The organism is Geobacter metallireducens GS-15, assembly GCF_000012925.1.
In the GTDB taxonomy this organism is placed as follows: domain Bacteria; phylum Desulfobacterota; class Desulfuromonadia; order Geobacterales; family Geobacteraceae; genus Geobacter; species Geobacter metallireducens.
In genome coordinates this window covers 2,634,285-2,864,970 of sequence record NC_007517.1, presented here as the reverse complement: position 1 = coordinate 2,864,970, position 230,686 = coordinate 2,634,285, and the positions used below count along the sequence as shown (strand labels likewise).

At 59.9% G+C, this 230,686-nt stretch carries 198 protein-coding genes and 2 pseudogenes (2 of these 200 only partly in view); 151 read left to right on the top strand and 49 right to left on the bottom strand.

The window, feature by feature from the left end; genetic code table 11:
- Nucleotides 1–862 carry the beginning of an elongation factor G gene (fusA, locus tag GMET_RS12670; RefSeq protein WP_004514530.1) on the bottom strand. Its footprint begins 1,205 nt before the window's first position, so the window shows 862 of its 2,067 coding nt (coding positions 1–862); it begins with the start codon at nt 860–862; its stop codon lies beyond the left edge, outside the window.
- Nucleotides 863–1,076: 214 nt separating this feature from the next.
- Here fusA and GMET_RS12665 point away from each other — a divergent pair, with 214 nt between their 5' ends.
- The 5 genes from GMET_RS12665 to GMET_RS18855 all read left to right on the top strand — a co-directional run bounded on the left by GMET_RS12665 (nt 1,077) and on the right by GMET_RS18855 (nt 8,550).
- Nucleotides 1,077–2,381, top strand: coding sequence for a nitrite/sulfite reductase (locus GMET_RS12665; RefSeq protein ID WP_315971699.1), 1,305 nt, complete (start codon nt 1,077–1,079; stop codon nt 2,379–2,381).
- Between the two features lie 242 nt (nt 2,382–2,623).
- Complete coding sequence (locus tag GMET_RS12660) at nt 2,624–3,772, top strand: efflux RND transporter periplasmic adaptor subunit (protein WP_011366066.1); 1,149 nt, start codon at nt 2,624–2,626, stop codon at nt 3,770–3,772.
- Between the two features lie 3 nt (nt 3,773–3,775).
- Nucleotides 3,776–6,901 (top strand): efflux RND transporter permease subunit, encoded by a 3,126-nt coding sequence (locus tag GMET_RS12655; protein ID WP_004514533.1) that lies wholly within the window; start codon nt 3,776–3,778, stop codon nt 6,899–6,901.
- A gap of 119 nt (nt 6,902–7,020) precedes the next feature.
- Complete coding sequence (locus tag GMET_RS12650) at nt 7,021–8,265, top strand: TolC family protein (protein ID WP_238378925.1); 1,245 nt, start codon at nt 7,021–7,023, stop codon at nt 8,263–8,265.
- 111 nt (nt 8,266–8,376) lie between these two features.
- Nucleotides 8,377–8,550, top strand: coding sequence for a hypothetical protein (locus tag GMET_RS18855; RefSeq protein ID WP_004514535.1), 174 nt, complete (start codon nt 8,377–8,379; stop codon nt 8,548–8,550).
- 71 nt (nt 8,551–8,621) lie between these two features.
- Here the strand turns inward: GMET_RS18855 and GMET_RS12645 are convergent, their stop codons facing one another.
- Both GMET_RS12645 and GMET_RS12640 read right to left on the bottom strand, forming a co-directional pair.
- Entirely contained in the window at nt 8,622–9,188 is a 567-nt protein-coding gene (locus GMET_RS12645) for a hemerythrin domain-containing protein (protein ID WP_004514812.1), read from the bottom strand.
- Nucleotides 9,189–9,190: 2 nt separating this feature from the next.
- Nucleotides 9,191–9,517: a hypothetical protein gene (locus tag GMET_RS12640; protein ID WP_049756808.1), complete on the bottom strand. Its 327-nt coding sequence runs from the start codon at nt 9,515–9,517 to the stop codon at nt 9,191–9,193.
- A 62-nt stretch (nt 9,518–9,579) separates the two neighbouring features.
- Here GMET_RS12640 and GMET_RS12635 point away from each other — a divergent pair, with 62 nt between their 5' ends.
- Entirely contained in the window at nt 9,580–10,803 is a 1,224-nt protein-coding gene (locus tag GMET_RS12635) for an ISL3-like element ISGme5 family transposase (protein WP_011365652.1), read from the top strand.
- 240 nt (nt 10,804–11,043) lie between these two features.
- On the opposite strand, the gene GMET_RS12630 is transcribed toward GMET_RS12635, so the two are convergent.
- The 6 genes from GMET_RS12630 to GMET_RS12605 form a co-directional block, all read right to left on the bottom strand.
- Nucleotides 11,044–11,265: a hypothetical protein gene (locus GMET_RS12630; protein WP_004514773.1), complete on the bottom strand. Its 222-nt coding sequence runs from the start codon at nt 11,263–11,265 to the stop codon at nt 11,044–11,046.
- 287 nt (nt 11,266–11,552) lie between these two features.
- Nucleotides 11,553–12,119 carry a PEP-CTERM sorting domain-containing protein gene (locus tag GMET_RS12625; RefSeq protein ID WP_004514774.1) on the bottom strand — a complete coding sequence of 189 codons (567 nt, stop codon included), beginning with the start codon at nt 12,117–12,119 and terminating at the stop codon, nt 11,553–11,555.
- Nucleotides 12,120–12,312: 193 nt separating this feature from the next.
- Nucleotides 12,313–13,476: a dihydrolipoamide acetyltransferase family protein gene (locus GMET_RS12620; RefSeq protein ID WP_004514775.1), complete on the bottom strand. Its 1,164-nt coding sequence runs from the start codon at nt 13,474–13,476 to the stop codon at nt 12,313–12,315.
- A gap of 10 nt (nt 13,477–13,486) precedes the next feature.
- On the bottom strand, nt 13,487–14,449 hold the full coding sequence (locus tag GMET_RS12615) for an alpha-ketoacid dehydrogenase subunit beta (RefSeq protein WP_004514776.1): 963 nt from the start codon (nt 14,447–14,449) through the stop codon (nt 13,487–13,489).
- 169 nt (nt 14,450–14,618) lie between these two features.
- The gene (gene pdhA / locus GMET_RS12610) at nt 14,619–15,677 is read right to left on the bottom strand and encodes a pyruvate dehydrogenase (acetyl-transferring) E1 component subunit alpha (RefSeq protein WP_004514777.1); all 1,059 of its coding nucleotides are present in this window, start codon (nt 15,675–15,677) and stop codon (nt 14,619–14,621) included.
- A 30-nt stretch (nt 15,678–15,707) separates the two neighbouring features.
- Entirely contained in the window at nt 15,708–17,099 is a 1,392-nt protein-coding gene (locus GMET_RS12605) for an MATE family efflux transporter (RefSeq protein ID WP_004514778.1), read from the bottom strand.
- Between the two features lie 202 nt (nt 17,100–17,301).
- Here GMET_RS12605 and GMET_RS12600 point away from each other — a divergent pair, with 202 nt between their 5' ends.
- Nucleotides 17,302–18,471: an IS4-like element ISGme2 family transposase gene (locus GMET_RS12600; RefSeq protein ID WP_004514806.1), complete on the top strand. Its 1,170-nt coding sequence runs from the start codon at nt 17,302–17,304 to the stop codon at nt 18,469–18,471.
- A gap of 59 nt (nt 18,472–18,530) precedes the next feature.
- Complete coding sequence (locus GMET_RS12595; RefSeq protein ID WP_004514641.1) at nt 18,531–19,481, top strand: rhomboid family intramembrane serine protease; 951 nt, start codon at nt 18,531–18,533, stop codon at nt 19,479–19,481.
- 30 nt (nt 19,482–19,511) lie between these two features.
- Here the strand turns inward: GMET_RS12595 and GMET_RS12590 are convergent, their stop codons facing one another.
- The 8 genes and pseudogenes from GMET_RS12590 to htpG all read right to left on the bottom strand — a co-directional run bounded on the left by GMET_RS12590 (nt 19,512) and on the right by htpG (nt 24,159).
- Nucleotides 19,512–20,039: a L,D-transpeptidase family protein gene (locus GMET_RS12590; protein ID WP_004514642.1), complete on the bottom strand. Its 528-nt coding sequence runs from the start codon at nt 20,037–20,039 to the stop codon at nt 19,512–19,514.
- 257 nt (nt 20,040–20,296) lie between these two features.
- Nucleotides 20,297–20,464, bottom strand: coding sequence for a hypothetical protein (locus GMET_RS18620; RefSeq protein WP_004514643.1), 168 nt, complete (start codon nt 20,462–20,464; stop codon nt 20,297–20,299).
- A gap of 147 nt (nt 20,465–20,611) precedes the next feature.
- Nucleotides 20,612–20,941, bottom strand: a complete 330-nt coding sequence (locus tag GMET_RS12585) for a type II toxin-antitoxin system PemK/MazF family toxin (RefSeq protein ID WP_011366065.1) — start codon at nt 20,939–20,941, stop codon at nt 20,612–20,614.
- Complete coding sequence (locus GMET_RS12580; protein WP_004514645.1) at nt 20,929–21,183, bottom strand: AbrB/MazE/SpoVT family DNA-binding domain-containing protein; 255 nt, start codon at nt 21,181–21,183, stop codon at nt 20,929–20,931. Before GMET_RS12580 ends, GMET_RS12585 begins: the two co-directional genes overlap by 13 nt.
- A 193-nt stretch (nt 21,184–21,376) precedes the next feature.
- Nucleotides 21,377–21,505, bottom strand: a pseudogene (locus GMET_RS18420) (type I restriction enzyme endonuclease domain-containing protein); the annotation flags it as partial.
- Nucleotides 21,506–21,529: 24 nt separating this feature from the next.
- The gene (locus GMET_RS18415; RefSeq protein ID WP_004514646.1) at nt 21,530–21,787 is read right to left on the bottom strand and encodes a DUF2442 domain-containing protein; all 258 of its coding nucleotides are present in this window, start codon (nt 21,785–21,787) and stop codon (nt 21,530–21,532) included.
- 11 nt (nt 21,788–21,798) lie between these two features.
- Nucleotides 21,799–22,068 (bottom strand): DUF4160 domain-containing protein, encoded by a 270-nt coding sequence (locus GMET_RS12575; protein WP_004514647.1) that lies wholly within the window; start codon nt 22,066–22,068, stop codon nt 21,799–21,801.
- A 138-nt stretch (nt 22,069–22,206) separates the two neighbouring features.
- Nucleotides 22,207–24,159: a molecular chaperone HtpG gene (gene htpG / locus GMET_RS12570; protein ID WP_004514648.1), complete on the bottom strand. Its 1,953-nt coding sequence runs from the start codon at nt 24,157–24,159 to the stop codon at nt 22,207–22,209.
- A gap of 246 nt (nt 24,160–24,405) precedes the next feature.
- On the opposite strand from htpG, the gene trpE reads away from it, so the two are divergent.
- From trpE to GMET_RS18410, 9 genes and pseudogenes are all read left to right on the top strand, one after another.
- Nucleotides 24,406–25,881 (top strand): anthranilate synthase component I, encoded by a 1,476-nt coding sequence (gene trpE, locus GMET_RS12565; protein WP_004514649.1) that lies wholly within the window; start codon nt 24,406–24,408, stop codon nt 25,879–25,881.
- Nucleotide 25,882: 1 nt separating this feature from the next.
- Nucleotides 25,883–26,452 (top strand): anthranilate synthase component II, encoded by a 570-nt coding sequence (locus GMET_RS12560; RefSeq protein ID WP_004514650.1) that lies wholly within the window; start codon nt 25,883–25,885, stop codon nt 26,450–26,452.
- The gene (gene trpD, locus GMET_RS12555; RefSeq protein ID WP_004514651.1) at nt 26,449–27,501 is read left to right on the top strand and encodes an anthranilate phosphoribosyltransferase; all 1,053 of its coding nucleotides are present in this window, start codon (nt 26,449–26,451) and stop codon (nt 27,499–27,501) included. Before GMET_RS12560 ends, trpD begins: the two co-directional genes overlap by 4 nt.
- A gap of 51 nt (nt 27,502–27,552) precedes the next feature.
- Nucleotides 27,553–28,353 (top strand): indole-3-glycerol phosphate synthase TrpC, encoded by an 801-nt coding sequence (gene trpC / locus GMET_RS12550; protein ID WP_004514652.1) that lies wholly within the window; start codon nt 27,553–27,555, stop codon nt 28,351–28,353.
- Between the two features lie 164 nt (nt 28,354–28,517).
- A complete protein-coding gene (locus tag GMET_RS12545) occupies nt 28,518–29,873 on the top strand; it encodes a TrpB-like pyridoxal phosphate-dependent enzyme (protein ID WP_004514653.1) in 1,356 nt (451 codons plus the stop codon).
- A gap of 4 nt (nt 29,874–29,877) precedes the next feature.
- On the top strand, nt 29,878–30,486 hold the full coding sequence (locus tag GMET_RS12540) for a phosphoribosylanthranilate isomerase (protein WP_004514654.1): 609 nt from the start codon (nt 29,878–29,880) through the stop codon (nt 30,484–30,486).
- A 165-nt stretch (nt 30,487–30,651) separates the two neighbouring features.
- Nucleotides 30,652–31,028, top strand: a pseudogene (locus GMET_RS19295) (helix-turn-helix domain-containing protein).
- 220 nt (nt 31,029–31,248) lie between these two features.
- On the top strand, nt 31,249–32,046 hold the full coding sequence (locus GMET_RS18185; protein WP_011366063.1) for a restriction endonuclease: 798 nt from the start codon (nt 31,249–31,251) through the stop codon (nt 32,044–32,046).
- Between the two features lie 221 nt (nt 32,047–32,267).
- Nucleotides 32,268–33,014: an ATP-binding protein gene (locus tag GMET_RS18410; protein WP_187148450.1), complete on the top strand. Its 747-nt coding sequence runs from the start codon at nt 32,268–32,270 to the stop codon at nt 33,012–33,014.
- Nucleotides 33,015–33,172: 158 nt separating this feature from the next.
- Here the strand turns inward: GMET_RS18410 and GMET_RS12525 are convergent, their stop codons facing one another.
- Entirely contained in the window at nt 33,173–34,249 is a 1,077-nt protein-coding gene (locus GMET_RS12525; protein ID WP_011365646.1) for an IS5-like element ISGme1 family transposase, read from the bottom strand.
- Nucleotides 34,250–34,341: 92 nt separating this feature from the next.
- Here GMET_RS12525 and GMET_RS18405 point away from each other — a divergent pair, with 92 nt between their 5' ends.
- The 3 genes from GMET_RS18405 to GMET_RS12515 all read left to right on the top strand — a co-directional run bounded on the left by GMET_RS18405 (nt 34,342) and on the right by GMET_RS12515 (nt 36,859).
- The gene (locus GMET_RS18405; RefSeq protein ID WP_081431798.1) at nt 34,342–34,797 is read left to right on the top strand and encodes an AAA family ATPase; all 456 of its coding nucleotides are present in this window, start codon (nt 34,342–34,344) and stop codon (nt 34,795–34,797) included.
- Between the two features lie 13 nt (nt 34,798–34,810).
- Complete coding sequence (locus tag GMET_RS12520; protein ID WP_004514795.1) at nt 34,811–35,731, top strand: DUF4435 domain-containing protein; 921 nt, start codon at nt 34,811–34,813, stop codon at nt 35,729–35,731.
- A gap of 369 nt (nt 35,732–36,100) precedes the next feature.
- Complete coding sequence (locus GMET_RS12515; protein ID WP_011366061.1) at nt 36,101–36,859, top strand: class I SAM-dependent methyltransferase; 759 nt, start codon at nt 36,101–36,103, stop codon at nt 36,857–36,859.
- On the opposite strand, the gene GMET_RS12510 is transcribed toward GMET_RS12515, so the two are convergent.
- Nucleotides 36,783–38,036: an ISL3-like element ISGme6 family transposase gene (locus GMET_RS12510; RefSeq protein WP_004514804.1), complete on the bottom strand. Its 1,254-nt coding sequence runs from the start codon at nt 38,034–38,036 to the stop codon at nt 36,783–36,785. The genes GMET_RS12515 and GMET_RS12510 overlap by 77 nt on opposite strands.
- Nucleotides 38,037–38,234: 198 nt before the next feature.
- Between GMET_RS12510 and GMET_RS12505 the strand changes: the two genes are divergently transcribed.
- From GMET_RS12505 to GMET_RS12425, 17 genes are all read left to right on the top strand, one after another.
- A complete protein-coding gene (locus tag GMET_RS12505; RefSeq protein WP_004512415.1) occupies nt 38,235–38,501 on the top strand; it encodes a hypothetical protein in 267 nt (88 codons plus the stop codon).
- A 173-nt stretch (nt 38,502–38,674) separates the two neighbouring features.
- Complete coding sequence (locus tag GMET_RS12500; protein WP_004512416.1) at nt 38,675–39,160, top strand: VOC family protein; 486 nt, start codon at nt 38,675–38,677, stop codon at nt 39,158–39,160.
- Between the two features lie 132 nt (nt 39,161–39,292).
- The gene (trpB, locus tag GMET_RS12495) at nt 39,293–40,483 is read left to right on the top strand and encodes a tryptophan synthase subunit beta (protein WP_004512417.1); all 1,191 of its coding nucleotides are present in this window, start codon (nt 39,293–39,295) and stop codon (nt 40,481–40,483) included.
- Nucleotides 40,484–40,867: 384 nt separating this feature from the next.
- Nucleotides 40,868–41,515 (top strand): transglycosylase SLT domain-containing protein, encoded by a 648-nt coding sequence (locus GMET_RS12490; RefSeq protein ID WP_011366060.1) that lies wholly within the window; start codon nt 40,868–40,870, stop codon nt 41,513–41,515.
- A gap of 142 nt (nt 41,516–41,657) precedes the next feature.
- Nucleotides 41,658–42,161 (top strand): LEA type 2 family protein, encoded by a 504-nt coding sequence (locus GMET_RS12485; RefSeq protein WP_004512419.1) that lies wholly within the window; start codon nt 41,658–41,660, stop codon nt 42,159–42,161.
- Complete coding sequence (locus GMET_RS12480; RefSeq protein ID WP_004512420.1) at nt 42,158–44,062, top strand: ABC-F family ATP-binding cassette domain-containing protein; 1,905 nt, start codon at nt 42,158–42,160, stop codon at nt 44,060–44,062. Before GMET_RS12485 ends, GMET_RS12480 begins: the two co-directional genes overlap by 4 nt.
- A gap of 113 nt (nt 44,063–44,175) precedes the next feature.
- On the top strand, nt 44,176–46,377 hold the full coding sequence (locus GMET_RS12475; protein ID WP_011366059.1) for a methyl-accepting chemotaxis protein: 2,202 nt from the start codon (nt 44,176–44,178) through the stop codon (nt 46,375–46,377).
- A 41-nt stretch (nt 46,378–46,418) separates the two neighbouring features.
- Nucleotides 46,419–47,228, top strand: a complete 810-nt coding sequence (gene trpA / locus GMET_RS12470; RefSeq protein ID WP_004512422.1) for a tryptophan synthase subunit alpha — start codon at nt 46,419–46,421, stop codon at nt 47,226–47,228.
- Between the two features lie 84 nt (nt 47,229–47,312).
- A complete protein-coding gene (gene accD / locus GMET_RS12465) occupies nt 47,313–48,155 on the top strand; it encodes an acetyl-CoA carboxylase, carboxyltransferase subunit beta (RefSeq protein ID WP_004512423.1) in 843 nt (280 codons plus the stop codon).
- Nucleotides 48,156–48,273: 118 nt separating this feature from the next.
- Entirely contained in the window at nt 48,274–49,548 is a 1,275-nt protein-coding gene (locus tag GMET_RS12460) for a bifunctional folylpolyglutamate synthase/dihydrofolate synthase (RefSeq protein WP_004512424.1), read from the top strand.
- A 13-nt stretch (nt 49,549–49,561) separates the two neighbouring features.
- Nucleotides 49,562–51,655: an LPS-assembly protein LptD gene (locus GMET_RS12455; protein WP_004512425.1), complete on the top strand. Its 2,094-nt coding sequence runs from the start codon at nt 49,562–49,564 to the stop codon at nt 51,653–51,655.
- 48 nt (nt 51,656–51,703) lie between these two features.
- A complete protein-coding gene (gene rfbB / locus GMET_RS12450) occupies nt 51,704–52,780 on the top strand; it encodes a dTDP-glucose 4,6-dehydratase (protein WP_004512426.1) in 1,077 nt (358 codons plus the stop codon).
- Nucleotides 52,777–53,619 (top strand): dTDP-4-dehydrorhamnose reductase, encoded by an 843-nt coding sequence (rfbD, locus tag GMET_RS12445; protein ID WP_004512427.1) that lies wholly within the window; start codon nt 52,777–52,779, stop codon nt 53,617–53,619. Before rfbB ends, rfbD begins: the two co-directional genes overlap by 4 nt.
- Before the next feature lie 18 nt (nt 53,620–53,637).
- The gene (locus GMET_RS12440; RefSeq protein WP_187148449.1) at nt 53,638–54,015 is read left to right on the top strand and encodes a cupin domain-containing protein; all 378 of its coding nucleotides are present in this window, start codon (nt 53,638–53,640) and stop codon (nt 54,013–54,015) included.
- 494 nt (nt 54,016–54,509) lie between these two features.
- Entirely contained in the window at nt 54,510–59,033 is a 4,524-nt protein-coding gene (locus GMET_RS12435) for a CxxxxCH/CxxCH domain c-type cytochrome (RefSeq protein ID WP_148206084.1), read from the top strand.
- Between the two features lie 68 nt (nt 59,034–59,101).
- A complete protein-coding gene (locus GMET_RS12430) occupies nt 59,102–69,550 on the top strand; it encodes a DUF2341 domain-containing protein (protein WP_238378923.1) in 10,449 nt (3,482 codons plus the stop codon).
- A 43-nt stretch (nt 69,551–69,593) separates the two neighbouring features.
- Nucleotides 69,594–70,397 (top strand): carboxypeptidase-like regulatory domain-containing protein, encoded by an 804-nt coding sequence (locus GMET_RS12425; protein ID WP_004512432.1) that lies wholly within the window; start codon nt 69,594–69,596, stop codon nt 70,395–70,397.
- Nucleotides 70,398–70,420: 23 nt separating this feature from the next.
- Here GMET_RS12425 and GMET_RS12420 read toward each other — a convergent pair whose 3' ends face one another.
- The 4 genes from GMET_RS12420 to GMET_RS12405 all read right to left on the bottom strand — a co-directional run bounded on the left by GMET_RS12420 (nt 70,421) and on the right by GMET_RS12405 (nt 76,104).
- Nucleotides 70,421–71,077, bottom strand: coding sequence for a hypothetical protein (locus tag GMET_RS12420; protein ID WP_004512433.1), 657 nt, complete (start codon nt 71,075–71,077; stop codon nt 70,421–70,423).
- Complete coding sequence (locus GMET_RS12415) at nt 71,074–72,762, bottom strand: AAA family ATPase (protein ID WP_004512434.1); 1,689 nt, start codon at nt 72,760–72,762, stop codon at nt 71,074–71,076. The genes GMET_RS12420 and GMET_RS12415 overlap by 4 nt, the downstream gene beginning before the upstream one ends.
- A gap of 187 nt (nt 72,763–72,949) precedes the next feature.
- On the bottom strand, nt 72,950–74,314 hold the full coding sequence (locus tag GMET_RS12410) for an L-lactate MFS transporter (RefSeq protein WP_004512435.1): 1,365 nt from the start codon (nt 74,312–74,314) through the stop codon (nt 72,950–72,952).
- Between the two features lie 401 nt (nt 74,315–74,715).
- Entirely contained in the window at nt 74,716–76,104 is a 1,389-nt protein-coding gene (locus GMET_RS12405; protein WP_011366057.1) for a TatD family hydrolase, read from the bottom strand.
- A 283-nt stretch (nt 76,105–76,387) separates the two neighbouring features.
- Here GMET_RS12405 and GMET_RS12400 point away from each other — a divergent pair, with 283 nt between their 5' ends.
- The 3 genes from GMET_RS12400 to GMET_RS12390 all read left to right on the top strand — a co-directional run bounded on the left by GMET_RS12400 (nt 76,388) and on the right by GMET_RS12390 (nt 78,598).
- Nucleotides 76,388–77,755, top strand: a complete 1,368-nt coding sequence (locus GMET_RS12400; RefSeq protein WP_238378922.1) for a L,D-transpeptidase family protein — start codon at nt 76,388–76,390, stop codon at nt 77,753–77,755.
- A gap of 328 nt (nt 77,756–78,083) precedes the next feature.
- Nucleotides 78,084–78,302: a hypothetical protein gene (locus GMET_RS12395; RefSeq protein WP_004512438.1), complete on the top strand. Its 219-nt coding sequence runs from the start codon at nt 78,084–78,086 to the stop codon at nt 78,300–78,302.
- 62 nt (nt 78,303–78,364) lie between these two features.
- Nucleotides 78,365–78,598, top strand: a complete 234-nt coding sequence (locus GMET_RS12390; RefSeq protein ID WP_004512439.1) for a hypothetical protein — start codon at nt 78,365–78,367, stop codon at nt 78,596–78,598.
- Nucleotides 78,599–78,683: 85 nt separating this feature from the next.
- Here GMET_RS12390 and GMET_RS12385 read toward each other — a convergent pair whose 3' ends face one another.
- Entirely contained in the window at nt 78,684–80,504 is a 1,821-nt protein-coding gene (locus tag GMET_RS12385) for a CHASE domain-containing protein (RefSeq protein ID WP_004512440.1), read from the bottom strand.
- A gap of 511 nt (nt 80,505–81,015) precedes the next feature.
- Here GMET_RS12385 and GMET_RS12380 point away from each other — a divergent pair.
- Nucleotides 81,016–82,146 carry a hypothetical protein gene (locus tag GMET_RS12380; RefSeq protein WP_238378921.1) on the top strand — a complete coding sequence of 377 codons (1,131 nt, stop codon included), beginning with the start codon at nt 81,016–81,018 and terminating at the stop codon, nt 82,144–82,146.
- Nucleotides 82,147–82,208: 62 nt separating this feature from the next.
- On the opposite strand, the gene GMET_RS12375 is transcribed toward GMET_RS12380, so the two are convergent.
- Genes GMET_RS12375 through GMET_RS12365 form a run of 3 tightly spaced genes read right to left on the bottom strand, consistent with a single transcriptional unit; the run spans nt 82,209 to nt 85,448 of the window.
- Nucleotides 82,209–83,798: a glucose-6-phosphate isomerase gene (locus tag GMET_RS12375; RefSeq protein WP_004512442.1), complete on the bottom strand. Its 1,590-nt coding sequence runs from the start codon at nt 83,796–83,798 to the stop codon at nt 82,209–82,211.
- Nucleotides 83,799–83,816: 18 nt separating this feature from the next.
- Nucleotides 83,817–84,773: an arsenosugar biosynthesis radical SAM (seleno)protein ArsS gene (gene arsS, locus GMET_RS12370; protein ID WP_004512443.1), complete on the bottom strand. Its 957-nt coding sequence runs from the start codon at nt 84,771–84,773 to the stop codon at nt 83,817–83,819.
- Nucleotides 84,774–85,448, bottom strand: coding sequence for a TVP38/TMEM64 family protein (locus tag GMET_RS12365; RefSeq protein WP_011366056.1), 675 nt, complete (start codon nt 85,446–85,448; stop codon nt 84,774–84,776).
- Nucleotides 85,449–85,740: 292 nt separating this feature from the next.
- Here GMET_RS12365 and GMET_RS12360 point away from each other — a divergent pair, with 292 nt between their 5' ends.
- The 8 genes from GMET_RS12360 (at nt 85,741) to GMET_RS12325 (ending at nt 93,093) form a co-directional block, all read left to right on the top strand.
- Nucleotides 85,741–86,709 (top strand): polyprenyl synthetase family protein, encoded by a 969-nt coding sequence (locus GMET_RS12360; protein WP_004512445.1) that lies wholly within the window; start codon nt 85,741–85,743, stop codon nt 86,707–86,709.
- 126 nt (nt 86,710–86,835) lie between these two features.
- Nucleotides 86,836–87,939 carry a two-component system sensor histidine kinase NtrB gene (locus GMET_RS12355; RefSeq protein WP_011366055.1) on the top strand — a complete coding sequence of 368 codons (1,104 nt, stop codon included), beginning with the start codon at nt 86,836–86,838 and terminating at the stop codon, nt 87,937–87,939.
- 10 nt (nt 87,940–87,949) lie between these two features.
- On the top strand, nt 87,950–89,335 hold the full coding sequence (locus tag GMET_RS12350; protein ID WP_004512447.1) for a sigma-54-dependent transcriptional regulator: 1,386 nt from the start codon (nt 87,950–87,952) through the stop codon (nt 89,333–89,335).
- Complete coding sequence (locus tag GMET_RS12345) at nt 89,332–89,844, top strand: TlpA disulfide reductase family protein (protein ID WP_004512448.1); 513 nt, start codon at nt 89,332–89,334, stop codon at nt 89,842–89,844. The genes GMET_RS12350 and GMET_RS12345 overlap by 4 nt, the downstream gene beginning before the upstream one ends.
- Before the next feature lie 145 nt (nt 89,845–89,989).
- Nucleotides 89,990–90,718: a cytochrome c biogenesis CcdA family protein gene (locus GMET_RS12340; protein ID WP_004512449.1), complete on the top strand. Its 729-nt coding sequence runs from the start codon at nt 89,990–89,992 to the stop codon at nt 90,716–90,718.
- Nucleotides 90,719–90,722: 4 nt separating this feature from the next.
- Nucleotides 90,723–91,133, top strand: a complete 411-nt coding sequence (locus GMET_RS12335; RefSeq protein WP_004512450.1) for a VOC family protein — start codon at nt 90,723–90,725, stop codon at nt 91,131–91,133.
- Nucleotides 91,134–91,520: 387 nt separating this feature from the next.
- The gene (locus GMET_RS12330; protein ID WP_004512451.1) at nt 91,521–92,693 is read left to right on the top strand and encodes an L-dopachrome tautomerase-related protein; all 1,173 of its coding nucleotides are present in this window, start codon (nt 91,521–91,523) and stop codon (nt 92,691–92,693) included.
- Nucleotides 92,694–92,760: 67 nt separating this feature from the next.
- Entirely contained in the window at nt 92,761–93,093 is a 333-nt protein-coding gene (locus tag GMET_RS12325; RefSeq protein ID WP_004512452.1) for a hypothetical protein, read from the top strand.
- A 44-nt stretch (nt 93,094–93,137) separates the two neighbouring features.
- Here GMET_RS12325 and GMET_RS12320 read toward each other — a convergent pair whose 3' ends face one another.
- Nucleotides 93,138–93,317 (bottom strand): hypothetical protein, encoded by a 180-nt coding sequence (locus GMET_RS12320; protein ID WP_004512453.1) that lies wholly within the window; start codon nt 93,315–93,317, stop codon nt 93,138–93,140.
- Between the two features lie 81 nt (nt 93,318–93,398).
- Here GMET_RS12320 and GMET_RS12315 point away from each other — a divergent pair, with 81 nt between their 5' ends.
- The 9 genes from GMET_RS12315 to GMET_RS12275 all read left to right on the top strand — a co-directional run bounded on the left by GMET_RS12315 (nt 93,399) and on the right by GMET_RS12275 (nt 103,295).
- Nucleotides 93,399–94,952, top strand: a complete 1,554-nt coding sequence (locus GMET_RS12315) for a carotenoid oxygenase family protein (RefSeq protein WP_004512454.1) — start codon at nt 93,399–93,401, stop codon at nt 94,950–94,952.
- Between the two features lie 115 nt (nt 94,953–95,067).
- The gene (locus GMET_RS12310; RefSeq protein WP_004512455.1) at nt 95,068–95,499 is read left to right on the top strand and encodes a Fur family transcriptional regulator; all 432 of its coding nucleotides are present in this window, start codon (nt 95,068–95,070) and stop codon (nt 95,497–95,499) included.
- Nucleotides 95,500–95,598: 99 nt separating this feature from the next.
- Nucleotides 95,599–97,590 (top strand): ferrous iron transport protein B, encoded by a 1,992-nt coding sequence (feoB, locus tag GMET_RS12305; protein ID WP_004512456.1) that lies wholly within the window; start codon nt 95,599–95,601, stop codon nt 97,588–97,590.
- The gene (locus GMET_RS19070) at nt 97,587–97,769 is read left to right on the top strand and encodes a hypothetical protein (protein WP_004512457.1); all 183 of its coding nucleotides are present in this window, start codon (nt 97,587–97,589) and stop codon (nt 97,767–97,769) included. The genes feoB and GMET_RS19070 overlap by 4 nt, the downstream gene beginning before the upstream one ends.
- Before the next feature lie 41 nt (nt 97,770–97,810).
- A complete protein-coding gene (locus tag GMET_RS12295) occupies nt 97,811–98,455 on the top strand; it encodes a metal-dependent transcriptional regulator (RefSeq protein ID WP_004512458.1) in 645 nt (214 codons plus the stop codon).
- Between the two features lie 541 nt (nt 98,456–98,996).
- Nucleotides 98,997–100,037: an energy-coupling factor ABC transporter permease gene (locus GMET_RS12290; RefSeq protein ID WP_004512459.1), complete on the top strand. Its 1,041-nt coding sequence runs from the start codon at nt 98,997–98,999 to the stop codon at nt 100,035–100,037.
- 36 nt (nt 100,038–100,073) lie between these two features.
- Nucleotides 100,074–100,886 (top strand): cobalt ECF transporter T component CbiQ, encoded by an 813-nt coding sequence (gene cbiQ, locus GMET_RS12285; RefSeq protein WP_004512460.1) that lies wholly within the window; start codon nt 100,074–100,076, stop codon nt 100,884–100,886.
- Nucleotides 100,883–101,641, top strand: a complete 759-nt coding sequence (locus GMET_RS12280; RefSeq protein WP_004512461.1) for an energy-coupling factor ABC transporter ATP-binding protein — start codon at nt 100,883–100,885, stop codon at nt 101,639–101,641. Before cbiQ ends, GMET_RS12280 begins: the two co-directional genes overlap by 4 nt.
- 49 nt (nt 101,642–101,690) lie before the next feature.
- On the top strand, nt 101,691–103,295 hold the full coding sequence (locus GMET_RS12275) for an alginate export family protein (RefSeq protein WP_004512462.1): 1,605 nt from the start codon (nt 101,691–101,693) through the stop codon (nt 103,293–103,295).
- 27 nt (nt 103,296–103,322) lie between these two features.
- Here the strand turns inward: GMET_RS12275 and GMET_RS12270 are convergent, their stop codons facing one another.
- From GMET_RS12270 to GMET_RS18610, 6 genes are read right to left on the bottom strand one after another with little or no spacing between them, the layout of a single operon-like run.
- Entirely contained in the window at nt 103,323–104,024 is a 702-nt protein-coding gene (locus GMET_RS12270; RefSeq protein ID WP_004512463.1) for a response regulator, read from the bottom strand.
- Between the two features lie 10 nt (nt 104,025–104,034).
- A complete protein-coding gene (locus GMET_RS12265; protein WP_004512464.1) occupies nt 104,035–106,701 on the bottom strand; it encodes a sensor histidine kinase in 2,667 nt (888 codons plus the stop codon).
- Entirely contained in the window at nt 106,698–107,267 is a 570-nt protein-coding gene (gene kdpC, locus GMET_RS12260; RefSeq protein ID WP_004512465.1) for a potassium-transporting ATPase subunit KdpC, read from the bottom strand. Before kdpC ends, GMET_RS12265 begins: the two co-directional genes overlap by 4 nt.
- Before the next feature lie 14 nt (nt 107,268–107,281).
- Nucleotides 107,282–109,351, bottom strand: a complete 2,070-nt coding sequence (gene kdpB, locus GMET_RS12255; protein WP_004512466.1) for a potassium-transporting ATPase subunit KdpB — start codon at nt 109,349–109,351, stop codon at nt 107,282–107,284.
- A 3-nt stretch (nt 109,352–109,354) separates the two neighbouring features.
- A complete protein-coding gene (gene kdpA / locus GMET_RS12250; RefSeq protein ID WP_004512467.1) occupies nt 109,355–111,115 on the bottom strand; it encodes a potassium-transporting ATPase subunit KdpA in 1,761 nt (586 codons plus the stop codon).
- A gap of 31 nt (nt 111,116–111,146) precedes the next feature.
- Nucleotides 111,147–111,368 (bottom strand): hypothetical protein, encoded by a 222-nt coding sequence (locus GMET_RS18610; RefSeq protein WP_138983409.1) that lies wholly within the window; start codon nt 111,366–111,368, stop codon nt 111,147–111,149.
- Between the two features lie 241 nt (nt 111,369–111,609).
- Between GMET_RS18610 and GMET_RS12245 the strand changes: the two genes are divergently transcribed.
- The 19 genes from GMET_RS12245 to GMET_RS12155 all read left to right on the top strand — a co-directional run bounded on the left by GMET_RS12245 (nt 111,610) and on the right by GMET_RS12155 (nt 137,128).
- On the top strand, nt 111,610–112,083 hold the full coding sequence (locus tag GMET_RS12245; protein WP_011366051.1) for a cytochrome P460 family protein: 474 nt from the start codon (nt 111,610–111,612) through the stop codon (nt 112,081–112,083).
- A 158-nt stretch (nt 112,084–112,241) separates the two neighbouring features.
- Nucleotides 112,242–112,637 carry a response regulator gene (locus GMET_RS12240; protein WP_004512469.1) on the top strand — a complete coding sequence of 132 codons (396 nt, stop codon included), beginning with the start codon at nt 112,242–112,244 and terminating at the stop codon, nt 112,635–112,637.
- A gap of 154 nt (nt 112,638–112,791) precedes the next feature.
- A complete protein-coding gene (locus GMET_RS12235; RefSeq protein ID WP_004512470.1) occupies nt 112,792–114,669 on the top strand; it encodes a methyl-accepting chemotaxis protein in 1,878 nt (625 codons plus the stop codon).
- Between the two features lie 49 nt (nt 114,670–114,718).
- Nucleotides 114,719–115,081: an STAS domain-containing protein gene (locus tag GMET_RS12230; RefSeq protein WP_004512471.1), complete on the top strand. Its 363-nt coding sequence runs from the start codon at nt 114,719–114,721 to the stop codon at nt 115,079–115,081.
- Nucleotides 115,081–115,446 carry a response regulator gene (locus tag GMET_RS12225; protein ID WP_004512472.1) on the top strand — a complete coding sequence of 122 codons (366 nt, stop codon included), beginning with the start codon at nt 115,081–115,083 and terminating at the stop codon, nt 115,444–115,446. Before GMET_RS12230 ends, GMET_RS12225 begins: the two co-directional genes overlap by 1 nt.
- The gene (locus tag GMET_RS12220) at nt 115,446–117,554 is read left to right on the top strand and encodes a chemotaxis protein CheA (protein WP_011366050.1); all 2,109 of its coding nucleotides are present in this window, start codon (nt 115,446–115,448) and stop codon (nt 117,552–117,554) included. Before GMET_RS12225 ends, GMET_RS12220 begins: the two co-directional genes overlap by 1 nt.
- Nucleotides 117,555–117,717: 163 nt before the next feature.
- Entirely contained in the window at nt 117,718–120,201 is a 2,484-nt protein-coding gene (locus tag GMET_RS12215) for a c-type heme family protein (protein ID WP_004512474.1), read from the top strand.
- A 426-nt stretch (nt 120,202–120,627) separates the two neighbouring features.
- On the top strand, nt 120,628–121,689 hold the full coding sequence (locus GMET_RS12210) for a GGDEF domain-containing protein (protein ID WP_004512475.1): 1,062 nt from the start codon (nt 120,628–120,630) through the stop codon (nt 121,687–121,689).
- Nucleotides 121,690–121,986: 297 nt separating this feature from the next.
- Nucleotides 121,987–123,732, top strand: a complete 1,746-nt coding sequence (locus GMET_RS12205; RefSeq protein ID WP_004512476.1) for a methyl-accepting chemotaxis protein — start codon at nt 121,987–121,989, stop codon at nt 123,730–123,732.
- A gap of 225 nt (nt 123,733–123,957) precedes the next feature.
- Nucleotides 123,958–126,180, top strand: coding sequence for a methyl-accepting chemotaxis protein (locus GMET_RS12200; RefSeq protein WP_011366049.1), 2,223 nt, complete (start codon nt 123,958–123,960; stop codon nt 126,178–126,180).
- Between the two features lie 294 nt (nt 126,181–126,474).
- Entirely contained in the window at nt 126,475–129,615 is a 3,141-nt protein-coding gene (locus tag GMET_RS12195) for a methyl-accepting chemotaxis protein (protein WP_004512478.1), read from the top strand.
- A 362-nt stretch (nt 129,616–129,977) separates the two neighbouring features.
- Nucleotides 129,978–130,472 (top strand): chemotaxis protein CheW, encoded by a 495-nt coding sequence (locus tag GMET_RS12190; RefSeq protein ID WP_004512479.1) that lies wholly within the window; start codon nt 129,978–129,980, stop codon nt 130,470–130,472.
- 29 nt (nt 130,473–130,501) lie between these two features.
- Nucleotides 130,502–131,371, top strand: a complete 870-nt coding sequence (locus GMET_RS12185) for a CheR family methyltransferase (protein WP_004512480.1) — start codon at nt 130,502–130,504, stop codon at nt 131,369–131,371.
- Nucleotides 131,368–131,850, top strand: coding sequence for a chemotaxis protein CheD (locus GMET_RS12180; protein ID WP_004512481.1), 483 nt, complete (start codon nt 131,368–131,370; stop codon nt 131,848–131,850). Before GMET_RS12185 ends, GMET_RS12180 begins: the two co-directional genes overlap by 4 nt.
- Nucleotides 131,851–131,885: 35 nt before the next feature.
- Entirely contained in the window at nt 131,886–132,953 is a 1,068-nt protein-coding gene (locus GMET_RS12175; protein WP_004512482.1) for a protein-glutamate methylesterase/protein-glutamine glutaminase, read from the top strand.
- 148 nt (nt 132,954–133,101) lie between these two features.
- Entirely contained in the window at nt 133,102–134,337 is a 1,236-nt protein-coding gene (locus GMET_RS12170) for an EAL and HDOD domain-containing protein (protein WP_004512483.1), read from the top strand.
- A 110-nt stretch (nt 134,338–134,447) separates the two neighbouring features.
- Complete coding sequence (gene hpnJ / locus GMET_RS12165; RefSeq protein ID WP_004512484.1) at nt 134,448–135,875, top strand: hopanoid biosynthesis associated radical SAM protein HpnJ; 1,428 nt, start codon at nt 134,448–134,450, stop codon at nt 135,873–135,875.
- Nucleotides 135,876–135,888: 13 nt separating this feature from the next.
- Nucleotides 135,889–136,755 (top strand): hopanoid biosynthesis-associated protein HpnK, encoded by an 867-nt coding sequence (gene hpnK / locus GMET_RS12160; RefSeq protein WP_004512485.1) that lies wholly within the window; start codon nt 135,889–135,891, stop codon nt 136,753–136,755.
- The gene (locus tag GMET_RS12155) at nt 136,748–137,128 is read left to right on the top strand and encodes an EamA family transporter (RefSeq protein ID WP_004512486.1); all 381 of its coding nucleotides are present in this window, start codon (nt 136,748–136,750) and stop codon (nt 137,126–137,128) included. The genes hpnK and GMET_RS12155 overlap by 8 nt, the downstream gene beginning before the upstream one ends.
- Before the next feature lie 92 nt (nt 137,129–137,220).
- On the opposite strand, the gene GMET_RS12150 is transcribed toward GMET_RS12155, so the two are convergent.
- A complete protein-coding gene (locus tag GMET_RS12150) occupies nt 137,221–137,601 on the bottom strand; it encodes a glutaredoxin domain-containing protein (protein WP_004512487.1) in 381 nt (126 codons plus the stop codon).
- Nucleotides 137,602–137,696: 95 nt separating this feature from the next.
- Here GMET_RS12150 and asnS point away from each other — a divergent pair, with 95 nt between their 5' ends.
- The 8 genes from asnS (at nt 137,697) to GMET_RS12110 (ending at nt 145,083) form a co-directional block, all read left to right on the top strand.
- On the top strand, nt 137,697–139,082 hold the full coding sequence (gene asnS / locus GMET_RS12145; RefSeq protein WP_004512488.1) for an asparagine--tRNA ligase: 1,386 nt from the start codon (nt 137,697–137,699) through the stop codon (nt 139,080–139,082).
- A 40-nt stretch (nt 139,083–139,122) separates the two neighbouring features.
- Nucleotides 139,123–139,404: a DUF503 domain-containing protein gene (locus GMET_RS12140; RefSeq protein ID WP_004512489.1), complete on the top strand. Its 282-nt coding sequence runs from the start codon at nt 139,123–139,125 to the stop codon at nt 139,402–139,404.
- A gap of 121 nt (nt 139,405–139,525) precedes the next feature.
- The gene (locus GMET_RS12135) at nt 139,526–140,104 is read left to right on the top strand and encodes a superoxide dismutase (protein ID WP_004512490.1); all 579 of its coding nucleotides are present in this window, start codon (nt 139,526–139,528) and stop codon (nt 140,102–140,104) included.
- A 74-nt stretch (nt 140,105–140,178) separates the two neighbouring features.
- Nucleotides 140,179–140,682 carry a type 1 glutamine amidotransferase domain-containing protein gene (locus GMET_RS12130; protein WP_004512491.1) on the top strand — a complete coding sequence of 168 codons (504 nt, stop codon included), beginning with the start codon at nt 140,179–140,181 and terminating at the stop codon, nt 140,680–140,682.
- Nucleotides 140,683–140,847: 165 nt separating this feature from the next.
- Nucleotides 140,848–142,062 carry an efflux RND transporter periplasmic adaptor subunit gene (locus tag GMET_RS12125; RefSeq protein WP_004512492.1) on the top strand — a complete coding sequence of 405 codons (1,215 nt, stop codon included), beginning with the start codon at nt 140,848–140,850 and terminating at the stop codon, nt 142,060–142,062.
- Entirely contained in the window at nt 142,063–142,758 is a 696-nt protein-coding gene (locus tag GMET_RS12120) for an ABC transporter ATP-binding protein (protein WP_004512493.1), read from the top strand.
- A 3-nt stretch (nt 142,759–142,761) separates the two neighbouring features.
- Nucleotides 142,762–143,919, top strand: a complete 1,158-nt coding sequence (locus GMET_RS12115; protein ID WP_004512494.1) for an ABC transporter permease — start codon at nt 142,762–142,764, stop codon at nt 143,917–143,919.
- The gene (locus GMET_RS12110) at nt 143,920–145,083 is read left to right on the top strand and encodes an ABC transporter permease (protein WP_004512495.1); all 1,164 of its coding nucleotides are present in this window, start codon (nt 143,920–143,922) and stop codon (nt 145,081–145,083) included.
- 36 nt (nt 145,084–145,119) lie between these two features.
- Here the strand turns inward: GMET_RS12110 and ptsP are convergent, their stop codons facing one another.
- Nucleotides 145,120–147,474 (bottom strand): phosphoenolpyruvate--protein phosphotransferase, encoded by a 2,355-nt coding sequence (gene ptsP, locus GMET_RS12105; RefSeq protein ID WP_011366048.1) that lies wholly within the window; start codon nt 147,472–147,474, stop codon nt 145,120–145,122.
- A gap of 162 nt (nt 147,475–147,636) precedes the next feature.
- On the opposite strand from ptsP, the gene GMET_RS12100 reads away from it, so the two are divergent.
- The 4 genes from GMET_RS12100 to murJ all read left to right on the top strand — a co-directional run bounded on the left by GMET_RS12100 (nt 147,637) and on the right by murJ (nt 152,683).
- Nucleotides 147,637–148,440: a tetratricopeptide repeat protein gene (locus GMET_RS12100; protein ID WP_004512497.1), complete on the top strand. Its 804-nt coding sequence runs from the start codon at nt 147,637–147,639 to the stop codon at nt 148,438–148,440.
- A 54-nt stretch (nt 148,441–148,494) separates the two neighbouring features.
- Nucleotides 148,495–148,845 (top strand): YtxH domain-containing protein, encoded by a 351-nt coding sequence (locus GMET_RS12095; protein WP_004512498.1) that lies wholly within the window; start codon nt 148,495–148,497, stop codon nt 148,843–148,845.
- 92 nt (nt 148,846–148,937) lie between these two features.
- Nucleotides 148,938–151,058: a thioredoxin domain-containing protein gene (locus GMET_RS12090; RefSeq protein WP_004512499.1), complete on the top strand. Its 2,121-nt coding sequence runs from the start codon at nt 148,938–148,940 to the stop codon at nt 151,056–151,058.
- A gap of 59 nt (nt 151,059–151,117) precedes the next feature.
- Nucleotides 151,118–152,683, top strand: a complete 1,566-nt coding sequence (murJ, locus tag GMET_RS12085; protein ID WP_004512500.1) for a murein biosynthesis integral membrane protein MurJ — start codon at nt 151,118–151,120, stop codon at nt 152,681–152,683.
- A gap of 330 nt (nt 152,684–153,013) precedes the next feature.
- Here the strand turns inward: murJ and mazG are convergent, their stop codons facing one another.
- Nucleotides 153,014–153,808: a nucleoside triphosphate pyrophosphohydrolase gene (mazG, locus tag GMET_RS12080; RefSeq protein WP_004512501.1), complete on the bottom strand. Its 795-nt coding sequence runs from the start codon at nt 153,806–153,808 to the stop codon at nt 153,014–153,016.
- Nucleotides 153,809–153,888: 80 nt separating this feature from the next.
- Nucleotides 153,889–154,995: a tRNA guanosine(34) transglycosylase Tgt gene (gene tgt / locus GMET_RS12075; RefSeq protein ID WP_004512502.1), complete on the bottom strand. Its 1,107-nt coding sequence runs from the start codon at nt 154,993–154,995 to the stop codon at nt 153,889–153,891.
- Nucleotides 154,996–155,579: 584 nt separating this feature from the next.
- Between tgt and GMET_RS12070 the strand changes: the two genes are divergently transcribed.
- The 5 genes from GMET_RS12070 (at nt 155,580) to ftsH (ending at nt 161,909) form a co-directional block, all read left to right on the top strand.
- Complete coding sequence (locus GMET_RS12070; protein WP_011366047.1) at nt 155,580–156,242, top strand: succinate dehydrogenase cytochrome b subunit; 663 nt, start codon at nt 155,580–155,582, stop codon at nt 156,240–156,242.
- A gap of 9 nt (nt 156,243–156,251) precedes the next feature.
- The gene (locus GMET_RS12065; RefSeq protein ID WP_004512504.1) at nt 156,252–158,165 is read left to right on the top strand and encodes a fumarate reductase/succinate dehydrogenase flavoprotein subunit; all 1,914 of its coding nucleotides are present in this window, start codon (nt 156,252–156,254) and stop codon (nt 158,163–158,165) included.
- Between the two features lie 17 nt (nt 158,166–158,182).
- On the top strand, nt 158,183–158,920 hold the full coding sequence (locus tag GMET_RS12060) for a succinate dehydrogenase/fumarate reductase iron-sulfur subunit (protein ID WP_035468608.1): 738 nt from the start codon (nt 158,183–158,185) through the stop codon (nt 158,918–158,920).
- A 94-nt stretch (nt 158,921–159,014) separates the two neighbouring features.
- On the top strand, nt 159,015–159,944 hold the full coding sequence (cas6, locus tag GMET_RS12055; RefSeq protein ID WP_011366046.1) for a CRISPR system precrRNA processing endoribonuclease RAMP protein Cas6: 930 nt from the start codon (nt 159,015–159,017) through the stop codon (nt 159,942–159,944).
- 105 nt (nt 159,945–160,049) lie between these two features.
- On the top strand, nt 160,050–161,909 hold the full coding sequence (gene ftsH / locus GMET_RS12050) for an ATP-dependent zinc metalloprotease FtsH (protein ID WP_004514765.1): 1,860 nt from the start codon (nt 160,050–160,052) through the stop codon (nt 161,907–161,909).
- Here ftsH and GMET_RS18605 read toward each other — a convergent pair.
- Nucleotides 161,903–162,067: a hypothetical protein gene (locus GMET_RS18605; RefSeq protein WP_004514766.1), complete on the bottom strand. Its 165-nt coding sequence runs from the start codon at nt 162,065–162,067 to the stop codon at nt 161,903–161,905. The two genes, ftsH and GMET_RS18605, sit on opposite strands and share 7 nt — an antisense overlap.
- A 141-nt stretch (nt 162,068–162,208) precedes the next feature.
- Here GMET_RS18605 and malQ point away from each other — a divergent pair, with 141 nt between their 5' ends.
- From malQ to GMET_RS12035, 3 genes are all read left to right on the top strand, one after another.
- A complete protein-coding gene (gene malQ / locus GMET_RS12045; RefSeq protein ID WP_004514767.1) occupies nt 162,209–163,699 on the top strand; it encodes a 4-alpha-glucanotransferase in 1,491 nt (496 codons plus the stop codon).
- 117 nt (nt 163,700–163,816) lie between these two features.
- Nucleotides 163,817–165,103 (top strand): homocysteine synthase, encoded by a 1,287-nt coding sequence (locus GMET_RS12040; protein ID WP_004514768.1) that lies wholly within the window; start codon nt 163,817–163,819, stop codon nt 165,101–165,103.
- Nucleotides 165,104–165,210: 107 nt separating this feature from the next.
- Nucleotides 165,211–165,798 carry an ACP phosphodiesterase gene (locus tag GMET_RS12035; RefSeq protein ID WP_004514769.1) on the top strand — a complete coding sequence of 196 codons (588 nt, stop codon included), beginning with the start codon at nt 165,211–165,213 and terminating at the stop codon, nt 165,796–165,798.
- A 71-nt stretch (nt 165,799–165,869) separates the two neighbouring features.
- Here the strand turns inward: GMET_RS12035 and GMET_RS12030 are convergent, their stop codons facing one another.
- The 3 genes from GMET_RS12030 to GMET_RS12025 all read right to left on the bottom strand — a co-directional run bounded on the left by GMET_RS12030 (nt 165,870) and on the right by GMET_RS12025 (nt 168,094).
- A complete protein-coding gene (locus tag GMET_RS12030) occupies nt 165,870–166,358 on the bottom strand; it encodes an adenosine-specific kinase (protein WP_004514770.1) in 489 nt (162 codons plus the stop codon).
- Nucleotides 166,359–166,390: 32 nt separating this feature from the next.
- Nucleotides 166,391–166,546: a hypothetical protein gene (locus GMET_RS18850; RefSeq protein ID WP_004514771.1), complete on the bottom strand. Its 156-nt coding sequence runs from the start codon at nt 166,544–166,546 to the stop codon at nt 166,391–166,393.
- A gap of 378 nt (nt 166,547–166,924) precedes the next feature.
- Complete coding sequence (locus tag GMET_RS12025; protein WP_004514806.1) at nt 166,925–168,094, bottom strand: IS4-like element ISGme2 family transposase; 1,170 nt, start codon at nt 168,092–168,094, stop codon at nt 166,925–166,927.
- 334 nt (nt 168,095–168,428) lie between these two features.
- On the opposite strand from GMET_RS12025, the gene GMET_RS12020 reads away from it, so the two are divergent.
- Nucleotides 168,429–169,280, top strand: coding sequence for a rhomboid family intramembrane serine protease (locus GMET_RS12020; protein ID WP_004514756.1), 852 nt, complete (start codon nt 168,429–168,431; stop codon nt 169,278–169,280).
- A gap of 36 nt (nt 169,281–169,316) precedes the next feature.
- Here the strand turns inward: GMET_RS12020 and mnmH are convergent, their stop codons facing one another.
- Nucleotides 169,317–170,354, bottom strand: a complete 1,038-nt coding sequence (mnmH, locus tag GMET_RS12015) for a tRNA 2-selenouridine(34) synthase MnmH (protein WP_004514757.1) — start codon at nt 170,352–170,354, stop codon at nt 169,317–169,319.
- Nucleotides 170,355–170,651: 297 nt separating this feature from the next.
- Between mnmH and GMET_RS12010 the strand changes: the two genes are divergently transcribed.
- The 3 genes from GMET_RS12010 to GMET_RS12000 all read left to right on the top strand — a co-directional run bounded on the left by GMET_RS12010 (nt 170,652) and on the right by GMET_RS12000 (nt 174,570).
- Nucleotides 170,652–171,935, top strand: a complete 1,284-nt coding sequence (locus tag GMET_RS12010) for a class II fructose-bisphosphate aldolase (RefSeq protein WP_004514758.1) — start codon at nt 170,652–170,654, stop codon at nt 171,933–171,935.
- 128 nt (nt 171,936–172,063) lie between these two features.
- On the top strand, nt 172,064–172,852 hold the full coding sequence (locus tag GMET_RS12005) for an HD domain-containing protein (protein WP_004514759.1): 789 nt from the start codon (nt 172,064–172,066) through the stop codon (nt 172,850–172,852).
- 8 nt (nt 172,853–172,860) lie between these two features.
- Entirely contained in the window at nt 172,861–174,570 is a 1,710-nt protein-coding gene (locus GMET_RS12000; RefSeq protein WP_004514760.1) for an ArnT family glycosyltransferase, read from the top strand.
- On the opposite strand, the gene GMET_RS11995 is transcribed toward GMET_RS12000, so the two are convergent.
- Nucleotides 174,554–174,940 carry an HsmA family protein gene (locus GMET_RS11995; protein ID WP_004514761.1) on the bottom strand — a complete coding sequence of 129 codons (387 nt, stop codon included), beginning with the start codon at nt 174,938–174,940 and terminating at the stop codon, nt 174,554–174,556. The two genes, GMET_RS12000 and GMET_RS11995, sit on opposite strands and share 17 nt — an antisense overlap.
- A complete protein-coding gene (locus GMET_RS11990) occupies nt 174,934–175,410 on the bottom strand; it encodes a tRNA (cytidine(34)-2'-O)-methyltransferase (protein WP_004514762.1) in 477 nt (158 codons plus the stop codon). Before GMET_RS11990 ends, GMET_RS11995 begins: the two co-directional genes overlap by 7 nt.
- Before the next feature lie 170 nt (nt 175,411–175,580).
- On the opposite strand from GMET_RS11990, the gene serA reads away from it, so the two are divergent.
- The 3 genes from serA to GMET_RS11975 all read left to right on the top strand — a co-directional run bounded on the left by serA (nt 175,581) and on the right by GMET_RS11975 (nt 179,173).
- Nucleotides 175,581–177,206 (top strand): phosphoglycerate dehydrogenase, encoded by a 1,626-nt coding sequence (gene serA, locus GMET_RS11985; protein ID WP_004514763.1) that lies wholly within the window; start codon nt 175,581–175,583, stop codon nt 177,204–177,206.
- A 78-nt stretch (nt 177,207–177,284) separates the two neighbouring features.
- Nucleotides 177,285–177,842 (top strand): thermonuclease family protein, encoded by a 558-nt coding sequence (locus GMET_RS11980; RefSeq protein WP_004514764.1) that lies wholly within the window; start codon nt 177,285–177,287, stop codon nt 177,840–177,842.
- Between the two features lie 107 nt (nt 177,843–177,949).
- Nucleotides 177,950–179,173: an ISL3-like element ISGme5 family transposase gene (locus GMET_RS11975; protein WP_011365668.1), complete on the top strand. Its 1,224-nt coding sequence runs from the start codon at nt 177,950–177,952 to the stop codon at nt 179,171–179,173.
- A 57-nt stretch (nt 179,174–179,230) separates the two neighbouring features.
- Here GMET_RS11975 and GMET_RS11970 read toward each other — a convergent pair whose 3' ends face one another.
- The 4 genes from GMET_RS11970 to eno all read right to left on the bottom strand — a co-directional run bounded on the left by GMET_RS11970 (nt 179,231) and on the right by eno (nt 183,885).
- On the bottom strand, nt 179,231–180,298 hold the full coding sequence (locus tag GMET_RS11970) for a 3-deoxy-7-phosphoheptulonate synthase (RefSeq protein ID WP_004513245.1): 1,068 nt from the start codon (nt 180,296–180,298) through the stop codon (nt 179,231–179,233).
- A gap of 99 nt (nt 180,299–180,397) precedes the next feature.
- Nucleotides 180,398–180,997: a bifunctional nicotinamidase/pyrazinamidase gene (pncA, locus tag GMET_RS11965; protein WP_004513246.1), complete on the bottom strand. Its 600-nt coding sequence runs from the start codon at nt 180,995–180,997 to the stop codon at nt 180,398–180,400.
- Between the two features lie 20 nt (nt 180,998–181,017).
- The gene (locus GMET_RS11960; RefSeq protein WP_004513247.1) at nt 181,018–182,448 is read right to left on the bottom strand and encodes a nicotinate phosphoribosyltransferase; all 1,431 of its coding nucleotides are present in this window, start codon (nt 182,446–182,448) and stop codon (nt 181,018–181,020) included.
- Nucleotides 182,449–182,595: 147 nt separating this feature from the next.
- Nucleotides 182,596–183,885 (bottom strand): phosphopyruvate hydratase, encoded by a 1,290-nt coding sequence (eno, locus tag GMET_RS11955; RefSeq protein ID WP_004513248.1) that lies wholly within the window; start codon nt 183,883–183,885, stop codon nt 182,596–182,598.
- 259 nt (nt 183,886–184,144) lie between these two features.
- On the opposite strand from eno, the gene GMET_RS11950 reads away from it, so the two are divergent.
- From GMET_RS11950 to GMET_RS11720, 47 genes are all read left to right on the top strand, one after another.
- Nucleotides 184,145–186,553, top strand: a complete 2,409-nt coding sequence (locus tag GMET_RS11950) for an HD family phosphohydrolase (protein ID WP_011366045.1) — start codon at nt 184,145–184,147, stop codon at nt 186,551–186,553.
- The gene (gene ybeY, locus GMET_RS11945) at nt 186,450–186,902 is read left to right on the top strand and encodes an rRNA maturation RNase YbeY (RefSeq protein ID WP_011366044.1); all 453 of its coding nucleotides are present in this window, start codon (nt 186,450–186,452) and stop codon (nt 186,900–186,902) included. The genes GMET_RS11950 and ybeY overlap by 104 nt, the downstream gene beginning before the upstream one ends.
- Before the next feature lie 70 nt (nt 186,903–186,972).
- On the top strand, nt 186,973–187,680 hold the full coding sequence (locus GMET_RS11940) for a diacylglycerol kinase (RefSeq protein WP_187148484.1): 708 nt from the start codon (nt 186,973–186,975) through the stop codon (nt 187,678–187,680).
- A 43-nt stretch (nt 187,681–187,723) separates the two neighbouring features.
- A complete protein-coding gene (locus GMET_RS11935; protein ID WP_004513252.1) occupies nt 187,724–188,578 on the top strand; it encodes a hemolysin family protein in 855 nt (284 codons plus the stop codon).
- Nucleotides 188,578–190,143, top strand: coding sequence for an apolipoprotein N-acyltransferase (gene lnt, locus GMET_RS11930; protein WP_004513253.1), 1,566 nt, complete (start codon nt 188,578–188,580; stop codon nt 190,141–190,143). The genes GMET_RS11935 and lnt overlap by 1 nt, the downstream gene beginning before the upstream one ends.
- Before the next feature lie 11 nt (nt 190,144–190,154).
- A protein-coding gene (gene prfB / locus GMET_RS11925) for a peptide chain release factor 2 (RefSeq protein ID WP_011366043.1) occupies nt 190,155–191,274 on the top strand; the annotation gives its coding sequence in 2 pieces (ribosomal slippage) (nt 190,155–190,223 and nt 190,225–191,274; 1,119 coding nt in all).
- The gene (locus tag GMET_RS11920) at nt 191,274–192,074 is read left to right on the top strand and encodes a C40 family peptidase (protein WP_004513255.1); all 801 of its coding nucleotides are present in this window, start codon (nt 191,274–191,276) and stop codon (nt 192,072–192,074) included. The genes prfB and GMET_RS11920 overlap by 1 nt, the downstream gene beginning before the upstream one ends.
- 32 nt (nt 192,075–192,106) lie before the next feature.
- A complete protein-coding gene (locus GMET_RS11915) occupies nt 192,107–193,348 on the top strand; it encodes a DUF1015 domain-containing protein (RefSeq protein ID WP_004513256.1) in 1,242 nt (413 codons plus the stop codon).
- Between the two features lie 10 nt (nt 193,349–193,358).
- Nucleotides 193,359–193,835: an EVE domain-containing protein gene (locus tag GMET_RS11910; RefSeq protein WP_004513257.1), complete on the top strand. Its 477-nt coding sequence runs from the start codon at nt 193,359–193,361 to the stop codon at nt 193,833–193,835.
- A 15-nt stretch (nt 193,836–193,850) separates the two neighbouring features.
- Complete coding sequence (locus tag GMET_RS11905; RefSeq protein ID WP_004513258.1) at nt 193,851–194,324, top strand: FKBP-type peptidyl-prolyl cis-trans isomerase; 474 nt, start codon at nt 193,851–193,853, stop codon at nt 194,322–194,324.
- 42 nt (nt 194,325–194,366) lie between these two features.
- Entirely contained in the window at nt 194,367–195,347 is a 981-nt protein-coding gene (locus GMET_RS11900; protein ID WP_004513259.1) for a hypothetical protein, read from the top strand.
- Nucleotides 195,348–195,469: 122 nt separating this feature from the next.
- Complete coding sequence (gene lysS, locus GMET_RS11895) at nt 195,470–196,945, top strand: lysine--tRNA ligase (protein WP_004513260.1); 1,476 nt, start codon at nt 195,470–195,472, stop codon at nt 196,943–196,945.
- Between the two features lie 77 nt (nt 196,946–197,022).
- A complete protein-coding gene (locus tag GMET_RS11890; protein WP_004513261.1) occupies nt 197,023–198,294 on the top strand; it encodes a lipoprotein-releasing ABC transporter permease subunit in 1,272 nt (423 codons plus the stop codon).
- The gene (locus tag GMET_RS11885) at nt 198,287–198,964 is read left to right on the top strand and encodes an ABC transporter ATP-binding protein (RefSeq protein ID WP_004513262.1); all 678 of its coding nucleotides are present in this window, start codon (nt 198,287–198,289) and stop codon (nt 198,962–198,964) included. The genes GMET_RS11890 and GMET_RS11885 overlap by 8 nt, the downstream gene beginning before the upstream one ends.
- Nucleotides 198,965–199,012: 48 nt before the next feature.
- Entirely contained in the window at nt 199,013–201,271 is a 2,259-nt protein-coding gene (gene bamA, locus GMET_RS11880; protein WP_004513263.1) for an outer membrane protein assembly factor BamA, read from the top strand.
- 63 nt (nt 201,272–201,334) lie between these two features.
- Nucleotides 201,335–201,856: an OmpH family outer membrane protein gene (locus tag GMET_RS11875; protein ID WP_004513264.1), complete on the top strand. Its 522-nt coding sequence runs from the start codon at nt 201,335–201,337 to the stop codon at nt 201,854–201,856.
- Nucleotides 201,857–201,859: 3 nt separating this feature from the next.
- Complete coding sequence (gene lpxD / locus GMET_RS11870) at nt 201,860–202,897, top strand: UDP-3-O-(3-hydroxymyristoyl)glucosamine N-acyltransferase (protein WP_004513265.1); 1,038 nt, start codon at nt 201,860–201,862, stop codon at nt 202,895–202,897.
- 2 nt (nt 202,898–202,899) lie between these two features.
- The gene (gene fabZ / locus GMET_RS11865; protein WP_004513266.1) at nt 202,900–203,352 is read left to right on the top strand and encodes a 3-hydroxyacyl-ACP dehydratase FabZ; all 453 of its coding nucleotides are present in this window, start codon (nt 202,900–202,902) and stop codon (nt 203,350–203,352) included.
- A gap of 2 nt (nt 203,353–203,354) precedes the next feature.
- The gene (gene lpxA, locus GMET_RS11860; RefSeq protein WP_004513267.1) at nt 203,355–204,125 is read left to right on the top strand and encodes an acyl-ACP--UDP-N-acetylglucosamine O-acyltransferase; all 771 of its coding nucleotides are present in this window, start codon (nt 203,355–203,357) and stop codon (nt 204,123–204,125) included.
- On the top strand, nt 204,122–205,054 hold the full coding sequence (locus tag GMET_RS11855; RefSeq protein ID WP_004513268.1) for a Gfo/Idh/MocA family protein: 933 nt from the start codon (nt 204,122–204,124) through the stop codon (nt 205,052–205,054). The genes lpxA and GMET_RS11855 overlap by 4 nt, the downstream gene beginning before the upstream one ends.
- 8 nt (nt 205,055–205,062) lie before the next feature.
- Nucleotides 205,063–206,163: a DegT/DnrJ/EryC1/StrS family aminotransferase gene (locus tag GMET_RS11850; RefSeq protein ID WP_004513269.1), complete on the top strand. Its 1,101-nt coding sequence runs from the start codon at nt 205,063–205,065 to the stop codon at nt 206,161–206,163.
- A 65-nt stretch (nt 206,164–206,228) separates the two neighbouring features.
- On the top strand, nt 206,229–207,383 hold the full coding sequence (lpxB, locus tag GMET_RS11845) for a lipid-A-disaccharide synthase (RefSeq protein WP_011366042.1): 1,155 nt from the start codon (nt 206,229–206,231) through the stop codon (nt 207,381–207,383).
- Nucleotides 207,383–209,098 carry a lipid A export permease/ATP-binding protein MsbA gene (gene msbA / locus GMET_RS11840; RefSeq protein ID WP_004513271.1) on the top strand — a complete coding sequence of 572 codons (1,716 nt, stop codon included), beginning with the start codon at nt 207,383–207,385 and terminating at the stop codon, nt 209,096–209,098. Before lpxB ends, msbA begins: the two co-directional genes overlap by 1 nt.
- A gap of 58 nt (nt 209,099–209,156) precedes the next feature.
- Nucleotides 209,157–210,467: a 3-deoxy-D-manno-octulosonic acid transferase gene (locus GMET_RS11835; RefSeq protein WP_004513272.1), complete on the top strand. Its 1,311-nt coding sequence runs from the start codon at nt 209,157–209,159 to the stop codon at nt 210,465–210,467.
- A gap of 38 nt (nt 210,468–210,505) precedes the next feature.
- Complete coding sequence (lpxK, locus tag GMET_RS11830; RefSeq protein ID WP_004513273.1) at nt 210,506–211,573, top strand: tetraacyldisaccharide 4'-kinase; 1,068 nt, start codon at nt 210,506–210,508, stop codon at nt 211,571–211,573.
- 15 nt (nt 211,574–211,588) lie between these two features.
- Entirely contained in the window at nt 211,589–211,777 is a 189-nt protein-coding gene (locus tag GMET_RS11825) for a Trm112 family protein (RefSeq protein WP_004513274.1), read from the top strand.
- The gene (gene waaF / locus GMET_RS11820) at nt 211,777–212,856 is read left to right on the top strand and encodes a lipopolysaccharide heptosyltransferase II (protein WP_004513275.1); all 1,080 of its coding nucleotides are present in this window, start codon (nt 211,777–211,779) and stop codon (nt 212,854–212,856) included. The genes GMET_RS11825 and waaF overlap by 1 nt, the downstream gene beginning before the upstream one ends.
- Entirely contained in the window at nt 212,853–213,602 is a 750-nt protein-coding gene (locus tag GMET_RS11815) for a glycosyltransferase family 2 protein (protein WP_004513276.1), read from the top strand. Before waaF ends, GMET_RS11815 begins: the two co-directional genes overlap by 4 nt.
- A gap of 40 nt (nt 213,603–213,642) precedes the next feature.
- Nucleotides 213,643–214,572, top strand: coding sequence for a hypothetical protein (locus tag GMET_RS11810; protein ID WP_004513277.1), 930 nt, complete (start codon nt 213,643–213,645; stop codon nt 214,570–214,572).
- Between the two features lie 55 nt (nt 214,573–214,627).
- Nucleotides 214,628–215,440, top strand: a complete 813-nt coding sequence (locus GMET_RS11805) for a glycosyltransferase family 2 protein (RefSeq protein ID WP_011366041.1) — start codon at nt 214,628–214,630, stop codon at nt 215,438–215,440.
- A 67-nt stretch (nt 215,441–215,507) separates the two neighbouring features.
- The gene (locus GMET_RS11800) at nt 215,508–216,524 is read left to right on the top strand and encodes a glycosyltransferase family 9 protein (protein WP_004513279.1); all 1,017 of its coding nucleotides are present in this window, start codon (nt 215,508–215,510) and stop codon (nt 216,522–216,524) included.
- 19 nt (nt 216,525–216,543) lie between these two features.
- The gene (locus GMET_RS11795; RefSeq protein ID WP_004513280.1) at nt 216,544–218,163 is read left to right on the top strand and encodes an AMP-binding protein; all 1,620 of its coding nucleotides are present in this window, start codon (nt 216,544–216,546) and stop codon (nt 218,161–218,163) included.
- 3 nt (nt 218,164–218,166) lie between these two features.
- On the top strand, nt 218,167–218,406 hold the full coding sequence (locus GMET_RS11790) for an acyl carrier protein (RefSeq protein WP_004513281.1): 240 nt from the start codon (nt 218,167–218,169) through the stop codon (nt 218,404–218,406).
- A 14-nt stretch (nt 218,407–218,420) separates the two neighbouring features.
- Entirely contained in the window at nt 218,421–219,896 is a 1,476-nt protein-coding gene (locus GMET_RS11785) for an MBOAT family O-acyltransferase (RefSeq protein ID WP_004513282.1), read from the top strand.
- Between the two features lie 8 nt (nt 219,897–219,904).
- Complete coding sequence (locus GMET_RS11780) at nt 219,905–220,945, top strand: alginate O-acetyltransferase AlgX-related protein (RefSeq protein WP_004513283.1); 1,041 nt, start codon at nt 219,905–219,907, stop codon at nt 220,943–220,945.
- Nucleotides 220,946–220,963: 18 nt separating this feature from the next.
- Nucleotides 220,964–221,821 (top strand): glycosyltransferase family 2 protein, encoded by an 858-nt coding sequence (locus GMET_RS11775; protein ID WP_004513284.1) that lies wholly within the window; start codon nt 220,964–220,966, stop codon nt 221,819–221,821.
- Nucleotides 221,822–221,836: 15 nt separating this feature from the next.
- Complete coding sequence (locus tag GMET_RS11770; protein ID WP_004513285.1) at nt 221,837–222,538, top strand: FkbM family methyltransferase; 702 nt, start codon at nt 221,837–221,839, stop codon at nt 222,536–222,538.
- A 132-nt stretch (nt 222,539–222,670) separates the two neighbouring features.
- Nucleotides 222,671–223,618: a glycosyltransferase family 8 protein gene (locus GMET_RS11765; RefSeq protein WP_004513286.1), complete on the top strand. Its 948-nt coding sequence runs from the start codon at nt 222,671–222,673 to the stop codon at nt 223,616–223,618.
- 35 nt (nt 223,619–223,653) lie between these two features.
- Nucleotides 223,654–224,295: an acetyltransferase gene (locus tag GMET_RS11760; protein WP_238378920.1), complete on the top strand. Its 642-nt coding sequence runs from the start codon at nt 223,654–223,656 to the stop codon at nt 224,293–224,295.
- Complete coding sequence (locus tag GMET_RS11755; RefSeq protein WP_004513288.1) at nt 224,295–225,509, top strand: DegT/DnrJ/EryC1/StrS family aminotransferase; 1,215 nt, start codon at nt 224,295–224,297, stop codon at nt 225,507–225,509. Before GMET_RS11760 ends, GMET_RS11755 begins: the two co-directional genes overlap by 1 nt.
- Before the next feature lie 16 nt (nt 225,510–225,525).
- Complete coding sequence (gene waaC, locus GMET_RS11750) at nt 225,526–226,593, top strand: lipopolysaccharide heptosyltransferase I (protein WP_004513289.1); 1,068 nt, start codon at nt 225,526–225,528, stop codon at nt 226,591–226,593.
- A 54-nt stretch (nt 226,594–226,647) separates the two neighbouring features.
- Nucleotides 226,648–227,658 carry an NAD-dependent epimerase gene (locus GMET_RS11745; RefSeq protein ID WP_004513290.1) on the top strand — a complete coding sequence of 337 codons (1,011 nt, stop codon included), beginning with the start codon at nt 226,648–226,650 and terminating at the stop codon, nt 227,656–227,658.
- A 19-nt stretch (nt 227,659–227,677) separates the two neighbouring features.
- Complete coding sequence (galE, locus tag GMET_RS11740) at nt 227,678–228,658, top strand: UDP-glucose 4-epimerase GalE (protein WP_004513291.1); 981 nt, start codon at nt 227,678–227,680, stop codon at nt 228,656–228,658.
- A 4-nt stretch (nt 228,659–228,662) separates the two neighbouring features.
- Nucleotides 228,663–229,541, top strand: coding sequence for a YicC/YloC family endoribonuclease (locus GMET_RS11735; RefSeq protein ID WP_004513292.1), 879 nt, complete (start codon nt 228,663–228,665; stop codon nt 229,539–229,541).
- Between the two features lie 87 nt (nt 229,542–229,628).
- On the top strand, nt 229,629–230,240 hold the full coding sequence (gene gmk / locus GMET_RS11730; RefSeq protein WP_004513293.1) for a guanylate kinase: 612 nt from the start codon (nt 229,629–229,631) through the stop codon (nt 230,238–230,240).
- Nucleotides 230,241–230,318: 78 nt separating this feature from the next.
- The gene (gene rpoZ, locus GMET_RS11725; protein ID WP_004513294.1) at nt 230,319–230,528 is read left to right on the top strand and encodes a DNA-directed RNA polymerase subunit omega; all 210 of its coding nucleotides are present in this window, start codon (nt 230,319–230,321) and stop codon (nt 230,526–230,528) included.
- A 59-nt stretch (nt 230,529–230,587) separates the two neighbouring features.
- A protein-coding gene (locus GMET_RS11720; RefSeq protein WP_004513295.1) for a RelA/SpoT family protein crosses the window boundary here: on the top strand, nt 230,588–230,686 show its 5' end (the start). The gene runs 2,052 nt beyond the window's last position; only the first 99 of its 2,151 coding nucleotides appear in the window; the start codon lies at nt 230,588–230,590; its stop codon lies beyond the right edge, outside the window.

Below are 230,686 nucleotides of genomic sequence, written 5' to 3'. Positions count from 1 at the left end.
TTACCGGAGGGATGTCGCGGGGGGAGGGGAGGTAGGCGGCCACGGCATCGAGGAGGGGCTGGATCCCCCTGTTGCGCAGGGCCGTTCCCAGGAATACCGGAACGATCCGGCACGCTATGGTTCCTTTCCGGATCGCCGCGCGGATCCGTTCCGCCGCGATCGCCGTCCCTTCAAGGAAATCGGCGAGGATGGCGTCATCGAAGTCAGCGGCGGCCTCTATGAGTTCTTCCCGCACGGCCATGGCTTCACCGGCGATCTCTGCGGGAATGGGGTGGCGCTCCACGGTGCTTCCCTGGTCGGCCTCGCTGAAGGTGAGGAATTCTCCTGCGATGAGGTCCACAACGCCGGCGAAGGAGGCCTCAACTCCCACCGGCAGCTGCAGGAGTACCGGCCTAGCGCCCAGTTTCTCCTCCATCTGCCGGAGGGTTTCCCGGTAGTCGGCGCCGACCCGGTCCATCTTGTTGATGAAGCAGATGCGGGGAACCTGGTAGCGGTCGGCCTGACGCCAGACCGACTCGCTCTGGGGCTGTACCCCTTCCACGGCACTGAAGATGGCCACGGCGCCGTCGAGGGCGCGCAAGCTCCGTTCCACCTCGATGGTGAAGTCGATGTGGCCGGGGGTGTCGATGAGGTTGATCCACCATGCACCCCAACGGCAGACCGTGGCGGTGGAGGTGATGGTGATTCCCCGCTCCTGCTCCTGGGGCATCCAGTCCATGACTGCCTCACCGTCGTGAACCTCTCCTATTTTGTGGGTTTCTCCGGTGTAGAAGAGGATCCTCTCGGAGACCGTGGTTTTGCCGGCGTCGATGTGGGAGATTATGCCGATGTTGCGGATGGAGTCGAGGGGCGGGTGCTGCATTGGGCCTCCAATGGCGCGGATTTCCGGACAAGTATAGCGAAACGGCGCGGCGAGGCAAGGATTGTTATAACCATAATCCGAACGTGATTTGGTGTTCGGGCATATTTTGAGTTGCCATAATTTCATGGGCAATCTTTGGTTGTATTGTGGACGATAAAAGTGTAGATTATGTCCTGCGTGGTGTGACAATTTAAGACAAAAGAGGTAGACAATGATGTTCGACCCGCAAAGCGTGCGGATAGACGGGGTGTACGAGCAACGGCAACCGGGCAATTTCATGCTCCGGATCAAGGTTCCGGCAGGGATCATCTCCACGGAACAGGCCCTCAGGGTGGCTGAGATCGCCGACCGGTTCGCCGGCGGTTCGGTTCATCTGACTACCCGGGGAAGTATTGAGCTCCATTGGCTGAAACAGGAAAACCTGGCGGAAGCATGGCGGATGCTGGCATCGGTGGGACTGACCACGCGGGGAGCATGCGGCGGCGCGGTGCGCGGCGTGGTCTGCGCCATGCCCGGCGATGCCGGCTATGGCGCTGCCCAACTCCTGGCGCGCCGGCTTCTGGCGCATTTCACCCACAACCCCCGGTTCGAAGGGCTCCCCAAGAAGTTCAAGATCGGCGTATTCACCGGTTACGGTGACGGGCGGCACCTGATCCAGGACCTTTCCGTCATTCTTCGGGAAGGGGCCGATGGGAACAGCAGCTATGACGTTTGGATCGCGGGAGGGCTCGGACGGGAGCCCCACGCATCCTTTCTCCTGGAAGAGGGAGTTGCGGGAGAGCGCCTCATCCCCCTGGCCGAGGCGATCATTTCCCTGTACCGGGAATTGACCCCCAAGGGGAAGCGGCTCAAGCATCTCGTGCGGGAACGAGGTCGTGAGGAGTTCGTGAAGCTCGTTCGGGAGCGTGTCGCGGCGATTCCCCCTCTCTCCCTCGGCGCAGGGCTTGCCACCCCCCTGACGTCTGCCCCTCGCGAGGGAGCGGCCGAGCGGCTCACGGCGGGGATATTTGCCGGCGAACTGGGGACGAAGAGGTTTGTTGACCTTGCGGAGATCGCACGGCAGTATGCAGGGGGCTACATGGTCGTCACAGGGGAACAGAATGTCCTGTTTATCCTCGATGATGGGGCGCTACGCGATGATGCGGCCCGGGCCCTGGCGGCGGCCGGCTTTGGCTGCGATTCTCCGGCGGAGAGGGTTTGCTTCCGGATCTGCCCCGGCAACCACGAGTGCAAGATGGGTCTCTCGCCAACCCGCGATGTGGCCCGGGAGCTTGCCGGTACTCTGGGGGAGGCGGGGGAACGCCTCTCCTGGTCCATTTGCGGCTGCCCCAACTCCTGCTCCCATCCCCAACTGGCCGACGTGGGGATAGCCACCGTGAAAAGTGTCAAGGACGAACAGGGCGAGCGGCATCCCCTCTTCGATCTCTATCGCCGCTACGGCACCGACGGCTTCGGCGTTGTAGTCCGTCATGGTATCGGCATTGACGAGCTTCTGGAGGCGGTGCGAGAGATCGGGTGAGGTGGTGAAGGAATGGAATAGCCTGAATCTCTGATGGATTCAGAAATAGCACGGTAAGGGCTAAGGCCGGGGGATTCAATTCTCCCGGCCTTTTTGTGTTCATTGGGTACGGTCTTTCCTCTGTATTGGGATAATTTATTGACCGTAAGAGTGGCGGGACTATACATCCGGTGCGGTATCAGTGTATGCTTGCGTATTGATTAGGCTGCACTAACTGCTGATAGTGATGAAGGGGTTAGCTGATGAACGTATCAAAAATATGCATGCATGCCTTGCTTCTTTTCGCGGTTCCCCTTGCCGGTTGCAAGGGAGACGAAGCGAAGAAGTCCCCGGCGGTGAAACCGCCGGTGGCGGTGGAGGTCATTGCCGTTGCCCCCCGGGACCTGGTGGAAGGGGTCGAGGTGACCGGCAGCCTGGAACCGAAGTTCTATGCCGATGTGAAGACCCAGATTCCGGGGCTCGTGAAGCAGGTCTATGTGACTGAATGGCTGCGGGTCCGCAAGGGGACCCCCCTTGCCCGAATCGACGTGGCCGAGGCGGAGGCAATGGTGAAGCGGGCTGAGGCGTCGGTGGAGTCGGCCCGGGCCGGCTTGGCCCAGGCCCAGGTGGGGGCAAACCGGGCGGAGCGGGAGCTGACCCGGATTCTCAAACTGAAGGAATCGGGGCTCGCGACTCAGCAGGGGGTAGACGACGCCCGCACCGAGTCGGCCGCGGCTCAGGCCAGGATAGAGGCGGCCCAGGCCCAGATCCGGGTGGCCCAGGAAGAGGTGCGCCAGGCCCGGGCACGGCAGGCAAAGGGGCTTGTGGTCTCTCCCCTCGATGGAGTAGTGGCCCTGCGGGATGTGAACGTGGGGGATCTGGCAAGCGACGCCGCCGCCAGCAAGCCCATATTCCGGATAGTGGACAACCGTGTCCTTAACCTGACGGTCACCGTTCCCTCGGCCGATTCGGCCCGGGTCAAGGTGGGACAGCCGCTGGAGTTCACCGTGGACGCCCTCCCCGGGAAAACCTTCATGGGCAGGGTGATGTACATCAATCCGGAACTCTCCTCTGCCGACCGGTCGCTGCGGGTGATCGCCGAAGTGAGAAATGACGGAGACCGCCTCAAGGGAGGGCTCTTCGCCAAGGGACGGATTATCACTGGCCAGCGGCCCAAGGTGGTTCAGGTCCCCCGTGGGGCCTTGACCACGTGGGATACGGCGGCCCGGAAGGGGAACCTGTTCATTGTCGCCGGCACCACCGCGAAGCTCAGGCAGGTGGAGACCGGAGCCGTCAGCGGCGATTCAGTGGAGATCGTGAAAGGGGTAGGGGCCGGCGAGCAGATCGTGGCCCGCGGAGGCTTCAACCTCAAGGACGGGGATACGGTTTCCGTTGCCGGTGGAAGGAAGTAGCGGATGATCCTCTCCGATCTTTCCATCAAGCGTCCCATCTTTGCCGCAGTGATGATGCTGGTGCTTGTGACCCTCGGCATCTTCTCCTACCGGCGGCTCTCGGTGGAGATGTATCCCAATGTGGAGTTTCCGGTCATCTCCATCGTCACCAAGTATCCCGGCGCCAGCCCCGAGACCGTGGAACGGGAGGTCTCCAAGCGGATCGAGGAGGCGGTGAACCAGATTGCCGGGGTGAAGCACGTCTTCTCCTATTCTCGGGAGAGCGTCTCCACGGTGGTGGTCCAGTTCCGGCTGGAGGAGCGGATCAATGAGGTGTCCCAGGAGGCCCGGGCCAAGATCAATTCCGTGCGGGGAGAGCTTCCCACCGGCATAGAAGACCCCGTTATCCAAAAGATCGATTTCAACGCCCTGCCGGTAGTGTCCCTGGCGCTCCAGTCCGGAAGCCTCTCACAGCGGGAGCTGACAACGCTCATGGACAAGCGGATCAGAAAGCGTTTCGAGGGTGTGGCCGGGGTCGGTAAGGTGGAGGTAGTGGGAGGGGCCAAGCGCGAGGTGAGTGTCCACGTGGACCCGGTGCGGCTGGAGTCCCTGGGGCTCGGAGTAAACGACGTGGTGGCGGGGCTTCAGAGTGAGAACGTGAACACTCCCCTTGGCCGCATCACCCGGGGAGGAGTCGAGTATCCCCTCCGCATCGAGGGAAAGCCGGACCGCGTGGCCGACTACCGCGCCATGGTCATCGCCCAGAAGGGGGGGCGCCCCGTAACCCTGGGGGAAGTGGCCACCGTCACCGACGGGGTGGAGGAGCGGCGGACCCTGGCCCTGGTGAACGGAGCGCCGGCCATCGGTATCGACATCTACAAGCAGTCGGGGGCCAACCAGGTGGAGGTGGTGGATAACGTCAGGAAGACCATGGAGAAGGTGCGGCGGGAGCTTCCGCCGGGGGTCGAACTCTCCCTGGTGCGCGATGGCTCCATCATGACCCGCCAATCTTTGGCCGACGTGGAGGAAACCCTTGTCGTCGGCGGCATTCTCACCATCATCATCGTCTTCCTGTTCATCAACTCCTGGCGCTCCACGGTCATCACCGGGGTGACGCTCCCCATCTCGGTCATCTCCGCCTTCATTGTCATGAACGCCATGGGGATGACCCTCAATGTCATGACCCTCATGGCGCTCTCCCTTGCCATCGGGCTCCTCATCGACGATGCCATCGTGGTGCGGGAGAATATTGTCCGGCACCTGGAGATGGGGAAGGACCACATGGAGGCCTCGCGGTTCGGCACCAGCGAGATCGGTCTGGCGGTTTTCGCCACGACTATGTCGATTCTTGCGGTTTTTGTGCCCGTGGCTTTCATGAAGGGGATCGTGGGGCGCTTCTTTTTCCCCTTCGGCATCACGGTTTCCTTCGCAGTGCTGGTGTCGCTCTTCGTCTCCTTCACCCTGGATCCGATGCTCTCTTCCCGCTGGCACGACCCGGCAATCCATGCCCACGGCAAACGGAAGGGGCTTGCCCGCTGGCTCGAAACCTTCAACGACTGGTTCGACCGGAGCGCCGACCGCTACCGCCTCGCCATCGCCTGGGCACTAGACCACCGCAAAACGGTGGTCGCCACGGCTGGCATCACCTTTTTCCTGGGGCTTGCCCTCATGGGGACCCTGGAATCATCATTCATGGTCGACGAGGATACGAGCGAGTTCCAGGTTTCGTTCAAGTCCGCCCCCGAGGCCAGCATCTCCGAAACCGAGGATCGGCTTAACCGGGTGCTGGCGGCACTGAAGGGCATTCCCGAGATCGACCATTCCTATGCCACCATCGGGGCCGGCGACAGCGGCACGGTGCGCGACGGGCTTCTCTACATGAAGCTGAAGGAAAAATCGGCCCGCAATCGGAGCCAGTTCGAGATAGAGCGCCTGGTGCGCGAGCGGCTGCGGCAGGTGGCCGGCATCACCTTTTCCATCGAAAAGGTGGGGGTCATCGCGAGCACGGCGAAACCCCTGAACGTTGACCTGAAAGGGGACGATATCGCCCTCCTCAAGAAGTACGCGGCCCAGCTCAAGGAGCTGATGTATACCATCCCGGGGATCGTCGACATCTCCGCCACCCTGGAGCACGACATCCCCGAGTACCGGCTCCGGGTCGACCGGGAGAAGGCCCTCTCTGCGGGCGTCTCCAGTAACGACGTTGTCATGTCCCTTTCCCGCCTCGTGGGGGGGGAGGCGGTCACTACCTACGAGGACGAGGACGGCGATGCCGTGGACGTTCGGGTCCGGCTTCCCGAGGGGCTGCGCGAGAATCCGGCCCAAGTGCGGGATTTGAAGATCTCGGTGCCTGACGGCGCGGGCGGCACCAAGCTGATACCTCTGGCGAGCGTCAGCACCGAAACCGTCGCCGCCACCCCCACCGAGGTGAACCGCCGCGACCAGTCGCGTCTTGTGACGGTGTCGGCGAACCTGGACCGGCTCCCCATCGGCACGGCGGTGAAGAAGGTGGAAGGGGTTTCGAAGAAGATCACCATGGAGCCGGGGTACAGCATCAACTTCTCCGGCGAGGCCGAGGATATGGCCGAATCCTTCGGCTACATGGGAGAATCGCTCATGCTGGCCGTGGTATTCGTCTTCCTTATTCTGGCCGCCCAGTTCGAGTCGTTCTTCGAGCCCCTGGCAATCATGCTGTCGCTGCCGCTCTCCATCGTCGGCATGGCCGGCATGCTGAAACTGACCGGCGACACCATCAATATCATGGTGCTCATCGGCCTCATCATGCTCATGGGACTTGTCACCAAGAACGCCATTCTGTTGGTGGACTACGCGAAGGTTCTCCGGCGGCGGGATGGCCTCCCGCGCCGGGAGGCGATTATCGAGGCGGGGCGGACGAGACTCCGCCCCATCGTCATGACCACCCTGGCCATGATCTTCGGCATGCTGCCGCTCTTTCTTGGTATCGGCGCTGGCGGCGAGGGGCGTGCTCCCATGGCCCGTGCCGTTATCGGCGGGCTCATCACCTCGTCGCTCCTCACCCTCATCGTCGTGCCGGTCATGTACACCTACATGGACGACCTGGCGCTGTGGCTCAGGCGAAAGTGGCGGGGTGAGGAGCAACGGAGTAACGGAGGGACAGGCATTTCATGACTGACCAACGCTTTGATGATACCGGGAAGAGTGGCATTTACAGGGCGCTCGAGAATAAATTGAGGATTTTCTCCGTTGCTCCGTTGCTCTGTGTTATTTGGCTTTTGCATGGTATCAGTATGGCCGCCGAGCATCGTGTCCTCACCCTCGATCAGGCCCTGGAGGTGGCTGCGGAGCGTAACCGCGACATCCTCAAGGCAAAGGAATTCCACAACCAGGTGAGGGGGCGCTATGTGGAGGAACGGTCTGCTGCCCTTCCCCATCTGACGATCACCGGACAGGCTGTCACCCAGCACGACGAGAGCCTCAATGCCTATGCGGACGGATTCATGCCGGTGCGCCAGGATATCTATGGCGCCGAACTCGGTCTCTCTCAGGCTCTCTACACCTGGGGGAAGGTGGGGGCTGCAATCCGGGCGGCAGAGAAGGGGTTTGCCACCGCCGACGAGCAGTTTCGCAGGGCGCGGCAGGATGCCTGGCGCGATGTGTCGGTGGCCTTTTACAATATCCTTCTTGCCAGGGAGCAGCACGCCATTGCTTCCCAGAATCTTGCGCAGAAGGTGCGGCACCAGGATGAGGCCCAGCGCAGGTATGCGGCCGGCGTGGCCACCGATTACGACGTCCTGGCAGCGGATGTTGCGGTGCAAAATGCCATGCCCGACGTGATCCGGGCCGGCAACAGTGTCCGCGTGGCCCGGGACCGGCTCTCCTTCCTCCTGGCCCTGGAGGGTGAGGTGGATGTGACCGGCTCGCTGGAGACTGTGCTGACTACCTATCCCTCCTACGACAAAGCCCTCGCAGTGGCCCGGGATAAACGTCCCGAGCTGAAGGAGATCAAGCATCGCCTCGCCATTGCCGGTGAACTGGTGAAGGTGGCTGACGCCGACGACAAGCCGCGTCTGGACCTGACGGGGAAATACGGATGGCGGCACCTGGAGGTGGGGGACGGTTCCGGGAGCGGCCAGATATGGACCGTGGGCCTTCAGTTGAGTTTTCCCCTGTTCGATGGCCTCAAGACCCGGGGCAAGGTGGCCCAGGCCGAGAGCGAACGGCGAAGCATGCAGATCGACGAGGCTAAACTCCTGGAGTCGGTTGCCCTGGAAATCCGCGATGCGGTCAATGCTGTTCGCGAGTCCGAGGAGATTGTCAAGGCCCTGTCCGGTACGGTGGTCCAGGCGGAGCGCCTTCTGCAGATGGCCGAAAAGGGATTCGAGCTGGGGGTCAAGATTCGGCTGGAGGTGGACGACGCCGAACTGAACCTGCGTCAGGCCCGGGGGAACCTGGCCCGGGCACGGCGCGACTATCTCGTGGCCCGGGTTAATCTGGAGCGGGTCATGGGGGTGCTGGGGGAGGGAAGTCTCTGAACGTTTGAGAGCCGGTGTTTCTTTTGTGTTTCCGATTTGAAATTATCTTGAACTGTGCTTTAATGATATCAGGACAGCTGGTTAGCCTTCACCTCAAAGGAGGTGTGAACCATGAGACACGGAATAGCGCATGATAAGCTCTGCACGATCGAGGATACGAGAACCATCAGTTCCCTGTCGGCCAATGCGACCGTTTCCTGCAGCAAGTGCGGAGTAAAAGCCCATGACCCAGCCGATGTCTGCGATCCGGTGCAGCTTCCGGAGGCGCATACGTTCGGTGACTAGTGAGATAGCCTGCAAAGAAAAAAGCCCGGGAAACCGGGCTTTTTTTGTGTGCTGCCGATACAGTTGTCTGCTCAGGCGGCCTTGGCGGTTGCCTCCGCCTCATACTGCTCCACCAGGTGCAGGTAGTGCTCCGCAAAGCCTGCCGGCGTGCGGGCTTCCGCCGCTTCGTAGCCGCCGACGATCCCCTCGCGCAGTCCCTCCGGAATGACCCGCTCGGCCAGGGGGTAGAGGATGGTGTCCTCCTTGTCGATATGCTCCCGGAGCAGGGTCAGGTAGGCACGGGCATTCTCGGCCAGGGCGCCGGTGCGGGAGGTATCGCCTCCCTCGGCGGCCAGGGCCGCCTCTTCCATGGCCTTCACGTAGGCCCGCCCTTGGTCGTGCTCCATGAGCATGGCCGCCACGGGGCTGTTCTCCCGGGGCATGCCGTTGGTTATGAGGGCCTCGAAGAGGATCTCCTCTTCCTTGGCGTGGTGGAACCGGTCGGCGTAACTCCGGATGAAATCCACCGCATCCCGAAAAAACTGGAAGTTGGTGTATCGCCCCGCCGCGGTGAGGGGAGCGTTACGCTCCAGGAGGGCCAGCATCCGGAGGATCAGCCGGTGCTCCTCCACCAGGGCCTGGGTGATGTCCCGTTTCATGGTCAGTTCCTCCGTTCGCCGTCAATCCCGATGATGAGCGTTTCGACGGGGATATCCCTTCCCGATTTGGCCAGGGCTTGCTGCACCATGAGATCGAGGCCGCGGCAGCAGGGGACTTCCATGATGGCGACGGTGATGCTCTTCACGTCGTTGTCGCGGAAGATGGTGGCAAGTTTTTCCACGTACGTGCCGGACTCGTCCAGCTTGGGGCAGGCGATGGCCAGGGCCTTGTCCTTCAGCAGGTCCTGGTGGAAGGAGCCGAGGGCGAAGGCCACGCAGTCCGCCGAAATGAGGTTCTTCAGGGAATTCCGGGGAAGATTAATAAACAACAACGGCAGCACTGCGGTATCTTGATGGTTCCCCAACCAAAAAAGATCGCAGGAGGCTGCCGTTGTCGTATTCCGATGTTATCGCAATTGCGGGAGGGTGGGAAGGATATCGTGTTGCTGGGGCACGCACTATCGTCACAAGTGATGCCAAACGGATCGAGGTAGAACTGATTGCCCTGTCCCAGGATGAGATGGTGTGTGGCTCGTGCGGTGGGCGTTGCACAAGCGTCCATGAAACGACCAAGCGCGTAATTCGAGATTTGCCGATTCTCGATGCTCAGACTTATCTGATCGTTCACCGCCGCAGGCTGCTGTGCCCTCAGTGTGGGCCAACGCTGGAGCGTCTGTCATGGCTGGCGAAATACGCCCGCGTGACGCGCAGGCTTGCAGAGAGCGTAGCGCGACTGTGTGGTGTCGTGTCTGTGAAGCACGTGGCGCAGTATCTGGGGCTTTCTTGGGACCAGGTGAAGGAAATCGACAAGCGCTCACTCACAGAGCGGGTCGGCACCGTCGACCTCTCAAACATCGAAGTTCTCGGGATGGATGAGTTCGCCCTTCACAAGGGGCACCGCTATGCGACGGTTATCATCGAGCCATACCGTAAGGAAGTCTTATGGATCGGCAAAGGCAGGAGTCGCGAGAGTATCCGTCCTTTCTTCACGCAGCTTGGCCCACATGGCTGTAAACGGCTCAAAGCGGTCGTGATGGATATGAACGCATCATATGAGGAGGAAATCAAGCAGCACTCGCCCCAGGCAGACATAGTCTACGACCTGTTCCATGTGGTGGCGAAGTATGGCAGGGAAGTGATCGACAGGGTGCGAGTCGATGAGGCAAACCGCCTGAAGGAAGACAAGAAGGCACGGAAGGTAGTCAAAACATCGCGGTGGTTGCTGCTACGAAACAGCGAGAACGTCAAGGGCGACGACATGCTTCGCCTCCAGGAACTGTTGGAGGCAAACCGCAGCCTCCTTACGGTCTACCTGCTCAAAGACGATCTGAAGCAACTGTGGAAGTTTACCTGCATTGAAGAGGCGGGACTATTCTGGGAGCAGTGGCACCAAAGGGCGATGGAGAGTGGAATACCGCCACTCATCCTGTTTGCCCGCCGGCTAAAGGGCTATCTCCAAGGAATCCTCAATCACTGCCTCTGGCCCCTTCACACCGGAATCCTCGAAGGCATCAATAACAAGATCAAGGTGATCAAAAGAATGGCCTACGGCTTCCGGGATCACGAATACTTCTTTCTCAAGATCAGGGCCGCTTTCCCCGGAATTCCCGGATGAACCCGAAATGAGGATGTCGGCGTTGCGGAAGTAGGGGGCCGACGGCGGCACCAGGTGAAGCTGTACCGGCCACTGGCGAAGCTCCGACCTGGGCTTGACGGTGGTTTCGGTGGCTGATGTTTCTTCTCTTTCGATGACGCGAGCCATGCTGCCGGGGCAGCCGCAACCGAGATTTGCCATGATTGAGTTCTCCTTTTCGTGTGTGTTGTGTATGGGCCGTTGGGGATTTTTCTCTATCGTTTATGCCGCTTTCCGGGTCAGGAAGTCGTTGATTTCCTGCTCGATCCGGGACTCATCCTCTTTGGAGAGGCCGTGGATGGAAACCACGTCCTTCAGAAGGCAGATGCCCACCTTACAGGTGACGCAGCCGATGTCGTAGCGCTGCAGGATCTCGCCGATTGCAGGGTATTTCGCGATGACGTCCTGGATGGCCGTTGTGCCGAGATCATTTTTCAGTTCCATTATTCGCCTCCCTCGTTCGTGATGGTCTTACCGTATACTGATTTTGTCGAAAAAATTATGATGTGAATCAAAAAAACGGCGATTGACGGGGGGGAGTAAAAGAAACGGAAAACGGAGAGATTGATGGAGCGGAGAGGCTCAGGGCACGGGCTGGATACCGCGATGATTACCCTGCAAGGGGAAAAATGGGGTGCCGCCGCCCCGGTTGGAGCGGCGGTCAGTCATGCCTGGAAAAAACTTGATGCGAGAGAGGGAAAAGCCAAAAAGGGAGGAGCCAGTGTTCCTTCTCAGGGGTGCCTGCGCCGCCAGACAGCCAGCCCGGTCAGGCCGGCGCCCAGGAGGATCAGGGTGCCCGGTTCAGGGACGGCGTTTACCACGGTTGCCCGGCTATCGAAGAGCGAATCCACGTTGAGGGGGATGTCACCGCCGGTGTTCGGGTCAATACCGAAAAAAGTGTTGGAACCGATGATCAGGTCGGAGGTTCCGGCAGTAATGCCTGAGAAGGTGAGGTAGGCCAGATCGAAGTCGCCGGTCAACGAACCGGTGGCGGAAGTCCCCACCAGACCCAAAAGACCGGTGTCCACAAGGCTCGTGTCCACCATGGAATCAGACGGATTACCCAAGGCGTTGGTGAAAATCGCCCCCTGGAAGGCGAGCACGCTCGCATCGAAAAGCACATCAAGGGTATAGAATAAAATGGGATCGGCAAGATCCGTAACCCTGAGCGCAAAGGTTGCCGTGTCTCCCACCGCGATGGTCTGCGAAGGTGGTTCGAGGGAGAGGGAGAACGCCTCTGCGTGGGGGGCGAAGGCAAGGGCGGCGACGAGAAGCAGCAGGGCGATCAGGCGTTTCATGGTTTCTCCGTGAACTGAATACCAAGGGATGTGCCGCGGCGCGGCGGTCGGTTGATACCTCTTCTCTATCAAGTGACGTGCCAATAGATAACATCCCGATATGACAACGGTTCGTTGGCACAGTCATCGAGAAATGGAAAATTGTGTAAAAAGTTTCGACAGTATTGTCGAGTACTTTAACGCGAAAAAACCATCAGGTGCTTTCGATGAAAAGAAGTGCCGGGTCTTCCAGGTAGGCGACCACCTTGAGGAGGAACTGGGCCGCGTCGGCCCCGTCCGTGACCCGGTGGTCGAAGGTGAGGGAAAGGGGGAGGATTCTGCGGATGGCGATCTGCCCCTTGTGAATCCAGGGGCGTTCGCCGATGCGACCGAAGCCGAGGATGGCCACGTCGGGCCAGTTGATGATGGGGGTTGCAAAGACGCCGCCGAAGTGGCCGTAGTTGGTGAGGGTGAAGGTGCTTCCCTTCAACTCGTCGAGGGAGATGGTCCGTTTCCGGGCCTTGGAGCCCAGTCCCTGGATTTCGGCCGCCAGTTCGATGATGCTTTTCCGGTCCACGTCGCGGATGACCGGCACCATGAGGCCGTCGGGGGTTTCCACGGCGATGCCGAAGTGGTAGTGGCGCTTGAGTATGATGGTCTCGGCCGTGTCGTCGATGGCTGCGTTCAGGTAGGGGTGCTCCCGAAGTGCGTGCTGGACCGCCTTGATGAAGAAGGGGAGGAAGGTGAGGTGGGCGCCCCGGGTTTCAACGGCCCCCAGTTCGCGGCGGCGCAGCTCCCAGAGCTCGGTGATGTCAGCTTCCTCCATGCCGGTGACGAAGGCGGTGTTCCGCTGGGAGGCCATGACGTTGCGGGCCACGGCGCGGCGCACCCCCCGCAGGGGGACCAGTTCCACGGGGCCGAAACTCTCCGCGGGCTGGGCAACCGGAGCTGAGACTTTCTCCAGGTCATCGGGGGTGATGCTTCCCCGGGGGCCGCTTCCCCTGACCGTGGCCAGGTCGATACCCCGCTCCCGGGCCAGTTTCCTTACCAGGGGGGTGGCGATGACCTCGCGCGCCTCCTCCGCCTCGGGGAGCTCCCCCACGATTCCTACTGATTTGGGTCGCTCCGGCGGGGCTTCACCCTCCTCCTCGATGGTGAAGAGCGTCGCGCCCACCGCCACCGTCTCCCCCTCGCGCCGTGCCAGCCGGCCGACCCGCCCGCCCCGGGGAGAGGGAACCTCCACCACCGCCTTGTCGGTTTCCACCTCGGCCACGGGCTGGTGCTCGCGAACGGTGTCGCCTTCCTTCACGAGCCACTTTCTCAGCTCGGCTTCGGTGATCCCTTCACCGAGATCGGGGAGTTTGAAGTCAAAGGGCATGGGTCGCTCCTCAGTACTGCAGCACGTCATCGAGCGCCGCCCGAATCCGCTCCGGCGACGGAAGGTAGTGGTCGATCAGCTTCGCCAGGGGCACCGGCGTGTCGGGTCCGGCCACCCGGATGACCGGCCCCCGGAGGTGGAGAATCGCCTCCTGGGCCACCGTGGCGGCGATCTCGGCGCCGAGGCCGCAGGTGAGGGGGGCCTCGTGGGCCACCACCAGTCGCCCCGTCTTTTCCACCGAAGCCAGGAGCGCCTCCCAGTCGAAAGGAGAGAGGGTCATGGGGTCGATCACCTCGGCGTCGTACCCCTCGACGGCCTTCATGACCCGCTGGAGCATGCTCCCCCAGGCGACGACGGTGACGGCGTTTCCCGGACGGGCGATGCGGGCCTTTCCCAGGGGAATGGTGTACTCACCCTCGGGGACCTCCTCCTTCACCATCCGGTAGAGGCGGGTCGGCTCCAGGAAGAGGACCGGGTCGGGGTCGCGGATGGCGGCCATGAGGAGCCCCTTGGCGTTGTACGGTCCCGAGGGGACCACCACCTTCACCCCCGGCATGTGGCAGAAAAAGGCCTCGGTGCTCTCCTCGTGGAGTTCCGGCGCCTTGATGCCGGCCCCGTAGGGGGTTCGGACCACCAGCGGTGCCGTGAAGCGTCCCCGGGACCGCGTGCGGATGCGGACGGCATGGGCGAAGAGCTGGTCGAAGGCGGCGTAGATGAACCCCATGAACTGGATCTCCGCCACGGGGCGAAGGCCGTAGGCCGCCATACCCACCGCCGCGCCCACAATGGCCGATTCCGACAGGGGGGTGTCGATGACCCGCTTCGGGCCGAACTCTTCGAAGAGCCCCTCCGTAATCCGGAAGACCCCGCCGTCCCTCCCCACGTCCTCTCCGAGGAGCACCACCCGGTCGTCCCGGGCCATCTCCTCCCGGAGGGCGAGGTTTATGGCTTGAACCATGTTCAGTTGAGGCATTGTGAATAGAAACCTTTCAATTTGTAATAACACGGAGAGACGGAGGGCACGGAGAAGGCAACCCCTTGAACCATTTATTTATTTTGAGCCAAGAAGGAGTACTGAATCAAATTGTTGCTGAAGAATAACAGCTTGATTTTACTCCGTGTTCTCCGTCTCTCCGTGTTATTCAAGTAGATGTTTCCCGCTGTCGCCGCAGCCTCGCCGACAACTCCCCACTCACGAAATTGAACATCTCCCCCGGCGCTGGCGGCGGCACCGATTCGTAGCGCCGCACCGCCTCGTCGATCTCTCCTCCCGCCTTTCCCTTCATCTCGGCGGCATAGTCCTCGTTCCAGAGTCCCCGCTTCGCCAGGAACCGCTCGTAGCGCAGGATCGGGTCCCGCTCCCGCCATTGTTCCATTTCTTCGGGGGAACGGTACCGGCTCGCGTCGTCGGACGTGGTGTGGTCGGACATCCGGTAGGTGAGGCATTCGATGAAGGTGGGTCCGCCGCCGCTTCGGGCCTTCTCCAGGGCCTCGCGGGTGGCCCGGTAGACGGCCAGGACGTCGTTGCCGTCCACCTGGATGCCGTCGAAACCGTAGGCAAGGGCCTTCTGGGCAAGGGATCGGGAGGCAGTCTGGGCCGACAGGGGCACCGAGATGGCCCATTGGTTGTTCTGGCAGATAAAAACCGTCGGGAGCCCCATGACTCCTGCCAGGTTGAACCCCTCATGGAAATCACCCTTTGAGGTGCCGCCGTCGCCAAAATAGGCGATCACAGCGATCGGGTCACCCCGGAGTTTCGCGGCCAGGGCCGCGCCGGCGGCGTGGGGGATGTGGGTTCCCACGGAGACGGAGATGGGGAAGATGTTCATGCCGTCAGGAGTTCGCATCCCCCGCTCGTCACCTCCCCAGTACTGAAAGAGCTGGTGGGCCGGATAGCCGAGGGTGAGGTGGACCCCCATCTCCCGGAAGGAGGGGAAGACCCAGTCCCGCTCGTGGATGGCGAAGGCGCTCCCCACCTGGGCCGCCTCCTGCCCCAGGACCGACGGGTAGGTGCCGAGCCGCCCCTCCCGCTGGAGGGCCAGGGCGCGGCCGTCGTAGGCGCGGGTGAGGAGGAGCAGGTAGTAGATGCGCCGCAGTTCGTCCCCCGAGAGGCCCGGGACGAGGTCCTCGTCGGCGGTCCCGTCCGGGGCGATGATCTCCAGGCGCTTGACAGTGAAAGTGGCGAGGATCGATTCGGGCATGGGTAAAGGGTAGCGGGAAGCGGCCCGGAGTCAAGGGGGCGGGCCGTTGTTGCCGTTCCGCATGAGCGCCGCATCGGCCTCTTCGGTTGCCAGCCGCAGCACCCGGCGGGTGTAGAGGACCGACACCATCGCCGCGCTCCAGGTGACGAGAAAGAATCCCCACCAGATGCCGGGGGGGCCCCAGCCGAGCACCAAGGCCAGGAGCCAGAAGATTGGCACCGGCACAATGATCTGGCGGAAGAGCCCGATCCAGAGGGCGAAGGCCGGCCGCTGCAGCCCCTGGAGTGCCGAATTGTTCATGTAGAGAATCACATAGGCCCCCAGCAGCAACGACTCCACCCGGAGAAAAGTGACCCCGTGGGCAACCACCAGCGGATCGGCGGTGAAAAGCTTCATCAGGGGCTCGGCCGCCGCAAAGACCAGCGTCGTCCCCCCTGCCATCATGAGGAGCCCCGCCCGCAGCGCCCTCGTCAGGGTCTCCCGTATCCGGCGAAGCTTTCCTGCGCCGAAGTTCTGGGCCACGAGGGAGAGGACCGCCACATTCAGCCCAAAGGCCGGCAGGAGCACGATCTGTTCGATGCGGGTGCCGATGCCGTAGGCAGCCACCACCTCCTTGCCGAACCGCCCCGCGAACCAGGTGATGACGAACATGCCCAGCGACACCGTCAGCATGTTCATGCTTGCCGGAATCCCCTGGCCGAAGAGGCGGCGAAACGGCTCCCGCCGCGGCATGAGGAGTTGCCACGAGCGCCCCGACAAAAGACCCGTCCGCCGCACCCGACCCAGGAGGTAGACGTTCCCCGCGGCCTGGACCACCACCGTGGCCAGGGCAATGCCCCGTATCCCCAGGGCCGGCACGCCCACCCCTCCGTACATGAACCAGGGGTCCAGAGCCATGTTCAGGAAGCATCCCGCCACCAGGAAGTTGCGGAAACTCTTCGTATCCCCCGAGGCGTTGAGCATGGCGTTGAGGACATAGTTGCCGACGAAGAAAACGGTACCGGCGATGATGACATCCATGTAGGCCAGGGCCAGGTCCAGGTAATCGCCCGATGCCCCCATGAGCCTGAAGAGGGCCGGCGCCGCCGCGACTCCTCCCACGGTCATGAAGAGGGCATGAATGACGCCGAAGGAGATGGCCTGGGCCGCAAAGAGCTCCGCCTCCTCCCGTTGGTCGCTCCCCAATGCGTGGCCGATGAGGGCCGTGGCTCCCATGGAGGTGCCGGCACCGATAGCCAGGACGATGAAAAAGAGGGGAAAGGAGAGGGAGAGTGCCGCCAGCGCCCTGGTGGAGATGAGCCCTCCGTAGAAGGTATCCACCACATTGAACATGGTGTTGAAGAAAAAGCCGGTCCCCACCGGCACGGCGAGTCGGGTGAGGAGCTTCGGGATGGGGTCGTTGATGAGGTCGGGAGAGGTCATGGATGCAATAGTAGCATTCAATTGCACCTCTGTGCGTTCAAAGCCGGTGCTGGTTATTTATTAGTCGCCCGTACTACTGTCCGGTAAACTTTGATTGTACAGCTGTAACTTGTTGAACTTTATTGCTCTTTGGCACAATTGTTCTTTTTTCGACATGAATTCGTTCTGGGTGTAGCCTTCCTCCCTTTACAGGAGGGGAGCAATGCACACCGGTCCGACCGTTTTCAAACAACTTCTGCAGTTTCTGCCCCGGTACGAATTCAATCTCTGCGTTCGCCGACACCGTGGCGAGTATCGGGAGAAGAAGTTCTCGACCTATGACCAGTTCCTCTGCCTGGCTTATGCCCAGATGGCTGGCCGTGAGAGCTTGCGGGATATCGAGACCTGCCTGAACTCCCACCAGGAGAAGCTGTACCACATCGGCTTTCGTGGTGATGTCTCCCGCACGACCCTTGCCGACGCGAACGAGCGCAGGGACTGGCGTATCTTCCAAGACTTCGGTCATGTACTGATCGGCATAGCTCAGCAGCTGTACCAGGCTGATGCCATCGCCGTTGAGCTTACGCAACCGCTCTACGCCTTTGACTCGACCACTATCGACCTGTGCCTTACGCTGTTCCCATGGGCCGAGTTCCGCAAAACCAAGGCGGCGGTCAAGATGCATACGCTCATTGATCTGCGTGGTCCCATTCCAACCTGGGTCACTATTACCACTGGCAAGGTCCACGATGTCAGGATGCTGGACCATCTGCCGGTTGCAAAGGATGCCATTTACACGATGGACAGAGGGTATGTCGATTTTGCCCGGCTCCACTCCATCCACAAGCAGGGAGCATTCTTCGTAGTTCGGGCAAAGGACAACCTGAAATGCCAGCGGTTATATTCCCATCCGAAGGACAAGGAATCAGGTGTACGGGCAGACCAGATTATCACCCTGGTGACGCAGAAGTCGAAAAAGGGGTATCCGGAGAAACTGCGCCGGGTCAGCTATGTTGACAAAGAACGGAACAAGCGACTCGTATTTCTCACGAACAACTTCGAGATTCCGGCAGCGACGGTGGCTGCGATTTACAAGCAGCGCTGGCAGGTGGAGCTGTTTTTCAAATGGATCAAACAGCACCTGCGGATCAAGTCGTTCATCGGAACGTCAGTCAATGCCGTGAAGAGCCAGATATGGGTTGCCTTGTGCATCTATCTGCTGGTGGCGATCACGAAAAAGAAGTTGGGGGTTCCGTGTTCGCTCTACACTTTTCTACAGATTCTGGAGGTCAACTTGTTCGAGAAAAAGCCCATTTCATCGCTGGTTGCGGAGGCTCTCAAGCGAAATGCTGATTATCCTGAGCGCAACCAACTGAACTTATTCAACTATTAACCGGACAGTAGTGAGTCGCCCGTTTTTTTCTCGCCCATGGGTCGCAATCAGGCTTCGCAATGATTAGACTATCGTTCATGGAGTTGGAGACCGTACATACCGCACTTCGCCAGGAGCTATGGCTCCCCGTGGCGCCGGGAGCATTGGAAGAGGGGAAGGCCCAACTCTGGGGGCTGGTCCTTGAGTCCCGGGCTGTCCCGTGCCGTAGTGTTCGGAGCGATAACGGATGGCACGTGGTGGTGCCGGCGTCATTCTACGACCGGGCCGTGGAGGAGGTGCGCCTCTTCGAAGAGGAAAACCGCAACTGGCCTCCGCCGGCACCACCGGTCAGGACCATGAACGGGAATGTCCTGGCGACTCTGTCAGTCCTCTTTCTCCTGGCCACCTTTCACAACATCACCCGGCTTGATGTCACCCTCCCCGGTCATCCCCCGCTCGACTGGCTTGCCCTCGGCAGCGCCGATGCCGCAAAGATCATGGATGGCCAGTGGTGGCGCGCAGTAACCGCCCTCACCCTCCATGCGAATCTGCCGCACCTTGTGAGCAACCTTGCGATCGGCGGGGTGCTGGTCATCCTCCTCTGTCGCGAAATCGGTTCGGGCCTCGCCTGGAGCCTCATCCTTGGTTCGGGAATCCTCGGGAACCTCGTCAACGCGTTACTTCACTCCTCCGGCCACATTTCGGTCGGTGCTTCCACCGCGGTATTCGGTGCGGTCGGCATCCTCGCCTCAAGCAGCGTGGTGCGCCATCGCCATCACCTGCAGAGACGGTGGCCGCTCCCGGTTGCCGCCGGCCTGGCCCTCCTGGCGGTCCTTGGAACGGAAGGCGAACACACCGACCTTGGCGCGCACCTGTTTGGATTTTTGTGGGGGATAGCGCTTGGCGCCGTGGCGGAATATCTGATCGGCAGGTTCGGGCAGCCCGGTCCGGTCCTCAATGCGGTGCTGGCAATTGCCAGTGCCGTGGGGGTGGTGTTCTCCTGGTGGGTGGCGCTTGCTGTTGCCCCGTAGGGGACGCCGGTCAATCCTTCTTTTTCGCGGTCAAGGCAGTATTTCGATCGGGGTGCCGTTTCGCACCAGGTGCCAAATTTCCGTCATCTCGGCGTTGGTGACGGCGATGCACCCCTTGGTCCAATCAAAGGAGGCGTGAGACGGGCCCAGGTCCTCGAATCCGGTCGGGAGACCATGGATCATGATGTCCCCTCCGGCAGAAACTCCCTGTTTCCGGGCCGTGGCGATGTCTTCGGTATTGGGGTAGGAGATGTGGATCGATCGGAAGAACCGGCTCTGGAGGGAACGGCGGTCGAGCCGGTAGATTCCTTCGGGAGTCCGGAAGTCACCGGCTCTTACCTTGGGGCCGACGGGGTTTCTTCCCAGTGCCACCCGGTAGGATCGGATCAGGTTCTGGCCGCTGCGCAGCTCCAGCAGCCGCTTCGATTTGTAGACTACCACCCTGTCAACGGTGGGAGGCGAAGCCAGGTCCGGGTCTTGTCGACACCGGCCGTCCGGAGCGGCTGCCAGGATGCCGAGCAGGGCAGCCGCGCAGAGTCTGAGCAATCTGATTCGCATATCAGGAGATGACTCAGCAAGTTCCGTGCCTCACCTTTCAGCCTGATATGGCCGTACAACCGTACAAGATTGAATGGAGGGGTGACTCAGTTCATCATCGTGGGACTGTGTGACGGGAATTGCGGGAGGTTACCGCTCGTACCGGAACTTTTTGTCCGTAGGCGGAAGAGGGGGGGATGGTCGGTGGGCACACAAAAAAGCGGCCCGCACATAAGGTCACGGGCCGCATGCAGGGCATCCATAGTGATGCCGGTTGATCACTTGAGGGGGACAGGGTTGCAGACGTTGTCGGGGGAGTTGGCCAGGGCGCCGCAGTTGCCGCACTTGACGGTGGGCGATGCGGAAAGGCTCGCAATTTCGTCGCTGCATCCCTCGGCCTTGAGGGCACACATGTGCATTTTGTGGGACGTGATGTCGCATGCCATTTGCGGGTACCTCCTTCGTTAGTGATTTCGACGAAGCAAGTCTAGCGCGGTGCGACGCGCTGTCAAGGCGTCCAATCCAAGCAACGGAAAAGGGGAGCCGTTGCCGACTCCCCATGTGGTTCATTTTCGACGCACCGGCTCTCCTACTTACGGCGCAAACATCTCCGCAAGAATGGACAACACCTCTTCCTGCGTTTCTTTGTCGATTCTTCCGAGCTTCTGGAAAAGACGGGACTTGTCCACGGTTCTGATCTGGTCAAGGACAACCTGTCCCTCCTTGCCCTTGAAGGAGCACTGCACCCGCGTGGGATAATCCCTCCCTTTGGTGGTCATGGGGGCAACGATAACGGTGCCGATGTACCGGTTCATTTCATCGGGTGAGATAATGAGACATGGCCTTGCCTTGCGAATCTCCCTGCCGACGGTGGGGTCCAGGTTGACCAGATAGACGTCGAAGCGTTTGACTACCATTCCCATTCATCCTTGTCCCATTCGGTCTGCTCGCCCGCATCCCCGTTAAGCATTCTGTCATCGCCGCTCTCAGCCATGAGCTGGAATTTCTCCCCCCACCCCTGGCGAGGGCGGGAAGCGGAGCGGATGATGATTTTCTCATCCTCCACCTCCAACTCCACCTCTGCTCCGAGATGGCTCTGTTCCAGGAGAACCTTAGGGATTCGGATGCCTTGGGAATTGCCTATGCGAATAATGTTGGTCCTCATCGGTGATGTCCTCTTGATAAGCAATTGGTAGGTTGGGTGGTTACATTGTAATTACTGAGGTGGGGAGCGTCAAGGTGTTCTTTGCAACGCCCCAACGAAAAAAGGGAGTCGTCACCGCCTCCCCTCATAAATTCCGAATAAAAAAGAACGTCCCCCGAGGTCCCCTCTTTCTTTAGGTGCCTCTGTATGTCATTTACTGCCTGCTCGCAAGCTCATTCGCCAGCATCTCCGCCTGCTTCAGGACCGTCTCGGTCGCCAACATCTGCATGTCTGGCGGGTAGCCGTATTGACGCAGCGTCCTTTTCACGATGACTTTCAATTTATGCCCCGCATTGCCCTTTCTTGTTCAGCCATTTGACACTTCAGAGCAGGGAAGCGATTGTGAACGGTCATACAATGTTTCCGGGGCTATATCGAGATTGTCGGGCCAGCAGACAGTATCAAAAGCAACAAACGCCTGTTTGAATAGTTCGAGATTTTTCAGTCGGTTAAATACCCCTTTTTCCAAATAGGGCCGAGCATCGAACAGCCTGGTTTCTCCGGTATTGAAGGTTATGAGTAGATGAAAATCGTCCTGTGGAACTACTTTGATTACGGATTCCATGGCAATATCTCCTATCTGAGCGGCTCAATGGCAAAAGGTGGTTGACCGTTCACCGCAAGCGCCCAATCAGCCATCAGCGCATCCCTGTGAATCTCTATCCATGCCTGAACCAATCGAAGCTTGGACAATGGGATGTCGCCCGCTAGAATTTCGCCGTTAGCAATCGAGACAGAAGCGTCTTCTCCCTGATATTTTGCGTGAATATGCGGAATCTTATGTCGTTCATCATCGTAAAAGTACAGGTAAATCACAATCCCATAAAACATCGAGATGGCTGGCATAGAAGCTCCCTGATGGTGATATCCTCTAAAATTATCTTTTACTATGATGCATTATGCAAGCATCTCATTGCCAACACCGCGCAAACGACAAAGGGGAGCCGTCACCGACTCCCCTTTGTTCCGTCTATGTTCTTGCGATTACTCCCCCGCAGCCGCTTTCCCGTCCGCCACCATCAGCTCCGCCACGAGCCGCGTGAACCGGAGCGGGTCGCTGATGGGCGAGCCTTCGGTGAGCAGAGCCTGGTCGTAGAGGAGGTCGCAGTAGTCGCCCAGGCGCGGGTTGGCCTTGTCCCGGGCAAAGAGGTTTGCCATCACCTGCATGAGGGGGTGATCCGGGTTCAGCTCCAGAATCCGCTTCGACTCGGGGACATCCTGGTTCATGGCCCGGAGAATCCGCTCCATGTTGGCGTTGAGACCGTGCTCGTCGGCCACGAGGCAGCAGGCGCTGTCGGTGAGGCGGCTGGAAAGGCGCACTTCCTTCACCCGCGCGTCGAGCTTCTCCTTCACGAAGGAGAGGAGGTCGCCGTACTGCTTGAACGCCTCTTCCCGCTTGGCCTCCTGCTCCTTCTTCTCCTCTTCGGTGGCGGGGATGACATCGCCCCGGTCCACGGCCTTGAGCTTCTTGCCGTCGTACTCCGTGACCCCCTGCACCACCCACTCGTCCACGGGATCGGTCAGGAAGAGGACCTCGTATTCCTTCTTCCGGAAGATCTCCAGGTGGGGGGACTGCTCCAGGGCCGTGCGGCTCGTGCCAGTGATGAAGTAGATCTCTTCCTGCCCCGCGGGCATCCGCTCCACGTACTCCTTGAGGGAGGTGAATTTCCCCGCCTCGGTCCTGGTGCTTTCGAAGAGGAGGAGGTCCTGGAGCTTCTCCCGGTTGGCGTAATCGAAGTGGACCCCTTCCTTGAGGACCTGGCCGAACTCCTTGTAGAAGGCGAGGTAGTCGTCGGCCTCCTTCTCCCGCATTTCTGAGAGGGTGGAGATGATCTTGGAAACGAGGCTTTTCTGGATCCGCTTGATCTGGACATCTTCCTGGAGGATTTCCCGCGACACGTTGAGTGGCAGGTCGCTGGAGTCCACCACCCCCTTCACGAAGCGGAGGTAGTCGGGGATGAGCTGCTCGCAGGAGTCGGTGATGAAGACCCGGCGCACGTAGAGCTGGACCCCTTTCTTGCGCTCGGGCATGAAGAGGTCGAAGGGTTTGTGGGCCGGCAGGTAGAGGAGTGCCTTGAACTCGCTCACCCCTTCGGCCGAATAGTGGATGGTCTTGAGGGGTTTCTCGAAATCGTGGGAGACGTGCTTGTAGAACTCCTCGTACTCCTCCTCGGTCACTTCGCTCTTGGCGCGGGCCCAGATGGCCTTCATGGAGTTGAGAGTCTCTTCCACAGTTTTCTCGATGGTGCCGGCCCCTTCGATTTCCTCGCCGTTCACCCCTTTCGGGACTTCGGTCCGGGTCACATCCATGACGACGGGGTACTGGACGTAGTCGGAGTATTTACGTACGATGGAGCGGATCTTCCACTCGTCGAGATATTCCTTCATCTCTTCTTTCAGGTGGAGGGTGATTTCGGTGCCGCGGGTCTCCTTGACTGCTTCTTCAACGGTGTAGGTGCCGTCGCCGGTGGACTCCCAGCGGACCCCGGCGGCCTTGTCCTGGCCGGCACGGCGGGTGACGAGGGTGACCCGGTCGGCCACCATGAACGAAGCGTAGAAGCCGACCCCGAACTGGCCGATCAGCTCCGGGTGCTCGGACACGTTCTGCTCCTTCAGGTTCGCCAGGAACGCCTTGGTCCCCGAATGGGCGATGGTGCCGATGTTCTTCTCCACCTCCTCCATGGTCATGCCGACCCCGTTGTCGCGGATGGTGATGGTGCCGGCCTCTTTGTCGGGGATCAGCTTGATTTTCCCTTCCGGCTCTCCCTCAATGACCGCCGCATTCTGGTGAGCCTCGAAGAGGACCTTGTCGATGGCGTCGGAAGAGTTGGAGATGAGTTCCCGGAGGAAGATGTCCTTGTTGGAGTAAAGGGAGTGAATTACGAGATCGAGGAGCTGCTGGACCTCGGTTTCGAATTTCTTGGTGGTCTTCGTCATGGGGGTGTCTTCTCCTTTGTGTCGGTGTGGTGATGACAGAACTCCCCTAACCTAACTATCACTCCGGGATTTTTCAAGGGGAGCGCCGACACTTTTTGTCCTCCCCTCGGCCTTCGCTTTCTTTGCCTGCCGTAACCGTCCGGGTTTCTTGACACTCTCCGTCCCCGTGTGCTAGTTTAAACTCCTTTAAAAAAGAGCCTTTCCGGGCATTTTCTCCCCTCTGTTTCCCGTTGATCGGAGCATCCCGTGTATTTTCCCGATTTCGAGACCTTCCGGTCCCTGGCCTCCCAAGGCAACCTGATTCCCGTCTGCCGCGAGATCATGGCCGATATGGACACGCCGGTCAGCGCCTTCCGCAAGATCGACGACGGTTCCTACTCCTTCCTCCTGGAAAGTATCGAGGGGGGTGAGAAGTGGGGCCGCTATTCCTTTCTCGGCTCCAACCCTGCCACCGTCATCCGGACCCGCGGCACCACCGTGGAGATCGTCACCAACGGCGAGACCCGCGCCGTTACCAGCGACGACCCCCTGGGCTTTGTGCGGGAGTATCTGAGCCGGTTCCACCCCGTGGAGATCCCCGGGCTCCCTCGCTTCTTCGGCGGCGCCGTGGGATACCTGGGGTACGACATGGTGCGCCACTTCGAGCGGCTTCCCACGGAGAAGCCGGCCGTCATCGGGGCCTGGGATTCCTGCTTCGTCATCACCGACACGATCCTGATCTTCGACACCATGCGGCAGAAAATCACCGTGGTCTCCAACGCCCATCTGGAGGATGGACAGGCTCCTGAGGCCGCCTATGCCGAGGCCATTGCCCGGGTGGACGCCCTCATCGCCAAGCTCCGAGCCCCCCTGCCGGCAATGCCGGCGACGCCTGCTGTGCGCACGGTCTCCTTCTCGTCCAACGTTCCCCGCGAAAACTTCGAGGCGGCGGTGGAGAAATGCAAGGAGTACGTCCGGGCCGGGGACATCATCCAGGTGGTCCTCTCCCAGCGCTTCTCCGGCGCGCTCACCGTGGAGCCCCTCGCCATCTACCGCGTGCTGCGGACCCTGAACCCTTCCCCCTACATGTTCTTCCTCCGCATGGACGACACCCTGGTGGTGGGGGCCTCCCCCGAGGTCATGGTCCGCAAGGAGGGAGACCGGGTGGAGCTGCGCCCCATCGCCGGCACCCGCCCCCGGGGCGCGACCCCGGAGGAGGACCAACAACTGGCGGAAGAACTCCTGGCCGATCCCAAGGAGCGGGCCGAGCACGTGATGCTCGTGGACCTGGGGCGCAACGACCTGGGGCGGGTCTGCCGGACCGGCACCGTGAAGGTGTCGGAGCTCATGGTCATCGAGCGCTATTCCCACGTGATGCACATCGTCTCCAACGTGGAGGGGGAACTGGTCGAGGGGAAGGACGCCTTCGACGTGGTGCGGGCTACCTTCCCGGCGGGTACCCTCTCCGGCGCCCCCAAGGTGCGGGCCATGGAGATCATCGACGAGCTGGAGCCGGTCCGCCGCGAGGTCTACGGCGGCGCCGTGGGGTACTTCTCCTTCTCCGGCAACATGGACCTGGCCATCGCCATCCGCACCCTCGTCATCCGCGACGGCATGGTGCACCTCCAGGCAGGCGCCGGCATCGTGGCCGACTCGGACCCGGCCGCGGAATACCAGGAGACCGTCAACAAGGCCATGGCTGCGGTTAAGGCCATCGAGACCGCGGAAAAGGGATTGGACTGACATGTTGCTCATGATCGACAATTACGACTCCTTCACCTACAACATCGTCCAGTACTTTGGCGAACTGGGGGAGGATGTGCGGGTCTTCCGCAACGACGGCATTACCCTGGAGGAGATCGAACGGCTGGCGCCCGAGCGCCTCGTCATTTCCCCCGGCCCTTGCTCCCCCGAGGAGGCGGGGATTTCCGTCGCCGCCATCCGCCACTTTGCCGGCAAGATCCCGATCCTCGGGGTCTGCCTCGGCCATCAGTCAATCGGCGCCGCCTTCGGCGGGAAGGTGGTCCGCAGCTCCACCCTCATGCACGGCAAGACTTCCCCGATCCACCACAACGGCCAGGGGCTCTTCCGGGGGCTCCCCAATCCCTTCAATGCCACCCGATACCACTCGCTGGTGGTGGAGCGGGCCACGTTCCCCGACTGCCTTGAGATCACCGCCTGGGTGGAGGAGGGGGAGGTCATGGGGCTCGCCCACAGGGAGCTGCCGATCTGGGGGGTCCAGTTCCATCCCGAGTCGATCCTCACCGAGGGGGGGATGGACATCCTCAAGAATTTCCTGGAGATGACACAATGATCAAAAAAGCAATTGCAAAGGTAGTTGAGCGCATCGACCTCACGGAAGCGGAGATGATCGAGGTCATGGACCAGATCATGTCCGGCGAGGCCACCCCGGCCCAGATCGCTTCCTTCATCACCGCCCTCCGAATGAAGGGGGAGACGGTGGAGGAGATCACCGGCGCAGCCCGAGTCATGCGGGATCGGGCCACCCCCATCCGGGTCGGCAAGGGGGTCCTCGATATCGACCGGGATGACATCAACATCGATCAGGAGACGATCCTGGACGTGGTCGGCACCGGGGGGGACGGCACCAACACCTTCAATATCTCCACCACCGTCTCCTTCGTGGTGGCATCCTGCGGGGTGAAGGTGGCCAAGCACGGCAACCGGGCGGTTTCGTCCGCCTGCGGGAGTGCCGACGTCCTGGAGTCCCTGGGGGTCAGCCTGGACGTGACCCCGGAGACGGTGGAGAACGCCATCGCGAGGATCGGCATCGGCTTCCTCTTCGCCCCGGCCCTCCACGGCGCCATGAAACACGCCATCGGCCCCCGGAAGGAGATCGGCATCCGGACCATCTTCAATATCCTCGGGCCCCTCACGAACCCGGCCGGCGCCGACTGCCAGGTCCTCGGCGTTTACCGGGAGGATCTCGTGGAGCCCCTGGCCCATGTCCTTCACAAGCTTGGCTGCAAGCGCGGCTTTGTGGTCTTCGGCATGGACGGCATGGACGAGATTACCCTTACCCGTGAGACCCGCGTTGCCGAGGTGACCCGGGAGGGGGTGACGGTGCGGACCATCACGCCGGAGGAGTTCGGCTTTGCCTCCTGTCCTCCCGGTGATCTCCGGGGGGGCGACGCCGCCGGCAACGCTCGCATCGTTCGCAGCATCCTGGACGGGGCCACGGGGCCCAGGCGGGACGTGGTGCTCCTGAACGCCGCCTATGCCCTCGTGGCCGCCGGCAAGGCCACGGACCCGGCCGAGGGGATCCGTCTCGCCGCCGAGGCCATCGATTCGGGCCGCGCCCTGGCAAAGCTGGAAGAGCTGATTGCATTGACAAATGAATAATGTTGTAGGGGCGGACTGTGTCCGCCCGATTCTGAAATTTGGAAACCCACTATGCCCACAACCCCTGACATCCTGAAAAAGATAGTCGAACACAAGCGCCGTGAGGTGACAGCGGCCCGTTCCGCCACCCCCCTTGCCGAGCTGAAGGCCCGCATCGCCGACCTGGAGGACCAGCCCCGGGGCTTCGAGCGGGCTCTGCGGGACTGCCACGCCTCCGGCTGGACCGCCGTCATCGCCGAGGTGAAGAAGGGGTCCCCCTCCAAGGGGCTCATCCGCCCCGACTTCGATCCCCTGGAGATCGCCGAAACCTACGAGCAGAACGGCGCCGCCTGCCTCTCGGTCCTGACCGACGAACATTTCTTTCTGGGGAACCTCCGCTACCTGGCCCTGATCCGCGAGCAGGTGCGGCTGCCGCTGCTGCGCAAGGATTTCCTCTTCGATCCCTACCAGGTCTTCGAAGCCCGGGCTGCCGGGGCCGACGCCATCCTCCTCATCGCCGCCATGCTGGAGCGGGAGCAGATCGAGGAGCTGGCCGGAATCGCCCGGGAGCTTTCCCTCGACGTGCTCCTGGAGGTCCACGACGAGCCGGAGATGGAGACGGCCCTTGCCACCAATTGCGCCCTTATCGGCATCAATAACCGCAACCTCCGCACCTTTGTTGTGGACCTGGCCACCACCGAGCAGCTCCTCCCCATGGTCCCCGCCGACCGGTTCGTGGTGGCCGAGAGCGGCGTGAACACCCGCGCCGACATCCTCCGTCTCCAGACCGCCGGTGCCCGCGGCTTCCTCATTGGCGAGTCCCTCATGCGGGAGGAGGACATCGGGGCCAAGCTCCGGGAGTTGTTGGGGTGAAAAACAACTGAAACATACAAGCAACTGAGCAACTGAGTAAAACCTGAGAAAACAAATAAACGAGGATGCTTCTGCTTCTATTGATAGGATCAGGCGTTATAAATTCATTGTTTTTCTCTGTTGCTCAGTTGCTCTGTGTTATTCCTTAACAAGCCGAGGTTTCCATGCAGACAAAAATCCTGCTCGACGAAAGCCGCATCCCCACCCACTGGTATAACATCATCCCCGACATGCCCGGCCCCCTGGCGCCAGTCATCAATCCCCGGACCCTCCAGCCGGTGACACCCGACGACCTCCTCCCCATCTTCCCCATGGCCATTATCGAGCAGGAGGTCTCGGGCGAGCGGTGGATCCCGATTCCCGAGGAGGTGCGGGAGATCTACCGGCTCTGGCGGCCGTCACCCCTCTACCGGGCGCGGCGGCTGGAGCAGGCCCTCGGCACCCCGGCGAAGATCTACTACAAGTACGAAGGGGTGTCCCCGGCCGGCTCCCACAAGCCCAATTCGGCCATCCCCCAGGCCTTCTACAACAAGCAGGCCGGCATCCGTCGCCTCGCCACCGAGACCGGCGCCGGCCAGTGGGGGAGTTCCCTGGCCCTGGCCTGCTCCATGTTCGGCCTTGAGTGCACGGTCTACATGGTGAAAGTGTCGTGCACCCAGAAGCCCTACCGCAAGAGCATGATGCAGCTCTGGGGGGCCAATGTGATCCCGTCGCCCTCTGAGTTCACCAACGCCGGCCGTGCCATCCTGGCCCACGACCCGGACAGCAACGGGAGCCTCGGCATCGCCATCTCCGAGGCTGTGGAGGACGCTGTCTCCCGCCCCGACACCAACTACGCCCTGGGGAGCGTCCTGAACCACGTCTGCCTCCACCAGACCGTCATCGGCCAGGAGGCCAAGGAGCAGCTGGCCCTGGCCGGCGACTACCCAGACGTGGTCATCGCCTGCTGCGGCGGCGGCTCCAACTTCGCCGGCACGGCGTTCCCGTTCCTGGCCGACCGAGCCGCCGGCAAGAACGTCCGCTGCCTGGCCGTGGAGCCCGCCTCCTGCCCGACCCTCACCAAGGGGGTCTATGCCTTCGACTACGGCGACACCGCCAAGATGGCCCCCATCGCCATGATGTACACCCTGGGCCACGACTTCATGCCGCCGGGGATCCACGCTGGGGGCTTGCGCTACCATGGCGAGTCCGCCCTGGTGTCGCAGCTCCATCACGCGGGGCTCATCGAGGCGAAGTCGTACCGTCAGAACGCCTGTTTTGAGGCGGCCCACCTCTTTGCCCGCAGCGAGGGGATCGTCCCGGCCCCCGAATCGTCCCACGCGGTGCGGGCTGCCATTGACGAAGCGGTCCTCGCCAAGGAAGAGGGAAAGGAAAAGACTATCCTTTTCTGCCTCTCGGGCCACGGCCAGCTGGACATGGGGGCCTACGACGCCTACCTCTCCGGCGGGCTGGAGGATTTCGAGTATCCCGAGGAGATGATTCGGGAGTCCCTGGCGCGGCTGCCGAAGGTGGATCTGTAAGCGCATGGTTCGCGTCAAGATCTGCGGCATAACCTCCCTGGAGGACGCCCTCATGGCGGTGGAGGCCGGAGCCGATGCCCTCGGCTTCGTCTTCCATGAAGACTCTCCCCGTCACGTGCCCCCCGAGCAGGCCACCGGCATCATCGCCGGGCTTCCCCCCTTCGTGCAGACCGTGGGCCTCTTCGTAAACCGCCCCATCGCATACGTCAACGAAACAGCGGCCCGGTGCCGCATCGACCTGGTCCAGCTCCACGGCGACGAGCCTCCCGAGTTCTGCGCAGCCGTGGAGCGCCGGGTGATCAAGGCCTTCCGGGTACAGGACATCACGAGTCTCGACCCGATCAAGCACTACCGCGTCGCGGCCCATCTCCTCGATGCCTATTCCCCCAAGGCCTACGGCGGCACCGGCCTCACCTTCAACTGGGACATCGCAGCGGCGGCCAAGGAGTTCGGCCCGGTCATCCTTGCCGGCGGGCTCACCCCCGACAACATTCGCGAGGCGGTGGAGGCAGTGAACCCTTACGCCGTGGACGTTTCGGGCGGTGTGGAGAGCGCCCCGGGCCGAAAGGATGCGGCCAAGGTGCGGGAGTTTATTCGACGGGCGAAAGCATAGAGGCCTGGAGGGGCGGGACAATGTATCGGAAAGGGGACGGAAGGAATTCCAACCCCTTTTCTTGCATGGTCATAGAGAGACGAGGTGTAGACACTCTATATTCCGTTGGTACTCATCGTGAGTACGACAAAATTGATGCGGCAACAATCTGAACGGAGAAATTATATGGAAATCAGACCTATAAAAACCGAGGTCGATTATCAGGCCGCGCTCAAAGAGATTGAGCTTCTGTTCGACGCCGCTCCCGATACACCTGAAGGAGATCGGCTGGATGTGCTGGCAATCCTTGTGGAAGCCTATGAGGAAAGGCGCTATAGCATCCCTATGCCTGATCCGATTGAGGCAATTTGTATTACATGGAAAGCCGCGGGCTGACACGTCGCGACCTCGAGCCTTATATCGGGAGCCGCGCCCGTGTATCAGAAGTGCTTAACCGCAAACGTTCGCTGACCATGGAGATGATCCGGAATCTTCATAAAGGTCTCGGCATACCGGCAGACGTTCTGATTCAGCCTTACAATACTTACAAAAACGCGGCTTGATCAGACTGGAGAGCGGCGAGGGATAGCTTTCGTTCTACCAGAAAGTGTCAAGGTGTAGACCTGACACTCTAAGTTTCCTCCTAACTGCCATGGGGGTCTATCGGGGGATGTAGTTGATTAGTTGACTAACTCAACGCTTAAATCAACAAATCAACTACGTCCCCTTCCCAGCCCCCAAGACCGCACACCCTCAGCCCCGTTATCTGGAGCATAAAATCGAATGACAAAAGAGTCTGAAGGATACGAACGCCTTGTTAAGGATGTGCATGATGCGCTCCTTAAGAACGATGGCGTAGAGAACATAACAGTATTGCAGAATGTGAAGCTCAGAGGTAAGAGTGGTGCGTCCCATCAAATCGACGTTTACTGGGAATTTCGTCTTGCTGGCGTGACGTATAAAACCTGTATTGAATGCAAGCAATTCAAGGAATCTGTTAAGAAATCTCATGTGGCTGCCTTCGCTTCAATTCTGGAGGACATAGGTAATGCAACAGGGATTTTTGCCACCACCGAAGGTTTTCAGAATGGAGCCAAACTGTTAGCCAAAGAGAAAGGCATCAGATTGATACTAGTGAACTACATCCTAAAGACCATCCACCTGACCGGTCACTTCAAAATACCGCAAATATCTGTTACCAATCTGACGTTCGACACTGATCATGCAAAACAGCTGCTTCGCGAAAGAGGACTTCAAGTCTATTCCTTACAAACACATGACATTTCAGGCCGAGAGCTGATATTTGACTCTCAAGGTACTCCGAAATGCAAGTTCAGAGATCTCTTTACACTATTGCCTACTGGTTCATCTCAAGAAATTGAGCCAGAAGATGCCTATTTCCCCACTGAAATAGGTAACCTGAAAATAAAATCGGCAGAATACACAGTTGCAGTGCATGAACATCAAACCGAAGACATTATTACAGTTGATGATGTCGCACGAGCAATAATGGAAGATGTATTTGAAAACAACTCTCTTTATCTTAGAGAAGACGGAAGTATTGAAGCAGTAAACAGATAACCCTCGGGGTCTATCGGGGGACGTAGTTGATTAGTTGACTAACTCAACGCTTAAATCAACAAATCAACTACGTCCCCTTCCCAGCCCCCAAGGGGGGCCTTACATAGTATCCAGCGGCGACAGCGGTCTCCGCTGACGCTCCGCCGCTGGCGCCTTGAGCTGTTGAACAATCGACGTAATATTCGAATTTTTTAAAAATCATTATATGGAAGGAAATGGCAATGTCTCATATCGTGTCTTTTAGAATTGAAGGGCTCGCTGGTCGCGACAAGCCTCTCGAAATGGACCTTAATCGTGACACCAATATATTCTTTGGCCAGAATGGGAGCGGTAAGACTTCCCTATTAAAAATTCTGCATTCTGCAATGGCTAACGAGACAGAGATCCTAAGCGGTGTTCCATTTAAGTCTGCGGAAGTAAGCATATTTTCTTTAAATTACAACAAGGTATTTACTCGATCAATTGAGAAAAAGGCTATACGCAAGAATAGTTCATCCAGAATTAGCAAATCAAAGAAGCAACCTTCATTTATTGAAAATGAAATGGTTATTATTCGCGAGCAGCTGTTACAAAAAAACATGTCATGGTCTTGTTCTGATAAAGAAGGTGCAGATACACGCTGGGCGCACCAGTTCCTGCCTACTTCGCGTATCCATGTAAGCGACGAAATGAGTTTTCTGTCCCAAGACAATCCCCGTGGTAGTCGGCCTTGGCTAACGGAAGAAAACCTTGATTCATTATTTGCAAAATCAGTTGAAATCCTATGGAGTAAATATTCTGCTGAGATGTTGGGTGTAGTTCGCGCTGCACAAGAGCAAGGATTAGCCAGCATACTTCGAGCAGTTCTTTCACCTCAGAGTGTAAGAAATAGCTGTGGAAAGAACATACTCACTGCTAACGCCGCGTATGATTTGGTTAAGTCATTTCTTGATAGGCAGTCAACCGCTTCAATTCTAGCAGGCCGTTGAAAAACTCCTTCATTTCCAGGGCAATCCCCTTCAAGGAGATCATTTTAGGCCGATAGTTGCATTGATCTCGCCCTATTCGTTCTTTGAAACTTTGCTTTTTACCTTGATTTGGCCTTTTCGGGCGGGCTTTGCCACCAAGAGTCGCATTATTCCCCTGATTATGCCGTTTTCGTCCCGAGATTGCGCAGCCGGACCAGATTGTATGCCGCAATGGCCATGGTGAAGTACCAGTCGACTTTCGCTATTCCCCGATGCCGGGTCTTGCGGAGATTGCCGACAGTCTTGAGCCAGCCGAAGGCCTCTTCGATCCGCTTGCGAATCCTCAGGCTGGTTTTGTAGCCTTCGTGGCGGGTAGTCCTGCCATCGATGGCTGAGCGGCGGTTAGCGGTGTTCTGAGCAATGTGAGGGGTTACCTTGAGTGCTCGCAGATCTTTGACGCACTCTTTGGTGTCGTAGCCCTTGTCGCCGCCCATGGTGATCCGCTTGTTACCGGCGACGTCTGCGATCATCTCGACTGCGGTATCCCGCTCAGCGGTACCGGTTGCGTGGGTGATTCTGGCATCGACGATGATCCCGTTGCGGTTCTCCATGAGAGCGTGCCCGTGGTAACTGAGCTTCGCCTCTTTGCCCGAGCTTCTCCTGGCAATCCGCGCATCCGGATCGGTGGTGGAGGCATGGGTGTCGTTTTTGAGCTTTTCGCCGTGGAAATCACGCTCCGTGTTACGACCCACTGGAGGCTTTGGTCCATCCTTGGGCCGAAAGCTCTTGATAGAAGCCCACGCCTCGATGAGGGTGCCGTCAACGCTGAAGTGCTCGTCGGACAACAGCTTTGCCCTTCGGGCCTGCTCAACTACTTTTGCCAAGAGCAGCCGTGCCACGTCGGTATCGATCAACCGCTCCAGGTTGGTGGAAAACGAGGAGTGGTCCCAGACCTTCTCGTCCAGGGCCAATCCCACAAACCAGCGGAACAGGATGCTGTAGCTGATCTGCTCCACCAGCAGACGGTTACTCCTGATGGTGTACAGCGCCTGAAGCAGAAGTGCTTTAAGCAACTGCTCAGGAGGAATCGAGGGCCGGCCGGTGTGGGAGTACATGGCCTCGAATTGCGGGCTGAGCTCTGCAAGGGCCTTATCCACCATCGCCCTGATCGACCGCAAGGGGTGGTCCTTCGGGACGTACGACTCAGGGGAGAGATAACAGAACAGAGCTTCGGTTTTTGTCTCGGCGCCGCGCATAACTTTTCTCCTGTAAATTCAGATTGTTACGCGTAAAAATATAGCACAGTTCGCTAACTTATTGAATCAAAAAGGTTTAGTTTTTCAACAACCTGCTAGGAAAGAGAAGTGATTTTGAAAAACGATATGTAACTGATCAAACATTACAAGATGTAGTTCAAGACATTGATTCAGTAGAGGAAAAAATTAAGTCAGCAGTGAGTTCAAGAGACATGCTGCAAAAGCTTATCTCAAAAATGTTTACTGCTAATAAATCAATTCATTTTGGAGACAAATCAATACAGGTTAAGAGCATGTCAGGCGAAGATATAGGGTTAGCAACTCTGTCATCTGGCGAAAAGCACCTACTTAAAATATTGGTAGAATCTCTACTTATTGGTGATAGTTCACTTATAATAGATGAACCTGAAATTTCAATGCATATAGATTGGCAAAAAGACTTGGTTAGTTCAATACGAGCACTTAATGCTGATGCACAGTTAATATTTGCTACACATTCGCCTGAAATAATGGCTGATATTTCTGATGATAAAATATTCAGGATATGAGGTGGCCATATATATGAGTCGTCTAATACATTCAAACTCAGGGCATATTCGTTCAATGCAGATTTCCAATACTCAACTTTTCATTTTTGTCGAAGGGAAGCAGAGTGATCCGTATTTTTTTGCTAAAGTCTGTAAAGCTTCACTACCCGATAGTATTGAATTTGAGATTTCGACAGCCCAACAAATTTCTGGAGGAGCCGGTGGCAAAGAAGCGTTGATTTCTTATTTTAGGTGCCTCCGTCGAAAAAGTGCGCTCATATCTTTTTTCGAAGGCAAAAGAACGGCTTGTATTTTCATTTTAGACAAGGATATTGACGATATAAAGCGCAAGCAACTACGATCAACACACGTCATATATACACAGTATTATGATGTTCAAAATTACATATTTGAGCATGGCGATCTTGTTACTGGAGTTGCGGCAGCTGCCTCGATTGATCCTCGTAAGCTTCATGGTGTGCTTGGAAATTCATCTGAATGGTGCAGAAGGGTTTCTCACTTATGGCGTGACTGGATTGCATTGTGTTTCCGTCTCATTGAAGATGGAATCCGTGGTGAAGCAAACTATGGAGCACCTTCACGAATTCAGACACGTAATTGTGGTATGACAGACACGATTGCACTTGAATCCCTTGTCCGCACACTTGCGCAACGTACAAACATATCTTTCGATGAAATGATGAGGAAAGTGGAATTGTCGAATAAGAAGATTGATAGATATTTCAAAACAGGTCAACATCATAGAATTTTTAAGGGGAAATGGTTTTCATTGATTCTTGCAGATGAAGTTGAGCGTATCATGACGGGTCAACCACACGATTGCAACGGATTGGCTGGGCGACTCCCTTCAACTGTTGCTGCCACGATAAATTTTAACGACCCTTGGATCGAGTATTTCAAACACCGATTGTGTGCTGTAGCAGCAATGCTATAAAATGTCCAACCCGCGCTCAGACCTTGACCGGGCATGAATACGTCCGGCAGATCAAGCGCAGCCCCGTTGAGCAAGAATAGAAGAACCAAACACTAAGATCATGGTGTTCCGAGCTTAAAATAGCTTATTGAAATGGGATTAAATGAGAAGCCGCAATTTTGAAAACCAGAAATCATGGTACAAAAGACTAAAGCTATTTGATTGAGGGTCTATCGGGGGACGGGGTCTATCGGGGGACGTAGTTGATTAGTTGACTAACTCAACGCTTAAATCAACAAATCAACTACGTCCCCTTCCCGGTACTCAGCCCCCGTCCCCTTCCCAGCCCCCGTCCCAGCCGCACAAAACCTTTATGTAGAAAGAGGACAAATGTCTTACATCCGCGATCATTACGAAAATCTCTTGGCTGATCATTACTCCTGGCTCTTTGGCAGCTTTGAGGCGAGGGCAACGGAAAACGAAAGATTCTTCGCGGCCCACGGGATCACCCCGCAAGGCAACCGCCGGGCGATAGACCTCGGCGCCGGCTCAGGTTTTCAATCAATACCGCTGGCCCGTGCGGGCTTTCAGGTTACAGCCATCGACCTTTCCCCTAAGCTGTTGGTCGAGTTGAACATGCGGCGGGACGAGCTATCTATAATGACCGTAGAGGACGATCTGCTGAACTTTCCAAGACATCTACAGGGAAAGGCTGAGTTGTGCGTCTGTATGGGAGACACTTTAACCCACCTTGATAACCGGGAAGCGGTTGAGAAGCTCTGCCGATTAGCCTTTGTAGCCTTGGAGGAGAAAGGCCGATTGGTCCTGACCTTCCGTGATCTCACGACCGCTCTAGAGGGGCTGGATCGGTTTATTCCAGTCCGAAACGATGCAGACAAAATCTTTACCTGCTTTCTTGAGTACGAGCTAGAGCACGTCAAGGTGCATGACCTAATCTACGAAAAGATTGACAGTGGCTGGAATCTCAGGAAGAGTTTCTACCGCAAATGCCGGGTTCCGTTCACATGGACTAAGGAAATCCTAGCTGCTGTCGGTTTCAATTTAAGGCTCTTTAGCAGAATCTGTGGTGACACAGGGGTTCTGGCAAGTCGCCAAGTGTGTGATATAGCGCCACTTGCAGGCACTTGATGGTTCGGAAACCGTACGCTTTTCTGATAGTCAGTTTTGCTTTGAGGTTCAGACCCTCTACCGCGCCGCTGGAAAGTCGGCCTTTTGCCTTGAACCAGTTGAGAATCATCGGTTTGTGGTTGCGTAACATCCTGGCAACCTTCTTCATCGGTTCCAGGTCAGTTTGCATTGTCCTGATGACCCAGTCGTCGAGGAACTTGCCAGCAAAGTCAGACCGCTGGTAGTCCCAGAACTGCTGAAAGTCCTCGCGCAGCAGATATGCCTTGATTGATGAGAGGTTGAGCTTGAGCAAATCTCCCAATCGTGACGTCTGCTTCTCGGACAGATTTTCCGGCCGTTTCAGCAGCAACCAACGGCCCTTTTCCAGGACGTTCTCCTGCTTGGCGGCCTTGAACTCCTTGGCTTCGGTGCGCCGAACCTCGTCAATCGCTTCGTTAAACTTCCGCATGATGTGGAAGCGGTCGAGGATGTTCACGGCATTGGGTGCCCGCTTGGCGATAACCTTGAGATACGGTGCCCACATGTCGCTGCAGACATACTTGAGCTTGGCGCTGCGTTCTTTGCCGAATTCCCGAAAGAAGCGCAGTAGCGTTCTTATCCGACGTTGCGGACCACACCAGAGAAGACGCCTGACGCCGGCATTGAGCTGATAGACCATCGTAAGATACTGATGGCCCTTGAAGACGGCAATTTCATCAACACCGATTTCCGTAACGCCATCAAGGTTTCTGTTTGCCAGGCCGTAATCGACAGCATACTGCACCGCCCGAAAGATGCTGTCCCAACTGGTCTTAAAGATTTCGGCAACTTCCTTCCAGGAGAGTCGCCGAGCCCACCGGGCAAGATAGACCTGGTACGAGATCGTCATTTGCTCTTTGCCATACCCCCAGGGGAGGGATTCAACCTTTACCCCATGGATTGGGCACAGAACCCGACGGGGAGCGTAGCGAAAGAAGACCTTGAACGCCCAGATCGGCACATACTCGAACAGTCGGGCCGGTTGCGTGTCGTATGTCTTGCCTCGCTTGCCACATTCCGGGCATTCGGGCTTGCTGTTGCGACGAGCCTTGATGTCAATGACCAGTGCTTCTGAGCCGCCGACTTTCGCCAGTCGGCAATCTCCGTAAATGAAGGACTTGAAACGCTCGAACTTGTTCAGTACAGTCTTGATAAGCATTGCTTCTCCCGTGTCGGACTTGATCGTTTCTCGCAAAAACAATCTTATCCTTCACGGAGGGGCAATGCCCTTATTTTTTCAGCCAACTACCCACAGATTCTGCGGACGAGGCCAATTTAACTCTTGCCACCCTTGACAAGGGGCTCGTTACAATTATCGCCTCAAAGCAATAAGAGCCGTATAAAAAGGGTCAACCAAATGCTGCACGCACAAGCGGTGGTCGAAGATCACAGACGTGATTTGCTTACCAACCTGGATAATCTTTCAGCCGACCGATTTGTACACGAACTCTGGTCGCTAGCTGGGGACATGGCGCACTTCGACTTCGATGTTAGCCCCCTTACGGGCTTCGACACGTTTCTGAGTCTACGCGAGGAAATATCGGCTGAGGCGCTGAGCCTCACCAAGGACTTAAGCGAAGCTACCAATATGGCTGCTTTTATCGAAGAGCTTACTAAGCCATAGAGGATCGTCGTAAATTGTGTACTCTCAGCCTATGAGAAGCACAGCGAACCCGCGCCGGAATGGTACAATTCTGTCGTACGTTGACGCGGAAATGTTGGCCAGCCAATGCCCCTCTGGCTGCGACACATTCGTTGCCTTCGGCCTAGGGTGGCTCATCTCGATGGAGGCGTGACATGGACAAGCCAGCAAAGAACACGATTTGTCTTTGGTACGATGGCGACGCCGAGGACGCGGCGTGGTTTTACGCCCAGACCTTTCCTGATTCGTCTGTCGGCGCGGTGTACCGCGCACCGGGAGACTTTCCGTCGGGGAAGAAAGGGGACGTGCTGACCGTCGAGTTTACGGTGATGGGCATCCCGTGCCTCGGGCTCAACGGCGGACCTGAGGTCAAGCACAACGAAGCGTTCTCGTTTCAGGTCGCAACCGTTGACCAGGCCGAAACGGATCGCTACTGGAACGCGATCGTCGGCAACGGCGGCCAGGAGAGCGTGTGCGGCTGGTGCAAGGACAAATGGGGAGTGTCCTGGCAGATTACGCCGATCGCCCTGACGAAGGCGGTCACTGATCCCGATACCGCCACCGCCAAACGCGCGTTCGATGCGATGATGCAGATGAAAAAGATCGACATCGCCGCAATTGAGGCGGCGCGCCGCGGTTGAGAGCCTGCGAATGCGTGGTGACCGTTAATGCCTCTTGATGTGGCTCCTCCTGATGTGTGACAATATATGGCCCGCAGTTTCCCGATATCAGCCGGTGCGACTGATTTCTAATACTACCGATGGAGGATATCCATGAAATTACCCGACAAACAGGGCCACTTCGGCCAGTTCGGCGGCCGTTACGTGCCGGAAACCCTCATGCCGGCGCTCCTGGAGCTGGAGAAGGCCTACAACCACTACAAGAACGACCGCGAGTTCAAGGAGGAGTTCGACTACTACCTCCGCCAGTACGTGGGGCGCCCCAATCCCCTCTACTTTGCCGAGAAGCTCACGCAAAAGCTGGGGGGCGCGAAGATCTACCTCAAGCGCGAGGACCTGAACCACACCGGTGCCCACAAGGTGAACAATACCATCGGCCAGGGGCTTCTGGCCAAGCGGATGGGGAAGAAACGGGTCATTGCCGAGACCGGTGCCGGCCAGCACGGGGTGGCCACGGCCACCATTGCGGCCCTCTTCGGCATGGAGTGCGAGGTCTTCATGGGGGAGGAGGATATCCGGCGCCAGGCCCTGAACGTCTTCCGGATGAAGCTCCTGGGGGCGAAGGTTACGCCGGTGACCGCCGGCACCGCCACCCTCAAGGACGCCATGAACGAGGCCATGCGGAACTGGGTGACCTACATCCACAACACCTTCTACGTGATCGGCACCGTGGCGGGACCCCACCCCTATCCGGTGATGGTCCGCGACTTCCAGTCGGTCATCGGCCGGGAGGCCAAGGCCCAGCACAAGAAGATCGAGGGAAGGTTGCCGGATGTTCTCGTTGCCTGCGTCGGCGGCGGCAGCAATGCCCTGGGGCTCTTCTACCCGTTCCTCAATGACCGGGAGGTCCGGATGGTGGGGGTGGAGGCCGCGGGCCACGGCATCGCCTCCGGAGCCCACGCGGCGCCGCTCTGCGCCGGGACGGTCGGCGTTCTCCACGGCAACAAGACCTACCTCCTCCAGGATGAGTTCGGCCAGATAGCCAATGCCCACTCCGTTTCCGCCGGCCTTGATTACCCCGGCGTTGGCCCCGAGCACGCCTGGCTCAAGGATTCCAGGCGGGCCGAGTATGTGTCGGTCACCGACGATGAGGCCCTGGAGGCCTTCACGCTCCTGACCCGGGAGGAGGGGATCATGCCGGCCCTGGAGTCGTCCCACGCCATCGCCCACGTGGTGAAGCTGGCGCCGACACTGCCGAGGGAGCAGACCATCGTCGCCTGCCTCTCCGGCCGGGGGGACAAGGATATTCACACGGTGGCCGACGCCATGGGGGTACAGTTTTAGTATTTGTAAAAATGAACACTATGCCGAAAAATGCCTTTGTAACTTGTTGAAAATACAGGCTAATATAAAAAAATAGCTTGACATTGCACGCTGTTTTACCGTATAACACGACTCGTCCGTAAAATAGAACGGACACAGGGAAAGGACCCGCTTTGGGTCCTTTTGCTGTTTCTGAGTTGAGATTGCTTCATTAAGGATGTTTGTTAGCTATTTTCGTGGACCATGGCGACTCTGTCGCATAGCCGGGAGACCTGGAAATCCAGTCGTCTCTACATCAAGGAAAGGAGTTATTGGCCGGTGCCGGTCCTGCGCGTTCGTCGCGCTGTCCCGTTCCGTTTCGTTGACCGTCCGGCAAAGCCTCAAAAACCGACCCAAAAAATAACTATGAAAAAAATGATCCTTCTATCGGCAGTCATGATGCTCACTGGTGTTTCCTGCAACCAGACCGCTCTGCGCCGGGACCCCGTCACGGTGGTCCTCAGCGAATCCGGTGTTGACCTGGAAGTCCGTCGGCTCATGGATCAGGGTATCGAGTTGGATGAACGTCAACGACAGGCACGGGCCATTGCCACGGTGTTTGCGCGACGCACCACCCCCGACCGGGCCTACCGGCTCGCATCCCTCTGCTACCTGAAAACCCTCGGTACCGATTTCATGCCCCTCGACCTTGCCGAACTGGCCTTGGCCGAAACCGGTTCCATCGGCTTCGACCCGAAGGCGGTTTCGTCGAAGGGTGCCCTTGGTGTCTGGCAGCTCATGCCCTATCGGGCAGAGAGCCACGGATTCAACCCCCACGAGATGGCCAATGACGAAAAATGCGCGGAGGCCGCTGTTCGGGAGTTGGCCACCAAGCTCGACATGGCCCGCGGCAATCTGGTGAGGGCAAAGAAACTCTACTGCGGCGTCGGTCCCGAAGCCGATGCCTACGAAATCAAGCGCCGCCGCTACCAGCGAGAGATCCTGAGGGAACTCGGCACTCCCCTCCACGTCCGGGCCGTGGATTTGCGCTTCTCGTTCGCCAAGGTCTCATAGCTCTGCCGCAGGCGAGCAGGACAACCCAGCACGAAGGGCGGACTTCGCAAGGAGTCTGCCCTTTTTCGTGGTACTTCTCGCGCGGCAGGGGACGGATGTGGTAAGGTGGGGCTGCAAATCGCGGAGATGTCAGGAGGGTTGCATGAAAAAGCTGTTGATTCTGGTTGTGTGCATGATTTTCTGCGCCGGCTGTTCGCTGTTCCTGGATAAGCCGGAAGTGAAAGTCAGGGATTTGAATGTTGTCGGGATCGGCGTCGAGGGGGTGGATCTCGAGTTCCTCCTGACGGTCACCAACCCCAATTCGTTTCCCCTGGTCCTGAACGGCTACACCTATGATCTGAACGTCATGGCGCTCCCGCTCACCAAGGGGGGAAAGCGCGAGCGGATCGAGTTCCCCGCCGATAAGGCCACTGATGTGCGGCTTCCCTTCAAGGTCGCTTATGGGGATCTGTGGGAAATCCTCAAGCGCCAGCCAGACCAGAATAAGATTCCCTATCGGCTGAACGCCGGGCTCGAGGTGGAAACCCCCTTCGGTACCACCACGGTGCCGGTGAGCAAGGAGAGTGTGTTTGCCGTGCCGGAGCGCTACCGTACTTCCGGTATTCTCAAGGGTGTCACCGACTTGCTGAAAGGTTTCCGGCAATGAATGTCATCGATGTTGTCGGGCTCGCCAAGAGTTTCGGCTCCCGCACGGTTCTCGACGGTGTCACCTTTGCCGTGGGCGAGGAGGAGAAGGTCGGCCTCATCGGCGTCAACGGCTGCGGCAAGTCGACCCTCATGCAGATCCTTGCGGGGCTTGAGGAGCGGGACGGCGGCACCATCATGACCCGTCGCGGCGCGTCCATCGGCTACCTCTCCCAGGAGCCGCTCCTTGACGACGGGCTCACCATCGGCGAGGAGATTGAGCAAGGTCTCGTGGAGATCCGGCGGGTCATGACCGAGTACGAGGGGGTGACGGCACAGCTTGCCGAGCCGTCGCCGGACCACGACCGGCTCCTGGAGCGCCAGGGAGAGCTGACCTCCTGGATAGAACACCATGGCGGCTGGAACACCGACCACCGGGTGGCGGAGATCATGACCCACCTGGGAATCCCCGACCGGAACCGGCGTCTCGGCGAGCTCTCCGGCGGGACGAAGCGGCGGGTGGCCCTGGGGCGCCTCCTCCTCCAGGCCCCGGACCTCCTCCTTCTGGACGAGCCCACCAACCACCTGGACGCCGACACGGTCCAGTGGCTTCAGGAGCACCTTATGGCCTATTCCGGCGCGGTGCTCCTCATAACCCACGACCGCTACTTCCTCGACCAGGTGGTGGGGAGGATGCTGGACCTGGAGCGGGGCCTGATTACTGCATACAGCGGCGGTTACTCCAGCTACCTCATCCAGCGGGAGGAGCGGCTGGCCCGGGAGGCCCGGGGGCACGACCGGCTCCTGAATCTCCTCCGGAACGAGACCGCCTGGATGCGGCGGGGCCCCAAGGCCCGCACCACCAAGCAGAAGGCCCGCATCGACCGGTTCCACGACCTTGAGGCCCGTGCACAGGTGGAGACGACCCGGGAGACCACCATCGCCTTCACCCCCGGTGATGGTCTGGGTGGCACCATCATGGAGCTCCAGGGGGTGCGGAAGTCCCTGGGGGGACAGCTCCTGGTGGACGACCTCACCTTCCTCATGAAGCGCGGCGACCGGGTCGGGATCATTGGCCCCAACGGCTGCGGCAAGACCACCCTCATGCGGATGATCATGGGGGAAGAGCCGCCCGATGGCGGGACGGTGGTAATCGGTGCCAAGACCCGCATCGCCTACTTTGACCAGAACCGGGAAATCCTCGATCCGTCACTGACCCTCTATGATTTCCTCGGCGAGGGGGATTACGTGACGGTGGGGGGGGAGCGGCGCCACAAGATTGGCTACCTGGAGGAGTTCCTCTTTCCGCCGTCCGACCGGATGCGGCGGATCGCCACCCTCTCCGGCGGCGAGAAGAGCCGCCTCATCCTGGCGCGCCTCATGCTGGCGGACGCCAACCTCCTCGTCCTGGACGAGCCCACCAACGACCTCGACATCCCGACGCTGCAGCTTCTGGACGATGCCCTGACCCGCTTTCCCGGCTGTATCCTCATGGTGACCCACGATCGCTTTTTCCTCGATAAGGTGGCAACGGGCATCCTCTCCTTCGAGGGAGAGGGGAGGACCGTCTTCTACGAAGGGAACTACACCCTCTACCGGGAGCTGAGAGCGCAAAATCTGAAAGAAGAGAATAAGGGCGGGAGTGGCAGGCCCGTTGCGGCACCTCCTGCGGTACGCGAACGGCCCCGCAAGAAGGGGCTCACCTTTGCCGAAAGGCAGGAGCTCGAGCGGGTCGAGGCGGAGATCGCCCACCTGGAGCTCCGGACGGCGGAGGTGGAAGCCGCCCTGGCGGATCCTGCCGCCTATGCTGGGGCGCCGGGGGGGATAGCGGCCCTTTCCACGGAATTCGCCCATATGGGAGAGAAACTGGAGGAACTTCTCCTTCGCTGGGAAGAGCTCGAAACCAAGCGGTCGGAGGCGTAGGCCCGGCAGCTCGGGAAACCGCGTCGGTAGCCTCTTTTCGCTTGAAAAATCAGACCTTGGCTGTTATATCAAGACCAGTTGATTATTAAATTTTTCATGCGCAGGGGCACTTTATGCTCAAGGATATGAAACTCGGCGTACGGCTTATCGGATCCTTCATCATTATGGCCGTCATCGTGGCGGTGACCGGATTGATCGGCATCCGGAGCATCAACATGGTTTCAAGCCGTGTCGGGACCGTCCTGCAGGAACAGTACGATCAGCAGAAGGTGGCGCTCCAGCTCCAGTCGGCCGAGCGGACCGTCCGGGCGGACCTCCTTGAGGGACTGATGGGGCACCTTGACGAAAAGGGAATGAAGGAGCACCTCGACTCATATACCAAGAACCGCGATCTCATCCGCCGTTACTCAACGGGACTTCTCAAGGGGGACGAGGCGCTGGGGATTCACCCGGCGCCCAAGGACAGCGTCATGGAATCCCACGCCGAGACCCTCACGGAAACATGGGGCGAATACGAAAAGGTTGCCGAGAAGATCATCGCTTACAAAACCGCTGTTATTGCCGGCCAACAGACTCCGTCCACGCTGTCCGAGTCCCGCCTCATCTCGGAGCTTTCCGGTGCCAGCGAGTTCGTTGCCCGTGATATCGACGATCTCATCGAAACGGTCAAGGGGATGATGAAGGATGCGGGGAAGGAGACGTCGCGGGTCAAAACCTCCGTAACCATAACCTTCATTTTCGTGATTATCGGTGCCGCGGCCCTCGCCTTTTCGTTCGGCATTGTTGCTACCCGCAACATTATTCGCCGCGTCGATCAGATGGTCAAGGCCGTGAAGGGCGGCGCGGAGGGGGATCTCTCCTCCCGGGTGCCCATCACGTCGGGAGATGAACTCGGCCGACTCGGCGATGACTTCAATACCATGCTGGAGAAGCTCGGTGAACTCGTTAAGAAGGTGAATCGCTCCCTGGTGGAGGTGGGGCAGATCTCGGCCAACATCTTCGAGGTCTCCCGCCGGGTCCTCTCCGCGGCCGAGGTTCAGGCCGAGGGGGGGTCCCAGACATCCTCCGCGGTGACCGAGATCAATGCTTCCATCAAGGAAGTTTCCTCCGGGGTCGACAGTCTTTCGCTCTCGTCGTCGGAGACCTCGTCCTCCATCCTGGAGATGGCCGCGAGCATCGAAGAGGTGGCCTTGAACGCGGAGGCCCTGGCCCAGTCCGTTGAGGAGGTGAGCTCTTCGGTCGTGGAGATGGTGGCGTCCATCAAGCAGATCAGCGGCAGTGTCGCGAGCCTCATGGAGGCGACCTCATCCACTGCTTCTTCGGTGGCCGAGATGGACAGCTCCATCAAGCAGGTCGAGAAAAACGCCATGGAATCCGCGGCCATTTCCGAGGGAGTCCGCCGTGACGCCGAAACGGGCAAGGCTTCGGTTGAGGCCACCATTGCGGGCATCAGCGAGATCAAGCGCTCGTCCCGGATTACCTCCGAGGTGATCGAAACCCTTTCGGAGCGGGTCAGCGATATCGGCGCGATCCTCTCGGTCATCGACGAAGTGGCCGAGCAGACCAACCTCCTGGCGTTGAACGCCGCCATCATCGCCGCCCAGGCAGGGGAGCACGGCAAGGGGTTCGCCGTGGTGGCCGACGAGATCAAGGAGTTGGCCGAACGGACCTCCAGTTCCACCCGGGAAATCTCCCTGCTCATCAAGGGGGTTCAGGACGAAACCGCCCGGGCCGTGGAGGCGATCGAGGTGGCCGAGAAGAGCATCGCCGACGGAGAGATTCTGTCACAGCGGTCGGGCGAGGCCCTCGCCAAGATCGTTACCGGGGTCCAGGAGACCACCGCACAGGTGGAAAGCATCGCCCGGGCCACCATGGAGCAGGCCAAGGGGAGCCAGATGATCCGGGAGGCCATGGAGCAGGTCTCCGACATGATCGGCCAGATCGCCAGCGCCACCCGTGAGCAGAGCAAGGGGAGCGACATGATTATGGGGGCTGCCGAGCGGATGAAGGGGCTCACCTCCCAGGTAAGGGTCTCCACCAAGGAGCAGGCAAAAGTCGGGAATTTCATTGCCAGTTCCACGGAGAATATCACCACCATGATCCGCCAGATCAAGAGGGCCTGTGACGAGCAGACCCGGGGGAGCGAGCAGATTATCCGCGCCGTAGAAAACATCCAGGAATCAACGGATACAAACCTTGGGGCCGCCAAGATGATGGAGGACTCGGTCTCCCGGCTCTCCCGCCAGCTTGAAGTGCTTCAGGGAGAAATGAACAGCTTCAAGGTTGAAAATCAGGGAGCAGTGCCCAAGGGTTAGGGCCAGCAATGTAGTTGTCACCACCTCCGAAAGGTTTAACAATGAGTAGAATTACCGGTACATTTGCCGAGTTGAAACGAACCGGAAAAAAGGCCTTGGTGACCTTTATCACGGCCGGTGATCCGGACCTTGCAACGACAGAAGAGCTGATACCGCTCCTGGCGGAGAACGGCGCCGACATCATCGAGCTGGGGGTACCCTTTTCCGACCCCATGGCCGATGGCCCCACGATCCAACTCTCCTCCGAGCGTGCCCTTGCCGCCGGCACAACCCTGTCGAGGATTTTAGCTACAGTAAAATCCGTCCGGGGTCGCACCCAGGTCCCCATCGTCCTGATGGGATACTTCAACCCGATCTTCAGCTACGGCCTCGAACGGTTTGCCGCCGATGCGGCCGCGGCAGGGGTCGACGGCGTCCTGCTGGTGGATCTTCCCCCCGAAGAGGCGGGGGAGTTCAAGGCGTGCGCCGACCGGCACGGGATCGACGTCATTTTCCTCCTCACTCCCACGTCCGACGAGACGCGGATCCGCACGGTGACCAACCGTGCCCGTGGCTTCATCTACTATGTCTCCGTAACCGGCGTGACCGGTGTCCGCAGCGGCATAGAGGCATCGGTGGCCGGCAACGTGAACATCATCAAGGAGTGCTCTAAGGTGCCGGTGGCAGTAGGATTCGGTATCGCCACCCCCGAACAGGCGGGGGAGGTGGCTGCCACGGCCGACGGCGTGGTGGTCGGCAGCGCCATTGTGAAGCTTTTCGAGAAGCACCGGGGTGAGGAACTCAAGGGAGCACTGGCAACCTTTGTCTCATCGCTGAAGCAGGCAGTGGACCGGGGAAGATACGACAATTGACTTTGTCGTCGATTTCTGGTACCAGAGGACTTCATTTTTACTAAAAATATCCGGGGCGTTGCTTGTCCCGACGGAGTGAAAGATATGGCGTGGTTCAAACGCGACAAGGCGCCGGGCGCGGCAGACAAGAAGGTGAAGGTTCCCGAGGGGCTGCTTACCAAGTGCGTGAGCTGCAAGGCTAACCTCCTAACGAAGGATCTGGAGAAAAACATCAATGTCTGCCCCCAGTGCGGCCACCACTACCGGATCTCGGCCCGGCAGCGGATCGATCTGCTCATGGATCCGGGGAGTTTTGCGGAGCACGACGCCGGCATGACGTCGGTGGACGTCCTCAACTTCAAGGATTCCAAGAGCTATCAGGACCGCATCCAGCAGGCGGTTGCCAAGGGGGGCTCCCGTGACGCCGTTGTCTGCGGCGAGGGGGCGATTGACGCTGTCCCGGTGCAGCTGGCTGTCTTCGACTTCTCCTTCATGGGGGGAAGCATGGGGAGCGTGGTGGGGGAGAAGATCACCCGCGCCATCGAGCGGGGGATTGAGAAGCGGACCCCGGTCATCATCATCTCCGCCTCGGGCGGCGCTCGGATGCAGGAAAGCATTCTGTCGCTGATGCAGATGGCGAAGACCTCGGCAGCCCTGGCGAAGCTGAAGGATCTGGGGCTTCCCTACATTTCGATCCTCACCGATCCCACCACCGGCGGCGTAACGGCAAGTTTTTCCATGCTGGGCGATGTCAATATGGCCGAGCCCAAGGCCCTGATCGGTTTTGCCGGACCGCGCGTCATCGAGCAGACCATCCGGCAGAAACTTCCCGAGGGATTCCAGCGTGCCGAGTACCTCCTGGACCACGGCATGGTGGATTTGATCGTGGAGCGTAAGGATATGCGGGCAAGGCTGGCCCAGATCCTTTCGATGCTCTACCGCCGCTGAAGCGGAGAGGTGGCGAGCGATTGACCGGCAGGGGCGGAGGTGTTCTCTCCGCCCCTGTTGCTTTCGTGGGTCAAAGCGGTGGATTTTCCCCCTCTCTTCCCGTATAATCCCGCCCGTCATGACCTACGAGGAGACCCTGACACATATCTACGGCCTGAGGCGTTTCGGGATCAAACCCGGGCTCGAACGGATCGCCACGCTTCTGGAGAGGCTCGGCAATCCCCACGAGCGGCTGCGGGTCGTTCACGTGGCAGGGACCAACGGCAAGGGGTCCACGGCGGCGTTCCTGGCCTCCATCCTGACGACAGGCGGGTATCGGACCGGCCTCTTCACTTCTCCCCATCTCACCCGATTCACCGAACGGATTCGCATCGACGGCACCGAGATCGCCGAGGATGCGGTTTGCCGCATTGCCGGGCTGGTCATGGCTGCCGCCCCGGATGGCACCACCTTTTTCGAGATCGTGACCGCCATGGCGCTCCGTTATTTTGCCGAGGAGCAGGTGACTGTCGCCATTCTCGAAGCGGGTATGGGGGGAGGCTCCGACGCCACCAGCGCCGCTTTCGGAATCCTTTCCGTCATCACTCCCGTGGCCCTTGATCACTGCGTGTGGCTCGGCGATTCGCTGGCGGCAATCGCCCGGGAGAAGGCCGGCATCATCAGGCCGGGGAGGCCGGTGGTACTTGCGGAGCAGCAGGCGGAGGTTCTTGACGTCATCAAGGAGCGGAGCACGGCCCTCAATAGCCCGTTGGTACGCTTCGGCAGCGATTTCGGCGCATCTTGGGGAACGGATGGGCTTGACTACCAGGGGATGGGACGGGTGCTGTCAGGTCTCACACTGGGAATCGGCGGGCGTTATCAGGCCGTGAATGCGGCGACTGCCCTGGCTGCCGCGGAGCTTCTGACCACCGTCGGCTACTCACTTGCGGATGAAGCGCTGCGCAGCGGTATCTCCCAAGCCCGCTGGCCAGGGAGAATGGAATATTTTGCCGGCCCCCCCCGGATCATTTTTGATGGGGCCCACAATCCGGCAGGTGCCTTGGCCCTGGCCGAATCCCTGGCGGGAGTGCCGCGCCGGCGTCTGATCGTGGTGGTCGGGGTCATGGGGGATAAGGATGCCGCCGGAATCCTCGGGCCGCTCCTTCCCCTTACTGACGAGGTGGTGGCGGTTACCCCGGCGGTGGAGCGGGGGTTGTCCTCGGCCGAGCTTGCCGCCCTGTGCCGCCGGTTGGGCGTTTCCGCTACCGACGGCGGACGCGTGCCCGAGGGGCTTGCCATGGCCCGCAACATGGCCGCGGTCGATGATCTGATCCTTGTCTGCGGCTCCCTCTTTACGGTGGGAGAGGCCCGGTCGGCGCTTCTCGCCCAGCGGTTCGAACCTTTCCGAGGATAAGTGACAGTTACCCATGGGAATTTTTTCATACAGACACCTCCTTCTCTTTGCGCCAGTTTTTCTTTCGGTACCGGCAGCGGCGTTAGCCCAGGGCGACGCGGGCGGTCCGGTCCATGTGGAGGCGGATACCCTCACCCACGAGGCGGCCCAGGACCGCATCGAGGCCACGGGGAGTGTCCGGATAAGGGGGCGGGGGATGACGCTCCTGTCGGACAAGGCGCTCCTTTTCCCGGATCGCAATGAAGCCGAGGCCCTGGGAAACGTGTCCCTCAAGAGCGACGGTGACATGCTGCGCGCCGACCGGCTGCGGATCAACTACGAGGATGAGACGGGAGAGGTGGAGCAGGGAGACGCCTTCATCAAGAAAGGGAACTTTCATGTCCGCGCCGCCCGGATGTACAAGCTGGGCACCGACAGTTACCGGCTCGAGAAAGGAACCTTCACCACCTGCGATGCCGAGCGCCCCAGTTGGAAGTTTTCGGCCTCCGACGTGAACGTTACCCTTGGCGAATACGCCACCGGCAAGCACGCCCTCTTCTACCTGAGCGACGTGCCGATCTTCTATTTCCCCTATATCGTGTTTCCGGTAAAGACGGAGCGGCAGTCGGGCTTTCTTACTCCTCGCGGCGGTAACTCCAGCAAGAAGGGGCTCACGTTTAATCTCGGCTACTACTGGGCCATCAGCCCGAGCCAGGATGCCACCATCAACCTCGACATCCAGAGCAAGCGCGGCGAGGGGCTCGGCGTCGACTACCGCTACATCCGGAAGCGGGGGAGCGAAGGGAGTTTCCGGGGCTATGCCATCTACGACTCCAACCAGCAGCGGTTCCGCGGGGACATGAGCCAGAAGCATCAGGAGATCATTTCCGATACCTTCAACATCAAGTCGGACATCAACTTGGTCACCGACCGCGACTTCTACCGCGATTTCGCCGAACAGACCGGGGATTACAACCGGAACCAGCTCGATTCGTCCCTTTCCCTGACCAAACAGTTCCACCGGCAGGTGCTCGTCGGAGAATTCAAGTACGTGGAGGATCTGCGGGAGGAAATTCTCGACAACCGTAAAACCCTCCAGAAACTCCCGGTCATCAGCCTCTTCGGCGTCCGGGAACGGCTCTTCGGCTCGCCGCTCTTTGTCTCCCACGAATCGAGCTTCACCAACTTCTACCGCAGCGAGGGGATCAAGGGGCAGCGGCTCGACCTCCACCCGGTCCTGACCGCCTATGCGAAGCCCTTCGATACCATCGAGGCCACGGCATGGGCCGGCTACCGCCTTCGGCTCTACAATGCCTTCGATGTACCCCCCAACGACCCCAATAATCTTCCTGATGCCGACGGCTACCACGGCATGGGGCTCTTCACGGGTGGGGGAGCGCTCTCGTCAACCTTGGCGCGGGTCTACGAGACAGGGTACGCGGCCGTCCCCAAGGTCCGCCACGTCCTGATCCCCGAGGTACGGTACAATTTCGTGCAGAACCGGCAGCAGCAGGGGCTCCCCTTTTTCGATTACAACGACCGTCTCGTTCACGAAAACCGCGTCGTCTACTCCCTGGCCAACTACGTGACCGGCAAGTTCGCCGGTGCGGGAGATACCGCCGAGTACCGGGAACTGCTCTACCTGCGGCTTTCCCAGGGGTACGACTTCAGCGGCGACCGGCGCGATCTCCTGACGCTCGTGGACAAGAAGCGGCCTTTCACCGACGTGATGCTGGAGGCCCGGGTCAATCCCCTGAAGCAGGTATCCCTCTCCCTCGACAGCCGGTTCAATGTGTATGATGCCAACATCTCCACGACAGCCGTTTCCGCCGATGCCAAGGACGAAAGCGGCAACGCCGTGGGGGTGACATATCGCTTCGCCCGCGATGAGGTCGACTACCTGGAGGGGAGGGCCTCCGTGGCCCTGTTGAAGCCGGTATTCCTGAGCTACTCCGCACGCTACTCTTTCGACAAGAAGGACTTCCTGGAGTCGTTCTATTCCGTTGAATACCGTCACCAGTGCTGGAGTGTCAGCGTCACCTACCGGGACCGCGTCGACACCAAGGATTTCTTCGTGAACTTCAACCTCGCGGGGATCGGGTCCCTGGGGACGGTCAGGCTGTTTTAGTCCCGACGGGTTTTCAACCGAGCACATCGTATGACAGGAGAGGTCTCCATGCCTGAAATGTTTGTTCCACGCGCCATTCTCGTCACCGGCGGCGCCGGATTTATCGGCTCCAACTTCATCACCCACTTCATGGCCGCTAACCCCGGCTGCCGAGTGGTCAACCTGGATATCCTCACCTATGCGGGGAACCTGAAGAATCTCGTGGGGGTTGAGAAAAACCCCGACTACCGCTTTGTCCGGGGGGACATCTGCAATGGGGAACTGGTCCGTGAACTCCTGGCCGAGGAGCGGATCGAGGCGGTGGTCCACTTCGCCGCCGAGTCCCACGTGGACCGCTCCATCACTGGCCCGGAAATTTTCGTCCGCACCAACGTCCTCGGCACCCAGGTGCTGCTGGAAGAAAGCCGCCGGCATTGGGAGGCGAAGGGTGTGGAGCGGTTCCGGTTTCTCCACGTATCCACCGACGAGGTCTACGGCACCCTTGGTGAAACCGGCTACTTCACCGAGGAGACCCCGCTCGCACCCAACTCCCCCTATTCGGCCAGCAAGGCGGGTTCCGATCTCATCGTGCGGGCCTACTATGAAACCTACGGGTTCCCGGCCCTCATCACCCGCTGCTCCAACAACTACGGCCCCTACCAGTTTCCCGAGAAACTCATCCCCCTCATGATCCACAACATCGTGGCGAACAAGCCCCTTCCGGTGTATGGCGACGGCAGGAACGTCCGCGACTGGCTCCACGTGAAGGACCATTCCTCGGCCATCGAGACGGTCCTCAAGGGGGGAAAGCCGGGGGAGGTCTTTAATGTCGGCGGAAACAACGAGTGGTTCAACATCGACATCGTCCAACTCCTCTGCGATCTCCTCGATGAGCGGCTCGGCAGGCCAAAGGGGGAGAGCCGGGGGCTCATCACCTTCGTGAAGGACCGCCTGGGCCACGACCGGCGCTATGCCATCAGCGCCGCAAAGATCAAGAGGGAGCTCGGCTGGGAGCCCTCGTACACCTTCGAGCGGGGGATTGCCGAGACCGTTGACTGGTACCTGGCCAATGGCGCTTGGGTCGAGGAGGTCACCTCGGGGGCCTATCGGGACTATTACGAGAAACAGTATGGAGGAGAGTCATGATTCTCGTCGTCGGCGCCAAGGGGATGCTCGGCCAGGACCTCATGCGGGTGCTGCCGGGAGACGTGCGCGGGGTGGACATCGAGGAGATCGACATCACCTCGCCTGAGTCGGTGCGTCGAGTGCTCCTGACCCTCAAGCCCCGGGTGGTGGTGAACTGCGCCGCCTACACCGATGTCGACGGGTGCGAAACCAACGTCGACCTCGCCATGCGCGTGAACGGGGACGGTGTGGGGCACCTGGCAGCCGCGACCCGGGAAATCGGAGCGCTCCTCGTTCAGGTGAGCACTGATTACGTCTTCGACGGCACCAAGGGAACACCCTACGTTGAGGATGATCGGGTCAATCCCCTGAGCGTCTACGGCAAATCGAAGCTCGTGGGGGAGAAAAAGGCCCGGGAGAACCCCGACCACCTCATCGTCCGGACCCAGTGGCTCTATGGCCATGGGGGAAAGAACTTCGTGGAGACCATGCTGCGGCTTGCCGGGGAGCGGACCGAGATCGCCGTGGTGGATGACCAGATCGGCTCCCCCACCTGGACCGCGGACCTCTCCCTCGCCATCACCGAACTCATCGAGAACAACTGTCGGGGCACCTACCACGCCGCCAACCGGGGCACCTGCTCCTGGTACGAATTCGCCAGGGCGATCTTCGCCGAAGCTGGCGTCGGGATGACGGTGCGCCCCCAGAGCACGGAAGAGCTGGGACGGCCGGCGCCCCGTCCTCTCTATTCGGTCCTCGACTGCGACAAGCTTACCCATGATGCGGGGCTTGAGTTGGAGGACTGGCGCGAGGCCCTTAAAAACTATCTGGAAAGGCGTCAGCCGGCAGTAAGAAGCTGACGGGAGGGAGACCCTGTGTTGGAACGAGGAGAACGCCCCTGGGGGACCTACACGGTCCTTGAGGAAAACACCAGTTACAAGATCAAGCGGATCGAAGTGAATCCGGGGCAGCGGCTGTCGCTCCAGATGCACCACCACCGGAGCGAGCACTGGATCGTGGTTTCCGGCACTGCCAGGGTGACCTGCGGTGATGAGGAGTATGTGGTCAACGTGAACGAGTCCACCTTCATTCCCATCGGCCGGAACCACCGGCTGGAGAACCCCGGCAAGATCCCCCTTGTCATCATCGAGGTACAGAGCGGCGAGTATCTGGGCGAAGACGACATTGTCCGCTTCGACGACGACTACAATCGCTGTGAGCCGGGAACGGAGACTTTCTCCGGAGAAACTGATTAGGCGACAACGGCGTCTCCTCGCCAGGACGGTAGCCGCATAGTATCGACCGGTTGAAGGACGGGGCGTCGCTCCCCCCAGCGACATGTATCCCAAGGGAAAATAGGTGTATTGAAAAAGGAGCCGAGCGGCTCCTTTTTTTATTCCTTCTACTGATCTCCTTCTGCGCGCCGGGGAGATCTTCACCTTTATTGTTCGAGAATGGGCTCGACTATTGCATTTTTTTCATTCAAACATTTACAGACAAGATACAACTTGGTGATATTGCATATTTTTGTGTGTGGCTCACCCACGTTGCCGGCTATTTGGCTAGGGATAGTGTCAATAACTTGTTGATTGGATTATTAGGTATATAAGAGATATTCACTAATGATCTGAGGCGCTTGTAAACAAGAGCGTGATATTCAGTCATTTGACGTAATCTGTGCTTTGCATTGCAATGGGGGAGGGGTGGCGTGGTAGGCAAGAGCACTTGTCAGAGAGTTGGCTCGTCGTTGATGCTATTGTTTGTCGGCGTCTTGTCACTGGCCGGCCCAGCCGAAGGAGCGCTGGAATGTTACAGCTGCCACGGCTCTTCGAGCCCGGTGGATTACCGGCCCGCTGACAATGCCTACCGCAACATAAGCTCGGGCGGTTTTCAGGGGAACCACCGAACCCACATGGACGCCTCCGCCGTGCCTGGCAGCTGCTCCCAATGCCATCCGGGGAGCGCTTCGTACACTGCTTCTCACCGCAACGGCAGCATCAGGATTTCGAGCCGCATCAACAATTCACCCCTTGCAACCGCCTTCCGCAATCACACCTCATCCCCCCAGAGCGCAACTCCCACCCCCGGAAGCTGCACGAACATCAACTGCCACTTCGAGGCGGCGACCCCGATTTGGGGCTCTTCGCCCCTTGCTGCCCCGACCGGCTGTTCCGCCTGCCATGGCGCGGCGCCAAGCGACGGAAACCACCCGGCGGTCTCTGGTTCCGGCAAGAAACACGGCGACTACCTGGGAACCGGGACGGGGAGTTGCGCCTCGTGCCACACGGACCACACCGCCGAGGCGCGTCCCTTTGCCCACGCCACGAGCGTCGCCAAGCGCGCGCTCGTCGTAAAGTTCACCAAAACGCCCAACAGCGGCGGCACGTACAGCGGAGTCCTCACCTATCCCGGCTATCTGCCGAGCCAGAACCCGCCCCGCAACGGAACCTGCGCCAATCTCTACTGTCACAGCGATGGTCGCGGCGGTGCACCGTTCACGGTAGCGCGCTGGTCCGATTCGGGCACCATCCAGTGCTATTCGTGCCACCGGGGCCGCAGCTCCGACAGCACCGAGGCCAACTGCACCAGCGTGGGAGGCACTTGGGACAGCGACAAAACAAAGTGCTCCCCCTATCTCAACATGAGCAGCAACGGCCACAATAAGCTGGTGGGCTCCCACTGGATCCGGAAGTACCCTTGCTCCTATTGCCACAGTGCCACGGCTGACAGTGCCGGTAACATCATCGATACGACGAAGCATGTAAACGGCACGAGGGATGTGAAGATGGCATCCCAGTGGAACATCGTGGGGCGAACGGATGCGTCCTATGATTCAACAACCAAGGTCTGTTCCAATGTCTATTGCCACAGCGACGGCACCACCGATCCCGAGACCGTCCGCGCCTTCCCCTGGACCGCCACCAAAGCCGGCTGCAACGACTGCCATGGCCACCTGCGGGGCGGCTGTTCTGACACCGGCTGCCATGACGGACGCATAGAAGGCGGGAAGGTGTGGACTCTCCCCTCACGTTTTGGGGCGCTTGGTGCGTACGCCTTCCCGACTGGCCAGGAGTGGATGGAGGCGATGCCGATGTTCGCCAACCAGGGGGCGGGTACTCCCCGCGCCAACTCCCATCCCCGCCACTCGGAAACGAATTTCAGCTGCGACAACTGCCATGCCGCCACCGTTATCGGGGACTGCGCTTCCTGCCACAGCAACGGCATTCCCATCGGGAGCATGGGGGAGTCTTCGCACCTGAACGGCACCTACCACGTCAACAAGACCAAGGACGTGGTCTTCAAGGATGGAGGCTCCTACAACCCGGTTGCCAAAACCTGCTCCAACACCAAGTGCCATACCAGCGGAACCGACCCGGTCTGGGGGGGGGCGGTGACGGGGGCGGTCACCTGCCTCGGCTGCCACGGGACGACCGGTGCGGACCAGGACGACTACAACTCATTCAACGGCACCCAGGCGCGCATCAGCCTCACCCAGTGGACGGTGTCCGGCCACGGCCGCTACTCCTCTGCCGGCGCCTATCCGGTTTCGGGGAACCCGGCGGCAAATTTCCCCGGCAACCCCTGCTGGTATTGCCACGACAACAACGCTCTGCACAAGGACGCCACCAATCCCTTCCGGCTCAGAATGCACCGCCAGTACGAGCGCCGCTTCGTGAAGGAGTGCGTCTACTGCCACATGACCCGCAGCGACGACGAGTGCATCGGCTGCCACGTGGGGCAGGCCGATTCCCTGGCCCCCCAGGCCACGGCCGTCGGTATCGTTTTCAGGCAGAGCAACTGGAGCACGGTAACGCAGTTTCCCAGTCACATCCAGGTGACCGGCTGCACGGCCGTCAACTGCCATGACTCCGACAGCGGCACCTTCGCCAGCGGCACCCACAAGGGGCACGACGTCAATGCCGGAACCTGGACGGCGGAGCAGAAGGATGACGTCAGGAACCAGTACCTGATGATGGGGGTATGCCTCCAGTGCCATGACGACGACAGCGGCGGCCAGTGCACCGAATGCCACCGGGCTCCTGAGAATGACCCCCTGAAGTACTCGCTCGGCTTCGATCCGCTGATGTCGGGGACCCGCTTCATCAAGCCGAAGAGGGCCCGGGCTTCGGCCGGCCATTTCGGCTATAAGCACTACCGTGCATTCAAGGATTCGGGCGGGTGGACGAAGATCCCTTCAGCTACCAAGTCACCCATATGGGGTACCTATTCCAGTTACCAGGGAAGCTGGAAGGGGGGCAAGTTCTGCTGGGACTGCCATGACCCCCATGGGGACTCCAATATCTACATGATCCACGACAAGGTGGCCACCACCTCCGACGGCCGTTTCGGTATCCCGAAAACCCGTGCCGACGTGGTATTCACCAAGAAGCAGAGCGGTCTTGACTATGCCCGGACCACGGCGCCCTACAACGGCATCTGCAACGTCTGCCATTCACCTTCCGCCAGACACTTCACCAGCGTGAGCGGCGACGGCCACAACGTGAGCCGGGTCTGCACCACCTGCCACGAGCACCGCTTCGCCGACAGCCACGCCAACAAGCAGGCGTGCAACAGCTGCCACGAGAACGCCAAGCCGATCCCGAAGCATACCGCCTTTGGCCTGCCGCGGGACTGCACCAAGTGTCATTCGGGAACCATCGGCAAGCGGATGGACATCATGGGACAGATGCGCTCCAACTCCCACCACGTCCAGCGGGCCAACGGCGAGGTTAAGAACACCGACTGCTACCAGTGCCACTGGGAGGCCACCCCCCAGGGGCTCATCGATGTGGACTACCACGAGGGGTACAACTACAAGATTTACTCGTCGGTGAAGAACGCCAAGGTGGACCTGGTGGTCTGGAAGCCGAGGGTCCGCCCCACCTTCTACAACACCACCACGGCCATCCAGTTCCTGGCCTCCAACATCGGGACCGCCTCGGAGCGGGCCGAGGCGGCCAAGGTTACCAACCACTGCATCGGCTGCCACAGCGACCAGAACAACGACACCGATGTCTTCGGCGACTGCAAGACCCCGCGTCAGTATGCGTGGGACCGCTCCAGCATCGCCGCCCGCTACCAGCAGACCGGCACCACGACCTGGGGCAAGTACGCCGGCACGGCCAATGCCGCCAGGAAGAACCAGACCAAGGCCTTTTCCGCCCATGGCAATGCGACGGCAAACCGGGGTGGCTGGAGCACCCAGACCGGCTACGACGGCGACATACCCAATACCCGCGGCGGTGGCCAGGCGGTCCAGTGTTACGACTGCCACAGCTCCCACGGCTCCAAGGCCAACGGCACAACCACGAGCTACGTCACCTTCAACGGCACCAAGAACGGCGGCAACCTGAAGGAGACCCAGGCGGGCAAGGGGGGCTACGCCATGACCTACAAGGCGTCGTCGAATTCGGACAGCAATTCGGTCAACCCTTACAACACCGGCGCCGGCCAGTGCTTCGACTGCCACCTGACCCGCAACAGCGGCATCACCCCCTGGGGTTATTTCTCCACCTTCGGCGCAATCTCCTCGGTGAGGGGGTATCGCGATACCGACAAGTTCGGCCAGGGGCAGGCGGGATACATGAAGCGGACGTCGTTCAAGGGCATCACGGTCAAAGGGGGGCACTTCAAGGCATCGTCCTCCCTTACGAACAATGCCATGGGTACCATCGACGGTCTCTGCACCCCCTGCCACGACCCCCACGGGGTCAGCCCGTCCCTCGGCAGCGATCAGGCCTATGCCGTCCCGCTTCTGAAGGGGACCTGGATGACCTCTCCCTACAAGGAAGAGTTCCCCCTGGACGGAGCGATCACCGGCAGCCGGGGTAGCAGAGGATACCAGAACCCGACACCGACCCCCTATGTCAACCTTGACCAGGGGACTTTCGGCTGGCGCAGGATCACGGAAGAAGACACGAAGTTTGCCGGTCTCTGCATGCGGTGCCATCCCAAGTCGAACCTGACTGCCGGCACTGACAAGACGAAGCCGTGGAAAGGCGTTGACCGCGTTCACCAGACGGTGAAAGGGTGGGGCAAGAACGACATGCACACATTCACCTGCTCCAAGTGCCACGTTCCCCACGTTTCGAGCCTCCCGCGGCTCATGCAGACCAACTGCCTCGATGTGAAACACCGCGGCCGGGTGGCTTCCGGCGGCGCCGCCGGCGAGGGGAGCGGCACCTTCCCGAAGGGGAAAGGGCAGAGTCGCGTGAACTGTCACCCGACTGGCGTGTGGCCCGACAACTCCTGGAACTCCAAGACACAATGGTGATTGCGATGATATATGCGTTAAGACAATTGGTTCGTGGCACGGCAGCCGGTGCTATTTCACGGTTGGCTTTGCTGCTGTTCTTTGTGGCGTCCATGGCGGTACCGGTTTTCGGCGCAGGCGGCGACAAGCTCCGGGATGCGGGTGACACCCCCCAGGCGGGGAAGCAGGAGGCAAAGGCGTCGGTAGTGGATGGTGACGGACGGCTCATCGTTACCGGCTACCGTAACCTTGCGGGCCTGACCGATGACGACTACTGGACCGTGAAGTTCAATCCCGACGGCACGGTAGCGTGGCGCGCCTCCTACAACCGGGCGGGGGGCTCCGACCAAGCCACTGCCATCGCCGTGGACTCCAACAATGACGCCATCGTCACCGGCTTTGCCTGGAACGGCAGCAACTTTGACATCTACACGGTCAAGTACCGGGGAAGCGACGGTGCAAAGCTCTGGGAGAATACCTATAACGCTCCGGCCGGCGGCAACGACATCGGCACGGCCATCGCCGTTGATGGGCTCAACAACGTCTATGTGGGCGGCTCTGTGCAGAACGCGTCCGGCAACGAGGACTACATCGTCCTGAAGTTCGGCGTGAACGGACCGAACCCCGACGGTACCCCCCTCTGGATCGCCACCTGGAACGGAACAGCCAACGGCACGGACAAGCTGGCGGCGATAGCCACGGGGCCGGGGGGAGTGGCGGTGACGGGGCAGTCGTGGAACGGCACCGATTTCGACGTTCTCACCATCAAGTACGACTACGCCGGCACCAAGCTCTGGGAAAACCGCGACAGCTCGGCAGGCACCAATGCCGACGCGGGACGGAAGGTGAGGGTGGACGGCTCGGGGAACGTTGTCGTTGCCGCCTCGGTCAATAACGGCACCAACGTCGACATCTACACGGCAAAGTACAACGGGACCAATGGCGCCTTGCTCTGGAGCGCTACCTACAACGGACCGACCAACATGGACGACGAGCCGACCGCCCTTGCGCTGGACGGAGGGGGAAACGTCTATGTGACGGGGTATGCCACCACCCTCACCGGGAACGAGGATCTCGTCGTCATCCGGTATGATTCGACCAACGGCACGAAGGCGTGGGACAAGCTCTACGATTCGGGGGGAGGGGGGCACGACTTCGGCACCGACATCGTCTTGGATGCCGGCGGTAACGTCTATGTGGGCGGCTACACCCTCACGGGTGCCGGCACCACCGACATGCTCTGCATCAAGTACCAGAACGGAGCCGCCAGTGCCGGCGAGCTCTGGCACACGGCCTTCAACGGGACGGCAGGTAAGAGCGACAAGGCGGTGGGGCTCGGCATCAAGACCACGGACAACGAGTTCGTGGTGGTTGTTGGGGGATGGTCCGATGTCTGGACCGCCGGCGCATCGGACTACGACTACTGGCAGGTGGTATTGGACGCCGGGAGCCTGAATTCGCCGGGCAACCTGACCGCGACGGTCCTCTCCAACACGTCCGTCAAGGTCGACTGGACCGACAACTCCACCAACGAGGACGGCTTCCGCATCGAGCGCAAGCTCACCAGCGAGGGGATCTGGGCCGAGGTCGGCACGGTGGGGGCCAACGTGACCACCTTCACCGACACGGGGCTCACGGCCAACAGCACCTACTACTACCGGGTCCGTTCCTACAACGCCCTGAACGGCAGCTCAAACCCCTCTGACGAGATCAGCGTCATCACCCTGTATGTGAACTATCTCGCGCCTACCTGGAACTACGTCTTCAACAGCAGCGACAACAGCGAGGACTACGCGGAAGCGATCGCCGTGGGGCCCGACAATAACCCCGTGGTTACGGGCTACAGCCTGGCCACCTTGACCGGTTTCGACTACTACACGGTCAAGCTCGACCATACAACCGGAGCACTCCTCTGGTCAGAGCGCTATAACGATGTGGACAGCGAGCTCGACATCGCCAAGAGCGTGGTTGTGGACGGAAGCAACACCGCCATCGTGACCGGCTACTCCTCTCTCTATTACGCCCCGGCGGCCAGGAACATCAATTCCGTCTTCACGCTCAAGTATCCCGCTGCCGGGGGGATTCCCCTCTGGGAAGGGCAGTACAACGGTCCCGGCGGCATCGACGACCGGGCGCGGGCCATCGCCACCGCCGTCGACGGCTCCAACAACGTGGCGGTGGTGGGGTACGGCAAGAACGCCGCCAACAATGACGACATCTACCTGCTCAAGTATGCCGCCACCCCGCCCCTGGACGGCTTCGGCAAGGCGATACCCGCCTGGTCGGCCACCCCCTACGACGGCGGCGGCAACGACTATCCCTCGGCCGTTGCCTTTGACAAGGACGGGAACATCGTCATTACCGGCTACCGTCACAACGGCATCAACTACGACATCTACACCGCCAAATACAACGGCGCCACCGGCGTCAAAATCTGGGACCACATCCTCGACGGCGCCGGCCACGGCGACGACTATGGCCAGAGCCTGGCCGTGGACGCGGTGGGTAACGTCTACGTCACCGGCAGCACCCGCAACGCCGCGGGCAACGACGACATCATCCTCGTCAAGTATGACGGAAAGGCGGTGCCCACCGCCAGCCGGGTCATCTGGCAGAAGAGCTACGACGGAACTACCGCAGGCAACCCCAATGCCGACGACAAGGGGATCACGGTCAAATACGACCTGATCGACGACACCGTGGTGGTGGCCGGCACGACCCTCACGGGAACCGGCGACCACGACTTCATCATCATCCGCTACAGCAGCGCCGGAAACGTGGTCTGGCAGAAGGTCCACCTCCGCCCCTCGAGCGATGACTATGCAACCGCCATGGCCATGGATGTCAGCGGCAACGTTAGTGTCGTCGGCTATACGGGGCCTGCCAGCGGATTGACCACCGATGCCATGGCGGTGAAATTCGACTACGCGGGAAACCTCCTCGCCGCCACCATCTACAACGGCGCTGCCAACGGCTACGACCAGGCCCTGGCGGTGACGGTCAACTCCCTGGGCGAGACCCTGGTGGCGGGGTATACCACCAACGCTACGGGAAACGCCGATTACCTCGTTTTCAAGGGAGACGGCACGCCGCTGCAGGCGAGCTCCCCCTTTACCGCCTCTCCCTTCTACACAAAGGCCGATCTCGCCTGGACCGATACCTCCACCGGCGAGGACGGGTTCACCATCGAGCGGCAGGTGGGGAACTGCACTTCATCCAACCCCTGGCAGCTGCTCACTACCACTGCCGCCAATACGACCGCCTACTCGGATACGGGGCTCAACGTCGGCGAAGAGTACTGCTACCGCGTCCGGCCATTCAAGAGCGGGCAGCCGGATCAGCGCTGGATCGAGCGCGATATCGTGCTTACCAGCCCGCCGCCCCCCAGCGTCGTGACCCCCGTTGCCGCCAACACCACCACCGTCAATCTCACCTGGCAGGACAACACCACCGGCGAGACCGGTTTCCGCATCTTCCGCTGCACCGGGAGCACTGTGTCCTGCAGTGCCGCGGATTACGCGGAGATCGGCTCCGTCGCGTCCAACGTCACCACCTACAGCGACACTGGCGTCACCGCCGCCACCACCTACACCTACAAGGTTCTTTCCTACAAGACCGCTGACTGGCAGTCCCAGTTCTCCACGCCCGCCAGTGCCACGACGCCGACCCCCACGGCCCCCACGGGCCTGACCGCCACCAGGGGGAGCGAGGGGCAGATCGACCTCGCCTGGAGCGACTCGAATAACGACGAGAGCGGTTTCAAAATCGAACGCTGCACCGGATCGGGATGCAGCACCTTCACCCAGATCGATACGGTTGCCGCCAGCGCCACCTCCTACAGCGACATCGTGGCGGTACAGCCGGACACGCTCTATCGCTACCAGATTCGGGCGTACAAGACGTCGGCTGCCGGCTGGAACGGCCCCTACAGCGGCGTCGCCGAGGCAACCACAACCTCCGCAGCCCCAAGCCTGACCTCAGCCACGGCGGCGGACACCACCACCGTAAGCCTTGCCTGGACCGATACGGCCGGATCCGAAACCGGCTACAATGTCGAGCGCTGCCTTGGCACGACCTGTGCCGAACAGGATTACAGCGTCGTCGTCCTCACCGCCCCCAGCGCGACAAGCGTTTCAGATGCATCAGCCTGCAATTCGACCACCTATACCTACCGGGTCCGCGCCGTAAACCAGGGCCTTTCCCGTGGCAACGGCGGCACCTGGAGCCGGAAGGTTCCCCTCGCCATCGCCAATTTCCAGCCTTACTTCCAGACAAAAGTCGTCATCCCCTACGATGCCGACATGAAGGCCGATTTTACCGACATCCGTTTCTACGACGAGACGACCCAAAGGGAGATTCCCTACTGGATCGAGAGCAGGACCAACAGCACGACCGCCACATTCTGGATCAAAACCGGCGGGTTCAATACGATTTCCCTGTATTACGGTAATGGGGGCGCCACGGGTGCCGGCAACGGTCCGCTGGTATTCGAGCTCTTCGACGGCTTTGCTTCCGCTGCCATAGACACCTCAAAGTGGACCACGTCGGGCGCCTATTACTCACAAACCGGCGGCGAGTTCCTGTCGAGCGGCGGCCCAGGCAGCTGGTCCACGGGGATGTACTCCGTTGCGAACTTCAGCCGTCCCTTTGTCTTCGAGGTGAACCACTACCGCTCGGGCGGCCAATATATGATGCCCGGTATCAAGTCGACCACCGCCGACGTCAGCTACACCGATTTCGCCTATGCGGCCTACCCGATCTATGACGGCGGCGGGAACCGCCTGGCGGTCTACGAGGATGGAAACAGCCGCGGGGACAACAAGAAGGCGATCTCTTCGGATGTGTGGCAATACTTCCGGTTCGAAGTCTTGCCGACTACGGGGGCCAACTACTATCACGGCACCAGCTCCAGCGACGCCACCTCCTTCTATGCGAGCACTTACAGCACGGCTCCATCATTCAAGGTGGGCTTCGCCAACTACAACCAGGTATTCAAGCTCGACAACGCGCGGGTTCGCAAGTTCGCAGCCCCGGAGCCCACAGTGACACTCGGGGAGGAAGCGGTTTTCGGCGGTACCTTCCCCATCATGTGGGACGGGCTAGCAAGTAATACCCGTAGCGTGACAACGCCAACCCCCATGCCCCCTTCTGGGTTTACGGCAAGCCGTGGCACTGAGGTCCAGATCGATCTGGCATGGACCGACACCACCAGTGATGAAACCGGGTTCCGGATTTACCGCTGTGCGGGCGCAGGGTGTTCCGTCTTCAGCAAGGTCGGCAGCGATCTTCCCGCAAATACCACATCGTTCAAGGACACCGGCTTGACCCCCGGCACCAGCTACACGTACAAGGTCGCGGCCTTCAAGACGGCATCCTGCGGCTGGGAGCTGGAGAGCGTCACCTCCACCGCCCAGACGACGGTCCTGCCGCCGGCGGCCTTTGCCGTCAGCCCCGCCGTTACGACCGGCTGCGAGGATATCCGCGCCACCGAGAGTGACGGGACGCTTCTCAGCCAGTGGGTGCAGCAACTCCAGTGCAACACCACAGGCACCAGAATCTGGCAGAAAGTCTCCTCCATCCCCGTGGGGACCAAGACCCTCTACTACTACTACGGCAACACCACTGCGCCCTCCGTTGACAACGGCGATGCCACCTTCGAGTTCTTCGACGACTTCACCGACACTGCCATCAACGGCGCCAAGTGGACCCAGACCCTTGGGAGCGCCGGTAACTTCACTGTCCAGAACGGGACCCTGCGGGGGAACAACAGCAGCGGAAGGCTGGTGTCAACGTTCAAGATGCTTAACGGCATGCTCGCCACCTTCAAAGTCAAGACGACGACCCTGGCTGCCAACACCCACATGGTGGGCGGTGTCTACAACGGGACCTACGACTACTTCGGCATCTCGGTGGGGCCCAGCCACGGCGGGTATAACCTATACGGCGAATGGATTACCGCCGTGACCACCACCTCGGTGCCGGCCAACAACATGGGCTATTCAATATACAGCACCGATGGCGCCACTACGACGATCCAGGGGTACAACTGGGACACCGGCGCGTGGTACATAAGTCCAATGTCCAAGAGCTATTCCATCAACAATAAGCCTCTCGGTCTTGGCCTGACCTATTACGGGGACTATTACGGCGGCCAGGCATACCAGACCGACTGGTACTGGGTTCTGGTGCGAAAGCTTGCTGCCGTTGCCCCGACCGCCACCGCTGGCACGAAGGAGTATGGCCCCTTTACCCTCGGCGGTGCAACGTTTGCCGTCCGCATCCCCCTTACCGTCAACCATACGGCCACGGGGGCGGCGGCGCTCAGCAACTACCAGGCAGTCCTCCCGCTGCTTGACACGACGCCCCTTGCAGTGGACCGGATAACGCTCGCCTGGAGCGACAACTCCGGGTCGGAAACCGGCTTCGGCATCGAGCGCTGCACCGGCGCCGGATGCAGCAACTTCGTCCAGATCGACACGTCCGCTGCCAATACGACATCCTATGTGGACCGGGGGGTGGATGCTGCCCAGACTTACTGCTACCGGATAAAGACGCTGATCCCCACGGGGGATTCGGCATATTCCGACGTGGTCTGCAAGAGCACCTCGACCCCCGCGCCACCGGCCGGCCTGGTGACGGCGGTGAGCGGCACCCGCGTGGACCTTTCCTGGACCGATACCACCACCAACGAGGACGGATTCCAGATCGAGCGGTGTGAGGGGCTCAACTGCGACTTCACCACCCTTGACAGCGGCTTCCCGGTGACCATTCCCCAGAATGCCACTGCTACCGTAACTTACAGCGATACCACCGCCTGCGCCGGAACGTACATGTACCGGGTGAAGTCCATCAAACCGTGGGTCACCGGCTGGCCTGCAACCTATACCGCCGCGGTTCCCGCCACCCTCTCCGATCCCCAGGCACCATCGGCCTTCACGGCCACTGCCCAGTCCGAGGTATCCGTCGTCCTTGGCTGGGCCGACAACACCAGCGACGAAACCGGCTTCAAGATCGAGCGGTGCACCGGCACCGGCTGTACGACGTTCAGCCAGATCGCGACGGTCGCCGCCAACGTGACGAGCTACACCGACTACGGACGCCTTCCCAACACGACCTACCGCTACCGCGTGCGGGCCTACAAGGGGGGCGGGTGCGGTTGGGATACCCCCTACAGCGCCGAGCAGGAGGTTGCCACCACGGTCCCGCTTCCGACGGGCCTGACCCTCACCACGCCCTCAAGCACCCAGGTGGCGGCTTCGTGGACCGACACCACCTTCTCGGAAACCTCCTTCAAGATCGAACGGTGCCAGGATGCCGGCTGCTCCACCTTCAGCGAGGTCGGTTCGGTCAGCGCCGGCGTCACTTCCTATACCGATTCAAGCGTCTGTAGCGGCACGAGCTACACATACCAGGTTCGGCCGGTCAACGAAGGGTTCTCCTCCGCCGGCGGCGGCTGCTGGAGCAGGCGCGCTCCCCTGACGATTGCGAACTTCCAGCCGGATTTCCTCGTGAAACTGACCATCCCCTACGATGCCGACATGCAGGCCGATTTCAACGACCTGCGCTTCATCGATCAAGGCACCGGTGGAGAGCTCCCCTACTGGATCGAGAGCAAGACCAACGGCGCCACGGCCACCTTGTGGCTCAAGACCGGCAAAACGGCTTCCATTTATCTGTATTATGGCAACCCGTCGGCATTGGCTGTCGGTTCCCAATCTGGGGTGTTCGGTTCCGGCCTCATGGCCTACTTTCCTTTCAATGAAAATGCCGGGACCACCACCGGTACCACGAAGGACTTCAGCGGCGCCGGTAACGACCTGACCATGAACGGTTTCAGCGCTCCCTACGGTGTTGTGAGCGGCGGCCCCTACGGCAATGCCCTCAGCCTGAACGGTGGCGGGGCCTGGGCCAACCGGGCGGCCCCCAACGTGCCGACTGGTAGTGTCGCGACGGTGGAGGCATGGATCTATCCCAAGGTCTATGCCGACGCTTCATACAACGGCATCGTTTCCTGGAGCAGCCGTGGCTGCAACGGCCTCGGTTTCGCCCTGAGCATCCAGAACAGCGGCCGTCCCAGCATGCCGACCTGGTGCAACGACTATGTGCCGGGAAGCGGCGCCACGGCCACCCTCAACGCCTGGAACCACGTGGCTGCGGTCCTGAACGGCCAGTCGGCAACGCTCTACGTGAACGGCCAGCAGGTGGGGGCCACGACACTCCCCTATCTGCCGAATCTCTCTTCCGTCAACCTGGCGGTCGGTGTCCTCGACTATCCCGGCCGCTACTTCAACGGCCTTATAGACGAGGTGCGGATTTACAACCGCGCGCTCACCGCCCAGGAAATCACCTCCCGCTATGCCGCCGCCATTCCCACGGTTTCCCTCGGGGCTGAAGAGCAGGCCGGCGGCTGCTATACCTCCGACTGGCTCTACACCGGCCAGCCGAGCGCCACCAAGTCGATCACCACGCCGACCATCGCGGCCCCGACCGGCTTCAGCGCCACAAGGGGAAGCGAATCCCAGATCAACCTGACCTGGACCGACGCCAGCAACGACGAGACCAACTTCGTCATCGAGCGCTGCAGCGGCGCCACGTGCGATTTCAGCGGAGCGGACACCATCGAGCTTCCCGCGGGCCCCACGTCCTACAATGACGTGGGGCTTCTCCCCGACACCACGTACCGGTACCGGCTCCATGCCAAGCGGACGGCATCCTGCACCTCCTACAGCGCCTACAACACCAACGGCATCGTTTCGGCATCCACGACGGTCCTGGCGCCCACCAGTCTGACCGCCTCCGCATCCAGCAGTACCTCCGTCACCCTGCGCTGGACCGACAATTCACCCTCCGACACCGGTTTCCGGATTGAGCGGTGTATGGGGAACCCATGCAGCAACTTCTCGCTCGTTGGCTATTCGCCGGGTCACGCCACCAGCTACGAGGACACCGGTGTCTGCCCCGGCACCGCATACACCTACCAGATCAAGGCGGTGAACGTGGGGCTCTCCTCTGGCGGGGGAGGTTCGTGGACCCGCCGCAAGCCGATCACCATTGCCAACTTCCAGCCCAACTTCCAGACAAAGATGACGGTTGCCTATGATGCCGGCATGAAAGCCGATTTCTCGGATATCCGCTTCTTCGATCCCGCCACCAACCAGGAACTCCCCTACTGGATCGAGAAGAAGACCGACAGCTCCACCGCCACGGTCTGGGTGAAGACCAGGACCAGCAGCACCATCCATCTCTACTACGGGAATCCCAACGCCGAAAGCATCGCCAGCGGCGCTCTCGTCTTCGACTTCTTCGATGATTTCACCGACAACGCCATTGACACGACCAAATGGACGGTCACCGACGGCACCGGCTTCTCGGTCTCCGGCGGCTATCTCCACGGCACCAACGTGACGGGCCGACTGACATCCAAAACCAGCTATTCGCCGGGAGTCATTCTCGACATCAAGGCGAAGACCACCTCGTTTGCCATCGACGGACAGATCATCGGTGGGTTCTCTGCCGGGTCGTACAATAACGTGGGGTGGCTTGAGCACCCCGCCTATGTCCACTTTATCAATAACAATTCCTACACCGCCAAGGGGGGAACCCCGACGACCACCGCAAACATGCTCTACTCCATGGCCGTGATAGATGCGTCGTGGGTCAATATGCAGGCGACCAACTTCGATACCGGCGTCCTCTACTGGAACGCGGGGAACGTCAACAACGGCGTGGCGGCGGAGCCCATCGTCTTGGGGCGCCGCTATGATACCGACGCCTCCAACGACCAGCCCTACGCCACGGACTGGGACTGGATCAGGGTGCGCAAGTACGCGGCAACCGAGCCGTCGGCAACCGTCGGCGCCGAGGAGCAGTCGGCGGGGTATACCTTCACCGCCGGGTACACGGGGCCGGCCAGCGCCACCGCCACAGCAACCACACCCGCTCCCGTTGCGCCGGGTGTCCTGACCGTCACGCCGGCAACGGATACCTCGCTGTTGCTCGGTTGGGGCGACCCGATCCCCGACGAGACCCGCTTCGTCATCTACGGGTGCAACAATGGTGACTGCTCCAGCGCAACGCAGATCGCCACCGTTGCGGGGGGGACGGCGATTTACACGCATCCGGGCCTTACCCCGTCGATCCAGTACTGCTACCGCGTCAAGGCCGAGAAAACCGCTGCCTGCACCACCGGCTGGGAGGCGCTCTACACGAACATCGCCTGCGGGACGGCCATCTCCGCCCAGCCCCAGACCCTGACCGCCACCCCCCTCAATGCCTTCACGATCAGGCTGAATTGGGCCGACATGGCATCGGATGAAGAGGGGTACGAAATCGAGGTCAAGGCATGGAACGACAAGTGGGTGAAGACGGCCACGGTGGGTGCCAACGTTACCACCTATGTCGATGCCATTGGCATCGAACCCCTCAAGAGCTATACCTACCGGGTGCGGGCCTATCGGGGCAGCGATAAATCGCCTTACAGCAACACCGCGTCAGCCACGACCCAGGCCTATGTGCCGGGCGACAGCAACTGCAAATAGGAATGTTCATGGGCCGTGTGGGCCATACACCGGGGAGGCAATGATGATTTTCAGGCTGCTGTGGGGAGCGGTTCTCGGTCTGCTTGTGGCGAGTGGCGCCGTAGCGGCCGGTCCGGTGCAGACCGGAACGCTGAACGGACGGGTTTTGGGCGAGGGGGAAAATCCGCTGGCTAACGGCTCGGTTGTGCTGTTCAGGCGGGGCGCCGGTCCGCCGCCGGCCCCGGACCGGTACTGGCTGGTTCCCGATTATGTGGAGGATCTGGACGATGACGGCCGGTTCTCGGTCGCGGTGGAGGCGGGCGCCTACTACCTGGCGGCGATCAAGCGGAACAACCGCAAGGAGATCGGTCCGCCGAAGGATGGGGAGCTCTTTCTTGTTGCCGCCGATGCCAAGGGAATGCCTGCGACGTTCACCGTAAAGGGTGGGGAAACGGCCGGCGCCGGGACCATTGCCGGCGTTCGTCCCTTTGGCAAAGAAACGGCAGCGGCACGTCCCGCGGGGTTTACCGCCATTGAAGGGACAATCGTCGATGGGGATGGAAAACCCGTTGAGGGGGTCATCGTCTTTGCGTTCACCTCGCCAACAATGGTGGGAAAGCCGCTTTTCGTCTCGGAGCGGTCCGGCAAGGAGGGAAACTACCTTCTGCGGGTCGCGGCGGGCGGGGTGTATTATCTGAAGGTGAGGGATGTCTACGGCGGTGGGGAACCCGCCGAGGGGACTGTCTACGCAACCTTTGGGGGCGATATCCCCTCGGCGGTCAATGTGGACTATGGCGACGTAAAGAAGGGGATCACCATTCCCGTCAGCCGCTTCGAGCGCCCCACCCGGAAGAAGGGGAACAGGTAACGCTCAACCGCGTCTTCTTCCAGTCAACGCCCCTGGAACGGAGATGAAAGCGATACGCTGATGGTCCGGCCACCCTGAGAGAATTTCACGCGCCGCTCGCCGATCTCGACCACCCGGGCGCCGGCAACCTCGGCCCCTTCTCCCACAAGGTTCCCGTTCACCACGGCCCGCCGCAGGCTCCGCTCCTCCTGCCAGGCAATGCCCGAGACGGTGAGGTTCGCCCCGGGATACTCGGAAGGTGCCGGCTGCTCCGCTGCGACAGAGCGCTGAACCGGTTTCGGCGCCGGAGCCGGTGCCGCGACGGGTGCTGGGGGCGCTGCCGGTTTCGCCGGTATGGCAGCCGGTGGCGCTTCCGTTGGGGTGGGCGTGAGGGGTGGGGGGGAAGGGACTGTGACAGAGGTCACCTCCTCAACGGGAAGTGGCCTGTTCCGGTCGACGGAGCGGGACTGTTCCGGTTTTTCACCTTCGGTTCCCTTCTTCAGCACGATGCCTGTCCCGACGCCCGCCGCCAGGAGGACGATGCCGGCGGCAACGAGGATGAAGGGCTTGCTTCCCCATGACCTCCCTGCGGATTCGATACGGGTATGCCCCAGCACATCCGGTCGGATGTCAATGCCGCCACCCTGGCGGGCCTTGCGTTCCTGCTCCATTTTTCTCAGTGCATCGAGTATCAGGCTCATCGGCTCTGCTCTCCGTTTGATCGTGTCTGTGCCACTTTTCCCCGGGAACGGTCACCCGCCTCTGTCCGGGCAGCCGTTTTTCCCTGGGTGAGGCCGGGCGGAAAGAACCCTCCGGCTCTCCGGTAAAGGAGGAGCAGGGTCTTTTCCCCGGTCCTGCCGTCGGCATCGAGCCCCTCCGCCGTCTGGAAAGAGCGGATTGCCTCCTGGGTGACGGTGTCGTAGGTTCCGGATATCCTCCCTGCGTAGTATCCCGCTCCCTTCAGCAGTTCCTGCAGTTGTCCGACCGCTTTGCTCCTCCCCCCCGGCTTCAGCCGGGAGGGAATGCCATGAAAATTCTTCCAGATCACCGAAGCGCGGCCGCTCCAGAGTGTCGACAGCTCACCCCCGGTCAGGGTCGAGTGTCCGGCAATGGGTGGATCGATGCCGATGTGCCCTTTGTCGAGGGAGGTCAGGGCCACGAGGCGTTTCCCCCCTTGGGGAAGGGTGATGTGGAGAAGGGCGGGGGTGTCGAGGCGGGCCAGGTCATTGAGGGTGCCCGAGAGTTCGGTCACGGTCAGCCCCCGCTCCCGGGCAAGGGAGCGGAGATCGGCTGGTGACGGACTGGAGGCGACGGGTGGAGCCTGCCACGACCGGAGGATGGTATTGACCGCGGCCGAGAGGTTGTCCTTCTCCGGCACGGCGGCAAGGCCGGCTAAGGCCGCCGTGCGTTTGAGGGGTTGCTCGCCGGATGCGGCCGGCTCGGTCGGGGGAGGGGATGCGGACGGAAGGGATTCGCCCCCTTTCCGCGTCACGGCGAAGGTTCCTGCCCCCAGGGCCGCCACCAGGATGAGGGCGGCAGCGACCGCGAAGCGTCGGGACGGCGAGGGGGGGCGGGCTTCCGTGGCCACGTCGGCAATGGCAGCGGCTGCCATGGCGGGCGAAACCTCGCGGGCCTCGGTGGTGTAGGCCAGGAGGAGTGCCCGGTCGCAGGCGGCGTTGATGAGCCGGGGAAGTCCCCCGGAAAAGCCGAATATCTTCTTTACGGCGCCGGCGGAGAAAATCACCGGCTCCCGCCCCCCGGCGGCGATCCTGATCCGGTGGCGGATATAGTTTTTCGTGTCGTCGAGTCCCATGGGCTCCAGGTGGTAGCGGACCGTGATCCGCTGGTCCAGTTGGCGGAGTTCCTGCCGGGCCAGGAGGTGTCTCAGTTCCGGCTGTCCCACGAGCACGATCTGGATCAGCTTGTCCCGCTCGGTCTCCAGGTTGGAGATGAGCCGGATCTGCTCCAGGACCTCGGGGGAGAGGTTCTGGGCCTCGTCGATGACCAGGACCACCGTATGGCCGGCCCGGTTTTCGTCCAGGAGGAAGCGGTTGAGGGTTTCGAGGAGCTCACTCTTCTCGGTGCTCGTGCCGGGGAGGCCGAACTCCCGGATGATTCCCTGCAAGAGCCCCAGGGGGGAAACCGTCGGGTTGAAGACGAGGGCGGTCCGATGGGTTTCCGGGTCGAGCTGGTTGAGGAAGGTCCGGATGACAGTGGTCTTCCCGGTGCCCACCTCTCCCGACAGCTCGATGAAGCCGGCGCGGGTGTCGATGCCATAGAGAAGGTGGGCGAACGCCTCCTGATGGCGCGAACTCAGGAAGAGGAACGCGGGGTTCGGGGTGAGGGCAAAGGGGTGTTCGCTGAAGCCGAAATGGTCGCAGTACATGGGGTTTCACCGAATCCGGCGGGGGGCCGGAGCGTGCTTGAAATAATCGGGAATCCCATTGGATATACGTGCCGGCGCCACGCCTTGTCAAGCTCTCTCGTGTCGGTAGTCATCATTCAGGGAACGAAAAAGGCCCCGCTGGAGCGGAGCCTTTCCGTTTGCATGATGGATGTTGCTGTTTCCGGCGTCAGAAGCCGCGCGGACTGGGGGTGAAGCCGAGGAAGTCGGCGCAGCCGCGCATGAAGCTTTCCATGAACACGCCACGGGCTGAAGGCTCGGCAATGGCGACTTCGGCCGGCTTGGCCGCCTTGGCCGGCCGCAGCGCGAGACTCATGACCGCGCCGCCGATCAGAAGCGAGCCGGCCAGGGTGAAGGAGGTGGTGAAGCTGCCGGTCGAGGTGTTGAGCATCTCGGAGACGCGCCCCATCACGAAGCCCCCCACGCCCCATGCGGTGAAGAGGAGGCCGTAGTTGAGTCCGTAGTTCTTGAGCCCCCAGTAGTCCTTGCTGAAGGAGGGGAAGAGGGAGAGGTTGGCGCCGTAGTTGAAGCCGATGAAAGTGGCCAGGAGCACGATGAGAACGGCATTGGGGTGCCCGGCCCCCACGAGGGGGATGGCGGCGAACATGAGGGCCGCCTGGAAGACGAACATGATGCAGAGGGTTGCCATCCGGCCGATCTTGTCGGAGAGGATGCCGGCCACGACGCGGCCGCCCGCGTTGCCCAGCGCCATGATGGCAACCGCCAGGAACGCCATGGAGCCCATGCTCTTCTTGGCGATGCCGGCCACGCTGCCGATGACCATGAGGCCTGCGCCGGCGCCAATGAAGTAGGTGATCCAGAGGATATAGAACTTGCCCGACTTGAGCATTTCGCCCGCCGTTGCATTGACCGTCGGTTTGGCAGGCGCCGCCTTGGCTGCGGCATCACTCTTGGGAGCGTCGGCCGGAACGTACCCGGCAGGAGGGTTCACCAGGAAGAAGGAGAGGCCGCAGACCACAATCGCAAAGGCTGCGGCCAGGATGAGCATGGAGGTCTGGATCCCCACGGAGCCCAGGAGCCAGGTGGCGAGGGGGGCGATGTAGACCGGCGCCAGGCCGAAACCGGCCACGACAATGCCGGCGATGAGACCCGTCTTGCTGGAGGGGAACCACTTGAGGGCCGGGGGCGTTGCCGCCGAGTACCCGAAGCCGAAGCCGGAGCCGGCCAGGATCCCAAAGCCGATTACCCAGGCTAGGTAGCTGTTGCTCTGGGAGAGGATGGCAAAGCCGGTGCCCACGAGAACGCCGCCGATGAGGGCGGTGCGTGCCGGACCGATCTTGTCCTGGGCCTTGCCGGCAATGATCATGGAGAAGGCGAAGGCGAGGCAGCAGATTGCGTAGGGGTCGTTGATGGAGGCCTTGTCCCAGTTGAATGCGCCGGGGCCCCCCTTTTCGATGGACGACTTGATCGCCCCCTTGAAGATGCTCCATGCGTAGAGAACTCCCAGGGCCAGGTTGATGCCTGTCCCCGCCAGGGTCACTTGCCATCCCCTGTTCTTGACCGTGTCCGACATGGTTGATACCTCCTTTTATGACGTTCGCGACATTTAACGATTTTTCATACATCTCTCCTTCAGCAACTTGCATACCATTGTTATAAAATTGAGTATATTTTACAAAATTCAAGTAAATCGATTGGTTATGAATGTTGGTCGCTTGCGTGGCCAGAGGGTGATTGTTCCGGTAATTCGCAATCATGCAAAATTTAGTTATACGTTTGGCGGACTCAAGATCGATGACAAGGATGTGGTGCGGTTGTAATGGTTAGTAAAATTAAGGTGTTAGGCTTGTGATTGGCGCGGGTGCGATTGATTCGCATGAATGCAAGGAGAATGGTTGCAGCAGCGATAATAAAAAAAGCCCGCCGAGGGCAGGCTTTATTTAGTTAAAATAAAAATACCGGTTCCGGCAGGTGCTATCCCACCTCGGCGTACTCCCGTTCCCGGAATTCCACCCCCAGAGTCTCGGCAAGGCTCCGCACGGCTGCGATGTCAACCCCCGGCACGGTGACCGCCGTGGCCACTACCTTCGGGATATGCTTCGTCGCTTCCGTGAGGAACCGGCAGATGCCGTCGAAACCCGCCGTGCCGAAGGGGGTGTTGCAGAGGCGGGCGTAGGTTTCGGCGTCGGCAGCGTTGAGGCTGACAGAGATGCAGTCGATAAGTCCCTCCAGTTCCGGCAGGACGTTGCGGCCATGGACCAGGTTCGCCTGGCCATCGGTATTGATCCGGATGCGGAGACCCCGCTTCTTGAGCTCGGCCGCCACTTCCCGGATGAGGTCGATGCGGAGCATCGGCTCACCGTAGCCGCAGAATACCACTTCGTCCACCGGGCCGGGATCGCCGATGGCAGCCATCACCTCGTCGAAGTTCGGCTCGTGGTCAAGCTGCAGGTAATGCCCTTTCACGGTGAAGTCGTCGAACTTGGCGCAGAAGGAGCAGCGGTTGGAACAGCGGTTGGTGATGTTGAGGTAGAGGGAGTTCCTGATCCGGTAGGCGATCCGGGCCGCCTGGTCCTTGCCGCCGATGCCGAAGAGCCGCCGGGCGTTGAGGGAGGTGATCCGCCCCACGTCCTCCAGGGTGAGCCCCTTCAGTTCCGCCACCTTCGTGGCGGTGAGCCGGACATATGCCGGTTCGTTCCGTTTTCCCCGGTGGGGAACCGGCGAGAGGTAGGGGCAGTCGGTCTCGATAAGCAGGTGCTCGGTCCTGATGCCGCGCACCACCTCGCGGAGCTGTTCGTTGGAGGGGTAGGTGACGGTGCCGGGGATGGAGAGGTAAAATCCCATTTCCACGCATTCGCGCGCCATGGCCAGGTCCCCGGAAAAGCAGTGGAGCACCCCCCCCACTTCGGCGGCCTTTTCCTCCCGCAGGATCGCCATGACCCGGTCGTGGGCGTCCCGGTCGTGGACGATGATCGGCAGCGCCAGTTCCCGGGCGAGGCGGATGAAGTGGCGGAAAACCCGTTCCTGCTCGTCGCGGGGGGAGCGATCCCGGTAGAAGTCGAGGCCGATCTCGCCGATGGCTACCACCTTCGGGTTCCCCTGGGCCAACTCTCGAATGACTTGGTAGCAGCGTTCGGTCACCCGCGAGGCGTCGTGGGGGTGGACCCCCACGGCGCAGTAGATGTGGTCGTGCTTGCGGGCCAGTTCGCAGGCGGCCTGGCTCGACTCAAGGTCTGCGCCGACGGTGATGATATGGGAGAGCCCCGCCTCGGCGGCGCGGCCAAGCACCTCGTCGAAGTCGGCGACAAAGTCGTGACCGTCGATGTGGGCATGGGTGTCAATGAGGAAACCGGTCTCGTTCATGATTGTTCCTTTTTCGCGGTGCAACGTAAAAGGCGGCATGGTGATGCCGCTTGAAACAGAACTATCATGAATGTCCGTCCCCTGGCAAGGGCACAGAATCACGGCGTTGCCATCAGTGTCGGCATCCACTGCCAGACTCCTGTAGTGGTCGTAAGCATCCCTTGTTACCGTGCAATGTTCCGTGGTATACGGATTGTTGTATGGTATGCGGATGAAGGGGGACGAGGTCTTGTCTGGAAATGCAGCACAGAGAGTCTCATTAATGTGCCGGGTCGGCGTCGGGATGGGAGGTACGGTTTCCTTTCTGGCGGCGGCAGTTCTCTTTGCGGGATGTTCGACGCCTCCCACTGCTAAAAAACGGGCATTGACGGAGCTTTCCGGGCTGCGGCAGCGGTCTGCCTCCAGTATTTCGCGCCAGGAGTACTGGAACATCGAGGAGACCGTGGCCCGGGCGGAATCCCACCTGGCCAGGGGTGAACGCAAGCGGGCAGAGGTTCTGTTCGATCTGGCCGCCGGCAAGGCAAAGCTTCTCTCTGAGCGACTGGAGCTGGCCCAGGCAGAAAAGGACGAACCACAGCCGTCGAGCCGGGACGCGGTGTCGAAGCAGACCGCTGATTGGGATGACCAACTCCCCCCTCCGGCGATGGACAGCGTCTCCCCCTTGCCCCCCCCTGCTCCTGCAAGCCCGGCTATGGCCCCTCCCACCGAGCATCTCCATCCCCAATCGGCGCCTGCGCCTGTTGAGCCGGCCGAACCGCAGCCCGGTGAAATGCGCTCCGTGGAGAGGGGGGAACCGGCCGAAGCGACCGAAACCGCCAGACCACGGTCTTCTGTGATCATCGGCAAGAGATTCTCCTACACTGTTGGCAAGGGTGAAAGCCTGCGCTATATCGGCGCTAAATTCGGGGTCAGCTGGCGGCGGCTGGCGCAGCTCAACCGGATCGACCCCCAGAAACCCCTCAGGGCCGGACAGGTGCTGCGTGTCGACACCCGCCGGATTGTCCCCCGCCAGATCGACGACGGCATTGTCATAAACATCCCTGATCGCACTCTCTACTATTTCCGTAACGGAGAGGTTGACCGGGTGCTTTCTGTCGCCGTGGGAAAACCGAAACCGGTAAATGATCCCGAAAAGCGCGACTGGCATACGCCGACCGGCAATTTTCGGATCATCGGAAAGGTGAAGGATCCCACCTGGCGTGTCCCCCCCTCCATCCGGAAGGAGATGAAGGAGCGGGGGAAGGAGGTGAAAACCATTGTCCCGCCGGGGAAGAAAAACCCTCTCGGGAAATACGCCCTGAAAACGTCGATACCAGGAATTCTTATCCACAGCACTAACGCGCCCGAATCGGTCTACAGTTTCAGCAGCCATGGCTGCATCAGGGTTTTTCCCGAATTCATGGAGGATTTCTTCAATTCCGTGACAGAGGAGACCACCGGAGAGATTATTTACGAGCCGGTAAAGATGACGGTTGCCGAGGGACAGGTGTTCCTTGAAGTGCACCGGGACATTTACAACCGCTACGAGAATCTCGATGAACAGGTGAAGAGCATCGCGCAGGAGCAGCACGTCGAGGAGAGAATAGACTGGAACAAGGTCCAACAGGTTCTGAAGAGGATGAACGGGGTACCCGAAAGGGTTTCGTTCTGATTTCCGCAGGGGCGTCATCGTTGCCGGCTGTTTTTGTCCATGCGGCGTATCCTTTTTATATGCACCAGGTACCGATGGGTAATATTCTGTAATATCAGTATGTTACGTAAAATTTTCGCGGGAGGATGAGTTTCATCCCCCCGCGTTTGTATGTCCCCCCTATACAAACACTCTCGACCGCAATACCTTTTCAATCCCAGGCCACAAATAATTCCTTAATTATTGTAGTGGGTTACAAATTAATAAAGTTTTTTCATCCTGCTGGCATACCCGATGCTATGTAAAAGACAAAAGCAATCAGTTAGCACCGGAAAACAAGGAGGATGCCATGAAAGCCATAGCCAACGCCCTGATCGTTACGATAGCCACCGCTTCTTCTGCCCTTGCCGCCAGCGGCGCAGCCGCCGACGAAGGGGGATTCCTCGCCCCGCTGTTCCTGGCCCTGGGCGTCGCCGTCGTCGCCTTCCAGACCATCCCGGCAATCGTCCTGCTCGGTTCCATGGTGAAGGGGCTCTTCTCGGCCAAGGAAGAGGAAGGTGCCCGCTAGGTTTCGGAAACAACCCGGTCAGAGACCGGCACAATACGAATACGATGAGAAAGGAGACGGCCATGAGAGCGAGAACTGCAGCCGGCACACTGGCACTGGTAATGGGGAGCGTAACGTCGGCCCTGGCGGCATCGGGAGCGCGGGAAGACAACAGCGGCGTGTTCGTGTGGATTTTCCTCGGGTTCTGCGCCCTGATCATCGTGGCCCAGCTGGTCCCGGCAGTTCTCACCATGCTCGGCATGGCCAAAGGGGTTAAGGAGAGCTTCGGGGAAAGGGCCGAGGTGAAGAGCCGCTAGAAAGCCCGGCAATCCGCCTGCCGCAGAATTAATGGGGCCGTCATCCGTGAAGGGGTGACGGCCTCTGTTTGTATGGTGGTTCGCGTCAGCCGAGAGTAAAGAAGAACGTTGCCCCATTTCCCGGGGTGGCCTCGGCCCAGATTCTCCCGCCGTGCCGTTCGATGATCCGCTGCACGGTAGGAAGGCCCGTGCCGCTCCCCTCGAACTCGGACTCGCAATGGAGGCGGCAGAAAGGCTCGAAGAGCTTGCCGGCAAATGCCATGTCGAACCCCACACCGTTGTCCCTTACAAAAAAGACCGCTTCCCCCGTCTGTATTATTTCCCCGAACTCGACTGCCGCTTCCGGATTCCTGGCGCTGTATTTCACTGCATTCTCCAGAAGGTGCCGAATGCAGGTTTCAAGCATCCGGTGATCACCCTGCACCACCACGTCCGGGGCAATGGTAACCTTGATCGTGCGTTCATGTTCCCGCAGTTCGTCAAATATCTGGCCGCAAAGCTGAGAGAGATCCACCGGCACCATCTCCATCTCGGTGCTCCCAAGGCGATAGATAACCAGCAGGCTGTCAATGACGTCTCTCAACTTCCGGCTTGCCACCCCGAGCCTTTCCGCCAGATAGAGCACCTCGTTAGAGCCGGCATCCCTGGCGGACTCGGCAATTGCCGTGCTGAAACCATCCAGCCGGGCAATCGGCGCCTGTATTTCGTGGGAGATGGAGTAGCAGAAGCTCTCCAGCTCCCGGTTCAGGCGCTCCAGTTCCGCGGTGCGTTCGGCAACCCGTTGTTCAAGGGAGAGATTCAGGTCTTCAAGCTGCTTCTGCTTGATGGCCAGTGCCTCCCTGGCTTCCATGGCACGGGACCGTCCGCGTGCCAGAAGCCGGGTGATCGCCGTCAGGAGCAGGCTCAGCACGATCCCCGTGACGGCCACGTATCCTGCCTGGTTGCTCTTCAGGCGCTTTTCAAAGGGGGGTAGGGAGCGGAACGCCACGGTCCAGATGCGGCCGGCTATTTCCATCCGTTTGATGGCGAGCAGCGGGGCCTCCATGACCCCGGCGAAGCGGATCTTGTCAGAGTCGTGCAAGAGTGTCTTTTCGGATATTTCCTCCCCGTCGTAGATCTCGATATCGATTTCGTTGGCGCGACCACCGAAAAGTCCGGCCATGAGGTCGTCCATGCGAAATGGCGAGTAAACCCACCCGATGATTGCCGAGCGGCGCGACTGCACGGAATCGAGGCGCTTGCCGTTGGCATAAATAGGGAGATAACTGAGAACCCCCGCCTGTTCCCGCTCCCCGGTCTCCTGCACAAGCCTCACCTTGCCGGACAGGGCAACTGTGCCGGTGTCGCGCGCCCGTACCATGGCGGCATGCCGCACCTGCTCGGAAAACATGTCGTAACCGAAGGCACGCAGATTGCGGCCCGAGAACGGCTCCAGGTAAATGATAGAGGTATGGATCTCCTGTTCCCTGTCCGGCCAGATGGCGTAATCGGGGAATCCTTCCTTCCTGACGGACTCGATATGTGACTGCAGTCGCGCTGCCGGTACGATCTGCGTAAAACCCACCCCCTGGATGCCGCGGTAGGACTCTTCCAGGCCGAGAGCCGTCACGTAGTCGCGAAACTCATGGCGTTCCACCGACTCGGAAGCGGTGAACAATCCCCGCGTCCCGCGCAGCACCTGCTCGTACGCCTGCATGCGCTGTTTTATGAGGGTGAGATCTTCCTGCACGAGAAAATCGAAATTCGCCCGGAGATCCCGGGCAACGATCTGATGTTCATGCTTCCACAGTTCGTAGGTAAGGAGCAGGCCGACCGTCAGAACCGCCAGCGGGAGCCAATGGGCGAACCTTTGCAGATTCGGCACTTTCCCCGGCGACTTCGTTGCTGGGCTCTCTTTCGGGGCCATTAATTAATCCTCTGGTGGTAACCGCCCGGGGATTCGTTCCCCAAAGTATCCGGGAAAGGCGTTGGACGAAGCCGATGTCCGGATGGCAAGGGGTGTCGGTTGGTCGGCAGGCAAGTCTCGTTTCAAGTATAGATTGGCTCGACGCGGCTTCAAGCCAATTGGATGGAAATTCGGGAGCGGCACTGGCAATGTTTGGTTCGTATCCATACCGCTGTTTCGCCTTTTGACGTACAACGCGATTGTGGTCTTGATGGTCCATGTGCTCACTGTCATGAAAATCATTTGCATGGCAAGCAGTTGTCGAGTGCAGTAGTATTCAGTTTGCAATATAGTTGGTAATCGCCACCGTTATTTGACTGTGGCTCTCTGGCGACCTGTAGAAGTACCGTATCAACTCAGGAATCATGCGGATCAGTGACCAATGGTAAAACGAATTTTGCATTCCCTGTTCTCGTCCCGTGTCGGAATCGCATGTGCTGCGGCCGTCGTGGTGTTTGCGGTTTGCACGAGCATGGTGCGGTTTCGTCCCTACTGGCATTTCGAGGGGATCTACGTACTCAAGGGGGGAAATGGCCTGCTGGAGATCAAGGATGATCTGGTTCTCGGCGACGAGAACCGGCTTGTTCTTGCGCTGCCGGCGCAACCCCTTCTCCGTTTTCTCCGGGGCGACGTCAGCTATGCAACGGACGCGACGCGCCTGGAGCATGAATGGTACCGCTTCGATGGCAGTGGCCATGTGAAGGGACATTTCGCCGACGGAACCATTTTTCTCACCTGTCTGAGCCGTTATCTCGACAGCGACGGCAGGGAGACAAGGGGAGTTTTTGTCGGCGGAGAATTGCCGTATCATCTGAATCAGGCCGGTAACGAAACCCTCAACGATACCGGCGTCTCGTTCTATGACGGAAACCGCTGGTTTCACCTCTGGTGTAACGTTAATGAATCGATAAGCCCCTGGAGTAACCCGTCCTCTACCATTGCTCCGTCGTTGTGGCGGTTCCTTGATAGCAGGGTGGCAAAGCAGACGTCCGAGGAGCTTGTTATCACGAGCAGTCACGAAGTGGAACTGGACGGTCTGCCGTTCCGTATCGACCGGGCTGCCCGGTTCACGGCCGGAGCCCGTTATTTCACGCTGGCGATCCGGATTACGAATGTCGGGCAGTATCCCGGCGGCTACTACTATGTCTACGGTGACGAGCCATGGGTGGGAAATTATGGGTCATCGATCGGCAATGTGGGGTGGGTGAAGGACCGCCTTGTCCCCTACGAGGAGACGATCAACCCCCAGGAGCACCACTGGGCCGGCTATTTCGATTACGGCAATGAAGCCGCGGGCGAAGAGCATAACTACAGTGGGATGGCCAACTTCATCGAGTGGAAGGGGAACGTAACCCCTGACCTCGTCTATTTTTCCAACAAGATCGGCTCCTTTGCCCCGCCGGGGAGCCGCGTCCCCCTCAATCACCCCAACAACCGTGTCCTGTTCCTGCAATGGGGGCCCCGTCTCCTGGCCTCCGGTCAATCAAACACAATCATTCTTTCCATCGGGATGGCCGACCGTGACCCAGTTTCGGGATTTCCGGTCAAACCGGATACCACCCTTGATCCGGCTCTCCTGGAGCCGTTCCTTCCCCCGCGGTAGTAACTCTGCTGTTACCCCCAAAGAGCCTGTATCAGCCGGGTGGCAAACTGCTGTGTATCCGCTCAATCCCGTACGGAGAAGCGGCTTGCGGTGAGAGACTCCGCCGGCTCCATTCTGATGCCGTGGTCCGGGTTGGCCGCGGCGTGGAGCAGCGTCCTGAAAACCGTCTCCGCCGCGTCGGGGCGCCCGAGGGCCGCGGCAATCTCGTCGGCCGTGAGAGAGGAGCCGGTCCCGCGCAGGTGGGCGATGATGTCGGCCTGGTGCGCCAGCACCGTCCCGGCCGCCTTCTTTCCCGCCTCGACGCCGGGCTGGTGGTAGGCGTTGATGTTCACCAGCGAGGCGTAGAGCCCCACCGCCCGCTCGAAGAGGGCGATGAGCATGCCGACGGTGCGGGGTGATACCTCGGGGATGGTGATGGTGAGGGATTCCCGACCCTTTTCGCCGAGGGCCGTGCGGGTTCCCTGGAGAAAGCCGGACAGGTAGTCGCCGCTCGTCACCCCCGGTTCCACCGGCAGGGACGCACCGCGCCGGTCCCGGAGCACTTCGATGAAGGTGACGAAGAAGTTGTTCACCCCCTCGCGAAGTTGCTGCACGTAGGCGTGCTGGTCCGTGGACCCCTTGTTGCCGTAAACCGAAATCCCCTGGCAGACCACATTCCCTTCCCGGTCCAGCTCCTTGCCGATGGATTCCATGATGAGCTGCTGCAGATAGCGGGAGAAGAGAAGGAGGCGGTCCTTGTAGGGGAGGACCACCATGTCGCGGGCACCTTTTCCGCCGGTGGCGTGGTGCCACATGAGGGCCAGGAGCGCCGCCGGGTTGCGGGCCGTGTCAGGGCGGCGGGTGAGTTGGTCGCAGAGCCGGGCACCTTCCAGCATGCCGGCGATGTCGAGCCCCTGGAGGGCAGCGGGAAGGAGCCCCACGGCCGAGGTTACAGAAGTGCGACCCCCGACCCAGTCCCACATGGGAAAGCGGGCAAGCCAGCCGGCACTGGTGGCGGTCCGGTCCAGCTCGCTCCCTTCGCCGGTGACCGCCACGGCGTACCGGGGGAAGTGGAGTCCCGCCCGGCGGTAGGCGATTTCGGCCTCCAGCATGCCGTTGCGGGTCTCCTTGGTGCCGCCGCTCTTGGAGATGACCACCGTGAGGGTCCCGGCAAGGTCCGGCCCGATCTGGGCCAGGACCCGGTCCATGCCGTCGGGGTCGGTGTTATCGAAGAAGTGGGGGGTGAGCGGGTTGTCCACGTCCCCCAGGGCGTCGGCCACGAACTGGGGCCCCAGGGCCGATCCGCCGATCCCCACCACGAGGAGTTTCCGGAAGGGGCGTCCGTCCGGTGCCGCGATGCTCCCGCCGTGGACGGCGGCGGCGAATTCCCTGATCCGCTGCACGGTCTCGCCAATCTCCGCGGCGATTTCATCGGTGGGGGAGAGGTCCGGGGATCGCAGCCAGTAGTGTCCCACCATCCGCCCCTCGTCGGGGTTGGCGATGGCGCCTCCCTCAAGCTCCCCCATCTCGGCGAACGCCTTCTGGGTGGCCGACTCCATGGACGCCAGGAATCCGTCCGCGAAGTTCATCCTGCTGATGTCCAGCATGAGCCCCGACTCAGGATCGTGGAAAAGGTGGGATTGGTAACGGTTCCAGAGGAGGGTGTTGTCCATGGTGGTCTCCTTTTCTTGTTAGCTCAACGCACCGGTGCAGCTTGATCCCTCGCCGGCGGTGCAGCAGTAGCAGTGCTGGGCCAGGAAGAGTTCAGCCCCTGTTGTGGCCGCCTCCTCCAGGTCGTCGATCTTGAGGATTTCGCCGCTGCCGCTGGTGATGGGAAGGCCGATGGCCTGGTTGAAATCGCAGTTGTAGAGAAACCCCTTCCAGTCGACGCTCACCAGGGTCCGGCACATGATGTTGCGGGCCGCCTCGGGGTTGAAGCGGGTGGCGAGCATGGCGAGGTAGCGCTCGTAGGCCCCCTTTGCTTCCAGGTACTCGCGGAAACGGCCGATGGGGGCGTTGGCGATGGTGTAGAGGTTGTTGAAGCGAATGCCATAGCGTGTCAGGAGTTCGATCTTGTAGGCCTCTTCCAGTTCCCGTTGGGAGCCGGGGATCAGGGGGCCGCCCGGATTGTAGACCAGGTTGAGCTCCAGCGTGCCGCCATAGCCGAGTCCGTTCAGAATTCGCAGGGCCTCGATGCTCCGGGCAAAAACCCCCGGCCCCCGCTGCCGTTCCACGTTCTCCTCCTGGTAGCAGGGGAGGGAGGCAATGACCACCAGTTCCTGGTCCCGGTAGAATCCCGGCAGCCACTCCATGCCCGGCTCGGTCATGATGGTCAGGTTGCTCCGCACCATCCGGCGGGGAGAGTGGCCCCTGGTCTTCTCCACGAGGGCGCGGAAGTGGGGATTCATCTCCGGGCAGCCGCCGGTGATGTCAAGGGTGATGCCGGGGCGACGGGTCAAAAGCCCCACGATCTTCTCCATCACCGCCGGTCCCATGATCCTGTCCCCGGCGGGGGATGCGTTCACGTGGCAGTGGGCGCAGGTCTGGTTGCAGATGTTCCCCAGGTTCACCTGGAGGGTCTGGAGCCCCTCGAAGGTGACGTACATGGGGTCGATTTCGCGCAGCCGTTCCTTGAATACCGCAACCATTCATGCTCTCCGTGTGAACTTTCTGTAGATGACCGGGATCAGGGCAAAGAGCCCCAGCAGGGCAAAGGAGCCGAGCACCCGCGGTGAGGCGGCGTCGGCCGGATTCGAGATGGTGGCGAGGCTCGCCCCGGCGTTCACGTAGACGAAGCCGCCGGGAATGATGCCCACCAGGGTGCCGATGATAAAGGTGCGCAACGGCAGGTGGGTAAGCCCGGCCGCAAGGTTGATGAGGAAAAAGGGAAAGAGGGGGACGAGCCGCAGGAAGAGGAGATAGTTGAGCCCGGCCGTTTCCAGCTCCCGGTTTATGGTTGTGAGGCGATGGCCGAACTTCTCCTGGACCGCATCGTGGAAAAGGTAGCGGGTCACGAGGAAGGCGAGCGTGGCGCCGAGGGTGGCGCCGATCACCGCGTAGACCGTGCCTTGTACTGCGCCGAAGATGGCGCCGGCCGCAAGGGAGAGGATCGCGGCGCCGGGGAGGGAGAGGGCGGTCTGCACCACGTAGATGCCGATAAAGAGCGAGACCGCGGCGAGACGGTGCTGCTCCGAATAGGATACGAGAAGTTCCCGGTTCGCCTTGAGGGATTGAAGGGTCAGGTGCCTGTCGAGCCCCGACATGAAGAAAAGCGCCACGGCAAGCCCGATGACGGCGATTGCGACAAGCTTCGGTCTGGTCATGGAAAGGTTATAACTGCCACCCGATGCGGGTGTCGAGTACTTTCTCGACGAACGGGGGGAGCCGCGGCGGTCCCGGCAATCCGCGGGAAGAAGTGTGAGTGCCATGGAAAGCCCCTTCCGGGTCTGGTTGCTACCACCCTCAGTATAGCCGAGGCCGGCCGACGGGCAAATCAACTGGGCGTTGAAATCCGGTCAATCCGCGATGGATGGCGGTTTGCGCGGGCAGAAAAGCTTTGACAAAACTGGCGTAATTCCCGTAGTATTGCCCAAATCTTAGCCTGAGGTCGTGTTAATGCATTCTGCTCTTGCCCTGGTCGGTGATGACCTGAAAAACGTCGAAGCACAGTTCAAGAAGGACCTCGAGTCGGATGTCTACCTGATCCGCAAAGTGGGGGAATACGTTCTCGCCAGCGGGGGAAAACGGATCCGGCCGACGCTCCTGCTCCTCGCCGCCAAGCTGTGCGGCTACACCGGCGACCGGCATGTGCCCCTGGCGAGCGTCATCGAATTCATCCATACCGCCACGCTTCTCCACGACGACGTGGTGGACAACGCGACCCTGCGCCGCGGCAACGCCTCGGCCAACGAGGTGTGGGGCAACGAGGCATCGGTCCTCGTGGGCGATTTCCTCTTCTCCAAGTCGTTCTCTCTCATGGTTCAGGCCGGTGACCTGCGGGTTCTCAAGGTCATATCCGATGCCACCACCATCATTGCCGAGGGTGAGGTCCTCCAGCTCCTCTGCACGAGCGATCTGGATATGACGCTGGAGCGGTACATTGAAGTGGTGAAGAGCAAGACCGCCGTCCTCCTCTCCGCTGCCTGCGAGGCGGGAGCCATCCTCGGGAAGGCCACGCCGGAGCAGGAACTGGCCCTGCGGGACTTCGGCATGGATCTGGGGATTGCCTTCCAGCTCATGGACGACACCCTCGACTACACGGCCAGCGAGGAGCAGTTCGGCAAGGAGATCGGCCATGACCTGGAAGAGGGGAAGATCACCCTCCCGCTCATCCACACCCTCCGCAAGTGCACCGACGAGGAGCGCGAAACCATCGCCGCCGTCGTGGAGAAGGAGGTCATGGAGCCGGGTGACTTCGAGGCGGTATTCGCCCTGGTCCACAAGTATGGCGGCATCCAGTACACCACCGAGGTGGCAGGCGAGTACATTGCCCGCTGCAAGGAGCACCTCCAGGCGTTCCCCGCCTCCACGGAGAAGCAGGCCGCGCTCGATCTGGCCGACTACGTGGTGAGCCGCAACCGTTAACGAACCCTCTGCCCCGGTCACACGGCGGCTCAGTCTGTCTGGTCTATCTCACCCGGTCCGGCGCCGGCCGGGCCTGACCGATTTCTCCCTTGCATTATTGCTGGCCATCCTCTACATAATCACACCATGACGCTGACAGGTCCCCTCCGCATCCTGTTTCTTGCCGCAGCAATCATCGGGATCAGCCTCTTTCATTATCTGACTCCGCTCCATCTTCCTGCGCTCCACGACATCTTCCAGCGGCTCTACTACCTGCCGATCATTCTGGCCGCCCTCTGGTTCGGTCTGAGGGGGGGGCTCGCCGCTTCCATCATCGTCAGCATCCTTTACGTTCCCCATGTCCTCTTTCAGTGGGGCGTGCATCCGTCGCTGGAGCTGGAGAAATTCCTGGAGATTCTCCTCTACAACGTGGTGGGGGGAGTTACCGGATTCCTCTGCCAGAAGGAGGGGGAGCGCCGCGAGGAACTGGAACGCGCGGCCCGGCGCCTCGAAGAATCGTACCGCGCGCTCCGGAGCCAGGCAGACCTCATTATCGGCATCGAGGAACAACTGCGCCGGGCCGAGCGGCTGTCGGCCCTTGGAGAGCTTTCGGCCATGCTGGCCCATGAGATCCGCAATCCCCTCGGCTCTATCCGGGGGACGGCGGAAATCCTTCGGGACGACTTCCAGCCGGGGCATCCGAAGCACGAGTTCCTGGAGATTCTCCTCAAGGAGACCGATCGCCTGAACCGGGTGGTCGAGGATTTTCTCCGGCTGTCACGTCCTGGTGACGGGGAGAGAAAGACCTGCGACCTGGCTGCCGAGCTGCGGGAGTTGGTGACTCTTCTCGGCAGCGATGCCGCGGCCCGAGGGGTGCGAATTGGCCTTGAGGCTGACGAGGTGCCGCCGGTCACCGGCGACCCGGAGAAACTGCGGCAGGCTTTTCTCAATTTGATGCTGAACGGCATCCAGGCCACCGGTGCGGGGGGGACTGTTACGGTGAGGGTGAAGATGTTCCCGCGTAGCGGCGACGACCGCCCCCTTGTGGAGCTGGCGTTTGCCGACACCGGTGCGGGAATCCCGCGGGAGAGCCTCGAAAGGATATTCACGCCGTTTTTCACCACGAAGGAGGGGGGGACGGGACTCGGTCTCGCCATCACCCAACGGATCGTGGAGGGACACGGCGGGACCGTGACGGTGGAGAGCGAGCCGGGGCAGGGGACAACGTTCCGGGTGCGGCTTCCCCTGTAAGGAGTGACGGGTGGCAAATGGCGAGAAGAAAACCGTGCGGGTGCTGATCGTTGACGATGATGTGTCGCTGCGCCGGGTGCTCGAGTATAATCTCCAGGAGGAGGGGTACGAAGTGCTCACCGCCGGCAGCGGCGAGGAGGGGCTTCGCCTCTTCGAGGATGGCGCGCCGACCCTCGTGGTGACCGACCTGAAGATGCCCGGCATGGGTGGATTTCAGCTCCTCAGGGAGGTGAAGGAGCGCTTCCCCGACACGGTCGTCATCGTCATCACCGCCTTCGGCGCGGTGGAAGCGGCGGTGGAGGCCATGAAGGCCGGGGCCTACGACTTCATTACCAAGCCTTTCAATCGGGAGGCATTGAAGCTGACGGTTCGCAAGGCCCTGGACATGCAGGGGCTTTCCCGGGAGAACCGGCGCCTCAGGGAGGAGCTTTCCGAACGGGAGGAGTTCCGCAGCATCATCGGCATTTCCCCTCCCATGGAGGAGGTCTTCCGTGTCATCGACCGGGTGGCCGATACCGACGCAACCGTTCTCATCACCGGTGAGTCGGGGACCGGCAAGGAACTGGTGGCCCGGGCCATTCACAACCGGAGCTCGCGGCGCGCCGCACCCTTCGTCGCCATCAACTGCGCCGCCATCCCCCGCGATCTCCTTGAGAGTGAGCTCTTCGGCCACGTGAAGGGGGCCTTCACCGGGGCAGTGCAGGACAAGGAGGGTAAGTTCCGGCAGGCCGAGGCGGGAACCCTTTTCCTCGACGAGGTGGGGGAACTGCCGGTGGAGCTCCAGTCGAAACTTCTGCGCGCGCTCCAGGAAAAGGAAGTGCAGCCGGTCGGGGGGGCTCACACCATCAAGCTCGACGTGCGGGTGGTGGCAGCCACCAACGCCGACCTGGAGGAAGCCATCGCGGAAGGGCGCTTCCGGGAGGATCTCTTCTACCGCCTTTCGGTTATTCCCGTCCACCTCCCCCCCTTGAGGGAGCGGAAGGAGGATATCCCGCTGCTCGTGCGCCATTTTGCCGCCAAACACGGCGGGGCCTCCGTCACTTTTTCTCCCGAGATCCTGGCAGTCATGGCCGCCTACGGCTGGCCCGGCAACGTGCGGGAACTGGAGAACACCGTGGAGCGGATCCTCATCATGCGCAACGCCGACACGATCCACCCCGACGATCTTCCCGAGAAGGTGCGGCGTGGGCGCTCTCCCCAGAGGGAATGCCGGGTCATCAACCTCCCCGACGAGGGGTATTCCCTAGAGCAACTCGAACGGGAGATCGTCGTCGAGGCCCTGGAGCGCAACAACTGGAACCAGAGTTCGGCGGCGCGCTTTCTGCGCATACCGCGTCATACCCTCATCTACCGCATGGAGAAATACTCCATCACAACGCCGGAGAGAAAAAAATGAGAAAGATTTTCCTGATTCTGCCGATCTTGTTCCTGTTGGCCCTTACGGGATGCTCAAAAGAGTCGAAGCCTCCCGTCGAGGAGAACCCTGCCCCCGATTTCACCCTGAACACCCTGAACGGCGAGGTGGTGAAGCTCTCCGACCTGAAAGGCCAGGTGGTGATCGTGAACTTCTGGGCCACCTGGTGCCCCCCCTGCCGCGAGGAGATTCCCTCCATGATGCGGCTCAACGCGGCCATGGCCGGGAAACCGTTCCGGATGCTCTGCGTCTCCATCGATGAGGGGGGGAAGGTGGCGGTGGAGGAGTTCTTCCGCAAGACCGGTTTCACTCTGCCGGTGCTTCTGGATGCCGACAAGCGGGTCGGCAAACTCTACGGCACAACGGGTGTCCCCGAGACTTTTGTCATCGACCGCCATGGTGTTATACTCAAAAAGGTCGTCGGCGCCATGGAGTGGGACCACCCCGAGGTGATCGCCTTCCTGAACAACGAACTTAGCAAAGCGAGATAGCAAGTAGCAAGTAGCAAGTAGTCAAAATAGCTACTTCACTACTTCACTACCTCGCTACCTCACTACCTCACTACCTCGCTATCTCGCTATCTCGCTATCTCGCTATCTCGCTATCTCGCTATCTCGCTATCTCGCAGAGGTCTTCATGGATTCATCCCACGTTACTTTCTTAGGCGCGTTCATTGCGGGGTTCCTCTCGTTCCTCTCTCCGTGCGTGCTGCCGCTCATCCCCTCCTTTATCACCTACATCACGGGGCTTTCCTTCTCCGATCTCCAGGCGGAGCACCCGAGCCACAAGGTCCGGCAGCAGACCATCGTCCATACCCTCCTCTTCATTGCCGGATTCACCACTGTCTTCGTCCTGCTGGGGGCCTCGGCAACCTTTATCGGCGGGTTTCTCCACGAGCACATGGACATTATCCGGAAGGTTGGAGGAATACTGATCATCATCTTCGGCATCCATGTCACCGGTCTGGTCCCCATTCATCTGCTGCTGGGAGAGAAGCGGGTCACCGTCCACCGCAAACCGGCCGGCTATCTGGGGAGCTTCGTTGTCGGGCTTGCCTTTGCCGCCGGGTGGACTCCCTGTATCGGCCCCATCCTCGCCTCCATCCTCATGGTGGCCACCACGGAGGAGACGGTTTCCCGCGGCGTTCTTCTCCTCCTGACCTATTCCATGGGGCTTGCCATTCCCTTTTTCCTCTCGTCCCTGGCCATGCACCAGTTCCTCGTCGTTTTCAACCGCTTCAAGAAGCATATCCGGATCTTCGAGATTATTACCGGCGTCTTCCTGATCATCGTCGGGGTCATGATTTTCAGCAACTACCTGAGTATCCTGTCGCGGTTCAGCATGAAGTGGCTCGGGGGGGAGTGACATCATGGCGGGGACAGGCGCCTCAATCCAGTTGACCGTCGTGGATCTGGACGCCACCGAGGCGTTCTACGCGGGTATCCTGGAGCTTGATGTAATGAGGGCCCTGACCGCCCGCGGCGCCCCCGAGCACCTGATTCTGAAACATGACCGTTTGGAGATCATCTTCGTCCAGGAAGATGCGGTGGTGCGGGAGCATCCGGCCCTGGAGGAGCGTTTCGACGAGTTTCCCAAGGGGGTCGGCTTGACCATCCACGTGAAGGTGGATGACATCGTAGAGACCTATGAGGCCGTTGCGGAGGAGGAACTGGAGATCTTCTACCCGCTTGAGACCAAGCCGTACGGCATCAAGGAGTTCTGGTGCTTCGACCCCGATGGATATCTGGTGGTTGTGGAGGAGGCCCGCCGCGGGAAGTAGCACCGAAACACGATACAAATGAAGAAAGGGGCGTGAATCTCACGCCCCTTTTCCGTCATCCCTCTGCTCGTTCTTCTTCCCGGAAGAACAGGTGTCCGCCATTCAGGTGGGAACCCCTAGCCTTGGCAGGATAATCTTGTTGAGGACAACCCAGAAAGCCAGAAAACCTCCCGCTATCAACAACTCGTCCATTGTTATTTCCTCCTGCACGCATACTACCAATTATATTCGGGAAAATATATATGTTTTCGTGGAGGATTTTTTTGTATTCCCGGGACACCGTCCGTCGATGAGGGATCATTTGACTTGCCTGAAATCAGGGCTATACATTGAATTGCGCTGTTCATGCTGCTCCAGCAAGTCTGGATGGTAAAAGAGGGAGAAACCATGCCAAAACAGACCGGAAACGCAAGGAATCCCTTTGTCCTTCTAGCGCTCTTCATCCTGGTGTGCAGCGGCGGCTGCGCGACATACCCCATCAGTCACGATAAGGCCGTGCCGGTGGCGCGAGGGGCGCTGTTCGAGTACCCGTATTTTCACGATCAGGTAACGGGGATCGCGGTTTCCGGCCAAGGGAGGATTTTTGTGAATTTCCCCCGATGGGACAAGGATCCTCTCTATTCCGTGGCCGAGGTGCTCCCCGACGGGTCGCTCCGCCCCTATCCCGATCATGGCTGGAACCGGTGGGGGGCCGATGAAACGGCCCATCCGGAGGCGCACTTCATCTGCGTGCAGAGCGTTTTTGTTGATCACAGCGACTTTCTCTGGATTCTCGACCCCGCATCCCCTGCCTTCAATGGGGTGGTACCGGGCGGAGCGAAGCTTGTGAAGGTCAACCTGAAGACCGACCAGGTCGAGCGGGTAATCCCCTTCGCCCCTTCGGCGGCACCCCATGAAAGCTACCTGAACGACGTGCGGATCGACCCTGAGGGCAACTTCGCCTTTATCACCGATTCGGGGAAAGGCGCCATCGTCGTGGTCGACCTGGAGAGCGGCAAGGCCCGAAGGCTCCTCTCCGGTCACCCTTCAACCAAGGCGGAGCCAGGTTACGTGCCCGTGATCGAAGGGAAGGAGTTGCGGAACGAAGATGGCACGGTGCCCAAGATCCACGCCGACGGAATCGCCCTCGACAGCCGGGGGGAGTACCTCTACTACCACGCTCTGGTTGGCCGTACCCTCTATCGCATCAGGACTTCCTTCCTGAAAGACCCGTCGCTGCCTGAGAAGGATCTGGAGAACCACGTGGAGCGGATAGCGGAAACGGGAGCCGCGGACGGGATGCTCATGGATGCCCAGGACAACCTCTACCTGACCGCCCTGGAAGAGAACGCCGTCAAGCGGTACCGGCCGTCGGAACCGACCCTGAATACCATTATCCAGGGTGGCTTGCACTGGCCGGACTCCCTGGCCATCTCTCCCGATAACTACCTCTACGTTACCGATTCACAGATAAACCTGGCGCCCCGCTTCAATCACGGAAAGGATCTGCGGATCATCCCCTACAAGTTTTTTAAGACGTGGCTTATGCCGTTTTCACATGATGGGTTGCTTCCCCCGTGATACGGGAGGTGTGGCAGTACCTTTGTGCCGGGGAAAATCATCAGGTATGTCTGAATGGGGTTGATTGATGTCCCTTCAAGAGCCCTCAAAGGAAGCCGTCGAAATCGATATCACCGTTCACATTTTCACCGTTTCGGCAACACTCGTTGGGGTGTGCCTGACGGTCATCAGCCTGCTCATCATAAGCCGCAAGCTCTCCCATGTGAAAAGTCTCGGAGAGGACCTGCTGGCCTTCGATGCTCTGTTGTTTCTTTCCTCGTGCATTCTATCCTACTCCGCATTGCGGGTGCGGAAGAAGGGACGTCGGCATACACTTGAAAGGACCAGTGAAGAAGTGTTCTTCGTTGCCCTTGCCTTGATGGGGATAATTTGTGTTTTCATCGTGTATGAACTGATTTGAGAGGACGGTCATCTAACGGGGCAAATCAATTTACATAGTTGAGTTCAGTCCACTATCTTGGGGATCACATAGAAGAGGGTGAAATTGAAATCGCCCGTCAGATAGTCGAGATAGCCAAGGCCGGCCAATATGATGGTGCTGAACGCCAGGTGAAACGTCCTCGATCGCGCTTCAAGCCAGGAGAAAAATATGGGGTAGAGTCGAGATGGGGCAAGATGTTCCATATGAGGTGATAGTAGCAATAAACTAACCATCGTTCCATTGATACTGATGGGAATAAATCTCGTCTATTTCATGATTCTGCCATGAACATTAACCGTCGTGATTTTCTGAAACTAGCCGGTGCAGGGGGGCTTGCCCTCGCCCTGCCCGGCTGCGCGGGGAATCTGCCTCTACCAAAGGAGGTCTTTCCCGACTTTGGCGACTCTGGGCGCCCCTGGCTCGGCCTTGCCACGTCGCTTCGCGAGGAGCACGACTACGAGGCGCGCATCGAGGGGACGATTCCCTCCGCCCTCAGGGGGACTCTCTACCGCAACGGCCCGGCGCTTTTCGACCGAGGCGGGCTGCGCAAGCGGACTTTGCTGGACGGGGATGGAATGGTGCAGTCCTTCACAGTCGGCGACGGCGGGGTCCGCTACCGCAACCGCTACGTCCGGACGGAGAAATTCGTGGCCGAAGAGGCCGCCGGCCGTTTTCTGTATCCCACGTGGAGCACCCAGAAGCCGGGAGGTTTCTGGGGCAATTTCTGGCAGGCGGGGTCGGTTCCGAACCAGGCGGGCATAACAGTTTTCTGGTGGCGCGGAAAACTCTACGCCTTCGACGAGGGGAACATTCCGTACGAGCTCGACCCGGAGTCCCTGGCCACCGCCGGTCCTTCGAATCTGGGGCTGACCCCCGGCACTGCCTTCTATTCGGCCCATCCCAAGCTTGATCCCCACACCGGGGAATGGCTCCACTTCGGGGTGAAGTACGGCCCGAGGCCGCTCCTCCATCTCTCTGCCTTCGCGGCCGACGGAAGTCTGAAGCGACACCGGACGTTTCCTCTCCCCCGCTATGTGTACATGCATGACTGGATCGTTTCCGGCCGGTACCTTATCCTCTCCCTTCACCCTGTCGAAATCGAATTCTGGGGATTTCTCCTGGGATTTCGAAGCCTTTTTGCCTCGCTTCGCTGGCGGCCGGAATGGGGGAACCTGCTGATGATCGTCGAACGGGAAGGGGAGGGGAAGCCGCGCCTGGTGGAGACCGAGGCGTGTTACATGTGGCATTCCTTCAACGCCTATGAGGAGGGAGGCGAAACCGTTGCCGACTTCATCGGCTACCGCAATCCGGACCACTTCGTGGGAGATGATCCGGTCATCTCCGCCGTCATGGAAGGGCGTAGGGGACACTACGATTTTCCCGGAGAGATCATGCGGTACCGGATCGACCCCGTCCGTTGCACGGTTCGTCGGGAGACCCTGAACCCGGGGAGCTGCGAGTGGCCACGCATCGACGAACGCCTCCGCTGCCGTCGCCATCGCATCGGCTACGCGGTGAAGTGCCTTCCCGGCGAGTTCTTCTGGTCCATTGTCATGCGCGTCGATTTCCTGAGCGGAACCACCGCCGAATATTCTTTCGGACGGGGGAAATACTGCACCGAAGCGGTCTTCGTGCCCAAACCGGGAACATCTGCGGACGCAAGCCAATCGGCCGGAGAGGGGTGGCTCCTGACGGAGGTCTACGACAGCCATACCCGAAAAAGCTTTCTTGCCATCTTGGACGCGGGAAGGGTTGCCGACGGCCCCCTTGCCATTGCCCATCTTACCCATCACGTTCCTTTCAGCTACCATGGTTGGTGGCATCCTTCACCCGTTTAATCATCAGGGGATATTAAAGGAGTTCGCGACGGTTCCGGAATTTACATGCAGAAAGAGATTGACAGAATGCGTGTCCGTGTCCTATATTGAAAATCACTTTCAGCTCGGAGCGGAAATGAAACGGGTGAAACAGAAAATATTCCAGGACTATATTGCCAGGCAGGGTCTCAAGTCGACCCGCCAGCGCGACATCATCCTCGACGCCTTTCTTTCCTCCGACCGGCACCTGAGCATCGAGGAACTGTACCTTAAGCTCAGGGCCAAGCATCCCAACATCGGCTACGCCACGGTCTATCGCACCCTGAAGCTCTTCGCCGAGTCGGGAATCGCCCGGGAGATCCACTTCGGCGACGGCCAGACCCGCTACGAGCACGTCTCGGAGGGGGAGCACCACGACCACCTGGTATGCACGGGATGCGGCACCATCATCGAGTTTGAGAACGAGAGCATCGAAAAGCTCCAGGATGAGGTGGCGGCGGCCCACAACTTTCTCATCAAGCACCACAAGCTGGAACTCTACGGCCTCTGCGCGAAATGCCGTTCGTAGTCCGTTCGTACGCGACGGAAAATTTCTGTCGTGTCTTTTTTTGCTTGTGTGATTGAAAGTGAATATCAATAGCATAATTTCATGAAGGAGTGACCATAGATGGGAATATTCAAGCGCAAGCCTTCCTGCCACGACAGCGCTAACGCATCGACCGCGGGAGGGAAGAGAGTGGCACTGGTGGGGAACCCCAACGTGGGGAAGAGTGTTCTCTTCAATGCCCTTACCGGCGCCTACGTGGCGGTTTCCAACTATCCCGGGACGTCGGTGGAGGTATCCCGCGGCTCCACCACCATCGAGGGGGAGCAGTACGAGATCATCGATACTCCCGGCATGTACTCCATCCTTCCCATAACCGAAGAGGAGCGGGTTGCGCGGGAGATCCTCCTGGGTGAGCGGCCCGACGTGGTGCTTCATGTCCTCGATGCGCGGAACCTGGAGCGGATGCTGGCCATGACCATACAGCTCGTGGAGGCGGGGCTCCCGGTGGTTCTGGTGGTGAACATCATGGACGAAGCCGAGCGGATGGGGCTTTCCATCGACATTCCGCTCCTGCAGGAGAAGCTGGGGATTCCGGTCATCGGTGCCGCCACGGCCAAGAAACGGGGGCTTCCCGAGATTCGTGAGGCCATCGCCTCCTACGACGCCGGCCGCCACGCGACGTTCGGGTACAGCCGCCGCATGGAGGGGGATATCGCCGCTATTGCCGAACTTTTGCACGGTGACTACACCCTGTCGAAGAAGTCCCTGGCGCTCCTGCTCCTCCAGCGGGATGAGGAGATCGCCAGGCTCGTGGCGGAACAGGAAGGCGCGCAGGCGCCGCTCATCGCCGAGCAGGTGAAGGAGAAGATCTTCGAGCGGCGGGAGTCGTTCCACCTTGACCTCTCCCTCGAACGGAAGGGTATCGTGAAGGGGCTCCTGGCGGGGGTCACCGCATTTCCGGACAAACGGCGCATCACCTTCGGAGAGCGGCTCTCCTCCTGGGCGGTCCACCCGATCACCGGCGTTCCGCTCCTGTTTGTGGCCCTCTACTACGGGCTCTACCAGTTCGTCGGCGTTTTCGGCGCTGGCACCCTGGTGGATTTTCTGGAAGGAACCCTCTTCGAGAAATATTTCAACCCGTGGATAACTGGGGTCGTCAAGGGGATCGTGCCGTGGGAAATCATCCAGGAGCTGTTCGTGGGAGAGTACGGCGTCATCACCCTGGGGCTGCGGTATGCCGTGGGGATCATCCTTCCTATCGTCGCCACCTTTTTCCTCTTTTTCTCCATCCTTGAGGACAGCGGCTACTTTCCGCGGCTCGCCCTGCTGGTGGACCGGCTCTTTAAGAAGATCGGCCTTACCGGCCGGGCGGTGATCCCCATGGTCCTCGGCTTTGGCTGCGACACCATGGCCACCATGGTCACCCGGACCCTGGAAACCGTGCGGGAGCGGATCATCGCCACGGTGCTCCTGGCCCTGGCAATCCCCTGCTCGGCCCAGCTGGGGGTCATCATGGCGCTCCTTTCCAAGACGCCGGGGGCCCTGGCGGTCTGGGGAGTCTGCCTCCTGGTCATCTTCCTGGTGATCGGGCTCCTGTCGGCCCGGGTCATGCCGGGCGAGACCCCCATGTTCTACATGGAGCTTCCCCCCATGCGGCTCCCCCAGTTCTCCAACGTCATGACCAAGACCTACACCCGGATGCAGTGGTATTTCATGGAGATCCTCCCGCTCTTCATCTTCGCGTCGGTGATGCTGTGGCTCGGCAAGATCACCCATTTCTTCGAGAAGCTCGTGGTATGGATGGAGCCGGTCATGGCGACCATCGGGCTTCCGAAAGAGGCGGCGGTCGCTTTCATCTTCGGCTTTTTCCGGCGCGACTACGGCGCTGCCGGCCTCTATGACCTCCAGACCAAGGGGCTCATGGATGGCCGGCAACTGGTGGTGGCTGCGGTGACCCTCACCCTCTTCGTCCCGTGCGTGGCCCAGTTCCTGATGATGAAGAAAGAGCGCGGCACCAAGGTTGCCACCATCCTAGCGATCTTCATCTCGGTGGTGGCCTTCGGGAGCGGCTACCTGCTGAACAAACTCCTCCTGGTGACGGGGATTGTATGATTCGCTGCGGCTTCTGCGGTCATGAGTTCCCCGAGGAAGAGGGGATCAGGGGATGCGGCCGGTGCGGGAAGACCTGCCGGTCCGTGCGCTGTCCGAAGTGTTTCTACGAGAACCCCCCCGAGCCGAAAGTGCTCAAGGCATTAAAGGGCATTCTGAAAAAAGATGGGAAAACGCGATAAAATCGAACTGTCACCATGTGTGCATCGATAAAGGAGAGACCATGAAACTGTCCGAAAAAGCGGAAGAGATCCTCGAAGCCCTCTGGATAGCCTGCGAGGAGGAGGGGAAGCCCTCCCTCGACAAGGAAGAGATTACGGTTGCGGCCGGCGATCCGGCATATGGTGAACTGGCTTCCCTGGCCTTTATCGAGATGCGGGACGGCCGCGTCTCCCTGCGGCCCGAGGGGAAAGACGAGGGGAAGCGGACGGTGCGGCGCCACCGGCTCGCCGAGCGCCTCATGATGGATGTGTTCAACATCCGCGGCGACAGCGCCGAGGCCAAGGCGTGCGAGTTCGAGCATCTGCTCCACGAGGAGGTGGACGCCAAGGTCTGCACCATGCTCAACCACCCGGTCACCTGCCCCCACGGCAAGCCCATTCCTCCCGGCGATTGCTGCGACACGGCCAGGAAAAGCGGCGATCTCGGCGTCGTTCCCCTGACAGAGCTCAAGGCAGGGGAGGAGGGGGACATCGCCTACATCCTCACCGAGGACGACACCAAGATGCGCAAGCTCATGGCCATGGGGGTCCTGCCGGGAAACCGGATCAACCTCATGCAGACCTTCCCGTCGTACATCTTCCGGATCGGTTACTCCGAATTCGCCATTGACACCGCCCTGGCCCGGGAGATCCACGTGCGGAAGTAATTCCCCTTTGTCACCTTGTGTCGGAGCATGATGTCGGGAGGGGCGGGACTCCCGCTCCGAACCGATCCAGCGTCACCAGCCGGTCTTCGTGGCACCTGAGCAGCGGCTTCCGAGGCTTTCCCTCCGCTAATTCCATAGGTGGTTTTTTGCGGGGATCGCTTCTCCGCGAGAGCCCCGCCCCTCCCGGGAACCAGTGGTGGCAAATGCGATAAAGAAGAAGCAAGGCCCTGGGTGGAAAAGGATTCCGAAGGCTGGATGATATCTTGTCCGGCCTTTTGTCATTACTGAACCCTCAGGTGCTGCTTGTGTCGGCGCATTTTTTGCTATGTACATCCAGGTTCGTTAGCGTTTTTGGGTGAGATTGAAGGATTGTCGCGGATTTTCGAGAAGTTTGCCGATAATGCCAGGTTCAGGTTTTCTACCCTTTGTGTCGAATAACCGCCTCGCCACCGCAAATTGCTCTTTTTTGTTGTCGCAGGGTGTTACTGATGTTTAAATCGTAACACTCGCGGGTGATGTTTCAGGGCTGGAGGATTGTCTCATGCACATGGCAGACGCTCTCATTTCCCCGGCGGTCGGTGGTACCCTCTGGGTCGCTGCGGGCGGCACGATTGCCTACTGCGCACGGAAGGTGCGCCAGGATTTGGACGAGAGGAAAGTGCCGCTCATGGGGGTGTTGGGGGCCTTTGTCTTTGCCGCCCAGATGATCAATTTCACCATTCCGGGGACCGGCTCCAGCGGCCACCTGGGGGGCGGGCTCCTGCTGGCGGTGCTCCTGGGGCCCCACGCGGCGTTTCTCACCATCGCCTCGGTCCTCGTGGTGCAGGCCCTGTTCTTTGCCGACGGCGGGCTCCTGGCCCTCGGATGCAACATCGTCAACCTGGGATTTTTCCCCGCCTTTGTCGCCTATCCTCTCATCTACCGCGCCATTGCCCCAGCCGGTTCCGGTCAGGGGCGAAGCACCGCCGCAGCGGTTGCGGCCGCGGTCGTGGGGCTGCAGTTCGGGGCATTGTCGGTGGTGCTGGAGACGGTAGCTTCGGGAATCTCGGCGCTTCCCTTTTCGTCCTTCGTGCTCCTGATGCAGCCGATACACCTGGCCATCGGCATTGTGGAAGGGCTTGTCACCGCGGCGGTGGTCGGTTTCGTGGTCAAGGCCCATCCGGAAGTCATCGGTGCGACGCGCCGGTCCGTGACGAGCGGTTCCGGATTCAGGTGGGTGGCGGTTTCGCTGCTCGCTCTGGCAGTGATCACCGGTGGCGTAGTCTCCCGGTATGCCTCCGGGAAGCCTGACGGCCTCGAGTGGGCGATTGCGGGTGTCACCGGCAAGGGAGAGCTTGCCTCTCCCACAGGCGGGGTCCATGGCGCCCTGGCAGCAATCCAGAAAAAGAGTTCGTCTCTCCCCGCGTATTCCTTTGCCAAGCCAACTGAAGACGGGGCCGGGGAGCCGGCGGCCCGGAAAAGGGGCGCGGCGAAGGGGGATGACAGGCTCGGCACGTCGGTCTCCGGGATTGCCGGCGGCGGTCTGACCCTGGTGATGGCCTTTGCGGTCGGCTTCTTGTTGCGCCGTCGCGCCGCATCGTGATTCCACCGCGGCTCCGTCCGGCCCCCTTTCTCTCCCATGGCACGCATTGAAACAGCACTCCGCGACCTGAACCGTATCGACCTCCTGGCCGGCGGCGATTCGTCCATCCACCGGCTCGACCCCCGGGCCAAGGTTCTCGTCACCCTCGTGTATATCATTACGGTGGTTTCCTTCAGCCGTTACGAGATTTCGGGCCTCATCCCCTTTGCGATCTTTCCGCTGGCGATGGTTGCCGTCAGCGGGCTCCCTCCGGAGATCGTGACTCGGAAGCTCCTGCTGGTCCTCCCCTTTGCCGCCCTGGTGGGTCTCTTCAATCCCCTGTTCGACCGGGAACCGTTGCTGGCCCTCGGTTCCCTGGCGGTGTCCGGGGGATGGGTGTCGTTTCTGTCGATCATCCTTCGCGCCGCGCTCACCGTGGGGGCCGCCCTGGTGCTGGTGGCCGTGACCGGCTTTACCGGGGTCTGCCTGGCGCTCCAGCGGTTCGGAGTGCCCCGGGCCTTCGTGGTGCAGCTTCTCTTCCTCTACCGCTATATCTTCGTCCTGGGGGACGAGGGGATACGGATGTCCCGGGCCAGGGAGCTGCGTTCCTTCGCCGGGCGGGGGATGGGTCTCAAGGCCTACGGCTCCCTGGTGGGGAGCCTCCTTCTCCGCACCTGGGACCGGGCCGAGCGGATCCACATGGCCATGCTTTCCCGGGGGTTCCGGGGGGAATTCCACGTGCGGCGCGAGTGCTCTTTCGGACGGCGCGAGCTAGCCTTCACGGCAGGGTGGTGTCTCCTCTTCATGCTTCTGCGCTTCGTCAACGTGCCGCACCTGATCGGCGTGCTGGTAACGGGAGTCTTCCCATGAGTCATCATATCGTCGAGGTCAAGGATCTCCGCCATTCATACCCCGACGGCACCGAGGCCCTTCGGGGGGTTTCCTTCACCATCCACCACGGGGAATCGGTGGCGGTGATCGGCGCCAACGGCGCCGGAAAATCGACGCTCCTCCTCCACCTTAACGGTTATCTCCCCCCAACCGCGGGGGAGGTCCGGATCGGCGATACCCCGGTGGTCCGCACGACCCTCGCCGAAGTGCGCCGGACCGTGGGCATGGTCTTCCAGGACCCGGACGACCAGCTTTTCATGCCGACGGTGGGAGAGGACGTCGCCTTCGGTCCCCTCAACCTGGGGCTCCCTCCCGGGGAAGTGGAGCGGCGGGTGGCGGAATCCCTTGCCCGGGTCGGCGCCGGGCACCTGCGGGACAAGCCTCCCTACCGGCTCTCGGGGGGGGAGAAGAAGCGGGCCGCCATCGCCACGGTCCTCTCCATGTCGCCGGATATCCTGGTCATGGACGAGCCCACGGCGGGGCTCGACCCCTTTGCGCGGCGCCAGCTCATGGGGCTTCTCCGCGAGTTCCGGCATACGAAGATATTCACGAGCCACGACCTGGACATGGTGCTGGAGCTCTGCGAGCGGACCATCGTCCTCAGGGAGGGCGTGGTGGCGGCCGACGGCCCGCCCCGGGAGATTTTCCGCAACGCCGAGCTCCTGGCGGCATGCCGCCTGGAGCCCCCCTTTTCCATGCAGGGGTGTCCGGTCTGCGGCACTGGGGGGCGATAGCGCCACTCCCCTATGGAAAGTGGTTAATAAGCTGGAAAGGAAATCGCCGATGAGAAGAACCCTGTTTTTCCTGTCTCTGACGGCCTATGCATTCTGCTGGAATCCTGCCTTCGCCGCCGACGAAATTCCCGAACAGGTGACGGTCAGCCACTGGTCGTGCAAGCAAATAGGTGAACTGGCAAAAAAGTATGACGCGGAAAAAAAGCTCCCGGATTCGGTGCTGGTGGAAGGGAAGCCCATTTCACGAGGCGAACTGGCGCACTATCTCCTCTACGTCATGGAGAAGGTCGTCAGGCAGTGCGACCTGAAGGGAAAAGACGCGGTGGACCGGGGAGATCTGGACCGGATTGCGGCCCTTCACGAGGCGTTGAAGGACGAGTTGCCAAAGTATGAGGGGTACCTGACGCGGCGGGAGGCCATCGAGGCGATCCTCGCCAAGCCCGAGGTGCCGGCGTTCGAGTACAAGATCGGTGTCAACGGTTTTCTGCGGGGAGAGGGGGTCGGCAACTTCCGGCTTCCCGACTTCAGTTACGCTCCCCGCCACGGCGAGGGACGCTTCCTCTACCGGGTAAAGCCCTACGCCTACTGGCATCCGACCGATTACCTCGACTTCCATGCGGAAGGCCAGGGGTTCGGCTACAAGGGGGGGAACCAGGAGCACGGCAAGCTTTCCCTGTATCAGGGGTTTGTGGAAGCGAGAGTGCCGGACTCCGAACGGTTGGCCCTCAAGGTTGGCCGTCAGGAATTCGTGTACGGCAGCACCTTTATCCTGGGGAGCGATGCCTTCATGGATGGCCTCACGTTCGACGCGCTGAGGCTGCGGGTGAAGCCCATGGAGCAATTGACGGTGGACCTCCTGGGGGGCTGGTATGCGACTCCCTTCTCCGATGGGGTGAAGGGGAATCTGGCGGGCGGGTACGCCACGTGGACCTTTTCGGAAGGGAATGCCATCGAGGCGTACGGTTTCCGGGATACCGGCTCCGGGGACCATCACGCAGGCGAACACCGGAACACCTGGGGAGTGCGGGGAACGGCAGCGCTGGGGCCGGCAACCCTTGAGGTGGAGCCGGTCTACCAGACCGGCCGCCTCTTCAATCCGAACACCGGCGGGAACGAGAGCATCCAGGCCTACGGCGGCCATGCGGACCTGGGCATGGATGTCTCCATGGCCGGCTTTCACAGCCACTTTTTCCTGAGCTACGCCGTCGGTTCCGGCGACGGAGAAGCGGCCACGGTTGTGTCGTCCCGGAAGGAGTTCAGCAATCCGACCAACGATACGCCGCTGTTCGGAGACATGAAAGTCATCGGCGGCTTCGGTTACGATGTCGGCGACCACCATGCCAGCGGCCTCCAGATCTACACCATCGGGTGGGGAATCGACCTCACGAAGGAACTGAACCTCTCCGCCACGGGGCGCTACTTCCTTGCCAACCACGTGGAGGAGGGATTCAGCCGCAGCATCGGCCTGGAGACCGATTTTACCCTGACCTATGCGGTGAACGGCAACCTCTCGCTCGTTGCCGGTTACGACCACTTCTTCACCGGGAAGTTCTTTCGCGACGCCGCCGGGAGCGGCGACGACATCCATTACGGCTACCTGATGCTCCAGTTCGACCTGGCCCATCAGAAGTCGAAGGCGCCGGCGAAAAAATAGCAGACGCACGGAGGGGGCGGGGAAAAATCAACTGCCGTCGCTCCGGAGCCGGTAGCCGACTCCGGGTTCGGTGAGGATGTGGCGCGGACGGGAGGGGTCCATTTCTATTTTGCGGCGCAGGTTGCTGATGTTCACCCGCAGCACGTGGGGTTGCTCGAGGTGGGAGACCCCCCATATCTGCCGGAGAATCTGGCTGTGGGTGAGGACCTTTCCCGCATGGACCACCAGGAGGCGCAGCAGTTCGTACTCGGTGGGGGTGAGCTGGGACTCGCTGCCGTCGACCGTTACCCGCCGGCGCGCCAGGTCCACCTCCAGGTCTCCGGAACGGAAGATGGGTTCCGGCACCTGTTGCAAGGCGCGCCGCAGTGCCGCGCGAATCCGGGCCACAAGCTCTGCGACGCCGAATGGCTTGGTCAGGTAGTCGTCCGCCCCGGCATCCAGCGCAGCCACCTTGTCGTCCTCACGCTCCCGCACGGAAAGGACGATGATCGGCACCTGGGACCACTCCCGTATCCGTCGGATGACTTCAACCCCGTCCATATCCGGAAGCCCCAGGTCGAGGAGGATCACGTCCGGCATCGTCGCAACCGCTGCCGCCAGCGCTGTATGGCCGTTTTCCGCCTGGTGGAGGGAAAACTCCCCGGTATCGAGGGCGGTGCAGAGGAAGCGCCGTATCGCCAGTTCGTCATCGACTATGAGTATCCGCGGTAGACGGTTTTCCTTCGGCATTTCTTCTCCCCTATTTGATCGTTAACGTGACGATTACTCTCAATCCGCCACGTGCCCGGTTTTCGGCCCGGATGGCGCCGCCGTGAGCCTCGACAATCCCCTTGCAGATTGAGAGACCAAGGCCGGTCCCCCGTGACCCTTCCGGGATCGGGATTCGGTAGAACTTGTCGAATACCCTCTTCAGGTCCTGTTCGGGAATTCCGGGACCGTGGTCGGCCACCTCCATTTCGAGCCTCCCGTCATTCACACGAACAGATATCTCTATGCCGCTTTCCGGTGGCGAGTACTTTAACGCATTATCAAGCAGATTTGCCAGCACCTGGGTCATCAGGACCATGTCCATCCTGACGAGCGGCAGATCGGGGGGGAGATGTACATCGACCTGCCGCCCTCCGATCCGCCGTTCGAGAGCAGCCAGAGCGCATCCGACCAGATCCTGAACATCGCACAGCTCCTTCTTCACCTTGAGCGCCCCGGCCTCCAAACGGGTCATGTCGAGGAGATTGCCGACGAAGCGGTTCAGCCGCTCCGCCTCTTCCCATGCGGTGTCGAGAAGCTCCATCCGGGCTTCGTTGGCCAGGGTATGCACCTTTTCCCGCAGGGTGTCCAGGGCGCCGGTTATGGAAACGAGGGGAGTACGCAGGTCGTGGGAAATGGAATTGAGAAGGGCACGTTCGAGGGTTTCCCGGGCCTGGAGGATCTGGGTCTGCTCGGCCTGCCGGGAGAGCTGGACCCGCTCCAGCGCCATGGCGGTCTGGGTGACAAAGGCGTCGAGGAGCCGACGGGGCTGGGTAGACCGATAATCGGCAACGTTTTTCAGCCTGATCCCCAGTACCCCGAGGATATTCCCCGATGTCTGGAGCGGAAGATAAAGGAGACCTGCCGAGACGAGTGTTTCGGTCCCCTGTCCCGCCGGTTGCCGGTTGCGAAACGCCCAGTCGGCCACTGCCATCTCCTTTACATCGGGTTTGAGCCCTTTGCTCGCGGCAGCAACTTCGAGCCGGTCCCCTTTGGGGAGGAGCACGGTAGATCCGGCGGCAAGTGACTCGCCGATGTTTCTGACTACAGCCTGCACGAGGGTTTCGATGTCGGCGGCGGCGGCCAGGTCGCGGCTCAGGTAGTAGAGGGCCGCGGTCTGCACCTCCCGTTCCCGCACAGCTTCGGCCCGTTCGCGCGCCTTGGAGACGAGGGTGCTGATGACCACCCCGACAGTGAAGAGCGCGACAAAGGTGATGAGATACTGGGTGTCTGCCACGGCAAAGGTCAGGCGTGGCGGCACGAAGAAGAAGTCGAAGGCCAGGACACCCAGAAAGGCCGTAAGGATTGCCGGCTTGAGGCCGAGCCGCAGCGCGGCCAGAACCACCGCCAGCAGGTAGATCATGACCATGTTGGTCGGCGCGAGGAATGGGCGGCCGAGGAGGCAAACCAGGGTAGTAGCGGCGACCAGGGCCAGGCTCGCCATGTATCCGGTGAGGGAAATCGGCCTTCTCTGTCTGGGGATTACCGGTCCCTTTTTGGCTCCGGCCGGTTCGAAGCTGACGACGTGCACATCGATGGCGCCGCTCAGGCGGATAATCTGATCGACAAGGGGAAGGCGCAGGAGCTCGCGCCAGCGCGGCTTGGCCGGCTTGCCGACCACGATCTGGGTGACGTTGTGGCTGCGGGCGTAGTCGATGATTGCATCCGCCGCCGACGTGGCGGTTAGAGTGGCAACGTGGGCGCCGAGGCTTTCTGCCAGGCGGAGATCCTTCCAGACCCGTTTCCGGTTTTCTTGCTCCTGTCGCCCGCCGCCGGGAGTCTCCACGTAGACCGTGAACCAGGGGGCCTTCAGTTCATCCGCCAGGCGGCGGGTGGTACGGATCAGCCGCTCGCTGTACGGGCTGCCGCTGACGCTCACCAGGAGCCGCTCGGTCGCCGGCCAGGGCCCCGGAATCGCCCGTGACTCCATGTAGGCCCGCATCTCCTCGTCCACGCGGGAGGCGGCGCGGCGAAGGGACAGCTCCCGCAGGGCGATCAGGTTGCCGGGCCGGAAGAACTTCTCCGTGGCAAACGCGGCCTGCTCCGGTACGTAAACCTTTCCTTCGCGCAGGCGCTGCAAAAGATCCTCCGGCGGGATGTCCACGAGCCGGATCTCCGTCGCCTGGTCCAGGAGGCTGTCAGGGACGGTTTCCCGCACCGCAATGCCAGTGATCTGCACCACCACGTCGTTCAGGCTCTCGAAGTGCTGGACGTTGACCGTGGTGTAGACGTTGATGCCGGCCGCCAGGAGTTCCTCCACATCCTGCCAGCGTTTCTCGTGCCGCGAGCCGGGGGCATTGGTGTGGGCCAGCTCGTCCACCAGGGCGAGTTGGGGTTTTCGGGCCAGCACCGCATCCACGTCCACTTCGCGAAGTGTGACCCCCTGGTATTCGATGCGTGCCGGTGGGATGATCTCCACCCCTTCGAGAAGTGCATCGGTTTCGGCCCGGCCGTGGGACTCCACGTACGCGGCCACCACGTCCCGGCCTTCCCCTTTCCGCTGGCGGGCTGCCTCCAGCATGGCGTAGGTCTTTCCGACACCGGCTGCATAGCCGAGAAAGATCTTCAGCCTTCCCTGTTCCGCTTGAGCCTCTTCCTTCTGGGCGAGCCTCAAAAGCGCCTCCGGCGAGGGGCGTCTTTCGTCGTTGATATCGGTCATGGGGCCAACCTATCCAATGCCAGATTCAGTGCCAGCACATTCACCCGCGGACTTCCAATAATTCCGAATTGACGATCTTCGGTGTGGCCGGATACGAGCCTCCTCACCTTGTCCTCCATCATGCCCCGCGCCTTGGCGACCCGGGGAATCTGCACGCTTGCCGCTTCCGGCGAGATATGGGGATCGAGGCCGCTGGCCGAGGCCTGAACCAAGTCGGTCGGGATTCCGGTGGAGACGCCCGTATCTTTGAGTGCCTTGACCCGGTTGGCCACTGTCTTCAGGTAGTCAGGATTGGTCGGACCGGAGTTGGAGCCGCCGGAAGCGGCCGGGTTGTAGCCGAAGTCAGTGGTTGCCGACGGGCGGGGCCAGAAATACTTCGAATCGGAGAAGGGCTGGCCGATGAGTGCCGATCCGATCTCGCGGCCACTCCGGTCGGTGATGAAGCTCCCTGTGGCCTCTTTTGGAAATACGGCCTGGGCAATCCCGGTAACCACCGCCGGATAGATACCGCCGCAGATGATGGTAAAGACGAGTACCATCATAATAGCCGGTTTTATGTCGTTCATGGTTTCCCCTTTCCTTATGCAAACATCCCGATCACCAGGTCGATCCCCTTGATCCCCACGAACGGCGCGATGATCCCTCCGGCCCCGTAGATGAGGAGGTTGTGGATCAGGAGTTTTTCGGCCGGCATGGGGCGGAACTTGGTTCCCCTGAGGGCCAGGGGGACCAGGAGCGGGATGATGATCGCATTGAAGATGACCGCCGAGAGGATCGCGCTCAGGGGGGTGGCCAGGTGCATGATGTTCAGCACTTCCAACTGGGGATAGATGGAGAGGAGCATGGCCGGGATGATGGCAAAGTATTTGGCCACATCGTTGGAGATGCTGAAGGTGGTGAGGTTCCCACGGGTCATGAGAATCTGCTTCCCCACCTCGACGATGTCCAGCAGCTTCGTAGGATTGCTGTCCAGGTCGATGATGTTGGCCGCCTCCCGGGCCGGCTGGGTGCCGGTGTTCATGGCCACCGCCACATCCGCCTGGGCCAGGGCCGGGGCGTCGTTGGTGCCGTCGCCGGTCATGGCCACCATGTAGCCGGCCTCCTGGTTTTCCTTGATCAGGCGCAGCTTGTCCTCCGGCTTGGCCTGGGCCAGAAAATCGTCCACCTGGGCCTCGGCCGCGATGGCGGCAGCGGTGAGGGGGTTGTCGCCGGTGATCATTACGGTCTTGATCCCCATGCTCCGCAACTGCTGAAACCTCTCCTGGATACCACTCTTGATGATGTCTTTCAAGTTTACCACTCCGAGGATCTCGGCGTCGCAACTGACCACGAGCGGGGTTGCCCCGGCCCGGGCGATCCTGTCGACCACATCCGCCAGTTCGCCGGGGATGGCCCTTGCACCCAGGGTTCTGACAAAGGCAACCGTCGAGTCGGCAGCTCCCTTGCGGTATTGGTTGCCGCCCGCGTTGACACCGGACAGGCGGGTTTCGGCGCTGAAAGCGATGGTTTCCGCATCGGGGGGGAGCGCGTTACTTTTCAGACCGTGCTTCTGCTTCGCCAGCGCCACAATGCTCCGCCCTTCAGGAGTCTCGTCGGTGAGCGACGCCATCAGGGCTGCTTCGGCCAGTTCCTGTTCGCTGTGGCCGCCGACCGGGACAAAAGCCACCGCCTCACGGTTACCGAGGGTGATGGTGCCGGTTTTGTCCAGGAGGAGCACGTTCACGTCGCCGGCCGCCTCGATGGCCCGCCCCGACAATGCGATGACGTTTTTCTGGAACAGCCGGTCCATGCCGGCAATGCCGATGGCAGGCAGAAGCGCGGCGATGGTGGTGGGCGCCAGACAGACGAACAGGGCGGTCAGGACGGTCAGCGACACCGGGGACCCCTGGCCGGCGGCCCTGACGCTGTACATGGAGAGGGGGCTGATGTTGGCGCAGACCAGGAGGAAAACCAGGGTCAGGGCGATCAGGAGCACCTCCAGGGCGATCTCGTTGGGGGTCTTGCGCCGCTTGGCCCCCTCGATCAGGGAGATCATCCGGTCCAGGAAGGTCTCCCCCGGATTGGCGGTGATCCTGACGATGATCGAGTTGGCAATGACCGTGGTGCCGCCGGTGACCGCGCTCCGATCGCCCCCCGATTCGCGCACCACCGGGGCCGACTCGCCGGTCACAGCGGACTCGTTCACCAGGGCCGCCCCGGCCACCACGTCGCCGTCGCCGGCGATCAACTCTCCCGCCTCAACCAGGATGTAGTCATCTTTGCGGAGCTGGTTGGCGCCGATCAAGGTGAAGTTGTCACCGAATGCCGGTTTGCTGAGTCGTTTGGCCGTCACTTCGGTGCGGGTCTTGCGCAGCGACGCGGCCCGCGCCTTGCCGCGCCCTTCCGCCAGAGCTTCGGAATAGGTGGCGAAAATAACCGTCAGCCAGAGCCAGGCCGATACCAGACCGGTGAACCAGGCAGGCTCCCTGTTGGCTCCGGTGAGCGACATTATGAAGGTTACCAGCGTGATGACGCTGGCGATCTCCACGCAGAACATGACCGGATTGCGCCACAGTTCCCGGGGATCGAGCTTTTTGAAGGAATCGATCAGCGCGGGTTTCATAATCCGGCTGTCGAAGATGGAGATCGGGTCAGGCTTGTGTATCGACATGGATTATTTACCTCCCAGCATGGTCAGATGCTCGACGAGCGGGCCAAGCGACAGGGCCGGGAAAAAGGTCAGTGCGCCCACGATCAGAATTACCAGCATGAGCCAGAGGGCAAAGGGAACCTTGTCGGTGGGAAGCGTCCCCAGGCTGGGTGGGACGTACTTTTTCTCCGCCAGGGAACCGGCCATGGCGAGCACGGCGACGGCTGGGGCAAAGCGCCCGACCAGCATGGCCAGGGAACCCAGAATGGTATAGAAATCGACGTTGGCGTTCAGCCCGGCAAAGGCGCTGCCGTTGTTGTTGGCCATGGAGGCAAAGGCGTACAGCACCTCGGACAGGCCATGGGCGCCGGGGTTGGCCTTGGAGGCCACGGCTTGAGGCGTGATCATGGCGACGCCCGAAAGGATCAGCACCACAACCCCTGCTGCCAGGACCGTGATGATCGACATCCACATCTCGCGCACCTCGATCTTCTTCCCCAGAAACTCCGGCGTCCTGCCGATCATCAGCCCTGCCACGAAGACTGCGATCACCACGAAGGCGAGCATGGTGTAGAGCCCGGAGCCGACCCCGCCGGGAGCGATTTCGCCCAGAAGTATCAGGCCCAGGGGGATCATGCCGCCGAGGGGGGTGAGGGAGTCGTGCATGGTGGCCACCGCACCGCAGGAGGTACCGGTGGTGGCCACCGTGAAGAGGCTCGCGCCGGCCAGCCCAAAGCGGACCTCCTTTCCCTCCATGTTGACACCGTGGACGCCCAGCTTGGCCACGAGGGGATTGCCGCTCGTTTCCACGCCTTGCAGCACGGCAAAGGAGATCGCCATCATCAGGAGCATCACCCCCAGGATCGCCCACCCCTGGCGGGTATTTCCCACCATGACGCCGAAGGTGGAGGTGAGGGCGAACGGGATGAGGAGGATCAGGAAGATCTCAACCATGTTGGAAATGGGTGTGGGGTTTTCATAGGGATGGGCCGAGTTGGCGTTGAAGAAGCCGCCGCCGTTGGTCCCCAGTTCTTTGATCGCTTCCTGGGACGCGACCGGACCCATGGGAATGGTGATATCTTTGACGGTCACGCGCCCGGTGACTGGATTCCCCTTGCCGTCCGCCTTCGGCTTGTCGTAGGTGATGGGCTGGACCAGGGGGACTGTTTTGTAATCGCTGAAGTTTTGGATCACCCCCTGGGAAACCAGGATGAGTGCACCAATAAGGGAAATGGGCAGCAGGACATAGAGGGTGCAGCGGGTCATGTCGACCCAGAAGTTACCCAGCATCGAGGTCCTGCGTCGGGCAAAGCCCCGGATCACCGCAATCGCCACGGCAATGCCGGTGGCGGCGGAGACGAAGTTGTGCACCGCCAGCCCCACCGTCTGGGTGAAGTAGCTGGCCGCCGATTCACCGCTGTAGGCCTGCCAGTTGGTGTTGGTGACGAAGCTGATAGCGGTGTTGAGGGCCAGTTGCCAGGTGTAGGCCGGGAACTTCTGCGGGTTGAGCGGCAGCAGGTGCTGCAGCATCAGGATAGCGAAGAGCGAGACAAAAAGCGCCAGATTGAAAAGGAGCACGGCGACGGCGTACCGCTTCCAGTCCATCTCTTCGTCACGGTTCACTCCGCAGATCCGGTAGAGGAGGTTCTCGCACGGGACGAGGAGTGGCGACAGCATGGTGCGCTCCCCCTGGAAGACCTTAGCCATGAAGGCCCCCATCGGCTTCACCACGGCCAAGAGGAGGACTAGAAAAAGGGTTGTTTGCAGCCATTCGTACTGGGTCATGATTTGGTCTCCGTTTCGGATGCCAACGTACTTATTGTACCTGTTGATCACGTCGGCGAAAGGGGGTAGGCCGGGTGCGGACTTCCCACCGTTGTTCGCGTTCGTTGAAATAGAGTGTATTCCCCTGTTCAACCTGTGGCGGCGCGATGGTTGTAGAGTCTGACGGCAGGATCGTTACTCCCCTTCCGTGGTCATCGGTGAAATCTTCTCCAAGGTAAACGCCGGTATCAGTATCAAAGCGATAGATCTTCATGGAAATTACCTTCCTCCACGTGAGCCCGAAAGCTTTTCACCTGATGTTAGAGTAGCCCATCCCGCATAAAGGAGGTCTCAATATGCCGCTGAAAGACATCAAGAAACCGTCAAGACTCAATTGTAGTCAAATACACGCCTCCGTTGTTCTTGACGCCTGCGGGGAGATGGGTGAAAATGATCGAACATTCCGCCGCCACGAAGGGATGGCAGATGAGATTGAGCACGGGAGGAGTAAATCGATGAGAAGATTGGCAGGCGTAACGGCGGTTGCAGCCATTCTGGCTGCTTCGGCCGCTTTTGCAGCAGAGAAGGTGGCGCTCCCCAAGGGATACGAAAAGTGGGGAAAGAGCTCGGAGAAGGTGATTAACGACAAGACCTCCCTTTTCTACGGCATCCACAACATCTATGTGGACAAGAAGACGATGCCCGCCTACAAGAAGGGGGGGCCGTACCCGGAGGGGAGCCGTTTCGTGGTGGTGCAGTACACCATCAGGAACGAGGGGGGAAAGCCGGTCAAGGGGAAGAAGAGCATGGTCGTCCTCATGACGAAAGACAAGAAGCAGTCCGCCACCGGAGGCTGGCTCTTCGCCGGCTTTACGCCGGAGGGGAAACCCTCGGGAATCGACCCGGTGAAAAACTGCTTCGAATGCCACCAGAAGGAGGCCAAGGAGAGGGATTTCGTCATCTCCCGGTACGCCGACTTCAAAAAATAGAGATCTTCACGCAGCTATCCTGCTTGAGAACATGCAAAACGCCACGGGAAACCGTGGCGTTTTTGCGTTTGAAAATGGGAGGTGCTTATTTCCTCTCAACTATCCGTCCAATCGGCCGATAAGGAATTCTGGGTAACTTGTGCGTGAAAGGAGCAGGAATGAAGACGCTGATTGTCGAGGATGATTTCGTATCCCGCAAAATCATGAAGGAGCTGATCACCCCCTTGGGCGAGTGCGATATCGCCATCGACGGTGAGGAAGCCGTGAAGGCCTTTCGGCTTGCCCATGAGGAAAAGCGCCCCTATGACCTGGTCTGCATGGATATCATGATGCCCAACCTGGATGGCCACGGCGCCCTGGAACGCATGAGGGAACTTGAGCGGGAAATGGGAATCGCATGCGCCAATGAGGTGAGGGTCATCATGACCACAGCCCTCGATGACCCGAAGAACGTCGTTGATGCCTTGTATCGGGGCGGGGCAACCTCGTATCTGGTGAAGCCCATCACCAGGCAGAAGCTGTTGAAGGAGATTCGAAGCCACGGTCTCGTATAGCCGGCGGCGAGATCAGGAATTTCCTGATACCATAAGCTTTTGTTAAAGATATCCAGTTCTCTGACGATAGTATGAACAGATAGCGATTCCGTACAGTTAGCAAAGCCGATTCCGGTTGCGCCGGCTGTTTTTCCCAGAGCAAAGGTGGTCTTCCGTGACATTAGCATTCTTTCGCAGGTTCAGGCCAGACCCGGACCAGTCCGAAGCAGCGATTGACGCTTCATCTCCCCTGTCGGCAAACCAGGCTCTCTCCGCACAGTTCGAGCCGTGGCACCAGCAGCTCCTGGGCATCGGAGGCCGGCTTTCCCTTCTCAACGGCTCCACCGAAGAGGAGTTTCTCGCCATCGGCGCCCGTCTCCACGACTTCTACGGCCGGGCCGGGGAGATCGAGGAGATGTCACGCCAGGTGGCGGACCTGATCCTGGGCGACGAAATCAGCCGCGACATGGCGGCGCTCCACGGCATTGTCGACCGGATTGCCGACTACCTCTCCCGCGCCGAGGCAGAAAGCGACCAGAGCGCCACCACCCTCAAGACGATACTTTCCCACATCAGCAATGTCGACGAGCCCCTGGACGGGTTCCGGAAAATAATCAAGAACCTCCACATGATAAGCACCTCCGTCAAGATTGAAAGCGCCCGGCTCGGGGAGGGGGCCGCGGGGTTCAATACCCTGGCCGACGACGTGGAGCGGCTTTCGGTCTCCATCAAGGAAAAGTCCGTTGCCATCCTCGGCGAGAAGGAGACCCTTTCATCCATGATCGGCGGAACCCTTGCCCGGGTAACCGCGTCGGAGGTCGAGCAGCGGAAAAACGTCCGCCATATCCTCGACAAAACCCGCGAGAGCCTCGTCACCCTGACCGAGATCCATGGCCGCTGCTCCGAAGCGGTCGGCGTCGTGACCTCATCCTCGGCCGAAACCGCCGGGAGCATCGCCGAGGTGGTCACGTCGCTCCAGTTCCACGACATTACCCGGCAGCAGATCGAGCATGTCAAGGAGGCCCTTGACGATCTGATCCCGAATCTTACGGACCAGGCCGGCGATCCGGTGAAGAACGCCTGCGAGGTGGCCGATGTCTGCGAGCTCCAGGAGGCCCAGTTGCGCCACGCCCGCGAGGAACTTTCATCGGCCGTGGCGCGGATCGTGGAGAACCTGCGGGCCATCGCTTGCCGGCAGACCCGCCTGTCGGACGAAACCCGCCACATGGCCGGAACCGCCGACCGGGCCGGCAGTTCATTCTTTGCCGACATGGAGAACGGCATGGGGCGGGTGACGGAGGTCCTCTCCGACAACGCCGCGGCCAACCGGAACCTGGCATCGGCCATGGAGACCGTAATGGCATCGGTGCAGGACATCGCAGGCTTCGTCACCACCATCGAGGAGATCGGCTCCGAGATCGAGCTCATCGCCCTCAATTCCCAGGTGAAGGCCGCCAATACCGGCGATGGCGGGGCAGCCCTGGGCGTTCTCGCCGAGGCGATCCAGCACCTGTCGGTGGAGGCCCGGACCCGGACCGGCGCTGTCTCCGATACCCTCAGAAACGTCACTGAAGTGACCGGGGGCCTGAGCCATGAAGTCGACACCGACGTCCGTCTCATTGCCGAAGAGGTTGACGGATTCATCGGCGAAATCCGCAACCTCGTCGGTTCGGTCCGCGGCGTCAACGAGCGGCTCATCGACCTCCTCGGCCGGATCGACGCGGCCGTCCAGGCCCTTTCCCGCGACATCGACCAGGCCACTGGCGTGATGACCGTCCACGAAACTTCGACCGCGCTCATCGATGAGGTGCTGGCCGAGATCACTGGGGTCGTGGGTGCTGTCCGCCCCTTTGCGCCCGCTACGGCTGCCCATGCCAAAGAGCTGCGGCTGCGGGAGCTGGCCGACCGGTATACGATGCACAGCGAACGGAGGGTTCATGATGCCATGATCGCCGGGAATGGCGCCAGGGTCGAGCCGACGCCGGATCTATTTGCCGCGGCCGCGGGCGGGGCCGCCGACGACGGGCTTGGCGACAATGTGGAGTTGTTTTGAGGCTGGGACCGGGGACCGGCAAAGTCGGGAACAGTGCAAGGAGACTAGAATGGACGGACTGACAATTACACGGGAAGAAGTTGGAGGGGAAAACGCGACCCTTGTCCTCAAGGTGAATGGCGAGCTGACCATTCCCTTCGCCGGAGAGTTCTCGACGGCGCTCCTTGACGCCTTCGACGGGGCGGGACGGGTGCTTGTCAACCTGGAAGGGGTGAGCGCCGTGGACATCACCGGTTTGCAGCTTCTCTGCTCCGCCCACCGGTCGGCCTATGGCAGGGAGAAGGAGCTTGCTGTCGAAGGACTGACGAATCCCATACTGGAAGAGGCGGCATGCCTCGCCGGTTTTCGGCGCCACGTGGGATGCGCCGTTGATGTGGGAAAATCCTGTATATGGATTGGAGGATACGAGTAATGGCCAAGACAATCATGACGGTTGACGATTCCGCCAGCGTGCGCCAGATGGTAGCCTTCACCCTCAAGCAGAACGGCTACGACGTGGTGGAGGCGGTGGACGGCAAGGACGCCCTGGGGAAACTGGGGGGGGCGAAGGTCGACATGGTGATCACCGACCTGAACATGCCGAACCTGGACGGCATCGGCCTCATCAAGGGGGTCCGGGGGCTTCCCGCCTACCGCTTCACCCCGATCATCATGCTCACCACTGAAAGCCAGGATGCGAAAAAGGCCGAAGGAAAAGCCGCAGGGGCCACCGGCTGGATTGTCAAACCCTTCAAGCCCGAGCAGCTCGTGGCGGTGGTCAAAAAGGTGCTCGGCTAATGGACGCCCACAGGCAGGCATACAAGGAAGAGGCCTACGAGCTCCTGGCGGAGCTGGAGACATCGCTCCTGGAGCTGGAGGAAACTCCCGAGGACATGGACCTCATCAGCCGGGTCTTTCGTGCCATGCACACCATCAAGGGGTCCGGGGCCATGTTCGGCTTCGACGACATTGCCACCTTCACCCACGAGGTGGAAACCGTCTTCGACATGGTCCGCAACGGCCGGATGACGGTCACGAGGGACCTGGTCAACCTCACCCTCAAGGCTCGGGACCTCATTAAGGGGATGCTGGACGCCTCGGACGGCGGGGCAGAACCGGTGGAAGGGCGCCAGGCAGAGGAGGTCATCGCCGGGCTCCGGCGGCTTGTGCCGGCGGAGCCGGATGGCGCATCCGCCAAAGAAACACCCGTGGGAGGAGGCGCCCAGGAATCGAAGAGGGGTGAAACAGCGGTCACCTACCGCATCCGCTTTGTTCCTTCCCCTGAGGTGACCGTCAACGGTACCAACCCGCTGCTCCTTCTGGCGGAACTCCGCCAGTTGGGCCACTGCCGAACCGTTGCCCAGATGGCAAAAGTGCCCCGGTTGGAGGAGATTGATCCTGAACACTGCCACGTCTTCTGGGACGTGATTTTGACTACGAACCGGGGGATTGACGCCATTCGGGACGTCTTCATTTTTATCGAGGACGACTGCGAGCTGAAAATCGATGTCATCGACGACGGCGGTATCCTCGACGTTGACGCCGATTACAAGAAGCTCGGCTTTATTCTCGCGGAACGGGGTGATCTGACCCGGCAGGACATGGAGGCGATTCTCGCCAAACAGAAGCGCTTCGGCGAACTCCTCGTCGAGCAGGGAATCGTTTCCCCCGAGAAGGTTGAGTCGGCCCTCATCGAGCAGCAGCACGTGAAGGAGGTCCGCAAGGAGCGCCAGGTCCAGGAGAGCGCGTCGAGCATCCGGGTACCGGCGGAAAAGCTCGACCTGCTGGTGAACCTGGTGGGAGAACTCGTCACCGTCCAGGCCCGTCTTTCCCAGACCGCCGCCGGCCGGGCCGATGCCCTGCTGGTTACCATTGCCGAGGAGGTGGAGCGGCTCACCAACGAGTTGCGCGACACGGCCCTCAACATCCGGATGCTCCCCATCGGCACCACCTTCAGCAAGTTCAAGCGACTGGTGCGGGATCTGTCGGTGGAGCTGGGCAAGGATATCGAGATGACCACCGACGGCGCCGAGACCGAGCTGGACAAGACGGTCATCGAGAAGCTGAACGATCCCCTGGTCCATCTCATCCGCAACTCCATCGACCACGGCATCGAGCGCCCCGAGGAGCGGGCCGCCGCCGGCAAGCCTCCCCAGGGGACCGTGCACCTGGCCGCAGTACACTCGGGGGACAGCGTCCTCATCACCATCACCGACGACGGCAAGGGACTCGACCGGGAGGCGATCCGGGCCAAGGGGGTCGAGCGGGGACTCATCCCGGCCACGGCCGAACTCTCCGACAAGGAGATCTTCAGCCTCATCTTCGCCCCCGGCTTCTCCACCGCCACGACCGTCACGAGCGTCTCGGGGCGCGGGGTCGGCATGGACGTGGTGAAGCGGGCCATCGACGCCCTGCGGGGAACCATCGACATCCGGAGCGAGCGGGGGACGGGGACCGTCATCACCATCAAGCTGCCGCTAACCCTTGCCATCATCGAGAGCCTCCTCGTGAAGATCGGCTCCGACTGCTTCGTGCTCCCCCTCTCCGTCGTGGAGGAGTGCGTGGAACTGACCCGGGAAGATGTGCGCAACGCCCACGGCCGCAACCTGGCCACGGTCCGGGACCAGATTGTCCCCTACATCCCCTTGCGGGAGCGGTTCCTCATCCGGGGTGAGCAGCCGGAGATCGAGCAGATCGTCATCACCCGGGTGGGGGGAACGAGGGTCGGCTTTGTGGTGGACCACGTCATCGGCGAGCATCAGACGGTGATCAAGTCGTTGGGGAAGATGTACAGGGACGTCCAAGGTCTCTCGGGTGCCACCATTCTGGGTGACGGCTCAGTGGCCCTCATCCTCGATATTCCCCAACTGGTGCGCGATGTGGAACTGGAGCAGATGGCCCGTTGAAGGAGATGTAGTGCAACGGGGAAATTCGGGCTGCCACGATTACCTGTCGTGGCGGCTCTTTTTGTATCAAAGAGACCTATTGAGGTTGTTTCGGCAAGGATTGTGCAGCAATGTGGCAACCCCTTTTTTCTCGTGACATCAGGGGAAATGGAGTAGAAAACCCATGGTTCTCCAGAAACAGGCTTCCTCAATAAAGGCACGGCTTCTCCGGATAAATCTCCTCCTCCTCGGCGTCACATCCCTTGTCATCGTCCTGGTGGTGAACGTCGCCCAGAAGCGGCTGGCCCTCAACGATGCCGGCCGGGATGCCGAGCGAATCCTCGTGCGGTATCTCGCAATCCATGCCTATATCAACAAGGAGCTCAAGCCGCGGCTTCTTGACTTCACCGCGTCCCTGCGGGACAAGGATTACTTCGATCCGGTCTGGATGTCCTCCACCTATGCCGTCCGAGAGATCGACAAAATATTCCAGTCACGCCACGGGAAAGGGTACTACTACAAGGAATGCGCCATCAACGCCCGGAGCCCCCGGAACGAGGCCGATCCCTTCGAGCGTGAGTTCTTGGAGCGGGCCAGCCACAATCCGGCGGTTACCACGTTCAACGGCGTACGCGAGATCGACGGCAAGTTGTTTTTCGTCGCCATGGCACGCGGCGAAGCAATGGAGAAGTCCTGCCTGCTCTGCCACAGTAACCCGGAGACGGCACCAGGCGGCCTGGTCCGCACCTATGGGCCCAACCGCAGCTTCAGCCGCCACGAGAACGAGCTCGTGTCGGCAATTTCCATCCGGATTCCCCTGTCCGAGGCCTATGCCGAGGCCAACAGTTTTTCCCTCAGACTGTCGGCGTTGCTCCTTGCGGTGATTGCCTCGTTTTTCGCCATCAAGAACTGGTTCTTCGGCCGTGTTGTCCTAAGCCCTCTGGCATCTGTCACCGAAAGTGCCCGCCGGATCGCCCACGACCGCCGTTACCTCGGTGAGCAGATCCCTCTCGGCCGCGACCGTGAAATGAATGAACTCGCCGCGTCTTTCAACGTCATGTCGACGGAACTCCACGCCTTCATCAATAACCTGGAGGAAAAAGTGGAAGAGAAGACCGCCGAACTTGTCCAGGCTAGAGAAGAGGCCGAGGAGGCGAACCGTGTCAAGGGCGAATTTCTCGCCACCATGAGTCATGAGATCCGTACTCCCATGAACGCCATCATAGGGATCAACCAGTTGCTGCAGGAGACCCATCTCTCTCAGCAGCAGCGCCGGCTGGTGGACGACTCGAGCAATGCCGCCGAATCGCTCCTGACCATCATCAACGACATTCTCGATTTCTCCCGGGTCGAAGCCCGGCGCCTGGAGCTTTCGGACGAAGCGCTGGAACTCCGCTCCTTTGTCGAATCGCTCCGCCGCCTTTTTGCCGTAAAGGCAGAACGAGAAAACATCAGCCTCTCGATCCTTGTGGGCGATGAGGCGCCGCAGTTTATTTGTGGCGATCCGGCCCGCCTCCGTCAGGTACTGACCAATCTCCTTTCGAATGCCATCAAGTTTACCCCGACGGGTGGGCGGGTCACCCTTGCTGCAGATGCGGACCCTGCCGGCGGAAATCTGCTCTTCACAGTAAGTGACACCGGCATCGGGATAGAGAAGGACAAACATGAGAGAATCTTCGAGATGTTCCGCCAGGCCGATTCTTCCACAACCCGCAACTATGGCGGAACCGGCCTCGGGCTCGCCATAACACGGGGGCTGGTGGAACTGATGGGGGGAACCATCGAGGTGGAGAGTGAGGCGGGGAAAGGGGCGGTCTTCCGTGTTCTCCTCCCCCTGAGGCCCGCAACCGGTCCTCCAGCGGACAAAACCGCCGGCGAGGAGCTTTCCGACAGCGTACTTCCCAGCCTCTCTGTGCTTGTGGTCGAGGACAACGAGCTGAACCGGACGGTGGCCATTGGTCTGCTCACGGCGCTCAAGCAGCGGGTCGCTGCCGTCGCCAACGGCAGGGAGGCTGTTGACGCCCTCAGGGATGGCACGTACGACCTGGTCCTCATGGATATTTCAATGCCCGAGATGGACGGGATCGAGGCCACCCGGGCGATCCGCCGGGGGGACGCGGGGGAGAAGGCTCGCGCGATTCCGATTGTCGCCCTGACTGCCCATGCCCTGAAGGATGACCGGGACCGTTTTCTTGCCGCAGGGATGTCCGACTACCTATCCAAGCCCCTTATCCGTGGCGAGTTGCAGAGGATGCTCCTTCGCATCGCCGGAGAAAGAGGCGAATTGCCACCCGAGGAGAGATGCCCGATGCGTGATGCTCCCGATGAAGGTTCCCCGTTTGACCTTGAATTCCAGCAATCACAGTTCCATGACGCGGGAATCGGGGACTGCCTTGCTGAGGTCCTCTCCATCTTCGCCCAGTCAACGGCGACGGAGTGCGAACGGATGGAGGAATACCTCGCCACCGGCAAGTACGCTGAACTGGCCGCGGCTGCCCACTCCGTGAAGGGAGCGGCTGCAACAATCGGCGCGCCCCATGTCAGCAGATACGCCGCCGACGTGGAAACGGCGGCTCGAAAGAGCGACGGCGTCGCTGTCGCCCGGACTATTCCCTTGCTTCGCCGCGAAGTCCGCCGGGTAGAGGCGGCGGTCGGCGAAATGTCCTGATATTCCCTTCTTGGCAAACGGTCGCCCGATCTCCCTGGTATGGGCGGCCGTGCCGGTTTCCCCTATCTGTTTAGCCTTCTCGTTTAACGGCTGAGACGGATTATTGACGTTGGACATTTCCCCGACGATACGTTGTACCCCCTGACGCGCAGGCGGCCACCGCTGTCCGTCTATGGTAAAAGGCCCCGAAATACGGGGCCTTTTGTGTAGAGAGCCTGCGGTGAAGGGGCAGTACCCGATCGAGAAGTAAACGGTTGCGCCTTTCCCCTTAGCCCGCCATATGCCGGATACAAGACGTATGATTTGTTTTGCAAAGAAAATTTTACATAGCGTTAATGGACTGGCACTAAATATGCTTTTTTATGGCAATGGTTCCGTAATTGGCTGTAACTATTATGATGTTTTCTTTCAGGGAGGAAATTGAACATGCTGCAATCGCACATTATGGCGGGAAACTGCACGGTAAAACCGGCACGGATGACACGCGCCCCCTATGCACGGCACGAACTGAAATCGACAAACTCCGGTTGTGACGAATCTCCTGCCGCCCTGGAGCGGCGCGTTGCCGAACTGCTTCTCGTGGCGGATTTTGGCGCTGTTGTCGGTTCCATCCTCGACCCCCGGCAGGTATGCGAGGTAGCATCTTCATGGCTCGGCGAGACTCTCGGCTGGCAAATGCTCTCGGTTTGCTGCCATGATTTTTCCACCGGCACGATGAGGGGTGGGGCGGGACGCGGTCGTCATTTGTCAAAAAAACGTCAGGAAGGCGCCACGTCCACGGTCTTTATCGCTGCCGCGCAGAAGGGGCTGAGCGATGCCGCCGACGTCCGTACCATCCCTTTCCCCGACGGCTCGGGAACCCTCTCCCTCTCCCGTCAATCCCTGGCCGAAAGTCAATATTCCGACGAGTTCTTTGGGGGAGTTGTCGAAAACCTTGCCCGTTCCCTGGCCGCTGCCCGGGAGTGCGACCGGCTCAAGAACCTTTCCATGCGCGATCATCTGACCGGACTTTACAACCGTCGGGTCTTCGAGGCGATGCTGGAAGTCGAGGCCCGGAAGCGGACCACAAAGCCGTTTTCGCTGCTTTTGATCGATCTCGACGACTTCAAACGCGTGAACGATACCTACGGTCACGGAGCCGGAGACCAGGTTCTCGTCGCCGTGGCGAAGATGCTGAGGCTCAGCTTCCGGAAGTCCGACGTCGTTTCCCGCTACGGCGGCGAGGAGTTCGGAGTGCTGCTCCCCGATACGTCGCAGGATTCCGCCCGGGTGGTTGCGGAACGATTCCGGCAGAATGTGGCGACGCTGTCGCTTCCCGTGAACAAAGAGAAGATAATGCCGACGGTCAGTGTCGGAATCGCCTCCGTGACGCTGCGCCTGGGAATTGAGGTTGCCGATGTGATCGAAGAGGCCGACCGGGCTCTCTACCAGGCGAAGGTGACCGGCAAGAACCGCGTCTGCTCTTCCCTGCTGGGAGAGAATTCGTAAATTTTTAGTGTGGATCAAGCGTGTCGATGACGCCGTGGCCAGTGCCGCGGCGTTTTTTTTTGACACCATTTTGCTGCTGACAGCCAACGGGGAATATTAGAATTCTAAAGATTCCCCGGAGATCGCCGATACCAGCTTTAGAGTTGGTAAATTCCCTTTGTGTAATGCGGGAAATCTGGCGTTCGGTAGGTCGGAAAACACGAAATCAAAGACGGGAAATCCCTGCGCCGGTTCGGGGGACTTTGTACCCCTCCCAGCAGATATCGGCGGTACTCTCAGTATTAAGGAGGTAGAAAGATGAAGCTCATGAATAACATGAAGATAGGCACCAAGATTCTCGGCCTGGTAACGCTCATGCTTGCATTCATGATGACGATAGCCGCCTTCGGCGTTGTGAAGATGAAAGGGATTGGTGAGGAAATTGCGGGCATTGACAAGCAGGACATTCCCCTTACCGAGGCGATCAATGAAGTAGGGAAGATCCAGATGGATGAAATGGTCCTTTTCCATCGGGCGGTGCGTCTGGGGACAAACAACCAGCAGGCCGAACTGAAGAAAGTGGAGGAAGCGTTCGGTAATAAGGCCAAGGAGTTTGATGCCACCCTGAAAAAGGCTGAACAGGTGGTGCAGCAAGCTCTCAAGGAAACGGCTGGAGATGCGGCAGTCCAGAAGGAATTCACCGAAATGGCTGAACGCCTGAAGGTGATCGAGAAGGAATACAACGACTTTGAGAAAGTCACTCAGGAGCTCTTTTCCACCCTCGATGCCGGTAAGTTCAGTGCAGTTACTGAACTGGAGCACCGGGTGGAAAAGGAGGGAAGTGATCTTGAGCAGGCGATAGACACGTTCCTGAAAAATGTCGAGAAGTTTACCAACGACTCCGTCGCCACTGCGGAAAAGGATGAGCAGATGGCCGTCAAGGCCATGATCGGGTTAAGCCTTGTGGCCTTGGTGCTGGGGCTTGGGATCGGGATATTCATCAGCCGTGCCATTACCCGGCCATTGAAGCAAGGGGTTGATGTGGCCACCAGGCTTGCCGGCGGCGATCTGACCATAGCCATCGACGTCACCAGCAAGGACGAGACCGGGCAGCTTCTCGAAGCCATGGCGAACATGGTGGAAAAGCTGAAAATCGTGGTGGCGGACGTGAAATCGGCTTCCGACAATGTTGCCGCCGGGAGTCAGGAACTTTCTTCCAGCAGCGAGGAGATGAGCCAGGGGGCCACGGAGCAGGCGGCGGCGGCTGAAGAGGCATCGTCCAGCATGGAACAGATGAGCTCCAATATTCGCCAGAACGCCGACAATGCCCAGCAGACCGAAAAAATCGCCCTTAAGAGTGCCACCGACGCCAAAGAAGGGGGCAAGGCGGTAGGCCAGACCGTCAATGCCATGAAGGAGATCGCCGGCAAGATATCCATCATTGAGGAGATTGCCCGTCAGACGAACCTGCTGGCCCTGAACGCGGCCATCGAGGCGGCCCGGGCCGGCGAGCACGGCAAGGGGTTTGCGGTGGTTGCGGCCGAGGTGAGAAAGCTGGCCGAGCGGAGCCAGAAGGCGGCGGGCGAGATCAGCGAGCTGTCGGCCACGAGCGTCGACGTGGCGGAAAAGGCGGGCGAGATGCTTGAGCGCCTGGTTCCCGACATCCAGCGGACGGCGGAACTGGTGCAGGAGATCAGCGCGGCGTGCAAGGAGCAGGATACCGGCGCCGAACAGATCAACAAGGCGATCCAGCAGCTCGACCAGGTAATCCAGCAGAATGCCAGTGCTTCCGAAGAGATGGCCTCCACTTCCGAGGAGCTTGCCTCCCAGGCCGAACAGCTGCAGGCGACCATCGGCTTCTTCAAGGTGGATGGCAGCGTTTCGGGCAGGAGCGCAAGCGTCAGGAAGCCCCCTGCCCACAAGGTGGAGGTGAAGCATATTGCTTCACACAGCGCCAACGGCTACGTCGCCAGTGCGTCTACCAGGAAAGCGGGAAGCGCAGGCGTCGATCTCGACCTCAGCTCCGAATCTGACAATCTGGACAAAGAATTTGAAAAGTTTTGATGTCTCCTTATCGTAATGTGTCATCGACGCCGTGGCCACTGTCGCGGCGTCGTTTTTTGTTGGGGGCCTTCGCCTGTCTTTCTGGTTTTTGTCAGTTCGGTTGTCGGACGTTTATTAGGTTTATAAAGTTTTTCCACTGGACGCCGATATATTCCTTAGAGTCAATACATTCCACAAGAGTGTGAGGTGTGGATACACCGCTTCATGAGTAAAGAGAGGTGCCCCGTGTTGAAGAATCAGAAAATCGGTATCAAGTTGGCAATTGGCTTCGGTTTGTTGACGCTGTTTCTTTTGGTTGTCGGGGGGACGGGCCTTTGGTCCACGAGGCAACTCAAGGCCACGATGGATGATGCCATAAAGGTGGATGCCGATATGGTCATTTCCGGTCAGCGTGCCCGTGCCAACGTCAATATGCTGCGCCGCTACGAAAAGGACCTGTACATCAATATTGGCAACGTCCAGAAAACGGAGGAATACCGAAAGAAGTGGGATGAAACATTTGAGCACATAATGGCACGCGTCGATGCTATCGAAAAGGGGCTGTCAAAGACTGACTATGATTCAACAAAGGAAAAGGAAGTTGTGGCCGGGCTCAAAAAAGACCTGCTCGGCTATGCCAATGGCTTCAAAAAGGTGCATGAGAAGATCAAGGCGGGCGAGATCAAGACGACCACCGATGCCAATAAGGCCATCGGCGACGTGAAGGATGAGGCCCACCGCTTCGAGGCCGGCGTCAATGATTTTGCAAAGGGCTCCGAAAAGCGGATGGAAGAGATGGTCAAAGAGGCCAATGCGCTTGCCGGCAAGGCACAGATGCTCCTTATATCCGTGAGTGCCATATCCATTGTTCTGGCAATAATTCTGGCATTCATTCTGACCCGCAGCATTACGCTGCCGCTGCAGAAGGCGGTGGCGGTGTCCAATGCCCTCGCCGTGGGAGACCTTTCGGTTGCTATCGACGTGGACCGTACCGACGAAACCGGCCAGCTCCTCTCCTCCATGAAGAACATGGTGGAAAGCATGCGGGTCCTGGCCAACGCCGCCGAGAAGGTGGCCGGAGGCGATCTGTCGGTCAAGGTGGTGGAAGTCCGTTCCGAGCAGGACATCCTTGCCCGCAACCTTGGCCGAATGCTGGCCACCCTCAACAACCTTCAAAGGGAGACAGAACACCTTGTTACATCTGTTCAGGACGGCAAACTGGACCAACGGGGGGACGCCACATCATTCGACGGCGGGTGGCGCGATCTGGTGGCCGGAATCAACCGGCTCATCGAGGCCTTTGTCGCTCCAATCCACATGACGGCCGTCTCCCTCGACCGCATCAGCCGTGGGGATATCCCCGAGCGGATCAGCGAGGAGTACAAGGGTGATTTCAATGAGATAAAGAAAAACCTGAACAGCCTCATCGATTCCATGAACGCCGTAACGAAGCTGGCCCAGGAGATTGCCGGCGGTAATCTGATGGTTGAGGTTCGGGAACGCTCCGCACAGGATGAGCTGATGCGTGCATTGGCCTCCATGGTGGCCCGGCTGCGCGACGTGGTGAGAGACATTGTCTCGGCTGCCGATAATGTTGGGTCGGGGAGCCAGCAGCTCTCCTCCACGTCCGAGGAGATGAGCCAGGGGGCCACCGAGCAAGCTGCAGCTGCCGAAGAGGCTTCCAGCAGCATGGAGCAGATGGCTGCGAACATCCGTCAGAACGCCGACAACGCCACCCAGACCGAGCGGATTGCCACGAAGTCCGCTGCCGATGCCATCGAGGGGGGAAAGGCTGTAGGCAACACAGTGCAAGCCATGAAAGATATCGCCGGCAAGATATCCATCATCGAGGAGATTGCCCGGCAAACGAACCTGCTGGCGCTCAACGCGGCTATCGAGGCGGCGCGCGCAGGTGAGCACGGCAAGGGTTTCGCGGTGGTCGCCTCGGAGGTGCGCAAGCTGGCCGAGCGGAGTCAGCGGGCTGCCGGCGAAATCAGTGAGCTCTCCTCATCCAGTGTCGAGGTGGCGGTCAGGGCCGGGGAACTGCTGGCAACCATCGTTCCCGACATCCAGCGAACGGCGGAACTGGTGCAGGAGATCAGCGCGGCCTGCCGTGAGCAGGACACCGGGGCCGAGCAGATCAATAAGGCGATTCAGCAGCTCGATACCGTTATTCAGCAGAACGCCTCGGCCAGCGAAGAAATGTCCTCTACCTCAGAGGAGCTGGCCAGCCAGGCGGAACAACTCCAGACAACCATTGGCTTTTTCCGGATTGGTGACGAGGAACGAAGGAGACCCGAAGCCAGGCTGACGAGGGCCGCAAAACGGATCCATGTCGGGCATATGGACGCCGGCAATGCTGCGCTCCCTGCCAAAAACCGCGGGGATCAGCCTCCCTTGGCGGTTGGTGGAATTTCATATGATATGGGTAGTGGTGACTCCATGGACACCGAATTCGAAAAGTTCTGATCGCGGCTGCGTCATACAAGCGCAATGCAGCCCCTCCTGTGGCATTCGGGAGGGGCTGTTATTTAGAGATGGAGAGAAGAGAGAAAATTATTAGTGATTCCGGTCACCCGATAGCCGAGAGAGGATCAAGAGCGGAGGTCATATCTCTGTATTAGAGCCCTGTTTGAAAATAATAGCTAATTTATCGGTAAATTGTGCCGAAAAGGATAGTGGTATTTAATAAAAGCAAGAATGCCGATGGCTTAAATCCCACGCTCTGCCCGATGGAGTTCGAACGGTATCAAAGGAGGATTTATGTTTAAAAACCTGAAGATTGCATCAAAACTCTGGGCGGGCTTTGCCGCAATCCTGGCCGTCATGATTGTGCTGGGGGTGGTGACATACTTCCAGACACACCTCATTGATAACGACCTCGCCATAATCTCCGAGGAGAAATTCCCCAAGACCGTTCAGGCCCACGAGATGGTGAACCAAGCAAATATCGTCGCCCGTGCGGTTCGCAATGCCATTCTCCTGGATGACCCGGTTCAGAAACAGAAAGAACTGGACCGGATTCAGGAGGCCTTCCAGAAGTCGGAAGAGATCGTCGTAGCCCTAGAAAAAACGGAAAAGAGCGACGAAGAGAAGGGAAAGCTTAAGACTGTAACTGACGAACTGAAAGTGTATCGTGAGGCTCTCGCAACTGTCATTGCGGATATCAAGGCCGGCAAGTACGCCCAGGCCAAGGTGCTTCTGATAACTACCGTGAGGGATCGGCAGACGGCATACATGAAAGGTGTCGACGAGCTGGTCCAGTACCATCGCGCGGCGGTGGAAAAGCTTGGCGTCCAGGGGGTGACCGCGGGTAAACGGGCACAGCTCACGGTCATCATTCTGACGATTTTTGGTGTCCTCTTGGGCGGATTTCTGGGGCTTGTCATCGCCCGTTCCATCTCCCGGCCGATCCGTGAATGCATGGCCGCTGCCGACAGCATTGCCGCGGGGAACCTGGATGTGAAGCTCGATAGCGAGGCCACGAACGAGACCGGCATGCTACAGGCCTCCATGGCGCGGATGGTGGCGGCGATCAATGCTCTTGCCGCCGATGCCGGTTCACTCAATGCCGCGGCTGTCGAAGGGCGGCTCACCCATCGGGCGGATGTGTCGAAACACCAGGGAGAGTACCGCAGGATAGTTGAAGGCCTGAATGGAGTCTTCGACCGGCTCGTGGGGTTCCTCGATGCGATGCCGGCGCCGGCCATGATCATCGACAACGACTTCTCGATCCTCTATATGAACGAACTGGGCGCCAAGGTGGGGGGAAAGACCCAGAAGGAAGTGATCGGCCGCAAGTGCTACGACCACTTCAAGACCTCTGACTGCAGGACCGAGAGGTGTGCCTGTGGCCGGGCAATTCGGGACGGCCAGGTCTCAAGCAGCGAGACCGACGCCCATCCCATGGCAGGGCTCGATCTCGATATCTCCTACAGCGGCGTGCCGATTCGGGATGCAGCCGGCAAGGTCATCGGCGCCTTCGAGGTTGTCACCGACCAGACGGCGGTCAAGAAAGCGGCGCGCCTTGCCGAGAAGGTGGCCGACTACCAGAAATCCGAGACTGAAAAGCTCGTGGACGGCCTTTCAAGGCTGGCGCAAGGGGATGCCGGCTTCCGGATCGATGCCGCTCCCGGTGACGCCGAGACCAGGGAGGTTCACGATACGTTCCTTGCTCTCGGCAATGCGATGAACACGTGTGTCAATGCGGTCAACGCCCTCGTGTCCGACACAGCCGGACTCGCGAAGGCAGCCGTCGAAGGGCGTCTCACCCATCGTGCAGATGCGGCAAAGCACCAGGGCGAATACCGGAAGGTTGTGGAAGGGGTCAACGAGACCATCGACCGGCTCGTTGGGTTCCTCGACGCGATGCCCGCTCCCGCCATGATCGTCGATAACGATTTTTCGATCCTCTATATGAACGAGCTGGGTGCCAAGGTGGGGGGGAGGACACAGCAGGAGGTAATTGGCCGCAAGTGTTACGATCACTTCAAAACCTCCGACTGCAAGACCGACAAGTGCGCCTGCGGCCGCGCCATCCGTGACGGACAGGTTTCGAGCAGCGAGACCGACGCTCACCCCGTGGCGGGGCTTGATCTCGATATTTCCTACACCGGCGTGCCGATCCGGGATACCGCCGGCAAGATCATCGGCGCCTTTGAGGTGGTCACCGACCAGACGGCGGTCAAGAAAGCCGCCCGCACCGCCCAAAAAGTTGCCGATTACCAGAATGCCGAGGCGGCAAAGCTGACCGGTACCCTTGTCAAACTGGCTCAAGGCGATGTGAATATCCATATCGAACCGGCTCCGGCCGACGGGGATACCGAATCTGTCCACAAAACCTTCTCCGAAATTGCGCGTAACATAAACTCACTGGTGGCGGCGACTCGTTCCATGGTCACGGCCGCAAAAGAAGTTGCGGCCGGCAATCTAACCGTGGAGCTCACCCAGCGTTCGGAAGCCGATGAATTGATGCAGGCTTTGTCGGAAATGGTCAGGCAGTTGACCGCCGTTGTGACCGAGGTCAAGACTGCTGCCGACAACGTTGCGTCCGGATCGGCCCAGATGAGCTCTGGCTCCGAGGAGATGAGCCAGGGGGCCACCGAGCAGGCAGCGGCAGCCGAAGAGGCCTCCTCAAGCATGGAGGAAATGAGTTCTAACATTCGGCAGAATGCCGATAATGCTGCCCAGACCGAAAAAATCGCCATGAAGAGCGCCGCGGATGCCAAGGCCGGGGGGGAGGCGGTGGCCGAGACCGTGGTCGCCATGAAGGATATCGCAGGGAAAATCAGCATCATCGAGGAGATTGCCCGACAAACGAACCTCCTGGCTCTCAACGCCGCCATCGAGGCGGCCCGGGCCGGCGAGCACGGCAAAGGCTTTGCGGTGGTGGCCGCCGAGGTGAGAAAGCTCGCCGAGCGGAGCCAGAAGGCAGCCGGGGAGATCAGCCAGCTGTCGTCAGCCAGTGTCGAGGTTGCGGAACGGGCCGGCGAGATGCTGGGGCGGATGGTCCCCGATATCCAGCGGACCGCTGAGCTTGTCCAGGAAATCAGCGCTGCGAGCCGTGAGCAGGATACCGGCGCCGAACAGATCAATAAGGCGATCCAGCAGCTGGACCAGGTGATCCAGCAGAACGCCGGCGCCGCCGAGGAGATGGCCTCCACTGCCGAAGAACTCTCGGCCCAGGCAGAGCAACTCCAGTCAACTATCAGTTTTTTCAGGCTCAAGAATGAGGGTAGCCGCAACCCCGCATCCAAGCTGGCAAAAACCCGAAACCGGGTCCAGGTCGGCCATATTGCAGCCGACAATGGCCATTCGGGAAAACTCGCTCCTGGCACTGCCAAAGGGTATGCGTTCGAAATGGAAAACAGTGACGCCATGGACGCTGAATTCGAAAAGTTCTGATTTCTGCAGCTGTTCATAATATCGCAATGGCAGCCCCTCCCGCACTATGCAGGAGGGGCTGTTATTAAACACTGTTTGTATTTTTCATGAAGTTACAGTGCGTTGTGTTAGTTTGACAAGGCATGTTTAATGATGCTGCATTGTTGCCTTGCAATATGGCGTTTGTTGATTATTGGTATATTTGTATTAAGATTTTTTTGTGGCCGATTTGCTTTAAGTAAGAAATCGTGGAATTACAGATCAGGCAATTCCTGAACTGCTAAAGAATTTTCATTTTTTGCCGATATGTATCCTATAAGCGAAGGTTCGGGGCGGGCCGCATGCGCCTAGCCCCCAAAGTACAACCCCACGAGGAGGTTACCATGAGCGTTGCGGCAATAACGGAAACACGGCAGTATCTGACCTTCAAGCTGGCGGAGGAGATCTTTGCCGTGGATGTGGCGAAGGTGCGCGAGATCCTCGAGTTCACAACCATTACGAAGGTTCCCCAGACCCCCGATTTCATGCGCGGGGTCATCAATCTGCGGGGGAGCGTGGTGCCTGTCATGGACATGCGGCTCAAGTTCGGCATGCCCGTGACGGAGAAGACCGTCAATACCTGCATCATTGTCGTGGAAGTGAACCACGAGGGCGAGACCATTATTATCGGTGCCCTGGCCGACTCGGTGCAGGAGGTCTTCGAGCTGGAGCCCGAGCAGATTGAGCCGGCTCCCCGGATCGGGACCAAGCTCAACACCGACTTCATCCTGGGGATGGGGAAACATGATGGGCAGTTCATCATGATCCTCGACATCGACCGTACCTTCACCAGCGATGAGATTGCCACTGCCGGCGTCGTGGCGGGAGAGGCGGCGTAGAGGCCGGGACCAGGGACCAGATCCTATTTATGCTCAATTCTGCCACTGACAACCGCCTTGCCACGGCGGCCATGAGCGACCGGGAGTTCTCGCGATTCGCCGAGTTCATCTATGACCAGTGTGGCATCAAGATGCCGCCGGCCAAGAAGACGATGCTGGAGGCGCGGCTCCAGAAACGGCTCAGGGCACTGGGCCTGAGGGGGTTTCAGGACTACGCCGATTTCATCTTCAGCCGCGAGGGGGCAGGGCTGGAGCTCGTCCACCTCATTGACGTGGTCACCACCAACAAAACCGATTTTTTCCGCGAGCCGGCCCATTTCGACTATCTGGTGGGAAAGGCCCTCCCTGACCTGGCGGAATCGCGGGGGGCCGGTTTCCGCAAGGGGCTCTCCCTCTGGAGCGCGGGGTGCTCCAGCGGCGAGGAGCCCTACACCCTCGCCATGGTTCTTGCGGAATTCGCCGAACAGAACCAGGGGTTTTCCTACAGTATCCTCGCCACCGACATCTGCACCACCGTCCTTGACAAGGCGAAGCTGGCCATCTACGAGGAGGAGCGGGTCGAGCCGGTCTCCCTTCCCCTCAAGCGGAAGTACCTTCTCCGGGGGAAGGATGGACAGAAGGGGCTCGTGCGTGTCATCCCCGAGTTGCGCGGCCGCATCAGGTTCCGCAGGCTCAATTTCATGGACGACGATTTTGGCCTGCGGGAGCCCATGGACATCATCTTCTGCCGCAATGTCATTATCTACTTCGACAAGCGGACCCAGGAGCGGCTTCTCAATAAGTTCTGCCGCCATCTGATCCCCGGTGGATACCTCTTCATGGGGCACTCTGAAACCCTGTCGGGGCTCGATGTCCCCCTGGTCCAGGTGGCCTCCACCATCTATCGGAAACCGCCATGACAGCCATTGCGCCCGATCTTCCGAAGGTGTATCTGAAACCGGGAGAGTTGCATTTTGCCGCAACCCCTGCTGTCGTGACCACGGTCCTCGGCTCGTGCGTATCGGTCACCATGTTCGATCGCCTCAGCGGCACCGCCGCCATCTGTCATGCGCTGCTCCCCGAGGGGCCCCGTTCCGACGCCTTCCGTTATGTCGATTCCTCCATCCTTCTCATGCTCGAAATGTTTGCGGCCCAGGGTGTTAGTCGCCAACGCCTCGAGGTGAAGGTGTTCGGCGGCGCCGACATAATCGGCGCGGGAGGAAACAGGGTGGGGGTAGGGCGGCGCAACGTGGAGATTGCCACCCTGGTCCTGGCTGCCAATGGGCTGACGGTTGCCGCCAAGGACGTTGGGGGAACGCGGGGGCGGAAGCTTTTTTTTGTGACCCACACCGGCGAAGTCTTTCTGAAGCGCCTCCGCCGGGGAGGCGGAGCAGAATAAACGGGGCGTGGAAACTCCATAAACCAGGGAACGTCATGAAGAAAATCAAGGTGCTCATCGTTGACGATTCGGCTGTAGTGCGGCAGACCATGGCCGACATCCTCGCCTCGGACCCCCATATCGAGGTCATGGCGCCGGCGGCCGATCCCTTCATCGCCGCGGAGCGGATGCGGGAGCAGGTCCCCGATGTCATCACCCTCGACGTCGAGATGCCGCGCATGGACGGCATCACCTTCCTCAAGAAAATCATGAGCCAGCACCCCATCCCGGTGGTCATGTGCTCGACCCTCACCGAGAGCGGTTCGGAAACGGCTGTCAAGGCCTTGGAATACGGGGCGGTGGAGATCATCCAGAAACCGAAGCTCGGCACCAAGCAGTTCCTGGAGGAGTCGCGGGTCAGGATCTGCGACGCGGTGAAGGCGGCGAGCCAGGCCAGGCTCCGCAAGATTACGCCGCGTACCGGCAAGGAGATTGCTCCCAAGCTCTCCGCCGATGTGATCCTGGAAAAGCCGGGCTCGAAGGCCATGATCCAGACTACCGAGAAGGTGGTGGTCGTGGGGGCTTCCACCGGCGGCACCGAGGCGCTGCGGGTCTTCCTTGAAGCGCTCCCGGCGGATTCCCCTCCTATTGTCATCGTGCAGCACATGCCCGAGGGATTCACCCGGGCCTTTGCCCAGCGGCTTGACGGCATCTGCCGCATCACGGTGAAGGAGGCGGCCGACAACGACACGGTCATGCGGGGGAGGGCCCTCATCGCCCCCGGCAACCGGCACACGCTCCTCAAGCGGAGCGGCGCCCGCTACTACGTGGAGATCAAGGACGGGCCGCTGGTCTCCCGCCACCGCCCCTCCGTCGACGTCCTCTTCCGCTCGGCGGCCCGCTACGCCGGCAAGAACGCCGTGGGGGTCATCATGACCGGCATGGGGGACGACGGCGCCAGCGGCATGAAGGAGATGAGGGATGCCGGCGCCGTCACCATCGCCCAGGACGAAGCCACCTGCATCGTTTTCGGCATGCCCAACGAGGCCATCAAGCGGGGAGGGGCCGACCGGGTTATCCCCCTGGATACCATCGCCCGGGAAGTGCTGCGGCTCTGCGGGTAGGAATGGCGAGGGAGCGAGATAGTTAGGGAGCGAGGGAGAAATAAACTATTTCGCCATCTCGCTACTTGCTATCTTGCCACTTGCTGCCGCCCGGTAGTATGCTGGTTCGTGAGTTGTCGTTGCATTCTCTCCGCACGGAGTTTTTTTTATGGCAGAAGAAAAGTTTTTCCTCGGCCGCCAGCCGATTCTTGATCGCGAGCAGAAGCTTTACGGTTTCGAACTCCTCTTCCGTTCGGCCGATACCCTTCACGCCAATGTCACCGATTATCTCCAGGCCAGCGCCAGCGTCATCTTCGATGCCCTCTCCAGTTTCGGCCTCCGCGAAATCCTCGGCAAGCACAAGGGGTTCATCAACGTCAATGCCGATGTCCTCATGAGCGAGGCCCTCGAACTCCTTCCCCCGGAAAAAGTGGTCATCGAGCTTCTGGAGCACGTTCCCATAACCGAAACGGTCATAAACCGCTGCCGCGAGCTGAAGGAGAAGGGGTTTTCGATCGCCCTTGACGACCATGTCTACGCGCCGGTCTACGAACCCCTCTACGAGATTGTCGATGTCATCAAGGTTGATCTGATGCGTACCGGCATGGAGCGGTTGCAGTCCGAACTAGAGACGTTCAGGCACTGGAAGCCGAAGCTTCTGGCCGAGAAGGTGGAGACCTACGAGCAGTACGAGCAGTGCGAGGCCCTCGGTTTCACCTACTTCCAGGGGTACTACTTCGCCCGTCCCGTGGTGCTGACCCGTACCCGCGTCGACGTGGGGCGTCTCGCCATCATCAAGCTCTTCAACCAGCTCGTGGCCGAGGTGGATATCGACGAGCTGGAAAGTACCTTCAAGCAGCACCCGAACCTGATCATCAACCTCCTCCGGCTGGTGAACTCCGTCTCCGTGGGGCTCAAAAGCAGGATCACCAGCATGCGCCATGCGATCATGGTGCTCGGCTACCACCAGCTGCGCCGCTGGGCCATGATGGCGCTTTTCGCCAACACCGCCCAGGCGGTGGGCGATAACCCGCTCCTCGTTATGGCCGCAACCAGGGCCCGCCTCATGGAGCTCATCATCTCGGAGCAGCCCACCGTGCTCTATGACCGCGAATATCCCGACCGGGCCTTCATGACCGGCATCCTTTCCCTTGCCGATGCGCTGCTCAAAATGCCCATCGAAGAGGTGGTGTCCCCCCTCAATCTGAACGAGGATGTCCGGCAGGCGCTCCTGGCCCGCGAGGGGGAGTTGGGCATCCTCCTCCAGCTGGTGGAAAAAATCGAGAGGGATGATTTCAGCGCGATTTCGCCCCTCATCGAACGCTTCAGCCTTTCCATGGCGAACCTTGCCCCTGTCCAGCTGGCAGCCTGCAACTGGGTCAACGGCATGGACGACGCCGTCTGATTGGGTCATTACCCCTCCATCCTTGACTTTCCGTCGGCATCCCTTCATACTGCCGGTTTGTTCATGGGGCAAGCCCCCGTGAAGGTATCCGTTTTTTCGGGAGATTTGCCATGAAGCCTCTGTTTCTCAATCCACCCACCTACGAAGATTTCGACGGCGGAGCCGGCGCCCGCTACCAGGCATCCCGGGAGGTGACCTCCTTCTGGTACCCCACGTGGCTCTGCTTCCCCGCCGGGATGATCGACGGCTCCCGGGTGGTGGACGCGCCGGTGCAACGTTTCACCATCGACGACTGCCTGGCCATTGCCCGTGATTTCGACATGGTGGTGATGTACACCTCCACGCCGACCCTGGCCCTCGACATCGCCACCGCCCGCCGCGTCAAGGAGCAGAAGCCGGCCACGGTTACGGTCCTCACGGGCCCCCACGTTTCCGTTCTCCCCGAGGAGACGCTGCGCCAGGGCGAAGGGGTCATCGACATCGTCTGCCGCGGCGAATTCGATTACACCACCAAGGAACTCTGCGAGGGCCGCGAGTGGGCAAAAGTGGACGGGATCAGCTTCTGGAAGGACGGGAAGATCCACCACACCCCGGACCGCCCGCCGATCCAAGACCTGGACGCGCTCCCCTTCGTGGCTCCGGTTTACAAGCGGGATCTTCCCATTGCGGAATACGTCATACCCCACTTCAAGAACCCCTACGTCTCCATCTACTCCAGCCGTGGCTGCCCCTCCAAGTGCATCTACTGCCTCTGGCCCCAGACCTTCTCGGGCCGGGCCATGCGGACCCGCTCGCCCCAGAACGTCTACGAAGAGGTGAAGTGGATCGTCGACAACATCCCCGAGATGCGGGAGCTCTCCTTTGACGACGACACCTTCACCGCCGACCGCAAACACGCCCGCGAAGTGGCGGCCAAGCTGAAGCCCCTGGGGATTTCCTGGACCATCAATGCCCGGGCAAACTGCGACTACGAAACCCTCAAGATCATGCGCGAGGCAGGTCTCCGCCACGTGGTGGTGGGGTACGAGACCGGCAACGAGCAGATCCTGAAGAACATCAAGAAGGGGGTCACCAAGGAGCAGGCCATCGAGTTCACGAGAAATTGCAAGAAGCTCGGCCTTTCCGTCCACGGCGCCTTCATCATGGGGCTCCCTGGCGAGACCCGCGACACCATCCGCGAGACCATCGAGTACGCCAAGGCCCTGGACCTCAACTCCATCCAGGCGTCACTGGCCTCGCCGTACCCCGGCACCGAGTTCTGGGATCTCTGCCGGCAGGAAGGGTGGATCGCCTCCGAGGCCTATATCGACGACACCGGCCACCAGATGTGCGTCATCAACTATCCTCACCTCTCCAACAAGGAGATCTTCGACGCGGTGGAGCTCTTCTACAACAAGTTCTACTTCCGTCCCAAGTACATCGGCCGCAGCATCATGAAGATGATCGTGGACGGCGAGGAGCGGAAGAAGCTCCTGAAGGAAGGGAAGCAGTACCTGGAGTACATGCGGAAGCGGAAAGCTGCCGGATCATCCTGCTGACGGCTGCCATCCCATGAAAGAACTCATCATCAATGCCGACGACTTCGGCCTCTCCGACGGCGTCAACAAAGCGGTCATCAAGGCCTGGCAGGAGGGTATCCTCACCTCCGCCTCCCTCATGGTCGGGGCGGATGCTTTCCACGAGGCGGTGCACCTGGCCAAGGCCAACCCGGGGCTCCAGGTGGGACTCCATCTCACCCTCGTCCAGGGTCGGGCCGTGGGGGAGCATCCCAAATTTCCCCGGATCTGTGACGCCAAGGGGCTTTTCACTGACGATCCGGTCCATGCGGGGATGCGCTACTATTTCATCAAGCCATTCCGCAAGCAGCTCCACCGGGAGATCGAGGCCCAGATCGAGGGCTTCCTCCAGACCGGCATTCCCCTGTCTCACATCGACGGCCACCTGAACATCCACATGCACCCGGTGGTCTTCGACATCCTCTGCGAGCTCATGCCCAAGTACGGCATCACCACCTTCCGCCTCAGCCGGGAAAATCTCCGTTCCAACCTGGCCATCGACCGCTCGCGCCTCTTCGGCAAGGCAACGGACGCCTTCATCTTCTCGAAGCTGGCCAATCGCTGCCGTCCCGTCCTGGATCGGTTTGGCATCGGCTATACGGGGGAAGTGAAGGGGCTCCTCAGCTCGGGGCGGATGACCGAGTCGTACCTCCTCAAGGCCCTTGAGACGCTGGAGGAGGGGACCACGGAGATCTACTTCCACCCCGGTTGCCTCCCCTGCACCGAAATCACCCGGCGCATGCCCGACTACCGGCATGAGGAGGAACTGGCGGCCCTCACGAGCAGCCGGGTGAAGGGGCGCCTGAAAGAGCTGGGCATTGGGCTCAAAAACTACCGGGGCGAGGTCAAGACGTATGCTTAAAACGTTTATCATCATGCTTATGGCCGTCTCGGCCGGCACCATCGGCGACATCCTCCTCGCCAAGGGGATGAAGGAGATGGGGGATATCTCGGCCATGAACCTGCGCGGGATCCTCAACGTGGCCATCCAGGCCCTCACTACGCCGAAGCTGATCATCGGCACCGCCATGCTGGCGATCTTCTTCTTCCTCTGGCTGGCGGTCCTCTCCTGGGAAGACCTCTCCGTGGCCCTCCCCATGCAGGCCCTCAACTACGTCCTCGTGGCGTTCCTCTCCCAATGGTTCCTTGGCGAGACCGTCTCGCCCCTTCGCTGGACCGGCACCATCCTGGTCTGCGTCGGCGTCATGCTCATCACCAAGAGCGGAGCCCAGTGACAGACGGGAATCAGGAAACCGTGTCCAGGGACCGGAAAGAAAAAAAGGGAGCCGTGATTGGCTCCCTTTTTTCATTTGGCAAGGTGCGACGCCTATTTCTTCGACTGAATGTCCTTGACCGCCTTCTCGAATAGCTCGGGGTTGAACCCCTTCAGCACCTTCTTGTCGTCGCCGATGACGATGACAGGAACCCCCTGGCTCTTGTACGTCTTGGTCAGCTCGTCCATGGCCTTCTCGTCCAACTCCACGTCCTTGTTGATGAAGGGGATGTTGTTCCGCGTGAAGTATTCCTTCGCCTCCTTGCAGTGGGGGCACCAGGCAACCGAGTAGAGGACGACCTTCGGATAGGCCTGCTGTTTCGTTGCCACGGCGTCGATTTTGCTCTGGCCGGCAGCCGGGGCTTCCGCCGCCTGGCCTGACACTGCAGCCAGGGAGAGCATGAGAAGGGGGATGAGGGCGGATATTTTCTTCATGACTCGGTTCTCCTTTGCTGTACAATTGGGCTGTCGCCTTTTCTGAACTATACCGGAGAGGCGCGCCAAGTCAAATATCCACGGGGAGCAGCACCATGAGCGCACGCATACGTATCCGGAACGCCCTGGCCGGCGAAGGGCTGGGGAATGAGATAATGGTAAAAGGGTGGGTGAGGACCATCCGGACAGGGAAAGAGGTCGCCTTCCTGGCCCTGAACGACGGCTCCTGCTTCGCCAATCTCCAGGTGGTGGCCGAGCCAGGGCTTGCCACTTTTGCCGATGTCTGCGCCATTGGCACCGGCGCCGCCGTGGCGGTCCGGGGGCGTCTCGTGGATTCGCCGGCCAGCGGCCAGTGCTATGAGCTCCACGCCGATGAGGTGGCGGTGATCGGCCTCGCCGACGAGAGCTATCCCCTCCAGAAAAAGCGTCACTCCTTCGAGTACCTGCGGAGTATCGCCCACCTCCGCCCCCGTTCCAACACCTTCGGGGCGGTTTTCCGGGTCCGCTCCTCCGTGGCCCAGGCGGTGCACCGCTTCTTTGCCGAGCGGGGATTCCTCTATGTCCACACCCCCATCATCACCACCAGTGACTGCGAGGGGGCAGGGGAGATGTTTCGGGTCACCACCCTTGATCCGGCCGCTCCACCGCTTCTGGAGGGGGAGGTTGACTTCAGCCGCGACTTCTTCGCCGCCCAGGCGGGGCTCACCGTGAGCGGCCAGCTTGAGGGGGAGCTTTTCGCCCAGGCCTTCAGCGATATTTATACCTTTGGCCCCACCTTCCGGGCCGAGAACTCCAACACCCCCCGCCACGCCGCCGAGTTCTGGATGATCGAGCCCGAGATGGCCTTTGCCGATCTCATGGCTGACGCAGCCCTGGCCGAGGAGTTCTTCCGCTACCTCTGCCGCCATGTCCTTGACGCCTGCGGGGAGGATATGGCGTTCTTCAACGACCACATCGACAAGGGACTCATTGCCCGGGTGGAGCAGGTGGCGAACTCCTCCTTCGCCATCATGGAGTACGGCGAGGCCATCGAGCGCCTCAAGAAGGCGACCGTGACATTCGAGTACCCCGTGGAGTGGGGGCTCGACCTCCAGACCGAGCATGAGCGCTATCTCACCGAGCAGGTGGTGGGGGGACCGGTCTTTGTTATCAACTACCCCAAGCACATCAAGGCGTTCTACATGCGGGTGAACGACGACAACAAGACCGTGGCCGCCATGGATCTTCTCGTCCCCAAGGTGGGTGAGATCATCGGCGGGAGCCAGCGGGAGGAACGGCTCCCTGTCCTCGAAGGGCGCATGGCCGAGGTGGGGGTCAATCCCGAGGGGCTCTGGTGGTATCTCGACTCCCGCCGCTGGGGCTCCACCCCCCACGCCGGTTTCGGTCTCGGCTTCGAGCGGCTCATCATGTACCTCACCGGCATGGAGAACATCCGCGACGTGATTCCGTTCCCCCGCACCCCTCGCCACGCGGAATTTTGAAAACGAAGAAATCCTCGTTGTTTGTTTTTGGAGCATGCACATGTTCGTCTTCTCCGCCCGCTTCCACATCTTTCTGCCGACCGATTCCCTCAAGGGAAAGCGGGGGATCGTGAAGAGCCTTATCGCCCGGGCGCGGCAGAACTTCAATGTCGCCGCCGCCGAGGTGGATCTCCAGGATGTCCACGGCGAGACGGTCATTGCTTTCGTGACCGTGGGCGGAGACCGCGCCCGGGTCCGGCATCTCCTGGACCGGGTCGAAGAGTGGATCGCCGAGGAGCGGCCCGATGTGGAGGTCGTCGCATCTCTCATCGAGGAATGCTGAAACGGGACAAAAAGGACTATATTTATCCTTTTTGTCTTGACCTTTGCCGGATACGTGATAAGTTTATGTCCGTGCCCCACGGCACCGGAAGATATTTCACGATCCCCAAGGAGGAAGAGTCATGGCCTATGAAGCTAAGGATTACGCGAAACTGCTCGGCATGGAGGGCTTCAGCGAAGCGCTCCTGAAAAACCATTTCACCCTGTACCAGGGTTATGTCACCAACACCAACAAGGTGCTCGACATTCTCGACGGGATGCTCAAGGCGGGCAACACCGCAGCCCCCGAGTATGCGGAGCTCAAGCGCCGCCTGGGGTGGGAGTTCAACGGCATGCGGCTCCACGAGTTCTACTTCGAGAACCTGGGGGGTAAGGGGGGCATCGACCAGGCCGGGAAGCTGGCCGCCAAAATGGCCGCCGATTTCGGGAGCGTCGAGGCGTGGGAGAAGGACTTCCGGGCCACCGGCGCCATGCGCGGCATCGGCTGGGCGGTTCTCTACCAGGATTCGGCCTCAGGCCGCCTGATGAACTTCTGGATCAACGAGCATGACGTGGCCCATCCGGCCGGGTGCGCGCCGATCCTGATCATGGATGTGTTCGAGCATGCCTTCATGCTCGACTACGGGCTCAAGCGGGCCGACTATATCGAGGCCTTCTTCAGGAACATCGACTGGAAGGCTGCCGAGGCGCGGCTGAAGTAACCAGGCACAATACGGGATGTAACGTAGGGGCAATTCGTGAATTGCCCCTACGCCGTTTTCAGGGAGGAAAAGCCATGAAAGCACTCATCATCAGCGTCGACCAGTTTGAGGACTCCGAACTTCTCGCCCCCTACTACCGCCTGCTGGAGGAGGGGATCCCGGTGGACATTGCATCAATCCACCGCGGAACCATCACGGGGAAGCACGGCTACGAGGTGCAGGCGGACAAGTCTCTCGCGGAGGTGAATCCCGAGGGGTATGCCCTCCTTGTCCTTCCGGGCGGGAAGGCGCCGGCTGCCGTCCGAAAGGAACCCGCCGCCCTGGAGATCTGCCGCAGCTTCTTTGCCCATAACAAGCCCGTTGCCGCCATCTGCCATGGCCCCCAGATCCTTATCAGTGCCGGTCTCCTGTCGGGACGGCGGGCCACCTGCTACCAGTCCGTGGCCGACGAAATGCGGGGGGCCGGTGCCCTCTACGAGGACAGCGAGGTGGTGGTGGATGGCAACCTGATCACCTCACGGCAGCCGTCGGACATCCCCGCCTTCATGCGCGAGCTCATGAAGAAGCTCAAGGGATAGGATGTTCTGTTCGGGCCGACACTTTACAGGAAAGCCGGAAGGGAGTCCGTCCCGACCGGCTTTTTTGTGGCCTCTTCCCCTCTTCACACCATGGGTTACTAATGCTATGCTCTTACGTCATTGCCGCGTAGCAAACTTTCACATGAATCCTCCCCGGAGAACTCTATGGCCAACGAAGACCTGGGAAAGCTGAAGATCGACAAGGGCGCCCTTGCCCGTTCGGGAGGCCGGCGCCGGCCGCGCTTCTGGATTGTGGCAGCTGTGGCGGTGGTTGTGCTCCTGATCCTCTTCGTGAGCGGCGTCCTTTCGCCGGCGGTAACCGTGGAAACGGGCACCGTGACCCAGGTCTACCCTTCCCAGGCCTACACACTCCTGAACGCCAGCGGTTATGTGGTGGCCCAGCGCAAGGCCGCCGTGGCCGCCAAGGTGACCGGTCGGCTTGACTGGCTGGGAGTGGAGGAGGGGAGCCGCGTGAAACAGGGCGAAATCCTCGCCCGCCTGGAAAACCTCGATGCCGCGGCAGCCAGGGATCAGGCCGCCGCCACCGTGAAAACTTCCCGGGCGAGCCTCGACCAGGCCAAGGCCGAGCTCACCGATGCTACCCTGGCCTTTGAGCGGGAGAAACAACTCCTGAAGGAGGGGATTGTCGCCAAGGCCGAGTACGATTCCGCCGAGGCCCGCTACCGCCGGGCAAAGGCGGCAGTGACCGGGGCCAGTGCCTCCATCGTCGCTTCCGAGGCGGCCCTCAGGGGTGCCCAGGTGAATCTGGAATACTCCTTCATCCGTGCCCCCTTCGACGCCGTGGTCCTTACCAAGAACGCCGATATCGGCGATATCGTCACCCCCATCGGCGCCGCGGCCAACGCCAAGGCCGCGGTGGTCACCATTGCCGACCTCGGCTCCCTCCAGGTGGAGGCCGATGTCTCCGAATCGAACCTGGAGACGGTAAAGGTCGGGCAACCGTGCGAGATACAGCTGGATGCCCTTCCCGAAGTGCGCTTTAAGGGGAGGGTCCACATGGTGGTCCCCACCGCCGACCGCTCCAAGGCGACAGTGCTCGTGAAGGTCCGCTTCGAGAAGCTCGACCCGCGGATACTGCCGGAGATGAGCGCCAAGGTGGCTTTTCTGGAGCATCTCGTGGCGCCGGGCGAGGAAAAGCCCAAGACGGCGGTGAACCCCGCTGCGGTAGTGGAGCGGGGAGGGCGGAAGGTGCTCTTTCTCGTGAAGGGTGGCCGGGTGGCGGAAACGCCAGTCACCGTGGGCGCGAAGATCGGCGAGATGCTGGAGATAACCGCCGGCGCCAAGCCGGGCGACAAGATCGCCCTCAAGCCCCTGGATAAGCTCAAGGACGGGACGAAGATCAAGACGGCGGAGAAGTAGATGGCAGAAACCACCCCTCCCATCGTTGCCGTGCGCAACCTCTCCAAGTCGTACCGGCGGGGCCAGCAGATCGTGCCGGTGCTTCAGGATATCTCCTTCGACATCGCGCCGGGGGAGTTCCTGGCCCTCATGGGACCGTCGGGGTCAGGGAAGAGCACGCTCCTGAACCTCATCGCCGGCATCGACAAGGCCGACAGCGGTACCATCACCATTGGCGGGGTGGAGATCAGCACCCTCCCCGAGGCGGAGCTGGCCGCGTGGCGGGCCGGCAACGTGGGGTTCATCTTCCAGTTCTACAACCTGATCCCGGTGCTGACCGCCTTCGAGAACGTGGAGTTGCCGCTCCTCCTCACGGGGCTCACCCGCCGGGAGCGGCGGGAGCATGTGGAGACGGTCCTCTCTTTGGTGGGGCTCGCCGACCGGATTGACCACTATCCCTCCCAGCTCTCGGGGGGACAGCAGCAGCGGGTCGCCATTGCCCGGGCCATGGTCACCGACCCGGAGATCCTCGTGGCCGACGAGCCCACCGGCGACCTGGACCGGGTCTCGGCCGGGGAGATCCTCGCGCTCATGGAGCGCCTCGTCAGCGGTTTCGGCAAAACCATCATCATGGTCACCCACGACCCCCGGGCTGCCGAGCAGGCCCACCGGCTCCTCCACCTGGAGAAGGGGGAGCTGACCGACGGGGCGGGGTAGACCGTGTTCATCCTCAAGCTCCTTATACGCAACGCCTTCCGCCACAAGCTCCGGACCACTCTCACCATCGTGGGGGTGGCCATTGCCATCGTGGCCTTCGGCCTGCTGCGGACCCTGGTGGATCTCTGGTACGCCGGAGTGGAGGCGTCGTCGGCCTCCCGCCTCATCACCCGCAATGCCATCTCTCTCGTCTTTCCCCTCCCCATATCCTACAAGGATCGGATCCGCCAGGTGCCGGGGGTGAAGGACGTCTCCTGGGGGAACTGGTTCGGCGGTATCTACAAGGACGAGAAGAACTTTTTCCCCAACTTCGCCGTCGAACCCAAGAGCTACCTGGCCATGTACCCCGAGTACGTCATCGACCCCTCTCAGGTAAAGGCCTTTGCCCTTGACCGCAAGGGGTGCATCGTGGGGCGGAAGACCGCCGAGCGCTTCGGCTGGAAGGTGGGGGATCAGGTGACGCTGCGTGGGACCATCTTTCCCGGCCAGTGGGACTTCGTGATCCGGGGGATCTACCGGGGTGCCCAGAAGAACACCGACGAGACCCAGCTCTTCTTCCACTGGGACTACCTGAACGAAACCGTCAAGAAGACCATTGCCCGTCGGGCCGACCAGGTGGGGTTTTACATGATCTCCCTCACCAAGCCGGAACAGGCGGCGGAGGTCTCCCTGGCGATCGATGCCATCTTCAAGAACTCCCTGGCCGAGACCCTGACCGAGACCGAGAAGGCGTTCCAGATGGGTTTTGTCTCCATGACCGAGGCGATCCTAGTTGCCATCCAGATCGTCTCCTACGTGGTGATCGTCATCATCATGGTAGTGGCGGCCAACACCATGGCCATGACCGCCCGGGAGCGGATCGCCGAGTACGCCACCCTGAAAACCCTCGGCTTCGGGGCGATCCACATCGCGGGGGTGGTCTTTGGCGAATCCATTGTCATCGCCATGATCGGCGGGATTGCCGGGGTTGCCTGCACCTTTCCGGCGGCCCACTGGATCGAGACGGAACTCTCCCAGTTCTTCCCGGTCTTCTCCATTGCCCCGCAAACCATCGTGATGGACCTGGCCGCCGCCCTCGTGGTGGGGGTCGTGGCGGGAATCTTCCCCACCTGGCGAGGGGCGACCATTGGAATAGCGGATGGCCTGCGGAGGATAGGGTAGATGGGCATCCCTTACTCCTACAGCTTCCGCAACCTCTGGACCCGGCGTCTGACCACGGTCCTTACCGCCTCAGGCATGGCGCTGGTCGTCTTTGTCTTTGCGGCAACCCTCATGCTGGCCGAGGGGCTTCGGAAGACCCTGGTGGATACCGGTTCCTACGACAACGTGGTGGTGATCCGCAAGTCGGCCCAGACCGAGGTGCAGAGCGGCATCGACCGTTCCCAGGCCGCGGTGGTGGAAACTCAGCCCGAGATCGCGGTGGAGGGGGGAGAGCGTCTTGTCGCGAAGGAAATCGTGGTCCTCATCAGCCTTCCTAAGCGGGGGAGTGGTAAGCCCTCCAACGTCATTATCCGGGGGGTAAGTGCCACATCGCTCCTCATGCGCCCCCAGGTGAAAGTCATTGAGGGACGGATGCCGCGCCCCGGCTCGGCCGAGATCATGGCAGGAGCCAGCATTGCCAAGCGCTTCAAGGGGGGAGGTATCGGCGAGACCCTGCGCTTCGGCATGCGGGACTGGACCGTGGTGGGAATCTTCGAGGCCGGCAATACCGGCTTCTCATCGGAGATATGGGGCGACGTGGACCAGCTCATGCAGGCCTTCCGCCGGCCCGTCTACTCCTCCATCATCTTCAAGTTGCGGGACCCGTCGGAGTTCGTCAGGGTGAAGGAGCGGATCGAGGGCGACCCGCGCCTGACCCTGGAAGCGAAGCGGGAGATCACCTTCTACGCCGATCAGTCCCAGGCCATGGCCAAGTTTCTCCGGATTCTCGGGATAACCCTCACCATCATCTTCTCCCTCGGGGCGGTCATCGGCGCCATGATCACCATGTACGCCGCCGTGGCCAACCGGGTCACCGAGATAGGCACCCTGCGGGCCCTGGGCTTCCAGCGGGGGAGCATTCTGGCCGCCTTCATCCTGGAGTCGCTCTTCCTGGGGCTCCTGGGCGGGGTGGTGGGGCTTTTCTTCGCTTCGTTCATGCAACTGGTCACCATCTCCACCATGAACTGGCAGACCTTTTCGGAGCTGGCTTTCACCTTCTCCCTCACCCCCGGCATCATCGGCAAGTCGCTTATCTTTTCCCTCGTCATGGGGTTTGTGGGGGGATTGCTGCCGGCCTTCCGGGCGGCGCGGATGAATATCGTGGATGCGCTGCGGGCGACGTAGCGTTTTTCTGCTGTTCGGAGAGTGGTTTTGGGGGGGTCAGAGCCCCAGGGCGTTCTGGGTCTCTGCCAGGTAGGTACGCACGGCGCCGGAACTGACGAGGGAAAGCACTCGGTCCGCCATCTCCCGCGCCGTGCGGAGATCCACGGAGCGGATGGCCTGCTTGACCACCGGGATGGAGGGGGCCGACAGGCTCAGTTCGCGGATGCCCATTCCCACCAGGAGGATGGCCATGACCGGGTCGGCGGCCATCTCGCCGCATACCGACACCGGCTTTCCGGTCGCCAGGGCCACGTCCACCACCCGTTTGATGGAGTGGAGGACCGCCGGCTGGCAGGAGTCATAGTATCGGCGCACCTTCGGGTTGTTCCGGTCGGCCGCCATGGTGTACTGGATCAGATCGTTGGTGCCGATGCTGAAGAAGTCGACCTCGTTCACGAGGATGTGGGCGGTCTGCACGGCAGCTGGCAGTTCCACCATGATCCCGAAGCTGATATCGGGGTCGAAGGTCTGCCCTTCGTGGGCCAGTTCCTCGCGCACCTCCCCGAGGATCTTTTTGATCTGCCAGATCTCGGCGATGCTCGACACCATGGGGAACATTATCCTGGCCTTGCCGTGGAGCGAGGCCAGGAGGATCCCCGCCAACTGGACCCGGAAGATGTCCTCCCGCTCCAAAGACACCCGGATGGAGCGCCATCCCATGAAGGGGTTGTCCTCCGCTGCCATGGGGAAGTAGGGAAGCGTCTTGTCCCCCCCGATGTCGAGGGTGCGGATGGTGACCGGATGGGGAGCGAAGCCTTCCAGCACCTTGCGGTAGAGTCCGACGAGCTCGCTGCGGGTCGGAAAGGCGGAGCGGGTCATGTACGGAAACTCGGTCCGGTAGAGCCCCACCCCCTCGGCACCATTGGCGAGGGCCACCCGGATGTCGCTCAAGAGGCCGATATTGGCCTTGAGCGCCACGTCCACGCCGTCCCGGGTCACCGCCGGCAGGTCCCGCAACCCCTCAAGCTCCCGCCTCCTGACCCCGAAGTCGATTTCCAGCCGCTCGTACTCACCCTTTATCTTTTCGCTCGGGTTGATGTAGATGCGTCCCGAGTTGCCGTCGACGATCACTTCATCCCGCAGCCCCAGTTTCTGGAGTATTCCCTCCACCCCCACCACGGCCGGTATGCCGAGGGACTTGGCCATGATGGCGGCGTGGGAGTTGAGATCCCCCTTTTCGGTGACGATCCCCAGGAGCTTCTCGTGGTCGAGGGTGGCCATGTCCGAGGGAAGTATCTCGTGGGCCACGAGGATCCGCTTCTCCCGCAGCCTGAGCCGCGCATGGCCCGAACCGTCCAGGAAGGCGATGATCCTGCGCCGGATATCCTCCATGTCGGCAGAGCGCTCCTTGAGATAAGGGTCCTCCATCCGGGAGAAAGCGCTCACGTAATGGGCCACCACCTCATTCACGGCCCGTACCGCACCGTAATCCTCCTCAATCAGGTCGTGGACCTTGGCGATGAACCCACGATCTTCCAGGATCATCAGGTGGGTGTGGAAGATGGCGGCATCCTCCTTGGAAAGGAGTTCGGCTACCCTTTTTTCCATGCAGATGGTTTCTATCTTCGCCTTTTCGAGGGCGGTCTGGAATCGGCTTCGCTCCTCGGGGCGCGACCGCACCGTCGCCACTCCCATCCCGTCATGTTCGTCCCGGCGGTCGATGATGACGGCCCTGCCCCGGGAGAAACCCGCTGAAACCGGCGTCCCCATCAGCAGGAGCGAACGTTTTTCCCGCTTGCGCTTGTCACCGGATGGTTCCGCTCCCGCCGGCGCCCCGATGGCCTTGAATTTTTCCAGTTCCCGTTCGAGCCGCTCCCGTTCCGCCTCCTTCAGGCGGATGGAATCCAGAAGCTTGGCGTTGATGACGATGCTGGAGATCTGGTAGGCGATGGTGGTGAGGGTGCTCACCTCCTCCTGCTGGAAGGTGCGCGATTCCCTGGTCTGGATGACGATGACCCCCATGGGGGACTCCCGCAGCATGAGGGGGATGCCGAGGAAGGAGTTGAACCGTTCTTCGCGGGTTTCGGGGAAATACTTGTAGCGGGGGTGGAGCGGCGCGTTGTCGGCGGTGACCAAGCCTTTGGTCTCGATTACCAGACCGGCGAGACCTTCGGAGGTCTGCATGGTGATCTTGCCGACGGAGCTTTTCGAAAGCCCCTTGCTGGCCGCGAGACGGAGGGTCTTGCCGTCATCTTCCAGCAGGTAGATGGAGCAGACATCGGTGCCGATCCGTTTTGCAACCAGATGGACGATGTTGTCGAGGGTGTCGGGGAGGTCGTGGGATTTGAGGATGAGGGTGCTGATATCCTCCAGTGTCCGCAGACCGGTCGTCTCCAGTTGTTCTTCGGCCATGTAGATGCCCTTGACGATAAAGTGACTTAATTATAAGCCATGAATCGGTCAATGGAAAGTCCGGAGTTGGGAAAATCATCCTTCTGTGACTGCGGCGGTGGCGCCGCCCGTATTCCTCTGGTATAGTGTGCCCCAAGAATACCGGGAAAAAGGAGAGGGACCATGGCGGATACGTTCGACGAACTTCTGGCAAAGGGGATCAGTCTCGCTGAGGCGGGCGACTACACGGGTGCCGCCGCGCAGTTCAGGGAGTGCGTGGAGCGCGAACCCGATAATGCCGAAGGGTACTTTTACCTTGGAGAAGCATTGAGCGAGGAGGGGAAGCTCCAGGACGCCCTCAAGGAATACGAGAAGGGGCTGAAGCTTGCTCCCGATGACCTCGACGCCCTCACCGCTGTGGGAGACATCAAGTTCGAGCTGGGGCAGTACAAGGAGGCCCTGGCGGCCTACCAGCGGGTGGTGGCGCTCGACCCTGACAACTCCGATGCCCATGTGAACATCGGCCTTGTTTACAATAGCCTGGAGCGGACCCAGAAGGCGATCAAGGCCTTCGAGAAGGCCCTTGAGATAGACCCGGCCAACGTCTTTGCCTACAACGGCCTTGGCGATGCCTGGTATGGCCTCGACGAGCACGAGAAAGCCATCGCCGCCTTCCAGAAGGGGATCGAACTGGACCCGGACGACGCCGCGGCCCACTTCAACCTGGGTGAGCTTTACTATGACCTTGGCGAGCACGATGAGGCCGAGCATGAGTGCCTGGAGGCCGTGCGGCTCGACCCCGCCTTCAGCATGTCGTATCTCACCCTTGGCAGCCTCTATATGGATAACGAGCGGGTCAAGGACGCCATCAGGTACCTGGAACTCTATCTCAGGCACGAGAAGTCTCCCCAGGCCAAGGAAACCGTTGCCGAGGTGCAGGCAGTGCTCGAAGGACTCAGGGCGGAAGTGGACTCGACTAATGGCTGAAGTGCGGTACCATTGTCTCTAACGAAGATTATTTCCCGGAAGGAGGGATGATCCATGTCCGAAGACAAGAACAACACGCTGATGGTTGGCTCGCTGATGCTCATTGCCGGTGGAATTCTCGGGGCCGGGGCCGCGCTGCTCTTTGCTCCCCAGTCAGGAAAGAAGACCCGCCGCGATATCAAGAAGATCGCGCGCCGGGCGCGGAGCGAAGCCGAGGAGATGGTGGAGGACTTCACCGACAAGGTCACCGACGTGGTGGATAACCTGAACGACAAGACCCAGGATATCCTGGCCCGGGGCAAAGAGATTTCCCAAGACGTGAAAAAGGACCTGATCAAGGCCTTCGAGGAAGGGAAGGATCGACTGGAGAAGGAAAAGTCGCGGCTTGCCAGGATGCTGGGGTAGAGTTGCCGCGACAGGTCTGACGGGAAAGGCGGGGTGCTCACTCCGCCTTTCGTTTTTTGTGACGCTCTGACGAGGTGATTGCGGAGGGTGCCATGAAGGAGCACACATCCAACGGAGGGGAGGCACGGCTCAAACGGATAGTTTCGGCGGATCGCGACGCCCTTCCCCCTGACGGCGGGCCCGGGTTCAACAGGCTCGTGTTCGCCTCGAGCCCCTATCTTCTCCAGCATGCCGACAATCCCGTGGCGTGGTACGAGTGGGGGGACGAGGCCTTTGCCCGCGCCCGGGCAGAGGACAAACCGGTCTTTCTCTCCATCGGCTACGCCACCTGCCACTGGTGCCATGTGATGGCCCACGAGTCCTTCGGGGACCATGAGGTGGCAGCGGTGCTGAACCGGGACTTCGTGGCCATCAAGGTGGACCGGGAGGAACGGCCCGACATCGACGACACCTACATGCGGGTGGCCCAGCTCATGAACGGCAGCGGCGGCTGGCCCCTCACCGTCTGCATGACCCCCGACCGGGAACCCTTTTTTGTCGCCACGTACATCCCCAAACATTCACGGGGAGGGATGCCGGGGCTCGTGGAAATCCTCGGTCGCATCGCCGAGGTCTGGAAAACGCGCCGGGAACTGGTGCACCAGAACTGCACCGCCATCCTCGACAGCCTCCGGAACCTGTCCGTTGCGAAGCCCGGAGAGATACCCGGCGCTGAGCCGCTCCGGGCTGCCCGGAGCCAGTTGGCCGGCATGTTCGACCCGGTCAATGCCGGTTTCGGCCAGGCGCCTAAATTCCCCATGCCCCTCAACCTCTCGTTTCTCCTCCGCTATGGTCGGCGATTCGGCGATCCCGGGGCCACCGTCATGGTCGTGGCAACCCTGGAGGCGTTGCGCCGGGGCGGGATCTTTGATCAGCTCGGCTTCGGCCTTCACCGCTACAGTGTCGACAGCCGCTGGCTCGTCCCCCACTTCGAGAAGATGCTCTACGACCAGGCCCTGGTAGCCATGGCGGCAGTGGAGGCGTTTCAGGCCACGGGGCAGGAATCCTTGCGGGAGATGGCGGAGCAACTCTGCGATTTTGTTCTTCGCGAGTTGGCTGCGCCGGAAGGGGGTTTCTATTCGGCCCTCGATGCGGACACCGAGGGAGAGGAGGGGCGGTACTACCTCTGGACCCCCGCCCAGGTACGGTCTGTCCTTGGCGAAACGGAGGGGGAGCTCTTCTGCCGCCTGTTCGACGTGACCGGGAAGGGGAATTTCGAGGGGGCGAACATTCTCAATCTGCCGGTCCTGCTCCATGAGTTCGCGCAGCGGGAGGGAATGTCTCCCGAAAATCTCGAGGAGAAGGTTGAAGGGTGGCGGTTACTGCTGCTGGCGGAGCGGGCGAAAAGGGAGCGCCCCTTCAGGGACGAAAAGATCGTGACCGCCTGGAACGGGCTCATGATCGCGGCCCTGGCGCGGCTCTTCCTTGCCGGGGGCGGGGAGCGGTTCCTCGTGGCGGCGGAGGCCGCGCTTGTTCGTATCCTTCGGGATCTGCGCCGGGCCGACGGACGGCTCCTCAGGAGCATCCACCGGGGGGAAGGGGAGGTGCCGGCCTTCCTTGAAGACTACGCTGCCCTTCTTCACGGGCTCCTGGCCCTCCATGACGCGACCCTGGATCCACGGTACCGGGAAGAGGCCTGCTCCCTGGCCCGTGACATGCTCCGGCTCTTTTCCGGCGAAGACAGGGGGCTCTACGACACGGGAAACGATGCCGAGACGGTCCTCATGCGGAGCCGGGTGGACTATGACGGCGTCATGCCGTCGGGGAACGGCCTGGCGGCAACCGGGCTCGTCCGGCTCGGCAGAATGGCCGACGAGGAGCGCTTCGTCGAGGCGGGAGAGGAAATCATCCGTGCCTTCATGGCCGGAGCCGGGCGTCAGCCTGTCGCCCATCTCCAGACCCTCATGGCCCTTGACCTCCTCCGGGGGCCGCAGGTGGAGGTTGCCATAAGCGGCGGATCTCGTGGCAAGGTTCAGGGTATGCTCGCTGAGATCGGAAAAAGATTCATTCCGGGCTTTGTCCTGAGAGGGGAGCCGGACCAGGGTCGGCGGGCGACAGCCCAGGTCTGCGCTGCCGGCGCCTGCCACATCCCCGTCGAATCCCCTGCCGCACTGGGGGGGATTCTCGATCGGGTCCTGGACGAGGGCTATCCTCCACCTCAGCAAAAACCGTGACTCCTCCGCTCTGTTTGTGATAATAACCTCCCCTCGACGTCATACATCCAGGTGAACCAATGTCCGAAAAAAAGCAGATCGCCCGGGCCGCCGGTGTGTTGGGCCTTGCCACGATCCTGTCGCGCATCATGGGAATGGTGCGCGATATGGTGGTTTCGCGCCTCTTCGGGGCCGGCCTTGCCACCGACGCCTTCTTTGCCGCGTTCCAGATACCGAACATGCTCCGCCGTTTCTTCGCCGAGGGAGCCCTCACCTCCGCCTTTGTCCCCACGTTCTCCGAATGGCTCACCCAGAAGGGTGAGGAGGAGGCGCGGGAACTGGCCAACGCCTGTTTCACTCTCCTCACCATTGTCATGGCGGCGGTGACCCTGGCCGGGATTATCCTTTCGCCGGCCATTGTCTCCCTCATGTTCCCCGGCTTCAGGGTGGAACCCGCCAAGTTCGAGCTGACCGTGTTCCTGAACCGGCTCATGTTCCCCTATATCTTCTTCGTGAGCCTCGTGGCCCTCTGCATGGGGATACTCAATACCGTCCGGCACTTTTTCACCCCGGCCATATCCACGGTCTTCCTCAATATCTCCATGATTCTCTGCGCGTGGCTTCTCCACGACCGCTTCCAGGTCCCCATCACGGCCCTGGCAATCGGCGTCATCATCGGGGGTTTTCTCCAGTTGGCGCTGCAGCTCCCGACCCTCTGGCGCAAGGGGTTCCCCATCCGCCCCCGCTTCAACCCGGGGCACCCGGCGGTGCGCAAGATCGCTCTTCTCATGGGGCCCTCGGTCTTCGGCGTCGGCGTCTACTACCTGAATATCACCGTCGGCAACATCCTTGCCTCCCTCCTTCCCCAGGGGAGCGTTTCCTATCTCTACTATGCCCAGCGTCTCTTCGAGTTCCCTCAAGGGATTTTTACCGTGTCCGTGGCCCAGGCAGTCCTTCCTTCCATGAGCCGCCAGGCAGCCGCGGGGGAGATTGACCAGCTCAAGGAGTCCCTCTCTTTTGGAGTACGGCTCACCCTCTTCGTCACCATTCCGGCCACCGCCGGGCTCATGGTCTGTGCGACCCCCATCTTCAGCCTCCTTTTCATGGGGGGGGAGTTCGATTACGCCAAGGCGTCAAGTTCGGCCGAGGCCCTTTGCTACTACTCCCTGGGGCTGTCTCTGGTGGCTCTGGTGCGGGTACTGGTTCCCGCCTTCTATGCCATGAAGGACACGAAGACGCCGGTAGCCATTGCCTTTGTCGCTTTTGTGCTCAATGTGGCCTTCAGCCTTCTCCTCATGGGGCCGTTGAAGCACGGAGGGCTCGCCCTCGCCTCATCCTTCTCCGCCCTGGGCAACATGGGACTTCTCCTCTGGTTCCTGCGGCGGAAGATCGGTCCCTTCGGCGGGCGGAGGATCGTCATCTCCGGTCTCAAGGCCTTCCTGGCCGCCATTCCCATGGCGCTTGTCGTCTTCTGGGGGATGAGGCTGACCGATTGGGCGGCACCGGGAGGGAAGATCGTCAAGGCTTGTGTGCTTCTGGGGTCGATTGGCGTGGGGGTGGCGATTTTTATGACGGTTGCACACGTGCTCCGGTGCGACGAGGCCCGTGAGGTGGTGAGCCAGGTCCGGAGGAGGTTGGGACGGTGATCGTTCCGTGTGCGGGGACGCTCTCCGGGGGGCGTGTCGCAAAGGCGGGATTACACGCAATTATGAACAGGGATAGTGTTGCCGCACAGCTGAAAAGGACTTGGCGGAGTGCTTCGGTTTACTAACGTGTCGAATTGTGGCCATAAAGGATAAAGTATATATAAATCAAATGGTTATAGTGTGATTAAAAAGTGGGCAAGAAGCGAAAACCATTCGATACTGTATCCGTTTATACAATTGTCAACACCGTTGTTCACAGGTTATCCACAGAAAGTGTGGAAAATCGGTTACAGCGTTGAAAAAACGTAACAAAGAGTTGCAGCAACCTTCTCATTCTCCCCCGTGTTCCATCCGTTTCGCTTCTTTCCAGAGAGCTTCCATCTCGGCCAGGGAGGCATCTTTCAGCGAGACGCCACGACCGTGGAGGGTTTCCTCGATGTGGCCGAAACGCCCCGTAAAGCGGGTGATGGTCTTGCGAAGCGCCTCCTCGGGGTCGATGGCAAGAAACCGCCCCAGATTCACGATGGCAAAGAGGAGATCCCCCAGTTCAGCCTCCATCCGTTCCTGGTCGCCGGCGAGCATGGTTTCCTCGAACTCGTGCAGTTCCTCCATGACTTTGGCAAAAACTTCATCCACGTGAGACCAGTCGAAGCCGACACGCGCGGCCTTCTCGGTTACCTTCTGAGCCTTCATGAGGGCCGGGAGGTGAGGGGGGACCCCTGACAGGGCTGACTTCCGCTCTTCTTTCTTTTCTTGCTGCTTGAGGCGCTCCCAGTTCTCCAACTGCTCCTGGCTGGTTTTTATGACCTGATCGCCGAAAACATGGGGGTGGCGGTTCACCAGTTTTTCAGCCAGCGTTTCAAGCACCTCCGCCATGGAGAACGCGCCACGCTCTTCAGCGACCACCGCGTGGAATACCGGTTGGAGGAGCAGATCGCCCAACTCCTCCCGGAGCATCGCCGCCGACCCCGCGTCAATCGCCTCAATCACCTCATAAGCCTCTTCCAAAAGATACCGTTTGAGGGACTCATGGGTCTGTTCCGCATCCCAGGGACATCCCCCTGGTCCCCTCAACCGGCGCATGATCTCCATAATCCTTTCAAATCCCGCACCCTCGTTTTTCATGGCGACTCTCTCCCGTCCGTGAAACGTAACGGGGCATCCGCCTGGATGCCCCGTTGATTGCTGAAATGTAAACCTCTTCTCTAAGCGCCCTTCAGGTATGATTCCAGAAATTCCCGCTTATAGTCTGTAAAACGTCCCTCTTCGATTGCACGGCGAATTTCCGCCATCATGTTCAGATAGAAGTGAACGTTGTGAATGCTTGCAAGGATAGCGGAGAGTACTTCATTGGCGTTGAAGAGATGATGGATGTATGCCCTGGTGAAGTTCCGGCAGGTGTAACAGGTGCAGTTCGGCTCGATGGGGTAGAAGTCGCGCCGGTATTTGCGGTTGGTGAGGCGAATCTTTCCCCGGTTTGTAAAGAGGGTGGCACTGCGTGCGTAACGGGTTGGGATAACACAGTCGAACATGTCCATCCCTCGCTCGACACTTTCGAGGATATCCTCGGGGAGTCCAACGCCCATGAGGTAGCGGGGCTTGTTTTCCGGCAGGTAGGGCGCTGTGTACTCCACCACTTTCTTTAGCAGATCCAGCCCCTCGCCGACGGAGACGCCGCCGATGGCGTAGCCGGGGAAATCCATCTGCACGAGTTCTTTGGCGCACATGGCGCGCAGATCCTCGAAGACGCTTCCCTGTACGATGCCGAACAGGGCCTGATCTTTCCGTGTCTGGGCTTTCTTGCACTGCTCTGCCCAGCGGAGGGTTTTTCGGGTCGATTTAGCCGCGTACTTGCGGTCGCAGGGGTAGGGAATGCACTCGTCGAAAGCCATGATTATGTCGGCGCCCAGGTCTTCCTGGATGGCGATGGCTCTGGCCGGGTCGAGAAAGACCTCCTCGCCGGAAACCTCATGCTTGAAGTAGGCGCCTTCCTCGGTTATCCGCTTGTTGGGGAGCGAGAAGACCTGGAACCCGCCGGAGTCGGTCAGGATAGGTCCGTCCCAGGCCATGAAGCTGTGGAGTCCGCCGGCTTTCGCCACCAGTTCCTCGCCAGGACGGAGATGAAGGTGATAGGTGTTGGAGAGGATGATCTGGGCGCCGGTCTCCTTCACCTGTACCGGTGTCATTGCCTTCATGGCTGCGTGGGTGCCCACCGGCATGAAGATAGGAGTTTCGATAGTGCCGTGCGGCGTTACCAATGTCCCCCGCCGGGCAGCGGTCTTCCTGTCCTTTTTATTGAGGGTAAATTTCATGTTGCCTTTTCTGAATAATTGGATTACAAAGCCCGAAGATTAATGGTTACTCAGTTGAGACCTGTTTTTATCTGCATGGTTGGCCAGCATTGTTAACAGAACAGGCACTAAAAAGCAACCGCGCTTTGGCAAATGGCCAATGCCGCGTTGTACCGTGAAATTCTCTGATTCGTTGCTGGGTTACGTACGAATAGACCATCCCGTCCCGGCCCTTTGAATGCAGATATCATGCTTTCTTCCCAGCAGCTCAGATCTCTGTAAGCCGTTCCAATCTCAGGCGGGAGAAGCATTCGCGTCCCCTTTAGAGCTACTTTTTTATTGCTTTTTCCTAAAACAGCGTTTAGTATACAGTATACAGAAAAAAATTAATAATTATTAACATTGTTCTGATGGTTCTCAATGTTGTGATTCACTATAAATCCTTGCAGGGGGGAACTATGGACAATTGTAAGGAATGGCGGGCGCCTCCGCAACCGGTTCAAAGGTTTTCTCCGTAAGGCCGCTTGAGTCTTTCGTTAAAGTTGAGATTTCAGGTGGCGATGTTTCGAATTCTAAACAACGAATACGCGCAAAGGGAAATCATTATGCAACTGTTCACAAGTACTGTTGGAAGAAAAGTTCTGATGGCGATCACCGGCCAGTTTCTGGTGCTGTTTATTATCGTCCATCTGCTTGGTAACTCCTCCATCTTCATTCCGGGCGGCATCAACGCATATGCCGAGCACCTCCACGCACTTCCCCCCCTGGTCTGGGGTTTTCGCCTTGTTATACTCTGTGTGGCGATCATCCATATTTTCTTCGGCGTCCAGTTGAGCCTTGAAAACCGTGCCGCCAACCCCGACACATACGCGGTCAAGAATCTCAAGGAGGCTACCCTGTCGAGCACAAGTATGCTCTACACCGGGCTTCTTCTGTTGGCATTCATTCTTTACCATCTCCTCCAATTCACTGTACGTGCTACTCCCGATATAAAGGTTGGAGTAGACGCTCTCGGTCGTGTCGATGTCTTTGGCATGGTGACCAACAGCTTCTCCCACGGCATCATCGCAGTTCTCTATATCGCCGCGATGGTGGTGCTGTTCCTTCATCTCTCCCACGGCATCCAGAGCTTCTTCCAGACGATGGGATGGAACAATCACAAATCTCGCCCGGTTTTCTCCACGATTGGTAAGGTCGCTGCGGTTGTGTTTCTCCTCGGCTATGCGTCCATTCCTTTTGTCATCGTTACCGGCATTCTGAAAGGTTAGGGGGTTCAAGTGATACTCGACGGAAAATGTCCGACTGGACCAATTGAGAAAACATGGGACAAGCACCGCTTCGACATGAAGCTGGTTAACCCCTCCAACAAGCGTAAGTACAAGATCCTTGTCGTTGGGACCGGCCTTGCCGGCGGCGCCGCTGCCGCGTCCCTCGGTGAACTCGGCTACAATGTCGAGGCTTTCTGCTACCAGGATAGCCCCCGCCGCGCCCACTCCATCGCTGCCCAAGGGGGGATCAACGCCGCCAAGAACTACCCGAACGACGGTGACAGCATCTACCGTCTCTTCTACGACACCATCAAGGGGGGCGACTTCCGTGCCCGCGAGGCCGACGTCTGGCGTCTGGCCCAGGTTTCCAACAACATCATCGACCAGTGCGTGGCCCAAGGTGTTCCCTTTGCCCGTGACTACGCCGGCTATCTGGACAACCGCTCCTTCGGCGGCGCCCAGGTTTCCCGTACGTTCTACGCCCGGGGGCAAACGGGGCAGCAGCTCCTGCTCGGCGCCTACTCGGCCCTTGCCCGCCAGATCAAGGCAGGGACCGTCAAGATGTTCCCCCGCACCGAGATGCTTGACCTGATCGTTGTTGACGGTGAGGCCAAGGGGATCACAGTCCGTGACCTGGTTACCGGCGAGATTCGTAGCCACGTGGGTGACGCGGTTGTGCTCTGCACCGGCGGCTACGTGAACGTCTTCTACCTCTCCACCAACGCCATGGGGTGCAGCGTTACCGCCGCCTGGAAGGCCCACCGGAAAGGCGCCTTCTTTGCCAACCCCTGCTACACACAGATTCACCCGACCTGTATTCCGCAGCATGGTGACAAGCAGTCCAAGCTGACTCTCATGTCAGAGTCGCTCCGTAACGACGGCCGTTGCTGGGCTCCCAAGAAGAAGGGCGACAAGCGCGCGCCGGGGGAGATTCCCGAGGAAGAGCGTGACTATTACCTCGAGCGGAAGTACCCGAGCTTCGGTAACCTGGCTCCCCGTGACATCGCCTCCCGCGCCGCTAAGGAGCAGTGCGACGACGATCGTGGCGTTGGACCGGGTGGTCGCGGTGTTTATCTTGACTTCGCCGCTTCCATCAAGCGCCTCGGTGAAGACACGATCCGCGAGCGGTACGGCAACCTCTTCGAGATGTACGAGAAGATCACCGACGAGAATGGCTACAAGGTGCCGATGCGTATCTACCCGGCACCCCACTATTCAATGGGTGGTCTCTGGGTTGACTACAACTGCGAGAGCAACGTTCCCGGTCTCTTCGTTCTGGGCGAGGCAAACTTCTCGGTTCACGGGGCGAACCGTCTTGGCGCCAGCGCCCTCATGCAGGGTCTTGCCGACGGTTACTTCGTCATTCCCTACACCATCGCCAACTATCTGGCCAAGACGGCTCCGGGCAAGGTCAAGGCCGATAACCCCGAGTGCAAGAAGTCGGTTGACGATGTAAATAACAACTTGAAGAAGCTCATGTCGATCAACGGGAAGAAGACTGTCAGCGAATTCCACCGCGAGCTGGGCAGGATCATGTGGGAGAACGTCGGCATGGCCCGCAGCGAGCAGAGCTGCAAGGAAGCCCTCAAGAAGATCCCCGCACTTCGTGAAGAATTCTGGAAGAACGTCAAGGTCAGCGGTTCTGGCGCCCAGTTCAACCAGGACCTGGAGAACGCCGGTCGCGTAGCTGACTTCCTTGAATTCGGGGAGCTTCTGACCCGCGACGCCCTCTACCGTAACGAGTCCTGTGGTGGTCACTTCCGGGTCGAGCACCAGATGCCTGACGGCGAAGCAAAGCGCGACGACGAAAACTTCTGCCACGCTGCTGCATGGGAGTTCAAAGGGGCTAATGCAGAGCCTGAACTCCACATCGAACCTCTGAAGTTTGAAAACGTCCATCTGGCGATAAGGAGCTACAAATAATGAGCCACGATAATACCATGAATCTTACTCTCCATGTTTGGCGCCAGAATGGCCCAAAAGATCCGGGAAAGTTCGAGGTCTACGAGGCCAAGAATGTCAGCCCTGATCAGTCGTTCCTTGAGATGCTCGACGAGGTGAACGAAGATCTCATCAAGGCGGGCAAGGACCCCATCGCCTTTGACCACGACTGCCGTGAAGGTATTTGCGGCATGTGCTCGCAGGTCATCAATGGCGCTCCCCACGGCGGTCAGGACCGCACCACCGTCTGCCAACTCCATATGCGGATGTTCAAAGATGGCGACACCATTTACATTGAGCCGTGGCGTGCCCGGGCATTCCCGATTGTGAAGGATCTGGTCGTCGACCGTGCTGCCCTTGATACGATCATCCAGGCTGGTGGCTACACCTCTGCCCATACCGGTGGCGTTGCCGACGGCAACGCTCTTCTAGTTCCCAAGGATATCGCTGACTACGCCATGGACGCTGCCGAGTGCATCGGTTGCGGGGCGTGCGTGGCAGGCTGCCCCAACGGTTCGGCCATGCTCTTTACCTCTGCCAAGGTTTCCCAACTGGCGGTCCTTCCCCAAGGCAAGGCCGAGGCGAAACGTCGTGTTCAGGAAATGACGGGCGCCCTTCAGGAGTGTGGCTTCGGCAACTGCACCAACCACTATGAGTGTCAGGCTGCCTGCCCGAAGGGTATCAATGTCAAATTCATCGCGACCTTGAATAGGGAATACCTGAAGTCCCTCTTCTAGCGATGCCCTGACTCATTATGAAGCCGTGCAATGGCACGGAGCGATGGGGCGGATTTAACGATCCGCCCCATTTTTTTTTGATAGGGGAGTAAGTATGACCATTGCAGTTCTGCGGATAACGATCCGTCTGGCCGAGGACATATCTGACCCGTATCTTTTGTTTCGCATTCGTGATGGATTTCAGAGATCGTTCCGGCGGGTGGTGGGTTGCGCGGAGGAGGAATGTGTTCTGTGCAACCGCCGTAATGAGTGCCCGTATCGAATCGTCTTTGCCCAAGCCCTGAGTTCAGATCCGGCGACGGTCAAGAGACATCAGAAACCCCCTCTTCCCTTTGCATTCTCATTTCCGGTAATTCCCAGTCAGCAGAAATCAGACACTCTGTTCGAGATCCGTCTTGCTCTCCTGGGAACGGCGACACGTTTCGTTACTGAGTTTCTGGATTCTCTTAAGCTTCTTTGCTCCAAACACGACCAGAGAGACGAATTGGCTGCTATCGTGGAGCGTGTCGAATCCCTAGGCTATCGTGGGGAGCCTTACCTTATTTATGCGGCAGATCACTCGGCCGGGTTTGCAGAATCCCTCACCCTCCTGACGTCCGAGGGGCTCTGTGACACGCGTTGGGTGGACGTTTCGGGCGACGTGACCCTCCGACTGCTCACGCCACTGAAGATTATGCAGGATGGCAGGCCGAGTCGTACCTTTTCTTTCCCCCTTTTGATGCGCACCCTCATACGACGAATTTCATCCCTTGCTTCCTATTACTGCGACGACGAGATTTTGGTGGACTTTAGGTGGTTGGCGTCCCTCTGTGAGACGGTTACCGTATCGGGCAGTTCGATTCAGTGGGTTGAATGGGGTGGGGGCAAACAGGGGAGAAAACTCGCCGGATTGACCGGAGAGGCGGTATTGAGCAGCGTGCCCGAGGAATTTATCCCGTTTTTGCTCTTAGGCGAGTTCCTTAATGTGGGTAAAGGCGCAGCGTTCGGCCTCGGTCGCTTCTCCATTGGTGCTAATTGCCCGTAATGCCTTGCAAATCAAGGAGTGTGTGTTACCACTTTACTGACATTGCAATGATATGATCTGCTGAAACTTGACCGAGAATCGAGTTTCGGCGTCAAGGAGTCACCCATGGGGCAGTCTGTCTGGAAACCACTGATATTGGTATTTGTACTCATTATTGTATTCAACTTTGTCTATGGATACTTCGCCCGGCAGACTGCCGAGGGTGGGGTTTCCATTTCGTATAGTCGTTTCAAGGATGAATTGGCCGCTGACAACATCAAGAAGATTAGCCTTAAGGGCAATTCGATCAGCGGAGAGTTCAGGAACAAGGTACCGCTGACCGATTCGGCTTCCGGAAAACCGGTTGTTCGGGACATCACCCAGTTTACTACAATAAAGCCAGCCATTGAGGACCCAAGCCTCATGGCCGATTTACAAAGCAAGAAGGTGGATGTTACTGCTGTTACAACTGAGGTCTCACCCCTCTTGAGCGGACTTCTCTATCTGCTCCCCTGGATTCTCATCATTGGTGTCTGGTGGCTCGCCATGAGGGGGATGCGGGGGCAGAGCCCCGGCGCGATGATGGGGGGATTTGCCAAGTCCGGGGCACAGATGTATACCCCGGGTGAAAAGAGCAGGGTGACGTTCGACGACGTGGCAGGCATGGAAAATGCCAAGTTGGAGTTGAGAGAGATTGTCGACTACTTGCGGGACCCGAAAAAGTTTCAGCAGATTGGGGGAAAGGTGCCGAAGGGGGTTCTGCTGGTCGGCCCTCCCGGAACAGGGAAGACGCTTCTTGCCCGGGCTGTTGCCGGAGAGGCGGGCGTGACGTTTCTCAGTATCACCGCATCTCAGTTCATTGAGATGTTTGTTGGCGTCGGGGCGGGGAGAGTGCGGGACCTCTTTGCCACGGCCAAGAAGTCGGCGCCGAGCATTATATTCATTGACGAGATTGATGCCGTTGGCCGGAGTCGCGGAGCCGGCCTCGGTGGAGGCCATGACGAGCGGGAGCAGACCCTGAATCAGCTTCTCTCGGAGATGGATGGCTTCGATCCCCATGATGAGGTCATCGTCATGGCGGCTACCAACCGCCCCGATGTCCTCGATGCAGCGTTGCTCCGTCCAGGCCGCTTCGACCGGCACGTGGTGATCGATCGGCCCGACTGGCGGGACCGGGAAAAGATACTCCAGGTCCATACCCGTAAGATTCCCATGGACAAAGATGTGTCCCTGGCGGTGATTGCCCGGGGGACGCCGGGGATGACCGGCGCGGACCTGGAGAACCTTGTGAACGAGGCAGCAATACTGGCGGCGCGGGAGAATTCCTCCACGGTTACCATGGAACACCTGGAAAGGGCCAAGGACAAGGTTCTCATGGGCGGGGAGCGGAAGATGTACATCACCGACCAGGAGAAGCGGATTACCGCTTACCACGAAGCGGGCCACACGCTGGTGGCCAAGCTGCTTCCCGGCACCGATCCGGTCCACAAGGTGACGATCATCCCGCGGGGGCAGGCTCTGGGGGTGACGCAGCAGCTTCCCGAGGACGACCGCTACCACTACTCGAAGACGTATCTCGTGAACCGGCTTTCCGTGGCCCTTGGAGGGAGGGTAGCAGAGCGGCTCGTCTTCGGCGATCTCTCGACGGGAGCCCAGAACGATCTCAAGATGGTGAACGATCTGGCGGAGAAGATGGTCTGTCAGTGGGGAATGAGCGACAAGATCGGCGCCATGACCTTCCGGCGCGGCGAGGAACATCCCTTTCTCGGGCGCAAGCTGGCGGAGGAGAAGACCTTTTCCGAGCAGATGGCGTGGCTCATTGATCAGGAAATCGCTGTCGTCATCAAGGAGGCCGAGGCCAAAGCCGAAGAGATCATCACTGGGAATCGGGACAAGCTCGATATCCTCGTAGAGGCCCTCATTGAGGAGGAAACCCTTGACGGAAAGCGGATCAATGGGTTGCTCGGTCTGGCGGAGCGTCAGTAAATTATGATGTAGCCGTGGTCCTGGGCGATTTTGGATATCTCCAGGGTGTCCCTGATCCGGTAGGTCTTTCCTTCCAGGGTGAAGATATAGCCGTTGTCGCCGTCGGGTACGGCACTCTCCATCAGGGTTTCGAAGAGGGCGGTCTTGATGGTTTCCATGGTAGGGGTGCTCCTTGACGGAAATTTTTTCGATGCACCGACTGAAACTGGCTCACGGGACTACCTGCCCGACTCTGTCAAGGTTTACTGTATATAATTGAGAGCCCCGTTGGCAACGCTTTTAACGGAAAAGAGGTACCAATGCATCATCGGCGAAAAAGCGGCATCCTCCTTCATCCCACATCTCTTCCCGGTCCGGGGGGGATTGGATCTCTCGGCAAAGAGTGCAGACACTTTATCGATTTCCTTGAAGCCGCCGGCCAGAGCCTCTGGCAGATTCTCCCCCTCGGTCCGGCCGCTTACGGCAACTCACCCTACTCATGCTATTCGGCCTTTGCGGGGAATCCGCTTCTTATTGATCTTGCTGCCCTTGTGGACGAGGGAGACCTGGATGAAAGCGCGCCGGTCCCCGTGTTCCCTGCGGAATACGTCGATTTCGCCCTGGCGGAAAATTACAGAATTCCCCTGCTGAAGGCGGCGGCCGCCCATTTTTACGCCTTTGGCGACCGTGAGCGGAAGGAGGAGTACTGGCATTTCTGCGACACAACCCCTTGGCTCCACGACTACGCCCTCTTCATGGCGCTCAAGGAGCATTTCGGGGGGAAGAGCTGGACCTCCTGGCCCAAGGAGATCGCCCGCAGGGAGCCGGCGGCCCTGGAGAAGTATTCGGTTCGGCTCGGTGTGGCCATTGGAGAGCAGAAGTACGCCCAGTGGCAATTTTACCGTCAATGGCGCCATATCAGGGAGTATGCCAACGGCAAGGGGATCGGCATTGTCGGTGACATCCCAATCTTTGTCGCCTTTGACTCGGCTGACGTCTGGAGCGCGCCCCATCTTTTCAAGCTGGACGAGAAGGGAAAGCCTACGGTCGTTGCCGGGGTCCCCCCCGACTACTTCAGTGAGACCGGTCAGCGGTGGGGCAACCCCCTCTACAACTGGGACGCCATGGCCGCCGAGGGATATCGCTGGTGGATCGAGCGGTTCCGCAGCTGTTTCGCCCTGTGCGACATGGTCCGAATCGACCACTTCCGGGGCTTCGAGGCATGCTGGGAGGTGCCGGCCAAGGAAAAAACCGCCGTCAACGGCCAATGGGTCAAGGGGCCGGGGGCTCCCCTTTTCGACGCCGTCATCGGTGCCCTGGGGCAACTCCCCATCATCGCCGAGGATTTGGGAGTGATCACGCCGGAAGTGGAGGAACTCAGGGACCGTTATCGTTTCCCCGGCATGAAAATCCTCCAGTTCGCCTTCGATTCCGGCCCGGGGAATCCTTATCTCCCCCACAACTACATCCCTGGCTGCGTAACCTACACCGGTACCCACGATAATGACACCACCGTCGGCTGGTTCAAAACACTTTCCCCTCACAACCGCAAGGGTGTCCTTGCCTACACGGGTACCTCCGGCAAGGAGATTCACTGGGAACTGGTACGGCTTGGCCTTGCGTCGGTAGCCGATCTGGCGATTTTCCCCCTTCAGGATATCCTCGGCCTCGATGGATCCGCCCGGATGAACCTTCCGGGAACCCCCCGCGGCAACTGGTCGTGGCGCTTCACTGCTGGGGCATTGGCGGAGAAGCATGCTGAACGGCTCCACGAATTGACGACGCTCTTTGGGAGAAAGCGGGGAGAATAGCTCTACTCCTGGTATAAATGTTCTTGACAGACGCGGTAGGTATTAACTACATTTTAAGCCACTGTATATAACAATAAAGGTGGGTTATATTTCTTAACCCCGGGAGAAGATGCATCAATGACCGATACGAAAATAAGCTTCGACACCCTCGCCCTGCACGCCGGCCAGGAACCCGACCCCACAACCCTTTCCCGGGCGGTTCCCATCTACCAGACCGCGTCTTACGCCTTCAAGAGTTCAGAGCATGCAGCCAACCTCTTCGGGCTCAAGGAGTTCGGCAACATCTATACTCGGCTCATGAATCCCACCAGTGACGTGCTGGAAAAGCGCCTTGCCGAACTGGACGGTGGGGTTGGAGCACTTGCCGTCGCCTCGGGCCAGGCGGCCATCACCTACGCCGTGCTCAATATTGCCCAGGCGGGGCAGAACATCGTCTCCACCAGCTATCTCTACGGGGGGACCTACAACCTCTTCCATTACACCCTCCCCAAACTGGGGATTACCGTGAAGTTCGTCGATACCTCCGACCCGGAGAACGTCCGGCGGGCCATCGATGACAAGACCCGCCTCGTCTACACCGAGTCGGTGGGGAACCCCAAGAACAACGTGGACGACTTCGAGGCCATTGCCCGCATCGCCCACGAAGCCGGCATCCCCTTCGTGGTCGACAATACCGTGACCACGTCATACCTGTTCAAGCCCCTGGAGCACGGTGCCGACATCGTTGTCTACTCCCTCACCAAGTTCATTGGCGGCCACGGCACGAGCATCGGCGGCGCAGTGGTGGACGGCGGGAAGTTCCCCTGGAATAACGGCCGGTTCCCCGAAATGACTGAGCCTGATCCCTCCTACCACGGCCTCTGCTACTGGGAAGCCCTCGGGAATCTCTCCTACATCCTCAAGATGAGGATCACGCTCCTGCGCGATATGGGAGCCTGCATCTCTCCGTTCAACTCTTTTCTCTTCCTGCAGGGGCTGGAAACCCTCCCGGTACGGATGGCCCGCCACGTGGAGAACGCCCGGGCGGTTGCCCAATGGCTCGAAAAGCATCCCCTTGTCTCCTGGGTGAATTATCCCGGCCTTGCGAGCCACAAAGACCACGGCAACGCCAGGAAGTACCTGCCGAAGGGGGAAGGCGCCATTATCGGCTTCGGCATCAACGGGGGGCTCGAGGCGGGAAGACGGTTCATCGACAGCGCGAAGCTGCTCTCCCACCTGGCGAACATCGGTGACGCCAAGTCGTTGGTGATCCACCCCGCCTCCACCACCCACCAGCAACTCTCCGAGGAGGAACAGCTGGCGAGCGGCGTCACCCAGGATTATATCCGCCTCTCCATCGGCATTGAGGAGGTGGCTGATATCATTGCCGACATCGACCAGGCATTGGCGGCGTCCCAAGGGTAACTCCATCCACCCTTTGGGGTGTTGAATTGGCCACCGGGAAAAGGGCGATCCTCAAAGATCGCCTTTTTTCATTTGCATCAACCGGGGGGCAGCGGTACACCACTATCATGAACTTTCTCGCTCACCTCCACCTGTCGGGCGACGACCCCGACATCCTCACCGGCAACATGATGGGAGACTTCGTCAAGGGACGCCTCGAAGGGCGTTTCCCCCCTCGCGTTACCCTAGGCCTGGAACTCCACCGCCGGATCGATTCCTTTGCCGCCGGGCATCCCGCCTTTCAGGCCAGCCGACGGCGGATCGAACCGCGTTTCGGCCTCTACCGCGGGGTGATGGTCGACCTCTTCTACGATCACTTCCTTGCTGCCAACTGGCGACAGTACTCGGCAGAACCCATCGAGGCATTCATCGCCCGCTCCGAGGCCGTGGTGCGGAGCCGTGCCGTGCACCTGCCCGAACGCCTGGTGCGGGTCGTCCCTGCTATCTTCGGCGAGTGGCTCCCCTCTTACGCCGAGCATGAGGGCATAGACCGGGTTCTCCGCCGGATGGCGGTGCGGGTCGGGAGACCGAACCCCCTGGCTGACGGCGCCGATGAGCTCCTGCGCTGCTATGACGGATTGCGGGATGATTTTCGCCGGTTTTATCCGGCGCTCATGACCTTTGCAGAAGAGTTCATCGGTAAGGTTGATCGGTAGAAGGATAAAAAAAGGGACACCACGCGATATCCGCGGATGTCCCTTGTAACGTTGAGAGTTTGGCCCAATCCCTAGCGTTTGTACCCTATGGCACGCAGGAAATCGCGTCGTTTCTGCCGGTCATCGTCCGACTCGACCCCTTTGGGAGGGAATCCGTCGATGACGCCGAGCACCCCTGACCCCTGGGCCGTTGAAGCGACTATCACCTGGAGAGGGTTGGCGGTTGCGCAGTAGATACTGCACACTTCGGGACAGTTCTTGATCTGGTTCAGGATGTTGATGGGATAGGCGTCGCGCAGCAGGATGCAGAAAACGTGGCCCGCTCCGATTGCCTGGAGGTTGCGCACGCAGGCCTGGGTCAATTCATCGTCGTTACCCTCGGTGCGGATGAGGCACGGCCCCGACGCTTCAGTAAAGGCGATGCCGAACCGCGCCAGGGAGACAGTGGTGGCGATAATCTCGTACAGGTCCTCGGCGGTCTTGATAAAGTGAGTTTGGCCGAGGATGAGGTTGCAGTCGTCGGGAATGTCGATTGCGATGGCGTTGATTTCAAGGCTCATGGGTCATTCCCCTCTGGTAGAGGGATAGACGGTTACTCTTTCTCGCCGGGCCAACTGTGCATGCAGTAAGGGCACTGCTCAACGTCGGTGGGGATGGTATCCCGCAGTTGCTCCTTCTCGCGCTGTACGGTGCACCTTTTCGACACGGGAAAGGTGTGGATGGTTTTTTCTTTCACGAAGTAGAGCATGCCAGTCTCCTCCTCTGTGGGATTCAATGCCGCTAACGGCCCGATAACTATAAACGCGCTTGGTGTTCCCTGTCAACCCGCGGGCATGACACCCGGCAAAGGGAAGCACGGAAAAAGCCTCGGAATTGCTTCCGGGGCTTTGGTTGTGCGGTACTTCGTCGAGGCTCTTTTTTCCAATCCGTCGGTGGAAATATCGCGGACCTTTCCGCCATGCTCCTTGCAGGGCCATGACGGATGGTATCCGTTCCGTTTCCCCTTTTTCAAGAGGTTTCACGCTCCTGGCGGATGGAATTCAGCACTGCGTATTCCGCGTCGCTTCACGAAGCACCGTAGCTGTCAAAGATCACTTCTTTCATAATCAGTATCACTACTGTCCGGTTAATAGTTGAATAAGTTCAGTTGGTTGCGCTCAGGATAATCAGCATTTCGCTTGAGAGCCTCCGCAACCAGCGATGAAATGGGCTTTTTCTCGAACAAGTTGACCTCCAGAATCTGTAGAAAAGTGTAGAGCGAACACGGAACCCCCAACTTCTTTTTCGTGATCGCCACCAGCAGATAGATGCACAAGGCAACCCATATCTGGCTCTTCACGGCATTGACTGACGTTCCGATGAACGACTTGATCCGCAGGTGCTGTTTGATCCATTTGAAAAACAGCTCCACCTGCCAGCGCTGCTTGTAAATCGCAGCCACCGTCGCTGCCGGAATCTCGAAGTTGTTCGTGAGAAATACGAGTCGCTTGTTCCGTTCTTTGTCAACATAGCTGACCCGGCGCAGTTTCTCCGGATACCCCTTTTTCGACTTCTGCGTCACCAGGGTGATAATCTGGTCTGCCCGTACACCTGATTCCTTGTCCTTCGGATGGGAATATAACCGCTGGCATTTCAGGTTGTCCTTTGCCCGAACTACGAAGAATGCTCCCTGCTTGTGGATGGAGTGGAGCCGGGCAAAATCGACATACCCTCTGTCCATCGTGTAAATGGCATCCTTTGCAACCGGCAGATGGTCCAGCATCCTGACATCGTGGACCTTGCCAGTGGTAATAGTGACCCAGGTTGGAATGGGACCACGCAGATCAATGAGCGTATGCATCTTGACCGCCGCCTTGGTTTTGCGGAACTCGGCCCATGGGAACAGCGTAAGGCACAGGTCGATAGTGGTCGAGTCAAAGGCGTAGAGCGGTTGCGTAAGCTCAACGGCGATGGCATCAGCCTGGTACAGCTGCTGAGCTATGCCGATCAGTACATGACCGAAGTCTTGGAAGATACGCCAGTCCCTGCGCTCGTTCGCGTCGGCAAGGGTCGTGCGGGAGACATCACCACGAAAGCCGATGTGGTACAGCTTCTCCTGGTGGGAGTTCAGGCAGGTCTCGATATCCCGCAAGCTCTCACGGCCAGCCATCTGGGCATAAGCCAGGCAGAGGAACTGGTCATAGGTCGAGAACTTCTTCTCCCGATACTCGCCACGGTGTCGGCGAACGCAGAGATTGAATTCGTACCGGGGCAGAAACTGCAGAAGTTGTTTGAAAACGGTCGGACCGGTGTGCATTGCTCCCCTCCTGTAAAGGGAGGAAGGCTACACCCAGAACGAATTCATGTCGAAAAAAGAACAATTGTGCCAAAGAGCAATAAAGTTCAACAAGTTACAGCTGTACAATCAAAGTTTACCGGACAGTAGTAAATCAGTATAGTAATCCTTGGGGGGAATGTCAAAGTAGTCCCCCTTGGAAATCGGCCACAGACGCGGCCTTTGAGTGGGTCAAAATCTATGGAATTTTCTACGATATCGTGAGGTTTCTTGCACCGGCAAGCTCTCCGCGGTAGGATGCAGAAACGTCTGAGACATATCGACGAGCCGATAGCCATTCTACCATGAGGTCACCATGACAACTCCCGAGCGCCGCTCGATCCTCTGCCCAAACTGCGGCAGGCTCATCAGTCGCGACGAGCCTTCTTGCCCCTGGTGCGGCACCTCCCATCCCGGTTCGTGGCTGAAGAACAACCCCCTCACCCGGAGCGTGGGGAGCGCCGACCAGCTCGTCACCATCATCATCACGGTTAACATGGTGATGTACCTCGTGTCGCTGCTGATCAGCAATCACTCTCCCGGCCACGGGGGACTCTTCTCTGCGCTCTCGCCCGATCAGGGGAGCCTCTTGGCCCTAGGGGCCACTGGCGTTGTCCCCATCGATCGCTACGGCCGTTTCTGGTCGCTCCTTTCCGCCAACTACCTCCATGGGGGGCCGCTCCACATCTTCTTCAACATGATGGCCCTGCGCCAGCTTCTGCCGCTGGTGGCCCAGGAGTACGGTACCTCGCGGATGCTCACCATCTATACCCTCGGAGGAGTTTGCGGCTACGTGCTGTCATACCTGGCGGGGGTCGGTTACACCATCGGCGCTTCAGCGGCCCTCTGCGGCCTCATTGGCTCCCTGCTTTACTACGGCAAGAGCCGGGGCGGGGTCTACGGGCAGGCGGTCTTCAAGGAAGTATGGGGTTGGGTGGTGGGGCTTTTCTTCTTTGGCCTCATCGTGCCAGGGATCAATAACTGGGGGCACGGCGGCGGCGTTGTGGGGGGGATCGTCCTGGGGTTCCTGCTTGGTTACCGGGAGCGGCGGGCTGAGAATCTCTTCCACAAGTTCCTGGCCGGAGGGTGCATCCTGGCGACGGCCGTAGCGCTGGCTCTGGGGCTCCTTTCGGCCTTTATCACGTTTGCGGGGAGATCTTTGCACTGAACCGCGCGTGTTCCTTACCCCCGTAGCTGTCTTCTGTCAATTCACTAACCGCCACTGCCGGGCATCGAGAAACTCCTCCAGTTCCCGGCGTCCGGCGGTGAAGTCTTCCAGTGACACGATTGCGTCCTCGGTCCATTCCCGCGTCTTGTAGTAGAGCTTGTCATAGTAGTTCCGGATGAGCCCTTCCATGAAGGGATCCAACTCCCACCGTTCCAGATACCCCGAAATCTCTTCGAACTTTTCTCCCCCCAGTTTCTTGCGGATGCGTTCCAGTGCCTCAGACATCCCCTGGCGATATTCGGGGAGTCCATATTCCCCGATGAGGCGCTCCACCCGTGTCTCTACCGATGCATTGCACCAGACCTTCACACTCTCCCGCATGACATCGTAGAGGTTGCCCGGCAGATTGATCCTGCCGATCCGCTTGCTTTCTCCCTCCAGGAGGATCGGTCTGTCGGTCGGGAGTTTCCGGAAGGCATCCCAGAGAAGCGTCTCAAACCGTTTCTGGGAGAGGTTCTGGGAGAGCCCCAGGGAGCCGAAGGCCGAGCCCCGGTGGCAGGCAAGTCCTTCCAGGTCGATAACGGAGTGGCCCGCCTCGGCCAGTTGGAGGAGAAAGGTGGTCTTGCCGACGCCTGTCATGCCGTGGAGAACCACAAGGGGGGCAGGTGGGTGGAAGGACTCGAAATACTCCGTCACCATGGCGCGGAACGCCTTGTAGCCTCCCACGAGTTGGACGGCGTCGAAGCCGGTGAGGTCGAGGATTGCGGTAATGGTCTTGCTCCTCAGCCCACCGCGCCAGCAGTAGACGAGGATGGGACGTCCCGCGGCGGCCGCGGCGATTTTCTCCACCATGGCCGGGAAGCGGTGCGCGGTCAGCTCCAGCCCGCGGCGTCTGGCCTCCAGGGGGCCGGTCTGCTTGTAGAGGGTGCCAATTTCCACCCGCTCTTCGTCGGTGAGAAGCGGCACGTTGATGGCGCCGGGGATGTGATCCTCCTCGAATTCGAGGGGGGTCCGAGCATCGACCACCAGATGGGTGTCGAGGAGTGATTCATGGAATGAAATGGTTCTGGTCACGGAAATCTCCTTGTAAAGCGGGTTATTATACGGGGGAAGGCGGAGCTTTGGCAAGGGGCGGAGTGCCCGTAGTACGGAAGATGGGGCGGTACGCCCCCGGATGAAGGTTCTTTACTGTCGGGAGAGGAGCCGGCCTCCGTCTTCGAACCGGAAAAACCTGATCACATCCTTGGGGAGGGAGAGAGGCGGAATAGGCGGGAAACGTTGATTATTCCTTGCCTTAGTCCCGGTTAACATGCTATAAAATGCCGTTTTTGTCTGCCGAAAAAATTTCACTAAAACTGAAGGAGGATATGAATGGCACCGTACTCCGCAGCTTTCGAGAAGGCCCTCCAGGTGGGCCGCCCACCCAACATCCAGAAGCTTTTCCCCAACTCCAAGGCACTCATCGTGAGCGGCAAGGTGGTGGACCGGGCCATGCTCGTCAAGGGAAAGGCCATAGCCATGGCCGCCAACGGCCGCAACTACTTCGTGATCCGCGGCGCCCTCATGGCGGCCCAGCGGGCCAACTGCCCCATCATCATCGAAATCGCCAAGTCGGAAGGTGGCCAGAAGGCATACTGCGCGGTCAACTACTGGAATATGGCCCGCATCGTGGATGCCCTCTGCAACGAACTCGGCATCACCGTGCCGGTCGCCATTCATGCCGACCACTACGGCATCAAGAACGACAAGGATCTGGCCGCCGCCAAGGTGGAGATTCCGACCATGTTCGAGGCGGGGATCACCTCCATCGCCATTGATGCCTCCCATCTCCCCGACGACCAGAACCTCCTGGCCAACCTTGACATCAATCCCTTCATCCCGGCGTGGGCAGGTCTCGAGACCGAGGTGGGGGAGATCAAGGGGAACCAGGGTCTTTCCACGGTGGACGAGGCGAAGTTCCTGATCCAGGGGCTTAACGCCCATGGAATCCATCCCGACTGGATCGCCCTCAACAACGGCACCACCCACGGCCTCGAGGCATCCGCCGCCGGTATCCAGGTGGAGCTCACCGCAGGGATCCACAAGGCTCTGGAGCCCTACAAGGTGAACGGCGCCCAGCACGGCACCTCTGGCAACAGCTCCGAGCGGCTCCGCGAGATCGCCAATCAGACCGCCACCACCAAGGCAAACGTGGCCACCGCCCTGCAGATGATCTCCTGGGGCCTGGAAGTGAACGACTACGGCAATGCCCAGCTTGACGCCGACGGGAACTTCATCAAGGTAAAGGGTGAGGGGATGACCGAGGAACTCTGGGCCGAGATCGTGGCCTACGCTGATTCGAAGGGGTGGAAGAAGGGTGATTACAAGAACCTGAACCTCCCCTTCGAGAACAAGCTCCTGGCCCAGCCGAAGGATATCCGCGACCGGATGGCCAAGCGGGTCGAGGATTTCGCCTACAAGATGATGACCGAGGTCTTCAACGGGAAAGACACCGCACCCCTTGCCATCGAGGCGATCCTCAAGGCTGGTACTTACGATGTCGGGTCGAAGGGTAGCCTCATCGAGGACAAGTCCCGATGGACCAAGGAGCAGATCGTGGAGCGGGCCAAAACGATTGTGAGCGACAAGGGCCCCGAAGGGAACTTCGAAGATTAGGCAGTTGTTGACAGGTTGGTGGAGGGGGGGGCGAAGGCCCCCTTTTCCGTATCCGGCGATCGCATGGACGCGAGCCATCGTCTTGTTGATATCGCAACCAAAGATGTGGAGGATTAGTTGATCTACCTATGGATACTTCCTCTCTTGCTGGACTCCACCGCTGGTTTGCCGATTACTGCCGCACATTTCACAACGATAACGAGGAGCACAACCGGAACATCCGGCTCAAGGAGGAGCACACCGCAAAGGTCTGCGCGGTCATGGAGATTCTCGCCGATTCCCTGGCACTTTCTCCGGAAGACCGCCGCATCGCCGTTGCGGTAGCGCTGTTCCACGACATCGGACGGTTCGAGCAATACCGCCGCTTCCGTACCTTCAAAGATAGCTCTTCGGTTAATCACGCTGAACTCGGGGGGCGGGTTCTGGCTGAGGGAAAGGTGCTGGCGGGGCTTCCCGAGGAGGAGCAGCGTCTCATCATTGGCGCGGTCGGTCTCCACAACGTCTTCCGGATTCCCGCGATGCTGGGTGATCGGCAGCGGCTCTTCCTCCGACTGATCCGCGATGCCGACAAACTCGACATTTGGCGGGTCTTCATCGAGTTCTATGGCCAGCCGGCAGAAGAACGGGCATCGGCGGTGAGCCTTGGCTTCCCCGATATCCCCGAGTGTACCCCGGCGGTGCTTGACACGCTCCTGCGAGGAGAGATGGTAGACCTTGCCACGCTCCGGACCCTGAGCGACTTCAAGCTTCTTCAGCTCTCCTGGGTGTTCGATCTCAATTTCCCCCGCTCCCGGGAACTGGTACGGGAACGGGGCTACGTGGAACTTATTGCTGACACCCTTTCCCGTACGAAATGTGTGGAACGTGCGATTGGAGTTGTCAGGGCGGCGCTTTGCGCACGGGGCGGTGAAGCTTGAAGGCGACAATGAAGACGATAGTTCCGCTGAAAGAGGTAGTGAAAAAAGGCACCCCTGAAGCGACGGTGGAGGCAGTCCGGACGCCGGGCGTCTGGTGGGTCGTCATCCTCTGCGTTGCCTGGGTTGTGCCGGGACTCGTGGGACATGACCCCTGGAAGGCCGACGAACCCTACACTTTTGGGCTGGTTAACCATATCCTCCGGACGGGCGATTGGGTTGTGCCGACCCTGGCGGGGGAGCCGTTTCTCGAGAAACCACCCCTCTTCTTCATTACCGCTGCCGGTTTCGCCCGGCTCTTCTCGCCGCTGATGCCGCTCCACGATGCGGCGCGTCTTGCCGCAGGTTTCTATTCCCTTGTTGCACTCCTCTTTGCGGGCCTGTCCGGCCGCGAGCTGTTCGGCAAGGGGAAGGGACGGATCGCGGCGCTTCTTGTCCTTGGATGCATCGGTCTGCAACCGACAGCCCACAAGCTCATTACCGACACGGCTCTCTTCGCCGGTTTTTCGGTGGCTTTGTACGGATTGGCGCTCTGTAGCCGCCGCCATCTGACCGGCGGATTTCTCCTCGGCACCGGCACCGGTATGGGGTTCATGGCCAAGGGGCTCCTCGCACCGGGGCTTCTCGGGCTGATTGCGATGGCCCTCCCACTGGCTGCAAGTGAGTGGCGAAGCCGCCGGTACGCCGTGACCTTGGCGGTCGCGCTGGTTGCGGCGGCACCGTGGTTTGTGGTCTGGCCCTACGCCCTCTATCTCAAGGCGCCCCATCTGTTTGACGAGTGGTTGTGGGTCCAGAATTTCGGGCGGTTCCTGGGACACAACGATCTTGGCCCCAAGAATAAGCCCGGTTTCTATCTCTATACCCTGCCGTGGTACGCCTGGCCTGCTCTCCCTCTGGCCATTCCGTCCGTCGTGAAGGAGCGGTCGTGGCGCCGGAGCGGTTCTCCTCTCCTCCTTCCGTTGACGGCATTCGTGGTCATGCTGGCAGTTCTGAGCCTCTCCCGTGACGCGCGAGGCCTCTACGCCCTTCCGATGCTCCTGCCGCTTGGGTTTCTGGCGGTGCGAGGAGAGGAGTTGCTGAACGGGCGCTTCGCCAGGGGGCTGAACAGTGCAGCGGTTGTCATCCCCACGGTAGCGGCTCTGCTTCTTTGGGGCGGCTGGCTTGCCATGACTACGGGGGTTCCTGCCGTGGTCTCAGACGCGATCCTGCGACGGCATCCCCACGATCCGGTGGTCAGGCCATTCCTGGTGGTAACGGCGCTGCTCTATACGGTGGCATGGGGGGTGGCAGTCTGGCGCTGCAGGCGTATTGGGCCCCGTTTCAGCGTCATATGGGGGGCGGGGATGGTTATGGTGTGGGGAGTTGTCATGACACTGTGGCTTCCGTGGCAGGACGCGGGGAAAAGCTATCGCGGCGTGGCGGCGTCGCTTGTTCAGGCGATGTCGCCCCATGCCTGTATCTCCAGCAGGGGACTCGGCGAATCGGAGCGGGCGATGTTCGAATATCTGGCCGGCATCGTCACGAAACGGGTGGAAGTTGGAGCGCCGGTGGGCTGCACGTTACACCTTGACCAGTTGCGGAGCGAGCCGAAGGATAGCCCTCCCGCGGCCGGATGGGTGAAGGTATGGGAGGGGAGAAGGCCGGGAAGCAATGACGAGCGGTTTGTTCTCTGGCGGCGCGGCGATATCCCGGGTCGGTCCAGGGTCAGTGCCGGGCCATGATCCGCCCCATCCCGGCCAGGGCTCCGCTGGCGAAGGCGATGCACCAGAGGGTGTAGATGGTGAGGCTCACCCGGTGAAAGGTGCGGTTGACCCGTTCAGCCCGGCGGGCGAGTGAGGCGGCGAGGGCCAGCAGGAAGTGGAACCCCATCCCTGCCAGCGACAGGATGCCGGTCAGATTGTGCCACTCGGGGGCCTTGCCGAAGGCCCTGGCATAGAGGCTCATCTGGTGGGTGCCCAGGTAGTCGAAGAGCAGGCCGATGCCGAACACTATGAGGTGCTTGCGGTGAAGCCCCTCCCTCCTGCCGTTGAATACGGCGTAAGTGTAGAAGAGAAGCGCCAGGTTCATGTAGATGATGCCGAGCTTCAGCATCCTTCGAGCCTCCCGGTCTGGCGGAGTGCCTCGTAAAGAACGATTCCCGCCGAGGTTGAGAGGTTGAGGCTGCGGACCTTGCCGAAAATGGGGATTCTCACGGTGTTTTCCCGATTGGCCTCGATAAGTTCCTCAGGCAGCCCCACCGTCTCCTTCCCGAAAACGATGAAGTCCCCCTCCTTGAACGCCGCTTCGATGTGTGTTTTCGCCGCTTTCTTGCTCGTATAGATGAATCGGCCCTCCGGATAGGCGTGCTGAAGCGCTGCAAGGTCGTCCCAGTAGTGGATCTCCACCTCGCTCCAGTAGTCGAGCCCCGCCCGCTTGAGATAGCGGTCGTCAGTGGAAAAGCCCAGTTTCCCCACCAGGTGAAGCACGGTGCCGGTTGCGCCGCAGAGGCGGGCGATGTTGCCGGTGTTAGGGGGGATTTCCGGCTCGATGAGGACGATGTGGAATGGTGGCTTTTCAGGCATCTTCTTTCCTTCTGACGGCTTGCCGTATACGGGTGACGGTGGTCGCCGGTCTTGCATTTTCCGGTCGACGGGTCTATTATTAACGCTTCTTCGCAGTCTCGCAAAGTACTTTCTTCCCGTCAGGATTATCACGGATACACGCACCACATTCCATTGAAAAGGGAGCAGCAATGAAGATCATCGTTACCGACGAGGTGGCTCAGGAAGGGTTGGCGCTTTTGGCCCAGGACCCGCGTGTGGAGATCAACATCAAGCTGGGGCTCAAGAAGGAGGAGCTGCTGGCGATCATCGGCAACTACGACGCCATTATCACCCGCAGTGGCACCACCGTTGACAAGAATCTCCTCGACGCCGGCACAAAGCTTCGGCTCATCGCTAGGGCCGGGGTCGGCATCGACAACGTGGATGTGGACTACGCCAGTTCCCGTGGCGTAATCGTGGTGAACGCCCCCTTCGGCAACACCAACAGTGCCGCCGAGCACGCCATGGCGCTGCTTCTTTCATTTTGCCGCAACGTACCCCGCGCCAACGGCAGCCTCAAGAGCGGTGAATGGAAACGGGCCCCCTTCACCGGCTACGAGCTCAAGGGGAAAACCGCCGGCGTCATCGGCCTCGGCAAGGTTGGTGGACGGGTCGCCACCCGGCTCAAGGCCTTCGAGTGCGAGGTTCTAGCCTGTGACCCCTACATCGCCGTGAAGCGCGCCCATGACCTGGGGGTCAAGCTCGTCTCCCACGACGAGATATACCGCAACTGCGATATCATCACCGTCCACACCCCCCTCACCGATGAAACCCGCAACATGATCGGCGAGCGGGAGTTGGCCATGATGAAGGACGGCGTCATCATCGTGAACGCCGCCCGGGGGGGGATCATCGAAGAAGAGGCTCTCCTGAAATATCTGGAATCGGGAAAAATTACCGGTGCCGCCATCGACGTCTTCAGCGTTGAGCCGCCGAAGACCGACGTGCTGCAAAAACTCATTGCCCACGAGCGGGTAATTGTTACTCCGCACCTGGGGGCCAATACCTTCGAGGCCCAGGTCAACGTGGCGGTGGACGTCTCCAAAGAGATCCTCAACTACCTGGACGACCTCCCCCTGGAGAACGCCGTGAACATCCCGCGCTTCGACCTGGCTCTCATGGACCAGATGCGGCCGTTCCTGAACCTCATGAGTGTCATGAGCGACTTCGTCATTCAGCTTGTGGACGCCAATATCGACACCGTGACGTTCTCCTATGCGGGAAACATCGCTCACTATGACTGCACTCCTCTGAGTGTCTGCGGGCTGTCGTCGATCCTTAACCGGCTGGTGGAGCAGGACGTGAATATGGTAAACGCCACTCTCATTGCCGACCAGATGGGGATTACCGTGGAGGAGAACAAGTCCACCCAATCTCCCTCCTTCTCCAACATGATAACCCTCACCATCGAGGGTAAAGGTGAAAAGCGGACTATTGCCGGCACACTCTTCGAAGGGAGCCCCCGCATCGTCAAGCTCCGTGACTACCAGGTGGACTTCGCTCCGGACGAACACATGCTCAGCCTTACCTATGAGGACCGGCCGGGGATGATCGGCAAGATCGGTACCATCATGGGTGCCCACGATATCAACATCGCCTCCATGAACCTGGGGCGCCGCGAGAAGCGGGGCGAGGCCATGGTCATTCTTTCTCTCGACTCGGCGGTTCCCCCCTTTGTCGTGGAGGAAGTTCGCAAGGCGACCGACGCCACTTTCATCAAACCGATCCACATGCCGGGCGTCAAGTGCAGCCGTGGGTGCGGGTGCGGCATCTGACGTTCTTGAGGTGGATAAAATGAATAGAGGGGCCGGTCTCATGGCGAGGCCGGCCCTTCTTGCTGGAGGGGAGAAGGCATGGTGAAACGGGGCGCTTCGATCGTGGCGGTACTGCTGACGGGGCTCTGCTACACTCCGACGAATGCGCATGTGGTATCGGCTGCCGGCCGAGACTTCGCGTACACGTCGACCTCCGGGGGCAGAGTGACGCGGGTGTGGGACGGGGACACGGTCGTTATCACGCCTCCGTGGGGCAGATCCTTCACCTGCCGGCTGTACGGCATCGATGCTCCCGAAACTCCCGGGAAAGGTGTCCCGGGCCAGCCCCACGGAGCAGCAGCGGCGGCAAAATTGCGTAAGCTTGTCCTCGGTCGCGACGTGGCGGTGAAGTTGACCGGCGAGCGGAGCTATAAGCGCCAAATCGGCATCATCATGCTCGACGGGGTGGACGTGAATCAGGAGATGGTGCGCCGGGGCTATGCCTGGGCCTATGTCCGGTACCTGCGGCGCCCCTATGTATCGGACTACCTGGGGGCGGAGCAAAAGGCCCGTCAGGCGCGCCGGGGATTGTGGCGAGACCGCAATCCAATGCCACCGTGGGAGTTTCGCCGAATGCTGCGGAAGTGGAGAAGGTGAAAAAAAGAGGTTCTTCAGGGAATTCCGGGGAAGATTAATAAACAACAACGGCAGCACTGCGGTATCTTGATGGTTCCCCAACCAAAAAAGATCGCAGGAGGCTGCCGTTGTCGTATTCCGATGTTATCGCAATTGCGGGAGGGTGGGAAGGATATCGTGTTGCTGGGACACGCACTATCGTCACAGGTGATGCCAAACGGATCGAGGTAGAACTGATTGCCCTGTCCCAGGATGAGATGGTGTGTGGCTCGTGCGGCGGGCGTTGCACAAGCGTCCATGAAACGACCAAGCGCGTAATTCGAGATTTGCCGATTCTCGATGCTCAGACTTATCTGATCGTTCACCGCCGCAGGCTGCTGTGCCCTCAGTGTGGGCCAACGCTGGAGCGTCTGTCATGGCTGGCGAAATACGCCCGCGTGACGCGCAGGCTTGCAGAGAGCGTAGCGCGACTGTGTGGTGTCGTGTCTGTGAAGCACGTGGCGCAGTATCTGGGGCTTTCTTGGGACCAGGTGAAGGAAATCGACAAGCGCTCACTCACAGAGCGGGTCGGCACCGTCGACCTCTCAAACATCGAAGTTCTCGGGATGGATGAGTTCGCCCTTCACAAGGGGCACCGCTATGCGACGGTTATCATCGAGCCATACCGTAAGGAAGTCTTATGGATCGGCAAAGGCAGGAGTCGCGAGAGTATCCGTCCTTTCTTCACGCAGCTTGGCCCACATGGCTGTAAACGGCTCAAAGCGGTCGTGATGGATATGAACGCATCATATGAGGAGGAAATCAAGCAGCACTCGCCCCAGGCAGACATAGTCTACGACCTGTTCCATGTGGTGGCGAAGTATGGCAGGGAAGTGATCGACAGGGTGCGAGTCGATGAGGCAAACCGCCTGAAGGAAGACAAGAAGGCACGGAAGGTAGTCAAAACATCGCGGTGGTTGCTGCTACGAAACAGCGAGAACGTCAAGGGCGACGACATGCTTCGCCTCCAGGAACTGTTGGAGGCAAACCGCAGCCTCCTTACGGTCTACCTGCTCAAAGACGATCTGAAGCAACTGTGGAAGTTTACCTGCATTGAAGAGGCGGGACTATTCTGGGAGCAGTGGCACCAAAGGGCGATGGAGAGTGGAATACCGCCACTCATCCTGTTTGCCCGCCGGCTAAAGGGCTATCTCCAAGGAATCCTCAACCACTGCCTCTGGCCCCTTCACACCGGAATCCTCGAAGGCATCAATAACAAGATCAAGGTGATCAAAAGAATGGCCTACGGCTTCCGGGATCACGAATACTTCTTTCTCAAGATCAGAGCCGCTTTCCCCGGAATTCCCGGATGAACCAAAAAAGAGCCCCGCTTTTGGCGGGGCTCTCTGCGTATCCAGGAGCGACCGGGATCAACCGTGCATCGGTCTTCCGCCGCAGCGCTTGAGCCGTTCATGGGCCTTGCGCAGGATTTCCTCGGTGGTCTTCCAGTCGATGCACTTGTCGGTGGTGGAGACCCCGTAGCGGAGTTGGGACAGATCCTTGGGAATGGGCTGGTTCCCCGCTTCGAGGAAGCTCTCGATCATGACCCCCGAGATGGAGCGATTGCCCGCCTCGATCTGGTCGACGATGCTGTCAAGCACCTCCGGCTGCTTCTCGTGGCGCTTCTCCGAGTTGCCGTGGCTGCAATCAACCATGATGGTCGGGAAGATACCCCCCTTTTCAACCATCTCTTCGGTCTTGGCGATGTCCTCGGGAGAGTAGTTGGGCTTCTTGCCGCCACGCAGGACGATGTGCACGTCCGGGTTGCCGGTGGTCTGGATGATGGAGGTCTTGCCATCCCGATTGATGCCGAGGAAGCTGTGGGGGTGGAGCGCCGCGTTCATGGCGTCGATGGCGATCTGCAGGTTGCCGTCAGTGCCATTTTTGAAGCCCACGGGGAAGGAAAGGCCGCTCGCCATCTCCCGGTGCGATTGGCTCTCGGTGGTCCGGGCGCCGATGGCGCCCCACGAGATATAGTCGGCCAGGTATTCAGGGGTGATGGTATCGAGCATCTCGCACGCCACGGGGAGGAGCATGCTGGTGATGTCGTTCAGGAGCCGCCGCGCGATGCCGAGTCCCTTGGAGATCTGGTGGGTGTGGTTCATGTCGGGGTCGTTGATGAGCCCCTTCCAGCCGATGGTGGTGCGGGGCTTCTCGAAGTAGACCCGCATCACGATGAAAAGCTGGTCGGAGAGTTCGCTGGCGAGTCGCGCAAGGCGCCCCGCATAGTCGAGGGCGGCCTTGGGGTCGTGAATGGAACAGGGGCCCACCACCACCATGAGGCGGGTGTCTTTCCCCTTGAGGATGTTCTTGATGTGGGCCCGGCTCGCATTAACGAATTCAGCTGTTTCCAGCGATTGGGGGAAAACTTGCCGCAGGTCGGCAGGGGCGATGATGGGGGTAATGCTCGTGACCTTCAGGTTGCTTGTCTTGGTCATTACGGGAATTGTCCTTTGATTTCATGGGGATTTGAGACGAATCACTCTAGCGCTTTCCCCCTCAAAAGTCAAACGGGATGTATTCCCTCTCATGGACGGTCACGAGGGAGGGTCGGCCTGAAGCCTGCTGAAATTCATTCGCACCGCGCCGGCAACGACCATGTTTTCGATAGCCCTTGCCGAGTCGCCGGGAGTCAGGTTGACCCCCCGTACCGCATCCTCAAGGAGTGTTACCGCAAGACCGTGGCGCAGCCCGTCCAGAACCGATTCCTTGACACAGTAGTCCGTGGCGAGGCCCCCCACGAAAAGTCTGGTGATACCCAGCTCTTTAAGGAGTTCCGGGAAGGACACGCCGCTTTCCGTGGTCGCCTGGAACGCGGAATAGGCGTCCTGAGCCGGGTCTTGTCCCTTGGAGATCACAATGGCGTCGTCCGGAAGGGCCAGGTCGCGGTGGAACCGGGCCCCCTCGCTCCCCTGGACGCAGTGGACCGGCCAGATGCCACCGAAGTCCCGAAAGTGGGATGTGATGGCCGGATGCCAGTCCCGGGATGCGATGATCGGCAGCTTTTTCTCTCTGAAAAGCTCCATGTAGCGGTTGAGCAGCGGGACGACCCGATCCCCCTCTGGTACGGGTAGCAAGCCTCCGGGGCAGAAATCGTTCTGGACGTCGACGATCAGAAGGGCTGACGTGCTCTTCATGGATAGTTCTCCTGCTGGATCTATTTATATCCCCGTTGAACCTCGTCCATAAGCTGCAGCCGTAGCTCGTTGAGACCGGCGCTGATGGAGACCTTGTATTTATGCGGATTGATGAAACGCATGCATCCCTGGGGGAGGCGGGTGAGCTGGTCACGGCTGCGGTCGGCCATCTCGTCCAGGCTGGGAGGAGATTTCGCCGTTCGCACACCGTCCTCCATCACAACGCCACGAATCTCGACGAAGCGGGCCTGTTGCGGGATGGCAACGAACTGAAGGGGATTGGAAGGGTCGTACACCGTGGCTCCGGGGGCAATGTCCTCGTCGGCGAGGCAGAGCACGTCCTGGATGAAGGAGCCGTCGGGGGCCACGGCCCGCAGGAGCCGCTTGCGGTCGGGAAGGGTCGCCTTGGCGACGTCGCTGGTCACCTTGAGTTTTGGGCGGTCGCCGATCCTGACCAGCTTGTAGACTCCGCCCAGGGCTCCTCCCCCCTCTCCGGCGCAGGTGGCGAGACGTGTCCCCACGCCGTAGATGTCGACCCGGCCCCCTTCGCTCCGCATCGATTCGATCACGTATTCGTCCAGCTCGTTGGAGGCGACAATCTTTACGCCGGGGAAGCCCGCCTCGTCGAACATCCGGCGTCCCTCCCGGGAGAGGTAGGCCAGGTCACCCGAATCGATCCGCACCCCGACCAGTTCGTGCCCCTGGGAGCGGAGTTCCTGGGCAACGGTGATGGCGTTGGGGATGCCGCTTTTGAGGGTGTCGTAGGTGTCCACCAGGAGGATGCAGGTGTCGGGGAATACCTCGGCATAGGCGCGGAAGGCGGTCAGCTCATCGGGAAAGGCCATGATCCAGCTGTGGGCATGGGTTCCTTTTACCGGGATGCCGAAGAGCTTCCCCGCCAGCACGTTGCTCGTGCTCCGAACCCCGCCAATGTAGGCGGCCCGGGCTTCGCTCACTCCCCCGTCGGGCCCTTGGGCGCGGCGCAGGCCGAACTCCAGCACCGTGCCGTCCACCGCCGCATGGACGATTCGGGCACCCTTGGTGGCCACCAGGGTCTGGAAATTGATGATGTTCAAGAGCGCCGTCTCCACCAGTTGCGCCTGGGCCAGGGGGGCCTCGATGGTCACAAGGGGCTCATTGGCGAAAACCACTGTTCCCTCGGGAGGCGCCGTTACTTTTCCCCGGAACCGGAATGAGCGGAGAAAATCGATGAATCGGGGGCGGAAGATTTCCAGCCCCTGGAGATACTCGAGATCATCCTCCGTGAACTGGAGGTTCTCCAGGTAGCCGAGGGCCGTGTCAAGGCCGGCGAACACCGCATACCCCCCCTGGAAGGGGTTGTGCCGGAAGAAGATGTCGAACACCGCCGGTTTGTCCGCCATCCCTTCTTCCAGGTATCCGGCAAGCATGGTGAGTTGGTAGAGGTCGGTCAGAAGCGGTGAGTAGCTCATGGCATGTCTCCGTTGCGAGGGATGGTGATTGGTGATGAGTATACCACATTCGCACTGGCTGGCGGTTCAGGGGCGCGAGGTGCCCAAACGAATGAAAGGCGGGATCGCTCCCGCCTTTCATCGTGTTGCTAAGGTGTTCCGCCCCGACTACTTGCGGATGTTGTAGAAGACATCCTTGCCCCGGAAGAGGGCGGTGGTGTCGAGCTCGTCCTCGATCCGCAGGAGCTGGTTGTACTTGGCGACCCGGTCGGTGCGGCAGAGGGAACCGGTCTTGATCTGGCCGGCGTTGACCGCCACGGAGAGGTCGGCCAGGGTGGTGTCCTCGGTCTCGCCCGAGCGGTGGGAGATGACGCAGGTGTAACCGGCGCGCTTGGCCATTTCGATGGCGTCCAGGGTTTCGGTGAGGGAGCCGATCTGGTTCAGTTTGATCAGGATCGAGTTGGCGATCCCCTTCTGGATCCCCTCTTTGAGGATACGGGGGTTGGTGACGAAGAGGTCATCGCCGACGATCTGGATTCGTTTGCCCAGGCGGTCGGTGAGGAGCTTCCAGCCGTCCCAGTCGTTCTCGGCCATGCCGTCCTCGATGGAGACGATCGGGTATTTGTTTACGAGGTTTTCGTAGAAATCGACCATCTGGGCCGGGGTTTTCTTGGGCTCGGCCTCGTTCTCCAGGGTGTAGACGCCATCGTTGAAGAGTTCCGAAGAGGCCACGTCCAGGGCCAGGAGCACTTCCTCGCCCGGCTTGTAGCCGGCCTTCTGGATCGCGTCCATGATGACTTCCAGGGCCTCTTCGTTGGACTTCAGGTTAGGGGCGAAACCGCCTTCGTCACCAACGGCGGTATTGTATCCTTTACCTTTCAGGACACCCTTCAGGGCATGGAAGATCTCAGCCCCCATGCGCAACGCCTCGGCAAAGGATTTTGCGCCGGCCGGCATGATCATGAATTCCTGGATGTCGACGTTGTTGTCGGCATGGGCGCCGCCGTTCAGGATGTTCATCATGGGGAGCGGAAGCTCCTTGGCGTTGCTGCCGCCGATGTACTGATAGAGGGGGAGCCCCACTTCTTCGGCTGCGGCCTTGGCCACTGCCAGGGACACGCCGAGAATGGCGTTGGCTCCCAGGTTGCTCTTGTACTCGGTGCCGTCCAGATCCAGCATCCGCTGGTCGATTCCGATCTGGTCGGTGGCTTCCATGCCGATGATCTGCTCGGCAATGATGTTGTTGACGTTGTCGACTGCCTTGAGGACCCCCTTGCCGAGGTAGCGGGACTTGTCTCCGTCGCGAAGCTCCAGGGCCTCGCGCTCGCCGGTAGATGCGCCGGAGGGAACGGCAGCCCTTCCCATAACGCCGGACTCCAGGAAAACTTCGACCTCCAGGGTCGGGTTGCCGCGGGAGTCGAGTATCTCTCGCGCGTAGACATCGGTAATTTCGCTCATTCTGGCCCCCTTGCAGAAATATGTACTTTGGTCTTCCGACCATAGGCAAAACAGCGGAATATATATCAGAATTGATGCTGAAAGGAAACATTTTTAATGTGTATGGCAGGGGTGACACGGCGTTCCGGAGGAGAGACCGTCATCGGAGTTGACAGGCCCCCGAGAGGAACGATATAGTATTTTTCTCAATACGTTATGCTCCTTGCAACTGTAACGGCACTTCCCGTGCCCAACAGGGTAACAATACGATTAATTAGATATGCCCACCCAAAGCAGTAACACTGATAATGAAATGCGTGCCTCTCTCCCTCGATCCGTCGGGAGGCTCTTTAACAATCTCCTCGAGCGTTTTTCTAATCCGCGCCAGGACGCCAGGAATCGCCGGGTTCTCCTCCTTCTTACCGCGTTTGTTCTCACCCTGCTCATCCTTCCCCGCCAGGAGTTCCTTTCCGTACGATACAAGGCCGGGGATATCGCCACTACCGATATCAGGGCGACCCAGGACTATCTTCTCGAGGACCGTCTCCTCACCGAAAAGAAGCGCAATGAGGCCGAGGCTGCTGTCCCTTACGTGTATGCTTTCTCACTGGATGGGGCTGGCGAGTTGGTGGGACGCGTCGAACAGGCCCTTGCTCTCCTTCAGCAGGCTGCAACCGCCGAGCCTTCCCAGGGGGTGGGGCTGGACGAATCCCTGAGGGGGCTTTTCGGGTTCAGCCTTTCACCTGCGGAGAAAGCCCTCCTCATGCGACTCGGGGCCGATGCCGGCCTGATGGACCATGTGCGTGCCCTGGCCGAACGGCTCTATGCCAACAAGATTGTGGTCGACAAGCGATCCTTTGCCGGTGACACAGCCCACGGCATTGTCCTTGTTGATGCCCGGACCGGCGAATCGCTGGGGAAAATGGAGTACACGGTTTCTCCCATCGAGCCTGCCGAGGTTCAGGAGATCGTCAAGGGGATGAAGATTGGCACCCCCGGCCTCTCTCCGCGGGAGATCGAGACACTGAAGGGGTTCGTGGGGAAAGGGGTGCGGCCGAATCTGACCTTCAGCAGGGATTTGACCGAGCAGGCCCAGGAGAGGGCCCGGTATTCGGTCCGCCCGGTCCTCCTCCAGGTGAAGCAGGGGGAGATGATCGTCAGGGTGGGTGAGCGGGTAACCGCTGAGCAGGTCCAGAAGCTCGAGATGATTTCCTCTGCGGGGGGGGACATCAACAAACTTTTCACCGGCATCGGCCTCTTTGGCCTTGTTCTCGTAATCCTCTATTTTCCCTACCGATTCGCCCGCAAGAACATCCGGAAATTCAGCCCCGTCACCAAGGATCTGCTTCTCATTTCCCTGGTTACGGCCGGCATGTTCTTTCTGCTCAAGATCGCTCTGACCATCTCGGCGGCCCTGGGGACACCATTTCCCAGCATCGATGCCCGTGATTATTTCTACCTCTTTCCCTTTGCCGTGGGTCCGATGCTGATCAGGATCATCCTCAACTCCGAAGTGGCCATGGTCTATACGGCCATCACGGCGCCGCTCCTGGGTATCATGTTCAACAACAGCCTCTTCGTGGTGGTCTACGGGTTGCTCGGGGGGATCGTCGGCGCTCACGGCGTCCGCCACTGCAAGGACCGGAGCCGCATCTACACGGCCGGGGTTAAGGTAAGCGTGGTGAACTTCGCCATGGCGCTTGCCTTCCAGACTATGAGCGACAGTTTCCTCTCCCTCCAGACCATCTGGTGCGCCCTCTTCGCCCTGGCCGGCGGACTCCTCTGTTCGGCCATCGTTACCGGCACTATCCCGCTGATCGAAACCGTTTTCCACTACGTGACCGATATCAAGCTCCTCGAGCTCTCCAACCTCAATTCGCCGATACTGCGGGAGCTGATGGTCCGCGCTCCCGGTACCTACCATCACAGCGTCCTGGTGGGGAACCTGGTGGAGGCGGCTGCGGAGACGATCAATGCGAATCCGCTCCTGGCAAGAGTGGCGGCCTACTACCACGATATCGGCAAGATCAGCAAGCCCCAGTACTTCATCGAAAATACGGGAGGAGGCGATAACCGCCACGACAAGCTTGCCCCGAGCATGAGCGCTCTCATTCTCATCTCACACGTGAAGGAGGGGGTTGAGCTGGCCCGCGAGCATCGGGTGGGGCGCCCCATTGTCGATATTATCCGGCAGTCCCACGGCACGGCCCTCATGAGCTTCTTTTACCAGAAGGCAAAAACCCAGGCCGGTGACGGACAGGCCGTGCACGAGCGCGATTTCCGCTATCCCGGCCCCAAGCCCCAGTCCCGGGAGGCGGGCCTGGTCATGCTGGCCGACTGCGTGGAGGCTGCATCCCGCACCCTCGTGAACCCGACTCCTGACCGCATCCAAGGGCTGGTGCAGAAGATCATCAACAACATCTTCATCGACGGTCAGCTTGACGAATGCGAACTGACCCTCAAGAACCTCCACGAAATCGCCAAGAGCTTCAACCGTATCCTGGCCGGCATCTACCATCAGCGCATCGATTACCCGGAGCCGGCCTTCAAGGAAAAAGAGAAACCGACTGGAGGTAAGAAACCGAGTGAAGGTAGCGATAGCGAACCGGCAAAGGCGGCACCCGATCGGGACGCCACGCCTCAGAAAAGTGGCGGAGAGGATATTAAGCGCCTTGGGATATCCCGATAGCGAGCTGTCGGTGGTCATAACCGGCGATCTCGGCATCAGGCGTGTCAACCGCGAGTATCTCCACAAGGACCGCCCCACGAACGTCATCTCCTTCGCCATGGCCGAGGGGGAGTTCGGTGCCCTCAATCCCGCCATGCTGGGGGATGTGATCATCTCCGCGGACACGGCGGCCCGGGAGGCGGAAGAGGGGGGAGTCTCCTTCTGGTCCCGACTCTGCTTTCTGCTGCTCCACGGCATCCTTCACATTACCGGCTACGACCACGAGCGGAGCGGCGAGGCGGAAGCCCGGCGGATGGAGGCGAAGGAACGGGAAATCTTCGCGATCCTGGAGAGGGAAGGGCTTGTCTAGCCCCTACGGAGACACGGACGCCGAGGGGAGCCCGCTTCGGCCTTCCCCCACGTTGCCCAACGGCGACCCCGTGAAGCCGTCGCGCTTCATCGATTCCGTCAACTGCGCCATCGAGGGGATATTCTGGGCCACCCGCACCCAGAAGCACATGCGCCGGCACTTCCTGTCGGCCCTGGTGCTCCTCTTCGCGGTGCTTTTTCTCAGGGTGTCGGCCTTGGAGTTCACGCTTCTGGCAGTCTCTGTTTCGTTCGTGCTCTTTGCCGAGCTCATGAATACGGCAGTGGAGGTGGTGGTGGACATGGTGTCGCCGGAGTACCACCCCCTGGCCAGGATCGCTAAGGATGTGGCCGCCGGCGGGGTGCTCGTGGCGGCCATCGGCGCAGCGGTCATGGGCTATCTGATCCTGTCCCATTACATCTTTCCCATTTACAAGGAGGCGCTTGCCATGATAGGTACCCCGTCGGAGATGGGGGCGGTGGTGGCCCTGCTGGCGGTGGTGATCGTGGTGGTGATCCTCAAGTCGATTTCCGGCAAGGGGACGCCGCTGGAGGGGGGATTGCCGAGCGGACACGCGGCAGTGGCCTTTTCCATCGCCACGCTGGTCACGCTCAATACCCAGGATCCCCTCACTTCGATCCTGGCCATAATCCTTGCCGTCATGGTGAGCCATTCGCGGCTCCTGCTCAACATCCACACCATGCGCGAGGTGGTTTTCGGCGCGGCCACCGGGACGGGAATCACCCTCCTGGTGTTGATGCTGTTCCGGTTCATGAAATAGGCGTTTTTATACGCCACTGTACGACAAAGGAGGAATACAGGCCTTGGACGAGGGCTCTGGCAGGAAAAGCGCCGGACTGATGGACATGTTTGGCAGGTTTCTGACCGGCAAGAAGCGGATCACCGAAGAGGAGATCCAGGATATCATCGATGCCAGCGAGGAAGAGGGGCTCATCAACCCGGAAGAGAACGAGATGATCCGCTCCATTTTCGAGCTCCGCGACACGGTGGTCAGGGAGATCATGGTGCCGCGCACCGACATGGCCTGCGTCTCCGCCGATACCTCGGTGGGAGAGGTGCTGAGGACCATCATAACCTGCGGCCACTCGCGGATTCCGGTCTACGACGGGACTGTCGACAACATCATCGGCCTCATTTACGCCAAGGACCTCCTCAAATATTGGGGGATGGGGGACTCCTCCATCAATATCAGGCGTATTATGCGCACCCCCTACTTCATTCCCGAGTCCAAGAACCTGGAAGAGCTCCTCCAGGAGTTCAAACGCAAACGGGTCCATATCGCCATCGTCATCGACGAGTACGGGGGCACGTCGGGGCTCGTCACCATCGAAGACCTGCTGGAGCAGATCGTGGGAGATATCCAGGACGAGTACGACCTTGAGGAGGATTGGATCGTGGAGGAGCCCGACGGCTCGGTCCTTGTGGATGCCAGACTCCCCATCGAAGACCTTGAGGAGCGCTTCGGCATCGAAATCGAGCGGGAGAAGTTCGACACCGTGGCCGGGCTCATCTTCCACCTGACCGGGCGGATCCCCAAGGTCGGCGAGGAGATCGAAAACGACGCTCTTCGGATGACTGTCCTTGAGGGTGGCGAACGGAATATCAGGAAGGTGCGGGTGGCCCGCAGGGCCGGCGCCTCCGAGGAGACCGAAGGGTAGTGGACTACCGCAGATTACGGATGCCCGATTTTGACGCCATTCCACGGCGTGACTACCTGATGGCGGTTCTCTCGGGGGTGCTCCTTGCCCTCTCGTTCCCGAGTCCCGGCATCTCCCCCCTGGCCTGGATCGCGTTTGCGCCGCTCCTGCTCGCCTGCGGCCGGAAGGACCCCCGCAAGGCCTTCCGGCTGGGGTTCGTCACAGGACTCGCCGCCTACGCCGGGATTCTCTACTGGATCACCATTGTCGTCACCACCTACGGAAAGCTTCCGTGGATCGTGAGCGTCGGCGTCCTTTCCATGCTCGTGTCCTACCTGGCCCTCTATCCGGCCGTGGTGGCCTATCTGGTCCGGCGGGGGGAGGAGCGGGGGATTTCCCTGCTCATTTCGTTTCCGCTGCTATGGGTGGGATTGGAGTATGGCCGCGCCTTCCTCGTCACCGGGTTTCCCTGGGCGAGTCTCGGCTACACCCAGTACCGGACCCTTCCCCTCATTCAGATCGCCGACATCACCGGGGTCTACGGCCTGAGCTTTCTCATCGCCCTGGCAAACGTGGTCCTCTTCCGGATCATCCGCGGCTTTGCGGCCCGGGAGCCAGCTCCCTACCCGGTGAAGAGCGTCGTACTCCTGCTCGTGCTGCTTCTGGTTACCATTGCCTACGGCTTCAAGCGCCTCCATGTCCCCGAGGGCGGTGCGCCGTTCAAGGTGGCCCTCATCCAGGGAAACATCGACCAGAACATCAAGTGGGATCCGTCGTTCCAGGAGGAAACCGTCGCCATCTACGAGCGGCTGTCGCGCAAGGCCTGCGCCGCCGGCCCTTCCGATCTTCTGGTTTGGCCCGAAAGCGCGGCCCCGTTTTATTTTCAGGACGAGCCGCGGTACGCCTCCCGCATCAAGGGGCTTGCCAGGGAACTCAAAACCTGCGCCGTGGTGGGAAGCCCCGCCTTCGAGAAGGACGGGGAGCGGCTGAAGTACCTGAACAGCGCCTTTCTCCTTTCCCCGTGGGGGGACGTGATCGGCCGCAGCGACAAGATTCACCTGGTCCCCTTCGGCGAGTATGTCCCTATGGCAAAACTCCTTCCCTTCGTGAACAAGCTCGTGGCAGGCATCGGCGATTTCTCGCCCGGTGCGCAGATAGCCGCCCTGGACACCGGCAAGGGGAGGATCGGCATCCTCGTCTGCTTCGAGGGGATATTCCCGGAACTCTCCCGTGCCTACGTCCGGGCCGGGAGCCGCCTCCTTGTCAACATCACCAACGACGCCTGGTTCGGACGCTCCTCGGCCCCCTACCAGCATATCTCCATGACCGTCTTCCGTGCCGTGGAGAACCGGGTGCCGCTGGTGCGGGCTGCCAACACCGGCATAACCTCCATCATCGACAGCAGGGGACACATCCGGGGGATGACCCCTCTCTTCCAAGAGGCGGTGCTGAACGGCGAGGTGCGGCTGGGGGAGGGTGAGAGCTTCTATAACCGTTATGGCGACGTGTTCGCCTGGGCGTGTGTTGCGGGCGCGGCGGTGGTTGCGGCCCTTGCTTTCAGAAGAAAGAGTATTCACCATCAATAAAGGAGTCATGGATGTTCAGAGAAGAAGTAGCCCGCGTTGAAAATCTTTCGGAGCGCATCGCCAAGCTCCGGGGGTCTCTTTGACATAGACAGCAAGCGGGAGGATATCCAGGAGATGGAGGCCCATATCGCGGCCCCCGGCTTCTGGGATGACAACGAGAAGGCCCAGCAACTCCTCAGGGAACGGACGCGGATCGAGAAGATCCTGGAGCTCTGGGACCGTCTGACCCGTCAGGCCGACGATATCCGGGTGCTGATCGAGCTGGGCGAGGAGGCCGGGGACGAGGGAACCCTCGACGAGGTCCGGGCACTCAATGACCAGCTGGAAAAGGATGTGGAGGGGGCCGAGTTCCAGCGGATGCTCTCGGGCACCCACGACAAGAACGCCTGCTACTTTTCCATCAACGCCGGCGCAGGGGGTACCGAGGCCCAGGACTGGGCCGAGATGCTGCTCAGGATGTATCTCCGCTACTGCGAGCGCAAGGGGTGGAAAACGGAGATCACCGACTATCAGGGCGGCGACGAGGCTGGGGTCAAGTCGGCCACCTTTACCGTTGACGGTGAGTATGCATACGGCTATCTTAAGGCCGAAGCCGGCATCCACCGCCTCGTGCGGATTTCTCCTTTCGATTCCAATGCCCGGCGACATACCTCCTTCGCCTCGGTCTTCGCCTTCCCCGAGATCGAGGACGATATCGAGGTAACGATCAACGAAGCAGATCTGAGAATCGACACCTACCGCTCCAGCGGGGCCGGCGGCCAGCACGTGAATACTACCGATTCAGCCGTCCGGATCACCCATATCCCCACGGGCCTCGTGGCTGCCAGCCAGTGCGAGCGGAGCCAGCACATGAACAAGGCGACCGCCATGAAGATGCTCCGGGCCAAGCTCTACGAGAAGGAGCTTCAGGAGCGGGAGGCCAAGGCCGCCGAGATCGGCGGTGAGAAGAAGGAGATCGGCTGGGGAAGCCAGATTCGCTCCTATGTCCTTCATCCCTACAAGATGGTGAAGGATCTGAGGACCGGCGTTGAAACCGGCAACCCCGACGCGGTTCTGGACGGCGATCTCGAGGAGTTCATCGTCGCCTTCCTCATGGGGGTACGCCGGGACGTTAAGGACACCGTAGACTGATGAAGAGATTCGTTGTCCATCTGATAGCATTTATTGTCGTCTCCCTCCTGGCGGCCGCCGGCTGTGCCGCGCCGCGGGCGGGAATCTCCCGCATCGGCCACGCCATCCAGGTGGGGGCCTTTTCCGAGGTGAAAAACGCCGAACGCCTGGCGGCCCAGCTCCAGGTGCGGGGAATCGAAGCCTTCTACTTCAAGCGGGACAATGGTCTCTACGCCGTCCGTTTCGGCGATTTCCCATCCAAGCAGGCTGCCCAGAAGGAGGCCCGGAAGCTGGTTTCCGACGGCCTTATCGGCGCCTATTTTATCGCGCCGCCCCAGGACCTTTCCGGCAAACGCGAAACCGTGGTGAAACGGGAGCCTGCGGCCACCATTGGCCGTCTTCCCGCAGAGCCCCGAAAGAAGCAGCCCGAAGCCCCGAAGGGGGAGAAGGACATGGGGCAGATTGCTGCCCGTACCGCAGAGCGTTTTGTGGGGATACCCTACCGTTGGGGGGGTAATACCGTTGTGGACGGGATGGATTGCAGCGGTTTTGCCCGCGCCGTCTACAACCTCTGTGGTGTCAACATCCCCCGCACCTCCCGGGAACAGTTCAAGGTGGGGGACCCGGTGGCCCGTGACGACCTGAAGGATGGCGACCTGGTTTTTTTCGGCTCATCCGAGGATAGCATCAACCACGTGGGCATCTACGTGGGAGACAAGCGGTTCGTCCATGCCCCCCGTCGTGGTGATGACATCAAGATCTCATCCCTCGACGAGAACTACTTTGCGAAGAAGTTCATGGGTGGACGCAGGTATTTCTAATTCAGATGAAGTTTCGAAAATGAGGTAATTTCATGGCACTGATCAAACCTTTCCGGGCACTGCGCCCGCCAAAATCTCTGGCCGAGAAGGTCGCAGCGCTTCCCTATGACGTCATGAACGTCGAGGAGGCGAAGGCCATGGCTGCTGGCAATCCGTACAGTTTTCTCCATGTCTCCCGTCCCGAGATCGATCTTCCGGCGGAGGTGGACCCCTATGCCGAGGAGGTTTACGTGAAGGGGCGCGAGAACATGCAGCGCTTCATCGCCGAGGGAACTCTTATCCTGGACCGGGACGAGTGTTACTACGTCTATCGCCAGAGGATGGGGGCCATCGAGCAGACGGGCCTCGTGGTCTGTGCCGGTGTGGACGATTACGAGAGCGGCGTCATTAAGAAGCATGAGCTGACCCGTGCCGACAAGGAAGAGGACCGGGTCAGGCATATCGATTACCTGGATGCCAACGACGAGCCGGTGTTTTACACCTACCGTAACGACCCCGCCATAACCGCCATCGTGGCCGGCGTGGCCGCCGGTGAACCTACCTATCATTTCACCACCGACGATGGGGTCATCCACACCCTCTGGATCATCAGCGACCGGGCGGTCATCGATGATCTCACGACGCGGTTTGCCGCCATCGAAACCCTCTACGTCGCCGACGGCCATCACCGGAGCGCCGCTGCCGGCCGTGTGCGGGAACTGCGGCGTGCCGCCAATCCCGGCCACACGGGAAACGAGGAGTATAACTGGTTCCTCACGGTCATCTTCCCCGACAGCGAGATGAACATCATGCCCTACAACCGGGCGGTGAAGGACCTGAACGGCCACTCCGTTGCCGAGTTGATGGCCCGCATCGGCGAGCGCTTTGCCATAACGCCGGCGACCGGGGGATTCGCGCCGTCCCAGCGGCACGAATTCGGCATGTACCTTGAGGGGCGTTGGTATCAGCTCGTCGCCAAGGAGGGAACCTTCGACGAGGGGGATGCGGTGTCGCACCTGGATGTCTCCATCCTCCAGAACAATCTCCTGAGTCCGATTCTCGCCATCCGCAACCCCCGCACCGACCAGCGGATCTCCTTTGTGGGGGGAATCCGGGGGACCGACGAACTGGAGCGGCTCGTGGATGGCGGGGGCTATCGGATCGCCTTCTCTCTCAACCCCACCTCCATGGAAGAACTCATGCAGCTGGCCGATGCCGGGCAGATAATGCCCCCCAAGTCCACCTGGTTCGAACCGAAACTGCGCAGCGGGCTCTTTGTCCACCAGCTCTCGTAGCAGGATGACCGTGATACGCGAGCGCCGTTTCTGGCTCTTCAAAAGCGAGCCTTCCTGTTTCTCCTTCGATGACTTGAAGGCGCGCCCCAACGGCACCGAGCACTGGGACGGGGTGCGGAACTTCCAGGCCCGCAATCTCTTGCGGGATGAGATCAAGCCCGGTGACGGAGTTCTCTTTTACCACAGCAACATCCCCGAGCCCGCCATCGTCGGCATCGCCGAGGTGGTGAGCGAAGGCTATCCCGACTGGACGGCACTGGATCCGTCGGCCGAACACTTCGACCCCCGGGCGGGCGGGGACAATCCTGTCTGGTACATGGTTGACGTGAGGTATGTCCGGCCCCTGAAGCGGCCGGTAACCCTCAACGAGATGAAGATACATTCCGAACTGTCCGGTATGGTGCTTCTCAAGAGGAGCCGCCTGTCGGTTCAGCCGGTGACGCAACACGAGTGGGAATACATCCTCCGCCTGGGCGGAATTGATTGAAGCAGGGAGGTTTACGTGAGATCCGTTGAAAAGTTGCTCGTTCTGTTTCTCTTTGTCACCGGGGTTGCCATTGCCGCGTGTTCCGACAAGGACGCGAAGTCCTTGGGGGAGGCCAAGCCCGCCGCCGTTTCCACGGCGCCGGCTGGAGCCGTCACGACACCGTCGGGGCTTTCCTACGTGGATCTCGTTGTCGGCAACGGCCCCCAGCCGACCTCGGGCAAGCCCGTGAAGGTTCACTATACCGGCTGGCTCGAGAATGGCACCAAGTTCGACAGCTCCGTGGACCGGGGCGAGCCCTTTGTCTTTACCATTGGCGCCGGCGAGGTGATCCCCGGCTGGGACGAAGGGGTGATGACCATGAAGGTGGGGGGCAAACGGCGTCTCATCGTGCCGGCCCAACTCGGGTATGGCGCTGCCGGGGCCGGCGGCGTGATCCCCCCCAACGCGACCCTCATATTTGAAGTGGAACTGCTCGAGGCTGCGAAGTAACCGACGCTTCATGTTGCACAACTGAACTGCCAGGGAGGGCTTATGCGGTTTCTGATCGTTGCGGTCATGCTATTTGTGGTTGTGTCACCTGCGGTTGCGGCTTCTAAAAACGTAACCTACTTCCTTGATGGCACTCGGGTCGAAGGTGTGGCTTCAGCCCCCAAAGGGTACCTGGAGCTGCCACTCCCCGGCAACTACATCCCCGGCTCGTTTCGAGTACGCCCCGCAGGGTCAGTGCCTGTAGCGCGGGTGGATGTTGTCCCCGCACGGCCTGACTCCAAGGCTGAAAAAGAGATGAAGGATCTCATGGAACGGCGCCGCACCCTGGAAGACCGGTTGAAGGCCCTGGACGTCCGCCAGGAGATTTTCAAGGCCGCAGCCAAATCCCAGAGCAGTAAAGCCCCCCGTAAGACTAAGAATAATCCCCAGCCCCTCGACACCATCAGAAAAGGGACCGACTACGCCGTGACCCAACTGGAGGAGGTCTACCGTGGGCGTCGCCGCGCAGAGGAGGGGCTCAAGACGGTCGATGCCCGCATCGAAGCCCTGAAGAAGGAAGGGGGAATCGGCGGAAGCGTGGCTCGCGTATGGCTCTCTGGAAAGGGAAGCGCTTCCTACAGTTTTCTCACCACGGGAACCGGTTGGACCCCTTTCTACGATTTCAGACTCAGGGGGAACGGTATGGTTGAGGTAACGGTTAAGGCTCAGCTTCCTGGCGTCCAGCGGGACAAGGTGTCGGTCGTGGCCCAGAATGTCGTTGATGCGACCCCGGATGTCCAGGCAGTTTCCGTTTCCTCCAACCTCGCGCCGGTTGCCAGATTTTCTCTCCCCGTTGAGAGAGAAGAGCCCTTCCGGGCTCCCCAGAGCGGGGTGAGCTTCGCCTTCAGAAACACGACCGGCGAGCGTCTCATGGCAGGTGGCGGTGCCTGCTACCTGAACGGAGAGTATCTGGGGGCGGTCCGCTTCGAGGGGAGTTCGTCCGGAGAGTTGAAAGATGTTGTGGCGGGAAGGCTTCAGGAGTAAGGACTGGCACCGGGATCTCCCGAAAGTTCCCGGTTTTATCTTGACTTGGCTTTGCCCGTGGGCTAATTTGCGGGTTTGTTAAACCGGTCGAAACCGGCACAGAGAAAGGGATTACACGTCACATGGAAGAACTGAGCGAATTGCTGCTTCAAAGGCGGCGCAAGGTCGATGCCCTCTGGGAGGCAGGGATCAACCCCTACCCCAATGACTATAAACCCCGGCACACATCGGCGGACGTGGTGGCTGCGTATGGAAAGTGCGAGATTATAGAAGAGGGGGCAGACCCCTTTGTGGTGGCCGGTCGGATCATTGCTCGCCGCTCCTTCGGCAAGGCCGCCTTCGTCCAGCTCCAGGACCGCAAGGGGCGCATACAGCTCTACGTGCGCAAGGACACTCTCGGTGACGAGGCCTATGAAGCCTTTGAGTCCTTCGATATCGGCGACATTATCGGCGCCACCGGCACCCCCTTCCGCACCAAGACCGGCGAGCTCTCCCTTAACGCGAGCGAGGTCAGGCTCCTCACCAAATCGTTCCTTCCTCTTCCGGAGAAATTCCACGGTCTCACCGATGTCGAGACCCGATATCGCCAGCGCTACGTTGACCTGATCGTGAATCCCGAGGTGCGGGAGGTCTTCATCAAGCGCTCCCGGATCGTCAACCTGATCCGCGAATTCATGGTGCGTCACGACTTCCTCGAAGTGGAAACGCCCATGATGCAGCCGATTCCCGGAGGAGCCACGGCCCGTCCCTTCGTTACCCACCACAACGCCCTCGACATGGAGCTTTTTCTCCGCATCGCGCCGGAGCTCTATCTCAAGCGTCTGGTGGTCGGAGGGTTCGAACGGGTCTTCGAGATTAACCGCAACTTCCGCAATGAGGGAATTTCGGTCCGTCACAACCCGGAGTTTACCATGATGGAGTTCTACCAGGCCTACGCCACCTTCGAGGACCTGATGGATTTCACCGAGGAGCTTCTCTGTCACGTGACCCAGGAGGTGCTCGGAACCCTCGACTTCACCTATCAGGGGGTGGAGATCAGCTTCCAGCGTCCCTGGAAGCGGCTTACCGTGAAGGAGGCGATCCTCGAGTACGGCGACATCGACGCAAAATCCCTCGAAGATCGCGACCTGGCCTATGCCTACGCCCGGAGCATCGGGCTCGACCTGCCGACCGACGTGGGCTACGGCAAGCTTATCACCGAGATTTTCGAGGAGGTGGCGGAGGTAAAGCTGATCCAGCCCACCTTCATCACCGCGTATCCCACGGAGGTGTCGCCCCTTTCACGCAAGAGCGACAAGGATCCCGATATCGTCGACCGTTTCGAGTTCTTTTGCGCCGGCCGCGAGATGGCCAATGCCTTCTCGGAGCTCAACGACCCCGTGGACCAGAAGGAGCGCTTCCTGGGTCAGGTTGCCCAGAAAGCCAAGGGTGACGAAGAGGCCCACTACATGGACGAGGACTACATACGCGCCCTTGAGTACGGGATGCCTCCGACGGCCGGAGAAGGGATCGGCATCGACCGCCTCGTCATGCTCCTGACCGACTCCCCGTCCATCCGGGACGTCATTCTCTTCCCGCAACTTCGCAAGGAGAAATAACGGGATTACGTAAGCAGATCGAGAATCAGGGGCCTTCTGCGGTCCCTGATTTCCGGTCCACAGTCCCCGGATCCAAAATGTCCTACGAACTCTTTATTGGCCTCCGCTACCTCAAGGCAAAGCGGAAGTCGACCTTCATATCGATCATCACCTTTATCTCCACCGCCGGAGTCGCCCTCGGGGTAATGGCTCTCATTGTCGTGCTGGCGGTTATGACCGGTTTCGAGGAGGATCTGAAGGAAAAGATCCTCGGAACCAACGCCCACGTGGTGGTCCTGAAGTCCAGCGGCACCATGGAAGACTATCCCGCCATCATGGAGCGGCTCAAGAAGATGAAGGGGGTTGTGGCCGCCACCCCGTTTATTTACAGCCAGGTCATGCTTTCCACCGGCTCCAATGTCTCCGGCGTGGTGCTCCGTGGCATCGACGTCAAGACCGATCCCCTGGTAACCAATCTTTACCGATCACTTGTGGAGGGTAAGCTCGGAGACCTGGAGCGTTCGCCCCTTCCTCTCGCGACCCCGGAGCCTCCCAAGCCGGGCATCATCATCGGTCGGGAGCTTGCCCGTTCCCTCAATATTTACCCCGGCGACACGGTCAACGTCATTTCCCCCCTCGGCAACATAACACCCCTCGGCATGGTACCTAAGATGAAGCAGTTCCGTGTCGTGGGGCTCTTCAATACCGGCATGTTCGAGTATGATTCCACCCTCGCCTATGTGGGGCTCTCAGAGGCCCAGGAGTTCCTCTCCCTCGGTCACGCCGCCACCGGCATTCAGCTCCGGGTGCAGGATGTCTATCGTACCGGAGAGCTGGTACGAAAAATCGACCGCGAGCTCGGCTTCCCCTTCCATGCTCGGGACTGGATGCAGATGAACAAGAACATTCTTTTTGCGTTGAAGACGGAAAAGATGGTAATGTTCGTCATTCTGACCCTGATCGTGCTGGTCGCTGCCTTCGGCATTGCCTCGACGCTCTTCATGGTGGTTCTGGAAAAGACGAAGGACATTGCGATCCTCAAGTCCATGGGGGCCACGGGACGAAGCATCATGAAGATTTTCGTGCTGGAGGGCCTCATAATAGGGATTTCCGGGACTGTCATCGGGGTCATCGGTGGCCTCCTCGTGGCCTACAATCTGGAACCGATCGTCGGCGTCGTGCAGAAGGTGACCGGTTTCGAACTCTTTAGTAAGGATGTCTATTATCTGGATCACTTCCCTTCCCGGGTGGTCCTTTCCGACGTTGTCCTGATTTCCGTGACGGCGGTACTCATATCGCTCGTGGCGACCCTCTACCCGTCCTGGCAGGCGTCGAAGCTGCCGCCTGCGGAGGCGCTGCGCTATGAGTAGTCTCCTTGAGGTGATGGATCTCACGAAGGGTTACGGTTCCGGGGAAACCCGAGTCGATGTTCTGAAGGGGATAAACCTGACCGTGGCCGAAGGCGAAACCATCGCCCTCGTCGGGGCTTCGGGGACGGGGAAGAGTACGCTTCTCCACATCATGGGAACCCTTGACCGACCGACTTCGGGCAGTGTGCGCTTCGGGGGAGAGGATGTCTTCCGGTTGGGTGATGCGGCCCTGGCCTCGTTCAGGAACCACTCCATCGGCTTTGTGTTCCAGTTCCATCACCTGCTGCCGGAGTTCACGGCCCTTGAGAATGTCATGATGCCGCTGCTCATTGCCGGCGTTAAGCGCTCTGATGCAGCAGCGCCGGCCAGGGAGCTTCTTGGGGAGGTCGGGCTTGCGCATCGTCTTACCCATAAACCGGGTGAACTCTCGGGAGGGGAGCAGCAACGGGTCGCCATTGCCAGGGCGCTGGTTCTCTCTCCAAAGCTTCTTCTGGCTGACGAACCGACCGGCAACCTCGACATGAAGACCAGTGACGAAGTGCATGAAACCCTTGAGCGTGTTCACCGGAAGCGGGGGGTGACGCTCGTCATCGTTACCCACAACGAGAAACTCGCATCTTACATGGGGCGGACGGTCCGTCTGGTGGACGGCCGGGTCGTTGCCGATTAACGCAATCGGCGCATATACAGCTGTACATTCCATTCTCCCGGGGGAGAAGTGATTCGGTTACATGCAACTAGAGTTGGTATCGCCGCGGCAGTCGTTCTCGCTGCCCAAGGGGCCTTTGCCGAAGGGGAGAAAATCTCCGACGTTCAGGTGAGGGGCAACCGGAGAATCGACGCTGCGGCCATACTCAATGCCGTAACGCTTAAGGCGGGCGACCTTTTCTACGTGGAGAAGGTTGACGCGGACATCCGTGCCATCTATCGGCTGGGGCAGTTTCAGGATGTGAAGGCCGACACGGAGAAATCGGACGGCGGCGTTGTTCTCGTTTATACGGTCGTCGAGAAGCCGATCATTCGCGAGATCAAGATCGACGGGGCAAAGCAAATCTCCACCGATAAGGTGCGAGAGGCCCTCGGCCTGAAAACCAACACCATATTCTCGCAGAAAGAACTGACTCTGAGCGCCAAGAAGGTAAAGAAACTGTACGCCGACGAGGGGTATTACCTGGCCGAAGTCGATGTAAAGGGCGAGAAACGTTCCGGCAACGACGTCAGAGTGGTCGTCGCCATCACCGAAGGGGAAAAGGTCCTCATCAAAGCGATCCGGTTCGAGGGTAACAAGGCCTTCCCCGACAAGAAGCTCCGTGGCGTCATGGAGACCAAGGAGAAATGGTTTCTGTCCTGGCTCACCGGCGCCGGAACCTATAAGGACGAAGTCCTCAAGAACGACGTGAATCTCATTGCCGACCTCTACTTCAACAACGGCTACGTGAACGTGAAAGTTGGAGAGCCCGACGTCAAGGTCCTGGAGGATCGCAGCGGTCTTGCCGTTACCATCGGCATCACCGAAGGGGATCAGTACAAGACCGGTTCCATCGGGTTCAAGGGAGACCTCCTGGAGAAGGAGGACGTGCTCGGCCTGGGGCTTCGGGTCAAGACTGGCGAGACGTTCAACCGCGCGAACCTGCGAGCTGACGTGCTCGCTCTCACGGACCTCTATGCCGACAAGGGGTACGCCTTCACCAACGTTACCCCCCTTTCCAAGATAAACGCCGACAAGAAGACCGTTGACATAACCTTTGATTTCGAGAAGGGGGAAAAGGTTTTTATCGACCGGATAAATGTCATCGGCAACACCAAGACCCGCGACAAGGTCCTGCGTCGAGAGATCAAGCTTGTCGAGGGGGATGCTTACAGCAGCACCGGACTCAAGAAGAGCAAGCAGAGTCTCATGAATCTCGGTTTCTTCGAGGAAGTGAACATTGCCACCGCGAAAGGGAGTGCCGACAACAAGCTCGATGTGAACGTGGAGGTGAAGGAGAAGCCGACCGGGACGTTCAGTATCGGCGCCGGCTATAGTTCCCTTGATGGTCTCATCGGCCAGGGCTCGGTTTCCCAGGGGAACTTCCTGGGGCTCGGTCTCAAGGCGAACCTCGCCGCCTCCATCGGCGGCAAGTCCTCTACCTATAACGTGGGGCTCACGGACCCCTATTTCCTCGATACCCGCTGGACGGTGGGCGCTGACATTTACCGCACCGAGCGGGACTACCTCGACTTTACGCGGCGCGCCACGGGTGGCGACATCAAGGCGGGGTATCCGTTGAGCGACACCATGCGGACCCTCTGGATGTACAAGTACGAGGACAAGAAGATATTCGACGTCAATGTGTCGAGTGAGGATATAATCCCCGAAACCACGTCCACCACCAGCTCCATCACCGCGAGCCTCACCCGTGACACCACCGACTACCGGCTCGACCCGACCACGGGGATGGTGAACAACATCTCCATCGAGGTCGCCGGTTTGGGGGGCACCAGCCGCTTCATCCGCTACTTCGGTGATACATCATTGTTCTTCCCCATGAAGTGGAGCACGGTCCTCAGCCTCAGGGGCGCACTTGGTTACATCCAGGGCATCGGCAAGGATGTTCCGATCGACGAACGTTTCTTCGCCGGCGGGATCAACACGATCCGTGGCTACGAGGGGCGGAGCATCAGCCCCTACAAGAGAACTTCTACCGGCGAGGCGGCGTTCATCGGTGGGGACAAGGAAGCCGTTTTCAACCTGGAATACACGTTCCCGCTTCTCAAGGATGCCGGGCTCAAGGGGGTCGCGTTCTTTGATGCCGGCAACGTCTATGACACGGGCGACACCATGTTCTCCAGTTTTCGCATGAGCTACGGCGCAGGTATCCGCTGGGTATCGCCGCTTGGACCGCTGCGCCTCGAGTACGGCATCCCCATCAACCCCAGGGATGGCATCGACAAGACCAGTGGCAAGTTCGAGTTCTCCATCGGAAGCTTCTTCTGACAGTACGGGCCGCTGGCCCATACGATTTGAATCGCAGTATTACGGCACGAAAGGAAGAAACAAATGAAAAGATTCGTTACGGTTGCATCCATCGTGGGTTCTCTGGTGCTCGCTTCCGTGGCCTTTGGGGCTGACGGCGGCAAACTCGGTTACATCGACATGCAGAAGGCCCTCAATCTCTCCGAGTCCGGCAAGGAGGCCAAGGAGCAGCTTGCCGCCAAGGTCAAGAAGTACCAGGACGAGATCAATACCAAGCAGGAGGAGCTTAAAAAGCTCAAGGACGACCTTGAGAAACAGAGTGTCCTCCTTTCCGAGGCTGCCCGCAGCAACAAAGAAAAGGACTACCAGCAGAAACTCAAGGAGTTCCAGCGGTTCACGAAGGACGCCCAAGACGAGCTCCAGACCAAGGACGAGGAGTTCACCAAGAAGATCATTGAAGAGCTTGAGAAGGTCGTTCAGGACTACGGCAGGAAGAACGGCTACTCCTTCATCTTTATTCGGAATGAAGGGATGATCTATGTGGATGACAAGGCTGACGTGACCGACGAAATCCTCAAGCTCTTCAACGCGTCGCGGAAGAAGTAGCCCATGGCGGTCTCGCGAACCCTCAGGGAACTTGCCGAATACCTCGGCGGCACCGTTGCCGGTGACGAGTCCAAGACGATATCCGGCGTTGCAAGCCTTGACGATGCCGCCGATCACCAGATTACCTTCCTCGCCAATCCCCGCTACGCGCCAAAGGTTGCCACAACCGGAGCCGGCGCAGTGGTGCTGCCGCCGGGGGGCGAGCGCCACGGCAGAAACGCGATCCACGTGGCGAACCCCTACCTGGCCTTTGCCAAGCTGCTCACGTTGTTCCATGTCGCGCCACGGAAGCCCCAAGGGGTTATGGAGGGGGCGCTGGTGGGCCACAACGTCGCCATGGGGAGCGACGTCACCATCTATCCCGGAGCCTTCGTGGGAGACGGCGTAACGCTCGGGGACCGGGTGACGATCTTTCCGGGTGTTGTCATCTATGAAGGGGTCACCCTGGGCAGCGATGTGACGCTCCACTCCAACGTTGTCGTCTACCAGGGGTGCCGCATCGGGAACCGGGTTACAATCCATGCCGGTACCATCATCGGTTCCGATGGTTTCGGTTACGCCCCGGACGGCGATGGTTTCTACAAGATCCCTCAACTGGGGATCGTTGTCATTGAGGATGATGTGGAGGTCGGCGCCAACACCACCATCGACCGGGCGGCCCTTGCCGCTACCCGCATCGGGCGGGGGACCAAGATCGACAACCTCGTCATGATAGCCCATAACTGTGTGATCGGCGAAAACTGTACAATCGTCTCCCAGGTGGGGATTTCCGGCAGTACAAAGCTCGGCAGGCGCGTGACCCTCGCCGGCCAGGTGGGGGTTGCGGGACACCTGGAAATCGGCGACAACTCCATGGTGGGGGCCAAGTCGGGCATTCCCGGCAATATCCCCGCCGGTTCCATGGTGAGCGGCATCCCTGCCTTCAACCACCGGGATTGGCTCCGAGCGTCTGCGGTGGTGCCGAAACTCCCTGAACTGAGGAAGACGATCGCCGAACTGGAGAAGCGGGTCAGGGAACTGGAAGAGAAACAAGGAGCCTGATAATGGAAACTGTCTTTGATATCAATGAAATCATGAAAATCCTTCCCCACCGTTACCCCTTTCTCCTGGTGGACCGGATCGTGGAGCACGTGCCGGGAGAAAGGATCGTGGGGATCAAGAACGTTACCATCAACGAGCCTTTCTTCCAGGGACATTTCCCCGGTCATCCCATCATGCCGGGGGTGCTGATTGTCGAGGCCATGGCCCAGGTGGGTGGTATCCTTGCATACATGGCATCGGACGACGAAGTCCGGAATAAAGTCTGCTATTTTGCTTCCATTGACAACGTGAAATTCCGCAAGCCGGTGCTGCCGGGAGACCAACTCCGGATCGAGGTTGCGGCCACCGGGTGCAAGCGCGGCATCTGGTGTTTCAGCGCCAAGGCCATTGTCAAGGGGAAGGTGACGACCCAGGCGGAACTCAAGGCCACCTTTGCCGACAAGGACAGGTTGTAACAATGATTCATCCCACGGCAATCGTACACCCCGAGGCGCAGGTGGCCGAAGGGGTCGAGATCGGCCCCTATGCCATCATCGGCGAGCATGTCAGGATCGGCCGCGGGTCACGGATTGGCGCCCACTCGGTCATTGACGGCTGGACCGATATTGGCGAGGAGTGCCAGATCTTTCATATGGCGTCTGTGGGGGGGATCCCCCAGGATCTCAAGTACCGGGGTGAGGAAACCTGGCTCCGGATCGGCAAGAGGAACATTATCCGGGAGTTCACGACCCTCCAGCCGGGAACGGTGACCGGTATCGGCGAAACGGTGATCGGCGAGGGAAACCTCTTCATGGCCTACTGCCATGTGGCCCATGACTGCGTTGTCGGCAACCGGGTCATCATGGCCAACGGATCGACCCTGGCGGGGCACGTGGTGGTGGAGGATCATGCCATTCTCGGCGGGCTTTCCGCCGTGCACCAATTCACGCGGGTTGGCGAGAGCGCCATGCTCTCCGGCGGCGCCATGGTGGGGCAGGATGTCCTCCCCTATACCATCGCCAGCGGCAACCGGGCCACGTCGGCGGGGCTCAACACCGTAGGCCTCAAGCGGCGCGGCTTCTCCCCGGACACAATCAGTGCCGTGAAGAAGGCCTATCGTCTGATGCTCCGGTCGGGGTTGCGGCTCGACGAGGCCATTGCCCGCATCCGGGAAGAGGTCCCCATGTCTCCCGAGATCGTTCACTTCATCGAGTTCGCACAAAAATCGGAAAGGGGTATCTGCCGATGACGGAAAAGATTCGGACCGCGGTGATCGGCGTTGGCTATCTGGGCCTCTTCCACGCGGAGAAATTCGCCCAGCTCCCTGAGTCGGATCTGATCGGGGTGGTTGATACCAGCAGGCCCCGGGCGGAGGAGGTGGCCGCCAAGGTGGGGACGGCCCCCTACACCGATTACCGGGAGCTGCTCGACAAGGTCGACGCCGTCAGCATCGTGGTGCCGACCCAGTTCCACTTCGAGGTGGCGCGGGCGTTTCTGGAACGGGGCGTTCACGTCCTCCTGGAGAAACCGGTTACGACCACGGTCGAAGAGGCCGACGAACTCATCCGGCTTGCCGAAGATAACGGTGTGGTCTTCCAGGTGGGGCACCTTGAGCGGTTCAACCCGGTGATCGTGGGCCTCAAGGGACTTCTGACCGGGCCCCGCTTCATTGAGTCGATCCGGATCGCTCCCTTCAAGCCCCGGGGAACCGATGTGAACGTGGTTCTTGATCTGATGATCCATGACATCGACATCATCCAGACCATTGTCGGCTCGCCGGTGAAGCAGATCAGCTCCATTGGCGCCCCGGTCTTCACCGACGAGGAGGATATCGCCAACGCCCGCATCCAGTTCGAGAACGGTTGCGTGGCCAACGTCACGGCCAGCCGCATCAGCCTCAAGAGCGAGCGGAAGATGCGGATATTCCAGGCCGACTCCTACATCTCCGTCGACTTCCAGAACAAGAAGCTGGCGGTGTTCCGCAAGGGGAGCGGAGAAATGCTTCCCGGTGTTCCCAAGGTTGACATGGAGGAAAAGTCGTTTGATCAGGGAGATGCCCTGAAGTCCGAAATAGCCTCGTTCCTGGAGTGCGTCCGGACGGGCGCAAAGCCGGTGGTATCGGGCCAGGACGGCAAGCGGGCGCTGGAAACGGCGATAAAGATCAGCAAAAAACTGTGAGGGAAACCATGAATATTCCGATGGTGGATTTGAAGGTGCAGTATCATGCAATAAAGGAGGAGATCGACAGGGGCATTCTGGAAGCCCTTGAAAAGACCCAGTTCATTCTCGGGCCCAACGTGACGGCGTTCGAGGAGGAAGCGGCCGCGTTTCTCGGCGTAAAGCATGCCATCGGCGTTGCCTCGGGGACCGACGCCCTCCACCTGGCCCTTGCCGCTGCAGGGATCACGGAGGGTGATGAGGTGATCACCTCTCCCTTCACCTTTATCGCCACTGCCGAGGCGATCCGTTACGTGGGGGCCACGCCGGTCTTCGTGGACGTGGACCCCAAGAGCTTCAATATCGATCCTGCCAGGATCGAGGCGGCCATCACCCCCAGGACCAAGGCGGTCCTTCCGGTTCATCTCTTCGGCCAGCCGGCGGACATGGATGCCATCCAGGCCCTCTGCACCAAGCATGGTCTTTTGATGATCGAAGACTGCGCCCAGTCCTTCGGCGCCGACGTTAATGGTCGCATGACCGGCACCTTCGGGGCGCTGGGGGCCTTCAGCTTCTTCCCCAGCAAGAACCTGGGGTGCTATGGCGATGGCGGCCTTGTCACCACCTCCTGCCCGGAACTGGCCGAGCGGGTGAAGGTGCTCCGCAACCACGGGAGCAAGGTTCGCTACCATCACTCGGTCATTGGCTACAACAGCCGCCTTGACGAGATACAGGCCGTGATCCTGCGGGTGAAGCTCAAGCACATCCGGGAATACAGCGAGGGGCGCCGCCGCGTGGCTCACCTCTACAGCGAACTGCTGGCCGGCACCGGCGCCACCCCTCCCTTCGAGGATGGCAAGGGAACCCATGTCTACCACCAGTACACGCTTCTCACCGACCGCCGCGACGCCATCATGAAGGCCCTCACCGACGCGGGGATTGCCTCGGCGGTTTACTATCCGATTCCTCTGCACAAGCAGGATGTCTTCGCCGCCGACTACGCCGGTGTTTCCCTCCCCGCGGCCGAGGAGGTGGCATCCCGCTGCATGTCCCTCCCCATCTTCCCGGAGATGACCGAAGAACAGGTACGCCGGGTCGTGGACGTGGTGAAATCGGCCCTCAAGGCATAGCCGGAAGCAACGCTTTCGTGCATGAAAGGGAGAGACGCCCCCCGTGGGCGTCTCTTTGTATTCGTATGGGTACCGCTCCGAACAAACGCGTGATGATCGTGGCCGGCGAGGCTTCCGGCGACCTCCATGGCTCGAACCTGGTGAAAGAGGCTCTGCGCCTCGATCCGACCCTCTCATTTTTCGGCATTGGCGGCCCGCACATGCGGGCGGCGGGGGTGGAGACCGTTGTCGATTCTTCGGAAATGGCGGTGGTGGGGCTCGTGGAGGTGCTTGCCCACTTCGGCGTCATCTACAAGGCATACGCTACCCTCAAGCGTCTCATCACGACCAATCCGCCGGACCTTCTGATCCTCATCGACTACCCGGATTTCAACATGCTCGTGGCAAAGGTGGCGAAGCGGGCCGGGGTCAAGGTGCTCTACTACATCAGTCCCCAGGTCTGGGCCTGGCGGACGGGGCGGGTGAAAAAGATCGCCCGGCTCGTGGACCGGATGGCGGTGGTCTTTCCCTTTGAGGTCCCCTTTTACGAGAAGGCGGGTGTACCGGTATCCTTCGTGGGGCATCCCCTGGCGGATCGCGTCTCCCCGTCAATGAGCCGCAGCGAGGCCCTGGCTGCCTTCGGGCTCGATCCTTCCCGGCGGGTGGTGGGGCTCTTCCCGGGGAGCCGCCGGGGGGAAATCGCCCGACTCTTCCCGGTTATCCTGGAGAGCGCGAAACTTTTACGGGACCGTTACCCCGGCATCCAGTTCATCCTTCCCCTGGCATCGAGCCTGACCGATGCCGACATCGCTCCCCATCTGGCGGCGTCGGGGCTGGAGGTTGTCGTGGCCCGGGACAAGGTCTACGACGTGATGCAGGTCTGCGATGCCATCGCGACGGTATCGGGGACGGTTACCCTTGAAATCGCCCTCATGGGGGTGCCGATGGTGATCATCTACACGGTATCCCCCCTGACCTACGAGGTGGGCAAGCGCCTCATCCGGGTCGATCACATCGGCATCTGCAACATCGTGGCGGGAGAGCGGGTGGTGCCGGAACTGATCCAGGACGAGGCCACCGCCGAGCGGATCGCCGCGGAGATCGGCCGTTATCTGGATGACCCTGTCCACACGGAGAAAACCCGGGCCGGGCTTGCCAGGGTCAGGGAAAAGCTCGGTTCCGGGGGCTGCTCGGAACGGGTGGCGGGAATCGTCCTCGAGATGCTCGGAAAGAAGAGATAATGGAAACCTTCAAACGCCTCTTACGCTACAGCAAACCCTACGGGTGGCGCATTGCCATTTCCATGGTGGCCTCCCTGTGTGTCGGCGGAACCGACGCGGCCATCGCCTGGCTGGTGGAGCCGCTTCTCAAGAAGATATTCACCGAAAAGGACATGACGATTTTTATCCTCCTCCCCGTGGCGGTGATGATCGTCTTTATCCTCCGGGGCGTCGCCCGTTTCGTGCAGCAATACTACATCTCCACCGCGGGGCAGTTGGCGATCCAGGACATCCGCAACGAAGTGTACCAGAAGCACATGGGGCTGCCGCTGCGCTATTTCGCCGACAATCCCACGGGCGTTCTCATGTCCCGGGTCATGAGCGATGTGGGACAGATGCAGTCAGGAGTGGCCAATGTGGTGACGGGACTGTTGCGGGACGGGGTGACGGCCATTGGGCTCCTCGGTGTCATCTTTTACCGGAACTGGCAGCTGGCCCTCATCACCTTCATCGTTCTCCCCCTCACGGCCGTGCCGGCCCAGAAGATCGGCAAGCGGATCAAGAACCTGGCAAAGCAGTCCCTTGGCCAGATGGGGGAGATTACGAGCATCCTCCAGGAAACCTTCACCGGGATCAAGGTGGTCAAGGCGTTCCGCCTGGAGCGGCGTTTCATCGACCGGTTCAGCCAGACGAATCTCGGCCTCTACCATTACCTCAGAAAGAGTATCAAGTACGAGTCGCTCCACACGCCGATCATGGAGATTATCACCTCCCTTGGTGTAGCAGGGGTCATCTGGTTCGGGGGGAGCCAGGTCATGCACGGCCGCATGTCCGCGTCCGAGTTCTTCTCCTTCCTGACCGCCATGGTAATGCTCTACGGGCCGGTGAAGAAGCTGCTCAGTTCCTATAATACTGTCCAGCAGGCTGTGGGGGCCGCGGAGCGGGTCTTTGAGGTGATCGACCAGAGGGCCGACATAGAGGACCCCGCCGAGCCGGTGGAGATGGGGCCGCCCCAGGGCTCCGTGGAGTTGCGCAACGTCTCGTTCCGCTATAACGACGAGGAAGTCCTGCGCAACGTGTCGCTCTCGGCGGGAAGGGGCGAGGTGGTGGCGCTGGTGGGCCCGTCGGGGGCAGGAAAGACGACCATCATGTCGCTCATTCCACGCTTCTACGACGTAACCGGCGGCGCGGTCCTCGTCGACGGGGTCGACGTGCGGCAGGCGCGCCTGGATGACCTTCTCAGCCATGTTGCCCTGGTGGATCAGGAAACGGTCCTCTTCAACGATACTATTGCCAACAATATCAGGCTTGGCAACTCTGATGCCCCCATGGAGGCGGTGGAGCGGGCTGCCCGGGCCGCCTTTGCCCACGATTTCATCATGGATATGCCGGAAGGATACGATACGAACATCGGCGATCGGGGGGTGCGGCTCTCCGGCGGCCAGCGCCAGCGGCTCTGCATCGCCCGGGCCATTCTCAAGGATGCGCCCATACTCCTCCTGGACGAGGCCACTAGCGCCCTCGATACCGAGAGCGAGCATATGGTCCAGCAGGCCCTTGCCAATCTCATGAAGAACCGGACCACCCTCGTCATTGCCCACCGGCTTTCCACCGTGCTCCATGCGGACCGGATCGTGGTCATCGACAGGGGAGAAGTGGTGGAGGTGGGGACCAACGACGAACTCCTGGCCCGCGGCGGCCTCTACCGCAAGCTCTACGATATGCAATTCAGTTAGAGGCCGGGACCGGGGACCAGGGACCAGGGACCGGCGGCAGCGGGGATAGAGCGTTTCGATGATATTTCTGGTGTATGACATACTACTGCTCCTCCTCTCCCCCCTGATCCTTATCCACCACGCGTGGCGGACGGTGAGCCGGGGGAGAAGTTTCGCCGGTTTCGGGGAGCGGTTCGGGTGCATAGCGCCGGAGAGCCTCGCACGGGTTGCCGGCAAGGGGCCGATCTGGGTCCACGCGGTGTCGGTGGGGGAAACCATGGCGGTGAAGCCGCTCCTGCGGGAGCTGAAGCGCCGCTTTCCCGAACGTCCCCTCGTGCTGTCATCGGTGACGGAGACGGGGCGGTCGGTGGCGGTCACTATCCCCGAAGCGGATCTGGTGGTCTACTTCCCTTTTGATTTCGGCTTCGCCGTTGCCCGGGCGCTTCGACTCGTTGCGCCCTCGCTGGTCATCGTGGTGGAAACCGAGATCTGGCCCAATTTCCTCCGCCACGCCCGCCGGACGGGGATCCCGTCAGTCATGGTCAACGGCCGCATCTCGGACCGTTCCTTCCCTCGCTATCTCCGGTTCTCCCGCTTTTTTGCTCCCATCCTGAACAACCTGTCAGCCCTCTGCATGCAGAGCAGCGAGGACGCCCGCCGCATAATCGCCGTCGGAGCGCCTGCGGAGCGTGTCCACGTAACGCGCAATCTCAAGTATGATCTGCCTGTCAGATCGCTCACGCCGGCTGAGCGCCAGGAACTGCTCTGCAGCTATCGCCTGCCTGCCGGCGCACTCATCATCACAGCGGGGAGCACCCATGCCGGGGAAGAGGAGGTTGTGGCGGACATCTATGCCCGTCTCGCGGGAGAGAGATCTGATCTCTTCCTGGTTCTTGTGCCGCGTCACCCGGAACGGGCCGTCGAGGTGGGAACCCTCCTGGAGGGGAAAGGGATTCCCTTCGTGCGCCGTTCGGCCTTGGACAAGGTTCAGGAGCAGCCACGCGGCGGCGTTCTCCTAGTGGACACCATCGGCGAACTGATGAAGCTCTACGCCCTGTCGGACGTGGTGTTCGTGGGAGGGAGCCTTGTCCCGGTGGGGGGGCATAACCTCCTGGAGCCGGCATCGGTGGGCGCGCCGGTCCTGTTCGGCCCCCACATGCACAATTTCCGCGAGATCACGGCCCTCGTGCTCGGTGCCGGAGCGGGAGAGCAGGTCAACGATCATGGGGAGCTGGAAGCGACCCTGCGCCGTCTGTTGGCCGATGAACCCGCCCGCCGGTCCATGGGGGAGAACGGCATCCGGCTCATGGCGGACCAGGGAGGCGCTGCCGCACGGCATCTGGAGATCATCGGCCCGCTCATTGAGCGAGGTAGCGAGGTAGCGAGGTAGCGAGGTTTTACCATTTTGCTATCTCACCCGGATGAAATATGACACTCGAAGGATATTTCCGAAACCTTGTTTCCGGCAAGCGGCGGGGGATGCTGGATCGGCTCGTTCTGGCGCTTCTCGCTGTTCTTTCCGTTCCGTACGCCCTGGCAGTTCGGTTGCGGGCACTCGCCTATGGTGCGGGGATCTTCCGGGTGAAGCAGCTGAATCGTCCGGTCATCTCCGTTGGCAACCTCACCGTTGGCGGCACCGGCAAGACCCCCATGGTGGCGCTTGTTGCGCGTCTGCTCATGGCGCGGGGGAAACGGGTGGCGGTCATCTCCCGGGGGTATGGGGGATCGTTGGAGGGAAAGACGCATATCGTCTCGGACGGTCAGAGGGTCTTTCTCTCCGCTGCCGAGGCGGGTGACGAACCGGTGCATCTTGCCACGGCGGTGCCGGGGCTCATGGCGGTCATCGGTACCGACCGTTACGCTGCCGGGCTCCTGGCCCAGGAGCGGCTTAACCCCGATGTATTCATCCTGGATGACGGCTTCCAGCATTTGCGGCTTCACCGGGACCTGAACATCCTCCTCATGGACTGTAGCGCTCCCCTCGGCAACGGCATGGTCCTCCCGGCGGGTTTGCTCCGGGAACCGCCGTTGGCCCTCAAACGGGCTGACTTGGTGGTCTACACCCGGTGCACCGGTGCCGAGGCGCCAGCGGTTCACGGAGCCATTCCATCCTGCCGGGCTGGTCATGTGCTGGCTGGGGTGGAGCTTCTTCCCGGTGGTGAGCGGCAACCGTTCACCGCCCTGTATGGCCGCAGAGGAGTTGCCTTTGCCGGCATTGCCGACCCCGACGCATTCTTCGCCTCACTCCGGGAGGAAGGGGTGGACCTTGCGGCAACGGTTTCCTTTGGCGACCACTGCCCCTACGGAGAGGAAGAGGTAGCGCGGCTCATGGCGGCCCGCCGCACGGCCGGCGCCGATTTCCTCATAACCACCGGCAAGGATGCGGTCAAGCTCGGACCGGTCCTGAGTCGGCTGGGGATTGTCTATGCGGCGGTGCTGGAGATGAGCCTTATGGATCCGAAACCCCTCGAAACAGCCATCGACAAAGTGCTTTAAAAGGAGATGCCCTCTATGGCATTATCAAGCGAATTGCTCAAGATTCTGGCCTGTCCTCAGTGCAAGGGGGAAGTAGTCTTCCAGGACGACGAGGTGGGGCTTGTCTGCGATTCATGTCGGCTCGTCTACCCCGTGCGGGACGGAATTCCGGTCATGCTGGTGGACGAAGCGGAAAAAATTGGAGAAGCGGGGAAACGCGATTAGTGACCGACAGCATATCGGCTCTCGATAAATCGGCTATACGCACCATTCTCGTCCGGGCGGTGAACTGGCTCGGCGATGCGGTCATGACCACGCCTGCTCTTCGAGCAATTCGTGAGTCCTTCCCCGAAGCACGGATAACGGTTCTTGCAAATCCCCTTGTGGCTGAACTTTTCGCCAATCACGAAACGGTCGATGCAGTTCATGTCTATGACCGGAAGGGAAGGCACGCCGGCATCCGGGGAAGGATTAGACTGGCACGGGAGCTCAGGGCGGAGCGGTTCGACCTCGCCATCCTGTTGCAGAACGCTATCGACGCGGCGCTCATTGCCCGGCTTGCCCGAATCCCCCGGATTATGGGGTACCGAACCGACGGACGGGGGATGCTCCTGACCCATGGCGCACCGGTAACCATCGAAGCGAAAAAGCTCCACCATGTCGACTATTACCTCGCCATGCTTTCCCGATTCGGAATCGAAACCGGGGCCAAACACCTCTCCCTGACCGTCACCCGGGAGGAGAAAGAGGGCACGGCCCGGCTTCTGGCCGCTGCGGGGATCGGCGCGAACGATTTCGTCATCGGCATCAACCCCGGCGCCACCTATGGTTCGGCCAAGCGGTGGTACCCGGAGCGGTTTGCCGCCGTGGCCGATGAGTTGTCTCTCCGCTGGGGGGCACGGGTCGTGGTGACTGGCGGACCGGGAGAGGCTGCCATCGCCGCCGACATCGCCGCCGCCATGACCGTACCCGCCCTCGTCATGGCGGGGAAGACCTCGGTGCGGGAGTTGATGGCGCTCATCAAACGCTGCGACTTCTTCATCACCAACGACTCGGGCCCCATGCACATCGCCGCCGCCTTCAGTGTTCCGCTCGTGGCGGTGTTTGGCCCCACTGATCACACGACCACCTCGCCCTGGAGCGACCGTGCCGCCGTCGTGCGCCGCGACACCGACTGCGCCCCGTGCCTCCTGCGGGAGTGTCCCACGGACCACCGGTGCATGACAGCAGTGACAATGACCGACGTGGTGGAGGCCGCGGAGCGGCTTCGGACGTGTGTTGCTGCTTTGGAGCATTCTGCATGAACATAACGGCCACCATCATCGCCAAGAACGAAGAGAAGAATATCTCTGACTGCCTTGCGAGCCTCGATTGGGCTGATGAGATTATCGTGGTTGATTCGGGGAGCTCCGACAGGACTCCCGAAATCTGTCGCAAGCACCCCAAGGTGCGATATTTCGAGCATGAGTGGGAAGGCTTCGGCAAACAGAAGAACTTCGCCGCCGATCAGGCTGTAAATGATTGGGTGTTCAATATCGATGCGGATGAGCGTGTTTCACCGGAACTGCGGGACTCGATCCTTTCCACTGATTTTGCCCGTTACGACGGTTTCCGCGTGGCGCGGGAGAATTATTTCGGCCGACGCTGGATCAAACACTGCGGCTGGTACCCTGACCATAATCTGCGACTGTACAACCGGAGCCGGTGCCGCTTCGCCGAGCGCCTCGTCCACGAATCCGTTGAGTGCCCCGGTCCGGTCAGTACCCTGCAAGGGAATCTGATCCACTTCACCTACGAGGGGATCGGTGATTACGTCGCCAGGATGGACCGATACTCGACGCTGGCGGCGGAAGAGATTGCCAGGTCAGGAAGAAGGCCGGGGGTCTTCTCCATCGTTTTCCGGCCCTGTTTCACCTTTTTCAAGATGTATGTGCTGCGGATGGGAGTTCTGGAAGGCAGCACCGGCCTCCTCCTTTCACTGCTGTACGCCGTCTACACATTTCTCAAGTATGCAAAGTCCGTTGAATTGATCGAGGAGCGCCAGCGATAGTCAACGTGTGCGCACCTCTGGTCGCGGGAATATATCCGTTATGCCGAAACTGTATATAAATGAATTCGTCGGTATCTCTAATCGACTGGAAACACTGCCCCTCGCTTTTGCCATACGTCAGGCCTACGGGCACGACATTATTCTGGACTGGCATGAACTCGATTCCTTCAGCGTTGAGGGAACCCGGAGGGGGAAAGTCCGGGCTCTTACCAAGCTGGGCGCAGTTCGCGTCAGAAACTGTGATGAGGAGATGTTCGGGAGGCTTGCGGGCAGGAAGATAATCCTTCGGTCCCTCGATGGCCCTTCCGAACTGCTCGATCCAATCTACCTCGATGTGGCCAGAAAGGTGCGCCTCAATCCGTCACTGGCAACACAGATCCGCTCGTTTTTTGGCCGGACGAGCGGTCGGCCGGTGGTGGGCGTCCATATCCGACACGGCGATTTCCAGGTGGTTGACCCCGATCGTTATGAAAATACGGCTACTGAATGGCCGGCCGTGCCGCTCTGGTGGTACGAACGGGCCATGGCGGCAATCCAGGCTCGGCAAAAGGATACGGTTTTTTTCCTGGCCGGCACCGGCGATCCGGACACCTATACGGAGCTTCACAGAAACTTCGACGTAGCAACCCTCGATGTCGTTTCTCACTATGACTACAAGGGGCCGGACCATGATTCGCGGGTCAATCCGGTGGCGGATCTCTTTGCCCTGGCCTGTTGCCCGCTCATGCTGGCCACTCCCATTTCAGGCTATTCACATTGGGCCGCCAATGCCCTTGGTGGACCGACCGACTGCATTGTGCCGCTTCCGGGCGCAACCCGCGACGAGCCTTTTATGGGAGTCCTGCGAATTTACGGTTCCCGACTTCCCCGATGGAGGGCCGCTGGGCGGACCGGGAGTGACGTTGTTCCCATCGATCAGAGACTCGAAGGGGTTGACCTTGGTCGTGGAGCGGATACCGGATGGCTTTGAACAGAAGGAACACACTTTTAGTGAGGGGTATGAATCCCCCGACGGTTCAGAGACGATGATCAGTATTGTGATCCCTCTCTACAATCAGGTGGCCTATACGCAACTCTGCGTCCAGAGCTTGCGCCGTGCCGGTTTGAATGGTGTGGACGTGCTCCTCATCGACAACGGTTCCACCGACGGCACCGCTGAGTATCTGAAGAGTTGTTCCGATCTCCGCGTGATCCGCAACAGGGAGAATCTCGGCTGTGCAGGCGCCTGGAATCAGGGGGTCCGGGAAACTACCTCCGAGTGGGTGATGATCCTCAATAACGATGTGGTCGTATCGCCGGGATGGCTCGACGGGCTGTTGGAAGCCGCGGGGAAGGAGGGGCTCGACGTGGTAAGTCCCGCCATCAGGGAAGGGGAGTACAATTACGATATCGAGGGGTACTCCCAGGAGTTCGTCGGCCGGATGGGGGATGTCGTGCGGCGCGGGGTGGCCGACGGCATATGCTTCATGGTGCGGCGCCGGGTCTTCGAGGTTGTGGGCCTCTTCGACGAGAACTTCCGGATCGGCCAATTCGAGGACGCGGATTTCTTCCGCCGGGCGCGGAATGCCGGATTCCGGCTTGGGACAACGGGGCGATCGTTTATCCACCATTTCGGGTCAGTGACCCAGGATGCCATTCGGAAGAATCGCCCCGAACGTCCCTACGTGGCAGAGAATCGGGCCTACTTCCGGGAAAAGTGGCAGCTCACGCGGGGGCGGCGTCTCATTGAGCGGTGGCGCCGCAAGCTGCGTGAGTTCGCGTGGCAGAAGTGCGAGCGGATGTTCCACGGCCACACCCTCAAAGAGAAATGGCTCGGCGGGAGGTTGCGTTATTACTAGCCGTTCGAATTTCCATAGATCGGCCGCGCCGTCATTCCTGATCGTCTCGCTCCGTTACATCGGTGACGTGCTCCTTTCGACCCCTCTGGCCCTCTCGATCAAGGAGCGTTTCCCGGATGCCACGATTGATTACCTGGTTCTGAAAGGAACGGAAGGGGTCCTGGCGAAGAATCCTCTCATACGGTCCGTCCATACCATTGATCCGCAGAAATCGGTCGTGCCGCTTCTCCTTTCGCTCTGGAAGAAATACGATTACGCTATCGGCAGCAATGTTTCTGATCGTACCACGCTTTTCTGCGTTGCGGCCGGTCGCCGGTCGTACGGTTTTTCCTATTTTCGCGGCAAGGAGTGGTGGAAAAAACTGCTGCTGTCCTCCTGTCGTCTCTATGACGACCGGATGCACATCGTTCCTCTCGTTCTGACCCGGCTGGAACCTCTTGCCATCCCTCCGCGTCCACGGGTTGTCGCGGGTGGCGACGCGGAAGACGAGGCATATGCGGCACGGTTGTTCGGGGACGCTGGCTACGTAGTACTTCATCCGTACTCGCGCAAGGAGTACAAATGCTGGACGGTTGACGGCTGGCGCCGGCTTGCCGGACTGATTCTGGATGCGGGGTTGAAACCGCTTTTCACGGTGTCGCCGAACGCCGACGATGCAAAGATGCTGGCGGACATTCTGGCCGTGGCGCCTGAGGGCACCGGCTCCATCGGCGACGTGCTCTCCTTCCCGCGACTGGCCGCCGTGATCCGGCGGGGGAGGGGATACGTGGGGGTGGATACCGTCGTCACCCATATGGCCGCGGCACTGGATGTCCCCACGGTCGCCCTCTATGGCCCGACGCTGGTGCATCACTGGGGACCCTGGCCAAACGATTTTCCCGGCTCTGCGCCGTACGGTCCTCGCGGAACAATCCAGCGCCAGGGATCGATTGTCGTGATTCAGAAAGAATGGGAGTGCGTCCCCTGTAACCGTGAGGAGTGCTCTCGAACTGACGGTGGACCCATTGCCTGCATGGACGCCATCACCCCTGAAGAGGTGATGACCGAACTGGCTGGATTGCTGGAAACGGGAGGTCGACCATGAGCAGTTTTGCGGGGAAAGCATGCTGATAGAAAACGGCCAGTACAACATCGGGGATATCTGTACCTCCCGCCAATGCCGACTGGGGAGGGGAGATCGCGTTGCCATGCGGTGGCTCACGCCCGGCATGGAGCGTCGTGATTACACCTTCAACGAGCTTGACGGCCTTTCGGGCAGATTCGCCAATGTTCTCGCCTCCCTGGGGGTCGGGGCTGGCGAGGTGTTCTTCACGTACCTGCCGAAGCAGCCGGAACAGTTCGTTGCCTTTCTTGGCGCATTGAAACTTACCGCGGTTGCAGGCACCCTTTTCTCCAACTTCGGCGAAGAGGCTCTCCTGGACCGTCTCGCCGACGCCCGTGCGTGCGGCATCATCACCAAGAAGAGCCTTCTCCGGAAAATTATCCGAATCCGCCCGCAACTGCCGGATCTTCGCTTCATCATCCTGGTTGACAGCGACGATCACCAGGCCGACGGCATTTTCAGTTACAGCCGGCTCATGGCGGAGGCATCCCCCGCGTTCGTCACTCCCCTGACACCTGCGGATGCGCCGTCGGTTCTCCATTACACCTCTGGGTCCACGGGAAAGCCGAAGGGGGTGCTCCATCGCCACGGCGCGGTGACTATGATCAACTCGACTGCCCAGCTGGTCCTCGGGCTTCGTGAGGATGATGTGTACTGGTGCACCGCTGATCAGGGATGGGTAACCGGAACCTCCTACGGCATTATCGGCCCCTGGAGCATGGGCGTGACCCAGGTTCACTTCGGCGGCGGCTATGCAGCAGAGCAGTGGTTCGAGATCCTGGAGCGGGAAGAGGTTTCGGTCTGGTACACTGCGCCGACTGCCCTGCGAATGCTCATGAGGGAGGAACCGCTCCTTTTCGCCCGCTTTGACCTCGGCATGCTCCGGCATATTTGCAGTGTTGGCGAGCCGCTCAACCCGGAGGTGATCCACTGGGCCCGCCGCGTTCTGGCAAAAGAGGTTTATGATACCTGGTTCCAGACCGAAACCGGCGCCATTATGATTGCCAACCGTCCGGGAATCCCGGTGAAACCGGGTTCCATGGGGAAGCCGGTGGATGGCATCGAGGCGGTTGTCATATCCACCGAGGGGGAACTCCTCGGCTCCGGCCAACAGGGGGACCTGTGCCTCAAGCCGGGATGGGCTTCCATGTTCTCCTCTTACCTGAACAACGCCGGTGCCTATGCATCAAAGTTCAGGAACGGCTTCTACTGCACGGGTGATGTCGCCTATCGCGATACCGACGGATATTTCTGGTTCGTCGGCAGGAGCGACGATGTTATCAATACGGCTGGGCATCTCATCAGCCCCTTCGAGATCGAGAGCGCGCTCATCGAGGTCCACGAGGTGGCTGAGGCAGGGGTGATCGGTGCCCCCGACGAACTGCTCTACGAAAAGGTCGTGGCCTTTGTATCCCTCCACCTGGGGTATGCCTTGACCGACGAACTCCAGTTGAAGATTCGGCTTCACCTGGCCAACAAGCTTTCTTCGGTTGCAACCCCCCACGAGATCCACTGCCTCGAACGGATTCCCAAGAACAAGAGCGGCAAGATCATGCGCCGCTACCTGAAGGCAACCTACCTGGGGCAGGACGCCGGGGACATCTCTACCATGGAGGAATGAACTATGCCGACCCTGGACGCACTCACCCCGATCTTCCGCCAGGTTTTCGACGACGACAGCATCGTCCTGACCCGCGAGACTTCGGCCAATGACATCGATGCCTGGGATTCTCTTTCGCACATGAACCTCATTGTGTCCCTGGAGGTGCACTACAAGATCAAGTTTGCCCTGGGCGAGCTGCAGAAACTGAAGAATGTGGGCGATCTGGCCGACCTGGTCGACAAGAAACTTGCGAGGAAGTGAGAAGACGTAGATTTATGCTTTTCAACTCCTACGAATTCATCCTGGCGTTCCTGCCGGTAACCCTGCTCCTGTATTACCTGCTGAACGGAAAGCGCCTCGCCGTCGCCGCAAACTCCTGGCTCCTCTTCGCATCCCTCTTTTTTTACGGCTGGTGGGATATTAAGTATGTTCCCCTCATCCTGGGGTCGATCCTGTTCAATTACACCATCGGCAGTCTCCTGTCCGATGGGGCCGGAGCCAGGAAGGGAGTATCACGCAGGGCGATCTTCGTCTTCGGCATAGTCGCGAACCTCCTGTTGCTCGGGTTCTTCAAGTATGTCGACTTTTTCATAACCAACGTCAATTCGGCACTGGATGCCGGGCTTCCGCTTCTCAGGATCGTTCTCCCGCTTGGGATCAGCTTCTTCACCATCACGCAGATAGCCTTTCTGGTGGATGCGTACGAAGGGCTGGTGGAAGAGCGAAATCTTCTGAATTACGCCCTGTTTGTCACCTTTTTCCCGCACCTTCTGGCCGGCCCGATCCTCCACCATAGCGACATGATGCCGCAGTTCGCATCGCTCCGCACCAAGGTTCTCCGCTATCGGAACGTGTATCTCGGGATACTCTTGTTCTCCATGGGGCTGTTTAAGAAGGTCGTCCTTGCCGACCGGTTCTCCGAATGGGCAACTGCGGGTTTCGACAAGGCGGGGACGCTTACCTTTGTCGAGGCGTGGCTCGCAAGTCTGAGTTACACCTTCCAGCTCTATTTCGACTTCAGCGGCTACAGCGACATGGCTATCGGCATCGGCCTGCTGTTCAATATCCGCCTGCCGGTCAACTTCAACAGCCCCTACAAGGCAAGGAGCATCATCGACTTCTGGAAGCGGTGGCACATCACGCTGACCGAGTTCATCACCACCTACGTCTATACGCCGATCCTCCGTTCGTTCGGTTCCATAACCTTTGCCAATTCACTGGCCGCCATCTTCGTGGCAATGCTCATCTCCGGGTTCTGGCATGGGGCGGGATGGACCTTTATCCTGTGGGGGTGCTTGCACGGTACCGCCCTGGTGCTCAATCACTACTGGAAAAAGCGCAAATGGTGGATGCATCCGGCGCTCGGCTGGTTTCTTACATTCAACTTCGCAAATCTTTCCTTCGTGTTCTTCAGAGCGAAAGAGTGGCACGACGCGACAAAAGTGCTTGCGGGCATGTTCGGCGTCAACGGCTTGATGCTGAACCATTCCCTCGCGAAAATACCGCTTCTGGCAAAACTCGGCGAGTGGGGCGTGCAGTTCGGCCCGTGGCTGCAAGGGATCGACGGCAAAGATGAGACATGGATTTCGGTCGCCCTTGCGTTTCCGTTCATTCTGCTTGCAAAAAACTCCAATGAGATTGCCGAGATGCTGAAGCCCTCCTGGAAGAGCTGCACCCTGGCCATCGTCACCTTTGCCTGGGCTCTCATGAGCATGAGCACGGTGAGTGAATTTCTCTATTTTCAGTTTTAGGGTTTCTGATGAAATATAAGCGTTGGTGTCGTATCTTTCTAGCTGTAGTGGCGCTGTTCATCGGCCTGAATTTCCTTCTGTGGGAAGTGGTCACCGAAGATCTGCTGACCGATAAACATTACGCCGGCGGTGATCTGGCTCGCATGGGGTACCTCGCCCGCGTGAAAGTTCCGAGGACGAACCATGTTGATCTCCCGAAACGGCACCTCGAGGTTTCCGATTATGCAGGGCAGAAGATTGATGTCCTAACCATCGGGGACTCGTTCTCGCAGGGGGCTGCCGGTGGGCGAAACCGTTACTATCAGGACTACATGGCGTCCCTGAGCGGCGTGTCGGTCCTCAATGTCGGCCAATACCGCGGCATAGATTCCATAACCACCGTGTCCATCTGGTGCAACAACGGATATCTGGACCGGCTGAAGCCCCGGTATGTCCTCATCGAGGCGGCGGAAAAGTTCAGCTTCGACGAGTTCGCCCAGCCGATTGATTTCTCGAGGATACTTTCCGAGGAGCAACTCAAAGGTTACCGGGCAAAGGGAGGGGCTGGCCAGATGCCGGAGGTGAGCTTCATCAATACCGGCAATTTCAAGTTCATCCTGTACAATCTCCTCTATCCTATCTCCGATCACGCCTTCGTCGGCAAAGTCCATGTGAGGCACCTGAAGGGGGACCTGTTCACAACAGCAGAACCATCAACGCTTCTCTTTCTGAAGTACAAGAAGTTCGCCACAGCCGACCAGATCGAGGCGCTCAACCGGAACCTGAACACGTTGTCCGACAAGCTCGCCCAAAAGGGAATCCGGCTCTGTTTCATGCCTGTTGTGGACAAATACAATCTGTACAGCGAGTTCATCGTGGATAACCCCTATCCGACGAGTGATTTTTTTGAAAAGTTGCGTCCTCTTCCGAAGCGTTATATCTTTGTCGACACCAAGAAGGTCCTTCTCGACGAGGTGCGCAGAGGTGAAAAGGACGTTTTTTACGCTGACGACACCCATTGGAACTGGAAGGCGTCCGAGGCGATATTCTCCAGGCAGTTGTTCCGATGAGTTTGTGGAAGGTGCGCAATGATTGATGATTTGCTTAATTTTTTTAACAGCTTCAATGTGGTGAAAAATTATAAGCTGATAAATCAGCTCAAAAATGAAGTTGACACGCTCAAGTCGAGGCTGGACATTCCCCGGGAATTGCTTGACGGTTTTTATGCTGACAGAAATTCCCGCGAATACCGTGAGGTCTATGAGAAAGATGCGCCCCTTGTGACGGTGTGCATCGGCACGTACAATCGCGGCAAGTTACTGGTGGAGCGTTCTGTTCGGTCTGTTCTCGAACAGTCTTACGGCAACATAGAACTGATTGTGGTCGGTGATTGCTGTACCGACGACACACCCCGGCTTGTACAGGGAATAACGGATCCCCGTTTTCGTTTCATCAACCTGCCGGAACGGGGGAACTATCCGGAGAATCCCCTCCACCGATGGTGTGTTGCCGGCACGGTCCCGTTCAACTACGCACTTTCGCAGGCACGGGGCGACTTTATTACCCACCTCGACGACGATGACGAATTCGTCCCCGACCGGATTGAAAAGCTGGTCAAATTCATCCAGCGGGAGAAGGCCGATCTGGTTTGGCACCCCTTCTGGTATGAGCGCTCAAACGGGCGCTGGGCAATGAGAAAAGCCCAGGAATTTTCAGGAGGGAAGGTCACCACATCGTCTATTTTTTACCACCGGTGGTTTACCGCCGTCCCGTGGGATATTGAGGCCTACAGATATCAGGAACCTGGTGACTGGAACAGGCTCCGTAAGATCAAGTATCTCGGGGCGAGAGTCGCACGGTATCCGGAGCCGTTACTGAGGCATTATTGTGAACGGAATCAGGAATCTCTTTCATCAAGAACTATTCAAACTCGTAATACTAAATGAAAAAAGGAGTACGGTATGCATGTAAGAACAATTGTAAATAGAATTATTAGTCGTTATGGCTATGAAATAACAAAAATTGATAAATTTAAACAATACCTAATAGAAGAGTATAATCGCGATGACGACTTTTGTTTTATCCAGATAGGAGCGAATGATGGTGTCAGCTTTGACGAGTTGTACAGTTTCGTTACATCGCGAAAATGCAGAGGGGTTGTGGTTGAACCATTGAAAATTTACTTTGAAAAGTTGAAACAAAACTATTCAAGATATCCGGATATAATCCCGGTAAACTGTGCTGTTCATCAGAACAAAAAGAAGGCAGTCTTGCATTATGTCGATCCTGCAAAATTGGATTTATTGCCTGAGTGGGTGCAAGGAATAGGTTCTTTGGATCCGAATCATTATAAGCAATCAGGATTACCGTCTGATTACATCGTTTCTGAAGAAGTTGAATGTGTACATCTTATGGAACTAATAAGGGATAATAAGTTCGAACATGTTAATTTATTGCAAATAGATGTAGAAGGGTATGATGGGGAAGTAATTAAAATGATAGATTTTGATGTCATTCGACCTAAAATGATAAAGTACGAGCATCAAAGCTTGAAGAAGGAAGAACAGCAAGAAATTACGATTTTGCTTGAGTCACATGGGTATGAAGTGTTTATTCATGGAAACGACAGTATAGCTATAGATTCATCCAGAACTATGTCTTAAAACTGACAAAAAGGTTTTTGTTTTATGATAAGTAATCTTACATATACGTTGTTGCTATGCGTATATATGAGGAGTTGATTGATTATCAATATCCCTCGATAGGTTATACAGTCAACGATTGCAGGAGTGCTTGTGGCTATAAATGAACTTAATATTCCAGTATTTTTTGCATTTGATAATAATTATGTAATTCCTGCCGCTGTAGCGTTTCACTCGTTGTTGGCTAATGTTAATGTATCGTATAAATACCACTTTATTGTCTTACATGAAGATATATCTGAAGAGAATCGGGATCTTCTGGCGCAAGTGGTTTCACTCTTTAGCAATGCAAGTGTTGAATTCAGAGATATGGGCGAATCGTTTAAGAATGAGTGGGAAAATATTAAAGGGAAGGGGCATTATACTAAAGAATGTTTATATAAGCTTGTGCCAATGCTTGAATTTCCTCAGTATGACAAAATAATATGGTCTGACGTTGATGTTGTATTCAAGGATGATATATCTGATGTCTTCTTTATGTTAAGTGAAGAAAATTATATTGCCGGTGTTAGGGTGTGTGGAAAACTTGATAAATATTATGAAAATATGAATATGCCCGCGGAAATTAAATCCATCCTTAAAAACGGCATAGGAGCAGGGATTCTTGTCTATAATCTCAAAAAAATGAGAGAAGATAATATATATGACGATATTATGATTGCATTGCAGGGAATGAGTTCTATTGTTGTTCAGCCAGAGCAGGATATATTGAATATAGTCTTAAAAGACAAAATTGATTATATCCCGTTACGTTATTGCTTTTGCACATATATGTATAATTTGTTTAAAGACAGACATAAAATGAAATTGAAAGTAAAGGGTAATTTGTTTAATTACCTGTTTAAGGGATATAGAAAGAATCTTGGATTTGACACTATCTACAGCGAAAAAGAGTTGTTAGAAGCTTTTGAAAGCCCAGCTATTATCCATTACGCAACTTCGACTAAACCTTGGAATACATTGTTTACCAAGCGAAAATCCGATTGGCTTTATTGTTTGTTAAAAACTCCCTTCTGGAAGCGCTATATATTTCGCTACTGACGTAGGTGTGTAGAATGTGGCCTGGGGGTAACAATGTGAAAAAGCTTGTTGTCTGGGGAGCCTCGGGTCATGCGATGGTCGTGGCGGATATTGTCAGACTGCGGGGCGAGTATGATATTGTTGGGTTTCTGGACGATGTCACCGAAGGGAGAAATGGGGAAGAGTTCTTTGGTCTCCCGGTCTTCAGCGGCAGAGACTCACTCGCTATGCTCTGCGGGCAGGGGGTACGCCATGCGATCGTTGCCTTCGGGAATTGCCCTGCACGGCTCAAGGTGGCGGAATATCTCAGAGCACAGGGACTTGAGCTTGTGACGGCGGTGCACCCCTCTGCAGTTGTCGCCCGCGATGTGGTGATCGGAGAGGGAACGGTTGTTGCGGCTGGCGCTGTCATCAACCCTGGCGTTCACGTCGGGGCGAACGTCATCATCAACACTTCAGCCAGTGTGGATCATGAGTGCACAATCGAAGACGGTGCCCACATCTGCCCCGGCGTCCGCCTTGCAGGACGCGTGGCTGTGGGCGAGGGTGCCTGGATCGGCATAGGATCATCGATTATAGACAGGGTTCGTATCGGGGCAGGCTCGTTCATAGGCGCCGGTTCGGTTGTTGTGGGCGATATTCCGGACAACGCGCTTGCGTACGGTGTGCCGGCAAAAATCAGAAAAAGGATCGAATAATGAAACTGAAGACTTCTTGTGATGAGCTTGCTGTTATGGGAGGTTCTCCGGCCTTTTCGGATACTCTCCACGTGGGCCGGCCCAACATTGGAGACCGCTCTGAGTTTTTGGAAAGGGTCAACGGCATCCTTGACCGGCGCTGGCTCACCAATAACGGCATCTGCGTCCAGGAGTTCGAGCGGCGGCTTGAGGCGTTGCTGGGGGTCAAACACTGTATCGCCATGTGCAATGCAACGGTGGCTCTGGAAATTACCATCAGAGCCCTGGGGATGACGGGGGAAGTGATCGTTCCTTCATTTACGTTTGTCGCCACTCCCCATTCACTCCAGTGGCAGCAGATTACCCCCGTTTTCTGTGATATCGATCCAGAAACACACTCCATCGACCCGCGTCGGGTCGAGTCGCTCATTACCCCCCGCACGACAGGAATCATTGGTGTTCATCTGTGGGGGAAGCCGTGCAAGATCGAGGCGTTGGCTGAGATCGCCGGTAGGCGCAATCTGAGATTGCTCTTCGATGCGGCACATGCGTTCGGCTGCTCCCATAACGGACGCATGATAGGAAGTTTCGGCGATGCCGAGGTCTTCAGCTTTCACGCGACGAAATTCTTCAATACCTTCGAGGGGGGAGCGGTTGCCACCAACGACGATGACCTGGCCGCACGGATCAGACTGATGAAGAATTTCGGGTTTGCGGGCTACGATAACGTCGTCTATATCGGGACGAACGGCAAGATGTCTGAAATCTCGGCGGCAATGGGGCTCACATCGCTCGATCATTTGGAGGAAATCATTACCATCAATCGCCGAAACTATGCAGCTTATGCCAGTGGCCTTGCCAATGTGCAAGGCATTCGCCTCGTCCCCTATGAGGGGGCTGATCGCTACAACTACCAGTATGTGGTCCTTGAGGTAGATGAGCAGGCTGCGGGCATCCACCGCGACATGCTGCTGCAGGCGCTTCATGCCGAAAATATCATGGCTCGGCGATATTTCTATCCCGGCTGCCATCGTATGGAGCCGTACCGGTCATATTTCCCGAATGCCGGCATGCTGCTTCCTGAGACCGAACGACTTGCTGAGCGAGTATTGTCACTGCCGACGGGAACAGCCGTATCGGAAGAGGATATTGTCGATATCTGCTCAATTATTCGGCTTGTACTAAAGAATGGGGTTGAAGTGACTAACGCCTTGGCCAATGGTAAAAACACGTAACCCGGAACTCAATCCCATGCCGCTCCGTGTCCTCATCGTCAAAGTCTCCGCCCTCGGCGACGTCATCCACGCCCTGCCGGTCCTCGACTATCTCCACCAGGTATCGTCCGGCATTGAGATCGACTGGGTGGTGGAGGAAGGGAACCGGGATATCCTGGAGGGGCACCCGTTGCTGCGCCGGCTCCATGTTGTCCGCACCAAGGCATGGCGGCGCGATCCCCTGTCCGACACGACCCGCCGGGAAATCTCCGCCATCCGCCGGGAATTGCGCGAAGCCGACTACGACATCGCTTTCGACCTCCAGGGGAACGTCAAGAGCGGCATCATCACGTGGCTCTCCGGTGCCCGGCGCCGCTACGGCTTCGACCGCGAAGGGGTGAGGGAATCGCTCAATCTTCTCTTTACCACGAACCAGGTGCCCCTCCGCCGGCAGGACCATCACATTTCGCACCGCTCCCTCCGGGTAGTCAGTGTCCCCCTGGGTCGAGACTACACGGGGATGACCATCGGGCCCGACATTTTCACCTCTCCCGAGGACGATGCCGCTGCCGAAGCGCTCCTGGCAACCCTCGATGACGGCCTTGCCTTCCTTTTCCACAACGGCACCACCTGGACCACCAAGCTCTGGTACGAGGAAGGGTGGATCGGGCTGGGCAGAAAGGTCCTCGGCAGATACCCGGACTCAACCATTCTCCTCTCCTGGGGAAACGAACAGGAGAAAAATGCTGCCGAAACCATAGCCGCCGGCATCGGCCGAGGCGTGAGGGTTTTGCCGAAATTGAGTCTCAAGGGTTTCTGCGCCCTACTCAAAAAGGTCGATCTGGTGGTCGGAGGGGACACCGGGCCGATTCACATGGCCGCCGCAGTGGGGACTCCGACGGTTTCCTTCTACCGCTCCACTGACGGGAGACGCAACGGTCCCCTGGGCGACCAGCATGTGGTCATCCAGTCACCACTCGACTGCACGGCCTGTCTGCGCAAGTCGTGCGACAAGGATGCTCCCTGCCGCGCCAGCATCACTGCGGATGTTCTTATGTCAGGCATCGAAAAGCTCCTGACGCCCCCCTTTCCATCGGCCGGGTGATGTGTTACACTGCCTCCTCTTCAATAGCCCGATAAATCAGAAGGATAGCGCACCATGTCCACGGTTCTCGTCACCGGCGCCGCCGGCTTCATCGGATTTCACCTCTCCCAGAGACTCCTCGCTCGGGGCGACCGCGTGGTGGGTCTCGACAATCTCAACGACTACTACGATGTAAATCTGAAGCTGGACCGGCTTCGCCAGTTGGAGGGGCGGGAGGGGTTCCGTTTTATCCGGGCGAGCCTGGCTGACCGACCGGCCCTGGAAGAGCTCTTTAGCGGCGAGCGCTTCGACGCGGTGGTGAACCTAGCGGCCCAGGCCGGGGTCCGTTATTCCCTCAAGAATCCCCACGCCTACGTGGAGAGCAATCTGGTCGGCTTTATGAACATCCTGGAAGGGTGCCGCCACCACGGCGTGAAGCATCTGGTCTACGCCTCGTCCAGCTCCGTCTACGGGGCCAACACGGCCATGCCCTTTTCAGTCCACCACAACGTGGACCATCCGGTCTCCCTCTACGCGGCCACCAAGAAGGCCAACGAACTCATGGCCCACACCTATTCGAGCCTCTACGGACTTCCTACTACGGGATTGCGGTTCTTCACGGTTTACGGACCCTGGGGGCGGCCCGACATGGCGCTCTTCCTCTTTACCAAGGCTATCCTTGAGGGGCGTCCCATAGACGTCTACAACCACGGCAAAATGCAGCGGGACTTCACCTACATCGACGACATCGTCGAGGGGGTCATGCGGGTCATGGACCGGACCGCCGAGCCCAACCCATCCTGGAGCGGCGACCATCCCGACCCGGGCACCAGCTACGCCCCCTACCGGATCTACAACATCGGCAACAACAGCCCGGTGGAGCTCTTGACGTTCATCGAGACCATCGAGAAGTGCATCGGCAAGCCGGCGGAGAAGAACTTCCTCCCCATTCAGGCGGGGGACGTGCCGGCCACCTACGCCGACGTGGACGATCTGATGAACGATGTGGGTTTCAAACCGGCCACTCCCATCGGGGAAGGGATACGGCGGTTTGTTGAGTGGTATCGGGAGTATTACCATGTCTGAGGTCAGGAAAGGAGAAGGGATGACTGTTCTCGTTACTGGCGGTGCCGGGTACATCGGGAGCCATGTGGTCCGACAGCTTTCCGAGGCCGGCTATACCGTGGTTGTCTACGACAATCTCTCCACCGGCTTCGCCGACGCCTTGGTGCATGGCGAGCGGCTTGTTGTGGGTGAGCTGGCTGATTCTGACCGGCTTGATGCCCTCTTCGCAGAGCACGGGTTCAAGACGGTGCTCCATTTCGCAGCCTCCATCGTGGCGCCCGAGTCGGTGACCGATCCCCTCAAGTATTACAGCAATAATACCCGCAATACCCTCAATCTCCTCACGGCCTGCGTGAAGCATGGGGTCGAGCGGTTCATCTTCTCCAGTACCGCGGCGGTGTACGGCATGCCCGAGAACGGCATTGCTGCGGAAGAGAGTCCCACAGTCCCCATCAACCCCTATGGCACGTCGAAGCTCATGAGTGAATGGATGCTCCGCGACGTCTGTGCCGCCCATGGCATGCGCTCGGTGGCGCTACGCTACTTCAACGTGGCGGGGGCAGACCCCCAGGCCCGGATGGGACAGCGGACCCCGGAGGCGACCCACCTCATCAAGGTCTCCAGCCAGGCCGCCCTGGGGATGCGGGAGAAGGTCTCCATCTTCGGCACCGACTACGCCACCCCCGACGGCACCGGCATCCGCGACTACATCCACATTGAGGATCTTGCCTCAGCCCACCTGGCTGCCCTGGCGTATCTGGAAAGGGGCGGGGAGACGACGCGGATCAACGTCGGTTATGGCAAGGGGGCCAGCGTCCGTGAGGTGATCGAGATGGTGCGCCGGGTGTCAGGAGTCCATTTCCCGGCCGAGGAAGCTCCCCGGCGTCCCGGCGATCCGGCCATGCTGGTGGCAAAGGCGGACCGGGCCAGGACGGTCCTCGGCTGGACCCCGCACTATGACGATCTTGAAACCATTGTCGCCGATGCGTGGCGATGGGAAGCTAAACTCAACAAACGGTGATTCTATGATCAAGAGTATGACCGGCTACGGCAAGGCCGTGGTCGAAACGGAAACAGGGCGGACCACCGTCGAGATACGGTCGGTGAACCACCGCTACGGCGAGGTCTTCGTCAAGATGCCCCGCTCGTTCCTGGCCTTCGAGAATGACGTGCGCAAGGCCGTGGGGGACCGTCTGAAGCGGGGAAAGATCGAAGTCTTCGTGCAGCGTGAGGAGGGAGTTGGCGGTCAGAATCAGCCGCTGGTGAACCTTCCCCTGGCACGGGCCTACCGTGATGCGTTCGAGCGGATGCGGTCCGAACTTGGTCTGGCTGATCCGGTGACCCTGCCGCTCCTCCTCTCCCAGCGGGACGTCCTGGCTGCCCGGGAGGAGGGGGCCGATGAGGATATCCTCCGGGGCGAGCTTCTCCAGGCGGTTCGTGGCGCGGTGGAGGCCATGGAGGCCATGAGGATGCGCGAAGGCGAAGCGCTCCTGGCCGATCTCAGGGACCGCCGCCAGACCCTTGCGACGCTCATTGACCGGGTGGCCGAGCGTGCACCCGCCGTGGTCGCTGACTATGCCCAGAAGCTGCGGGAGCGGCTTGCGCAGCTTCTCGCCGATACGACCCTCGACGAAGCGCGGCTCGCCCAGGAGGTGGCGCTACTGGCCGACCGGTGCGATGTTACCGAGGAGTTGGTCCGTTTCCGGAGCCACCTGATCCAGTTCGACGAGACCCTTGCCCTTGCGGAGCCGGTGGGGCGCAAGCTGGATTTCCTCATGCAGGAGCTGAACCGCGAGGTCAATACCATCGGGTCCAAGGCCAATGACGCCGCCATGGCCGCCATCGTGGTTGAACTGAAGGCCGAACTGGAAAAGATCCGTGAACAGGTACAGAACATAGAATAGGGGCCACGGGCGGGGAACCAGGGACCAGGAAAGTGTCGTTGGATTTCACTGGTCCCCGGTCCCCGGTCCCTGGTCCCCGGGGTTACCATGAAACGCGAAGGGGTTCTCTACATCATCTCGGCGCCGTCGGGGGCGGGTAAGACTACGCTCTGCAAGGAAATAATTGACATCTTTCCGCACCTCCGGCATTCTGTCAGCTATACGACGCGGCAGCCCCGAGCCGGTGAAGTGCATGGAAAAGACTATTATTTTATTTCCATGGACGAGTTCCGGAGCATGGTCGATAAGGGTGAGTTTGCCGAGTGGGCCGAGGTTCACGGCAACTGTTACGGTACGTCCATTCGCACCCTTGAGGAGTGCCGCATCACGGGAATCGACCTGATTCTCGATATTGACATCCAGGGCGCGCGTCAGCTCAAGGAGCGTTACGAGGGCGGCGTCTACATATTCATTCTCCCCCCCAGCTACGAGGAACTCCGTCGTCGGCTCAACGGCCGTTCCTCCGACAGCGACGATGTCATTAGCCGGCGCATTGATGCCGCTGCCGGCGAGATTCGCGAATCCCGCTGGTACGACTACATTATAGTCAACGATCAGTTCAGCCGGGCAGTAGAAGAACTCAAATCGGTCGTGGTTGCAGAGCGGTGCCGGACGTTCCGGGTTCTTGAAACGGTGACCGAACGGTTCGACATGGGCTGAGACAGACCAGGAACCAACATCCCATAAGCACTGAGACACCGGCCGGCACAGATGCCGGTTTTTGAAAGGAGTAGCACAATGGCACGGGTAACAGTTGAAGATTGCCTTGAAAAAGTGGATAATCGCTTCCTGCTTGTCATGCTGGCGTCAAAGCGCGTCAAGCAACTCTACAAAGGAGCTTCGCCTCTCATCGACAACAAGGCAGCCAACAAGAACGTGGTGGTATCGCTTCGCGAAATCGCCTCGGGCAAGGTAGGGTACGAGCTGACTTCGCGCAAGGCAAAGTAGTAAGCCTGGCTACAGGGGCAGAAGCGTAATGCTTCCGCCCTTTTTTTGTCCTTTTTTCCATGATCAGACTCAACGATATCCTCGATAAGGTTGGTTCATACAACCCCGCGCCGGACCTGGACCTGGTGCGCAAGGCCTACGTATACTGCGCCAAGGTC

Excerpts from the sequence above, each read along its gene's own strand:
- hpnK (WP_004512485.1), top strand. The coding sequence starts at position 135,889 with ATGAAAGAACTCATCATCAATGCCGACGACTTCGGCCTCTCCGACGGC.
- GMET_RS12275 (WP_004512462.1), top strand. The coding sequence starts at position 101,691 with ATGAGAAGAACCCTGTTTTTCCTGTCTCTGACGGCCTATGCATTCTGC.
- GMET_RS11850 (WP_004513269.1), top strand. The coding sequence starts at position 205,063 with ATGAATATTCCGATGGTGGATTTGAAGGTGCAGTATCATGCAATAAAG.
- GMET_RS11795 (WP_004513280.1), top strand. The coding sequence starts at position 216,544 with ATGCTGATAGAAAACGGCCAGTACAACATCGGGGATATCTGTACCTCC.
- GMET_RS12240 (WP_004512469.1), top strand. The coding sequence starts at position 112,242 with ATGAAGACGCTGATTGTCGAGGATGATTTCGTATCCCGCAAAATCATG.
- pdhA (WP_004514777.1), bottom strand. The coding sequence starts at position 15,677 with ATGCCCGAATCGATCCTCGCCACTTTCACTGTCAAGCGCCTGGAGATC.
- GMET_RS12020 (WP_004514756.1), top strand. The coding sequence starts at position 168,429 with ATGACAACTCCCGAGCGCCGCTCGATCCTCTGCCCAAACTGCGGCAGG.
- GMET_RS12475 (WP_011366059.1), top strand. The coding sequence starts at position 44,176 with ATGCTCAAGGATATGAAACTCGGCGTACGGCTTATCGGATCCTTCATC.
- GMET_RS12175 (WP_004512482.1), top strand. The coding sequence starts at position 131,886 with ATGAAGAAAATCAAGGTGCTCATCGTTGACGATTCGGCTGTAGTGCGG.
- GMET_RS12090 (WP_004512499.1), top strand. The coding sequence starts at position 148,938 with ATGAAGGAGCACACATCCAACGGAGGGGAGGCACGGCTCAAACGGATA.
- pncA (WP_004513246.1), bottom strand. The coding sequence starts at position 180,997 with ATGAAGAGCACGTCAGCCCTTCTGATCGTCGACGTCCAGAACGATTTC.
- GMET_RS11810 (WP_004513277.1), top strand. The coding sequence starts at position 213,643 with ATGCCGAAACTGTATATAAATGAATTCGTCGGTATCTCTAATCGACTG.
- GMET_RS11835 (WP_004513272.1), top strand. The coding sequence starts at position 209,157 with ATGATATTTCTGGTGTATGACATACTACTGCTCCTCCTCTCCCCCCTG.
- GMET_RS12605 (WP_004514778.1), bottom strand. The coding sequence starts at position 17,099 with ATGACCTCTCCCGACCTCATCAACGACCCCATCCCGAAGCTCCTCACC.
- GMET_RS12135 (WP_004512490.1), top strand. The coding sequence starts at position 139,526 with ATGGCCTATGAAGCTAAGGATTACGCGAAACTGCTCGGCATGGAGGGC.
- GMET_RS12170 (WP_004512483.1), top strand. The coding sequence starts at position 133,102 with ATGGCAGAAGAAAAGTTTTTCCTCGGCCGCCAGCCGATTCTTGATCGC.
- GMET_RS11950 (WP_011366045.1), top strand. The coding sequence starts at position 184,145 with ATGCCCACCCAAAGCAGTAACACTGATAATGAAATGCGTGCCTCTCTC.
- kdpA (WP_004512467.1), bottom strand. The coding sequence starts at position 111,115 with ATGACCCAGTACGAATGGCTGCAAACAACCCTTTTTCTAGTCCTCCTC.
- GMET_RS12150 (WP_004512487.1), bottom strand. The coding sequence starts at position 137,601 with ATGAAGAAAATATCCGCCCTCATCCCCCTTCTCATGCTCTCCCTGGCT.
- GMET_RS12580 (WP_004514645.1), bottom strand. The coding sequence starts at position 21,183 with ATGAGGACCAACATTATTCGCATAGGCAATTCCCAAGGCATCCGAATC.
- GMET_RS12625 (WP_004514774.1), bottom strand. The coding sequence starts at position 12,119 with ATGAAACGCCTGATCGCCCTGCTGCTTCTCGTCGCCGCCCTTGCCTTC.
- GMET_RS12395 (WP_004512438.1), top strand. The coding sequence starts at position 78,084 with ATGAAAGCCATAGCCAACGCCCTGATCGTTACGATAGCCACCGCTTCT.
- GMET_RS11745 (WP_004513290.1), top strand. The coding sequence starts at position 226,648 with ATGTCCACGGTTCTCGTCACCGGCGCCGCCGGCTTCATCGGATTTCAC.
- GMET_RS12125 (WP_004512492.1), top strand. The coding sequence starts at position 140,848 with ATGGCCAACGAAGACCTGGGAAAGCTGAAGATCGACAAGGGCGCCCTT.
- GMET_RS12265 (WP_004512464.1), bottom strand. The coding sequence starts at position 106,701 with ATGACCGATATCAACGACGAAAGACGCCCCTCGCCGGAGGCGCTTTTG.
- GMET_RS12110 (WP_004512495.1), top strand. The coding sequence starts at position 143,920 with ATGGGCATCCCTTACTCCTACAGCTTCCGCAACCTCTGGACCCGGCGT.
- GMET_RS12455 (WP_004512425.1), top strand. The coding sequence starts at position 49,562 with ATGGGAATTTTTTCATACAGACACCTCCTTCTCTTTGCGCCAGTTTTT.
- GMET_RS12095 (WP_004512498.1), top strand. The coding sequence starts at position 148,495 with ATGTCCGAAGACAAGAACAACACGCTGATGGTTGGCTCGCTGATGCTC.
- GMET_RS12500 (WP_004512416.1), top strand. The coding sequence starts at position 38,675 with ATGGACAAGCCAGCAAAGAACACGATTTGTCTTTGGTACGATGGCGAC.
- GMET_RS12225 (WP_004512472.1), top strand. The coding sequence starts at position 115,081 with ATGGCCAAGACAATCATGACGGTTGACGATTCCGCCAGCGTGCGCCAG.
- GMET_RS11915 (WP_004513256.1), top strand. The coding sequence starts at position 192,107 with ATGGCACTGATCAAACCTTTCCGGGCACTGCGCCCGCCAAAATCTCTG.
- GMET_RS12310 (WP_004512455.1), top strand. The coding sequence starts at position 95,068 with ATGAAACGGGTGAAACAGAAAATATTCCAGGACTATATTGCCAGGCAG.
- GMET_RS11735 (WP_004513292.1), top strand. The coding sequence starts at position 228,663 with ATGATCAAGAGTATGACCGGCTACGGCAAGGCCGTGGTCGAAACGGAA.
- GMET_RS11780 (WP_004513283.1), top strand. The coding sequence starts at position 219,905 with ATGAAATATAAGCGTTGGTGTCGTATCTTTCTAGCTGTAGTGGCGCTG.
- GMET_RS12330 (WP_004512451.1), top strand. The coding sequence starts at position 91,521 with ATGCCAAAACAGACCGGAAACGCAAGGAATCCCTTTGTCCTTCTAGCG.
- GMET_RS12210 (WP_004512475.1), top strand. The coding sequence starts at position 120,628 with ATGCTGCAATCGCACATTATGGCGGGAAACTGCACGGTAAAACCGGCA.
- GMET_RS12385 (WP_004512440.1), bottom strand. The coding sequence starts at position 80,504 with ATGGCCCCGAAAGAGAGCCCAGCAACGAAGTCGCCGGGGAAAGTGCCG.
- GMET_RS12425 (WP_004512432.1), top strand. The coding sequence starts at position 69,594 with ATGATTTTCAGGCTGCTGTGGGGAGCGGTTCTCGGTCTGCTTGTGGCG.
- rfbB (WP_004512426.1), top strand. The coding sequence starts at position 51,704 with ATGCCTGAAATGTTTGTTCCACGCGCCATTCTCGTCACCGGCGGCGCC.
- GMET_RS12390 (WP_004512439.1), top strand. The coding sequence starts at position 78,365 with ATGAGAGCGAGAACTGCAGCCGGCACACTGGCACTGGTAATGGGGAGC.
- GMET_RS12040 (WP_004514768.1), top strand. The coding sequence starts at position 163,817 with ATGACCGATACGAAAATAAGCTTCGACACCCTCGCCCTGCACGCCGGC.
- GMET_RS12405 (WP_011366057.1), bottom strand. The coding sequence starts at position 76,104 with ATGAACGAGACCGGTTTCCTCATTGACACCCATGCCCACATCGACGGT.
- GMET_RS12375 (WP_004512442.1), bottom strand. The coding sequence starts at position 83,798 with ATGGACAACACCCTCCTCTGGAACCGTTACCAATCCCACCTTTTCCAC.
- GMET_RS12185 (WP_004512480.1), top strand. The coding sequence starts at position 130,502 with ATGCTCAATTCTGCCACTGACAACCGCCTTGCCACGGCGGCCATGAGC.
- GMET_RS18610 (WP_138983409.1), bottom strand. The coding sequence starts at position 111,368 with ATGAAGATCTATCGCTTTGATACTGATACCGGCGTTTACCTTGGAGAA.
- GMET_RS12630 (WP_004514773.1), bottom strand. The coding sequence starts at position 11,265 with ATGGAACTGAAAAATGATCTCGGCACAACGGCCATCCAGGACGTCATC.
- GMET_RS12665 (WP_315971699.1), top strand. The coding sequence starts at position 1,077 with ATGTTCGACCCGCAAAGCGTGCGGATAGACGGGGTGTACGAGCAACGG.
- GMET_RS11770 (WP_004513285.1), top strand. The coding sequence starts at position 221,837 with ATGCATGTAAGAACAATTGTAAATAGAATTATTAGTCGTTATGGCTAT.
- lpxK (WP_004513273.1), top strand. The coding sequence starts at position 210,506 with ATGACACTCGAAGGATATTTCCGAAACCTTGTTTCCGGCAAGCGGCGG.
- GMET_RS12515 (WP_011366061.1), top strand. The coding sequence starts at position 36,101 with ATGTCTTACATCCGCGATCATTACGAAAATCTCTTGGCTGATCATTAC.
- GMET_RS12380 (WP_238378921.1), top strand. The coding sequence starts at position 81,016 with ATGGTGCGGTTTCGTCCCTACTGGCATTTCGAGGGGATCTACGTACTC.
- malQ (WP_004514767.1), top strand. The coding sequence starts at position 162,209 with ATGCATCATCGGCGAAAAAGCGGCATCCTCCTTCATCCCACATCTCTT.
- rpoZ (WP_004513294.1), top strand. The coding sequence starts at position 230,319 with ATGGCACGGGTAACAGTTGAAGATTGCCTTGAAAAAGTGGATAATCGC.
- GMET_RS11920 (WP_004513255.1), top strand. The coding sequence starts at position 191,274 with ATGAAGAGATTCGTTGTCCATCTGATAGCATTTATTGTCGTCTCCCTC.
- GMET_RS12295 (WP_004512458.1), top strand. The coding sequence starts at position 97,811 with ATGAAACTGTCCGAAAAAGCGGAAGAGATCCTCGAAGCCCTCTGGATA.
- GMET_RS12560 (WP_004514650.1), top strand. The coding sequence starts at position 25,883 with ATGTTGCTCATGATCGACAATTACGACTCCTTCACCTACAACATCGTC.
- GMET_RS11825 (WP_004513274.1), top strand. The coding sequence starts at position 211,589 with ATGGCATTATCAAGCGAATTGCTCAAGATTCTGGCCTGTCCTCAGTGC.
- GMET_RS12155 (WP_004512486.1), top strand. The coding sequence starts at position 136,748 with ATGCTTAAAACGTTTATCATCATGCTTATGGCCGTCTCGGCCGGCACC.
- GMET_RS12510 (WP_004514804.1), bottom strand. The coding sequence starts at position 38,036 with ATGCTTATCAAGACTGTACTGAACAAGTTCGAGCGTTTCAAGTCCTTC.
- msbA (WP_004513271.1), top strand. The coding sequence starts at position 207,383 with ATGGAAACCTTCAAACGCCTCTTACGCTACAGCAAACCCTACGGGTGG.
- lpxB (WP_011366042.1), top strand. The coding sequence starts at position 206,229 with ATGGGTACCGCTCCGAACAAACGCGTGATGATCGTGGCCGGCGAGGCT.
- GMET_RS12030 (WP_004514770.1), bottom strand. The coding sequence starts at position 166,358 with ATGAGCCTTGAAATCAACGCCATCGCAATCGACATTCCCGACGACTGC.
- GMET_RS12655 (WP_004514533.1), top strand. The coding sequence starts at position 3,776 with ATGATCCTCTCCGATCTTTCCATCAAGCGTCCCATCTTTGCCGCAGTG.
- waaC (WP_004513289.1), top strand. The coding sequence starts at position 225,526 with ATGCCGCTCCGTGTCCTCATCGTCAAAGTCTCCGCCCTCGGCGACGTC.
- GMET_RS18850 (WP_004514771.1), bottom strand. The coding sequence starts at position 166,546 with ATGCTCTACTTCGTGAAAGAAAAAACCATCCACACCTTTCCCGTGTCG.
- rfbD (WP_004512427.1), top strand. The coding sequence starts at position 52,777 with ATGATTCTCGTCGTCGGCGCCAAGGGGATGCTCGGCCAGGACCTCATG.
- kdpB (WP_004512466.1), bottom strand. The coding sequence starts at position 109,351 with ATGTCGATACACAAGCCTGACCCGATCTCCATCTTCGACAGCCGGATT.
- GMET_RS18855 (WP_004514535.1), top strand. The coding sequence starts at position 8,377 with ATGAGACACGGAATAGCGCATGATAAGCTCTGCACGATCGAGGATACG.
- GMET_RS12325 (WP_004512452.1), top strand. The coding sequence starts at position 92,761 with ATGTCCCTTCAAGAGCCCTCAAAGGAAGCCGTCGAAATCGATATCACC.
- lysS (WP_004513260.1), top strand. The coding sequence starts at position 195,470 with ATGGAAGAACTGAGCGAATTGCTGCTTCAAAGGCGGCGCAAGGTCGAT.
- asnS (WP_004512488.1), top strand. The coding sequence starts at position 137,697 with ATGAGCGCACGCATACGTATCCGGAACGCCCTGGCCGGCGAAGGGCTG.
- mazG (WP_004512501.1), bottom strand. The coding sequence starts at position 153,808 with ATGAAAAACGAGGGTGCGGGATTTGAAAGGATTATGGAGATCATGCGC.
- GMET_RS12600 (WP_004514806.1), top strand. The coding sequence starts at position 17,302 with ATGCACACCGGTCCGACCGTTTTCAAACAACTTCTGCAGTTTCTGCCC.
- serA (WP_004514763.1), top strand. The coding sequence starts at position 175,581 with ATGAAGATCATCGTTACCGACGAGGTGGCTCAGGAAGGGTTGGCGCTT.
- GMET_RS12540 (WP_004514654.1), top strand. The coding sequence starts at position 29,878 with ATGGTTCGCGTCAAGATCTGCGGCATAACCTCCCTGGAGGACGCCCTC.
- arsS (WP_004512443.1), bottom strand. The coding sequence starts at position 84,773 with ATGGTTGCGGTATTCAAGGAACGGCTGCGCGAAATCGACCCCATGTAC.
- cas6 (WP_011366046.1), top strand. The coding sequence starts at position 159,015 with ATGACCATTGCAGTTCTGCGGATAACGATCCGTCTGGCCGAGGACATA.
- trpB (WP_004512417.1), top strand. The coding sequence starts at position 39,293 with ATGAAATTACCCGACAAACAGGGCCACTTCGGCCAGTTCGGCGGCCGT.
- GMET_RS18415 (WP_004514646.1), bottom strand. The coding sequence starts at position 21,787 with ATGGAATCCGTAATCAAAGTAGTTCCACAGGACGATTTTCATCTACTC.
- GMET_RS12410 (WP_004512435.1), bottom strand. The coding sequence starts at position 74,314 with ATGTCGGACACGGTCAAGAACAGGGGATGGCAAGTGACCCTGGCGGGG.
- GMET_RS12130 (WP_004512491.1), top strand. The coding sequence starts at position 140,179 with ATGAAAGCACTCATCATCAGCGTCGACCAGTTTGAGGACTCCGAACTT.
- GMET_RS11790 (WP_004513281.1), top strand. The coding sequence starts at position 218,167 with ATGCCGACCCTGGACGCACTCACCCCGATCTTCCGCCAGGTTTTCGAC.
- trpC (WP_004514652.1), top strand. The coding sequence starts at position 27,553 with ATGCCCACAACCCCTGACATCCTGAAAAAGATAGTCGAACACAAGCGC.
- GMET_RS12035 (WP_004514769.1), top strand. The coding sequence starts at position 165,211 with ATGAACTTTCTCGCTCACCTCCACCTGTCGGGCGACGACCCCGACATC.
- GMET_RS18410 (WP_187148450.1), top strand. The coding sequence starts at position 32,268 with ATGTCTCATATCGTGTCTTTTAGAATTGAAGGGCTCGCTGGTCGCGAC.
- GMET_RS12215 (WP_004512474.1), top strand. The coding sequence starts at position 117,718 with ATGGTTCTCCAGAAACAGGCTTCCTCAATAAAGGCACGGCTTCTCCGG.
- GMET_RS12545 (WP_004514653.1), top strand. The coding sequence starts at position 28,518 with ATGCAGACAAAAATCCTGCTCGACGAAAGCCGCATCCCCACCCACTGG.
- GMET_RS12230 (WP_004512471.1), top strand. The coding sequence starts at position 114,719 with ATGGACGGACTGACAATTACACGGGAAGAAGTTGGAGGGGAAAACGCG.
- GMET_RS12585 (WP_011366065.1), bottom strand. The coding sequence starts at position 20,941 with ATGGGAATGGTAGTCAAACGCTTCGACGTCTATCTGGTCAACCTGGAC.
- GMET_RS12270 (WP_004512463.1), bottom strand. The coding sequence starts at position 104,024 with ATGCCGAAGGAAAACCGTCTACCGCGGATACTCATAGTCGATGACGAA.
- GMET_RS12345 (WP_004512448.1), top strand. The coding sequence starts at position 89,332 with ATGAGAAAGATTTTCCTGATTCTGCCGATCTTGTTCCTGTTGGCCCTT.
- GMET_RS11980 (WP_004514764.1), top strand. The coding sequence starts at position 177,285 with ATGGTGAAACGGGGCGCTTCGATCGTGGCGGTACTGCTGACGGGGCTC.
- GMET_RS18185 (WP_011366063.1), top strand. The coding sequence starts at position 31,249 with ATGACAAAAGAGTCTGAAGGATACGAACGCCTTGTTAAGGATGTGCAT.
- GMET_RS11815 (WP_004513276.1), top strand. The coding sequence starts at position 212,853 with ATGAACATAACGGCCACCATCATCGCCAAGAACGAAGAGAAGAATATC.
- GMET_RS11900 (WP_004513259.1), top strand. The coding sequence starts at position 194,367 with ATGCGGTTTCTGATCGTTGCGGTCATGCTATTTGTGGTTGTGTCACCT.
- GMET_RS12060 (WP_035468608.1), top strand. The coding sequence starts at position 158,183 with ATGAATCTTACTCTCCATGTTTGGCGCCAGAATGGCCCAAAAGATCCG.
- trpD (WP_004514651.1), top strand. The coding sequence starts at position 26,449 with ATGATCAAAAAAGCAATTGCAAAGGTAGTTGAGCGCATCGACCTCACG.
- GMET_RS18605 (WP_004514766.1), bottom strand. The coding sequence starts at position 162,067 with ATGGAAACCATCAAGACCGCCCTCTTCGAAACCCTGATGGAGAGTGCC.
- GMET_RS12180 (WP_004512481.1), top strand. The coding sequence starts at position 131,368 with ATGACAGCCATTGCGCCCGATCTTCCGAAGGTGTATCTGAAACCGGGA.
- GMET_RS12365 (WP_011366056.1), bottom strand. The coding sequence starts at position 85,448 with ATGACCAGACCGAAGCTTGTCGCAATCGCCGTCATCGGGCTTGCCGTG.
- GMET_RS11995 (WP_004514761.1), bottom strand. The coding sequence starts at position 174,940 with ATGCTGAAGCTCGGCATCATCTACATGAACCTGGCGCTTCTCTTCTAC.
- GMET_RS12025 (WP_004514806.1), bottom strand. The coding sequence starts at position 168,094 with ATGCACACCGGTCCGACCGTTTTCAAACAACTTCTGCAGTTTCTGCCC.
- GMET_RS12245 (WP_011366051.1), top strand. The coding sequence starts at position 111,610 with ATGAGAAGATTGGCAGGCGTAACGGCGGTTGCAGCCATTCTGGCTGCT.
- GMET_RS12290 (WP_004512459.1), top strand. The coding sequence starts at position 98,997 with ATGCACATGGCAGACGCTCTCATTTCCCCGGCGGTCGGTGGTACCCTC.
- tgt (WP_004512502.1), bottom strand. The coding sequence starts at position 154,995 with ATGAAATTTACCCTCAATAAAAAGGACAGGAAGACCGCTGCCCGGCGG.
- kdpC (WP_004512465.1), bottom strand. The coding sequence starts at position 107,267 with ATGAACGACATAAAACCGGCTATTATGATGGTACTCGTCTTTACCATC.
- GMET_RS12000 (WP_004514760.1), top strand. The coding sequence starts at position 172,861 with ATGAAGACGATAGTTCCGCTGAAAGAGGTAGTGAAAAAAGGCACCCCT.
- ftsH (WP_004514765.1), top strand. The coding sequence starts at position 160,050 with ATGGGGCAGTCTGTCTGGAAACCACTGATATTGGTATTTGTACTCATT.
- GMET_RS12010 (WP_004514758.1), top strand. The coding sequence starts at position 170,652 with ATGGCACCGTACTCCGCAGCTTTCGAGAAGGCCCTCCAGGTGGGCCGC.
- GMET_RS12520 (WP_004514795.1), top strand. The coding sequence starts at position 34,811 with ATGAGTCGTCTAATACATTCAAACTCAGGGCATATTCGTTCAATGCAG.
- GMET_RS12360 (WP_004512445.1), top strand. The coding sequence starts at position 85,741 with ATGCATTCTGCTCTTGCCCTGGTCGGTGATGACCTGAAAAACGTCGAA.
- cbiQ (WP_004512460.1), top strand. The coding sequence starts at position 100,074 with ATGGCACGCATTGAAACAGCACTCCGCGACCTGAACCGTATCGACCTC.
- GMET_RS12485 (WP_004512419.1), top strand. The coding sequence starts at position 41,658 with ATGAAAAAGCTGTTGATTCTGGTTGTGTGCATGATTTTCTGCGCCGGC.
- GMET_RS12205 (WP_004512476.1), top strand. The coding sequence starts at position 121,987 with ATGAAGCTCATGAATAACATGAAGATAGGCACCAAGATTCTCGGCCTG.
- GMET_RS11960 (WP_004513247.1), bottom strand. The coding sequence starts at position 182,448 with ATGAGCTACTCACCGCTTCTGACCGACCTCTACCAACTCACCATGCTT.
- GMET_RS12005 (WP_004514759.1), top strand. The coding sequence starts at position 172,064 with ATGGATACTTCCTCTCTTGCTGGACTCCACCGCTGGTTTGCCGATTAC.
- GMET_RS12195 (WP_004512478.1), top strand. The coding sequence starts at position 126,475 with ATGTTTAAAAACCTGAAGATTGCATCAAAACTCTGGGCGGGCTTTGCC.
- GMET_RS12335 (WP_004512450.1), top strand. The coding sequence starts at position 90,723 with ATGGCGGGGACAGGCGCCTCAATCCAGTTGACCGTCGTGGATCTGGAC.
- GMET_RS12595 (WP_004514641.1), top strand. The coding sequence starts at position 18,531 with ATGATTAGACTATCGTTCATGGAGTTGGAGACCGTACATACCGCACTT.
- GMET_RS12575 (WP_004514647.1), bottom strand. The coding sequence starts at position 22,068 with ATGCCAGCCATCTCGATGTTTTATGGGATTGTGATTTACCTGTACTTT.
- gmk (WP_004513293.1), top strand. The coding sequence starts at position 229,629 with ATGAAACGCGAAGGGGTTCTCTACATCATCTCGGCGCCGTCGGGGGCG.
- GMET_RS12420 (WP_004512433.1), bottom strand. The coding sequence starts at position 71,077 with ATGAGCCTGATACTCGATGCACTGAGAAAAATGGAGCAGGAACGCAAG.
- GMET_RS12355 (WP_011366055.1), top strand. The coding sequence starts at position 86,836 with ATGACGCTGACAGGTCCCCTCCGCATCCTGTTTCTTGCCGCAGCAATC.
- GMET_RS12615 (WP_004514776.1), bottom strand. The coding sequence starts at position 14,449 with ATGCCTCAACTGAACATGGTTCAAGCCATAAACCTCGCCCTCCGGGAG.
- GMET_RS12340 (WP_004512449.1), top strand. The coding sequence starts at position 89,990 with ATGGATTCATCCCACGTTACTTTCTTAGGCGCGTTCATTGCGGGGTTC.
- GMET_RS12650 (WP_238378925.1), top strand. The coding sequence starts at position 7,021 with ATGGCCGCCGAGCATCGTGTCCTCACCCTCGATCAGGCCCTGGAGGTG.
- GMET_RS12415 (WP_004512434.1), bottom strand. The coding sequence starts at position 72,762 with ATGTACTGCGACCATTTCGGCTTCAGCGAACACCCCTTTGCCCTCACC.
- GMET_RS12660 (WP_011366066.1), top strand. The coding sequence starts at position 2,624 with ATGAACGTATCAAAAATATGCATGCATGCCTTGCTTCTTTTCGCGGTT.
- murJ (WP_004512500.1), top strand. The coding sequence starts at position 151,118 with ATGTCCGAAAAAAAGCAGATCGCCCGGGCCGCCGGTGTGTTGGGCCTT.
- GMET_RS11890 (WP_004513261.1), top strand. The coding sequence starts at position 197,023 with ATGTCCTACGAACTCTTTATTGGCCTCCGCTACCTCAAGGCAAAGCGG.
- GMET_RS12120 (WP_004512493.1), top strand. The coding sequence starts at position 142,063 with ATGGCAGAAACCACCCCTCCCATCGTTGCCGTGCGCAACCTCTCCAAG.
- GMET_RS12590 (WP_004514642.1), bottom strand. The coding sequence starts at position 20,039 with ATGCGAATCAGATTGCTCAGACTCTGCGCGGCTGCCCTGCTCGGCATC.
- GMET_RS11875 (WP_004513264.1), top strand. The coding sequence starts at position 201,335 with ATGAAAAGATTCGTTACGGTTGCATCCATCGTGGGTTCTCTGGTGCTC.
- GMET_RS11970 (WP_004513245.1), bottom strand. The coding sequence starts at position 180,298 with ATGACCAAGACAAGCAACCTGAAGGTCACGAGCATTACCCCCATCATC.
- GMET_RS12525 (WP_011365646.1), bottom strand. The coding sequence starts at position 34,249 with ATGCGCGGCGCCGAGACAAAAACCGAAGCTCTGTTCTGTTATCTCTCC.
- GMET_RS12645 (WP_004514812.1), bottom strand. The coding sequence starts at position 9,188 with ATGAAACGGGACATCACCCAGGCCCTGGTGGAGGAGCACCGGCTGATC.
- ptsP (WP_011366048.1), bottom strand. The coding sequence starts at position 147,474 with ATGGCCGAAGAACAACTGGAGACGACCGGTCTGCGGACACTGGAGGAT.
- GMET_RS12490 (WP_011366060.1), top strand. The coding sequence starts at position 40,868 with ATGAAAAAAATGATCCTTCTATCGGCAGTCATGATGCTCACTGGTGTT.
- accD (WP_004512423.1), top strand. The coding sequence starts at position 47,313 with ATGGCGTGGTTCAAACGCGACAAGGCGCCGGGCGCGGCAGACAAGAAG.
- GMET_RS12480 (WP_004512420.1), top strand. The coding sequence starts at position 42,158 with ATGAATGTCATCGATGTTGTCGGGCTCGCCAAGAGTTTCGGCTCCCGC.
- feoB (WP_004512456.1), top strand. The coding sequence starts at position 95,599 with ATGGGAATATTCAAGCGCAAGCCTTCCTGCCACGACAGCGCTAACGCA.
- lpxD (WP_004513265.1), top strand. The coding sequence starts at position 201,860 with ATGGCGGTCTCGCGAACCCTCAGGGAACTTGCCGAATACCTCGGCGGC.
- GMET_RS12400 (WP_238378922.1), top strand. The coding sequence starts at position 76,388 with ATGGGAGGTACGGTTTCCTTTCTGGCGGCGGCAGTTCTCTTTGCGGGA.
- GMET_RS11855 (WP_004513268.1), top strand. The coding sequence starts at position 204,122 with ATGACGGAAAAGATTCGGACCGCGGTGATCGGCGTTGGCTATCTGGGC.
- GMET_RS12140 (WP_004512489.1), top strand. The coding sequence starts at position 139,123 with ATGTTCGTCTTCTCCGCCCGCTTCCACATCTTTCTGCCGACCGATTCC.
- GMET_RS12100 (WP_004512497.1), top strand. The coding sequence starts at position 147,637 with ATGGCGGATACGTTCGACGAACTTCTGGCAAAGGGGATCAGTCTCGCT.
- GMET_RS11990 (WP_004514762.1), bottom strand. The coding sequence starts at position 175,410 with ATGCCTGAAAAGCCACCATTCCACATCGTCCTCATCGAGCCGGAAATC.
- GMET_RS11755 (WP_004513288.1), top strand. The coding sequence starts at position 224,295 with ATGAAACTGAAGACTTCTTGTGATGAGCTTGCTGTTATGGGAGGTTCT.
- GMET_RS12435 (WP_148206084.1), top strand. The coding sequence starts at position 54,510 with ATGCTATTGTTTGTCGGCGTCTTGTCACTGGCCGGCCCAGCCGAAGGA.
- eno (WP_004513248.1), bottom strand. The coding sequence starts at position 183,885 with ATGAGCGAAATTACCGATGTCTACGCGCGAGAGATACTCGACTCCCGC.
- fabZ (WP_004513266.1), top strand. The coding sequence starts at position 202,900 with ATGGAAACTGTCTTTGATATCAATGAAATCATGAAAATCCTTCCCCAC.
- htpG (WP_004514648.1), bottom strand. The coding sequence starts at position 24,159 with ATGACGAAGACCACCAAGAAATTCGAAACCGAGGTCCAGCAGCTCCTC.
- GMET_RS12070 (WP_011366047.1), top strand. The coding sequence starts at position 155,580 with ATGCAACTGTTCACAAGTACTGTTGGAAGAAAAGTTCTGATGGCGATC.
- trpA (WP_004512422.1), top strand. The coding sequence starts at position 46,419 with ATGAGTAGAATTACCGGTACATTTGCCGAGTTGAAACGAACCGGAAAA.
- GMET_RS19070 (WP_004512457.1), top strand. The coding sequence starts at position 97,587 with ATGATTCGCTGCGGCTTCTGCGGTCATGAGTTCCCCGAGGAAGAGGGG.
- GMET_RS11775 (WP_004513284.1), top strand. The coding sequence starts at position 220,964 with ATGATTGATGATTTGCTTAATTTTTTTAACAGCTTCAATGTGGTGAAA.
- galE (WP_004513291.1), top strand. The coding sequence starts at position 227,678 with ATGACTGTTCTCGTTACTGGCGGTGCCGGGTACATCGGGAGCCATGTG.
- GMET_RS12620 (WP_004514775.1), bottom strand. The coding sequence starts at position 13,476 with ATGCCCTTTGACTTCAAACTCCCCGATCTCGGTGAAGGGATCACCGAA.
- GMET_RS12280 (WP_004512461.1), top strand. The coding sequence starts at position 100,883 with ATGAGTCATCATATCGTCGAGGTCAAGGATCTCCGCCATTCATACCCC.
- GMET_RS12460 (WP_004512424.1), top strand. The coding sequence starts at position 48,274 with ATGACCTACGAGGAGACCCTGACACATATCTACGGCCTGAGGCGTTTC.
- GMET_RS11785 (WP_004513282.1), top strand. The coding sequence starts at position 218,421 with ATGCTTTTCAACTCCTACGAATTCATCCTGGCGTTCCTGCCGGTAACC.
- GMET_RS11805 (WP_011366041.1), top strand. The coding sequence starts at position 214,628 with ATGATCAGTATTGTGATCCCTCTCTACAATCAGGTGGCCTATACGCAA.
- GMET_RS11885 (WP_004513262.1), top strand. The coding sequence starts at position 198,287 with ATGAGTAGTCTCCTTGAGGTGATGGATCTCACGAAGGGTTACGGTTCC.
- GMET_RS12505 (WP_004512415.1), top strand. The coding sequence starts at position 38,235 with ATGCTGCACGCACAAGCGGTGGTCGAAGATCACAGACGTGATTTGCTT.
- GMET_RS12220 (WP_011366050.1), top strand. The coding sequence starts at position 115,446 with ATGGACGCCCACAGGCAGGCATACAAGGAAGAGGCCTACGAGCTCCTG.
- GMET_RS12320 (WP_004512453.1), bottom strand. The coding sequence starts at position 93,317 with ATGGAACATCTTGCCCCATCTCGACTCTACCCCATATTTTTCTCCTGG.
- GMET_RS12315 (WP_004512454.1), top strand. The coding sequence starts at position 93,399 with ATGAACATTAACCGTCGTGATTTTCTGAAACTAGCCGGTGCAGGGGGG.
- hpnJ (WP_004512484.1), top strand. The coding sequence starts at position 134,448 with ATGAAGCCTCTGTTTCTCAATCCACCCACCTACGAAGATTTCGACGGC.
- GMET_RS12190 (WP_004512479.1), top strand. The coding sequence starts at position 129,978 with ATGAGCGTTGCGGCAATAACGGAAACACGGCAGTATCTGACCTTCAAG.
- GMET_RS18620 (WP_004514643.1), bottom strand. The coding sequence starts at position 20,464 with ATGGCATGCGACATCACGTCCCACAAAATGCACATGTGTGCCCTCAAG.
- lpxA (WP_004513267.1), top strand. The coding sequence starts at position 203,355 with ATGATTCATCCCACGGCAATCGTACACCCCGAGGCGCAGGTGGCCGAA.